The organism is Chryseobacterium sp. WX (genome assembly GCF_029542485.1).
Taxonomy (GTDB): domain Bacteria; phylum Bacteroidota; class Bacteroidia; order Flavobacteriales; family Weeksellaceae; genus Chryseobacterium; species Chryseobacterium cucumeris.
The window spans coordinates 3,862,236-4,092,921 of sequence record NZ_CP120710.1; the positions used below are offsets into that span (position 1 = coordinate 3,862,236).

223 protein-coding genes, 5 tRNA genes, 6 rRNA genes, 1 pseudogene and 1 riboswitch (2 of these 236 only partly in view) are annotated in these 230,686 nt (G+C 37.1%); of the genes and pseudogenes, 155 read left to right on the forward strand and 80 right to left on the reverse strand.

Going from position 1 to position 230,686, the window contains the following annotated elements; all coding sequences use genetic code 11:
* The 25 genes from rplB to rplQ all read left to right on the forward strand — a co-directional run.
* Positions 1-732: the 3' portion of a 50S ribosomal protein L2 gene (gene rplB / locus PZ898_RS17380; RefSeq protein ID WP_027381305.1), read on the forward strand. Its footprint begins 90 nt before the window's first position; the window shows 732 of its 822 coding nt (coding positions 91-822); its start codon lies off the left edge, out of view; it ends in the stop codon at positions 730-732.
* Positions 733-734: 2 nt separating this feature from the next.
* Complete coding sequence (gene rpsS / locus PZ898_RS17385; RefSeq protein WP_002983209.1) at positions 735-1,013, forward strand: 30S ribosomal protein S19; 279 nt, start codon at positions 735-737, stop codon at positions 1,011-1,013.
* 2 nt (positions 1,014-1,015) lie between these two features.
* Complete coding sequence (gene rplV, locus PZ898_RS17390) at positions 1,016-1,414, forward strand: 50S ribosomal protein L22 (RefSeq protein WP_002983214.1); 399 nt, start codon at positions 1,016-1,018, stop codon at positions 1,412-1,414.
* Positions 1,415-1,421: 7 nt separating this feature from the next.
* A complete protein-coding gene (gene rpsC / locus PZ898_RS17395; RefSeq protein WP_034694675.1) occupies positions 1,422-2,171 on the forward strand; it encodes a 30S ribosomal protein S3 in 750 nt (249 codons plus the stop codon).
* Positions 2,172-2,269: 98 nt separating this feature from the next.
* Complete coding sequence (gene rplP, locus PZ898_RS17400) at positions 2,270-2,695, forward strand: 50S ribosomal protein L16 (RefSeq protein WP_277693853.1); 426 nt, start codon at positions 2,270-2,272, stop codon at positions 2,693-2,695.
* A 12-nt stretch (positions 2,696-2,707) separates the two neighbouring features.
* Complete coding sequence (gene rpmC, locus PZ898_RS17405; RefSeq protein WP_034694678.1) at positions 2,708-2,893, forward strand: 50S ribosomal protein L29; 186 nt, start codon at positions 2,708-2,710, stop codon at positions 2,891-2,893.
* 12 nt (positions 2,894-2,905) lie between these two features.
* On the forward strand, positions 2,906-3,160 hold the full coding sequence (gene rpsQ, locus PZ898_RS17410; RefSeq protein ID WP_027371715.1) for a 30S ribosomal protein S17: 255 nt from the start codon (positions 2,906-2,908) through the stop codon (positions 3,158-3,160).
* 2 nt (positions 3,161-3,162) lie between these two features.
* The gene (gene rplN / locus PZ898_RS17415) at positions 3,163-3,531 is read left to right on the forward strand and encodes a 50S ribosomal protein L14 (protein WP_002983226.1); all 369 of its coding nucleotides are present in this window, start codon (positions 3,163-3,165) and stop codon (positions 3,529-3,531) included.
* 21 nt (positions 3,532-3,552) lie between these two features.
* A complete protein-coding gene (rplX, locus tag PZ898_RS17420; RefSeq protein WP_029297774.1) occupies positions 3,553-3,879 on the forward strand; it encodes a 50S ribosomal protein L24 in 327 nt (108 codons plus the stop codon).
* A gap of 13 nt (positions 3,880-3,892) precedes the next feature.
* Positions 3,893-4,444, forward strand: a complete 552-nt coding sequence (gene rplE, locus PZ898_RS17425) for a 50S ribosomal protein L5 (RefSeq protein ID WP_062673609.1) — start codon at positions 3,893-3,895, stop codon at positions 4,442-4,444.
* A 3-nt stretch (positions 4,445-4,447) separates the two neighbouring features.
* Positions 4,448-4,717, forward strand: coding sequence for a 30S ribosomal protein S14 (gene rpsN / locus PZ898_RS17430; RefSeq protein ID WP_002983233.1), 270 nt, complete (start codon positions 4,448-4,450; stop codon positions 4,715-4,717).
* A gap of 146 nt (positions 4,718-4,863) precedes the next feature.
* Complete coding sequence (rpsH, locus tag PZ898_RS17435; RefSeq protein WP_002983236.1) at positions 4,864-5,262, forward strand: 30S ribosomal protein S8; 399 nt, start codon at positions 4,864-4,866, stop codon at positions 5,260-5,262.
* 17 nt (positions 5,263-5,279) lie between these two features.
* Positions 5,280-5,825, forward strand: a complete 546-nt coding sequence (gene rplF, locus PZ898_RS17440) for a 50S ribosomal protein L6 (protein ID WP_034694687.1) — start codon at positions 5,280-5,282, stop codon at positions 5,823-5,825.
* Positions 5,826-5,840: 15 nt separating this feature from the next.
* Positions 5,841-6,194: a 50S ribosomal protein L18 gene (gene rplR / locus PZ898_RS17445; protein WP_034694689.1), complete on the forward strand. Its 354-nt coding sequence runs from the start codon at positions 5,841-5,843 to the stop codon at positions 6,192-6,194.
* A 19-nt stretch (positions 6,195-6,213) separates the two neighbouring features.
* Positions 6,214-6,735 (forward strand): 30S ribosomal protein S5, encoded by a 522-nt coding sequence (gene rpsE / locus PZ898_RS17450; protein ID WP_002983245.1) that lies wholly within the window; start codon positions 6,214-6,216, stop codon positions 6,733-6,735.
* Positions 6,736-6,746: 11 nt separating this feature from the next.
* The gene (rpmD, locus tag PZ898_RS17455; protein WP_027371710.1) at positions 6,747-6,923 is read left to right on the forward strand and encodes a 50S ribosomal protein L30; all 177 of its coding nucleotides are present in this window, start codon (positions 6,747-6,749) and stop codon (positions 6,921-6,923) included.
* Between the two features lie 21 nt (positions 6,924-6,944).
* Positions 6,945-7,394 carry a 50S ribosomal protein L15 gene (gene rplO, locus PZ898_RS17460; protein WP_062673611.1) on the forward strand — a complete coding sequence of 150 codons (450 nt, stop codon included), beginning with the start codon at positions 6,945-6,947 and terminating at the stop codon, positions 7,392-7,394.
* Positions 7,395-7,403: 9 nt separating this feature from the next.
* A complete protein-coding gene (secY, locus tag PZ898_RS17465) occupies positions 7,404-8,783 on the forward strand; it encodes a preprotein translocase subunit SecY (protein WP_062673613.1) in 1,380 nt (459 codons plus the stop codon).
* A gap of 3 nt (positions 8,784-8,786) precedes the next feature.
* The gene (infA, locus tag PZ898_RS17470) at positions 8,787-9,002 is read left to right on the forward strand and encodes a translation initiation factor IF-1 (RefSeq protein WP_027381317.1); all 216 of its coding nucleotides are present in this window, start codon (positions 8,787-8,789) and stop codon (positions 9,000-9,002) included.
* 64 nt (positions 9,003-9,066) lie between these two features.
* Positions 9,067-9,183, forward strand: a complete 117-nt coding sequence (rpmJ, locus tag PZ898_RS17475; RefSeq protein WP_007839480.1) for a 50S ribosomal protein L36 — start codon at positions 9,067-9,069, stop codon at positions 9,181-9,183.
* Between the two features lie 7 nt (positions 9,184-9,190).
* Positions 9,191-9,568 carry a 30S ribosomal protein S13 gene (rpsM, locus tag PZ898_RS17480; RefSeq protein ID WP_034694696.1) on the forward strand — a complete coding sequence of 126 codons (378 nt, stop codon included), beginning with the start codon at positions 9,191-9,193 and terminating at the stop codon, positions 9,566-9,568.
* A gap of 12 nt (positions 9,569-9,580) precedes the next feature.
* Positions 9,581-9,970: a 30S ribosomal protein S11 gene (gene rpsK, locus PZ898_RS17485; protein ID WP_034694697.1), complete on the forward strand. Its 390-nt coding sequence runs from the start codon at positions 9,581-9,583 to the stop codon at positions 9,968-9,970.
* A gap of 19 nt (positions 9,971-9,989) precedes the next feature.
* Positions 9,990-10,598, forward strand: a complete 609-nt coding sequence (gene rpsD / locus PZ898_RS17490; protein ID WP_062673615.1) for a 30S ribosomal protein S4 — start codon at positions 9,990-9,992, stop codon at positions 10,596-10,598.
* A gap of 33 nt (positions 10,599-10,631) precedes the next feature.
* Positions 10,632-11,627, forward strand: a complete 996-nt coding sequence (locus PZ898_RS17495; RefSeq protein ID WP_062673617.1) for a DNA-directed RNA polymerase subunit alpha — start codon at positions 10,632-10,634, stop codon at positions 11,625-11,627.
* 6 nt (positions 11,628-11,633) lie between these two features.
* Complete coding sequence (gene rplQ, locus PZ898_RS17500; protein WP_062673619.1) at positions 11,634-12,155, forward strand: 50S ribosomal protein L17; 522 nt, start codon at positions 11,634-11,636, stop codon at positions 12,153-12,155.
* Between the two features lie 144 nt (positions 12,156-12,299).
* On the opposite strand, the gene PZ898_RS17505 is transcribed toward rplQ, so the two are convergent.
* A complete protein-coding gene (locus PZ898_RS17505) occupies positions 12,300-12,734 on the reverse strand; it encodes a hypothetical protein (protein ID WP_062673620.1) in 435 nt (144 codons plus the stop codon).
* Between the two features lie 569 nt (positions 12,735-13,303).
* Between PZ898_RS17505 and PZ898_RS17510 the strand changes: the two genes are divergently transcribed.
* From PZ898_RS17510 to PZ898_RS17545, 8 genes are all read left to right on the forward strand, one after another.
* Complete coding sequence (locus PZ898_RS17510) at positions 13,304-13,936, forward strand: response regulator transcription factor (protein ID WP_062673622.1); 633 nt, start codon at positions 13,304-13,306, stop codon at positions 13,934-13,936.
* Positions 13,937-13,941: 5 nt separating this feature from the next.
* Complete coding sequence (locus PZ898_RS17515) at positions 13,942-14,763, forward strand: hypothetical protein (protein ID WP_062673624.1); 822 nt, start codon at positions 13,942-13,944, stop codon at positions 14,761-14,763.
* A 596-nt stretch (positions 14,764-15,359) separates the two neighbouring features.
* Positions 15,360-16,148 carry a histidine kinase gene (locus PZ898_RS17520; RefSeq protein WP_216443388.1) on the forward strand — a complete coding sequence of 263 codons (789 nt, stop codon included), beginning with the start codon at positions 15,360-15,362 and terminating at the stop codon, positions 16,146-16,148.
* A gap of 71 nt (positions 16,149-16,219) precedes the next feature.
* Positions 16,220-16,549, forward strand: a complete 330-nt coding sequence (locus PZ898_RS17525) for a hypothetical protein (protein ID WP_277693854.1) — start codon at positions 16,220-16,222, stop codon at positions 16,547-16,549.
* Positions 16,550-16,574: 25 nt separating this feature from the next.
* Entirely contained in the window at positions 16,575-16,889 is a 315-nt protein-coding gene (locus tag PZ898_RS17530) for a hypothetical protein (protein WP_062673631.1), read from the forward strand.
* A gap of 4 nt (positions 16,890-16,893) precedes the next feature.
* Positions 16,894-18,042, forward strand: coding sequence for a hypothetical protein (locus tag PZ898_RS17535; RefSeq protein WP_277693855.1), 1,149 nt, complete (start codon positions 16,894-16,896; stop codon positions 18,040-18,042).
* Positions 18,043-18,265: 223 nt separating this feature from the next.
* Positions 18,266-19,558: a phosphopyruvate hydratase gene (eno, locus tag PZ898_RS17540; RefSeq protein ID WP_034694712.1), complete on the forward strand. Its 1,293-nt coding sequence runs from the start codon at positions 18,266-18,268 to the stop codon at positions 19,556-19,558.
* 88 nt (positions 19,559-19,646) lie between these two features.
* Complete coding sequence (locus PZ898_RS17545; protein ID WP_047427632.1) at positions 19,647-20,933, forward strand: citrate synthase; 1,287 nt, start codon at positions 19,647-19,649, stop codon at positions 20,931-20,933.
* 60 nt (positions 20,934-20,993) lie between these two features.
* Here the strand turns inward: PZ898_RS17545 and PZ898_RS17550 are convergent, their stop codons facing one another.
* Complete coding sequence (locus PZ898_RS17550; RefSeq protein ID WP_120232602.1) at positions 20,994-21,317, reverse strand: nuclear transport factor 2 family protein; 324 nt, start codon at positions 21,315-21,317, stop codon at positions 20,994-20,996.
* Positions 21,318-21,335: 18 nt separating this feature from the next.
* Positions 21,336-22,130, reverse strand: a complete 795-nt coding sequence (locus tag PZ898_RS17555; protein ID WP_277693856.1) for an SDR family oxidoreductase — start codon at positions 22,128-22,130, stop codon at positions 21,336-21,338.
* A 121-nt stretch (positions 22,131-22,251) separates the two neighbouring features.
* Between PZ898_RS17555 and PZ898_RS17560 the strand changes: the two genes are divergently transcribed.
* Complete coding sequence (locus tag PZ898_RS17560) at positions 22,252-22,638, forward strand: helix-turn-helix domain-containing protein (protein ID WP_062673639.1); 387 nt, start codon at positions 22,252-22,254, stop codon at positions 22,636-22,638.
* A gap of 89 nt (positions 22,639-22,727) precedes the next feature.
* Here PZ898_RS17560 and PZ898_RS17565 read toward each other — a convergent pair whose 3' ends face one another.
* Positions 22,728-22,892 (reverse strand): hypothetical protein, encoded by a 165-nt coding sequence (locus PZ898_RS17565; protein ID WP_156121335.1) that lies wholly within the window; start codon positions 22,890-22,892, stop codon positions 22,728-22,730.
* Positions 22,893-23,182: 290 nt separating this feature from the next.
* On the opposite strand from PZ898_RS17565, the gene PZ898_RS17570 reads away from it, so the two are divergent.
* The 11 genes from PZ898_RS17570 (at position 23,183) to PZ898_RS17620 (ending at position 33,738) form a co-directional block, all read left to right on the forward strand.
* The gene (locus PZ898_RS17570) at positions 23,183-24,097 is read left to right on the forward strand and encodes an arginine deiminase family protein (protein ID WP_062673641.1); all 915 of its coding nucleotides are present in this window, start codon (positions 23,183-23,185) and stop codon (positions 24,095-24,097) included.
* A gap of 106 nt (positions 24,098-24,203) precedes the next feature.
* Positions 24,204-24,611: a four helix bundle protein gene (locus PZ898_RS17575; protein ID WP_062673643.1), complete on the forward strand. Its 408-nt coding sequence runs from the start codon at positions 24,204-24,206 to the stop codon at positions 24,609-24,611.
* Positions 24,612-24,666: 55 nt separating this feature from the next.
* Positions 24,667-25,590, forward strand: a complete 924-nt coding sequence (locus tag PZ898_RS17580) for an arginine deiminase-related protein (RefSeq protein ID WP_062673645.1) — start codon at positions 24,667-24,669, stop codon at positions 25,588-25,590.
* A gap of 21 nt (positions 25,591-25,611) precedes the next feature.
* Positions 25,612-25,971: an S-adenosylmethionine decarboxylase gene (locus PZ898_RS17585; RefSeq protein ID WP_062673647.1), complete on the forward strand. Its 360-nt coding sequence runs from the start codon at positions 25,612-25,614 to the stop codon at positions 25,969-25,971.
* Between the two features lies 1 nt (position 25,972).
* On the forward strand, positions 25,973-27,439 hold the full coding sequence (locus tag PZ898_RS17590; protein WP_277693857.1) for a DUF4178 domain-containing protein: 1,467 nt from the start codon (positions 25,973-25,975) through the stop codon (positions 27,437-27,439).
* Positions 27,429-27,623 (forward strand): hypothetical protein, encoded by a 195-nt coding sequence (locus tag PZ898_RS17595; RefSeq protein ID WP_062673651.1) that lies wholly within the window; start codon positions 27,429-27,431, stop codon positions 27,621-27,623. The genes PZ898_RS17590 and PZ898_RS17595 overlap by 11 nt, the downstream gene beginning before the upstream one ends.
* A 13-nt stretch (positions 27,624-27,636) precedes the next feature.
* Positions 27,637-27,852 (forward strand): DUF350 domain-containing protein, encoded by a 216-nt coding sequence (locus PZ898_RS17600; RefSeq protein ID WP_062673653.1) that lies wholly within the window; start codon positions 27,637-27,639, stop codon positions 27,850-27,852.
* On the forward strand, positions 27,845-29,359 hold the full coding sequence (locus PZ898_RS17605; RefSeq protein ID WP_277693858.1) for a polyamine aminopropyltransferase: 1,515 nt from the start codon (positions 27,845-27,847) through the stop codon (positions 29,357-29,359). The genes PZ898_RS17600 and PZ898_RS17605 overlap by 8 nt, the downstream gene beginning before the upstream one ends.
* Positions 29,360-29,396: 37 nt before the next feature.
* A complete protein-coding gene (locus PZ898_RS17610) occupies positions 29,397-30,926 on the forward strand; it encodes an FAD/NAD(P)-binding protein (RefSeq protein ID WP_277693859.1) in 1,530 nt (509 codons plus the stop codon).
* A 4-nt stretch (positions 30,927-30,930) separates the two neighbouring features.
* Positions 30,931-31,956, forward strand: coding sequence for a hypothetical protein (locus PZ898_RS17615; protein WP_120232608.1), 1,026 nt, complete (start codon positions 30,931-30,933; stop codon positions 31,954-31,956).
* A gap of 27 nt (positions 31,957-31,983) precedes the next feature.
* Positions 31,984-33,738, forward strand: coding sequence for a discoidin domain-containing protein (locus PZ898_RS17620; RefSeq protein ID WP_277693860.1), 1,755 nt, complete (start codon positions 31,984-31,986; stop codon positions 33,736-33,738).
* 48 nt (positions 33,739-33,786) lie between these two features.
* Here the strand turns inward: PZ898_RS17620 and PZ898_RS17625 are convergent, their stop codons facing one another.
* The 7 genes from PZ898_RS17625 to recJ form a co-directional block, all read right to left on the reverse strand.
* Positions 33,787-34,500, reverse strand: coding sequence for an alpha/beta hydrolase (locus PZ898_RS17625; protein ID WP_277693861.1), 714 nt, complete (start codon positions 34,498-34,500; stop codon positions 33,787-33,789).
* Between the two features lie 227 nt (positions 34,501-34,727).
* On the reverse strand, positions 34,728-36,986 hold the full coding sequence (locus PZ898_RS17630) for a TonB-dependent receptor (protein WP_123278491.1): 2,259 nt from the start codon (positions 36,984-36,986) through the stop codon (positions 34,728-34,730).
* Positions 36,987-37,030: 44 nt separating this feature from the next.
* The gene (locus PZ898_RS17635; RefSeq protein WP_277693862.1) at positions 37,031-39,292 is read right to left on the reverse strand and encodes an outer membrane beta-barrel family protein; all 2,262 of its coding nucleotides are present in this window, start codon (positions 39,290-39,292) and stop codon (positions 37,031-37,033) included.
* A 364-nt stretch (positions 39,293-39,656) separates the two neighbouring features.
* A complete protein-coding gene (locus PZ898_RS17640; RefSeq protein WP_062673669.1) occupies positions 39,657-39,995 on the reverse strand; it encodes a DUF3817 domain-containing protein in 339 nt (112 codons plus the stop codon).
* A gap of 83 nt (positions 39,996-40,078) precedes the next feature.
* Positions 40,079-40,663 (reverse strand): nicotinate (nicotinamide) nucleotide adenylyltransferase, encoded by a 585-nt coding sequence (gene nadD / locus PZ898_RS17645; RefSeq protein ID WP_277693863.1) that lies wholly within the window; start codon positions 40,661-40,663, stop codon positions 40,079-40,081.
* Positions 40,664-40,698: 35 nt separating this feature from the next.
* On the reverse strand, positions 40,699-41,043 hold the full coding sequence (locus PZ898_RS17650) for a four helix bundle protein (protein ID WP_253297030.1): 345 nt from the start codon (positions 41,041-41,043) through the stop codon (positions 40,699-40,701).
* A gap of 57 nt (positions 41,044-41,100) precedes the next feature.
* Positions 41,101-42,813, reverse strand: a complete 1,713-nt coding sequence (gene recJ, locus PZ898_RS17655; protein WP_123278489.1) for a single-stranded-DNA-specific exonuclease RecJ — start codon at positions 42,811-42,813, stop codon at positions 41,101-41,103.
* A 343-nt stretch (positions 42,814-43,156) separates the two neighbouring features.
* On the opposite strand from recJ, the gene PZ898_RS17660 reads away from it, so the two are divergent.
* On the forward strand, positions 43,157-43,969 hold the full coding sequence (locus tag PZ898_RS17660) for a M48 family metallopeptidase (RefSeq protein ID WP_277693864.1): 813 nt from the start codon (positions 43,157-43,159) through the stop codon (positions 43,967-43,969).
* A gap of 81 nt (positions 43,970-44,050) precedes the next feature.
* Here PZ898_RS17660 and PZ898_RS17665 read toward each other — a convergent pair whose 3' ends face one another.
* A complete protein-coding gene (locus PZ898_RS17665; RefSeq protein WP_034694751.1) occupies positions 44,051-45,673 on the reverse strand; it encodes an ATP-binding cassette domain-containing protein in 1,623 nt (540 codons plus the stop codon).
* 121 nt (positions 45,674-45,794) lie between these two features.
* Here PZ898_RS17665 and smpB point away from each other — a divergent pair, with 121 nt between their 5' ends.
* The 5 genes from smpB to PZ898_RS17690 all read left to right on the forward strand — a co-directional run bounded on the left by smpB (position 45,795) and on the right by PZ898_RS17690 (position 50,532).
* Complete coding sequence (gene smpB, locus PZ898_RS17670) at positions 45,795-46,253, forward strand: SsrA-binding protein SmpB (protein ID WP_034694839.1); 459 nt, start codon at positions 45,795-45,797, stop codon at positions 46,251-46,253.
* A 77-nt stretch (positions 46,254-46,330) separates the two neighbouring features.
* Positions 46,331-47,842 carry an OmpA family protein gene (locus PZ898_RS17675; protein WP_277693865.1) on the forward strand — a complete coding sequence of 504 codons (1,512 nt, stop codon included), beginning with the start codon at positions 46,331-46,333 and terminating at the stop codon, positions 47,840-47,842.
* Positions 47,843-47,937: 95 nt separating this feature from the next.
* Positions 47,938-48,678, forward strand: coding sequence for a YebC/PmpR family DNA-binding transcriptional regulator (locus tag PZ898_RS17680; protein ID WP_034694756.1), 741 nt, complete (start codon positions 47,938-47,940; stop codon positions 48,676-48,678).
* A 57-nt stretch (positions 48,679-48,735) separates the two neighbouring features.
* Complete coding sequence (locus PZ898_RS17685; protein ID WP_277693866.1) at positions 48,736-49,560, forward strand: UDP-2,3-diacylglucosamine diphosphatase; 825 nt, start codon at positions 48,736-48,738, stop codon at positions 49,558-49,560.
* The gene (locus tag PZ898_RS17690; RefSeq protein ID WP_277693867.1) at positions 49,561-50,532 is read left to right on the forward strand and encodes a glycosyltransferase family protein; all 972 of its coding nucleotides are present in this window, start codon (positions 49,561-49,563) and stop codon (positions 50,530-50,532) included.
* On the opposite strand, the gene PZ898_RS17695 is transcribed toward PZ898_RS17690, so the two are convergent.
* Complete coding sequence (locus tag PZ898_RS17695; RefSeq protein WP_062673684.1) at positions 50,521-50,811, reverse strand: GNAT family N-acetyltransferase; 291 nt, start codon at positions 50,809-50,811, stop codon at positions 50,521-50,523. The genes PZ898_RS17690 and PZ898_RS17695 overlap by 12 nt on opposite strands.
* Positions 50,812-50,960: 149 nt before the next feature.
* A complete protein-coding gene (locus tag PZ898_RS17700) occupies positions 50,961-51,710 on the reverse strand; it encodes an RDD family protein (protein ID WP_062673686.1) in 750 nt (249 codons plus the stop codon).
* A gap of 28 nt (positions 51,711-51,738) precedes the next feature.
* Here PZ898_RS17700 and PZ898_RS17705 point away from each other — a divergent pair, with 28 nt between their 5' ends.
* From PZ898_RS17705 to PZ898_RS17740, 8 genes are all read left to right on the forward strand, one after another.
* A complete protein-coding gene (locus PZ898_RS17705; protein ID WP_062673688.1) occupies positions 51,739-52,722 on the forward strand; it encodes a stage II sporulation protein M in 984 nt (327 codons plus the stop codon).
* The gene (locus tag PZ898_RS17710; protein ID WP_216443370.1) at positions 52,706-53,668 is read left to right on the forward strand and encodes a DUF4013 domain-containing protein; all 963 of its coding nucleotides are present in this window, start codon (positions 52,706-52,708) and stop codon (positions 53,666-53,668) included. The genes PZ898_RS17705 and PZ898_RS17710 overlap by 17 nt, the downstream gene beginning before the upstream one ends.
* Positions 53,661-54,452: a hypothetical protein gene (locus tag PZ898_RS17715; RefSeq protein WP_062673692.1), complete on the forward strand. Its 792-nt coding sequence runs from the start codon at positions 53,661-53,663 to the stop codon at positions 54,450-54,452. Before PZ898_RS17710 ends, PZ898_RS17715 begins: the two co-directional genes overlap by 8 nt.
* An 11-nt stretch (positions 54,453-54,463) precedes the next feature.
* Positions 54,464-55,621, forward strand: a complete 1,158-nt coding sequence (locus tag PZ898_RS17720; RefSeq protein WP_277693868.1) for a hypothetical protein — start codon at positions 54,464-54,466, stop codon at positions 55,619-55,621.
* Between the two features lie 113 nt (positions 55,622-55,734).
* A complete protein-coding gene (locus PZ898_RS17725; protein ID WP_277693869.1) occupies positions 55,735-56,766 on the forward strand; it encodes a MoxR family ATPase in 1,032 nt (343 codons plus the stop codon).
* A 67-nt stretch (positions 56,767-56,833) separates the two neighbouring features.
* The gene (locus PZ898_RS17730) at positions 56,834-58,156 is read left to right on the forward strand and encodes a DUF58 domain-containing protein (RefSeq protein WP_277693870.1); all 1,323 of its coding nucleotides are present in this window, start codon (positions 56,834-56,836) and stop codon (positions 58,154-58,156) included.
* 29 nt (positions 58,157-58,185) lie between these two features.
* Positions 58,186-59,124, forward strand: coding sequence for a proline dehydrogenase family protein (locus PZ898_RS17735; protein WP_277693871.1), 939 nt, complete (start codon positions 58,186-58,188; stop codon positions 59,122-59,124).
* A gap of 75 nt (positions 59,125-59,199) precedes the next feature.
* A complete protein-coding gene (locus PZ898_RS17740) occupies positions 59,200-59,619 on the forward strand; it encodes an OsmC family protein (RefSeq protein ID WP_062673700.1) in 420 nt (139 codons plus the stop codon).
* Between the two features lie 76 nt (positions 59,620-59,695).
* On the opposite strand, the gene PZ898_RS17745 is transcribed toward PZ898_RS17740, so the two are convergent.
* Positions 59,696-62,311, reverse strand: a complete 2,616-nt coding sequence (locus tag PZ898_RS17745) for a glucosidase (protein ID WP_277693872.1) — start codon at positions 62,309-62,311, stop codon at positions 59,696-59,698.
* A gap of 188 nt (positions 62,312-62,499) precedes the next feature.
* Positions 62,500-62,606, forward strand: a riboswitch (SAM riboswitch).
* Positions 62,607-62,666: 60 nt separating this feature from the next.
* Between PZ898_RS17745 and PZ898_RS17750 the strand changes: the two genes are divergently transcribed.
* The 7 genes from PZ898_RS17750 (at position 62,667) to metF (ending at position 72,285) form a co-directional block, all read left to right on the forward strand.
* Complete coding sequence (locus tag PZ898_RS17750; RefSeq protein WP_277693873.1) at positions 62,667-63,605, forward strand: alpha/beta fold hydrolase; 939 nt, start codon at positions 62,667-62,669, stop codon at positions 63,603-63,605.
* Between the two features lie 5 nt (positions 63,606-63,610).
* Positions 63,611-65,149 (forward strand): ACT domain-containing protein, encoded by a 1,539-nt coding sequence (locus tag PZ898_RS17755; protein WP_120232627.1) that lies wholly within the window; start codon positions 63,611-63,613, stop codon positions 65,147-65,149.
* Positions 65,150-65,273: 124 nt separating this feature from the next.
* Positions 65,274-66,434 carry an O-succinylhomoserine sulfhydrylase gene (locus PZ898_RS17760; protein WP_277693874.1) on the forward strand — a complete coding sequence of 387 codons (1,161 nt, stop codon included), beginning with the start codon at positions 65,274-65,276 and terminating at the stop codon, positions 66,432-66,434.
* A gap of 37 nt (positions 66,435-66,471) precedes the next feature.
* Positions 66,472-67,482 (forward strand): homocysteine S-methyltransferase family protein, encoded by a 1,011-nt coding sequence (locus tag PZ898_RS17765; RefSeq protein WP_062673710.1) that lies wholly within the window; start codon positions 66,472-66,474, stop codon positions 67,480-67,482.
* Between the two features lie 82 nt (positions 67,483-67,564).
* Positions 67,565-68,656: a fatty acid desaturase gene (locus tag PZ898_RS17770; RefSeq protein WP_277693875.1), complete on the forward strand. Its 1,092-nt coding sequence runs from the start codon at positions 67,565-67,567 to the stop codon at positions 68,654-68,656.
* 1 nt (position 68,657) lies between these two features.
* Positions 68,658-71,318, forward strand: a complete 2,661-nt coding sequence (metH, locus tag PZ898_RS17775) for a methionine synthase (RefSeq protein ID WP_277693876.1) — start codon at positions 68,658-68,660, stop codon at positions 71,316-71,318.
* A gap of 7 nt (positions 71,319-71,325) precedes the next feature.
* The gene (metF, locus tag PZ898_RS17780) at positions 71,326-72,285 is read left to right on the forward strand and encodes a methylenetetrahydrofolate reductase [NAD(P)H] (RefSeq protein WP_047422460.1); all 960 of its coding nucleotides are present in this window, start codon (positions 71,326-71,328) and stop codon (positions 72,283-72,285) included.
* Positions 72,286-72,482: 197 nt separating this feature from the next.
* On the opposite strand, the gene PZ898_RS17785 is transcribed toward metF, so the two are convergent.
* Positions 72,483-73,634: a hypothetical protein gene (locus PZ898_RS17785; protein ID WP_277693877.1), complete on the reverse strand. Its 1,152-nt coding sequence runs from the start codon at positions 73,632-73,634 to the stop codon at positions 72,483-72,485.
* 101 nt (positions 73,635-73,735) lie between these two features.
* Between PZ898_RS17785 and folE the strand changes: the two genes are divergently transcribed.
* The 18 genes from folE (at position 73,736) to PZ898_RS17875 (ending at position 95,829) form a co-directional block, all read left to right on the forward strand.
* A complete protein-coding gene (gene folE / locus PZ898_RS17790) occupies positions 73,736-74,401 on the forward strand; it encodes a GTP cyclohydrolase I FolE (RefSeq protein ID WP_034694807.1) in 666 nt (221 codons plus the stop codon).
* Between the two features lie 6 nt (positions 74,402-74,407).
* Positions 74,408-74,839 carry a DinB family protein gene (locus tag PZ898_RS17795; protein ID WP_062673720.1) on the forward strand — a complete coding sequence of 144 codons (432 nt, stop codon included), beginning with the start codon at positions 74,408-74,410 and terminating at the stop codon, positions 74,837-74,839.
* A 125-nt stretch (positions 74,840-74,964) separates the two neighbouring features.
* A complete protein-coding gene (gene cysS, locus PZ898_RS17800) occupies positions 74,965-76,431 on the forward strand; it encodes a cysteine--tRNA ligase (RefSeq protein WP_277693878.1) in 1,467 nt (488 codons plus the stop codon).
* 1,117 nt (positions 76,432-77,548) lie between these two features.
* Positions 77,549-79,065, forward strand: a 16S ribosomal RNA gene (locus tag PZ898_RS17805).
* A 220-nt stretch (positions 79,066-79,285) separates the two neighbouring features.
* Positions 79,286-79,359: transfer RNA gene (locus PZ898_RS17810), tRNA-Ile, on the forward strand.
* Positions 79,360-79,446: 87 nt separating this feature from the next.
* Positions 79,447-79,520: transfer RNA gene (locus PZ898_RS17815), tRNA-Ala, on the forward strand.
* Between the two features lie 153 nt (positions 79,521-79,673).
* A 23S ribosomal RNA gene (locus tag PZ898_RS17820) occupies positions 79,674-82,428 on the forward strand.
* Positions 82,429-82,588: 160 nt separating this feature from the next.
* Positions 82,589-82,696: ribosomal RNA gene (gene rrf, locus PZ898_RS17825) — 5S ribosomal RNA — on the forward strand.
* Positions 82,697-83,980: 1,284 nt separating this feature from the next.
* A 16S ribosomal RNA gene (locus PZ898_RS17830) occupies positions 83,981-85,497 on the forward strand.
* 220 nt (positions 85,498-85,717) lie between these two features.
* A tRNA-Ile gene (locus PZ898_RS17835) sits at positions 85,718-85,791 on the forward strand.
* An 87-nt stretch (positions 85,792-85,878) separates the two neighbouring features.
* A tRNA-Ala gene (locus PZ898_RS17840) sits at positions 85,879-85,952 on the forward strand.
* Between the two features lie 153 nt (positions 85,953-86,105).
* Positions 86,106-88,860, forward strand: a 23S ribosomal RNA gene (locus PZ898_RS17845).
* Between the two features lie 160 nt (positions 88,861-89,020).
* Positions 89,021-89,128 (forward strand): 5S ribosomal RNA (rrf, locus tag PZ898_RS17850).
* Together the 16S, 23S and 5S rRNA genes with 4 tRNA genes alongside form the textbook arrangement of a ribosomal RNA operon.
* Before the next feature lie 347 nt (positions 89,129-89,475).
* On the forward strand, positions 89,476-90,642 hold the full coding sequence (locus PZ898_RS17855) for a T9SS type A sorting domain-containing protein (RefSeq protein ID WP_277693879.1): 1,167 nt from the start codon (positions 89,476-89,478) through the stop codon (positions 90,640-90,642).
* A gap of 126 nt (positions 90,643-90,768) precedes the next feature.
* Positions 90,769-93,420, forward strand: coding sequence for a 4-alpha-glucanotransferase (locus tag PZ898_RS17860; protein WP_277693880.1), 2,652 nt, complete (start codon positions 90,769-90,771; stop codon positions 93,418-93,420).
* A gap of 139 nt (positions 93,421-93,559) precedes the next feature.
* A complete protein-coding gene (locus PZ898_RS17865) occupies positions 93,560-94,555 on the forward strand; it encodes a hypothetical protein (RefSeq protein WP_277693881.1) in 996 nt (331 codons plus the stop codon).
* Between the two features lie 187 nt (positions 94,556-94,742).
* Positions 94,743-95,192, forward strand: coding sequence for a hypothetical protein (locus PZ898_RS17870; protein WP_120233646.1), 450 nt, complete (start codon positions 94,743-94,745; stop codon positions 95,190-95,192).
* 127 nt (positions 95,193-95,319) lie between these two features.
* Positions 95,320-95,829 carry a ferritin gene (locus PZ898_RS17875; RefSeq protein WP_002981834.1) on the forward strand — a complete coding sequence of 170 codons (510 nt, stop codon included), beginning with the start codon at positions 95,320-95,322 and terminating at the stop codon, positions 95,827-95,829.
* Between the two features lie 71 nt (positions 95,830-95,900).
* Here the strand turns inward: PZ898_RS17875 and PZ898_RS17880 are convergent, their stop codons facing one another.
* Together PZ898_RS17880 and PZ898_RS17885 are read right to left on the reverse strand one after the other, a co-directional pair.
* Complete coding sequence (locus PZ898_RS17880) at positions 95,901-96,125, reverse strand: hypothetical protein (RefSeq protein WP_148045408.1); 225 nt, start codon at positions 96,123-96,125, stop codon at positions 95,901-95,903.
* A gap of 132 nt (positions 96,126-96,257) precedes the next feature.
* Complete coding sequence (locus tag PZ898_RS17885; RefSeq protein WP_277693882.1) at positions 96,258-99,398, reverse strand: UvrD-helicase domain-containing protein; 3,141 nt, start codon at positions 99,396-99,398, stop codon at positions 96,258-96,260.
* 182 nt (positions 99,399-99,580) lie between these two features.
* Here PZ898_RS17885 and PZ898_RS17890 point away from each other — a divergent pair, with 182 nt between their 5' ends.
* The 4 genes from PZ898_RS17890 (at position 99,581) to PZ898_RS17905 (ending at position 102,789) form a co-directional block, all read left to right on the forward strand.
* Complete coding sequence (locus tag PZ898_RS17890) at positions 99,581-100,327, forward strand: hypothetical protein (RefSeq protein ID WP_062672288.1); 747 nt, start codon at positions 99,581-99,583, stop codon at positions 100,325-100,327.
* A gap of 1 nt (position 100,328) precedes the next feature.
* Entirely contained in the window at positions 100,329-101,147 is an 819-nt protein-coding gene (locus PZ898_RS17895) for a hypothetical protein (RefSeq protein WP_277693883.1), read from the forward strand.
* Between the two features lie 15 nt (positions 101,148-101,162).
* Complete coding sequence (locus PZ898_RS17900) at positions 101,163-101,975, forward strand: carboxypeptidase regulatory-like domain-containing protein (protein ID WP_277693884.1); 813 nt, start codon at positions 101,163-101,165, stop codon at positions 101,973-101,975.
* A gap of 79 nt (positions 101,976-102,054) precedes the next feature.
* A complete protein-coding gene (locus PZ898_RS17905; protein ID WP_076596918.1) occupies positions 102,055-102,789 on the forward strand; it encodes an SIMPL domain-containing protein in 735 nt (244 codons plus the stop codon).
* A 53-nt stretch (positions 102,790-102,842) separates the two neighbouring features.
* On the opposite strand, the gene PZ898_RS17910 is transcribed toward PZ898_RS17905, so the two are convergent.
* The 5 genes from PZ898_RS17910 to PZ898_RS17930 all read right to left on the reverse strand — a co-directional run bounded on the left by PZ898_RS17910 (position 102,843) and on the right by PZ898_RS17930 (position 107,835).
* Positions 102,843-103,355 carry a GNAT family N-acetyltransferase gene (locus tag PZ898_RS17910; RefSeq protein WP_216443360.1) on the reverse strand — a complete coding sequence of 171 codons (513 nt, stop codon included), beginning with the start codon at positions 103,353-103,355 and terminating at the stop codon, positions 102,843-102,845.
* Between the two features lie 3 nt (positions 103,356-103,358).
* On the reverse strand, positions 103,359-103,580 hold the full coding sequence (locus tag PZ898_RS17915) for a PspC family transcriptional regulator (protein WP_034695702.1): 222 nt from the start codon (positions 103,578-103,580) through the stop codon (positions 103,359-103,361).
* A 92-nt stretch (positions 103,581-103,672) separates the two neighbouring features.
* Positions 103,673-104,929, reverse strand: coding sequence for a DUF2851 family protein (locus PZ898_RS17920; protein WP_062672279.1), 1,257 nt, complete (start codon positions 104,927-104,929; stop codon positions 103,673-103,675).
* 27 nt (positions 104,930-104,956) lie between these two features.
* Complete coding sequence (gene bshA / locus PZ898_RS17925) at positions 104,957-106,105, reverse strand: N-acetyl-alpha-D-glucosaminyl L-malate synthase BshA (protein ID WP_034695707.1); 1,149 nt, start codon at positions 106,103-106,105, stop codon at positions 104,957-104,959.
* A gap of 26 nt (positions 106,106-106,131) precedes the next feature.
* Positions 106,132-107,835 carry a glycoside hydrolase family 3 N-terminal domain-containing protein gene (locus PZ898_RS17930; RefSeq protein ID WP_216443358.1) on the reverse strand — a complete coding sequence of 568 codons (1,704 nt, stop codon included), beginning with the start codon at positions 107,833-107,835 and terminating at the stop codon, positions 106,132-106,134.
* Between the two features lie 116 nt (positions 107,836-107,951).
* Here PZ898_RS17930 and PZ898_RS17935 point away from each other — a divergent pair, with 116 nt between their 5' ends.
* Positions 107,952-108,500 carry a hypothetical protein gene (locus PZ898_RS17935; RefSeq protein ID WP_120233639.1) on the forward strand — a complete coding sequence of 183 codons (549 nt, stop codon included), beginning with the start codon at positions 107,952-107,954 and terminating at the stop codon, positions 108,498-108,500.
* Positions 108,501-108,738: 238 nt separating this feature from the next.
* Here the strand turns inward: PZ898_RS17935 and ribA are convergent, their stop codons facing one another.
* The 8 genes from ribA to PZ898_RS17975 form a co-directional block, all read right to left on the reverse strand.
* Positions 108,739-109,335 (reverse strand): GTP cyclohydrolase II, encoded by a 597-nt coding sequence (gene ribA / locus PZ898_RS17940; protein WP_062672273.1) that lies wholly within the window; start codon positions 109,333-109,335, stop codon positions 108,739-108,741.
* Between the two features lie 18 nt (positions 109,336-109,353).
* Positions 109,354-109,812 (reverse strand): hypothetical protein, encoded by a 459-nt coding sequence (locus PZ898_RS17945; protein WP_079240316.1) that lies wholly within the window; start codon positions 109,810-109,812, stop codon positions 109,354-109,356.
* Complete coding sequence (locus PZ898_RS17950) at positions 109,809-110,423, reverse strand: DUF4254 domain-containing protein (protein ID WP_062672269.1); 615 nt, start codon at positions 110,421-110,423, stop codon at positions 109,809-109,811. The genes PZ898_RS17945 and PZ898_RS17950 overlap by 4 nt, the downstream gene beginning before the upstream one ends.
* A gap of 15 nt (positions 110,424-110,438) precedes the next feature.
* The gene (locus tag PZ898_RS17955; protein WP_062672268.1) at positions 110,439-110,657 is read right to left on the reverse strand and encodes a twin-arginine translocase TatA/TatE family subunit; all 219 of its coding nucleotides are present in this window, start codon (positions 110,655-110,657) and stop codon (positions 110,439-110,441) included.
* Positions 110,658-110,688: 31 nt separating this feature from the next.
* Positions 110,689-112,251, reverse strand: coding sequence for a peptidoglycan DD-metalloendopeptidase family protein (locus PZ898_RS17960; RefSeq protein ID WP_120233638.1), 1,563 nt, complete (start codon positions 112,249-112,251; stop codon positions 110,689-110,691).
* Positions 112,248-113,093, reverse strand: a complete 846-nt coding sequence (locus PZ898_RS17965; RefSeq protein WP_062672264.1) for a DUF4292 domain-containing protein — start codon at positions 113,091-113,093, stop codon at positions 112,248-112,250. The genes PZ898_RS17960 and PZ898_RS17965 overlap by 4 nt, the downstream gene beginning before the upstream one ends.
* 103 nt (positions 113,094-113,196) lie before the next feature.
* On the reverse strand, positions 113,197-114,213 hold the full coding sequence (locus PZ898_RS17970) for a sugar phosphate nucleotidyltransferase (protein ID WP_062672261.1): 1,017 nt from the start codon (positions 114,211-114,213) through the stop codon (positions 113,197-113,199).
* A 153-nt stretch (positions 114,214-114,366) separates the two neighbouring features.
* On the reverse strand, positions 114,367-115,794 hold the full coding sequence (locus PZ898_RS17975; protein ID WP_228432465.1) for an oligosaccharide flippase family protein: 1,428 nt from the start codon (positions 115,792-115,794) through the stop codon (positions 114,367-114,369).
* 100 nt (positions 115,795-115,894) lie between these two features.
* Between PZ898_RS17975 and PZ898_RS17980 the strand changes: the two genes are divergently transcribed.
* Entirely contained in the window at positions 115,895-117,232 is a 1,338-nt protein-coding gene (locus PZ898_RS17980) for a dihydroorotase (RefSeq protein ID WP_277693885.1), read from the forward strand.
* A gap of 160 nt (positions 117,233-117,392) precedes the next feature.
* Here PZ898_RS17980 and PZ898_RS17985 read toward each other — a convergent pair whose 3' ends face one another.
* The 3 genes from PZ898_RS17985 to PZ898_RS17995 all read right to left on the reverse strand — a co-directional run bounded on the left by PZ898_RS17985 (position 117,393) and on the right by PZ898_RS17995 (position 121,717).
* Positions 117,393-119,690 (reverse strand): GH92 family glycosyl hydrolase, encoded by a 2,298-nt coding sequence (locus tag PZ898_RS17985; protein WP_277693886.1) that lies wholly within the window; start codon positions 119,688-119,690, stop codon positions 117,393-117,395.
* A 77-nt stretch (positions 119,691-119,767) separates the two neighbouring features.
* Positions 119,768-120,451 carry a response regulator transcription factor gene (locus tag PZ898_RS17990; protein WP_277693887.1) on the reverse strand — a complete coding sequence of 228 codons (684 nt, stop codon included), beginning with the start codon at positions 120,449-120,451 and terminating at the stop codon, positions 119,768-119,770.
* Positions 120,452-120,463: 12 nt separating this feature from the next.
* Entirely contained in the window at positions 120,464-121,717 is a 1,254-nt protein-coding gene (locus PZ898_RS17995) for a HAMP domain-containing sensor histidine kinase (RefSeq protein WP_277693888.1), read from the reverse strand.
* 159 nt (positions 121,718-121,876) lie between these two features.
* On the opposite strand from PZ898_RS17995, the gene PZ898_RS18000 reads away from it, so the two are divergent.
* The 9 genes from PZ898_RS18000 to PZ898_RS18040 all read left to right on the forward strand — a co-directional run bounded on the left by PZ898_RS18000 (position 121,877) and on the right by PZ898_RS18040 (position 130,081).
* Positions 121,877-122,287: a DUF1573 domain-containing protein gene (locus tag PZ898_RS18000; RefSeq protein WP_062672251.1), complete on the forward strand. Its 411-nt coding sequence runs from the start codon at positions 121,877-121,879 to the stop codon at positions 122,285-122,287.
* 176 nt (positions 122,288-122,463) lie between these two features.
* Positions 122,464-123,345 (forward strand): SDR family oxidoreductase, encoded by an 882-nt coding sequence (locus PZ898_RS18005; protein ID WP_062672250.1) that lies wholly within the window; start codon positions 122,464-122,466, stop codon positions 123,343-123,345.
* A gap of 84 nt (positions 123,346-123,429) precedes the next feature.
* On the forward strand, positions 123,430-125,370 hold the full coding sequence (locus PZ898_RS18010) for a M1 family metallopeptidase (RefSeq protein WP_277693889.1): 1,941 nt from the start codon (positions 123,430-123,432) through the stop codon (positions 125,368-125,370).
* Positions 125,371-125,536: 166 nt separating this feature from the next.
* Positions 125,537-126,424 carry a DUF2589 domain-containing protein gene (locus PZ898_RS18015; RefSeq protein ID WP_062672248.1) on the forward strand — a complete coding sequence of 296 codons (888 nt, stop codon included), beginning with the start codon at positions 125,537-125,539 and terminating at the stop codon, positions 126,422-126,424.
* 15 nt (positions 126,425-126,439) lie between these two features.
* On the forward strand, positions 126,440-127,135 hold the full coding sequence (locus PZ898_RS18020; RefSeq protein ID WP_062672247.1) for a hypothetical protein: 696 nt from the start codon (positions 126,440-126,442) through the stop codon (positions 127,133-127,135).
* On the forward strand, positions 127,135-127,713 hold the full coding sequence (locus PZ898_RS18025; RefSeq protein ID WP_062672246.1) for a hypothetical protein: 579 nt from the start codon (positions 127,135-127,137) through the stop codon (positions 127,711-127,713). The genes PZ898_RS18020 and PZ898_RS18025 overlap by 1 nt, the downstream gene beginning before the upstream one ends.
* An 11-nt stretch (positions 127,714-127,724) precedes the next feature.
* Positions 127,725-128,987: a S8 family serine peptidase gene (locus PZ898_RS18030; RefSeq protein WP_277693890.1), complete on the forward strand. Its 1,263-nt coding sequence runs from the start codon at positions 127,725-127,727 to the stop codon at positions 128,985-128,987.
* Entirely contained in the window at positions 128,984-129,187 is a 204-nt protein-coding gene (locus tag PZ898_RS18035; RefSeq protein ID WP_062672242.1) for a hypothetical protein, read from the forward strand. Before PZ898_RS18030 ends, PZ898_RS18035 begins: the two co-directional genes overlap by 4 nt.
* 66 nt (positions 129,188-129,253) lie before the next feature.
* Positions 129,254-130,081 (forward strand): endonuclease/exonuclease/phosphatase family protein, encoded by an 828-nt coding sequence (locus PZ898_RS18040; protein WP_277693891.1) that lies wholly within the window; start codon positions 129,254-129,256, stop codon positions 130,079-130,081.
* 3 nt (positions 130,082-130,084) lie between these two features.
* Here the strand turns inward: PZ898_RS18040 and PZ898_RS18045 are convergent, their stop codons facing one another.
* The gene (locus tag PZ898_RS18045; protein ID WP_062672238.1) at positions 130,085-130,771 is read right to left on the reverse strand and encodes a response regulator transcription factor; all 687 of its coding nucleotides are present in this window, start codon (positions 130,769-130,771) and stop codon (positions 130,085-130,087) included.
* Entirely contained in the window at positions 130,761-132,083 is a 1,323-nt protein-coding gene (locus tag PZ898_RS18050) for a HAMP domain-containing sensor histidine kinase (RefSeq protein ID WP_277693892.1), read from the reverse strand. Before PZ898_RS18050 ends, PZ898_RS18045 begins: the two co-directional genes overlap by 11 nt.
* Positions 132,084-132,331: 248 nt before the next feature.
* Between PZ898_RS18050 and PZ898_RS18055 the strand changes: the two genes are divergently transcribed.
* Complete coding sequence (locus PZ898_RS18055; RefSeq protein WP_277693893.1) at positions 132,332-134,701, forward strand: outer membrane beta-barrel family protein; 2,370 nt, start codon at positions 132,332-132,334, stop codon at positions 134,699-134,701.
* Between the two features lie 106 nt (positions 134,702-134,807).
* On the forward strand, positions 134,808-136,673 hold the full coding sequence (locus tag PZ898_RS18060; RefSeq protein WP_277693894.1) for a M1 family metallopeptidase: 1,866 nt from the start codon (positions 134,808-134,810) through the stop codon (positions 136,671-136,673).
* A 36-nt stretch (positions 136,674-136,709) separates the two neighbouring features.
* On the opposite strand, the gene PZ898_RS18065 is transcribed toward PZ898_RS18060, so the two are convergent.
* From PZ898_RS18065 to clpB, 9 genes are all read right to left on the reverse strand, one after another.
* Complete coding sequence (locus tag PZ898_RS18065) at positions 136,710-138,122, reverse strand: phosphatase PAP2 family protein (protein WP_277693895.1); 1,413 nt, start codon at positions 138,120-138,122, stop codon at positions 136,710-136,712.
* A gap of 108 nt (positions 138,123-138,230) precedes the next feature.
* On the reverse strand, positions 138,231-139,244 hold the full coding sequence (locus PZ898_RS18070) for a zinc metalloprotease (protein ID WP_062672230.1): 1,014 nt from the start codon (positions 139,242-139,244) through the stop codon (positions 138,231-138,233).
* 376 nt (positions 139,245-139,620) lie between these two features.
* Entirely contained in the window at positions 139,621-140,625 is a 1,005-nt protein-coding gene (locus tag PZ898_RS18075; RefSeq protein ID WP_062672228.1) for a zinc metalloprotease, read from the reverse strand.
* 247 nt (positions 140,626-140,872) lie between these two features.
* Positions 140,873-141,514 (reverse strand): response regulator transcription factor, encoded by a 642-nt coding sequence (locus PZ898_RS18080; RefSeq protein WP_062672226.1) that lies wholly within the window; start codon positions 141,512-141,514, stop codon positions 140,873-140,875.
* Complete coding sequence (locus PZ898_RS18085) at positions 141,511-142,242, reverse strand: ATP-binding protein (protein ID WP_228432463.1); 732 nt, start codon at positions 142,240-142,242, stop codon at positions 141,511-141,513. The genes PZ898_RS18080 and PZ898_RS18085 overlap by 4 nt, the downstream gene beginning before the upstream one ends.
* Before the next feature lie 32 nt (positions 142,243-142,274).
* The gene (locus tag PZ898_RS18090) at positions 142,275-142,919 is read right to left on the reverse strand and encodes a hypothetical protein (RefSeq protein ID WP_062672222.1); all 645 of its coding nucleotides are present in this window, start codon (positions 142,917-142,919) and stop codon (positions 142,275-142,277) included.
* An 18-nt stretch (positions 142,920-142,937) separates the two neighbouring features.
* Complete coding sequence (locus tag PZ898_RS18095) at positions 142,938-143,474, reverse strand: hypothetical protein (RefSeq protein ID WP_062672220.1); 537 nt, start codon at positions 143,472-143,474, stop codon at positions 142,938-142,940.
* Between the two features lie 203 nt (positions 143,475-143,677).
* On the reverse strand, positions 143,678-143,830 hold the full coding sequence (locus PZ898_RS18100; protein ID WP_277693896.1) for a hypothetical protein: 153 nt from the start codon (positions 143,828-143,830) through the stop codon (positions 143,678-143,680).
* Between the two features lie 138 nt (positions 143,831-143,968).
* Positions 143,969-146,563, reverse strand: coding sequence for an ATP-dependent chaperone ClpB (gene clpB, locus PZ898_RS18105; protein WP_062672218.1), 2,595 nt, complete (start codon positions 146,561-146,563; stop codon positions 143,969-143,971).
* Positions 146,564-146,935: 372 nt separating this feature from the next.
* Between clpB and PZ898_RS18110 the strand changes: the two genes are divergently transcribed.
* The 19 genes from PZ898_RS18110 to PZ898_RS18200 all read left to right on the forward strand — a co-directional run bounded on the left by PZ898_RS18110 (position 146,936) and on the right by PZ898_RS18200 (position 163,779).
* On the forward strand, positions 146,936-147,514 hold the full coding sequence (locus PZ898_RS18110) for a TetR/AcrR family transcriptional regulator (RefSeq protein WP_062672216.1): 579 nt from the start codon (positions 146,936-146,938) through the stop codon (positions 147,512-147,514).
* A gap of 238 nt (positions 147,515-147,752) precedes the next feature.
* A complete protein-coding gene (locus PZ898_RS18115; RefSeq protein WP_277693897.1) occupies positions 147,753-149,069 on the forward strand; it encodes an AMP-binding protein in 1,317 nt (438 codons plus the stop codon).
* A complete protein-coding gene (locus tag PZ898_RS18120; RefSeq protein ID WP_062672212.1) occupies positions 149,069-150,154 on the forward strand; it encodes a 2Fe-2S iron-sulfur cluster-binding protein in 1,086 nt (361 codons plus the stop codon). Before PZ898_RS18115 ends, PZ898_RS18120 begins: the two co-directional genes overlap by 1 nt.
* A gap of 85 nt (positions 150,155-150,239) precedes the next feature.
* A complete protein-coding gene (gene paaA, locus PZ898_RS18125; RefSeq protein WP_062672210.1) occupies positions 150,240-151,178 on the forward strand; it encodes a 1,2-phenylacetyl-CoA epoxidase subunit PaaA in 939 nt (312 codons plus the stop codon).
* Between the two features lie 7 nt (positions 151,179-151,185).
* Entirely contained in the window at positions 151,186-151,788 is a 603-nt protein-coding gene (locus PZ898_RS18130; protein WP_277693898.1) for a hypothetical protein, read from the forward strand.
* 17 nt (positions 151,789-151,805) lie between these two features.
* Positions 151,806-152,087 carry a 1,2-phenylacetyl-CoA epoxidase subunit PaaB gene (gene paaB, locus PZ898_RS18135; protein ID WP_062672207.1) on the forward strand — a complete coding sequence of 94 codons (282 nt, stop codon included), beginning with the start codon at positions 151,806-151,808 and terminating at the stop codon, positions 152,085-152,087.
* Between the two features lie 90 nt (positions 152,088-152,177).
* Positions 152,178-152,927, forward strand: coding sequence for a 1,2-phenylacetyl-CoA epoxidase subunit PaaC (gene paaC / locus PZ898_RS18140; RefSeq protein WP_123279576.1), 750 nt, complete (start codon positions 152,178-152,180; stop codon positions 152,925-152,927).
* Positions 152,928-152,933: 6 nt separating this feature from the next.
* Complete coding sequence (locus PZ898_RS18145; protein WP_277693899.1) at positions 152,934-153,743, forward strand: alpha/beta fold hydrolase; 810 nt, start codon at positions 152,934-152,936, stop codon at positions 153,741-153,743.
* A 3-nt stretch (positions 153,744-153,746) separates the two neighbouring features.
* Positions 153,747-154,211, forward strand: coding sequence for a 1,2-phenylacetyl-CoA epoxidase subunit PaaD (gene paaD, locus PZ898_RS18150; protein ID WP_034695803.1), 465 nt, complete (start codon positions 153,747-153,749; stop codon positions 154,209-154,211).
* Positions 154,212-154,353: 142 nt separating this feature from the next.
* Positions 154,354-155,154 (forward strand): enoyl-CoA hydratase-related protein, encoded by an 801-nt coding sequence (locus PZ898_RS18155; protein WP_120233616.1) that lies wholly within the window; start codon positions 154,354-154,356, stop codon positions 155,152-155,154.
* Positions 155,155-155,260: 106 nt separating this feature from the next.
* Entirely contained in the window at positions 155,261-156,394 is a 1,134-nt protein-coding gene (locus PZ898_RS18160; protein WP_277693900.1) for a 3-hydroxyacyl-CoA dehydrogenase NAD-binding domain-containing protein, read from the forward strand.
* A gap of 92 nt (positions 156,395-156,486) precedes the next feature.
* On the forward strand, positions 156,487-156,795 hold the full coding sequence (locus PZ898_RS18165) for a hypothetical protein (protein ID WP_277693901.1): 309 nt from the start codon (positions 156,487-156,489) through the stop codon (positions 156,793-156,795).
* Between the two features lie 9 nt (positions 156,796-156,804).
* Positions 156,805-157,218 (forward strand): hotdog fold thioesterase, encoded by a 414-nt coding sequence (locus PZ898_RS18170; protein ID WP_277693902.1) that lies wholly within the window; start codon positions 156,805-156,807, stop codon positions 157,216-157,218.
* A gap of 89 nt (positions 157,219-157,307) precedes the next feature.
* Positions 157,308-158,513 (forward strand): 3-oxoadipyl-CoA thiolase, encoded by a 1,206-nt coding sequence (gene pcaF, locus PZ898_RS18175; protein WP_277693903.1) that lies wholly within the window; start codon positions 157,308-157,310, stop codon positions 158,511-158,513.
* A 96-nt stretch (positions 158,514-158,609) separates the two neighbouring features.
* Positions 158,610-159,203: a transferase hexapeptide repeat family protein gene (locus PZ898_RS18180; RefSeq protein ID WP_047373921.1), complete on the forward strand. Its 594-nt coding sequence runs from the start codon at positions 158,610-158,612 to the stop codon at positions 159,201-159,203.
* Positions 159,204-159,221: 18 nt separating this feature from the next.
* A complete protein-coding gene (locus PZ898_RS18185; RefSeq protein ID WP_120233612.1) occupies positions 159,222-160,049 on the forward strand; it encodes an alpha/beta hydrolase-fold protein in 828 nt (275 codons plus the stop codon).
* A gap of 103 nt (positions 160,050-160,152) precedes the next feature.
* Positions 160,153-162,648, forward strand: a complete 2,496-nt coding sequence (gene paaZ, locus PZ898_RS18190; protein WP_062672190.1) for a phenylacetic acid degradation bifunctional protein PaaZ — start codon at positions 160,153-160,155, stop codon at positions 162,646-162,648.
* A gap of 118 nt (positions 162,649-162,766) precedes the next feature.
* A complete protein-coding gene (locus PZ898_RS18195) occupies positions 162,767-163,492 on the forward strand; it encodes a hypothetical protein (RefSeq protein WP_062672188.1) in 726 nt (241 codons plus the stop codon).
* A 125-nt stretch (positions 163,493-163,617) separates the two neighbouring features.
* Entirely contained in the window at positions 163,618-163,779 is a 162-nt protein-coding gene (locus PZ898_RS18200; RefSeq protein ID WP_157885761.1) for a hypothetical protein, read from the forward strand.
* A gap of 57 nt (positions 163,780-163,836) precedes the next feature.
* Here the strand turns inward: PZ898_RS18200 and PZ898_RS18205 are convergent, their stop codons facing one another.
* Positions 163,837-164,514 carry a CPBP family intramembrane glutamic endopeptidase gene (locus PZ898_RS18205; protein ID WP_277693904.1) on the reverse strand — a complete coding sequence of 226 codons (678 nt, stop codon included), beginning with the start codon at positions 164,512-164,514 and terminating at the stop codon, positions 163,837-163,839.
* Positions 164,515-164,743: 229 nt separating this feature from the next.
* Here PZ898_RS18205 and PZ898_RS18210 point away from each other — a divergent pair, with 229 nt between their 5' ends.
* Genes PZ898_RS18210 through PZ898_RS18220 form a run of 3 tightly spaced genes read left to right on the forward strand, consistent with a single transcriptional unit; the run spans position 164,744 to position 166,203 of the window.
* Positions 164,744-164,869 (forward strand): hypothetical protein, encoded by a 126-nt coding sequence (locus tag PZ898_RS18210; RefSeq protein WP_277693905.1) that lies wholly within the window; start codon positions 164,744-164,746, stop codon positions 164,867-164,869.
* Positions 164,870-164,893: 24 nt separating this feature from the next.
* Positions 164,894-165,514 (forward strand): DUF4241 domain-containing protein, encoded by a 621-nt coding sequence (locus PZ898_RS18215; RefSeq protein ID WP_277693906.1) that lies wholly within the window; start codon positions 164,894-164,896, stop codon positions 165,512-165,514.
* Positions 165,515-165,516: 2 nt separating this feature from the next.
* Positions 165,517-166,203: an SMUG2 DNA glycosylase family protein gene (locus tag PZ898_RS18220; RefSeq protein ID WP_123279569.1), complete on the forward strand. Its 687-nt coding sequence runs from the start codon at positions 165,517-165,519 to the stop codon at positions 166,201-166,203.
* An 82-nt stretch (positions 166,204-166,285) separates the two neighbouring features.
* On the opposite strand, the gene PZ898_RS18225 is transcribed toward PZ898_RS18220, so the two are convergent.
* Positions 166,286-167,107 carry a T9SS type A sorting domain-containing protein gene (locus PZ898_RS18225; protein WP_062672179.1) on the reverse strand — a complete coding sequence of 274 codons (822 nt, stop codon included), beginning with the start codon at positions 167,105-167,107 and terminating at the stop codon, positions 166,286-166,288.
* A gap of 36 nt (positions 167,108-167,143) precedes the next feature.
* Complete coding sequence (locus tag PZ898_RS18230) at positions 167,144-167,695, reverse strand: tail fiber protein (protein ID WP_062672177.1); 552 nt, start codon at positions 167,693-167,695, stop codon at positions 167,144-167,146.
* A 260-nt stretch (positions 167,696-167,955) separates the two neighbouring features.
* Between PZ898_RS18230 and PZ898_RS18235 the strand changes: the two genes are divergently transcribed.
* The 14 genes from PZ898_RS18235 to PZ898_RS18300 all read left to right on the forward strand — a co-directional run bounded on the left by PZ898_RS18235 (position 167,956) and on the right by PZ898_RS18300 (position 180,135).
* Positions 167,956-168,720, forward strand: coding sequence for an enoyl-CoA hydratase/isomerase family protein (locus tag PZ898_RS18235; RefSeq protein WP_216445423.1), 765 nt, complete (start codon positions 167,956-167,958; stop codon positions 168,718-168,720).
* 420 nt (positions 168,721-169,140) lie between these two features.
* Positions 169,141-172,089 (forward strand): SusC/RagA family TonB-linked outer membrane protein, encoded by a 2,949-nt coding sequence (locus PZ898_RS18240; protein WP_062672304.1) that lies wholly within the window; start codon positions 169,141-169,143, stop codon positions 172,087-172,089.
* A gap of 12 nt (positions 172,090-172,101) precedes the next feature.
* Positions 172,102-173,607: a RagB/SusD family nutrient uptake outer membrane protein gene (locus PZ898_RS18245; RefSeq protein WP_062672173.1), complete on the forward strand. Its 1,506-nt coding sequence runs from the start codon at positions 172,102-172,104 to the stop codon at positions 173,605-173,607.
* 166 nt (positions 173,608-173,773) lie between these two features.
* Positions 173,774-174,391: a hypothetical protein gene (locus tag PZ898_RS18250; RefSeq protein WP_123279565.1), complete on the forward strand. Its 618-nt coding sequence runs from the start codon at positions 173,774-173,776 to the stop codon at positions 174,389-174,391.
* Between the two features lie 4 nt (positions 174,392-174,395).
* Positions 174,396-175,010 (forward strand): hypothetical protein, encoded by a 615-nt coding sequence (locus tag PZ898_RS18255; protein WP_131797487.1) that lies wholly within the window; start codon positions 174,396-174,398, stop codon positions 175,008-175,010.
* A gap of 6 nt (positions 175,011-175,016) precedes the next feature.
* A complete protein-coding gene (locus PZ898_RS18260; protein ID WP_034695841.1) occupies positions 175,017-175,307 on the forward strand; it encodes a transcriptional regulator in 291 nt (96 codons plus the stop codon).
* Positions 175,308-175,371: 64 nt separating this feature from the next.
* Positions 175,372-175,662 (forward strand): hypothetical protein, encoded by a 291-nt coding sequence (locus PZ898_RS18265; RefSeq protein WP_277693907.1) that lies wholly within the window; start codon positions 175,372-175,374, stop codon positions 175,660-175,662.
* Between the two features lie 30 nt (positions 175,663-175,692).
* The gene (locus PZ898_RS18270; RefSeq protein ID WP_123279562.1) at positions 175,693-175,992 is read left to right on the forward strand and encodes a hypothetical protein; all 300 of its coding nucleotides are present in this window, start codon (positions 175,693-175,695) and stop codon (positions 175,990-175,992) included.
* Between the two features lie 34 nt (positions 175,993-176,026).
* On the forward strand, positions 176,027-176,512 hold the full coding sequence (locus tag PZ898_RS18275; RefSeq protein WP_062672163.1) for a Coq4 family protein: 486 nt from the start codon (positions 176,027-176,029) through the stop codon (positions 176,510-176,512).
* 9 nt (positions 176,513-176,521) lie between these two features.
* A complete protein-coding gene (locus tag PZ898_RS18280; RefSeq protein WP_147367644.1) occupies positions 176,522-176,842 on the forward strand; it encodes a hypothetical protein in 321 nt (106 codons plus the stop codon).
* Positions 176,843-176,886: 44 nt separating this feature from the next.
* On the forward strand, positions 176,887-178,257 hold the full coding sequence (locus PZ898_RS18285) for a DUF4153 domain-containing protein (RefSeq protein ID WP_277693908.1): 1,371 nt from the start codon (positions 176,887-176,889) through the stop codon (positions 178,255-178,257).
* A 6-nt stretch (positions 178,258-178,263) separates the two neighbouring features.
* Positions 178,264-178,968 carry a DUF1361 domain-containing protein gene (locus tag PZ898_RS18290; protein ID WP_277693909.1) on the forward strand — a complete coding sequence of 235 codons (705 nt, stop codon included), beginning with the start codon at positions 178,264-178,266 and terminating at the stop codon, positions 178,966-178,968.
* Between the two features lie 54 nt (positions 178,969-179,022).
* Positions 179,023-179,562 (forward strand): hypothetical protein, encoded by a 540-nt coding sequence (locus tag PZ898_RS18295; RefSeq protein WP_062672156.1) that lies wholly within the window; start codon positions 179,023-179,025, stop codon positions 179,560-179,562.
* Positions 179,563-179,622: 60 nt separating this feature from the next.
* A complete protein-coding gene (locus PZ898_RS18300; protein WP_062672154.1) occupies positions 179,623-180,135 on the forward strand; it encodes a hypothetical protein in 513 nt (170 codons plus the stop codon).
* Between the two features lie 87 nt (positions 180,136-180,222).
* On the opposite strand, the gene PZ898_RS18305 is transcribed toward PZ898_RS18300, so the two are convergent.
* The 3 genes from PZ898_RS18305 to PZ898_RS18315 all read right to left on the reverse strand — a co-directional run bounded on the left by PZ898_RS18305 (position 180,223) and on the right by PZ898_RS18315 (position 183,063).
* Complete coding sequence (locus tag PZ898_RS18305) at positions 180,223-181,881, reverse strand: S8 family peptidase (protein ID WP_216445418.1); 1,659 nt, start codon at positions 181,879-181,881, stop codon at positions 180,223-180,225.
* A gap of 267 nt (positions 181,882-182,148) precedes the next feature.
* Positions 182,149-182,598, reverse strand: coding sequence for a D-aminoacyl-tRNA deacylase (dtd, locus tag PZ898_RS18310; RefSeq protein WP_062672151.1), 450 nt, complete (start codon positions 182,596-182,598; stop codon positions 182,149-182,151).
* A 9-nt stretch (positions 182,599-182,607) separates the two neighbouring features.
* Positions 182,608-183,063: a hypothetical protein gene (locus PZ898_RS18315; protein WP_062672459.1), complete on the reverse strand. Its 456-nt coding sequence runs from the start codon at positions 183,061-183,063 to the stop codon at positions 182,608-182,610.
* A gap of 109 nt (positions 183,064-183,172) precedes the next feature.
* On the opposite strand from PZ898_RS18315, the gene greA reads away from it, so the two are divergent.
* The 7 genes from greA (at position 183,173) to PZ898_RS18350 (ending at position 189,097) form a co-directional block, all read left to right on the forward strand.
* Positions 183,173-183,643: a transcription elongation factor GreA gene (greA, locus tag PZ898_RS18320; protein WP_034695856.1), complete on the forward strand. Its 471-nt coding sequence runs from the start codon at positions 183,173-183,175 to the stop codon at positions 183,641-183,643.
* 57 nt (positions 183,644-183,700) lie between these two features.
* Positions 183,701-184,090 (forward strand): HIT family protein, encoded by a 390-nt coding sequence (locus PZ898_RS18325; RefSeq protein ID WP_047429226.1) that lies wholly within the window; start codon positions 183,701-183,703, stop codon positions 184,088-184,090.
* 66 nt (positions 184,091-184,156) lie between these two features.
* Positions 184,157-185,344, forward strand: coding sequence for an ATP-dependent Clp protease ATP-binding subunit ClpX (clpX, locus tag PZ898_RS18330; RefSeq protein ID WP_062672462.1), 1,188 nt, complete (start codon positions 184,157-184,159; stop codon positions 185,342-185,344).
* 74 nt (positions 185,345-185,418) lie between these two features.
* A complete protein-coding gene (locus tag PZ898_RS18335; protein WP_062672464.1) occupies positions 185,419-187,407 on the forward strand; it encodes a T9SS type A sorting domain-containing protein in 1,989 nt (662 codons plus the stop codon).
* A gap of 5 nt (positions 187,408-187,412) precedes the next feature.
* Complete coding sequence (locus PZ898_RS18340) at positions 187,413-187,625, forward strand: hypothetical protein (RefSeq protein WP_062672466.1); 213 nt, start codon at positions 187,413-187,415, stop codon at positions 187,623-187,625.
* Positions 187,626-187,686: 61 nt separating this feature from the next.
* Positions 187,687-188,979, forward strand: a complete 1,293-nt coding sequence (locus PZ898_RS18345) for a TlpA disulfide reductase family protein (protein WP_277693910.1) — start codon at positions 187,687-187,689, stop codon at positions 188,977-188,979.
* A gap of 44 nt (positions 188,980-189,023) precedes the next feature.
* Positions 189,024-189,097, forward strand: a tRNA-Met gene (locus tag PZ898_RS18350).
* A 69-nt stretch (positions 189,098-189,166) separates the two neighbouring features.
* Here the strand turns inward: PZ898_RS18350 and PZ898_RS18355 are convergent.
* From PZ898_RS18355 to PZ898_RS18480, 26 genes are all read right to left on the reverse strand, one after another.
* Positions 189,167-194,296, reverse strand: a complete 5,130-nt coding sequence (locus PZ898_RS18355; protein ID WP_277693911.1) for a helicase-related protein — start codon at positions 194,294-194,296, stop codon at positions 189,167-189,169.
* Entirely contained in the window at positions 194,289-194,969 is a 681-nt protein-coding gene (locus PZ898_RS18360) for a hypothetical protein (protein ID WP_277693912.1), read from the reverse strand. Before PZ898_RS18360 ends, PZ898_RS18355 begins: the two co-directional genes overlap by 8 nt.
* A gap of 75 nt (positions 194,970-195,044) precedes the next feature.
* On the reverse strand, positions 195,045-197,417 hold the full coding sequence (locus PZ898_RS18365; protein ID WP_277693913.1) for a JAB domain-containing protein: 2,373 nt from the start codon (positions 197,415-197,417) through the stop codon (positions 195,045-195,047).
* Between the two features lie 12 nt (positions 197,418-197,429).
* A complete protein-coding gene (locus PZ898_RS18370; protein ID WP_185208550.1) occupies positions 197,430-198,140 on the reverse strand; it encodes a hypothetical protein in 711 nt (236 codons plus the stop codon).
* Positions 198,130-198,978 carry a M23 family metallopeptidase gene (locus PZ898_RS18375; RefSeq protein ID WP_024565603.1) on the reverse strand — a complete coding sequence of 283 codons (849 nt, stop codon included), beginning with the start codon at positions 198,976-198,978 and terminating at the stop codon, positions 198,130-198,132. Before PZ898_RS18375 ends, PZ898_RS18370 begins: the two co-directional genes overlap by 11 nt.
* Positions 198,968-200,962, reverse strand: coding sequence for a type IV secretion system DNA-binding domain-containing protein (locus PZ898_RS18380; protein WP_243548500.1), 1,995 nt, complete (start codon positions 200,960-200,962; stop codon positions 198,968-198,970). Before PZ898_RS18380 ends, PZ898_RS18375 begins: the two co-directional genes overlap by 11 nt.
* A gap of 6 nt (positions 200,963-200,968) precedes the next feature.
* The gene (locus PZ898_RS18385; protein ID WP_076782000.1) at positions 200,969-201,208 is read right to left on the reverse strand and encodes a hypothetical protein; all 240 of its coding nucleotides are present in this window, start codon (positions 201,206-201,208) and stop codon (positions 200,969-200,971) included.
* A 2-nt stretch (positions 201,209-201,210) separates the two neighbouring features.
* Complete coding sequence (locus PZ898_RS18390) at positions 201,211-202,080, reverse strand: DUF4138 domain-containing protein (protein ID WP_076782001.1); 870 nt, start codon at positions 202,078-202,080, stop codon at positions 201,211-201,213.
* A 2-nt stretch (positions 202,081-202,082) separates the two neighbouring features.
* Entirely contained in the window at positions 202,083-203,291 is a 1,209-nt protein-coding gene (gene traM, locus PZ898_RS18395; RefSeq protein ID WP_243551654.1) for a conjugative transposon protein TraM, read from the reverse strand.
* On the reverse strand, positions 203,287-203,640 hold the full coding sequence (locus PZ898_RS18400; RefSeq protein WP_243548499.1) for a hypothetical protein: 354 nt from the start codon (positions 203,638-203,640) through the stop codon (positions 203,287-203,289). Before PZ898_RS18400 ends, traM begins: the two co-directional genes overlap by 5 nt.
* Before the next feature lie 2 nt (positions 203,641-203,642).
* Positions 203,643-204,257 (reverse strand): conjugative transposon protein TraK, encoded by a 615-nt coding sequence (traK, locus tag PZ898_RS18405; RefSeq protein WP_055041580.1) that lies wholly within the window; start codon positions 204,255-204,257, stop codon positions 203,643-203,645.
* 5 nt (positions 204,258-204,262) lie between these two features.
* The gene (locus PZ898_RS18410; protein ID WP_243548498.1) at positions 204,263-205,513 is read right to left on the reverse strand and encodes a hypothetical protein; all 1,251 of its coding nucleotides are present in this window, start codon (positions 205,511-205,513) and stop codon (positions 204,263-204,265) included.
* Positions 205,514-205,515: 2 nt separating this feature from the next.
* Entirely contained in the window at positions 205,516-206,346 is an 831-nt protein-coding gene (locus PZ898_RS18415) for a hypothetical protein (protein WP_243548497.1), read from the reverse strand.
* Between the two features lie 17 nt (positions 206,347-206,363).
* Positions 206,364-207,029, reverse strand: coding sequence for a hypothetical protein (locus PZ898_RS18420; protein ID WP_035590942.1), 666 nt, complete (start codon positions 207,027-207,029; stop codon positions 206,364-206,366).
* Between the two features lie 2 nt (positions 207,030-207,031).
* On the reverse strand, positions 207,032-207,739 hold the full coding sequence (locus tag PZ898_RS18425) for a hypothetical protein (protein ID WP_024567402.1): 708 nt from the start codon (positions 207,737-207,739) through the stop codon (positions 207,032-207,034).
* Between the two features lie 43 nt (positions 207,740-207,782).
* A complete protein-coding gene (locus PZ898_RS18430; RefSeq protein ID WP_024567403.1) occupies positions 207,783-208,505 on the reverse strand; it encodes a hypothetical protein in 723 nt (240 codons plus the stop codon).
* Positions 208,492-211,566, reverse strand: a complete 3,075-nt coding sequence (locus PZ898_RS18435) for a TraG family conjugative transposon ATPase (RefSeq protein ID WP_276285346.1) — start codon at positions 211,564-211,566, stop codon at positions 208,492-208,494. Before PZ898_RS18435 ends, PZ898_RS18430 begins: the two co-directional genes overlap by 14 nt.
* Positions 211,538-211,852 carry a DUF4133 domain-containing protein gene (locus PZ898_RS18440; RefSeq protein ID WP_077564599.1) on the reverse strand — a complete coding sequence of 105 codons (315 nt, stop codon included), beginning with the start codon at positions 211,850-211,852 and terminating at the stop codon, positions 211,538-211,540. The genes PZ898_RS18435 and PZ898_RS18440 overlap by 29 nt, the downstream gene beginning before the upstream one ends.
* Before the next feature lies 1 nt (position 211,853).
* Positions 211,854-212,177, reverse strand: a complete 324-nt coding sequence (locus PZ898_RS18445) for a DUF4134 domain-containing protein (protein ID WP_024565589.1) — start codon at positions 212,175-212,177, stop codon at positions 211,854-211,856.
* Between the two features lie 35 nt (positions 212,178-212,212).
* A complete protein-coding gene (locus tag PZ898_RS18450; RefSeq protein WP_139351753.1) occupies positions 212,213-212,746 on the reverse strand; it encodes a hypothetical protein in 534 nt (177 codons plus the stop codon).
* A gap of 62 nt (positions 212,747-212,808) precedes the next feature.
* On the reverse strand, positions 212,809-213,462 hold the full coding sequence (locus PZ898_RS18455; protein ID WP_031504716.1) for a ParA family protein: 654 nt from the start codon (positions 213,460-213,462) through the stop codon (positions 212,809-212,811).
* Positions 213,463-213,464: 2 nt separating this feature from the next.
* Positions 213,465-214,934 (reverse strand): relaxase/mobilization nuclease domain-containing protein, encoded by a 1,470-nt coding sequence (locus PZ898_RS18460; protein ID WP_277693914.1) that lies wholly within the window; start codon positions 214,932-214,934, stop codon positions 213,465-213,467.
* Positions 214,931-215,281: a hypothetical protein gene (locus PZ898_RS18465; protein WP_024565585.1), complete on the reverse strand. Its 351-nt coding sequence runs from the start codon at positions 215,279-215,281 to the stop codon at positions 214,931-214,933. The genes PZ898_RS18460 and PZ898_RS18465 overlap by 4 nt, the downstream gene beginning before the upstream one ends.
* 23 nt (positions 215,282-215,304) lie before the next feature.
* Positions 215,305-216,099, reverse strand: a complete 795-nt coding sequence (locus PZ898_RS18470; protein WP_024565584.1) for a hypothetical protein — start codon at positions 216,097-216,099, stop codon at positions 215,305-215,307.
* Between the two features lie 968 nt (positions 216,100-217,067).
* Complete coding sequence (locus tag PZ898_RS18475; RefSeq protein ID WP_214649542.1) at positions 217,068-217,724, reverse strand: HlyD family efflux transporter periplasmic adaptor subunit; 657 nt, start codon at positions 217,722-217,724, stop codon at positions 217,068-217,070.
* A gap of 8 nt (positions 217,725-217,732) precedes the next feature.
* Entirely contained in the window at positions 217,733-218,371 is a 639-nt protein-coding gene (locus PZ898_RS18480) for a hypothetical protein (RefSeq protein WP_214649541.1), read from the reverse strand.
* Between the two features lie 617 nt (positions 218,372-218,988).
* Between PZ898_RS18480 and PZ898_RS18485 the strand changes: the two genes are divergently transcribed.
* Positions 218,989-219,459 carry a GNAT family N-acetyltransferase gene (locus PZ898_RS18485; protein WP_024565583.1) on the forward strand — a complete coding sequence of 157 codons (471 nt, stop codon included), beginning with the start codon at positions 218,989-218,991 and terminating at the stop codon, positions 219,457-219,459.
* A gap of 30 nt (positions 219,460-219,489) precedes the next feature.
* On the opposite strand, the gene PZ898_RS18490 is transcribed toward PZ898_RS18485, so the two are convergent.
* The gene (locus PZ898_RS18490) at positions 219,490-220,560 is read right to left on the reverse strand and encodes a tyrosine-type recombinase/integrase (RefSeq protein ID WP_024567409.1); all 1,071 of its coding nucleotides are present in this window, start codon (positions 220,558-220,560) and stop codon (positions 219,490-219,492) included.
* A gap of 240 nt (positions 220,561-220,800) precedes the next feature.
* On the opposite strand from PZ898_RS18490, the gene PZ898_RS18495 reads away from it, so the two are divergent.
* From PZ898_RS18495 to PZ898_RS18535, 9 genes and pseudogenes are all read left to right on the forward strand, one after another.
* On the forward strand, positions 220,801-221,205 hold the full coding sequence (locus PZ898_RS18495) for a hypothetical protein (protein WP_277693915.1): 405 nt from the start codon (positions 220,801-220,803) through the stop codon (positions 221,203-221,205).
* A gap of 258 nt (positions 221,206-221,463) precedes the next feature.
* Positions 221,464-221,907 (forward strand): HNH endonuclease, encoded by a 444-nt coding sequence (locus tag PZ898_RS18500; RefSeq protein WP_277693916.1) that lies wholly within the window; start codon positions 221,464-221,466, stop codon positions 221,905-221,907.
* A 213-nt stretch (positions 221,908-222,120) separates the two neighbouring features.
* Positions 222,121-222,951, forward strand: coding sequence for a carboxypeptidase-like regulatory domain-containing protein (locus PZ898_RS18505; RefSeq protein WP_277693917.1), 831 nt, complete (start codon positions 222,121-222,123; stop codon positions 222,949-222,951).
* A gap of 227 nt (positions 222,952-223,178) precedes the next feature.
* Positions 223,179-223,937 carry a subclass B1 metallo-beta-lactamase gene (bla, locus tag PZ898_RS18510; RefSeq protein ID WP_277693918.1) on the forward strand — a complete coding sequence of 253 codons (759 nt, stop codon included), beginning with the start codon at positions 223,179-223,181 and terminating at the stop codon, positions 223,935-223,937.
* A 315-nt stretch (positions 223,938-224,252) separates the two neighbouring features.
* Positions 224,253-224,549: a hypothetical protein gene (locus PZ898_RS18515; RefSeq protein WP_277693919.1), complete on the forward strand. Its 297-nt coding sequence runs from the start codon at positions 224,253-224,255 to the stop codon at positions 224,547-224,549.
* A gap of 4 nt (positions 224,550-224,553) precedes the next feature.
* On the forward strand, positions 224,554-224,871 hold the full coding sequence (locus PZ898_RS18520; protein ID WP_032132346.1) for a DUF4288 domain-containing protein: 318 nt from the start codon (positions 224,554-224,556) through the stop codon (positions 224,869-224,871).
* A 251-nt stretch (positions 224,872-225,122) separates the two neighbouring features.
* Positions 225,123-226,043 (forward strand): macrolide hydrolase EstT, encoded by a 921-nt coding sequence (gene estT / locus PZ898_RS18525; protein WP_046701559.1) that lies wholly within the window; start codon positions 225,123-225,125, stop codon positions 226,041-226,043.
* The gene (gene floR, locus PZ898_RS18530) at positions 226,036-227,259 is read left to right on the forward strand and encodes a chloramphenicol/florfenicol efflux MFS transporter FloR (RefSeq protein ID WP_165134138.1); all 1,224 of its coding nucleotides are present in this window, start codon (positions 226,036-226,038) and stop codon (positions 227,257-227,259) included. The genes estT and floR overlap by 8 nt, the downstream gene beginning before the upstream one ends.
* Positions 227,260-227,286: 27 nt before the next feature.
* A pseudogene (locus PZ898_RS18535) lies at positions 227,287-227,385 on the forward strand (LysR family transcriptional regulator); the annotation flags it as partial.
* Positions 227,386-227,619: 234 nt separating this feature from the next.
* On the opposite strand, the gene erm(F) reads toward PZ898_RS18535, so the two are convergent.
* Together erm(F) and ere(D) are read right to left on the reverse strand one after the other, a co-directional pair.
* Positions 227,620-228,420 (reverse strand): 23S rRNA (adenine(2058)-N(6))-methyltransferase Erm(F), encoded by an 801-nt coding sequence (erm(F), locus tag PZ898_RS18540; protein WP_182650836.1) that lies wholly within the window; start codon positions 228,418-228,420, stop codon positions 227,620-227,622.
* 259 nt (positions 228,421-228,679) lie between these two features.
* Positions 228,680-229,906, reverse strand: a complete 1,227-nt coding sequence (gene ere(D), locus PZ898_RS18545) for an EreD family erythromycin esterase (RefSeq protein ID WP_009040233.1) — start codon at positions 229,904-229,906, stop codon at positions 228,680-228,682.
* Positions 229,907-230,263: 357 nt separating this feature from the next.
* Here ere(D) and PZ898_RS18550 point away from each other — a divergent pair, with 357 nt between their 5' ends.
* A protein-coding gene (locus tag PZ898_RS18550; protein WP_008651082.1) for a tetracycline-inactivating monooxygenase Tet(X2) crosses the window boundary here: on the forward strand, positions 230,264-230,686 show its 5' end (the start). Its footprint extends 744 nt past the window's final position; 423 of the gene's 1,167 nt are visible here — the first part of the coding sequence; it begins with the start codon at positions 230,264-230,266; its stop codon lies beyond the right edge, outside the window.

The following is a 230,686-nucleotide window of genomic DNA, read 5'->3' on the forward strand; positions in this document are numbered from 1 at the left end:
AAATCTCTAACAGTTGGTATTAAAAAGTCAGGTGGACGTAACCAAACAGGTAAAATGACCATGCGTTACACCGGAGGTGGACACAAAAAGAAATACAGAATTATTGACTTCAAAAGAAACAAAGCAAACGTTGAAGCAACTGTAAAATCTGTAGAATACGATCCAAACAGAACTGCATTTATCGCTTTATTAGAGTACGCAGACGGAGAGAAGAGATATATCATCGCTCCAAACGGTATCAAAGTTGATCAGAAAGTAGTATCAGGAGAAAGCGTTGAACCAAACGTAGGTAACGCAATGAAATTGAAAAATATTCCATTGGGTACTGTAATCTCTTGTGTTGAAATGAAGCCTGGACAAGGTGCAATTTTAGCAAGAAGTGCTGGTTCTTCAGCTCAATTAACTTCCAGAGATGGTAAATATGCAATCATCAAGTTACCTTCAGGAGAATCAAGAATGATCCTTACTGAATGTATGGCAATGATTGGTTCTGTTTCCAACTCAGATCACCAATTAACTGTATCAGGTAAGGCTGGTAGAAGCAGATGGTTAGGTAGAAGACCAAGAACAAGAGCGGTTGTAATGAACCCAGTAGATCACCCAATGGGTGGTGGTGAAGGACGTTCTTCAGGAGGTCACCCAAGATCTAGAAACGGTAAACCGGCTAAAGGTTACAAAACTAGAAAGAAAAACAAAGTGTCTAACCGTTACATCGTATCTAAAAGAAAATAATTATGGCAAGATCACTTAAAAAAGGACCGTTCATTCATCATACTTTAGATAAGAAGGTTCAGGCAAATATAGAGTCTGGTAAGAAGACAGTTATCAAAACTTGGTCTAGAGCATCTATGATCTCTCCGGACTTCGTAGGACAAACTATTGCTGTACACAACGGGAAATCTTTTATCCCTGTTTATGTTACAGAAAACATGGTTGGTCACAAGTTAGGCGAATTTTCTCCAACAAGATCTTTCAGAGGTCATGGTGGTAACAAAAACAAAGGAAGCAGATAATCATGGGATCAAGAAAACAAGATAGTTCAATCGCAAGAAAAGAAGCTAACAAAGACGTTGTAAAAGCTTCATTAAATAATTGCCCGTCTTCTCCAAGAAAAATGAGATTAGTTGCTGATATCATTAGAGGAGAGCAGGTAGACAAAGCACTTTATATCCTAAAATATTCTAAGAAGGATGCTTCTAACAAGTTAGAGAAATTACTTCTTTCTGCTATGGCTAACTGGCAAGTGAAAAACGAAGGTGCTGACATTGAGGAAGCAAACCTTATCGTTAAAGAAATATTTGTGGATAGTGCAAGACAATTGAAGAGACTAAGACCAGCTCCACAAGGTAGAGGGTATAGAATCAGAAAAAGATCTAACCACGTTACATTAATCTTAGGTAACAAAGAAAATTAATCAAGGTATGGGACAGAAGACAAATCCAATTGGTAACAGATTAGGTATCATCAGAGGATGGGATTCTAACTGGTTTGGTGGAAACGATTATGGAGACAGAATCGCTGAAGACTACAAAATCAGAAGATACCTTGAAGCTAGATTATCTAAAGGTGGTATTTCAAAAATTTATATTGAAAGAACTTTAAAATTAGTTACAGTAACTATTACTACTGCTAGACCGGGACTTATTATCGGTAAAGGAGGTCAGGAAGTTGATAAATTGAAAGAAGAGTTGAAGAAATTGACTGGTAAGGATATTCAAATCAACATTTTCGAAATCAAAAGACCTGAATTAGATGCTGTACTAGTTGCTGATAGTATTTCTAAGCAAATTGAAAACAGAATTTCTTACAGAAGAGCTGTTAAAATGGCAATGGCAAGTACTATGAGAATGGGTGCTGAAGGTATCAAAGTTCAAATCTCTGGTAGATTAAACGGAGCTGAAATGGCAAGATCAGAATCTTTCAAAGAAGGAAGAATTCCATTGTCAACTTTCAGAGCTGATATCGATTACCACTGGGCAGAAGCTCACACTACTTACGGTAGACTAGGGGTTAAAGTTTGGATCATGAAAGGTGAAGTTTACGGTAAAAGAGAACTTTCTCCACTAGTGGGACAACAGAAAAAAGGAGGTCAGTCAGACAGAGGAAACAGAGGAGGAGACAGAGACAACAGAAGACCTAGAAAAAACAACAACAATAACAATAATAATTAAAATTTTAGATTAGAAATTTTGAATTTTAAATTACCGTTACTTTTTTAAAATTAAAAAAAATCTAAAATCTAAAATCTAAAATCTAAAATTTAGAAATTATGTTACAACCAAAAAGAACCAAATTCCGTAGAGTTCACAAGATGAAGATGAAGGGGAATGCCCAGAGAGGTAGTCAACTTGCTTACGGAACTTTTGGGATCAAAGCAACGGAAGGAGCTTGGATCACTGCAAGACAGATTGAAGCGGCTCGTATCGCTGCGACAAGATATATGAAGAGAGAAGGTCAACTATGGATCAAAATCTTCCCAGATAAGCCAATTACTAAGAAACCAGCGGAAGTACGTATGGGTAAAGGTAAGGGTGCTGTTGAATATTGGGTAGCTGTAGTAAAACCAGGTAAAATTATGTTCGAAGTTGGAGGAGTTTCTTACGAAATTGCGAAAGAAGCTCTTAGACTTGCTGCACAAAAATTACCAGTAGTTACTAAATTCATCGTTGCTAACGATTTTGTTAAACCTCTATAATCTTTGAATACAATGAAAAATGCTGATATTAAAAATTTAAGCGCGGGTGATATTCAAGCTCAATTAACTGAAGCAAAAGCTCAATATTCTAAATTGAAATTGGCTCATGCAATCAGCCCAATTGAAAACCCGATTCAAATCAGAGATTTGAGAAAAACAATCGCAAGACTAAACACTGAGTTAACTAACAAACAATAATTTCATTTTACAATGGATAGAAATTTAAGAAAAGAAAGAATCGGAGTGGTTTCCAGCAATAAAATGGAAAAAACTATTGTTGTTAGTGAAACTACAAGAGTAAAGCACCCGATGTACGGTAAATTCGTTTTGAAAACGAAAAAATATACTGCACACGACGAGAACAACGAATGCACAGAAGGTGATACAGTTTTGATCCAAGAAACTAGACCTTTGAGCAAGAGCAAGAGATGGAGATTAGTAAGAATCATTGAAAAAGCTAAGTAATAATGTTACAAACAGAATCAAGATTAAAAGTTGCTGATAACACAGGTGCTAAAGAAGTACTAGTGATCAGAGTTCTGGGAGGAACCAGAAGAAGATATGCTTCAGTTGGTGATAAAATCGTTGTTACGATCAAGGATTCTACACCATCCGGAAATGCTAAAAAAGGTCAGGTATCTAAAGCTGTAGTAGTAAGAACTAAAAAAGCAGTAAGAAGAAAAGATGGTTCATACATCAAATTCGACGACAATGCTTGTGTATTACTAAACGCAGCGGGAGAAATGAGAGGAACGCGTGTTTTCGGACCAGTTGCTCGTGAGTTGAGAGACAAAGAATATATGAAAATCATTTCATTAGCTCCTGAAGTACTTTAATTTTAAAAATTTTTAAAAGAAATGTCAAAGTTAAAAATAAAAAGAGGAGATAACGTAATCATTACTACTGGTAAGAAAGATATCAAGGGTAAGACTGGTGAAGTTATTGAAGTGATCAAGAAAGAAGGTAGAGACCCAAGAGTAATCGTTGCAGGACTTAACATCGTTAAAAAACACGTTAAGCCTTCAGCTTCTAATCCTCAAGGAGGAATTACTGAGAAGGAAGCTTCTATTCATATCTCAAACGTAGCTTTAGTTGGTAAAGACGGAAAAGCTATCAAAGTAGGTTACAAAATCGAAGGAGATAAGAAAGTAAGAATCAACAAAAAAACGGGTGAAACTTTATAATTTTAAATAACACATGGAATATATAGCAAGACCCAAAAAAGCATATAAAGAGACAATTGTTCCTGCAATGATGGAAGAATTCGGGTATAAGTCAGTAATGCAAGTACCTAAATTAGAGAAAATCGTTGTATCACAAGGTTTAGGTGATGCTACTGCAGACAAGAAAATTATTGATTATGCTGTAGAAGAGCTTACAAATATCACTGGTCAAAAGGCTGTTGGTACAATCTCTAAAAAAGACGAAGCTGCTTTCAAATTGAGAAAAGGAATGCCGGTAGGTGCTAAAGTAACATTGAGAGCTGACAGAATGTATGAATTCTTAGACAGACTTACTGCTTCTGCTTTGCCTCGTATCAGAGATTTCTCTGGAATCAAAGCTGATGGTTTCGATGGTAGAGGTAACTACAACTTAGGTATTACTGAGCAGATTATCTTCCCTGAAATCGTAATTGACAAAGTGAAAAAAATCCAAGGGATGGACATCACTTTCGTTACTACTGCGAAAACAGATAAAGAAGCTAAAGCATTATTAACTCACTTCGGTTTACCATTTAAAAAGAACTAAGAAATGGCTAAAGAATCAATGAAAGCGCGTGAGCGCAAAAGAGAAGCACTAGTTGCTAAATACGCTGCTAAAAGACAAGCTCTTAAAGAAGCTGGTGATTACGAAGGACTTCAAAAATTGCCTAAAAATGCTTCTCCTGTAAGATTACACAACAGATGTAAACTAACAGGTAGACCAAGAGGATACATGAGAACGTTTGGTATTTCCAGAGTAACTTTCAGAGAAATGGCTAACAACGGTCTTATCCCAGGAGTAAGAAAAGCTAGCTGGTAATAATCACTAGATAAAAAATCGGAACAATTAAGTTGTTCAGATACTAAAGATAAAAATATCAGACTGAAGATTTCTGACGTCTGATATTTTACTCTTCAAGTCTTTGCAAAACTGATTGTTCTTTAACCAATAATTATAAAAGAAAAATGGTAACAGATCCAATTTCAGATTTCCTAACTAGAGTAAGGAACGCACAAAGCGCAGGCCACAAAGTGGTGGAAATTCCTGCATCGAAAATCAAAAAGGAGATTACTAAGATCTTATTTGATCAAGGGTATATCTTAAACTACAAGTTTGAAGATAACGCTGTTCAAGGAGTGATCAAAATCGCTTTAAAGTATGATAAGCAAACTAACAAACCGGCTATCAAGTCTATCCAAAGAGCTTCTAGACCAGGTTTGAGACAGTACAAAGGTTCAGCTGAGCTTCCAAGAGTACTAAACGGTTTGGGTATTTCTATCATCTCTACTTCTAAAGGAGTAATGACTGACAAGAAAGCTAGAGAAGAGAAAGTAGGCGGTGAAGTAATCTGCTATGTTTATTAATTTTTAATCAGAGGAAAATGTCAAGAATTGGTAAAGCAATTATAACAATTCCAGCTGGAGTTACAATCACTGAAAATAACGGTGTAGTAACTGTAAAAGGAGCTAAAGGAGAACTTTCTCAGGAGCTTACGGCAGGAATTACTATAGAACAGAAAGATGGTGAACTTAACGTAAACAGACCATCTGATTCTAAACAACACAAAGCACTTCACGGTCTATACAGAGCGTTAATCAACAACATGATTGTTGGTGTAAGTGCAGGTTTCGAAAAGAAACTTGAACTAGTAGGGGTAGGATATAGAGCTTCACACGCAGGTCAAAAACTTGAGTTAGCTTTAGGATTCTCTCACGGTATCGTATTAGAACTTCCAGGTGAAGTAAAAGTTGATACATTGACTGAAAAAGGTAAAAACCCAATTATTACTTTAACGTCTCACGACAACCAACTTCTAGGAATGGTAGCTGCAAAGATCCGTTCTTTCAGAAAGCCTGAGCCATACAAAGGAAAAGGTGTAAGATTCGTAGGAGAAATTGTTAGACGTAAAGCTGGTAAATCTGCTTAATAAATTATAAGTATTATGGCATTAAGTAAATTAGAAAAAAGAATAAGAATCAAAAGAAGAGTAAGAGGGAAAATCTCTGGATCTTCTGAATTGCCAAGATTATCTGTATACAAAAGTAATAAGGAAATTTACGCTCAGTTAATCGACGATAAAAATGGTAAAACTTTAGCATCAGCTTCTTCAAGAGAGAAAGGTGTAGACGCTAAAGGTACTAAGACTGAAGTTTCTGCTGCTGTTGGTAAAGCTATCGCTGCTAAAGCTATCGCTGCAGGAATCGAAAGTATTGTATTTGACAGAAACGGATTCGTTTACCACGGTAGAGTGAAAGCTCTAGCTGATGGTGCAAGAGAAGGTGGACTTAAATTCTAATCATTAAATTTCGGAAAATATGTTAGGACTAGATAATATAGAAAGAGTAAAACCGGGAGGATTAGAATTAAAAGATCGTCTCGTAGCTGTTAACAGAGTAACAAAAGTAACAAAAGGAGGTAGAGCTTTCGGATTTTCTGCTATTGTTGTAGTAGGTAACGAAGAAGGTGTTATCGGTTTCGGTTTAGGAAAATCTAAAGAGGTTGCTTCTGCAATTGCTAAAGCAGTTGAAGACGCTAAGAAAAACCTTGTGAAAGTTCCTGTAATGAACCATACTATCCCTCACCAAACTACTGCTAGATACGGTGGTGCAGATATCTTCTTAAGACCTGCTTCTCACGGTACAGGATTGATCGCCGGAGGTGCGGTAAGAGCGGTATTGGAATCTGCTGGTATTCACGATATCCTTTCAAAATCTAAAGGATCTTCTAACCCTCACAACGTAGTGAAAGCTACTTTCAAAGCGTTATTAGACATCAGAAGACCTGAAGAAATCGCTAGAATGAGAGGAATTTCTCTAAGTAAAGTGTTTAACGGTTAATAATTAAAGCAATGGCAACAATTAAAGTAAAGCAAGTAAGAAGCGCTATTGGTAGAACAAAAACCCAAAAGAGAACGCTTGAAGCATTAGGATTAAAAAAACTTCACCAAGTTGTAGAGCATGAAGCTACTCCTTCCATCTTAGGAATGATCGCTGCTGTAGGACACTTACTTGAAGTTCAAAAATAATTTTATAAAAGAGAAATTAAAATGAATTTAAATAACATAAAACCTGCTGCAGGATCTACTTTCAACTCAAAGAGAATTGGTAGAGGTCAAGGTAGCGGAAAAGGAGGTACTTCAACAAAAGGTCACAAAGGTCAGAAAGCGAGAGCTGGTTATTCTCAAAAAATCGGTTTCGAAGGTGGACAGATGCCTTTACAAAGAAGATTACCTAAATTCGGATTCAAAAACGTAAACAGAAAAGAGTTTAGAGGAATTAACCTTGATACTATTCAAACTTTAATCGAGAACAAATCCATCACTGGAGATATCACGAAAGAAGTTTTAGTAGCAAACGGGATAGTTTCTAAAAACGAATTAGTGAAAATTATGGGTAGAGGAGAATTGAAATCTGCGGTTTCAATCTCTGCTGACAAATTCACTAAATCTGCTGAAGAGCTTATTGCTAAAGCAGGTGGAAAAGCAATTACCTTATAATACTTACTAATGAAAGAATTTATACAAACACTTAAAAATATTTGGAGTCTTAAAGAACTTAGAGATAAAATTCTCTTTACTTTAGGTATTATCCTTGTGTATAGATTCGCATCTTATATCTCGCTTCCTGCGATTAACCTTGCAGAGGTGGGAGATCTCTTAGAGCATTATAAAAATCAAGGCGGTAACAAGCAAGGAGCAGGTCTCCTTGGCTTGCTTTCGTCGTTTACGGGGGGAGCTTTCAGCCACGCTTCCGTAATGGCGTTAGGAATCATGCCTTATATTTCTGCTTCTATTATTGTTCAGTTGATGGGGATGGCTATTCCTTATCTTCAGAAGCTTCAGAAAGATGGAGAGTCAGGTAGAAATACATTGAACCAAATTACAAGATGGTTAACGATTGGAGTTTGTCTGGTACAGGCACCTTCTTACTTAACTTCTATTACTCAATTATTCTTACCATATGCTCAGTTCCAGTCTGCATACTATGTAGAGCCAAATTCAATTATGTTCTGGTTACCAAGTATTGTTATTTTGGTTGCCGGTTCAGTATTTGCAATGTGGCTAGGTGAAAAGATTACCGATAAAGGAATCGGAAATGGTATCTCTATCCTTATTATGGTGGGGATCCTTTCAAGATTACCTGAGGCATTCGTACAGGAGATGGCCGTGCAGAACGGAAAAGGAGGAATGGGATCTATCATGATCCTTATTGAAGTATTATTCTGGATGTTGGTTGTTCTTTTAGCAGTAATCTTATCAGTAGCTGTTAGAAAAATTCCAATTCAGTATGTAAGCAGAGCTCAAGCAAGAGGAGGTGTAAACAGAAATCTTATGCAGGGAGCAAGACAATGGATTCCATTGAAAGTAAATGCTGCTGGTGTAATGCCGATTATCTTTGCTCAGGCATTGATGTTCGTACCAGGATTATTAACAAAATTCGATGAGTCTAATACTTTTCTTGCAGGTTTCAAGAATGTTTTTAGCTGGCAGTACAACGTATTGTTTGCGCTATTAATTATTATCTTCTCATTTTTCTATACTGCGATTACAATTCCGGTAAACCAGATGGCTGATGATTTGAAGAGAAATGGAGGTTTAGTACCAAAAGTAAGACCAGGAAAAGAGACCGCTGATTATTTAGATGATATTTTATCAAAAATTACCTTGCCAGGTGCAATATTTTTATCTATCTTTGCAATCCTTCCGGCAATTGTGCATGGAACCTTTGTTCAGACAGATGCGTTTGCCCTATTTTTTGGGGGAACGTCCCTATTAATTATGGTGGGTGTAATTTTAGATACAGTTCAACAGATTAATACATATCTGCTGAACCATCATTATGATGGCTTAATGCAGTCTAAATTATCAAGAACGACTGGATATTAATTTATGGCAAAACAAAAACATATTGAACAAGACGGCGTTATAACGGAAGCACTTTCGAACGCTCAGTTCCGTGTAGAACTAGAAAATGGGCATATTCTTATCGCTCATATTTCTGGTAAAATGAGAATGCATTATATTAAACTTTTACCTGGTGATAAGGTAAAACTAGAAATGTCTCCTTATGATTTATCAAAAGGGAGAATCACATTTAGATATTAAACAAACGCCAAATGGAATCTTTAGATCTCCATTTGGCTCTTGTTAAAAAATAAATACTATCAAAATGAAAGTAAGAGCATCAATTAAAAAAAGAAGCGCTGATTGCAAAATCGTACGCAGAAAAGGTGTACTGTTCGTAATCAACAAGAAGAACCCAAAATTTAAACAAAGACAAGGTTAATTAAATTATGGCGAGAATTGCAGGTATTGATTTACCAAAAAACAAAAGAGGAGTTATCGGTTTAACTTACATTTATGGTGTTGGAAGAAGTACTTCTTCTGAAATCCTTAAAGCTGCCGGTATCAGCGAAGACAAAAAAGTCAACGAATGGAATGACGATGAATTGGCTGCCATCAGAACTTATATCTTAGAAAACGTAAAAGTTGAAGGAGAATTAAGATCTGAAGTGCAATTGAACATCAAAAGATTGATGGACATAGGATGCCAACGAGGAATACGTCACAGACTTGGATTACCTTTAAGAGGCCAGAGAACGAAAAACAACTCTAGAACCAGAAAAGGAAAGAGAAAAACTGTTGCTAACAAGAAAAAAGCTAGTAAATAATCGTTAGGAATTATGGCAAAACAAACTAAAGTAGTTAAGAAGAGAAAAGTAAAAGTTGAAGCTATTGGAGAAGCACATATTCAGGCTTCTTTCAATAACATCATCATTTCTTTAACAAATAAAAACGGAGAGGTTATCTCTTGGGCTTCTGCCGGTAAAATGGGTTTCAGAGGTTCTAAAAAGAATACTCCATTTGCTGCTCAGATGGCAGCTGAAAATTGCTCTGCTGTAGCTCACGAAGCTGGTTTAAGAAGAGTAAAGGTGTTTGTGAAAGGTCCAGGTGCAGGTAGAGAATCTGCTATCAGATCTATTCACAATTCAGGAATTGAAGTTAGCGAAATCGTTGATGTGACTCCAATGCCACACAACGGATGTAGACCACCAAAAAGAAGAAGAGTTTAATTTTTAGAATTTACCCATTATGGCAAGATATATTGGACCTAAAACTAAGATTGCTAGAAAGTTTGGTGCTGCAATCTACGGAGATGATAAAAACTTCGAAAAGAGAAAAAACCAACCGCCAGGACAACACGGTCCTAACAAAAGAAGAGGTGCTAAGAAATCAGAATATGCAGTTCAGTTAGCTGAAAAACAAAAAGCTAAATATACTTACGGTATTTTAGAAAGACAGTTTGCTAACTTATTTGACAAAGCACACAGAAGTAAAGGGGTAACAGGGGAAGTTCTATTACAACTTTGTGAATCAAGATTGGATAACGTAGTATTCAGATTAGGTTTCGCTAAAACAAGATCTGGAGCTAGACAATTAGTTTCTCACAGACACATCACTGTGAACGGAGAGATTCTTAATATCCCTTCTTACTTGGTAAAAGCTGGTGATGTAATCGCTGTAAGAGAAAAGTCTAAGTCTCTTGAAGTTGTTACCAATGCATTGGCTTCTAAGTCAAACTATGAGTGGTTACAATTCAACGATGAGAAGAAAGAAGGTACCTTCATTTCTGCTCCTGAAAGAATCCAGATTCCGGAGGACATTAAGGAGAACCTTATCGTCGAACTTTACTCTAAATAATTTTTTAATCAAATTTTTGCTCAACCCAATAATATGGCAATTTTACAATTCATAAAACCCGATAAAGTAATTTTACTTAACTCTGATGAATTTAAAGGTCAATTTGAATTCAGACCTTTAGAACCAGGTTTCGGGCTTACAATCGGTAATGCTTTGAGAAGAGTGTTGCTTTCTTCTCTGGAAGGATACGCTATTTCATCTATCAAAATAGAAGGTGTAGAGCACGAATTTTCAACTATTCCAGGAGTAATCGAAGACGTTACCGAAATTATTCTTAACCTTAAGCAGGTAAGATTAAAAGCTGCAGCAGAAGGCCAGGCTAACGAGCAGGTTGTTGCTAAAGTTTCAGGTCAAACGGTTATTACTGCTGGTGATTTAGGAAAGTCTATCAACGGATTTGAGGTTCTGAACCCAGATTTAGTGATCTGCAACCTAAACAGTGATGTAACTTTCGAAATTACTTTCAATATTGAAAAAGGAAGAGGGTATGTTCCTTCTGAACAAAATAAGTCAAACAATGCTCCTATTGGAACTATTGCTATTGACTCTATTTTCACGCCGATCAAGAAAGTACAATACAGCATTGAAAATTATCGTGTAGAGCAAAAAACAGACTACGAAAAACTTGTATTAGATATAGAAACTGATGGGTCTATCAGCCCTCAGAATGCTTTAACTGAAGCTTCTAAGATATTAATTTATCACTTCATGTTATTCTCCGATGAGAGAATCACTCTTGAAACTGAAGCTGTAAAAGCATCTATCCAGTACGATGAAGAAACTCTTCACACAAGACAACTTCTTAAGTCTAAATTAGCAGATATGGATCTTTCTGTAAGAGCCCTTAACTGTCTAAAAGCAGCTGAAGTAGAAACTCTTGGAGAACTGGTTTCTTACAGTAAGTCTGATTTGATGAAATTCAGAAATTTTGGTAAAAAATCTTTGACAGAACTAGAAGAATTAGTGCATTCAAAAGGTCTTAACTTCGGTTTCGACGTTGCAAAATATAAGTTAGACGCTGATAAATAATTAATAATGAGACACGGTAAAAAATTCAATCACTTAGGAAGAACAGCTTCTCACAGAAGTGCTTTACTTTCTAATATGGCTTGTTCTCTAATTGAGCATAAAAGAATCAACACTACTGTAGCTAAAGCTAAAGCTTTAAGAGTATATGTTGAGCCTCTATTAACAAAAGCAAAAGAAGATACTACACACAACAGAAGAGTAGTATTCTCTTACCTTCAAAATAAATTTGCGGTTGCTGAATTATTCAGAACTGTAGCTCCTAAAATCGCTGAAAGAAACGGTGGTTATACAAGAATCATCAAGACAGGATTCAGACCAGGTGATGCTGCTGATACTGCTCTTATCGAACTAGTAGATTTCAACGAGCTTTACAACCCTAATGCTGAAGAGAAAAAAGCTACAAGAAGAAGCAGAAGATCAACTGCTACTACTAAAAAAGCTGAAGCAGTAGTTGCTGATGCTCCTGTAGTAGAAGAAAAAGTAGAAGAAGCTAAAGCTGATACTACTGAAGAAAAAACTGAAGAATAATATTCATTCAGATATATATAAAAACCATCCGAAAACGGATGGTTTTTTATTTCCATAATATACTTGGATTATCCAGGGTATGATGAAAAACATTGGTAAAGTACCCAAAAAATGTCCCTCAATTTTGAAGGACATTTTTTTTATTTAAATCTTTGTTCTTTTCAGTTCAATAATATTATTCCCTTGTTCAAGGTGAAGACTATCTCCTTTTACCCTTGCCGTCATATCATCTTTTTTGTAAATCGTTTCATCCCCTTTGGTTTCCGATTTAGGTAACGTAAATGTTTTCTTATTGCTGGTAATGGCTACTGTACTTTCCTTCGGATCATTTTTAAATACAACTTTTACTAATGTTCCGTCTGTAGCTTTATAAACAAAATCGGTTTTCTCAATTTTCTTTCCGTTGATATCTACAGTCGAAGAACTTTGTGTCACCGAATCTATTTTTCCATTATGGTCTGTAACAACAGTTTCTGAACTGTCTGTTTTGATAACGATTTTATTTCCGCTTTCACTTTTTTTACAGCTGACTACAGTTAATGCAAGCAAAGCACTTAGTGCTAAAAGACTTTTTTTCATGATTATATTATTTGATATTCAATATGATTTTATAATTTAATTTTACAAAAATCATGCCTTACAATATGAGAAAATTTAACGATTATTCATGCATATTTCTATTGTTTTTCTCTTTGAATACTAGGCTTAGCAAAAAGAAAATTTTGAAATTAAAGAGAGGCAGCACTTCTTGTCAAATGAAAAAATTCCGGAATATAGTGGAATATTGTAGCAGGTCATCAGCAGATACTTTACATTCCTGCAATATGGCTTTAGAAAGGTAAGAACCTGATTCAGATCTTTGAGTGGATCAAATTCCATATTACAGTACGCCGAAATGATCCGTAGATTTTTAATCAGATTATGAAATAATTGTTAATTTTAAATGATTTGTTGTTGCTTATTTGTTTTTATTTTTAATTTATTGTGAAATGTTTAGCCGTATATTGTTTTTGGAATCAAAAATTGATTAAATTTAATAAAAACTAAAAGACTGAATTACAACTTCAAACTCAAACATTCATATTACACAAAGGTGTAATTGATTTCAAATTGTTTTCTGTTGAAATTTGCTTCAAACAAATAAAGTCATGAGCATTTCCATAGCCATAGTAGAAGACGAGAAAAACTACAACAATGCGTTGAAGAAGGTCATCGATTATCAGAAAGATATGAAAGTGATTGCTCAGTTCTTTGATGGTAATGATGCCATAACAAATCTACCCGATATTTCTCCTGACGTTGTGATGATGGATATCCAATTACAGGATATGCTGGGAATTGAAATCATAGAAAAATTACGAAAAGAAATGCCCAATACACAGTTTATCATGTGTACCAGTTTTGATGATGATGAAAAGATTTTTAATTCTTTAAAGGCAGGGGCCATGGGATATCTTGTAAAAGGAGAAAGCATGGATAAAATTCTTTCTTCCATCCGCGATGTATACAATGGCGGTGCACCTATGAGTTTTTCTATTGCAAGAAGGGTATTGAAACATTTCGAGAAAAAACTTCCGGAAATAAAAGGCTTTGATGAACTTACAGAGCGGGAAAAGGAAATCCTTGAACTTCTTTCCCAGGGACTTCTCTACAAAGAGATTGCAGATCAGAAATTCATCAGCATTGATACCGTGAAAAAACACGTCGGAAATATCTACAGAAAACTCCACGTAAACAATAAGGTGGAGGCAGTCAATAAATTTAACAATTTTAAAAATTAGAAAACATGAATGAAAATCAAGATTTATTAAATTTAACGGGCAAGATTCATCAATTAGTAGACTATGGAATTATTAATACTGAAAAATTACAGGAAATACAATCATTTTGTAATCAGGAAATGGATAGACTACTTGCAGAAGAATTTATAGAAAGAGAATCCATAGATTGGAGCAAGTACATAATCTATGAACAAACTGAGTCTGATGGTGAGATTAATGCTGGATTAGCAACAGAAATGACAAATGCTTACCAGAGCATCCCTAATATTAAAGATATTTATAGAAATAAATTACAAGTTTCTGGAGAAGTAGCAGCAGATTTATTTGGAAAAAATGCTAGGAATGTTAAAATTTTTTTAGGAGAACTTGATAATGGACTCATTTTTTTATTTGAGGATTTACTTCTCCAGAAATATTATATTATTAGTAATAAAATAATAAAAGAAGAAATATCTGCATATAATTTTGGTCGATATAAGGATGCATATGAAAATGGAGCATTAAAAAGAATATTGGATCCCTATATTCAACAATATATTCCAAATACGGTAAATACTGTTAGGTTTGCATTGTCAAGAGCTTTCTTTGCTAAACTTGAAAACCTAAAACCTAAATATCCTAATATTGTTATTTCTTTTCATCCGGCAATACATATTTCCGGGGATATTTTTGATGTGGAATTAGATGATGGAACTATTATTCAGGCTAGTTATGAGTATAGGCTTACATTCATAATGATATTGGGATATTATCAAGGTTCCAAATTTATTCCAATACCTGACATAGGTGCATATGATAGAAATGGTCTTTGTCCTCCTGGATGCTAAATGATTATTCTTGATCTAATATATTATATTGTAATCATTACAAATTTTACTGTTTCCATAATTGAAAAGAAATTGTGGAAGCAGTTATTTTGGTTTTATTTCGGAATTACAATCATAACAGAAATATTATTTACAACGAAAGCGGGTTTTATAACTGCAAGAATGTATAATTATCTGGATTTGTTCTGTATAATTTATTTTGGATACATCTACAATAAAGAGTTACATGATAACTATGTTATTAGAATAACCACAATTTTATTTTTTTTATTAGGAGGTATTTTTATTTTCATTTCCAAAACTAATTATTCGATTATTACTGGGTACCTATATTGTATTTTTTTATTTTTCATTTCTCTGTTTTGGTTTTATAAGAAAATATCAAGCAAAGATCAAACACAGGATATTTTGAATTTATGTTTTTTTTGGATTAGCTGTTCACTATTATTCTGGTCACTATTTTATATTTTCAGAATGTTTCCAATGTATTTCTTTAATAAAAAAGATCCTGGGTTTTTAAAAGAAATATCTAATGTGTTTAGTATAGTTAATATAATTACGTATTCATTATTCTTACGAGGCTTATTTTGTAGACAATGAAGAATCTTCCATTAGAAATAAAGATAGTATATATAACTGCAATCATTGTAGTAATGCTGTTTGTATTATTTATTATCCTTGTTGTTCTTACATACAACCGAAAACAGCTCCTTTACCTTAAAGAACAACAACTCAAAGAATCCGAACACCAAAACCAGCTCCTTCAGAAAGAACTCGAAAAACAAAAAGTGCTGGAACAGGAGCGAGAGCGCATTTCCCACGATATGCATGATGACTTGGGAGCAGGAATATCTGCTCTGAAACTTCAGGCAGAATTTCTGAAACAGAAGGCTGAGAATGATGATCTGCAAAGTGATATCGATGAACTTCTGAAAACCTCTGAAGAAATGAATATCTCCATGAGAGAAATGCTGTGGAGCCTGAATTCAGGAAATGACACCTTAGGAAGCTTTATCGATTATGCCATCCTTTACACCGGAAACTTTTTGAAGAAAACAAAAATAATGGTGTATTCAGAATGTGAAGATATTATAGCAGAAACACCTATTTCCACAGAAATGAGACGCAATCTTTTTCTCTGTTTAAAAGAAGCGGTCAATAATGTATATAAACACAGTCAGGCAAATACGGTGAAACTTTCATTCTCGCAGGAAGACAATAACTTCTCTATGAAAATTTCCGATAACGGAAACGGAATTTCGGATGGACAGAAAGAAGGTAACGGCCTTAGAAATATGAAACGAAGAATGAATGAGTTGTCCGGTGAATGTTCCATCATACCCGAAAACCCAGGAACCTGTCTGGTGTTTAAAATAGCATTATAAATAAATTACCCTTTTGTGTAATTGACTAGTCCGTTTTTTAGAGGGAAATTTGATAGATAAAATTAAAAGCCATGAAAACTCTTATTAACGACAGTATCGGAGATTTGGAAGCTGCTTTAAAAAACAACACTGATCTTCAGGAGAAGTTCAAAACCAATCCGATAGAGGCTATTAAAAATGTAGAAATAAAAAACCCGAAAGACACAGACTATTGGATCTACAGAATCATTGTACTTATGCTTGGATTGGCAGTCATAACCATTATAGCAGGACTTATCCTTATTGCTTACTGGAATGGTAGGGCTGCTAAAGATAATCAGTTGGTTACTATTTTTGCAACTATTTCTTCTGGTGCAATAGGTGCCTTAGCCGGACTTTTATCGCCTACACCGAGGAAATAATAAAAAACTTAAAATAAACAACATCATGAAAACTTTAACCTTGAAAGTGACTATTGAAGGAGGTTCTTCTCAATTAGGGATATATTATAAATTAGTTAAAAAAGAGCATGCTTCAAAACCTGTACAAAAAAAACATAGTTTTGAAGAAGTGTTTAATGATCTTAATGGTGATTACACATTGTACATAGGTGGGAGTAATGCTGATTCTGATAAAAGAAGAGCAATTATAAGTCTTGTTTTTGATGATAAGGAGATTACATTGGATAAGGATTTATCTTACGCAAATCCATCAATCCAAAAAGGCAAGCATATTTATGCTGAATATTATTTTAAAGCTTAAAACCATGAAAACAAACAGCCTTTTATTATTTACTTTAATATTGATATTCTTCAATATATTGACACTTCATGGTCAGAATAATATTGATTTAAAGCAAAAGAGTAATATTGCCCTTAAAACTGTAAATAACAGCAAAACAGGTAACTGGAATGATGTTTTTACCAATTTTATGCAGCTTGCAGCCAAAAACCTTGCAGGTGATAATAAATCTTTTGAATACAAGACAACAATCTTTGCTATAAAAAGTGAGGTAGACAGTACATTGCTAATTGATGAAAACTATGTTAAAGAAAATTTTTCAAGAAATTTTCAAATAAATATGGGGCTGAAATTAGACAATGATTATAAATTCAAAGGATTTTCATATGGTTTTGATTGGGCTTTGATCAACAAAAGAGATCTAAGTGTAAATACATTAGTGAATGGTGAAACAGCAAAACTTTATGAGAAGTATTTTGAAATACTTACGAAATCAAGAGAAAGATATAATGCAGATTTAGACAAAAATAAAGATCAGGATAAATTAACAAAAATAAAGCAGATCCAAGAGGCGATAAGTAAGAATGCCGATGAATATATTATTCCACTTGATGAGTTTCCAAAAGATTTTATAAAATATCTGCCTTCTGATTATCAGGATACTAGGAAATACTTCGGTGAAGTGTATGCAAAAGAACTGGATTCTATTAATAGAAAGCCATTATTGAAAATAGGTTTTAATAGTAACTTTCAAAAAAACGCAAAATTTTTAGATGAGTTTGATGCCAATTTGGTTTATCTGCAAGGATTGAAATCTAAGAAAGGAAGTAAATTGGAAATAGACTTCCGAAATCAGTTTAAAGCAAAAGATAGTATCACAACATCTGTGATCAAAAGAAAAGAATTTTCATCACAACTTGGTTTGAATATTTCAATTTGGGAAACTAAAGATAAATCCATTGTAGAGCTTAAACCTAATTTTGAATATAAAAGGATTGTTTCAGGATTGATGGATGAAGAAAAAAATGACCAATTCTTAGCCAATGCAGATCTTAGGATAAGAATTTTAAAAAACCTTTGGGTGCCATTGATTTTAAAATATGATATTAAAAACAATAATCTTTTTGGTTTCTTAAATGTCAGTTTTAATTTTGATGCGATGAAAAAAGAATAAATTAAGAAAGAATAGAAATACAAAACTCATCTTAAAAATTGTAAGGTGAGTTTTTTTATTGCTATTTTCAAATTTTAACCTCCAATTCTTCACAAAGAATTTGTAGAATTATCATAATATAAATTAACTAAAATTTAACTCGGATTTATCTCAAAAAAATCCCGTGAAATGCCCCTGAAAGTTAAATTTTGATTAAATTTGTCTAAACTAAAAAAAATAAAAAATGAGTGCAATTTCTTACATAGAAGCAAGACAGATTTTAGATTCCAGAGGAAATCCTACCATTGAAGTAGATGTATTTACAGAAAGTGGGGCAATGGGCCGTGCAGCTGTACCTTCAGGAGCGTCTACAGGAGAACACGAAGCGGTAGAATTACGTGACGGTGGTTCAGAATATCAGGGGAAAGGAGTTCTGAAAGCTGTTGAAAATGTAAAAGAAGTAATTGCAGAGAATTTAGTTGGACAACCGGTTTTTGAACAAAACTATATCGATCAGATTATGATTGATCTTGACGGAACGCCTAACAAAGGAAATCTTGGTGCTAATGCTATTCTTGGTGTTTCTCTAGCGGTAGCCAGAGCTGCTGCTGCTGAATTGGGAATGCCTCTTTATAAATATGTTGGTGGAGTGAATGCCAATACACTTCCGGTTCCAATGATGAATGTAATTAACGGTGGTTCTCACTCAGATGCTCCTATCGCATTCCAGGAATTTATGATTATGCCGGTAAAAGCAGATTCTTTCTCTCACGCTTTGAGAAAAGGAACTGAAATTTTCCACAACCTAAAATCGATCCTTAAAGGAAGAGGTCTTTCTACAGCAGTAGGAGACGAAGGAGGTTTTGCTCCTACTTTCAACGGAACAGAAGATGCTTTGGATACATTACTTCAGGCGATCGAAAAAGCAGGATACAAGCCTGGTGACGACATCATGTTGGCATTAGACTGTGCCGCTTCAGAATTCTACAAAGACGGAACGTACGATTACAGAAAATTCGAAGGAGACAAAGGCGCTCACAGATCAAGAGAAGAGCAGGTTTCTTACCTTGCAGAATTGGCTGCTAAATATCCGATTATCTCTATCGAAGATGGTATGCAGGAAGATGACTGGGAAGGATGGAAAATGCTTACAGATAAAATTGGTGACAGAGTCCAGTTGGTAGGTGACGATTTATTCGTAACAAACGTAGACAGATTATCAAGAGGAGTAAAAGAAGGTATTGCCAACTCTATCCTTGTAAAGGTAAACCAGATCGGTTCTCTTTCTGAAACAATGGCTGCTGTACAAATGGCTCAGAATAATAAATTCACTTCAGTAATGTCTCACAGATCAGGAGAAACTGAAGATTCTACAATTGCTGATTTGGCGGTAGCAATGAACTGTGGACAGATCAAAACAGGTTCAGCGTCAAGATCAGATAGAATGGCAAAATACAACCAGCTATTGAGAATTGAAGAAGCTTTAGGTGAAACTGCAATTTTCCCAGGGTTGGAAGCTTTTAAAATCAAAAGATAATTAATCGAATTTATAAATAACGGCAAGCGAAATTTTTAGTTTGCCGTATTTTATGGAAAGTGGTATATTTAAAAAAAATAAATAAATAATGTCAGACAACAAAGTAATATTGAATTACGACGGTAATTCATATGAATATCCAATCGTGGATAGTACTATCGGAGACAGAGGGATTGATATTTCAAAATTAAGAGACCAGACAGGTTTAATCACTCTGGATTTAGGTTACAAAAATACAGGAGCTACTATTAGCGACATCACTTACTTAGACGGAGATAAAGGAGAATTATTCTACAGAGGTTATCCAATCGAGCAGATTGCTGAGAAATCTAACTTCACTGAAGTAATGTATCTTTTATTACATGGAGAATTACCTACTCAGGATCAGTTTACTTCATTCGACAACAATATTAAAAAATATAACTTCATCGCAGACGAAATGAAAAAAATCATTGATGTTTTTCCTCGTTCTGCTCACCCTATGGGAGTTTTATCTTCTTTAACTTCTGCATTGACAGCTTTCAACCCGAAAGCAGTGAACGTAAACTCTAAAGAAGAAATGGATCACGCAGCTGAGCTGATGATCGCTAAATTCTCTCATCTTTGTGCCTGGACTTACAGAAAAACTCAAGGTTTACCATTAAACCACGGAGATAACAACCTGAACTACGTAGAGAACTTCTACAAAATGGCATTCAGATTACCAAACGCTGATTTCGAAATCGATCCGGTAGTAGTAAATGCTTTAGATAAATTATTAATCCTTCACGCAGACCACGAACAAAACTGTTCTACTTCTACAGTAAGAATGGTGGGTTCTGCTCACACAGGTCTTTTTGCTTCTATCTCTGCTGGGGTATCTGCACTTTGGGGCCCACTTCACGGTGGTGCTAACCAGGCGGTAATCGAAATGCTTGAACTAATCGAAAAAGATGGTGGTGATGTATCTAAATATGTTGCTAAAGCTAAAGATAAGGCTGATAATTTCCGTCTAATGGGATTCGGACACAGAGTTTACAAAAACTTCGACCCAAGAGCGAAAATCATCAAGAAAGCTGCTGACGATATCCTTACTGCATTAGGTATTCAGGATAAAGCTCTTGACATTGCAATGCAGTTAGAAAGAGTTGCCCTTGAAGACGAGTACTTCGTAGAAAGAAAACTATATCCAAACGTAGACTTCTACTCAGGTATCATCTACAGAGCATTAGGAATTCCTACAGAAATGTTTACTGTAATGTTTGCGTTAGGAAGACTTCCAGGATGGATTTCTCAGTGGAAAGAAATGAGACTGAAAGGAGACCCGATTGGAAGACCAAGACAAGTTTACCAAGGTGCTCAGGAAAGAAACTACATCGACATCGCAAGCAGATAATATTTGCTTACAATATAAAAGAATCCCAAAGCTTGCTTTGGGATTCTTTATTTTTACAACTTATTCAGTAATAGCTAAAGCCGTAATAAGATCATTCTTCGTTCGGAAATGAAAATTCAGCATTACCGGACTTCCATCAAAAGAACCTGAAATGTTAATTCTTAAAACAGTTGTATTATCATTCACCGAAAAATCTTTTACCTCAAACAAGGTTTTGTATTCACTATTGGATTTTTCATTCCATTGTCTTATTTCTTCTTTTCCCGTGTATATTTTTCCTTCATCAAATACGGATGCCTGTTCAGAAAAACAGTTAGAGAAAGAAATACTGTCAAAAAGTTCCTGTGCCTTCAAGAATTCCTGTAAAATGTTAGGTAAGTTCATACTGTTATTTTTAAATGATTAAACAGTTGGAATAGTGCCGCCATCTATTACATATTCGGTTCCGGTTAGATATTGTGCCCGTGGAGAAACTAAAAACCCAACAAACTCTGCAATATCTTCTGGCTGGGCGGGTTTACCAATGGGAATTCCACCCAACGCATCCATGACACTTTGAGTAGCCTCTTCTATTGACGTTTCTGAACTTTCAGCAATACGTTCCATCATTCGGATGGCAGATGAGGTCATGATCCAACCTGGAGAAACAGTAAGAACACGAACTCCCTTTGGAGAAACTTCTTTTGATAAACCTTTACTATAGTTGATCAGTCCGGCTTTGGCAGCAGCATAAGGTAATGTAGAATCAAATAAAGGCAGCCTTCCCTGAATGGAGGCAATATGAATAATCACTCCCGTTTTTCGTTCCAGCATTTGCGGCAGAAACCCTCTGTCTAAACGAACGGGTGCCAATAAATTGGTCTGAATTGTATTTTCCCAGTCTTCATCACTCAAAACAGAGAAGCCGCCACCAGGCGTCTCTGAACCACCCAATGTATTAATTAAAATATCAAGCTTGCCAAAAGTAGACAGTACTTCTCTTACCAGCTTTTCGGTACCTTTTGCCAGGCTGAGATCTCCTGAAATAAAATGAAATTGATTATTCATCTCTTCAGGCTGATTTCTTGCAGTGACAATTACAGTAGCACCAGCAGTGAGTAATCTTTCGGCAATAGCTTTTCCGGTTCCTTTTGTTCCTCCGGTCACCAAAACAATTTTACCTGATAATTCGTTGTTGAAATGAAATGATTCTGTCATGATTTCTTTTTTGTACAAATTTCAGGAGTATGACCGGCTCTTACAAGTACGGTCTTACGAATCACATAGGGATAAATTAATCCCCTGTTGAGATCTCATCTCATTGTGTTACATTTGTTTTATGTACGAAAGAAAAATCTTACCCAATCTGAATTGCGGTCTTGATCTGATTGCTGAAGTGCTCTATGGCAAATGGAAGATTCGTTTGCTGTGGTTTATCAATGAAGGATTTCAAAGGCCAAGTGAATTACAACGGAAAATTCCTGATGCTTCCCGCAGAGTATTGAATGTTCAGTTAAAAGAACTTGAAGAACATGATCTTGTCACTAAGAAAATTTATCCTGTTGTGCCGCCAAAAGTAGAATACAGGCTTACGGAATTCGGACAGACGTTGATTCCGGTAATTGCCACATTAGGGAAATGGGGTGATGATCATGAAGAACGCTTACGGATATTGATATTGAGAAGGCTTGAAAACTTGTCACAAAGTGAGAGAAACAATACCTGATATTAGCTTTTTTGATTTAACATCAGGTGAAAAAGTCTATACAATAGGAGAAGAAAACCTGCTTTCAAAAGCAGGTTTTCGTTTTTTTATTATGGACATTGGCATCTGTCACATGTCCAGATATAACAGTTTCCTGCATCATCCCATTCGCAGCATCTTCTGCCAGTGGAAATCGGAGCGCCTCCCATTACAGATTTTTGTTGATCTCTTCCTAATTTTTGTGCGTTTTTCAGCACCGGATTGTTTTTGTTCATGACTTTGATTTTTGGTGTTAATAGTTAAGTTTTATGATCTATAATTTCGCGAAAATTATATCACTAATATAGGAAATTAAATAATATAATTATCTATTTTTTTGTTCTTATGTAGATGGAAAATAGTAAGTTGTAGATGTTTTTGGGACTATTCACTGCAGTTGGCTGAACTGACAAGGAAATTTTGTTGAAGGGTGTTGATTTTAGAAATCAAATTTAATACATAAAATAATCCAAAAGTTTTACAGGTAGAGACCTTTACTTATATTTGTAGTATTGCATAAATCTTTATGAGACTAAATATTAAAAACGAAACGGGCAGGCTGAAGTCAGTAGTTTTAGGCCAGCCTAATTCATTGGGACCAGTTCCCACACTAGAGGAAAGTTATGACGCAAAGTCATATTACTCAATCGAACACAACATTTATCCTAAAGAAGAGGATATTATCAATGAAATGAACGCTTTTGAAGCGGTTTTAAAAAAGTATGATGTTGAAGTTCTGCGTCCTAGTATCATCAAAGACTACAATCAGGTTTTTTCAAGAGATGTAGCCTTTGTCATTGATGACAAGATGATCATTTCCAATGTGATTGCAGACAGAGCAGACGAACAGGAAGCCTACAAAAGTGTTTTTGAAAAAGTAGCATGGAGAAAAATTATTAATCTTCCCGAAACCGCGCATATTGAAGGCGGAGATGTAATTGTATGGAATGACTTTATTTTCATCGGAACCTGCTTCAGCGAAGATTACAGAAACTATAAAACGGCAAGAACCAACGAGTATGCCATAGAAATCTTAAAAGAATATTTTCCTAAGAAAAGAATTATCGATCTGGAATTGAAGAAAAACGATAAAGTTCCGTTTGAAGGGATTCTGCATCTGGACTGTACATTTAATCCTGTGGGAGAAGACAAATGTATCATTTATAAAAACGGCTTCGTAGACGAAAGTGATTACCGTTTAATCATCGATATTTTTGGAGAAGAAAACTGCTTCCACATCAATGATGAAGAAATGTTTGAAATGTTTCCGAATATTTTCTCTATTTCTCCTGATGTAGTAGTTTCAGACAAAGCATTCACAAGAATGAATGACCATTTAAGAAACGAGTGGGGAATGACCGTTGAAGAAATTCCTTACAGAGAAATTTCCAAAATGGGAGGTTTATTGAGATGCTCTACAATGCCGCTTGTGAGAGAATAATGGAGTGGGAGAGTTTTAGTGTTTAAGAGTGGAGGAGTTTTAGAGTCTGAGCGTTAGAGTGTTGGTGGGTTTGAATATTTGTTTAAATTTAAAAAAATATTTGGGTATGTCGACAATTAAATTTCATCAGGACTTAAAAGTTTATCAACAATCATTTGAAACAGCACAGTTGATTTATGAACTCTCAAAATCCTTTCCAAAAGAAGAACTTTACTCACTTACAGATCAGATAAGAAGATCATCAAGATCTGTAACGGCAAATATTAGTGAGGCTTGGGGGAAAAGAAAATATGAAAAATCCTTCATCGCTAAGCTTACAGATTCGGAGGGAGAAGCGAGAGAAACCCAAACATGGCTTCAGTTTGCCTTTGCCTGCCATTATATGAATGAAGAGCAATATAATAATTTGCACAACAAGTATAACCAAATAATAGGGATGTTAGTTAAAATGATGAGCCAGTCAGAAAAGTGGTGTTCATTTTCTTCGGTGAATAAAGAAGATAATAATTTGTAAAACGCTGTTCAGACTCTCAAACTCTTATACGCTAATACCCTCAAACTTATAAAAAATGCAGACAACAGATACCGTATTAATGATAGAACCGATTGCATTCGGTTACAACGCTGAGACAGCAAAAAATAATTATTTCCAGGTTGAGCAGACCGGTTCTGATATCCAGTCAAAAGCGTTGGCTGAGTTCAACACCTTTGTTGGAAAACTAAGAGAAAAAGGAATCAATGTGATCACCATAAAAGATACATTAGATCCCCATACTCCGGATTCTATATTCCCAAACAACTGGGTAAGCTTCCATAAAGATGGGAAGGTGGTTTTATATCCGATGTTCGCCTCCAACAGAAGAGTGGAAAGAAGAGAAGATATTATTGAAAGTATCCAGGAGCAGGGATTTGAAGTAGTTGAGGTGGATGACTGGTCTTTTTCTGAAACTCAGGGACATTTCCTGGAAGGAACAGGAAGCATGATTTTCGATCATGATAATAAAATTGCATATGGTTCTGTTTCTTTGAGACTGGATGAAAAACTGTTCAGAGAATTCTGTACCAAATACGGATTTGCTCCCGTTGTTTTCCATTCTTTCCAGACGGTAGGAACAGAAAGACTTCCTATCTATCATACCAATGTAATGATGTGTGTAGCAGACCGATTTGTGGTAATCTGCCTTGACTGTATCGATGATGAACTGGAAAGAGAAAAAGTAGTGGAAACGATTAAAGGCTCAGGAAAAGAAATCATCGAAATTTCTGAAGAGCAGATGCAGCAGTTTGCAGGAAATATGCTTCAGGTTCAAAACAAAGAAGGCGAGAAGTTCCTGGTGATGAGCCAGACAGCCTATCAGTCTTTATCTTCAGAACAGGTAGCCGCTATTGAAAAATACTGCGAAATTATCTATTCAGACCTGAATACTATTGAAGTAAATGGTGGAGGAAGCGCAAGATGTATGCTTGCTGAGGTTTTTCTTCCAAAAAAATAATATATTTACCAAAAAAATTAATTGAACCCATTATCAAGTAAAGGTTTACATATTCTTCTGACTTTGGAAACAGAGTCAGAAGATTTGTTATTAGACAGCAAAGGTTTTCTGACGTTTACAGAAGATATTCTGAAAACTAAAGATGTAGAAATTGTAGGAGTAACCAATCATATTTTTGAAAATGAGAGTTTTACTTCTGCAGTAATCCTGAAAGAGTCTCACCTTTGTATCCACACGTGGCCGGAATTTAAACAGCTTACTTTTGATGTTTTCCTTTGTAATTATACGCAGGACAATACCAAAAAAGTAGAGCAGATTGCAGATGAAGTAGTTCAGTATTTTAAAGCTAATACCATTCAGAAACACAAAATTTACAGATAAAATGCACTATGTCTGCCCAGCATGCGAATCAGAAAATACATTAGATCTTAATTTTCCTATCGAGGAATATGTTTGTAAAACCTGCTCTCACCTCATTGATGTAGCAGGAAATAAAAAGATTAAACATTTGAAAGTACCTACAGAAAATGTTGTCTTGGATGTAGGACAGAAAGGAAATATTGATGGAGTAGAGTATACAGTCGTTGCAATTACTGTCAAAAAATACGGAAACAGTATTTTCTGGCGGGAGTATTCTTTAAAAGACAGCAAAGGAAATGATGCTTTCCTGAGTGAGAGTGATGGACATTGGGTTTTCCTGATCTCTATGCATCCTGATGATTTTAAAGGCAAAGATTCTAAATTACCTACCTATGCCGGGCGAACTTATCGCTGGTACGAAAATACTCCATGCACTATTTATGCTGCTGCCGGCTTTTTTGATGAACACATTGATTTCAGCGTTGCGACCTACAAGGAATATGTCAACGGAACCCGTATGATCTCTCAGGAAAAGACCGCTAAGAAAAGCCAGTATTTTTATGGAGTTCACATTTCAAAACATGATGTTAAAAGAGCTTTTAAAATAGCTCACATGCCGTATTATACAGGAGTCGGAATTGTCCAGCCTTATTATTTTGATATGAAACAGGCGGTGAACATTTTTTGCGTGGGCGCATTAATGATATGTCTGCTTCAGCTCTACGTGTATATCTCACGAACTAACGAAACTGTTTTTGCGGAGACCATCAATTTTGCTGATGTAAAAGACAAAGAAATGGTCAGCAAAAGTTTTACCCTTTCAGGAGGTTCTGCACCATTAAAAGTGAATGCATTTTCAGGTGTTGATAATTCCTGGGCTAATGTTCAGTTGAGTCTTGTGAATGAAAAGACTAATGAAATTGTCTATACCTCAAAAGATATCGAACAATATCATGGGTACGAAGATGGAGAAAGCTGGTCAGAAGGAAGTCAGTCTGAAGAATTTAACCTTTGTGGAGTAAGCTCGGGACAATATCACTTTCTTATTTCAGCAGAAAAGGAAGGATCTATATTACCTGCATTTTCCGGTCTTCAGTCACCGGATTCAAGGATATTAATCTCCAGGGATAAATCAGGAACAGTAGAGGTAACCGATATCTATAAAGGGCAACCTATCACTTTCATAGACGGAAAGACTTTAGAAAAAGATACAACAGAATTAGGTAAACTGGTGAAAGCTTCCTTTGGAACTTCAAAAATAGATTCTCTTATCAATACAGAAGGGTTAAGACTCACTACAGATCCTATTTCAAACAATACCTATGTACAGCTTAAAGCGACCTGGCTTCCTGTTTCATTCTGGAACTTCGGATTCATTTTATTCATAATGATTGCGCTCTTTGTCGCCATGTGGATAGGAAAACATTTCTTTAATGTAAATAAATGGAAGAATAGTTCAAACACCCCTTATATTGCAAATGATAACTAATATTACCAATTACATAAGACAAAACTGGATACTCTGCTTGATCGGAGGGTTTTTCATGACCTGGTTTGTATACCTTACCTATCAGGGAAATCAGGTCTGCGACTGTGCCAAAACAGAAACATACCGCGACGGAACTACAAGAAGTCATTCCAGAGTAGGATTCTACAGATACTATCACAAATAAAAATATAAAAACTATGGACAACATCAATTTCTTACCCATACTAAACTCGGTTCTTTACTCATTTTTAGGAATCGCTATTCTGCTGGTGTGCTATTTCGTTATTGAAAAGCTTACCCCGGAAAAAACATGGCATGAGATCGCTCAGAATAAAAATATAGCACTGGCTATTGTTTTCGGAGCATTTATCATCGGAATTTCAATGATTATAAGCGCGGCAATTCATGGATAAGAAGAGGATTCCTCTTGAGCTGCTTTTATTGTTTTCAGTATTCGTCATTGCTACATGTGGATTGATTTATGAGCTGGTGGCAGGAGCCCTGGCGAGCTATCTTTTAGGAGACTCTGTAAAGCAGTTTTCTTTCATTATCGGAGTGTATCTCTTTTCAATGGGAGTAGGTTCCTATCTTGCGAAATTCATCAAAGGAAATCTTATTGATAAATTCATTGAGATCGAAATCCTGGTGGGAATCGTAGGGGGAATCAGCTCTGTAGTGCTGTTTATTTTATTTAATACACTCGCACACTTTGAAAGCGTTTTATATCTTTTCGTCTTTTTCACGGGATGTCTCGTCGGAGTAGAAATTCCGCTTTTGATGAACATTTTGAAAGACAGAGTTCAGTTTAAAGATTTAGTTTCAAACGTCTTTGCGTTCGATTATATCGGAGCTTTATTGGCATCGATTCTTTTTCCATTGGTTTTGATTCCGAAATTAGGAATTGTAAAGACACCTTTGTTTTTTGGATTGATCAATATCTCTATTGCGATATTCCTGTGCTATTATCTTACAAAGGAATTATCAAAACCCCTTTCCCTCAAAGTAAAATCTATCGCGGCATTTGCATTCTTGCTGGGACTTTTCTTTTTTTCAGATACGATTCTGTCTTATTCTGAAGAAAAACTATATGGCGAAAATGTGGTTTATACTAAAAGTTCACCTTATCAAAGAATCGTTTTAACGAGGAATACGCACGAATTCCGTTTATATTTAAATAATAACTTACAGTTTTCTTCAACGGATGAATACCGTTACCATGAAGCTTTAGTACATCCTGCTATGTCGATGGCAAAAAACATTGATAATGTCCTGATTTTGGGAGGAGGTGACGGCTTCGCAGCCAGAGAAGTATTGAAATACAAAGACGTTAAAAAAGTAACCCTGGTGGATCTTGATGGTGAAATGACTCAGTTTTTCAAGACCAATGAAACCATGCGCAGGCTGAACCAGAATTCTTTTTCCAATCCAAAAGTAGAAATCATCAATAAAGACGCTTACATATGGGTAAAAGACAGTAAAAAGAAATTTGACGTCATCATCATAGACTTTCCTGATCCGTCCAATTATAGCTTAGGAAAACTCTATTCTCTGCAGTTTTATAAAGAACTGGAGAAGCTGACAACGCTTGATACGAAAATTGTGGTTCAGACCACATCTCCATATTTTGCTCCGAAATCTTTCTGGTGTATTGAGAAAACAATCAATCAGATTTTTCCTTTCACAGCAGCGTATCATACCTATGTTCCGTCTTTTGGAGAATGGGGATTTTCGATGGCTTCATTTGAGCCCATCAGCAACAGAGTTTACAGAAAGCTTCCCGGCTTAAAATACTATGATTATAACTTTTCACAGATGTCTTATTTTAATAAAGATATGAAAGTGAAAGACGTAGAAGTTAACCGTCTGGACAACCAGATATTAGTCCGTTATTTCGATGAAGAGTGGGGGAAAGTACAGTAGAAAGGATTTTCTTACAACTATATTTTTAGGTAGCCTTATGCTTCCCTTTTTGCAGTATTGCGGAAAGAAAGTAAAAGTTTTGCTGTTGAAAATTACCGGGACAAACCATGTTCTTGGTCACAAGTTATGGGCAAAAAATTTTCCACAGTTTTCAGAAGTTATCCACACAAAATATCTTATCGTGGGTGGTGGGATTTCCGGACTTTCTGCATGTAGATTTTTTAACCAGAATAATGAACAGGATTATCTTCTCCTTGAAATGGAAAACCATCTGGGAGGAAATTCTTCCAACGGACAGAATTCATTTTCAAAATTTCCTTTAGGTGCCCATTATTTACCTTTACCTAATAAGGAAAACGTAGAAATAATAGATTTCCTGAAAGAATGTAAAATCTGTCTGGGAACAGAACAAAACGGAGAACCCATTCTTGATGAATACCAAATGACTTTTCCACAGCAGGAAAGACTTTTCTATAAAAACTCATGGCAGAATGATATTGTGCCTCAGAGAGGTATTTCAGAAACAACACAACAAGAGCTTACCCGTTTTTTTAAGCTGATGGATGAGCTTCGTGTAAAGAAAGACACTGAAGGAAGATATTGGTTCGCCATTCCCGTACATGATTCCAGTAGAGAAGATGAGGTGGTAAAACTTGAAAAAGTAATATTCAAAGATTGGCTCAAAGAAAATAACTATCATTCAGAGGAACTTCTCTGGCTGTTGGATTATTCCTGCAGAGACGATTTCGGATTGGGAATTGACTATGTTTCAGCATGGGCAGGTATCCATTACTTTGCCGGAAGAAAAAACAACTGGAGCACGAAATATAAAGATCAGGTATTCACATGGCCGGAAGGAAATGCAAGACTGGCAAACCATTTTTCAAAATATACAGAGGGAAAACACATGCCAGAAAACTTAGTTTTTGATGTGAAAATCAATGATAGAGTTGAAGTATTGAGTTTTGATAATGCTCAAAAGAAAACTAAAAAGATCATTGCAGATAAAGTACTGTTTGCAACCCCGCAATTTGTGAATGAAAGAATTTTTAATCAAAAAAGAGCATCATCATTCCATTATGTGCCGTGGCTTTTAACAACGATTACGTTAAAGAATGAATTTGGAGGAGATGAAGAGCTGGCCTGGGATAATGTGATCTACGGGACTTCCGGATTGGGGTATATTTTTGACCAGCATCAGAATCTGAACCAGATTATAGGTGAAAAAGTAATTACCCACTATAAGAGTTTTTCAACTGCAGATTGCAAAAAAGCGAGGAAAAAGCTGTATGCCATGAAAGAATCTGAACTTAAAACTTTAGTTTTGGATGATTTGAAGAAAGCCCATCCATTGATAGAAGATTTCATTCTGGAAATGCAGTTTCATAAAATAGGACATGCAATGATTGCTCCGGTTCCCAATCAGATTTTTGGTGAGGAAACTCAAAAAGCGAAAGAGTCCATAGAAGGGAAAATTTTCTTTGCCCACTCTGATCTTTCCGGAATATCCATTTTTGAAGAAGCCTTTTATCAGGGAATCCGGACTGCAGGACAAATGATACAATGATACAATGAAACAGCCGTGGATACATAATGTAAAAACAGACTGGTGGTTTATTCTATCACCACCTTTCCTTGTATTGCTTGTTATTTTTCTTTTTCAGAAACAGATTCAGGGGCTGGAAAATCATTATTCCTTTTACACATGGCTTTTTCTGATCGTTTTTGTGGATGTAGCTCACGTATATTCTACGCTGTTCAAAACGTATTTCGTAAAGGGAGAAATACAGAAAAATAAATGGCTTTATCTCGGAATTCCTGCGGTAAGCTGGATTTTAGGGATTATCCTTTTTCAATTCGGAAGTCTTACATTCTGGTCGGTACTGGCATTGGTAGCCGTTTTTCATTTTATACGCCAGCAATATGGTTTTATGAGAATTTACGCCCGCTTTGAACCGAATAACTGGAGCAAAAGAATAGATGAGGTGGCTGTTTATTCTGCTACCATTTATCCGATGTTGTACTGGTTTAAAACTCCTCGTGCCTTTACGTGGTTTGTCGATAACGAATTTGACTGGCTTCAAAATCTTCCGGATTATATTCCGTTCATTACAATAACCTATTTTGCCATTCTGATCATCTGGATTATTAAAACTGTAATTGAAGCTTTTAAAACAAAGAATATTAACGTTCCGAAAACAGCACTGATCACCGGAACTTTTCTTTCCTGGTATTTTGGGATTGTCTATTTTAACAATGATCTTTTGTTTACTTTTCTGAATGTGATTTCTCACGGAATTCCCTATATCGCATTGATCTACATCCGGGAAATACAACAGAAAGAAAATCATCAGCTGAACAGGATGCAGATTTTTAAATCTTTTTCAGGAATCTTTTTGTTTATAGGAGTTCTTTTAAGCTTTGCTTTCATGGAAGAATTTTTGTGGGAAACTCTGGTATGGAATGAACATTTTTCCTTGAATGTGATTATTTCAGAAAAATTATTACAGTTCCTTGTTCCGTTGTTAGTTGTTCCGCAGCTTACCCATTATCTTCTGGATGGCTTTATTTGGAGAAAACCCAAAAAAGTTGCCTAACTTTGTCTTAATCTTTAAAATCTAAAAATGAGACAATATTTTCTGTCACTGGCAATTTTTCTAGGAATGATTGTGGGTGCTCAGCAGAAAACATTCTGCAATCCCATCAATATTGATTATGGGTATACTCCGTTTGAAGTTTTTTCAAAACAAGGGAAACATCGTGCTACAGCAGATCCGGTGATTGTTAATTTTAAAAATAAACTGTTTCTTTTTTCTACCAACCAGGAAGGATACTGGTATAGTGATGATATGCTGGACTGGAAGTTTGTGAAAAGAAAGTTTTTAAGAGATAATAAATACATCCATGATCTTAATGCTCCTGCGGTATGGGCAATGAAAGACACTCTATATGTATATGGTTCTACCTGGGAACAGGATTTTCCGATCTGGAAAAGTACAAACCCCACCAAGGATGATTGGAAAATTGCAGTGGATACTTTAAAAGTGGGAGCTTGGGATCCGGCGTTTCATTATGATGACGATAAAAATAAACTCTATCTGTACTGGGGTTCAAGTAATGAATGGCCATTGCTGGGAACAGAGGTGAAAGTAAAAAATCTTCAGTCTGAAGGTTTCGTTAAGCCCATTATTAAACTAAAACCTGAAGATCACGGCTGGGAACGCTTCGGAGAATACAATGACAACGTTTTTCTTCAGCCTTTTGTAGAAGGGGCATGGATGACAAAACACAACGGAAAATATTATATGCAGTATGGCGCTCCGGCAACAGAATTCAGTGGATACTCGGATGGAGTGTATGTGAGCAAAAGTCCTTTGGAAGGGTTCGAGTATCAACAACATAATCCATTCTCTTATAAACCGGGAGGTTTTGCCAGAGGAGCAGGCCATGGAGCTACGTTTGAGGACAATTACAAGAACTGGTGGCACGTTTCCACAATTTTTATTTCTACAAAAAATAATTTTGAAAGAAGGCTGGGAATATGGCCGGCCGGCTTTGATAAAGATGATGTGATGTACTGTAATACGGCATATGGCGATTATCCTACTTACCTTCCGCAATATGCACAGGGCAAAGATTTTACGAAAGGTCTTTTTGCCGGATGGATGCTGTTGAATTATAATAAACCGGCTCAGGTTTCATCTACTTTGGGAGGGTATCAGCCCAACTATGCTGTAGATGAAGATATCAAAACGTACTGGAGTGCCAAAACCGGAAATTCCGGAGAATGGTTTCAGACAGATCTGGGAGAAGTTTCTACCATCAATGCCATTCAGATCAATTATGCAGATCAGGATGCCGAGTTTATGGGGAAAACCTTTGGGAAAATGCATCAGTATAAAATCTATGGTTCCAATGACGGGAAAAAATGGAGTGTGATTGTGGATAAAAGCAAAAACACTAAAGATGTTCCTCACGATTATGTAGAACTTGAACAACCTGCAAAAGCCCGTTTCCTTAAAATGGAAAATCTGAAAATGCCAACAGGAAAATTTGCATTAAGCGGTTTCAGAGTGTTTGGAAAAGGAGCAGGGAAACAGCCTGCAAAAGTAGAAGGTTTTGTGCCTTTAAGAGCTGATCCTAAAAAATACGGTGAAAGAAGAAGTATCTGGATGAAATGGCAGCAAAACCCTGAAGCGGATGGCTATGTAATCTATTTTGGAAAGACTCCCGATAAATTGTATGGAAGTATTATGGTCTACGGAAAGAATGAGTATTTCTTTACAGGGGCAGACAGAACAGATGCATACTATTTCCAGATTGAAGCTTTTAATGCGAATGGCGTTTCTGAAAGAACGACTGTTGTAAAATCAGAATAGATCAAAGTAAAATATAAAAAATGACACGTTTTGAAAAATCAGGACGTGTTATTTTTTGTCTGTTTTCTTGAGAAATGTTTCTATTTTATTGATAAGAAATTGATCATTTGGGTGTTTATCCCAGTCCAGATGTCCGCCATTGAATGAATAAGACTCATGGAAGATATGTTTTTTATTTAAAACAGAATCTAAGATTTTCTCTTGTGAAGACGGGATAACACGATCCGAATTTCCATAGTAAGATAAAGTAGGAGGAGAGTTTTCATTGATCCATTTCACAGGGCTTGCGAAATCTATTCTGGAAGTTTCAGAATCCACTACACGAGGATCTACAAGTCTTCTTTCCACAAAGGAATATTCCTGATAGTTTTTAAAACCCGGATCTGAAAGGTCTGCAGGACCGACAATATTAATTACAGCCTTTATTTTTTTATCTGTATCCAATTTATAAGCATACAGCATGGATAAATGGGCTCCGGCACTGTTTCCCAATAATATCAGCTTGGGACTGTACCCAAGCTTTTTTTCTAGGAAGGCGGAAACATATTTAATATCATTTATTTGATTGGGTAAGCCATAATGAGTTTCTGATGTCAGTCTGTAATTCATATTGACAAAAATATGATCAGGAAATTTCTGCATCATAGAGAGTGTGAAAAAGGTAAGCTGCGATTTATCTCCAACCCTCCAGCCTCCACCATGAATTATAATAAAAACATCCTTTTCTTTGTTTGTTCGTGTAGATGTAATATAAAGATCCATAACCTGCTCTGGATTGTTTCCATAGTGAATATTTTCCTCCTTATCAAAGTGGATATCTTTTCCCAGATTTATCTTTTTTTCTGTACACCTTATCCAAAGAAAAAGAAAACTAAGGCAAATTAAAATAACTCGTATGTGTTTTTTCATAGCTATTAAATATAAAAAAATCCGCTGAAAAAAATCAGCGGATATCGTAAGAATAATTGAATATGAAGAAAGATAATTCTTTATCTGGTTCTGCTTTTAATAGCATCTGAAGCACCCTCGATATCTCTTACCTTTTTGATTTTCTGATTTCCGAAATTATAGGTAAGACTTACGATTAAGCTTCTGTTGTAGCGGTTTTGGTGGACATAATTATAATTTCCGTTTTCCTGAAAGTCCTCAATTTTAACAATGTTGGTATTCAATACATCATTTACATTCACTGCAAACGTCCAGTCGTTCCACATTTTCTTAAGGCTAAGATCTAGACTCATCAGGTTTTTCAATGAACCAAGCTCAATCTGTTGCTTATCTACGAAGAAGTAATTAAGTCCGAAGAACCATGTTTTCTTTTTATCAAGACGAACGGTGTTGTTGGTTTGGATCAAAAGACTGGTAGAATTGGTTTTATTGGTGTATGTAATAAATTTTCCACTGGGCCCTTTTTCATCTTTGAATCTGTCTCCTGTTGTAGGATCAGTATCAAGGCTTCCATTGTTAATATTATGCTGTACACCGATATTGAAATTGGTTGTCCAGTATTGCTTGAAAAATGACTTTTGAACACCTACCATTGCGGACATTTCCTGTTTATTCCCAAAATTGGTTCTGATATATCTTAATGCCGGGTTTTCGCCTTCCTTTCCAGCCGGTGATACCGGATATCCCTGAAGTGGTACCTGCGTAATTACATCCTGAATGTAGGAATGGTTTAAAATCAGGAAATAGGAATTTTTGAACATATAAGTAAGCTCCTGATTATAAGTAGAAGATGCCTTTACGAACGGGTCATTCTGAGTATAATTATCATCTGTAAGAATGTTCCTTACGGGATTAAGTTCCCAGAAACTAGGTCTTCTCATTCTGCTGGAGAAGGAATAAGAGATATTGTTTTTATCATTAATTGCATAATTCAGACTTAGATAGGGAAGAAGGTTTTTATAATTTCTTTCAATTCTTCTAAGAGCTTCTGTGGGAGCGTTGTCAGAAGTTCCAAGACTGTTGGTGATCTCATATCGGGCACCTATTTTTCCGGAAAGTTTGTCGGAAATCTTTTTCTCAACGGTAAGATACATTCCGTAGATGTTTTCATCATAGATAAAATGGTTAGGTCTTGAATCCGGAGCTTTTACAGGATTAAAAGAATAAGTTATGTTTTTAGAATCGTTATCTGTCTTAGTCTTATTATAATTTCCGCCTATAGATACAGTCAGATCATTTTTAAACTTTTGATTATAATCCACCATTCCGGAGAAATTATTAATAATCTGAGGAAGATCCTGGAATACCTGTGTTTTTATTTTTCCTACTTTTCTGTTGATATCCGAAGCAAAGGTCTGGTTATCTGTGGACTGGAATCTTCTGTAGTTGAGGTAGGCTGCATTTACATTCAGTTTACTTCCCAATGAATCTGTTTTTAATTCATAATTTAAATTCACAGAATTGTTATAAGATCTTGAATCTTCCCGGTTTTTAGACCACGTATATTCCGTATTTGTTTTTTTTATGGTATTAAATAAATCTACCGTTGAATTATAACTTTTATTAGCCCATGTATTCCATGATAATGCGAGATTGCTTTTATCATTCAGTTGATAATCAATATTCAGATAGCCACCGATGTTTTTATTCGGATCATCAACATCTCCTACGGATTCATTAGAAGTTTTGGCAGTACCATTTCTTAAAGTATAGGTCTGTGGTTCGATATTTTCACCCCCGCTAAGACTGGCACTTACTCCCAGTTTATTTTTTCTGTAGTTAGCCGAGAAACTCGCCTGACTCCCGTTATATTTATTGGTAGTGTTAGACATTCTCATATTTCCATTGAGACCATCACTCATTTTTTTCTTTAAAACGATATTGATGATTCCATCAGATGATTCTACCTGATACTCACTTCCCGGAACGGTAATCACTTCAATTTTCTGGATATTTTCTGCCGGAGTATTTTTCAGAAACTGAACTAAAGATTCAGCGTCCATATTGCTTTTTCTTCCGTTGATATAAATGAGGGCATTATTTTTCCCTGCTATTTTCAATGTTTTATCATCCGTTGAAGATAATAATGGGGTCTGCTTCAAAAGATCAAAAGTGGTATTTCCCTTTGCAACAGGAGATGCTGCTACATCATATACAAAACGATCGCTTTGCTTTTTGAAAACCTGTTTTGTGATGGTAACTCCTTCTATGTTTTTTGTTTTTGCCGTATCAGCTTTCTTTTCCTGCGCAAATGCACAAGTACTGAATACAATGGCCATTGACAAAATTATACGTTTCATGTTGTTTTTATTTAAGAGTGGATTTAGTGTATAAGTTTTATAAATTAGGTTCTGGATTTCACAGCATCGTTAGCTGATTTCATTTCCCTTGCTTTTTTCAGTTTCTGATTCCCGAAATTATAAGTAACTCCGATGCTCATTAACCTTGGATAATTGAAGTTGGTGATATTATTATATTTTCCGTTAGGCTGAACTCCTTTAATACTGTAGAAGCTTTGATTGAATAAGTCACTCACTTCCGCTACAATCGTCCAGTCTCCAGCGATTTTTTTCAGACTGAGATCGAAGCTTTGTCTTGCACCTATCATTCCTCCTTCCATTGCAGTCTGGCTGGCAAAGAAGTAATTCACTCCCAGGAACCAGTCTTTTTTAGAAGAAAGTCTGATGATATTATTGAGGGTTGCAGACATATTGTAGTTTTTGACATCAATGATGTAAGGATCTACTACTTCAGTTTCTCCCGGAACGGGCATGGAAGTTGGGTCTTCAAATACTCCGCCTTTGTAGGTAACATAACCTAAATTGACAGAATAGTTGGTTGTCCATATATCTTTAAACCAGGATTTGTTCATTCCAAGAGTTAGAGCAATCTCCCTGTTTTTTCCATAATTGGTTCTGATATATCTTAAGAATCTGGTAGTTTCCATAATAGGATTTCCTTTGATGTCCTTTATGATTTTCCCCTCAGAATCTTTTTTAGGAGCTGTTACAGTTCCTTGCAATGGAATCAGGTCTGAGGCTGCTGCATCCTCCACCATATTAAAACTAAGATTGGCATAGAATGCATTTTTGTACATATAATTGATTTCCTGATTATAGTATTTGGAAGCGAGTATAAATGGATTGTTCTGCGTATAATTGGTTGGAGTAAAGTAGGTTCTTGAAGGATTCAGTTCCCAGAATCTGGGTCTTCTGATTCTGCTGGAGAAAGTATAGCTCAGATTATGATCGGAATTGATGGCGTAATTTAAATTCAGATAAGGCAGAAGGTTGTTGTAATTTCTTTCAAATCCTGTTTTATCCACAATATCGCCTGTACTTCTGGTCATTTCGTAACGGGCTCCTATTTTTCCGGATATCTTCTCCGTTAATTTTCTTTCATAATTCAGATAAATCCCAAGTATATTTTCTTTATAAATGAAGTGATTGGTCTGGTTGGGATCGATAATAAATTCTCCCTTTATTAATTTATCCTGTTTGGTGTCGTTATCTGTATTGGTGTGGTTATAACTGATTCCCATTAACCATGTTGCTCCTTTAGCCGTTTTTTTCAGATAATCAATATTGGCAGCGTAGTTGTTGATGATTTGGGGTACTGCCTGATGTAATGCTGAATATTTGTTGATTGTATCATTCGTTAAAGGAAAACTTTCATTGAAACTTACTTTATCCCTGTTGAACCATAAGTAAGAAATGTTGGATGTAAGTTTACTTCCCAGAGAATCTGTTTTCATCTCATAATTCAAATTGAAAGAATGATTTCTTGTTTGTGCATCCTCGTTGTTGACAGTTCTGTTATTTAATACTCCGTTTTGCCAGTTGGTAATATCCAGTACAGAATTGAAACTTTTATTGTATCTCATGTTGTAGGAAAATCCAAGACTGTGTTTTTTATTGATTTCATAATCAACATTGAATCCTCCACCAAAATTTTTGTTAGGATCATCATTAAACCCAAAAGACTCATTTCTGAAAGTAGGATCACCGTTGGATAGCGTATATCTTTGTCTGTCTGTCCAGCTTCCCGTTCTGAAATTAGAATTACCGGACCATTTTCCCTGTCTGAAATTAAAAGAAGCTCCCGCATTAGGATTATTGTAATAAGCCTGCTCGTTCTGCATTTTCAACGTTCCGTTATAGCCGTTGTTTTTGCTTTTTTTCATGACAATATTGATGACTCCTTCTTTGGATTCAACCTGAAATTCACTTCCGGGAACTGTGATGACTTCTATTTTCTGGATATCCTCAGAAGGTGTGGACTTCAGCATTTCAATCAATGCCTCAGAATCCATATTGGTTTTTTTATTGTTGATATAAATGACTGCATCATTTTTTCCCAAAATCTTCAGCGTTTTTCCGTCTATGCTGGAAATCATCGGTGTTTGTTTCAAAAGATTAAAGGTGTTGGTTCCTTTAGCGATAGATGAAGAAGCTACATCGTATACCAAACGGTCACCCTGCTTTTTGAAAACCTGCTTCTTGAGATTCACTGCATCAATAGCATTGACTTTCAAACTATCTTTTTTCTGCTGGGCAGTGATAAGTCCACCGAAAAATAGTGCTGCAATAAGAATTTGAGTCTTCATGATTATTCTTTTTTAATTAATAGCTTGTATGGTTTGTTATTTAACATTACAAAGATATATAATAAATTTAGTATTATGCAATACAAAGTACTTAAAAATATTTTTAAATCATTATAATCAATTGATTATCAATTAATAAAAATTTACATTAAAATATTGATTGCTTGACCTTTCTGTATAATAAGACAAATAAATGATGCAAAATGTTACATCAATGAAAGAAATTATGAGAAATTTTTAATTAATACCTGGAATTTATTCCCATTAGCTCCGGAGTTATGCTTCACACAAAGACATATGTGAATCGGGGTTGTAATAACTGTAAAAATAAAAAAGGACCGAAAAGGTCCTTTCATTATATTGTTTATTCTCTGTCGAATCGGGCGAGTTTTTTATCTACCCAAACCGTTGCAAAGGGGAAGAACGCAGATAATAGGGCAAAAACAAAATCTTCATCATCCCAATTATAAATTTTTCTGGCAGGAAGGCAGAGTAAAAGGTAAAGGGTAAAAAATAAGCCATGTAAACTACCAATAACACTGATGAAGATGATAGAGTATAAATTTTCATCATACCGGATCCAGATCATCGCAACACCATACAACAAAAGACATGAAATGGCCTCCGCAAGACAAATTTGCTTAAACCATCTGATGATTTTTTCCTGAGAATATTTTGAGAATATTTTTTCGATGAAGTCCATTTCTTAAATTATGAGGTGAGAGATAAAAGGTAAGAGTCTTTCTCTTGCTTTTAATTTTAGCCTCTCATTTCCACTATGCAAAATTACTTATAAAAACTACTACCATCCAAATATTCAAAAACTTCTGGTGGCAGCATAGGCCTTACATTTTTACCATCCCTTATCATATTACGGATTTCCGTAGCTGAAAGTTCTATTACCGGAGCCTTGATCAGAGAAATGTTTTCATGCTGTAAATATTCGGAATCTTTTTTCTCACCTTCAAATTCTCTTGGATAAACAATGATATGATGATTTTTGATCAGGATATCAGCATTTTTCCATTTGTGAAGGCTTTTCAGATTATCTTCTCCCATGATCAGACTGAAAGAATAATCAGGATATTTCTCATGCAGATACGTTAAGGTATCAATAGTATAACTTGGTTTCGGAAGAGAAAACTCCACATTAGAAGCTCTCATATTAGGATAATTCTTTACCGCAAGCTGTACCATATCAAGTCTGTTATGGTCATTGAGTAAAGATTTTTTGTCTTTAAAAGGATTTTGAGGACTTACTACAAACCAAAGTTCATCCATATCAGAATTTTCCAGAATATAATTAGCCAGAATAAGATGCCCGATATGAATAGGATTGAATGATCCGAAAAATAAACCGATTTTTTTCATGTGCTATTAAGAAGCTAGGTCGTAGGAATTAGGGGTTAGGGAGTTTGAAGTTTTGTGATTATAGCATTCAACATTTTTGATATTTCGGAGGTTTTTTCAATTAGAATTTTAAATTTTTCAGAACTAAGGTAACTTAAATTTTTTGAAATAATCAATTGGGTTTCCAGCTCAGCACAGCTACCTCTTGCAATTTTCAAAAACTGAAGATAATCGCTGGTAGATCTTCTGGAATGTCCTTCAGCAATATTGGACGGAACTGAAATTGACGCTCTTCGAATCTGGCTAGTAAGTCCATATAGTTCTTCTTTTGGAAAAATAGTGGTCACTGAATAGATTTCAGTAACGAGATCTACAGATTTGTTCCAGACAATTAATTCCATATAATTTCCCATATGTATTTCCCTATTCGTTGATTACTAAATCCTAATCCCTATTTCTTACTCTCTAAATTTTACATCCTTGATATTAAGATAATGAGTGACATTGCCTTTCCAGTGATTTTCTTCCAGGGTAAAAGCAAGATCAAAGTTTTTATTTTTAAAATCGTCAACAAACTGTCCCAGCTTGAACCCGACACATTCAATATTTCGTCCTGTAGATTCCTGTTTGATATAAAACTTCAGGTGATTATTATCTTTTCCCATTGTTTTTACATAGCCGGAAAGTTTCTGATTCGTTAATGTAAAAATAGGTTTCATATTATGCGGTCCAAATGGAGCCAGTTTTCTGTGGAAATTGATAAACTCTCTGTTGATTTCATCTACTTTAATCTCTGTATCAATCGTAATAGAAGGTTCTTTCTGATGATCTTTGATTTTTTCCGAAACAATTCTTTCAAATTTTTCCTTGAAAGCATCAAATTTATCCTTCTCCATCGAAAGTCCGGCCGCAGCATGGTGTCCCCCGAATTTAAGGAAATATTCAGAACACATATCAAGAGCTTCGTGTACGTCAAAATCAGAAACAGATCTTGCGGAAGCTACCATTTCTCCGTTATTACCATCAGTAAAAACAAGTGTAGGTTTATAATAGGTTTCAATAAGCCTTGAGGCTACAATACCAATTACTCCTTTATTCCATTCCGGATGATAAACAATAGTAGTATGCTTGGTTTCCTGCTGGGATTCTATGATCTGATTCAGGGCAGAAAGAGTGGAATTCATATCCAGTTCACGCCTTTCATCGTTGAGGTTCATGATATCATTCACAATCTGATTGGCATGTTTCAGATTATCAGAAACCATAAGCTCTACAGCTGCTTTACCATGGGAAATTCTTCCGGCAGCATTAATTTTAGGAGCGATTTCAAAAACAATATTGGAAATTTCAAAATGAGAAAGCTTATCCTCAGGAATCAATAATCTTAAACCAAGATTTCTGGTCTTTCTGAGGGTTTTTAATCCCATTTTAGCCAGAACCCTGTTTTCTCCTGTCATCGAAACAATATCTGCAGCAATGGAGATTGCCAGAAGATCTGTCAGCTCAAATAATTCTGCTTCCGGTAATTTATAAATGGTATTAAGTCCCTGACAAAGTTTAAAACCAACGCCACATCCTGACAATTCCTTGAAAGGATATCTGCAGTCACTTCTTTTAGGATCAAGTACAGCCGCAGCATTAGGAATCTCTTCACCCGGAAGGTGATGGTCACAGATAATAAAATCGATGTCCAGATTACGGGCATAGTTGATCATATCAAGGGCTTTGATTCCACAGTCCAGAGCAATGATTAATGAAAAACCATTTTCTTTGGCGAAATCAATTCCTTCGGTGGAAATTCCATATCCTTCAGAATTTCTATCCGGAATATAATAATCCAGATATTTTTTCTCAACAATTTTGCTGAGATAAAGGTACATCAAAGCAACAGCTGTGGTTCCGTCCACATCATAGTCACCATATACCAATATTTTTTCTCCATTTTCAATGGCGGTGGCAATACGCTCTACAGCCTTTTGCATGTCTGCCATTAAAAACGGATTGTGTATATCGTTAAGGTTGGGTTTGAAGAATTCTCTGGCCTTTTGATAATTGTCAATTCCCCTTAGAACGAGGATTTTAGATTCAAAAGTACCAAAACCAAGTGACGAACTTAGTCTGTCAACAACTTCCTCATCGGGTTCAGGCTTGTAAATCCATTTTTGACTCATTTCACAAAAATAAGGAAAAAAGTTCTAAAAGCGTCTTTAAAAATCAGCAAATTAGATTTTAAAATAGGTGGCATAAGGATGAGAAAATTGATACTTGTTAGTTAAATTGATCAGAATAATTATATTTTTTTTCATTTTAAAAATGATCTCTGTAGGAAAATTATATTCATTCAAACTATATGTATCACACGTTTCTATGATTGTTTTGTTTAAAATAAACGGTAAGAACTTTCGGGTTTCTTTCTAATAATAAAAAAATAACATTCAATGCGGATATTAGGAGAATTTTTGACTTAGTAATTGGTAAAAAATGTTATCTTCGTGCTCCAAATTTTAAATGACTATGAAAAAAATTATGCTAAGCCTTATGTCATTTGGGGCTATGTATTCGATCAATGCACAGAAGATTAACCTTGGAAAAGCTGCCGGGATGGTTTCAAATGGCGCAAAAGCCTTAACATTTACCAACGAAGATGCTATTAAATTATCCAAAGAATCAGTAGACTGGATGGATAAAAACAATCCTGTAGCAGGACCTAAAGATCCATATACTGTGAGACTGAACAAGCTGTTTGGAAAACATAAATCTCAGGATGGTCTGAACCTGAATTATAAAGTTTATAAAGTAAAAGATATCAATGCGTTTGCCTGTGCTGACGGAAGTGTACGCGTATTCTCTTCATTAATGGATATTATGACTGATAATGAATTGCTTGCTGTAATCGGACACGAAATCGGCCATGTAAAGAATCAGGATACCAAAGATGCTATGAAATCAGCCTATCTGAAGGCGGCTGCATTAGATGCTGCATCATCAGCTTCGTCAGCTGTATCTACCCTTAATGAAAGCCAGATAGGAAAGATGGCGAATGCCTTTTTAGATGCTTCGCATAGTAAAAAGCAGGAGTCTGAAGCAGATACTTATTCATATGACTTTATGAAAGCTAATAAATATGATGTAGTAGGTGCTTATACGGCTTTTAAAAAATTAGCTTTACTTTCAGAAGGAAGTACACAGACTAATTTTGAAAAAATGTTCAACTCTCACCCCGACAGCAACAAAAGAGCAGAATCTATCAAAAAGAAAGCAGAGAAAGAAGGTTTATGGAAAGATCCGGGAACTGTAGCGTTACCCACAGCTAAATTGACGAAATAATTATTTTATTTATTGTTTAAACGAAAATACCTCAAAGCATTGCTTTGAGGTATTTTTATATAGATTTTAATGTTGTTCAGATTAAGAATACATTTTTTCTCTTAATTCTTTTACCTTTTTATCAGCAAGATATTCGTCATAAGTCATTTCTCTGTCAATGATTCCGGTAGGAGTCAGTTCAATGATTCTGTTACAGACTGTTGAAAGCATTTCGTGGTCATGAGATGCGAGTAAAAGATTTCCTTTGAAGTTAGATAAAGAGTTGTTCAAAGTCGTGATACTCTCAAGGTCTAAGTGGTTGGTAGGTTCATCCAATAAAAGAACATTCGCTTTCTGAAGCATCATTCTACTGAACATACATCTCATTTTTTCACCTCCGGAAAGTACTTTACAAGATTTCAAAGCCTCATCTCCTGAGAACAGCATTCTTCCTAAGAATCCTCTTACGAATTCTTCGTGACGCTCTTCATCGTTCTTTGTAAACTGTCTCAACCAGTCAACCAGGCTTAGGTCTTCCTGGAAGAAGTTGGTGTTGTCCAAAGGCATGTGAGACTGATTGGTAGTAACTCCCCATGCAACCGTACCTTTGTCCGCTTCAACATTTCCAGCCAGAATTTCGAAAAATTCTGTAATGGCTAAAGAGTTTTTGGAAAGTACAGCTACTTTATCTCCTTTTTTAAGATTTAAATCAACATTAGAGAATAATAATTCTCCGTCTTTTGTTTTCTCAAGACCTTTTACATCAAGGATCTGATCTCCTGCTTCTCTCTCCATTTCGAAAATAATAGCAGGATATCTTCTTGAAGAAGGTTTAATATCGTCAATATTTAATTTGTCGATCATTTTCTTTCTTGCAGTGGCCTGTTTTGCCTTAGCAACGTTAGAGCTGAAACGTGCAATGAAATCCTGAAGTTCTTTTTTCTTCTCTTCAGCTTTCTTATTGGCCTGAGCTCTTTGTCTTGTTGCCAATTGAGAAGCCTGGTACCAGAAAGAATAGTTACCTGTATATAGGTTAAGCTTAGAATAATCAAGGTCACCAATATGGGTACAAACCGTATCAAGGAAGTGACGGTCGTGAGATACAACAATTACCGTGTTTTCATAATCAGCAAGGAAGTCTTCCAGCCATGAGATGGTGTCAATGTCAAGGTCGTTGGTAGGCTCATCCAGAATCAATACATCAGGGTTTCCGAAAAGTGCCTGAGCCAAAAGTACTTTTACTTTGTCTTTGTTCTCAAGTTCACTCATCAGCTGCCAGTGCATATCATCCGTAATTCCTACGTTAGAAAGCATCGTCTGAGCATCAGATTCGGCAGTCCAGCCACCCATCTCATCATAAATTACACCTAATTCTCCGGCTTTAATACCGTCTTCGTCAGAGAAATCTTCCTTTGCGTATAACGCATCCATTTCCTCTTTTATCTCAAATAATTTCTTATTACCTCTTAAAACAGCTTCAAGAACCGTAAATTGATCGTATGCAAAGTGATCCTGCTCCAAAACTGACATTCTTTTCCCTGGTTCCAGAGATACATGCCCTGTTGTAGGATCCTGCTTTCCTGTTAGTATTTTCAGGAATGTAGACTTTCCCGCACCGTTTGCTCCGATGATCCCGTAGCAGTTTCCTTTGGTAAACATAATATTTACCTCGTCAAAAAGAACTCTTTTCCCGAATTGTAAAGATAAGTTAGATACTGTTAACATATAGTTTTGTAAATTTGGCGCAAAAATACGAAAAGAATTTGGGTATTTTGTAATAATATAATAGTCAAGTTTTTAAATGTATGGTATTTTTTATATATTTCATTAACGAAATTTTAAAATGATGAAGATTGAGAAAACAGTTAGCATATTAAATAAGAGAGCCCGTTTTGAATATGAAATTCTCGAAGAATACGAAGCCGGAATGGTTTTGACGGGTACGGAAATAAAATCTTTACGTTCATCCAAAGCATCCATTACAGAATCCTTCTGTCAGTTTATTGATGGGGAATTGTACATCATCAACATGATGATTGATGAGTATAAATTGGGAACTTTTTACAATCATAAAACAAAAAGGGAACGGAAATTGCTCTTGCACAAAAAAGAATTACAAAAACTTGAAAAAAAGTTAAAGGATGCCGGGAACACCATAATACCTTTAAAATTATATATCACTGACCGAGGGAAAGCAAAGGTGCTGATAGCGCTTGGTAGAGGGAAAAAACTTTTCGATAAAAGAGAGGCGATAAAAGATAGAGAAAATAAACGGAACCTCGACAGAATATTAAAGAAAAGTTAAAAATCATTTGAAAAACTTTGTATATAAAGAAAAATTATATTTATTTTGCATTATCAATTATTTAATCATTTAATTCTATGAAAAATCTAAAATTAGGAATTTCAGCATTGGCGCTTACTGTTGCCTCTACTGTTTTCGCACAGACTACCAACAATCCGTGGTTAATCGGAGTTGGTGCTCATGCTGAAAACCACGTAGCAGCAAGAGGTAACTTCAGTAATACGTTCTCTGCTAACAATTTGACAAAAAGTATGTTCAATGTGAACAACTTTTCTATTACACCTCCACTATCTAAGTTAACAGTTGCTAGAAACGTTGGAAAAGGTTTAGTAATTGACTGGCAAACTTCTGTTGGAAATGTTGAAAACAAAAGATTCAACATGGGGAAAGAATTTTTCCTAATGACAGGTCTTGGTTTCCAGGCTCACGCTGCAGGTCTTTTATGGAACGAAGAATCTTGGTTTGATCCATATTTAAGAGTTGGTGCTAACTACTTAAGACATGATTATACAGCTCTTACTTTCCCTAGAACATCTGTTGACGCTAACGGTAACGCAATCGAAACTGTAACAAACGGTAAGGATGGTAACGAAAATGGTAAAGCTAATCACTTTACTGTAGCTACAGGTGCTGGTGCTAACTTCTGGGTAACTAAGAACTTCGGTCTTGGTATTCAGGGAGATTATGTATCAACTCCAGGTGATAAATCTACTGTTGCTAACTTCTGGCAAGCTTCTGCTTCTATCTTATTCAGATTTGGAAACAGAGATAGAGATAAGGATGGTATCCTAGATAAAGATGACCTTTGTCCAGATACTCCAGGTTTACCAGAATTCCAAGGATGTCCTGATACTGACGGTGACGGAGTTCCAGATAAAGACGATCAATGTCCAGAAGTGGCTGGTCCAGTTGAAAACAACGGATGCCCTTGGCCAGATACTGACGGTGACGGTGTAATCGATAAAGATGACGCTTGTCCTACAGTAGCAGGTCCTGCTGAAAACAACGGTTGTCCTTGGCCAGATACTGACGGTGATGGTATCTTAGATAAAGATGATGCTTGTCCTACTGTTCCAGGTCTTCCTGAATACAACGGATGTCCTAAGCCGAAAGAAGTAATTGCTAAAGAAGCTACAGGTGCTCTTAAAGATATCTTATTTGATTTCAATAAAGCTACAATCAGACCTGAGTCTAGCGGTAAGTTAGATCAAGCTGCAACTATCATCAAGCAATCTAACGATGGTACATTCTTAGTAACAGGTCACACTGATAAGAAAGGTGCTGATGCTTACAACTTGAAACTTTCTAGACAAAGAGCTGCTTCAGTAGTAGGTGCTCTAGAAGCTAGAGGAGTAAATGCAAACCAGTTAAAATCTGTAGGAGTTGGTGAAAGAGACGCTACTGTTTCTGAAAAAGCTTCTGATGCGGAAAGAATGGTTGACAGAAAAGTAGTTGTTGAAGCTGTTAACGGTGCTGCTTGGGATGCACTTAAGAAATCTGATCTAGATGTTGTAGAGAAGAAGACTGTAGTGAAAAAAGCGAAAAAAGCTCCAGCTAAGAAAAAAGCTGCTGCTAAAAAGAAAAAATAATTAATTTTTCTAAATAATGAATACCTCCAATTTGATTGGAGGTATTTTTTTTTTGTGGACTTTTGAGTAATTTTGTTGGAAATATAAAAATTAAAATGGGAAGAGCATTTGAATATAGAAAAGCTTCTAAAATGGCCAGATGGGACAAGATGGCCAAAACATTCTCTAAAATTGGAAAAGATATTGCTTTAGCAGTGAAAGCTGGCGGAACAGATCCGGAATCCAATCCTGCATTGAGAAGATGTATCCAAAACGCAAAAGGGGCGAATATGCCTAAGGATAATGTTGAAAGAGCAATTAAGAAAGCAAGTGGTGCAGATGCAGAAAACTATGAAGAAATCACTTATGAAGGTTATGGGCAAGGTGGTGTTGCTTTTTTTGTAGAATGTACTACGAACAACACTACAAGAACTGTAGCTAATGTAAGAGCTGTTTTCAATAAATTTGACGGTAACCTTGGGAAAAATGGTGAGCTGGCATTTATCTTCGACAGAAAAGGTATTTTCACAATAGATTTAGCCCAGATTAAAATGGATTGGGATGATTTCGAAATGGAAATGATTGATGGAGGTGCAGAAGATGTGGAAAAGGATGAGGAGGAAGTAATGATCACTACAGCTTTTGAAGATTTCGGTTCTCTATCTCACAAATTGGATGCGCTTGGAATTGAAGCAAAAAGTGCAGAACTTCAGAGAATTCCAAACAATACAAAAGAAGTAAATGCAGAACAGTTCAAGGCTAATATGAAAATGCTTGAGCGTTTCGAAGAAGATGATGACGTGCAAAACGTTTACCACAATATGGAAATCACAGAAGAGCTTATGAACTCTTTATAAAAAATAACATAGCATTCATATACAGTTAATTTTCAATTAGTTTCTTTGTACAAAACTATGAAAAGAAACGTTGAATTAGTTGTTATATCGGATGTTCATTTGGGAACTTATGGATGTAAGGCTAAAGAATTGTTGAGATACCTCAATTCTATCCACCCTAAAACATTAGTTTTAAACGGTGATATTATTGATATCTGGCAGTTTAAAAAGTCTTACTTCCCTAAACCTCATTTGAAGGTAATCAGAAAGATTCTTTCACTGGCTACCAAAAACACAGATGTTTATTACATTACAGGCAATCATGATGAAATGTTCCGTAAGTTCACAGATTTTGAACTGGGAAAACTTAAAGTCTGTAATAAAATCTGTCTGAACATAGATCAGAAAAAAACCTGGATATTTCACGGTGATGTTTTCGATGCATCCGTCCAGCATTCCAAATGGATCGCCAAACTCGGCGGAAAAGGTTACGACCTCCTTATTATTATCAATAATGTTGTAAATTGGTTCTTAGAAAAAATGGGTAGAGAGAAATACTCGTTTTCCAAAAAGATCAAAAACAATGTGAAAAAAGCAGTAAAATATATCGGTGATTTTGAACTTACTGCTTCTGAGCTGGCCATTGACAATCATTATGATTATGTCGTTTGCGGACATATCCATCAACCGCAGATCCGTGACGTTGTTAATAAAAAAGGATCTTGTACTTATTTGAATTCCGGTGACTGGATTGAAAATCTGTCCGCTTTAGAATATCATGATAAAGAATGGAAGATTTTTTATTACGATGAGCATAAGCATTTGCTGAAAGATGATGAAGCTGAAGAAATTCCGGAAATGGATAATTCTGCTCTTTTAAAAATTGTAACCAACTTTTCCTAAATGAAGGTTTTGTATGCATTCCAGGGTACTGGAAATGGACATGTTGCCCGAGCACAGGAAATTATTCCTCTTCTCAAAAAACATGTGTCTGTTGATACCTTGATCAGTGGGCACCAGTCGCAATTAAAGGCTGATTTTAATATTAATTTTCAACATAGAGGTATTTCTCTTCTTTATAATAAAACAGGCGGTTTATCCTACCGAAAAACATTTACAGAAAATAAATTCTTTGAAGCTGTTAAAACCATCAGAGAACTGGAGCTGTCACAATATGATTTGATTATCAATGATTATGAACCTTTGACAGGTTGGGCTTCCAAACTGAAAAAACTTCCCATGATAGAACTCAGCCATCAGGCTTCCATGAGTTTTGTGGAAACACCCAAACCAGAAAAAAAAGATTTTCTGGGAGAAATGATTTTAAAATATTACGTTCCCAGCCAAAGAAAAATCGGTTTTCATTTTGAAAATTATCATCCGCAGATCAAAAAACCTGTAATCAGGAGAAAGATCAGAAATCTGAACCCTTATAAACAGGGATATTATCTGGTCTATCTTCCCAGTTTTGCAGATGAGAATATCATTAAGGTTTTAAGAAAAATTCCCGTGGAGTGGAAAGTGTTTTCAAAATACAGTAAAGTACAGGTCAAGGTAAAAAATGTGGAAGTATTTCCTATTGATGAAAGCCAGTATCTGAAATACTTTGAAGGCTGCGACGGAATTTTGTGCAATGCAGGTTTTGAAACTCCGGCAGAAGCATTATTTATGGATAAGAAACTATTTGTGATTCCCATCCACAATCAATATGAGCAGGAATGCAATGCATGTGCCCTTGACAAAATGGGAATCCGTAATTCCAAGGTTTTAAATCTTCAGGAAATTATGGAGTGGGTAGCGTCAGATCATCATCTCAGAGTAGATTATCCGGATGATATTGAAGACATCCTTCTTAATGAAGTTTTAATTCTTTAAAAAGATATCATCCACATCACTCATTCTCATCATTACAGATCTTGCATAGGAACAGTGCGGATATACTTTCCAGTTATTTTCTCTGGCAAATTTGATGGCTTCTTCCACTAAAAATTTTCCCATTCCTCTGCCTTCAAATTCGGGATGTACCAATACGAAAGAGATAATGAATTTATGGTCTTCCGGGAAAATAGTATAAGTAAGTCTTCCTACTTCTTTTGTTTCATTATTTAAAGTAAGAACACCGCCATTTCCGGATTTATTGTTTTCAAATTTCATGATTCAGGACTTTATTCTTCAATATACAAAAATTACACCGAGCTTTGCATAAGCAATAAGCAATAAGCAATAAGCAATAAGCAATAAGCAATAAATGTTTTTAAATTGATAACCATTCACTTGCGAAGCAAAATTGACCATAGATCTACCTAATTATCTTTCCCCGTATAATAGTTGTAGTCTTTGATAATCACATTGATAAACTGCCTTTCCGTCATTTTCGTAGGATCTATTTCCAGTTTCAGAATGCTTTTGATTTTTTCGGATAGTTTATTGATGATCTGGCGGTCATCTACTTTCAGAGCTTTGGTATAATTATCTTTGATGATTCTCATATCATTATCACTCAAAGCAATTACCTGAGGGAAAGAAGGGACATAATTTTCATGGATATTCTCCAGGATTGTATGAGAAATATTAATGTTGTTTTTTAGAGAGATAACGGCCGTTCCGGAAGCAATGTCACCCAAACGCTGATTATTTTTAGAAACAATCATAGAAATAAGTCCTACTACTCCGGCAAATGAAACATCTACAATTCTGAAAACCCACCGGATCATATAATCTGCGAAACTAGCCTGATAACCGTCAATTTTCACTACTTTTATTTTCATGAGTTTTTTACCGGGAGTCTGACCTTCCATTAAACTTTCCAACACAAGAGGATAAATATAAACAGGAAAGGTAAGAACAAGATAGACAGCCCGTATCGACCAGCCGTCAAGACCATCCAGAAGATATCCCAAATCAAGAATATTGAAGAACAGATACAGGATAATAACCACGTAGGCAATTCTGATCAGGAGATCAATAATGAAGGCAAGCATCCTTTCTCCTACGCCTGCAATATTAAAATTAATATTTACATTTTGTGAGGTATTTATCGCAATTTGAGACATATTTTTTATTATTTTAGCCTTAATAATTATGAGAGAAGTTTATTTCATTAAACAAAATAAAGAAAAATGGTTGGGAATCGAACAGGTTATTCAAGGGAAAATAAAAAAAAATCCTGATGACCTGTCCTCATTGTATATAAACCTGATCAATGATCTTTCTTTTGCCCAGACTTATTATCCCAAAAGCAATACTACTGTTTATCTGAACCATTTATCTGCCCAGATTTTTCAGAAAATTTATAAAACAAAAAGAGTAGAGGAGAACAGGCTGGTTTACTTTTTCAAAACTGAAGTTCCGTTGCTGATGTATCAATACCGGAGATATCTGATGTATGCCTTTCTCTTTTTCATTTTGTTTACATCAATAGGAGTGCTTTCTGCCATTTATGATAAAGGCTTTGTGAATATTATACTAGGGGAAGGGTATGTGAATGAAACGATCGAAAATATTAAAAATAATAATGCCGTAGGCGTTTATCAGAGCGGAAGCACTTGGGGAAGCACCATCGGAATTATCTTTAATAATATTCAGGTTGGAGCAAAATTATATATTTACGGAATTGCCGGGGGAGTGGGAACATTGTTCGCATTGCTTTCGAATAGTGTGATGCTGGGAGCTTTTCAATATTTCTTCTATGATTACGGAGCATTGAAAGACAGTGCAAGAGGAATATGGCTTCACGGGGTTTTTGAAATTTTTGCCATGGTAGTAGAAGCGATGTGCGGATTGATTCTGGGCGCGTCTATTTTATTTCCAAGAACATTTTCAAGATTTAACTCGTTTAAAAAAGGATTTAAAGATTCATTTAAAATATTTTTAAGTACTGTCCCTTTCACTATTTGTGCAGGGATTATAGAAGGATATGTCACCAGACATGCATTGAAGATGCCTTTAATTTTAAACCTTATCATCATTTTTGGCTCACTTGCAATTATTGGATACTACTATTTTGTATATCCGTCTGTTGTTTACAAAAAAACTAATAAACACATCAATGATACAATTTTATAAAAAAAGAGATTTTGGAACTTTCATCAGTGACAGTTTCAATTTTTTCAAATTATACGGAAAGAATTATTTCAAAAACTATATTCTGATCAATGGCCTGCTTTTGATCTTAATGGTCACTGTGGTGATTTTCGGGTATAAAGAACTCTTTTCACAGATATTCGGATCTAATCTTGGCGGTGAAACGTATTATTTTGAACAGTATTTTTCAGAAAATTCCGGAATGCTGATCACAGTAGGATTACTGACTTTCCTGCTTTTCATGATCCTGATGATTGTCAATTATCTGTATCCTGTTTTTTATTTAAAAAGAATTGCACAGGGAGCAGAAAAAATAAAGACTGATGAAATTCTCGGCGACTTTAAAAACAATGCCGGAAGAATTGGAAAACTATGTCTGGGAATGATCTTTATCGTTACTCCGGCAATCTTATTTGTAGTAGGTTTTTCTTATATCCTGATTTTTATTATTATCGGATTGTTTTTGATCCTGCTTCTTTATCCAACGATATTTAATTTTACTACCTTTCTGATGTATGATTATTTTAATTCGGACAGAGGTTTCTGGGGAAGCTTGAGCTATGCTTTACGTTCTCAGTTTTCTTACCCGAATGGAAGTGAAAAATCACCATACTGGAAATATTGGGGATCTGCATTTGTGATGTTTATTATTATGTATATGATAACATCTATATTCACATTTATCCCTATGATGTTCTTTTACGGATCCCTGCTTACTTCTACACCGGACGGAAATTTTGAGCAGAATCCTTTTACCGGAGCTGCCGGAATTGTATTTTTTGTATTCTATGGATTTTCTATGTTATTTTCATTTTTTCTTTCCAACCTGATGTATGTGAATGCAGGACTGATGTATTATGACAGCAGAACAGATCTTCACCAGAAAGTAGAATTGGCAGAAATAGATACGATTGGAATCAATGAATAAAATTATTTTTTTCATACTGCTTTTTTTCTCACTTGGGCTGGTTCATGCTCAGGATGATAATTCCGATTCTGATGATCTGGTAGATTCACTATACACCACCGGACATTACAGAAATATGCTGCGTGCGGATTCTGTGCTGATGAAAAATCCGGTATCGGAGAATGAGGTGTATCCGAAAACATTCAAAGAAAATATTCCGTCAAGATATAAAGGAAATGAATTTGACTATTCCGTATCAAAACCGAGAGAATCTTTCTTTCAAAAGCTGATGCGAAAAATCAATCAGATTATACAGAGTATTTTTGGAGAAACAGCGTTCACTAAATCGGCAGAGCTGACCACGATCATTATTCGTCTGTTTGCAATTATTCTTGTAGGTTTTCTGTTGTATTTTATTATTAAATATATCATGGGAAAAGACGGGAATTTTATTTTTGGTAAAAAGAATAAGAAGCTGGATCTCAATGTACAGGAACTTCATGAGAATATCCATGAAATCAATTTCCCTGAAAGTATCGCGAAATTTGAACACGCAGGAGATTATCGTTCCGCAGTTCGGTATCAATTCCTGTTTGTTCTTAAAAAACTGAGTGACAAAAAACTGATCAACTGGAATCCGGAAAAAACCAATAAGGACTATGCCTCAGAGTTAAAAGCTCATCATCTGAAGGGTGACTTCTCCAATCTGTCTTATATTTTTGATTATGTATGGTATGGTGAATTCAGAATTGAAGAAGAGAGCTATCAGAAATTTAAAAATCAGTATCAGGCATTTAAACCATAACTATAGTAACCATGAACAAAACTTTCAAAACATATGCTGTAATTTTCGTCATTGTGATGATTATTTTGGCGTTGCTTGAAGTTAACAAAAAAGAAACGACAGACTGGCGGAAGAATTTTGATATCAATGAGAAGTCTCCGTTTGGACTGTTTGTTTTTAATAATGAAGCGAAATATCTTTTTAAAAATAATCTTAAGAAGATTGAACAGGTTCCTTATGAATATTACAGCCAGCACAAAAAGGGAGCTCACAATATTGTAGTCATTGAAAATAACCTTGACGGTGAGTCATGGAAAAAAATTCTGTCTCAGATATCTGAAGGTTCGGATGCATTTCTGATGGTAACCCGCATGCCTAAAGAAATTTCTGATAGTATCGGATATTACGATTCTGAGATCTCTTTTGAAGAAGAAAATGTCCTGAAACTTACCGATAAAAAATTTCAGAATGATTTTATTAAATTAGATAAATTTCCATCGGGCAGAGGATTTTCCTTTATCAAACCTAAAGTGGAAGTACTGGGGAAAACAGTTGAGAAGAAGAATACAGATCAGGCCAATTTTATTAAAGTAAAGTTTGGTAAAGGATATATCTATGCTCATACAGAACCTCTTTTCCTGACGAATTATTATCTTCTGAAACCCGGCAATGTAAAATATGCACAGGATGTGTTTTCATATCTTCAGGATAGAGAAACCCTTTGGTTCGTATCCAACAAAAGTTCTGAATCACGCTTTTTCATGAGATTTATATTGTCAAATCCACCTTTAAAATATGCATGGTGGGTATTTTTAGGAGGACTTATTCTTTTTATCTTTTTTAATGCAAAAAGGAAACAGAGGATAGTTCCTGTAGAAGAGCCATTAAGAAATACTTCCCTGGATTTTGTGAAAAGCATTGGAAATCTGTATCTTCAGGAAGGCGATTTTCATGATATGATGGCCAAGAAGGCACAGTATTTTCTGAACAAAGTGAGAATGGATCTGTTGATAGATACTCAGAATTTAGATGAAGAGTTTACAAAAAAATTGCATCTGAAAACTGGTAAACCCTTAGAAATGATCAGTGAAGCAATAGTACTTATCAAAAAAGCCCAGGATCCTTACGCCAGTGTTATGAAGGAAGATCTTACAAGGATCAATAAGCTCCTTGATGAAATACTTAAATAATATAATAATAGAATAACCTAACCATATAACAGTTTTTCAATGCTAAAATGTTTGTTCGTTAGAACACATATAATTGTAGATAGTCATTGTTAAACTAGCAAATTAAAATTATTATGGAAAACTTTGATAACCCGAATATAGAAAACCAAAGCGCTATCAATCTTAACAAACAGGAAGAGCAATTTCAGTCGAGAATTGATATGATTGAACTTCGTGCGAGTTTAGAGAAAGTAAAATCTGAGATCGGAAAAGTAATTGTAGGACAGGAAAAAATGATTGAACATCTCTTGGCTGCATTACTTTCAAACGGACACGTGCTTATTGAAGGAGTTCCGGGAGTAGCAAAAACAATCACGGCAAAATTATTAGCCAAAACCATTGACGTAGGATTTAGCAGAATTCAGTTTACTCCGGATCTGATGCCTTCCGATATTTTGGGAACTTCTGTATTCAACGTGAAAAACTCAGAATTTGAATTTAAAAAAGGACCTATCTTTTCCAATTTCATACTGATTGATGAGATCAACAGATCGCCGGCAAAAACGCAGTCTGCCCTATTTGAAGTAATGGAAGAAAGACAGATCACGATAGACGGTACACGGTATGCGATGGATGAACCTTTCCTTGTTATCGCTACACAAAACCCTATTGAACATGAGGGAACGTACCGGCTTCCGGAAGCTCAGCTGGACCGTTTTCTATTCAAAATCAATGTAGGATATCCTAATCTTGAACAGGAAATTGCGATTATTAAAAATCAGCACGAAAGTAAAAAAGAAGATAAAACAGAAGGAATCAATCGTGTCATCAGTGCAGAGCAGTTGAAAAACTATCAGCATCTGGTAAAAGAAATCATTGTGGAAGCACAGCTGATGGAATATATTGCTAAGATTATCATCAACACCAGAGAAAATCAGTTCTTATATCTGGGGGCTTCTCCAAGAGCTTCACTGGCACTTCTGACAGCTTCCAAAGCGTTTGCTGCACTAAGAGGAAGAGATTTTGTAACCCCTGAAGATATTAAAGAGGCAAGCTATGCTGTTTTAAGGCACAGAGTAATCGTTTCTCCCGAAAGAGAAATGGAAGGTCTTAGCGCAGATGAAATTATCCGCCAGATTTTAGAAGGAATAGAAATACCGAGATAGGGTAGTAGAAAGAGGGGCTTGAATCATCATTCCTAAAACCTTTCATCTGCAACCTGCCACCTAACCAATGAAAAACTTATACATCAATACACGTTTCTTTTTTACACTCATCGCAGTGGGGATCCTGTATGTCCTTGCATTTTTCTTTCCGGTGATGATGTGGGGAGCCCATCTTGCACTGTTGATCTGTTTTCTTGCAGCAATGGTAGATTTTCTGTTGCTGTTTAATCAAAAGAATGCCTTACAGGTTCAGAGAATTTTGCCTGAAAAATTGTCCAACGGAGATGAGAATTTTGTAAAAATCGATATTAAAAATAATTACAGCTTCACCATAGCCACTAAAATTATTGACGAAATTCCGTTTCAGTTTCAAAAGAGAGATTTTCTGATTGAAAAGCAGATCGCTTCTGGAGGCAATACATTTTTTCAATACACATTAGAGCCTAAAGAAAGGGGAGAATATCATTTCGGAGGACTGAATGTGTATGTATCATCACCTTTGGGATTCGTCTCAAAAAGATTTATTTTTCAGAAAGATGCTATGCTTCCTGCCTATCCCTCTTTTATTCATCTCCGAAAATATGAGCTGATGGCTATTCAGAGTGAATTTTTATTGGGTGGAATCAAGAAAGTCAGAAAGCTGGGACACACCATGGAGTTTGAGCAGATCAAAGAATATGTTCCCGGAGATGATATCAGAACGATCAACTGGAAAGCAACTTCCAAGACCAACAGACTCATGGTAAACCAGTTTCAGGATGAAAAATCACAGCGTATTTTTATGTTGATCGATAAAGGAAGAACCATGAAAATGCCGTTCAATGGATTAAGTTTACTGGATTATTCCATCAATGCAACCATGGCACTTTCTCATATTATTTTAAGAAAAGGAGACAGAGCGGGAATGATGACTTTTTCCAAGAAAGCTGAAAATAAAATTGCTGCCGATAATAAATCCGGACAGTTGAAGAAAATCTCTGAAGCGCTTTATAATATTAAAACCGATTTCTTCGAGAGTGATTTCAACCGTTTGTATCAGGATGTAAAATATTCCATCAATCAAAGAAGCTTAATTCTGCTTTTTACCAATTTTGAAACTCTTGACGGATTGAACCGACAGTTGAAATATCTTCGCGGAATTGCTAAAAATCACTTGCTGGTAGTGGTATTCTTCAAAAATTCAGAACTGCAGACGTTGATCAACAAAAATCCTGAAAATATGCAGGAAATTTATGATGAAATTATTGCTGAAAAATTTGAATTTGAAAAGAAACTGATCATCCAGGAACTTCGTAAATACGGAATTTATACCGTATATACCCTTCCTGAAAATTTGAATATCGATGTTATCAATAAATATCTGGAGATAAAAGCGAGAGGAATTTTATAAAATATTTTAAATACAAATCAAAAAATAAAATGGAACTAAAAGAAAAGGCAGGTGCGCTGTTGAAAATAGCTGCCTTAAATGAAGGTGCAAAAGAATATATTCTTAACAATCCTGAGCTCTTTAAACTCTTACTGAAAGCAGCTAAAAGATATATAGGAGGCGAAAAAATGGAAGAAGCGATTGCCACTGCTAAAAGAATTAATGATAAAGGACTTCCAACTTCACTAGAGTTTATGGGAGAGAGTACCCGTTCCGTGGAAGAATCAGAATCAGTAACTCAACATTTTTTTGATTTGATTAATAAAGTGAAAGAAGAGAATATCAATTCTATCATTTCTTTGGATTTATCACATATTGGTCTTGCAATTGATAAGGATCTTGCTTATAATAATTTAATGTCATTAGCAGAATCAGCTTACAAAAAAGATATTGAAATAGTGATTAGTGCAGAGGGTATTGATAGAACTGATGATATTATTAATACCTTTTGTAAAATATCGCCTGATTTTCCAAATGTTGGAATTACCCTGCAGGCATATTTAAACCGTACTCCAAAAGACCTTGAACGGATATTGAATGAAACACAAGGGAAAATAAGAATTGTAAAAGGTGCTTTTGCTGTTCCTCCGGGACATGCTGTAGAGAGAGGAAAACATTTAGATGATTTATATATTAAATATATTGAAACTCTTTTCCTTAAAAACAGGAAATGTTCTGTTGCTACCCATCATAATATCGTTCAGAATAGAGTTAAAGAGCTCATTGAACAATATGATATTCCAAAATCTAAATATGAATTTGAAATGTTACTGGGAATACAGGAAGATCTGTTGAATGAAATCTATAAAGAAGGTTACCCGTGCAGGCAGTATATTGTGTATGGTGATGAATGGTATCTGTACATGTGTAACCGCATTGCAGAAAATCCGGATAATCTTTTTCAGGCTATGGTTGATATCATGTCTTAGCCTGAGGTTTACTGCATAAAGTTTTTTATATTTGAATAAGAATATAAAAAGAAATCTGAAATATAAACCCGTACAATGAAAATTACACTCAACAGAATAAACGACGATTTTTTATTTGAATGTACAAACTCACAAGGAAATTCTATCCTTTTAGATAATACTTCCCAGCCGGGAGCCAAAGGAGTTTCCCCAATGGAAAGTGTACTGATGGCTGTAGCAGGCTGCAGCGGAATTGATGTGGTGTCTATTCTGAAGAAGCAACGTCAGGAAATTAAAAGCTTTCAGGCAGAAGTAGAAGGCGAAAGAGTGCAGGTAGAAGATGCAAAACCTTTTAAATCGATTAACGTTAAGTTCCTTTTGGAAGGAGAAATTGATCCTAAAAAAGCATTAAAGGCTGCAGAACTTTCTTTTGAAAAATACTGCTCTGTATCAAAAACGTTAGAACCGAATGTAGAAATCGGATACGAAGTGTATGTGAACGGAGAAAAAATTTAATCTCTTACATAAAATAGCAAAAGCCGGATGTTTTATCCGGCTTTTATATTACTCATTACCAATTCCTCATTGCTTATTAAAAGGTGAGTCTTGGTTTTATCAGTTTTGCCACTGTAGCTGTCCATCCTGTTTGGTGGGAAGCACCCACACCACGGCCATTATCTCCATGAAAATATTCAAAAAATGTAATATAATCTCTGAAGTGTTCATCATAATTGAACTTTGGATTACCTCCGTTGAAAGCTCTTTGTCCATGTTCATCCTTTAAAAATAGAGAGCAAAGCCTTTTACTTATATTTTGAGCCACTTCATCAAGATTTCTTTTATCACCACTTCCTGTGGGAAGTTCTACTTTCAGACTATTTCCATAATAATAATGGAAGCGCTGCAGACTTTCAACAATCAGAAAATTGATCGGAAACCAGATAGGCCCACGCCAGTTGCTGTTTCCGCCAAACATACGGCTGTCACTTTCTGCAGGTGTATAGTAGACTATATTTTCAGACCCATGTACAGAGAAGACAAAAGGATTTTCCTCATACACCTTAGACATGGCGCGGATTCCGTAAGAACTCAGGAATTCATTTTCATCAAGCATTCTGGTCAGAACCTTTGTCAGTCTGTTTTTGCGGAGGATACTCATAAGGTGTTTTCGGCCTTGTCCTTCCTCATCCCAGTGAGAAACCAGTTTGGTCAACTCCGGCTTGTTCTTTAAGATCCATTCCATTCGGGTTCTGAAATTCGGCATCTTTTCCAGTAAGCGGTGGTCAACAATCTCAACAGCAAACATAGGAATCAAACCCACAATACTTCGTAATTTTAAAGAAACACTGTCTCCATTTCCTAGCTGTAGGACATCATAGAAGAATCCGTCTTCTTCGTTCCAAAGTCCTTTCGTTCCTTCGCCCAGGTTTTCCATAGCTTCAGCGATATAAAGATAATGCTCAAAAAACTTGATGGCCATATCTTCATATACCTGATAATATTGGGCAAGCTCCATTGCAATACGCATCATATTCAATGCATACATGGCCATCCAGCTTGTTCCGTCTGCCTGTTCAAGATGCTGTCCGTCCTTTAGTTCCATATTCCGGTCAAAAGCTCCGATATTATCGAGACCAAGAAACCCTCCACCAAAGATATTTTTTCCGTTTTTATCCTTTCGGTTCACCCACCAGGTGAAATTAAGAAGCAGTTTCTGGAAAACTTTCTCTAAAAATAATAAATCCGGTTTTCCGTTAGCTTTTTCATCAATTTTGAAAACACGGAAGCATGACCAGGCGTGTACCGGCGGGTTCACGTCACTCATATTCCATTCATAGGCTGGAAGCTGTCCATTAGGATGCATGTACCATTCCTTAGTAAGGAGCAAAAGTTGTCCCTTGGCAAATTCCGCATCAATGATGGAAAACGGAACACAGTGAAATGCCAGATCCCATGTGGCATACCATGGATACTCCCATTTATCGGGCATAGAAATAATATCCTTATTATGGAGATGATTCCATTCCGTATTTCTTACATATTCGTTGAAATTTCTTGGGGCTTCAAAGTTGGGATCACCTTTCAGCCATTTTCCAATATTGTAATGATAGAACTGCTTATTCCAGAGAAGTCCTGCAAAAGCCTGTCTCTGAACATTTCTTTCATCTTCGTTAACGGTATCATTTTGAATTTCTTTATAAAATTCTTCAGCTTCAGCCTGTCGCGTATTGAATATTTCATCAAACTTTTCAAAAGGCTCATCAGCTTCAGCCGGGCATAATCTGAATTCAAAAACTTTGGATTCTCCGGCACCAATAAGCTCATCAATCAGAAAAGAAGCTTTTGTCCCTTTCTTTGCGGGATTTATCGTATTCGTTTGATGGATAATATAATTATTGATTCCGTCTTTGAAATAAGTGTTTTCACCTGCAGGAGCTCCATAAAGCTTAGAATTATTGGTTTCATTATCACAAAATACGCTTTGTGCATTGGTATTTCTTGAATACAGCTTCCTGATCGAAATACTGTCGTGGGCAATATCGATACTTCCGTCGTGAGAAGCATTAAGCTGTGCCTTATAGGTGTTGTATCCCCATTTCCAGTTGTTTCTGAACCATACAGTAGGTGCTACCACAATAGGTGCTTCATGCTGACTTCGGTTACAGACCGTTACTCTGGCAAGAATATCATTGTGATCGGCCTTGCAATATTCAATGAAAATATCAAAATATTCATCATTATCGAAAATTCCGGTATCGAAAATTTCATATTCCGGTTCCTTTTTACTGCGTCTTCCGTTTTCTGCAACAAGCTCATCGTAAGGAAATTCATTGATGGGATATTTATAAACCATTTTCATATAACTATGAGTAGGTGTATTATCCAGATAATAAAAGATTTCTTTGATGTCTTCCCCATGATTTCCCTGAGGATTGCTCAACCCAAAGAATCGTTCCTTTACCATTTTGTCTTTCTTGTTCCAGAACGAAAAAGCAAAGCATAAAAGCTGCTTTACATCAGAAATTCCGGCAATACCTTCTTCACCCCAACGGTAGGCATAGCTTTCTGCATTATTATGGTTGGTAAAATTCCAGGCATTCCCGTTCGGGCTATAATCTTCGCGTACATTTCCCCACTGCCGGTTGCTTACATAAGGTCCCCAGTTTTTCCATTTGGTATCTTGTAATCTATCTTTTTCGGCGGTCATATCTCATCACTTTTCCATACGAAGTTAGTTTTTTTGAGAAGTAATTCCAATTTTTTTCATCTGAATAATTATTAATATACTCTTGGAATACTTGTATTTAAGGGCTTTTTTAAATATTAAAATAATTTTTTTTTGAAATTAAAAGAAAAGAACTACCTTTGCACCATTCGTTCATTCAAATATTGAAAATGTTATCAAGAAAGGTTGAGGGATTAGACCCTATGAAACCTTAGCAACCCTTTGCGCAAGCAAAGAAGGTGCTACGTTCTACCAAAGTATTTTGGACAGATAACTCACTGAAGTTCTTTTCAGCCATTTCCTGTGGCATTTTCAATTGTATTAAAATTTAATAGAATTGAAAACAGAACTAAACTATATTAATCTTACGTATCAAACTTATTCCCAAAAGGAATACCATATCCCGTTGAGCTATCAGCTCTTTGGGAAAGATCTGTTTACAGCCCCAGTTATCTTAATCAACCATGCTCTTACCGGAAATTCAAACGTATCCGGAGAAAAAGGCTGGTGGAAACAGCTGGTGGGAAAAAATCAGATTGTTGATACTGATCAATATACCGTTCTGTGCTTCAACATACCAGGAAACGGATATGACGATTTTTTAATTGAAGATTATGAAGACTTTACTCCTTCAGATATCGCAGCGATATTTTTGAAAGGACTTGAAGCGCTACATATCAAAAATTTATATGCCATTATCGGAGGCTCTCTGGGAGGAGGGATTGCGTGGGAAATGCTTTCTAAGCAGCCGGATCTTGCAGAAATATTTATTCCTATTGCCTGCGATTACAGAACACACGACTGGCTTCATGCACAGTGTCTGGTTCAGAAATTTTTATTGAATGATAAAGAAGAACCATTACAGAAAGCGAGAATTCATGCCATGTTGTGTTATAGAACTCCACAGTCGCTCAATGACAGATTTCAAAACCAATATAACCAGGCCAAACAACGCCTGGAATCAGAAGACTGGCTGGTTTATCATGGTAACGCACTAAACGAAAGATTTAGTTTAAAGAGTTACAAACTGATGAATCATCTCTTGATGAATATAAATGCTGCTGATGCAGCACTGGAGAACATACAGGCACGAATGCACATGATCTCCGTAGATACAGACTTATTCTTCCCGGCTTCTGAAATCCGAATGTGCTTTGAAAACTTAAAAGAGAAAAATAAGGATGTGTCTTATCACGAGATCCAATCTATACACGGCCATGATGCCTTCCTAATGGAATATCAACAATTAAATAATATCATTAAAAACATTTTATAGAAGTAATGAAAAATGCTAACGAAATAAAATTTTTGAAGAACAGATCAATCGTCAAATTTGAAGGAGAAGATTTCCTGGGAGAAATCGGGATTGACGGACGAATTTTTAAAGCGCTTACTTTAGCGCGTATCAGTGTAGGCGTAATCTCTCAGCAGGCTGTAGAGAACGGAATTTCTATTCTGGTGCATGAAAATGATGCAGAGAAAGCAGTGGCTTGTCTTATTGATGAATTCGAAGCAGAAAGAAAGTCAGGAAAAGTTTCCCAAATATATAGTATCAATAATGTTTCTGTGATTGGTTTTGTTGCAGAAGATTTCAATAAAGTTTTTGCTGAGCTGGCAAGAAATAATGTTTTCCCGTTACTTTTAAATCAGGTGGCAGGAGAAAACAGAGTCAATATCGTAGTGACCTCTTCGCAGGATGAAAAAACAAGAAACATCATAGAATCTGAAATTTTCAAAAAACCGAAAACCGTTCATCTGGCCATTATTGGCCATGGAAACGTAGGGAAAACCTTGATAGAACAAGTACTTGAATCTGCAGAAGAGATTAAAAAACGTAAAAAAATAGACCTTAAAGTCGTTGCGGTAGCCAATTCAAAGAAAATTGCCTTCAACAAAAAAGGATTTGATGCCCATTGGAATGATGAGGTTTTAACAGCAGAGCATCCGTCAAACGTGGAAGAACTGATTAATTTCTCTAATGAAAATCAACTGGAGAACCTGATTGTTGTGGATAACACGGCAAGCAAGGATTTTGTTAAAAACTATCACGCTTTGGCAGAAAACGGGTTTGATCTGGTTTCTTCCAACAAAATCTTCAATACCCTTCCGATTGAAGAATACAGAAAACTAAGATATACGTTGAATAAAAACAACAGACGGTATTTGTATGAAACCAATGTAGGAGCTGGTTTACCGTTAATTGACACCATCAAGTTATTACACCTTTCAGGAGAAAATATCACAAGAATCAAAGGGGTATTCTCAGGAACACTGAGCTATGTTTTCAACAATTTTTCTTTAAGAGATGATAAATTTTCAACCATCATCAATGAAGCTTTGGAAAAAGGATACACCGAACCGGATCCAAGAGAAGACCTTTCAGGAAATGATGTGGCAAGAAAATTATTGATTCTGGCAAGAGAATTAGACTTAATCAATGAATTTGATGATATCAGCATTCAAAATCTGGTTCCTGAAAATTTACTTGAAGTTTCAAAATCAGAATTCCTTTCAAGACTAGAGGAGCTTGACGAAGAATACCAGAAAATAAAAGAAAACCAGGAACCCGGACATGTATTAAGATATGTAGGTGATCTGCACGGAGATTTACAGAAAGATAAAGGTGAACTGGATGTAAAACTGGTTTCTGTTCCTGCAACTTCAGCATTGGGACAACTGAAAGGTTCAGACTCCATCTTTGAAATCTACACAGAAAGCTATGGTGAAAATCCAATCGTGATTATGGGAGCCGGAGCTGGTGCAAAGGTAACCGCAAGAGGAGTATTCGGAGATATTTTAAGAGTAAGTGAAACAAAATAATATTTAATGTAACAATCTAATAATGTACCAGTTTACCAATAATTGGTGTCGTTATTCTGAGCAAAGCGATGATTTTAATTGGTACATTGTTAGACTGCTATATTGGTAAATTAATTAAAACTATATGGAAAATTTTGAAACATCAGCAATAAGAACCCAGACGGAAAGAACTCAGTTTGATGAGCATTCTACGCCGCTCTATCTTACCTCCAGTTTTATATTTCAGGATGCGGAGGATATGAGAGCAAGCTTTGCAGAAGAAAAACCTAAAAATTTATACAGCCGTTTTTCCAATCCTAATGTAACAGAATTTACAGATAAGATCGCTAAAATGGAAGGTGCAGAAGCAGGATATGCTTTTGCAACAGGAATGGCAGCCATCTATTCAACATTTGCAGCTTTGTTAAATGCTGGGGATCATATTGTAAGCTGCCAGTCAGTATTCGGGTCTACCCACACATTGTTTACCAAATATTTCCCGAAATGGAATATTGAAACCTCTTATTTCAAAGCAGAAGATGCAGCGAATGTGGAGCAATACATCAAACCTAATACAAAGATCTTATACCTTGAAACTCCTACCAATCCCGCTATTGAAATTCTCGATCTTGAGTTTTTCGGTCAGATCGCCAAAAAGCATAATCTTATATTTATTGTAGATAATTGTTTTGCAACACCTTACCTTCAGCAGCCTATCAAATATGGTGCAGATATTGTGGTACACTCAGCAACGAAACTGATTGACGGACAGGGGAGAGTTTTAGGAGGAATCGCAGTAGGAAAAGAAGACCTGATCAGAGAAATTTATCTTTTCGCAAGAAATACAGGTCCTGCATTGTCTCCTTTTAATGCCTGGGTATTATCAAAAAGTTTAGAAACATTGGCGATCCGTGTAGAAAAGCATTGTGAGAATGCATTGAAGGTAGCTGAGTTTTTAGAAAGTCATCCAAATGTTGAACTGGTAAAATATCCATTCCTGAAATCCCATCCTAGTTATGAAGTCGCCAAAAAGCAGATGAAGCTCGGGGGAAATATTGTGGCGTTTGAAATAAAAGGGGGAATAGAAGGAGGAAGAAACTTTTTAGATAAGATACAAATGTGTTCATTGTCTGCTAATCTAGGTGATACAAGAACGATCGTTACTCATCCGGCTTCTACAACGCATTCCAAATTATCAGACAAAGAAAGAAATGAAGTAGGGATTACTGCAGGACTGGTACGTTGCTCAGTAGGACTGGAAAATGTAGAAGATATCATTGCAGATTTAAAACAAGCTTTGGGTTAATTCAAATAGCAACTGGTTTTAGCCAAAATAGATTAAAATGAAAAATTCAGAACAATTATATAAAGCTTTATCCGAAAGAATTTTAATTCTTGACGGAGCGATGGGTACCATGCTTCAGAGATACAAATTCGAAGAAGAAGACTACCGTGGAGAGCGTTTTAAAGACTGGGAACATCCGGTAAAAGGAAATAATGACCTGCTTTCTCTGACACAGCCACAGGCGATTGAAGAAGTTCATAAGAAATATCTGGAAGCCGGAGCTGATATTATTGAAACCAATACATTTTCAGGAACTACCATTGCGATGGCAGATTACCACATGGAAGATCTGGTATACGACCTGAACTATGAGTCAGCAAAAATTGCCAGAAAAGCCTGTGATGAGTATACTGCGAAAAATCCAGACAAACCGAGATTTGTAGCAGGATCTATCGGACCTACAAACAGAACAGCAAGTTTAAGCCCTGATGTGAATGATCCGGGATACAGAGCCATCACTTTTGAAGAATTGAGAGTAGCTTACAAACAGCAGTGTGAAGCTTTGTTGGATGGGGGTTCAGACATCCTTCTGGTAGAAACCATCTTTGATACTTTGAATGCAAAAGCTGCTTTATTCGCTATTGATGAACTGCAGGACGAAAGAGGAATTGAGATCCCGATCATGGTTTCAGGGACCATTACCGATGCCTCCGGAAGAACTTTGAGCGGACAGACCGCAGAAGCTTTTCTGATCTCAGTTTCCCACCTGAATTTATTAAGTGTAGGTTTCAACTGTGCATTGGGAGCAGATCAGCTGACTCCTTATCTTGAAACACTGGCTCATAATTCAGAATTCTATGTTTCAGCATATCCGAATGCCGGTTTACCGAATGCTTTTGGAAAATATGACGAAACTCCGGAAGATATGGCAAGGCAGATCAAAGAATATGTAGAGAAAGGATTAATCAATATTATAGGAGGATGCTGTGGTACAACGCCTGAACATATTAAAGCAATTGCTGATCTGGTAGAAAAATATGAGCCAAGGAAATTGAAGAAATTTGTATGATTTGATAGATTTTTTTAATTAAAATCAAGAATAAAGGCTGAAATATTAATATTAACTTTAAGTAAACCACAAAGTTATAAATATGGAAAAGCCAATTTACTTAAAAGATTCCGAGGATGTCAGATTATTTAATGAGCTGAGAAAGAAAGTGAACCAAAGAGTAGAAGCCATTTCTGAAAACAGAGATATCTACATTCAGATCAAAGCAGTCATCCTGCCACTGGTCTATATTGGTTTATATTTTCTCGCTGTTCTTAATGCCGAAAAGCATTGGATCTATATTCTGAGTTTTGTTTTAATGGGAATCTCTCTGGTTTTAATTTATTTAAACTTAATCCACGAAGCGGCCCATAATAACATTTATAAGAGTAAAAGATTAAACGGGCTGGTTCTTCACATTTTTGATTTTGTAGGCGCCAATTCATATATCTGGAAAAAAAGACATATCGCAAGCCATCACGCCTATCCAAACGTAGATGGATGGGATACGGATATCGAACAGAGCGGACTGCTTTTAATTGTACCGTGGATTAAAGCGAAAGGAGTACAGAAGTATCAGGACAAGTTTTTCTTTTTAGTCTATCCGTTGTATTTGTTTAACTGGATGTTTATAAGAGACTTCAGAGACTTTTTTGATAAAGAAAGGGTGATTTTAAAAACCCAGGGAAAGATACCCACCATTGAAAAAGTAAAAATGATAAGCTATAAGCTGTTCTATTTCTTTTATCAGATTGTGGTTCCTGTAGTGTTCTTTAAAGTATCAATAGGATTGGCTTTAGGAGCGTGGTTTTTACAGGTGATATCAGCAAGTATTTTTGCATTGTTTGTTTTACTGCCTTTGCATCCGCTTCCTGATAATGCTTTTCCAAAATTAAATAAAGAGAATGGTCTGCCGTTTAGCTGGCTTCGCCACCAGCTGGAAGTAACCAATGATCTCAAAGAAAATAACTGGTTTGTAAGAAATGTGTTGGGAAATTTCAATTTTCACGTTGCTCACCATCTGTTTCCCAATTACAGTTATATGTATTATAATGAAATTACAGAGGAGATTGAAGAATTTGCTAAAGAACATGGTTTAGCATACAAAAGATTTCCGCTGATTACAGCTTTAAGTAAGCATAGGGATTTATTGAAGCAGAATGCCAATAATGCCTACTATATTTTAGAAGAATAAAATGAAGTATTTAAGATTATCAGGCCTCGAGCCTCTTATCATAACCCCGGAAAGTAATTTCATCAACGTTGGTGAAAGAACAAATGTTGCCGGATCCAAAAAGTTTTTAAGACTGATTAAAGAGGAGAAATTCTCAGAAGCCTTAGATATTGCCCGCCATCAGGTAGAAGGAGGTGCCCAGATTCTGGATGTTAACTTTGATGATGGGTTGATCGATGGAAAAGCATCGATGATCAAATTCCTGAACTTAATTGCCTCTGAACCGGATATTGCAAGAATCCCGATTATGGTAGATTCTTCCAAATGGGAGATCCTTGAAGCAGGTCTTCAGGTAGCTCAGGGAAAATGTGTCGTGAATTCCATTAGCTTAAAAGAAGGCGAGGAAGAATTTATCAAACATGCCAAGGCCATCAAAAGGTATGGTGCAGCTGTCATTGTAATGGCATTTGATGAGGTAGGACAGGCAGACAGTTTTGAACGAAGAATTGAAATTTCAAAACGTTCCTATGATATTTTGGTGAACCAGATTGGCTTCCCCGCAGAAGATATCATTTTCGACTTAAATATCTTTCCGGTAGCAACTGGAATGGATGAGCACAGAAGAAATGCCATCGATTTTATTGAAGCGACACGCTGGGTAAGACAAAACCTTCCTTACGCATCCGTGAGTGGAGGAGTGAGTAATGTTTCTTTCTCTTTCCGTGGAAATGATACGGTGAGAGAAGCCATGCACTCTGTATTTCTGTACCATGCGATTCAGGCAGGAATGAACATCGGTATCGTGAATCCGGCAATGCTGGAAGTGTATGACGAGATCAATAAAGAATTACTGGAGCTTGTAGAAGATGTCATCCTGGATAAAAGAGAAGATGCTACAGAAAGACTTCTCGACTATTCCGAAAAGCATAAATCAGTTAAGAAAGAAAAAACTGAAGACTTAGAATGGAGAAATAATCCTCTACAGGAAAGAATTACCCATGCTTTGGTAAAAGGAATCGACCGTTTTATTGAAGAAGATGTAGAAGAAGCAAGGCTAACAGCCGAAAGACCGCTTCATGTCATCGAAGTGAATTTAATGACCGGAATGGGAGTCGTAGGAGATTTATTCGGAAGCGGTAAAATGTTCCTTCCACAGGTTGTAAAATCCGCAAGGGTAATGAAAAAGGCAGTAGCTTATTTACAGCCTTTCATTGAAGCAGAAAAAGACGGAACAAAACCTGCTAACGGAAAAATCTTAATGGCAACGGTAAAAGGAGATGTTCATGATATCGGCAAAAACATTGTGAGTGTTGTTTTAGGTTGTAACAACTATGAAATTGTTGACCTTGGAGTAATGGTTCCTGCCGAAAAGATTATCCAGACTGCCATTGAAGAAAAAGTAGATGTTATTGGTTTAAGCGGACTGATTACTCCAAGTTTGGATGAAATGGTGTATATCGCTTCAGAATTAGAAAGACAAAATTTGGATTTCCCTCTATTAATCGGCGGTGCTACAACGTCAAAAGCACATACCGCAGTCAAAATCGATTTAAAATATAAAAATGCCGTCGTTCATGTGAATGATGCTTCAAGAGCGGTAAACGTTGTAAGCTCATTGCTGGGTGACAGAAATAAAGAATATGTTTCGGATTTAAAGAACGACTACTCTGATTTCAGAGAAAAGTTTCTGAACAGACAGGTGGATAAAGATTATGTTTCCATTAAAGAAGCAAGGGAAAATCATTTTAAAATTGACTGGGAAAATGAAGAAATTTTCACACCGAATAATCTTGGGATAAAAGTAATCGAGAATCAGGATTTAAGAGAACTTCTTCCTTTCATCGACTGGTCTCCATTTTTCAGAAGCTGGGATCTTCATGGAAAATACCCGAATATCTTAGAAGATGAGGTTGTAGGAGTTCAGGCAAAAGAACTGTTCAAAGATGCTCAGGTCATTTTGAATAGAATTCTGGATGAGAAATTATTGACTGCAAAAGCCATCTTCGGAATCTTTAAGGCCAATTCCAATGAATCAGATGATATTTTAATTTTCGATGAAAATAATAATGAGCAAGCAAAATTTTTAACTCTAAGACAGCAGGCTCAAAGATCAAAAGGCAAAGATTATCTGGCACTAAGTGATTTCATTGCTCCTCAAAGCTCTGGAAAAACTGATTATGTGGGAGCATTCTGCGTAACCACCGGATTTGGAACTGATGAACTTTCTGCGGAGTATGAAAAAGCCCATGATGATTACAATTCTATCATGGTAAAAGCCCTTGCAGATCGTTTTGCAGAAGCTTATGCAGAATTTTTGCACAAAAAAATACGAACTGAATACTGGGGATATGCCAATCAGGAAAACTTAAGCAATGAAGAATTGATCGCCGAAAAATATAAAGGAATCCGTCCCGCCCCAGGTTATCCGGCTTGCCCTGATCATTTGGAAAAGAAAACCATCTGGGATCTATTAAAAGTAGAAGAAAATACAGGCGTTTTCCTTACAGAAAGCCTTGCCATGTTCCCTACAGCATCTGTTTCCGGATATTATTTCGGAAGCCCGCATGCCAAATATTTCGGATTAGGAAAAATAACAGAAGACCAGCTTGAAGATTATGCCGCAAGAAGAGGTTGTAGCATCCAGGAAGCGAAAAAATGGTTGTCACCCAATTTAGCAGATTAACATTGACATGAAGATAACAGAACACATTAAAAACGCAAATGGAAAAACTTTATTCTCCTTAGAAGTGGTTCCGCCACAAAAGGGAATAGGTATTGAAGATCTTTATACAAACATAGATCCGTTGATGGAGTTCAAACCTCCTTTCATTGATGTGACCACATCCAGAGAAGAATATATCTATCTGGACAAAGGAAATGGCTTGATGGAACGACGTATTACAAGAATGCGCCCCGGAACCTTAGGGATTTGTGCAGCCATCCAGCATAAATATAATGTAGATACAGTGCCGCATCTCCTTTGCGGAGGTTTTACAAAAGAAGAAACAGAATATCTGCTGGTAGACTGTATGTACCTTGGAATAGATAATGTAATGGCCTTAAGAGGTGACGCCATGAAAGGACATCAGTATTTTGAACCTACTCAGGGAGGACACGCCAGTGCAATGGATCTTGTCAACCAGATTAATGATCTGGGAAGGGGAAAATATCTTCATAACGAAGAACAGGTCAGTGATGAACTCAATAAATTCTGCATCGGAGTTGCCGGCTATCCGGAAAAACACATGGAAGCCCCTTCCATGAACTATGACCTTAAATGGCTGAAACAAAAAGTAGATGCCGGAGCAGATTATATCGTTACGCAGATGTTTTTTGACAATAAAAAGTATATTGAATTCGTTCAGAAAGCAAGAGAAATGGGAATAACGGTTCCAATTATTCCGGGAATCAAACCTATTGCCACTAAGAAACACTTGAAAATCCTGCCACAGGTATTCAAAATAGATCTTCCTGAAGAACTGATCAATGAGGTGGAAAATGCAAAAAATAATGAAGCGGTAAAACAGATCGGAATAGAATGGTCTATTGCTCAATGCAAAGAATTGTTGGATTTCGGAGTTCCTGTTCTGCACTTCTACTCAATGGGTAAGAGTGATAATATTAAAAAAGTAGCTGGTGAGCTATTCTAATAAAAGTACCAAAATGAAGGAACCCTGCTGTAAAAAGCAGGGTTTTTATTTTTTGAAATCTTATACAGAATTAATTTAAAAGATAAAATAAATAAAGCCGTGGGCTATACACCCGCTTAGAAAGAATCAACTTTGTTGATTCCATCTTTCCTCCCTTAAAAATAAACCTCCCACTTCCATCTTCCGTCATCCTTACTCTAAAGACCAGTATGTCTCTCAAACTCCTTACTCCTGTCAAATAAATATCGATAAGTAGCCAACTTTCGGGTAACCGTAGTTTCAAGAGCTTCTGCAATCTTAATCATTTTAGGATTAAAATCACCAATCCACTGAAGTTCCGTAATTGTAAAATCCGTATGTTTTCTTAAATGTTGAGTTCCTTCCCAGATCATATATCCGTCTATGCCTTTCTTCTGCCATTCCGGGACAACACCGAAAACGAGACCCACCATTTTTTCATTCTTCTTAAAACGTCTTAACAACAAAAACTTGAGCTTTTGAAAAATCCCGAATTTCCCGTTCAGATATTTAAACCACTGGTTGAGATCAGGAATATTGATCCACATCGCAATCGGTTTTCCGTTTTCGTATACAAACCAGGAGATATGCTCGTTGATGATAGGTTTCATGGTGTTGAACATCTTCAGAACTTTTGCTTCTTCCAGATGCTTTCCTTCTCCATGAGATGCCCATGCTTTATTATAAATCTCTGTAAAATCCTTTGCAAACTTCGGCAGATTATTCTTTTTCATAGGTTGGGCTGAGATCGCAGGGTTTCTTCTGTTCTTTTCATGTGCAATGGTAAAGATCCTCGAAACTTCTGCAAAAACAGGTCTGGTAAAACATAGCTGCTCAAAATAAATCTGAAACCCATAATTCTCAAAAAGATCTTTGTAATAAGGGAAGTTATAATTCATCCCAAACAAAGGTTCTATGAAACCTTCAATCAGCAGACCCCAGAATTTATCCCGTTCCCCAAAATTGATAGGTCCATCCATCGCCTCAATTCCTTTTTCCTGAAGCCAGTTTTTACAATAATCAAAAATAAAATTAGCCGTTTCCTGATCATTAATACAGTCGAAAAAACCAATTCCTCCCGTAGGCTGCTTTTGCTCATAACAGCTGTTTACAAAAACAGCTACTTTCCCAACGGTGCTGCCATTCTTTTTAAACAGAAACCTCTTACATTCTCCGTTTTTAAAGAATTTATTCTTGGCAGGATCAAAAATTTCCTCAATATGTTTATCTAAAGGGCGGATATAATTTTTGTCGTGTTCATAAAGGCGGGCCGGGAATTCCAGAAATTCCCTTTTATGGAGATGGTTTTGTACTTCTTCGACAATAATCATATGTTTTTTTATCAGAAATGGCTATAAAAGATAATGTTTTTCATCTTATTTGAAATAGAGAAAAAGATATTATCCGTATTTTTGCTGCAAATTAAATAAAAATGGTTGATTTTACTGATAACGACGATGATATTTTCACTGGAAAAGAACATACGCCTATAAGGGAAGATGCTTTTGATAAATCGCCACAGGAAAAAATTGAAAAAATTACTGAGCTTTTTGGCGAGATCATGGAAACGCTGGGAATGGATATGACAGATGATTCTCTGAAAGACTCTCCAAGACGTGTTGCCAAAATGTATGTGAACGAGATCTTCGGAGGACTTCTTCCTGAAAACAAACCAGGAATCTCCACTTTCTCCAACAAATACAAATACCGCCAGATGTTGGTAGAAAAGGATATCACCGTATATTCTTTCTGTGAACACCACTTTTTACCCATCATAGGAAGAGCGCATGTTGCTTATATTTCCAATGGAGAAGTAATCGGTCTTTCAAAAATTAACAGAATTGTAGATTACTACGCGAAAAGGCCACAGGTTCAGGAAAGACTTACCATGCAAATTGTAGATGCTTTGAAAGAAGCTTTGGGAACGAAAGATGTGGCATGTATCATTGATGCAAAACACCTTTGTGTAAACTGCAGAGGAATAAAAGATACGGCAAGTTCTACCATTACTGCAGAATTGAGTGGTATTTTCAGAACAAACCCTATTACAAGACAGGAGTTCTTACACTACGTAGGAAGCCATGCAAAACTGGATTAATAAACAATGAACTACCAGATTCTTAGAAATATTATCGATGCCGAGCTTCAGAGATTTCAAAATATCACTGAAGAAGAATGGTCATATAGAAGTTCTTCAGAAAAATGGTCCAAAAAAGAAATTATTGGCCATCTTTGTGACAGTGCTTTTACAAATATCCGTAGATTTGTTGTGACACAATATAAAGAGAACGAAAATATTGTATATGATCAGAATTTTTGGGTAAAAGCTCAGAACTATCAGAATGTTCCTACTTCAGATCTTATTGACCTGTGGAAATCTTTGAACTATCAGATTGTTCATATCGTAGAAAATATCCCTGACGAAGCATTACAGAGAACCTGTGATACGACCAAATCAGAACCACGGATCTATACATTGGAGTTTATTATCGATGATTATGTAGATCATCTGCAGCATCATTTAAAAGCGATTTAATTATGATAAAATTTAAAAAAGTTTCAGATAAGATCTTTATCACGACAATTATTTGTTGTGACAAAAGTAATTTTTAACTCAATTTTGAATCTTTAAAATCATTAAATCTTTTAACTTAAAAATAAATGCAATTAAAAATATATAACTCGCTTACAGCAGAAAAAGAAATATTCAAACCTATCTTAGAAGGAAACGTCGGAATGTACGTCTGCGGACCTACTGTGTACAGCAATGTACATTTAGGCAATGTAAGAACTTTCCTGTCTTTCGATTTTATCTACCGTACCCTGATGCATTTGGGATATAAAGTAAGATATGTAAGAAATATTACTGATGCAGGTCACCTTACCGATGATGGAAATGTTGATAACGACAGATTCGTAAAACAGACCAGACTTGAAAAACTGGAGCCTATGGAAATTGTACAGAAATACACCGTAGACTTCCACAAAGTCCTGGATATGTTCAATTTACTTCCTCCAAACATCGAGCCTACTGCTACAGGACATATTGTAGAGCAGATCGAGTTAACTCAAAAACTAATTGAAAGAGGATTTGCTTACGAAAGCAACGGTTCAGTGTATTTTGATGTTTTGGAGTACAACAAAAGAGGGCTGAATTATGGTGAGCTTTCAAAACGTAACATAGAAGAGCTTTTCGCCAATACCAGAGACCTTGACGGACAGGGTGAAAAGAAAAACCCACAGGATTTTGCATTGTGGAAAAAAGCATCCCCAGCTCACATCATGAGATGGAATTCCCCTTGGGGAGAAGGTTTCCCGGGATGGCATCTTGAATGTACTGCAATGAGCACAAAATATCTTGGTGAGACATTCGATATCCATGGAGGAGGAATGGATCTTAAATTCCCTCACCACGAATGCGAAATTGCACAAGGGAAAGCCTGCAACGATGCCGCACCGGTGAATTACTGGATGCACGCCAATATGCTGACGATGAATTCTCAGCGTATGAGCAAATCTACAGGGAACTACATCCTTCCAATGCAGTTGGTTACAGGAGATAATGACTTCTTTGAAAAACCTTTCCATCCTTCAATTGTACGTTTCTGCTTCCTGCAGGCACACTACAGAAGCGTTCTGGATATTTCAAATGATGCCATGATAGCCAGCGAAAAAGGATTCATCAGATTAATGGAAGCAGTGAAAGTATTGAATTCTATTACCGCCGATGACACCAAACAATCCGGTTTCAGCCTAAAAGAATGGAAAAATAAAGCATATGAAGCGTTAACAGACGATTTCAATTCTCCAATCCTGATTGCTCACCTGTTTGAAGCAGTGAAATACATCTTTGCTTTGAATGATGGTAAGGAAACAATCTCAACAGATGATCTTGAAGATTTGAAAACTACACTCAATGCCTTTATCTTTGATGTTCTTGGACTCCAGACCGTAGAAGAGAATAACAATGAAAAGCTGGATCAGACCCTAAAAGTTTTGATCGAATTGAGAAACCAGGCAAGAAAATCCAAAAACTTTGAACTTTCAGACCAAATCAGAGATAAACTGCTTGCAGAAGGTATCGAATTAAAAGACGGAAGAGACGGAACATCATACGTTCTGAGCTAGAAAATATAACTTCGTTTTATCCCCATTCCGTAGGAGTTACTTATTATAAGGATTCTTACGGAATGTTTTTTTATCCCTTCTAGAGAATGTATCCGTATTTCAGATTATGTCTCTTTGTGCTTCCCTTCCCTTCTCTAAAACTCTCTTACCCACTCACACTCAACTCTCCAATTTTTTCAGGAGCTATTTCCTGCTATCCATTCATACTCCTCGCGCCCGTGCACTCCAACGCTCAGTCCCACCCACTCTCCAACCCATGCTGTGGGGTAACCATTCCTATCAGGGCTAGGGAAGGAGGGTAGGATATAAGTAATAAGTAATAATTTGGCCCAATGAAAACAAGTTCATATATAAAATATCCATCATGATCCGTGTCAATCTGTGTCATCCGCGGTAAAAAATAAAAACCATTCAATAGGAACGAGCTTTCGCCTAACTTATCCCTTTATTATATATAGTATATTGCAATCATCCCGAAACCACTCATCCTTGCACTTCGCTCCCCGTATCCCGCATCTCTAATCTCGAATCCCTCCCTTCTCACGCTCTCTCACCCTCTAACCCACTTACTCTCCAACCACACCTCCAAACAAATGTTTAAAATTTTTCTCTCTGCCTTCCAGCTGATTAGGATAAAAACCTATCCGAATATGAAATTTATGTTAAATAAACTTGTTTTGCGTTGTATGAAGTTACTATCTTTGCCCCACTGAAAAACGAAAGACATTCAGTAGCGCAGAAGCGCCTTTAGATGGGCAGAAACGATATTACTTCCAAAAAGAGACGGACGAAAAAAACTTTAAAACTTTTTGAAAAAAAAGTTGTCAGTTTAAAAAGAGTTTGTATCTTTGCAGTCCCAATTAGAGGGAGCGCAGGAGTAGAGGGATTGAGGTTTTGAGAAGAGTTAAGGTTACTTAAAAAACTTTAAAATTTTCTTCAAAAACATTTGGTCATTAAAAAATAAAGTTTTACTTTTGCACTCGCAAATACGGAGCGACACTGACAGAGAGATTGCTTCGTTGAAAAGCGAAAGATATAAAGATCATTGACATACAATATAACAACCAAGTAAGGAAAAACTAAAGCGTTAAAAACTTTGAGTGAGTCAGACAAACATACAATGGAGAGTTTGATCCTGGCTCAGGATGAACGCTAGCGGGAGGCCTAACACATGCAAGCCGAGCGGTAGAGATCTTTCGGGATCTTGAGAGCGGCGTACGGGTGCGGAACACGTGTGCAACCTGCCTTTATCTGGGGGATAGCCTTTCGAAAGGAAGATTAATACCCCATAATATACTGAATGGCATCATTCGGTATTGAAAACTCCGGTGGATAGAGATGGGCACGCGCAAGATTAGATAGTTGGTGAGGTAACGGCTCACCAAGTCTACGATCTTTAGGGGGCCTGAGAGGGTGATCCCCCACACTGGTACTGAGACACGGACCAGACTCCTACGGGAGGCAGCAGTGAGGAATATTGGACAATGGGTGAGAGCCTGATCCAGCCATCCCGCGTGAAGGACGACGGCCCTATGGGTTGTAAACTTCTTTTGTATAGGGATAAACCTACCCTCGTGAGGGTAGCTGAAGGTACTATACGAATAAGCACCGGCTAACTCCGTGCCAGCAGCCGCGGTAATACGGAGGGTGCAAGCGTTATCCGGATTTATTGGGTTTAAAGGGTCCGTAGGCGGATCTGTAAGTCAGTGGTGAAATCTCACAGCTTAACTGTGAAACTGCCATTGATACTGCAGGTCTTGAGTGTTGTTGAAGTAGCTGGAATAAGTAGTGTAGCGGTGAAATGCATAGATATTACTTAGAACACCAATTGCGAAGGCAGGTTACTAAGCAACAACTGACGCTGATGGACGAAAGCGTGGGGAGCGAACAGGATTAGATACCCTGGTAGTCCACGCCGTAAACGATGCTAACTCGTTTTTGGAATGTAAGTTTCAGAGACTAAGCGAAAGTGATAAGTTAGCCACCTGGGGAGTACGAACGCAAGTTTGAAACTCAAAGGAATTGACGGGGGCCCGCACAAGCGGTGGATTATGTGGTTTAATTCGATGATACGCGAGGAACCTTACCAAGGCTTAAATGGGAAATGACAGGTTTAGAAATAGACTTTTCTTCGGACATTTTTCAAGGTGCTGCATGGTTGTCGTCAGCTCGTGCCGTGAGGTGTTAGGTTAAGTCCTGCAACGAGCGCAACCCCTGTCACTAGTTGCCATCATTAAGTTGGGGACTCTAGTGAGACTGCCTACGCAAGTAGAGAGGAAGGTGGGGATGACGTCAAATCATCACGGCCCTTACGCCTTGGGCCACACACGTAATACAATGGCCGGTACAGAGGGCAGCTACACTGCGAAGTGATGCAAATCTCGAAAGCCGGTCTCAGTTCGGATTGGAGTCTGCAACTCGACTCTATGAAGCTGGAATCGCTAGTAATCGCGCATCAGCCATGGCGCGGTGAATACGTTCCCGGGCCTTGTACACACCGCCCGTCAAGCCATGGAAGTCTGGGGTACCTGAAGTCGGTGACCGTAACAGGAGCTGCCTAGGGTAAAACAGGTAACTAGGGCTAAGTCGTAACAAGGTAGCCGTACCGGAAGGTGCGGCTGGAACATCTCATTTTAGAGCGTCTTAGGACGTTAAACAAAATCAGTATCGTAAGATACAAAATACTTACTTAAAGCATAGCTTTAGTTTTTTGTTTGGTTGATATATAAAAATACAAAACCCACTAGAAATTAGTAAAGGGATTGAGAGAGGCAAAGAAGATAAAAGCAGAGAGAGAAAGACGAAGAAATTAGTCTGTTATCTATCAGTCTATCATCTTTTACGTCTAAAAGACAGTCTCGTAGCTCAGCTGGTTAGAGCGCTACACTGATAATGTAGAGGTCGGCAGTTCGAGCCTGCCCGAGACTACTAATTGAAAGACAGGAAGAGATCAGCTATTAGACATCAGACATTTAGGTCTGAGATCTGGAATCTGATATCTAAAGTCTACTAGAGGGGGAATTAGCTCAGCTGGCTAGAGCGCCTGCCTTGCACGCAGGAGGTCAAGGGTTCGACTCCCTTATTCTCCACAGTTTTGGAAGACTGATTTAAAAGTTACGAATGGAGCCAAAAACAACATTTGTTCATCAGTTTGAAAGAAAGAAATTAAGATCATTGACATTAACGGTAAAGACATCACAAAGAGAAAACCGAGCGCATAAAGCGCTTGAGTAACCAATAGGAAAGAAATCGTTAAGGGCGTATGGCGGATGCCTAGGCTTTCAGAGGCGACGAAGGACGTGGTAAGCTGCGAAAAGCTGCGGGGATTGGCACACACGAATTGATCCGCAGATATCCGAATGGGGCAACCCGGCATATTGAAGATATGTCACCTCGCAAGAGGAGCAAACCCGGAGAACTGAAACATCTAAGTACCCGGAGGAAAAGAAATCGAAGAGATTCCGTAAGTAGTGGCGAGCGAAAGCGGATTAGCCCAAAAGTCTTTTTATGTTTAGAGGAATGTTCTGGAAAGAACAATCATAGAAGGTGATAATCCTGTACTCGAAAGGCATATAGAGATGATAAATGAGTAGGGCGGGACACGTGAAATCCTGTCTGAATATGGGGGGACCATCCTCCAAGGCTAAATACTCCTGAAAGACCGATAGTGAACAAGTACTGTGAAGGAAAGGTGAAAAGCACTTCGAATAGAAGGGTGAAATAGAACCTGAAACCGTACGCCTACAAGCGGTCGGAGCAGCGTAATGCTGTGACGGCGTGCCTTTTGCATAATGAGCCTACGAGTTAATTTTACTAGCGAGGTTAAGGTATTAAGTACCGGAGCCGGAGCGAAAGCGAGTCTGAATAGGGCGCATAGTTAGTAGGATTAGACGCGAAACCTTGTGATCTACCCATGGGCAGGTTGAAGCTCTGGTAACACAGAGTGGAGGACCGAACCGGTTGACGTTGAAAAGTCTTCGGATGACCTGTGGGTAGGGGTGAAAGGCCAATCAAACTGGGAGATAGCTCGTACTCTCCGAAATGCATTTAGGTGCAGCGTCGTATATAAGTTTATTAGAGGTAGAGCTACTGATTGGATGCGGGGGTTTCATCGCCTACCAATTCCTGACAAACTCCGAATGCTAATAAATGTTCTACGGCAGTGAGGGCATGGGTGCTAAGGTCCATGTCCGAGAGGGAAAGAACCCAGACCAACAGCTAAGGTCCCAAAATATATGTTAAGTTGAAGCAACGCGGTTGGACTGCATTGACAGCTAGGATGTTGGCTTGGAAGCAGCCATTCATTTAAAGAGTGCGTAACAGCTCACTAGTCGAGCGGTCCGGCATGGATAATAATCGGGCATAAACATATTACCGAAGCTATGGATTTATATTTTAGATATATCTGGTAGGAGAGCATTCTATTTGCGCCGAAGCAGTACTGTGAGGTATTGTGGAGCGGATAGAAAAGAAAATGTAGGCATAAGTAACGATAAAGCAGGCGAGAAACCTGCTCACCGAAAGACCAAGGCTTCCTCAGCCATGCTAATCAGCTGAGGGTTAGTCGGGACCTAACGCGAACCCGAAAGGGGTAGTGGATGGACAATGGGTTAATATTCCCATACTTGCTCACAATAAAAGGGGACGGTTGGATGTAGCTGCTGGAGACTGACGGAATAGTCAAGGCCTAGCCTTCGGGCGAAGCTGCTGTAGTGTAATCTGATCCAAGAAAAGCCGAAGTGAAGCAACCCGTACCAAAACCGACACAGGTGGTCGAGGAGAGAATCCTAAGGTGCTCGAGTGAGTCGTGGCTAAGGAACTAGGCAAAATAGTCTCGTAACTTCGGAAGAAGAGACGCCAACAGCAATGTTGGCCGCAGTGAAGAGGCCCAGGCGACTGTTTATCAAAAACACAGGACTCTGCTAAATCGAAAGATGCTGTATAGGGTCTGACACCTGCCCGGTGCTGGAAGGTTAAGGAAGGTGCTTAGCGTAAGCGAAGGCATTAACTGAAGCCCCAGTAAACGGCGGCCGTAACTATAACGGTCCTAAGGTAGCGAAATTCCTTGTCGGGTAAGTTCCGACCTGCACGAATGGTGTAACGATCTGGGCACTGTCTCAGCCACGAGCTCGGTGAAATTGTAGTATCGGTGAAGATGCCGATTACCCGCAATGGGACGAAAAGACCCTGTGAACCTTTACTATAACTTCGTATTGACTTTGAGTAAGTAATGTGTAGGATAGGTGGGAGGCTTTGAAGCAGGCACGCTAGTGTTTGTGGAGCCGACGTTGAAATACCACCCTTTACTTACTTGGAGCCTAACTTCTTTTAGAAGGACATTGCGTGGTGGGTAGTTTGACTGGGGTGGTCGCCTCCAAAAGAGTAACGGAGGCTTTCAAAGGTACCCTCAGCACGCTTGGTAACCGTGCGTAGAGTGTAATGGCATAAGGGTGCTTGACTGTGAGACCTACAAGTCGATCAGGTGCGAAAGCAGGACATAGTGATCCGGTGGTTCCGTATGGAAGGGCCATCGCTCATAGGATAAAAGGTACTCCGGGGATAACAGGCTAGTCTCCCCCAAGAGCTCACATCGACGGGGAGGTTCGGCACCTCGATGTCGGCTCGTCACATCCTGGGGCTGGAGAAGGTCCCAAGGGTTGGGCTGTTCGCCCATTAAAGTGGCACGCGAGCTGGGTTCAGAACGTCGTGAGACAGTTCGGTCTCTATCTATTGCGGGCGTTAGATGTTTGAGAGGGCTTGATTCTAGTACGAGAGGACCGAATTGAACAAACCTCTGGTGTATCAGTTGTACCGCCAGGTGCACCGCTGAGTAGCTACGTTTGGAAGAGATAAGCACTGAAAGCATATAAGTGCGAAACTCGCCTCAAGATGAGACATCTTTTAAGGGTCGTTGTAGATGACGACGTTGATAGGCTATAGGTGTAAAGACAGTAATGTCATAGCCAAGTAGTACTAATTACCCGTAGATTTATAGTCTATGGTTACTAATATAAACCAGGTGCTTTATGCGCAGTGAAGGTTTTGTCTTTGTGAAAGTTTTTATCGCTTAAAACAGATGTCAGATATAAGACATCAGATACCAGACCTTGAAGTCTGAAATCTGAAATCTATCCTCTGATATCTTATATACCTTCTTTAGGGTGGTTTTAGCGGTGGGGCTCACCTGTTCCCATTCCGAACACAGAAGTTAAGCCCACCAGCGCCGATGGTACTGCTAACGCGGGAGAGTAGGCCGCCGCCAGTTTTTATTTTATTTTTAAAAACCTTTATCTTTACGATAAAGGTTTTTTTGTTATATACCTACACCTACACCAACACTAAACCCACTCAACATACTACCTAAATTAACTAACACAAATCCAAACAGAAACAGAAGTAATGAGTAATAGGTAATGAGCAGTGGATAATAGATAATAGATAATAGATAATAGATAATAGATAATAGATGTTGGTAGTAAGTAGCCCATCTCATCTATCCGCTATTCTTCTTTCTCCAGCTTCAGGCTTCCTGCCTCCATCCCTCTGTTTTTTATTCTTTATCCGAGGATGGGTCTTTACCTTCAATACTGTTTATTCTTCCCAGGCTGTTACTACCAAGGAGTCTAAATAGAACTTAATTATAAAAATTTAAATTATCAAGACCAATATTTATATTTCTAAAAACCAAAATATATTAGTTTTTGATTTAGTTTTACTTCTATTTTCCTTTTTATAAATATTGATTTTGTTACAAAGTGTATATGAACTACATTCTTCTGTTTTCTATATTCCTACCATTCTCATTTATTATGTTTTTGAATTCATACTTTAATGCCTTTTGTGATGTATAAGCAAGCTATTTATATTTCTCATCACCTTTTTGTTTATTTAAAACAATACTAATCTAAAATCTAACAATACTGAGTATATCTCAGTTATCATTATTAGATTTTGAAGATAGAATGTAGCTTATAGAGAGCAATACTATTTATTCAAGTTTACTAGTGCTAATTGTGGATAAGTGTAATTTGTATTTAAATAACTGAATAATAAATAGATATGAAGATAGTTTTCCACATTTTGTATTTTTATGTTAAATAAACTTGTTTTGCGTTGTATGAAGTTACTATCTTTGCCCCACTGAAAAACGAAAGACATTCAGTAGCGCAGAAGCGCCTTTAGATGGGCAGAAACGATATTACTTCCAAAAAGAGACGGACGAAAAAAACTTTAAAACTTTTTGAAAAAAAAGTTGTCAGTTTAAAAAGAGTTTGTATCTTTGCAGTCCCAATTAGAGGGAGCGCAGGAGTAGAGGGATTGAGGTTTTGAGAAGAGTTAAGGTTACTTAAAAAAACTTTAAAATTTTCTTCAAAAACATTTGGTCATTAAAAAATAAAGTTTTACTTTTGCACTCGCAAATACGGAGCGACACTGACAGAGAGATTGCTTCGTTGAAAAGCGAAAGATATAAAGATCATTGACATACAATATAACAACCAAGTAAGGAAAAACTAAAGCGTTAAAAACTTTGAGTGAGTCAGACAAACATACAATGGAGAGTTTGATCCTGGCTCAGGATGAACGCTAGCGGGAGGCCTAACACATGCAAGCCGAGCGGTAGAGATCTTTCGGGATCTTGAGAGCGGCGTACGGGTGCGGAACACGTGTGCAACCTGCCTTTATCTGGGGGATAGCCTTTCGAAAGGAAGATTAATACCCCATAATATACTGAATGGCATCATTCGGTATTGAAAACTCCGGTGGATAGAGATGGGCACGCGCAAGATTAGATAGTTGGTGAGGTAACGGCTCACCAAGTCTACGATCTTTAGGGGGCCTGAGAGGGTGATCCCCCACACTGGTACTGAGACACGGACCAGACTCCTACGGGAGGCAGCAGTGAGGAATATTGGACAATGGGTGAGAGCCTGATCCAGCCATCCCGCGTGAAGGACGACGGCCCTATGGGTTGTAAACTTCTTTTGTATAGGGATAAACCTACCCTCGTGAGGGTAGCTGAAGGTACTATACGAATAAGCACCGGCTAACTCCGTGCCAGCAGCCGCGGTAATACGGAGGGTGCAAGCGTTATCCGGATTTATTGGGTTTAAAGGGTCCGTAGGCGGATCTGTAAGTCAGTGGTGAAATCTCACAGCTTAACTGTGAAACTGCCATTGATACTGCAGGTCTTGAGTGTTGTTGAAGTAGCTGGAATAAGTAGTGTAGCGGTGAAATGCATAGATATTACTTAGAACACCAATTGCGAAGGCAGGTTACTAAGCAACAACTGACGCTGATGGACGAAAGCGTGGGGAGCGAACAGGATTAGATACCCTGGTAGTCCACGCCGTAAACGATGCTAACTCGTTTTTGGAATGTAAGTTTCAGAGACTAAGCGAAAGTGATAAGTTAGCCACCTGGGGAGTACGAACGCAAGTTTGAAACTCAAAGGAATTGACGGGGGCCCGCACAAGCGGTGGATTATGTGGTTTAATTCGATGATACGCGAGGAACCTTACCAAGGCTTAAATGGGAAATGACAGGTTTAGAAATAGACTTTTCTTCGGACATTTTTCAAGGTGCTGCATGGTTGTCGTCAGCTCGTGCCGTGAGGTGTTAGGTTAAGTCCTGCAACGAGCGCAACCCCTGTCACTAGTTGCCATCATTAAGTTGGGGACTCTAGTGAGACTGCCTACGCAAGTAGAGAGGAAGGTGGGGATGACGTCAAATCATCACGGCCCTTACGCCTTGGGCCACACACGTAATACAATGGCCGGTACAGAGGGCAGCTACACTGCGAAGTGATGCAAATCTCGAAAGCCGGTCTCAGTTCGGATTGGAGTCTGCAACTCGACTCTATGAAGCTGGAATCGCTAGTAATCGCGCATCAGCCATGGCGCGGTGAATACGTTCCCGGGCCTTGTACACACCGCCCGTCAAGCCATGGAAGTCTGGGGTACCTGAAGTCGGTGACCGTAACAGGAGCTGCCTAGGGTAAAACAGGTAACTAGGGCTAAGTCGTAACAAGGTAGCCGTACCGGAAGGTGCGGCTGGAACATCTCATTTTAGAGCGTCTTAGGACGTTAAACAAAATCAGTATCGTAAGATACAAAATACTTACTTAAAGCATAGCTTTAGTTTTTTGTTTGGTTGATATATAAAAATACAAAACCCACTAGAAATTAGTAAAGGGATTGAGAGAGGCAAAGAAGATAAAAGCAGAGAGAGAAAGACGAAGAAATTAGTCTGTTATCTATCAGTCTATCATCTTTTACGTCTAAAAGACAGTCTCGTAGCTCAGCTGGTTAGAGCGCTACACTGATAATGTAGAGGTCGGCAGTTCGAGCCTGCCCGAGACTACTAATTGAAAGACAGGAAGAGATCAGCTATTAGACATCAGACATTTAGGTCTGAGATCTGGAATCTGATATCTAAAGTCTACTAGAGGGGGAATTAGCTCAGCTGGCTAGAGCGCCTGCCTTGCACGCAGGAGGTCAAGGGTTCGACTCCCTTATTCTCCACAGTTTTGGAAGACTGATTTAAAAGTTACGAATGGAGCCAAAAACAACATTTGTTCATCAGTTTGAAAGAAAGAAATTAAGATCATTGACATTAACGGTAAAGACATCACAAAGAGAAAACCGAGCGCATAAAGCGCTTGAGTAACCAATAGGAAAGAAATCGTTAAGGGCGTATGGCGGATGCCTAGGCTTTCAGAGGCGACGAAGGACGTGGTAAGCTGCGAAAAGCTGCGGGGATTGGCACACACGAATTGATCCGCAGATATCCGAATGGGGCAACCCGGCATATTGAAGATATGTCACCTCGCAAGAGGAGCAAACCCGGAGAACTGAAACATCTAAGTACCCGGAGGAAAAGAAATCGAAGAGATTCCGTAAGTAGTGGCGAGCGAAAGCGGATTAGCCCAAAAGTCTTTTTATGTTTAGAGGAATGTTCTGGAAAGAACAATCATAGAAGGTGATAATCCTGTACTCGAAAGGCATATAGAGATGATAAATGAGTAGGGCGGGACACGTGAAATCCTGTCTGAATATGGGGGGACCATCCTCCAAGGCTAAATACTCCTGAAAGACCGATAGTGAACAAGTACTGTGAAGGAAAGGTGAAAAGCACTTCGAATAGAAGGGTGAAATAGAACCTGAAACCGTACGCCTACAAGCGGTCGGAGCAGCGTAATGCTGTGACGGCGTGCCTTTTGCATAATGAGCCTACGAGTTAATTTTACTAGCGAGGTTAAGGTATTAAGTACCGGAGCCGGAGCGAAAGCGAGTCTGAATAGGGCGCATAGTTAGTAGGATTAGACGCGAAACCTTGTGATCTACCCATGGGCAGGTTGAAGCTCTGGTAACACAGAGTGGAGGACCGAACCGGTTGACGTTGAAAAGTCTTCGGATGACCTGTGGGTAGGGGTGAAAGGCCAATCAAACTGGGAGATAGCTCGTACTCTCCGAAATGCATTTAGGTGCAGCGTCGTATATAAGTTTATTAGAGGTAGAGCTACTGATTGGATGCGGGGGTTTCATCGCCTACCAATTCCTGACAAACTCCGAATGCTAATAAATGTTCTACGGCAGTGAGGGCATGGGTGCTAAGGTCCATGTCCGAGAGGGAAAGAACCCAGACCAACAGCTAAGGTCCCAAAATATATGTTAAGTTGAAGCAACGCGGTTGGACTGCATTGACAGCTAGGATGTTGGCTTGGAAGCAGCCATTCATTTAAAGAGTGCGTAACAGCTCACTAGTCGAGCGGTCCGGCATGGATAATAATCGGGCATAAACATATTACCGAAGCTATGGATTTATATTTTAGATATATCTGGTAGGAGAGCATTCTATTTGCGCCGAAGCAGTACTGTGAGGTATTGTGGAGCGGATAGAAAAGAAAATGTAGGCATAAGTAACGATAAAGCAGGCGAGAAACCTGCTCACCGAAAGACCAAGGCTTCCTCAGCCATGCTAATCAGCTGAGGGTTAGTCGGGACCTAACGCGAACCCGAAAGGGGTAGTGGATGGACAATGGGTTAATATTCCCATACTTGCTCACAATAAAAGGGGACGGTTGGATGTAGCTGCTGGAGACTGACGGAATAGTCAAGGCCTAGCCTTCGGGCGAAGCTGCTGTAGTGTAATCTGATCCAAGAAAAGCCGAAGTGAAGCAACCCGTACCAAAACCGACACAGGTGGTCGAGGAGAGAATCCTAAGGTGCTCGAGTGAGTCGTGGCTAAGGAACTAGGCAAAATAGTCTCGTAACTTCGGAAGAAGAGACGCCAACAGCAATGTTGGCCGCAGTGAAGAGGCCCAGGCGACTGTTTATCAAAAACACAGGACTCTGCTAAATCGAAAGATGCTGTATAGGGTCTGACACCTGCCCGGTGCTGGAAGGTTAAGGAAGGTGCTTAGCGTAAGCGAAGGCATTAACTGAAGCCCCAGTAAACGGCGGCCGTAACTATAACGGTCCTAAGGTAGCGAAATTCCTTGTCGGGTAAGTTCCGACCTGCACGAATGGTGTAACGATCTGGGCACTGTCTCAGCCACGAGCTCGGTGAAATTGTAGTATCGGTGAAGATGCCGATTACCCGCAATGGGACGAAAAGACCCTGTGAACCTTTACTATAACTTCGTATTGACTTTGAGTAAGTAATGTGTAGGATAGGTGGGAGGCTTTGAAGCAGGCACGCTAGTGTTTGTGGAGCCGACGTTGAAATACCACCCTTTACTTACTTGGAGCCTAACTTCTTTTAGAAGGACATTGCGTGGTGGGTAGTTTGACTGGGGTGGTCGCCTCCAAAAGAGTAACGGAGGCTTTCAAAGGTACCCTCAGCACGCTTGGTAACCGTGCGTAGAGTGTAATGGCATAAGGGTGCTTGACTGTGAGACCTACAAGTCGATCAGGTGCGAAAGCAGGACATAGTGATCCGGTGGTTCCGTATGGAAGGGCCATCGCTCATAGGATAAAAGGTACTCCGGGGATAACAGGCTAGTCTCCCCCAAGAGCTCACATCGACGGGGAGGTTCGGCACCTCGATGTCGGCTCGTCACATCCTGGGGCTGGAGAAGGTCCCAAGGGTTGGGCTGTTCGCCCATTAAAGTGGCACGCGAGCTGGGTTCAGAACGTCGTGAGACAGTTCGGTCTCTATCTATTGCGGGCGTTAGATGTTTGAGAGGGCTTGATTCTAGTACGAGAGGACCGAATTGAACAAACCTCTGGTGTATCAGTTGTACCGCCAGGTGCACCGCTGAGTAGCTACGTTTGGAAGAGATAAGCACTGAAAGCATATAAGTGCGAAACTCGCCTCAAGATGAGACATCTTTTAAGGGTCGTTGTAGATGACGACGTTGATAGGCTATAGGTGTAAAGACAGTAATGTCATAGCCAAGTAGTACTAATTACCCGTAGATTTATAGTCTATGGTTACTAATATAAACCAGGTGCTTTATGCGCAGTGAAGGTTTTGTCTTTGTGAAAGTTTTTATCGCTTAAAACAGATGTCAGATATAAGACATCAGATACCAGACCTTGAAGTCTGAAATCTGAAATCTATCCTCTGATATCTTATATACCTTCTTTAGGGTGGTTTTAGCGGTGGGGCTCACCTGTTCCCATTCCGAACACAGAAGTTAAGCCCACCAGCGCCGATGGTACTGCTAACGCGGGAGAGTAGGCCGCCGCCAGTTTTTATTTTATTTTTAAAAACCTTTATCTTTACGATAAAGGTTTTTTTGTTATATACCTACATCAACACCAACAACACTCAACATACTCCCTAAACTAACTAACACAAATCCAAACAGAAACAGAAGTAATGAGTAATAGGTAATGAGAAGAAACCCAGATTTAAAACCTATCATTCTAGCTCGAATTTGAAAACCTCGTATTTCGAATTCCAAATTATTCATCATTTGGAATTTCTCTAGGGTCACTATCTAAATTTTATTCAAATACCAGGGATTTTTAGTTTTCTAATTCAAAAATTATGTAACTTAGTAAGATAAAAACGATTACGAATATTAAATTATATAATATGAAAAAACATTTATTCCCTCTGTTTTTACTGTTATTCGGTGTGAATGCTCAAGCACAGCAGGATTTCTTTGCGATTACAGGAAAAGATACGCAAAGTATTACGTTCAATGATTTTCGTGCCATTGATGGAACTAATGGAATTTCAGGAGAGAAGTTTTTTACTGCCGAATCTTCATCAAAAGTATTTTCCCAAGCAAAAAAAGGTATTGTCGCGGAAGACAGAAATTCTTACAGTCATTCTCAAGCTGTGACATTAGCTGCTCTTGCGTATGATTCTTCGAATAATAATCTGGTATACATGCCGATGTTTTCTTCTAATATTTATATTTTAAATCCAAAGACAAAGGAAATTACTTTAGTGGAAAATAATATAGCAAGAGTATCCTCATGTGATATTAATTCTCATATTACCAGAATGGCAACCGGATATAACGGAAACATTTATGCTGTAAATAATGCAGGAACACAGTTTTTAGAAATCAGAAAAGAAGCCGGACAATACACTGTAAATGATCTTGGAATCATAAAAGATGATGCCTCAAATGGCAGAAACTCATTTACTGCAATGGAAACCGGTTTTGGAGGTGATATGATTGCAGATGCAGATAATAATTTCTATGTATTTGCTGCTTCCGGGAATGTTTTTAAAGTTGTGACAAAGGATTTAAAAGCTAAATTTATAGGTAAAATTACAGGTATTCCTGATAACTATTCGGTAAACGGTTCTGCAGTAAATGCTCAGGGTAAAGTAGTCGTAGCAAGTGCAAAAGGAGGTGCTTTATATGAGGTCGATCTGGCAACTTTGCAGACTAAACAACTTCAGGGAGAACAGGGACTTCATATTTATGATTTAGCAAGCAAATATTTTGCTAATGATAAATCTGCAGCAGTTAATAGTTTGGCTACAAATCTAGATATTTATCCAACAAGGGTTGATGAGCACTATATCAATGTGCATATTAATAATAATGTAAAAGGTTCTATTAAACTGAATATTTTTGATATGGCAGGTAAAAATGTAATGACTCAGAACCTATCTGTGAAAGAGGGTTCATTAGATGAAAAAGTATATCTTAAGGGATTGGTGACAGGAGCTTATATTGTAAATATTGTCGATGAATCAGGAAAAGTTATATTCAATAAAAAGATTTTAGTTACAAAATAATAGGATGCTATTAGTCAGCATATAAAGACCTTTTCAAATTATTTTGAGAAGGTTTTTTAATGATTATTTGATATCCAATAAGTTTTATTTTTCGATATTAAAATGTACTTTTATAAAAAAATATAGATGAAACTATACTTTAATGTAGGATATATTGTAAATGCTGGAGAAAACCTGCAGCTGGTATTTGGTGAAGAGGAGAATACCTTACATGTCCATACTATGTTTTACGCGGAGAATGGTTTATGGAAATGTGAAGTAGACTATTTTTCAAAATTCATTTCCTATCATTACCGCGTAGTGAATGAAAAAGGAAATGTAGTAAGGGAAGAATTTGTGGGGCATCATTTGAGTTTTCCACATAATTATAAAGAGTTTATCATTTTTGATGAATGGAATAACAAAAACTTTCCTGAGAATTATTTAAATAATAAAATTCTTTATAATAAACTACACGACTTTATTCCTGAAAAAGTTACTGTTTTAAAAAGACATACCCATCTCTTTAGAATAGAAGCTCCTATTTATAATCCGGATTGGAGGATTGTTCTTTTCGGAAGTACGGCATCTTTAGGAAACTGGAGTTATGAGAAAGTTATTCATCTTAATCAGACAGATTTTGGAATGTGGGAAGCCTCCGTTGAAATTCCGGAGAATGAATTTATCCAGTTTAAATATTGTGTTTACGATACTAAAGAAAATAGGGTTATAGATGTAGAAACCGGAGAAAACAGATTCACGATAGCTAACCAATTATCCGACGTTTTACAGGTTGTTTCCAACCATTATTTCAGGTTTAAAGGATATCAGATGTATCATGATGCCGGTGTAGCAATTCCTGTATTTTCTTTGAGAAGCGAAGACGGATTTGGAGTAGGAGAATTTACAGATCTTAAAAAACTGGCAGATTGGACGAAAGAAACCAATCTTGGAATTATTCAGATTCTCCCGATCAATGATACAACTGCTAATTATTCCTGGACGGATTCTTATCCTTATGCAGCTGTATCCGTATATGCTTTGCATCCACAGTATATCTCTTTAGAAAATCTTGATTATTCTTTACCGAAAGAATTAGTTGATAAGTATCTGTTTGAAAAAGAGGAATTAAACTCTTTGGATCTGATCGATTATGAAAAGATGATAGAAGGCAAGTGGAAATATCTTACTGCTGTTTTCCACAAGGAAAAAGACAAAATTTATAAGGACAGAAATTTCAAAAAATTCATCAAGGATAATGAATACTGGCTTGTTCCTTATTCTGCATTCTGTGTTTTGAGGGACAAGTATAAAACACCTAATTTCAACGAGTGGAAGACCCACAAAAAATACATTGCCGGAAAGATCTCACAGTTTTTTACAACGAAAAATAAAGATTATGATACTTCAATGCTTCATGCCTGGGTACAATATCAATTGCATGTACAGCTGAAGGATGCTGTTGATTATACCCATAACCTGGGAGTTTCGTTGAAGGGAGATCTTCCTATTGGTATTTACAGATATTCTGTAGAAGCCTGGACAGAACCGGAATTATTCGGTATGGATTTCCAGGCTGGTGCACCTCCTGACCAGTTTACTGAATTAGGACAAAACTGGGAGTTCCCAACGTACAACTGGGAAGCGATGAAAGCAGACGATTACAAATGGTGGAAAAACAGGTTCAAAGCTCTGGAACAGTACTTTGATGCCATGAGAATTGATCATATTTTAGGATTCTTCAGAATATGGAGAATGCCGGTTTCTGCTGTACAGGGAATTTTAGGGTACTTTTATCCGGCTGTTCCTATTGTAGCGGATGAATTTAAAGCCTGGCAGATTCCGTTCAATTTTAACAGGTATTGTAAGCCTTTTATCAACAATAAGATCTTATGGGATTATTTTGGGGAAGAAAGCGGAAAAGCTCTTGAGTTTATGAACCGTAATGAAGATGGTACTTATACTTTCAAAGAAGAGTTCGATACTCAAAGAAAACTCGTTAACTTCTTTAAGAAAAAACCACATGGTTCTCTTGAAGAAAAATTAGTTTCCCTTTGTGCCAACGTTTTGTTTTTAACAGAAGAAAGAAATGGGAAAACAGTTTACCATCCGAGATTCAATGTTTACAATACAGAATCTTATCAATACCTTCCTGAAGCAGAACAAAAGAGTATTTATGACCTCTACCATGATTACTTTTTCAGAAGACAGGATCACTTATGGTTTGAAAAGGCCATGGAGAAACTTCCGGTTATCCTGAATGCTACTAAAATGCTGATCTGCGGTGAAGACCTGGGAATGGTTCCTGCCTGCGTACCCATTGTGATGGATGAATTGGCTATTATAGCACTTAAAGTACAAAGAATGCCTTCTGAAAATATTCCATTCTATAATCCTAAGAATGCGAATTATATGAATGTAGTAACAACCTCTTCTCACGACAGTTCAACATTGAGACAATGGTGGAAAGAAGATCCTGTATTGACACAGAAATACTACAATCAACAGCTGATCCAGTATGGAAAAGCTCCTGAAGATCTCAATCCTCATCTTGCAGAGATCATCATGAAGCAGCATTTATATAATGAGGCTATGCTGGCTATTTTCCCGATTCAGGAGTTTCTGGCCACAGATGCAGAACTTACCAATAAGAAAATGGATAACGAAAGAATCAACAATCCTGCCGTTTTCCCCCATTATTGGCGCTACAGAATGCATATCAAACTTGAAGATCTGAAAGAGAAAAAATCTTTCAATCAAAAAATTGCTCACTGGGTAAAAGATAGTGGAAGAGTGTAAATTTAACAATTGATTATCAGGTAGTTGTAAATATTTTAAAAGAAGTTTTATCTTATGATTTAACTTCTTTTTTTTATTTGTATCAAAAAGATAGAATTAAGATATTCTGCTATATATTAACCAATTAACGACTATAGAGATGAAAAAAATATTTTTGGGATTAGCTTTTGGGTTAGGCGTTTTGACGTCAGCTCAGCAGTATCCAAATAATGGTTGGGATGATGATGGTTATTATCAGAATGATGGAGGTTATTACAGTGATCAAGATGATAGAAATTATTTCCCTGACGATTATTATTACAATTATCCACAGGACTATTATCCAAGCAATTATTACCAAAGCTATTATAACGACTACAGAGGAAGTATTATTAATATCGACTGGAACGGCTTTTTCGTACAGAACAGATTAAGCAGATGGCAGGTAGATCAGATTATGAGATTGAATAACCTGTATGCAAGCTTTACAGCATGGAATAATTTCTACAGATATAATCCGGACAGATGGTACTATGACAGATTTTATGCTCTGGAAAGAATTTTAGGACCAAGAGTATTTGTGGTTTTCCAGAATAACTATTACAGAGGAACCAGCCCGATAGTTTATTTCCAGAATTACAGAAGAACTTATTATGTACCGAGATATACTGTAATGCCAAGATATAGAAATATTAATATCAATATTTACAGGGTAGACCGATCAAGATTCCGCAGAATGGAGAATCCTACTTTTGATATTATCAGAAGAGACAGCAGACCAGATAATGGTTTCAGAAACACAAGAAACAATGGAAACTCAGGAGGGTTCCGTGGAAATAACGGAAATAACAATAATTCTGGTTTCAGAAATGAGAATAATGGTGGTTTCAGAAACAACAGCGAAGGCGGTTTCAGAGGGAATTCTGATAATGGAGGAAACAGAGGAAATGCCGATAACGGAGGCTTCAGAAATAATAATGGAGGCGGTTTCAGAGGGAACAGTGAAGTAAGAAGAGAAGCTCCTAAAAGAGAAGATAATGGCGGATTCAGAGGAAATAATGGAGGTTTCAGACAAAAATCTGAAAATTCTGCACCAAGACAAGAGAACCGTGGTAATAGCGGTGGCGGTTTTAGAGGCAGTTTAGTAAGGAATTAATTTTCATATATTATATTTAAGTGGTGTGAAGGGCAGGTTTTTATAATCTGTCCTTTTTTTGGATATTTTGTTAATTTATTTTTATTAAAATTTAACATTATTTATGAATTTCTCAATTTAACTTATGTTTTAGTTCATAATCAAAAAGATATAATAACAAAATAACAATTAATTAAATTTTAAAAAGATGAAAAAATTAGTTTTAGCAATAGCATTTATCGGAATAGGAGGTTTTGCAATGGCACAACAAACTACAACTCCACAAGACAGACAGGCAAGAGCCGTTGAAATGAAGCAGAAAATGGAACAGAAACAACAGGAACGTCTAGACCAGATGCAGAAAGACCTTAATCTTAATCCATCTCAGGTAGCACAGATAAAGGCTCTTCAGGATAAAAGAAAAGCTGAAATGAAGGCGGAATTTGACAAAAATAGAGTAGACAGACAAGCTAAGATGCAGGAAATGCAGGCCAAAAGGGCACAAATGGATACTGATATGAAAAACATCCTTACTCCTGATCAATATGATAAATGGCAGGCTGACAGAAAAGCTAAAGCAGAAAAAATGAAAATGGCAATGAAAGAAAGAAGAATGATGAAAAAGCCGATGAATACAGGAACTGCTGAAGTAAAATAACAGCTTGTAATTTTAGTTTTTTAATGTGTTAAGGATGGATATTGTTCCATCCTTTTTGTATTAATTTTCTTTAAAACTTTTGATTTCGGGCTTTTATTCCCTATTTTTGACTATAAATTTAATACTTATGGTTAGCGAAAAAATTGCAAAATTAATTAACGAACAAATTGCCCACGAACAATACGCTGCTCAATATTATCTTTCAATGTCTGCATGGTTTTCTGGAAAAGACCTGGATGGAATTGCCAACTATTTCAGAGTACAGAGCAAAGAAGAATTGATGCATGCAGATAAAATGTTTGATTATTTGAATGATGTAGGAGGCGAAATTATCATCGGGGAAATTCCAAAACCACCCCACGAGTTCGAAAATGCAACAGATATTTTTGAAAAAGCATTAGCACATGAGAAAATCGTAACTAAAAGTATTTTCAATATTGTAAAAAATGCAAATGAAGAGGGAGATTTTGCAACAACATCATTCCTGCAGTGGTTTATCAACGAACAGGTAGAAGAAGAAGCAAGTGCTTCTCAATATGTAACAAAAATCAAAATGGTATGTGATAATCCATCTGCATTATACCTTTTTGATCAGGAATTGTCTCAAAGAGTATTTACTCCTGATACAACTGCTTAAAATTCAAAATTCTTCAAAATATAAAACCGTTATCCTCAGGAATAGCGGTTTTTTATTGTAGGATTATATCGTTATTTCTTATACGCAGGTCTTTGTATTCTCACTGCAGAAATAAAAACGACTGCTCCCAATACGAAGCTCAGAAACACTGAATTGGCAATGTTTTCAGTAGACATATAATGACGGTTATCTTCTGTAGCAGATGAATCTGAGTAATCCACAATATGATAAATGACCATTGTAGAAAACAACATCATAATCAGACTTATTACAAAGGAAGTTAAATATATTCTCATGGCTGGTTAGTTCTAATCAAAATATAATCAAAGGTTATATTTTATTCGTACTGAATAAAAATAATAAAACCTTTTCTATTTTGAAGGGTTTTTTACAAGAATTATAATATTAACCTTTTGGGAATGTTTAAATTATAGATAGATAATCTGTGTTTTAAGCACTTTTTTACCCAGACGCTCAAGAATATTTTTATACCCTTCTACCTGTGCTTCATCCTTTGCTTTTTGTTCACCGGTTTTGAAATCAACAATGATATATCCTTCTTCGCCTTTTAGAATGCGGTCTGGCCTGAATATATGGCTTTCTCCTCTTTCAGAAATCATGATATCTTTTTCATTGATTACTTCCCATTTTTCATTAAAGAATTCTGCATAAGTTCTGACAATTTCCTGCAGTGTAACCTGTATTTCATTTTTCTCCTCCAGGGTAATCTGTCCTTCTAAAGCATAACCATCCAATACCTTTGCGATATCATTCTCCGTATTGATTTTCGATAAAAGTTCATGCACAAAAAGCCCGATTCTTACCTTTTCATTTCGTACCTGATAGTTTTTTGAAGGTGTTGCAATCTTGATAGAAGTACTTTTTTCATTAACGTTCTTCAGATTCTCAATATTCTGGGTTTTAAAAGAAGAACTTTTCTCTTTTGAATATTTCTTCAGCATCTCAGGATTTACTGCATACACGTCAAACTCATCAGCCTGCTCGGGATTTTTGGTTTGAAGGAATTCCAAAAGCTCCAGATTATTAGAAGTTTTATTGGCTTTTTGAAGATAAAAAAATAATTGTTCAACAGGTCTTGTCGTCGCAACATATTGAAGACATAATCTGTCAATCAGGTTTTTATAAGAATTTTTAGTATTGAAGAACAAAATTTCGTCATCATAAGCTTCCAGGTTTTTGCTGAACTGATTAATGTTGACTGATTTTAATGCTTCATTCTCATTGGTATCGAACCAGTTGGTAAATTCACTGTCCCGGTTTTTGTTCATCATAGGGATAAAAACAATGGGAAATTCCAGCCCTTTAGACTTGTGGATCGTCATGATCTGGACAGCATCAATATTTTCTGAAGCCTGAATAGTGTATGAAGAAGCCTCTTCGTCCCAATATTTCAGAAATTCTTTGGTACTTGCACCTGCATTCTGTGTAAAGTTGAAAAGCATTTCCAGGAAATTCAGTAAAAAGTCTGTTTCTTTATTTTCAACAGAAAATTCATTGATGTAATATTCGATGAAATTATAAAGATTGAATCTTGGGAAATTATCCTGTTTAAGCTGTAGCGAATATTTTTGCTGAATAAACTGCAGAATTTCTTCATGGCCTTCGATATCCAGAATTTCTTTCATTCCTAAAGTGAAATCCGGCATATTAATCTTGCCCAATGTATTCAGGTGGTACATCATCATAATCAGACAATGTTTATTCTTTGGATTGAGCTCCCAGCGAAGAAATTCAATAACCGCTTTTAAGGTATTGGAAAGTTCCAGCGTAAGCCCTTTATCAGAAATCGTTTTAATATTGGTTTCTTCTCCTTTATACTTAACTTTTAAGCTTCCCAGCTTTTGAGAATAACTGAAAATATCAAAATTTCCACGGCAAAGAATCGTAATATCAGAAAACTTAAAACCATTATCCAGACATTCCTGAATATCTTTCTGCATTCTTTCCGAAGTATCTGTGTAGAATTCTTCATTCGTAAGATTTTCAATCAGATTTACCTTTACGCGTCCATCCATTTTGGATTTTGGATTTTGCTCAGCATCTGCCCCGAAAATATTCTTATGCTCTTCCAGTAATCCTTCAGAATGAAAACGGTACAACTCATTGTTGAATTGTACAATGTTTCTGGCACTTCTCCAGTTATCTTTTAATACCAGAAGATCTGCTTCCTTAGGTGAAAACTCCTTTTTGTTGATAATGTCCAGCATCAGTTTACTTTCTCCGCCACGGAATCGGTAAATACTCTGTTTGGGATCACCCACCAATGTAAATGAAGTGTATTCTGTAGAAACACTATGATCTCTCAGTGGTACAAAATTCTGCCACTGCAGTTCTGATGTATCCTGAAACTCATCAAAGAAATAATGCTGAAACTGTGAACCTACTTTTTCATAAATAAAAGCCGAAGGTTCATTTTTAAGATTTTCATTGATCAGAATATTAAATTTAGAAAGCAGAACAAGATCATTTTCTTCCTCAATTTTTTGTAGCTCATCCTGAATATCCTTATTGACCTTTAAAGGAAGAAGAGCAGATAAAACTTTCTCTTTCTTTTGAGTCTCAATATACAGAAGAATCAGTTTCATTCTGTTGTCGAGAAGCTGATCCAGGATTTCGAAAATTTCAGCTTCTTTATGTTTCGATTTTGAAGACGCTCCTTTTCTGTAATTATTGATAACAGATTCCTCCTGCGTAGTAGGAAAAGGAAATCCGGCTCTTTTCTGCTGATAAAAATCTATAACCTTAGTAAAGAAGCCCCCAATTCCGTTTTTACCCTGAGCAAAATCTTCAATATCAATATTTCTTGATTTGAATAATTCAATAGAACCGGCAGCGAGTTCTGCAGACTGTTTTTTGTTGAGAACAATCTCTTTACGAAGTGTATTCTTTATATTTTCATAATTGGCATCGTCAAAACTTTTATTGCTTTTCAGATGCTCGTAGTGAATATCCTTTACAAATTCCTTCGCAGAATCATAAAGGTTTTTATTAAGGTTAATCCTTTCATTATTTTCGAGACTGTAATCTACATAATCCATGAAAGAATTGGAGATGTTTTCATTCTCACCAATCTGATCCAGCATTTTATCAACGGCTTCTATCAGAAACGGCTCAGCTTCAATTTCAAGATTAAAATTTTTCGCCAATCCCAGTTCATAAGAAAAACTTCTTACCAATCTTGAGTTAAAACGGTCAATAGTTCCGATATTAAGTGTGGAATAATTGTGGAGAACGTAGTCCAGTAATTTTTTAGAACGGTGATGAAGTTCATCAATGGTAATTTTCAAACCCTGTTCTTCAAATGCTTTCTGGATATTGTTCAGATCTGTATTTTCAGCATAATCTTTCGCTGAGAAATTTCCCAGCCACGATAAAATTCTTTCCTTCATCTCATTGGCTGCTTTGTTGGTGAAAGTCAGTGCGAGAATATTCCTGATCGACTGCTGCTGATTAGGATAGCGGAGACAGATCATCAGAAGCCTTTGTACCAGAGCATAGGTTTTCCCGGATCCGGCAGAAGCATTGATGACTGTGTAAGAATTTTGCATTGTTGAAAGAGAATTGAGACTGCAAGTTAGCTAAAATTTAAAAGAAATTTTAACAATTTAATCAGCTGATTTAACAGTTTAGATGGCAAAAATTAAAAAGAAATATTAAAACGCGTTAACTGTGGTTAAACTTATGGGATAAATTAAAAATAATTTTAGCTTTGCTTTATAAAAAATAGCCCGTGAAACTTAAACTATTCTTTTTCTTATCCTTTATTCTTTTTATCCATACCCATGCCCAAAGTTATATATTTGGTAAAATTATTTCCGAAAGCGGTACTGAAATGCAGGATGTGAATGTTGTCAATATCAGAACAGACGAAATAGTGGTTTCAAACCGGGATGGTCATTTTATGATTTCCGGAAGACAGGGAGATGAATTACGTTTTATAAAAGCGGGTTATGAACGTCTTACAAAAATAGTTTCTCAGGAAAATACAGAGTCTCCTATGAATATAAGGCTTGTACGCCAAACCATCCAGATTCCTGAAGTGGAAATAAAACAAGGGCTTACCGGAAACCTTAAAATTGATTCGAAACTTTATAATAAACCTCAAAAGGTTGAAAAACTGCTCAAAGAAATGGATCGGTATATTTCTCAGAAATCAGATCCAAGAATATTGGCGGCGAGACCTGGAGAATTTGTGCAGCCGAAAGGGGAAGGGTTTTCTATAGGAAAAGTTAAAAATAAATGGGATGATGTAGACTTAATGAAATATATCAGAGCAAGCCTTGGTGATGATTATTTTACCAATCTTAAAATTGAGAAACCTCTGATAGAACATTTTATTTATTATGTTTTTGCAGGCGGTTTTGAAAGGAAAAAGATCCTGAAATATGGGTTCTGTAGCGATGCAGATCTGAACAGGTTTCAGCGTTTTGTTCTGACAAGAATTTCATCCTATCGTGCTCCACAAACTCAAAGATAATATGGAAATAAGATATATCGAAAGATTTCTATTGTTTGTGCTTTTTTGTATCACCCCGAAATTGTGGGGACAACAAAAAATATCAGGAAAGGTAATAACAGGAGATGAACTGGATTTAGTACCTGTACTCGTTGTGAATATCTCCGGGAATAAAAGCTCATTAAGTGATATGTCCGGGAATTTTGAAATTGAAGCCAAAGAAAATGATGAGATCAGATTTGTAAAAGAAGGATATTATCGTGTTGATAAAAAAATGACCAAAGAAGAGATCAATACTCCGTTCAATATTATTCTGAAGAAAATAGAAATTCAAATTCCCGAGGTTAAAATTAAGTACAAGCCTACCGGAAATCTGGCAAAAGATAATCAGCACTATAATGAATCCAGAAAACTTCAGGCCTTAAAATCAGATATGGATGATTATATGAAAAGTCCATTGAATCAACCCTTACCCAATAATGCTATATCAAAAACTTTTACAGGTCATGATTTTAATGTGGGCCAGGTAAATCTGTTTGGCGTTTTTAATGCTGTATCAGGTTTGGTAAAGAAGGCAACACAACCTAAAATTACCAAAGCGAATTACATTGAAACTCAGGATTTCCTGAGGAGAGTAAAAAATGAAGTGAACCTGAATTTCCTGAAAAAGTACGGAATGGATGAAGAACAGATTGATGCATTTCTTCTGTATGCTGATAAAACGCGTTTATTGGCAAAAAGATATCGAAAAGATTTTAGTATAAGTGTCGTTGAATATGAACTTAAAGTTGCCTTCGCAGAATATAGTAAAACCCATAAATTAGAAGGAACTCAAGAATAATATATACATTAAAAGTTGGCTTATATCACTGAAAATATTGAAATATCAAAGCAAAGAAATACTTTTCTTTTCCTGCTGCTTCTTTGCAGTACTTTTGTTTGGTCTCAACAGAAAGTAACGGGGCGAATAGTGGATGACAATGACGAAAATTTGAGTAAAGTGATCGTGATTAATATGTCTACTGATAAGAAAGTATATTCCGATTCTGATGGTATATTTTCTATTGAAGCCAATCCTAACGATGAGTTAAGATTTGTAAAAGAAGATTTCAACAGAGTCTCCAGAAGAGTTCTGACCAATGGGAATAACTTACCTCTGTTTATTACACTTCGTCAGATTCCGAGAGATGTGGGTGAAGTAAAAATTGTGAAAAAGCTCACCGGAGATCTGGAAACAGATTCCCGGATAGTAGCCAAAGTAGATAAAGGAGAGCAGGTAAGAGATGCCGTTGGCCTTCCGAAGCCGGTAGGGAAAATGAGGGAGAAGCCGGCAGAAGTGAAAAGTGTTCTTTTACCGATACTTTTAGGAAACCTTAATGTTCAGGGAGTGTATGATCTGATCAGCGGGAAAGCCCGAAGGCAGAAGAGACAATACAGATATGACGATCTTCAGGAACATATTGCCTGGGTTCGGGACAGAATAGAGGATGAATATTTTATCAAAGCAGGAATTCCTGGTGACAGAATCTCTGAATTTATTCAATTTTCATTTTTAGCAAAACCTCAGGTACGAACCTATGTAAAAGCAAGAAATCTTTCCGGCGTTATGCTGAGGTTGGAAGAGACAGCTCCACTTTTTATAGAGAGGTTGCTGCAAAATCAAAAGTAATTTGAATGTTAATAAATTCTTAAAATATTGGAATAGAAATTGATACAGTATGAAATAACAATCCAAATTCTCAAATTTTATGAATAAAAACATTTTTGCAGTAGCTATTGCAGCACTAGGATTTGTCATTGGTCTCGGGTTTTTAGGAAATGCTATTAAAAACAGAAATAAATCTGAAAACACCATTTCCGTAACAGGATTAGGAACCAAGCAGTTTACATCGGATCTGATCACCTGGTCCGGAAGTTTTTCCAAAAATAATGTGGACCTGAAATCAGCCTATGATGAGCTGGCCATGGATCGAAAAGTAATCAATGACTATCTGCTTTCAAAAGGAATACAACAGAAGGAGATCGTATTTTCTTCGGTAGATATTCAGAAACAGTTCAGAAGTTATAATGATTCAAACGGAAACTATGTTCAGGGAGAATTCTCCGGATATAATCTTACCCAAAAGGTTTCTATTGAAAGTAAAGAAGTGGGAAAAATAGAAAACCTGTCCAGAAATATTACCGAAATTATCAACCGAGGAATTGAATTCACTTCTTCTTCACCAGCTTATTTCTACACCAAACTGGCTACAGTGAAACAGGAAATGATTGCCAGTGCTACAAAAGATGCAAAAGAACGTGCTGAAAAAATTGCGGAAAACTCGGGAAGCAGTCTGGGAAATCTGAAAAAGGCAACCATGGGTGTAATTCAGATTACGGCACCCAATTCCAATGAAGATTACTCTTACGGTGGAACTTTCAATACTTCATCCAAAGAAAAAGAAGCCAGTATTACCATCAAACTGGAGTATGAAGTAAATTAACATAAATTTCAGTAAAAGAAAAACGCCGGAATAGCTTTCCGGCGTTTTATATTTTAAGCATAAATAATTTTATGAATTTCTTTTTTAGCTTCCTCCACATTTTCAGGAGTGTAGTTAGCAAGCAGCCATAAATTCAAGGATTTTTTTCCTTCGCCATAGCTAGGCTGTACATGATTGGTATCAATCAGGCTGAAATTATTTCTCTGATAAAAAGAATAACGTCTTGAAGCATCTTCACTCAACTCTGCAGGCTCAATTTCGAGGATAATCTGCGGATAATTGTCCGATAAATGATTCATGATATGAGAACCTAATTTTTTACTTCTGAATGCTTCAAACACTTCAAAATGCTCTACAAAAACAAAAGAACTCAGCTTCCACAGGATGAGGTAGCCGATAGCTTCCGATTCGTGGATAACAGACATCAATTCTACATAAGGATTTGAGAATAAGCTATCAAACTGATCTTTATCTCTTTGTTCGTCTACAGGAAAAGTCGTCGAGTAAGAAGTATAGATTTCCTGAACTCTAGGATCTTCTGAAGAAGTAATCGGTAAAAATTCCATAATTTATAAATCAAAGACACTAGGTCTTCTGGTGATGAAAATATCTTTAATCCAGAGGGTAAATGCTAATCCTAAATAGATCAGAAAGAAAAATCCAGCGGTTGCAAAAGTAGAGTAGATGAAGAAAATTCTCAATTTAGAAACAGGAATTCCCAGCTTGGCACCTGTTCTTGTCAGTACACCAAACCATTCTCTTTCCATTTTATGACGGATATTACTCAGCATTTCCAGATTGTTATTTAAGAGTTAATTTAATACTCAAAGTTAAGGAATTTTTTTTACAAAGTTTTTTAATGATATATCCGGTTCAGATCCTGTTATTCTTTTAAAAGTTTGAATCCGATAGCGCAGGATAAACAGTTTTTTGGTTCACAAAAGGTTTTATGATGATAAATAAGACTTTGACTTTCCAGAGTGTTGGTGACCTGTAATCCAAGTTTTTTCCAGCCATTAATGAGGGTATTTTTCTCACCATCAATTGTCTTATAAAGCTCAATGATTTCGTCTGCAATATCTTCCTGATGATATCTGTAATAAGCATATTGTAAAGGAATTATTGTGTTTACAATGAGAAGATCTACAAAATCTTTACTCAATGTTTTAGGCTGTACTTTAGAAATACTTCCGAAATTAAAATGAAAATCCCAATATTCAGAAGCTTTTACGGAGCTGAAAATAGTGTACAGCTGTTCTGCGCTTCTTGCTTCCATGATTTTTGAAAATAAATTCTGCTGCCTGTACAGGTCAGCCAATTGTGATAACCGGATTGTTGGAAAATTCGGTGGTCTCAGTCTTAAAAACTTGGGATGAAATTTTAAATCAGAAATTGAAAATTTTGCCTTAATAAAATCGAATTCTCTTTTCCATATTTTCATTTGTCCGTCCTGTGGTTTCTCAAGCCATCCCGAAATTCCAAATAACAAGGCTTCAAGCTGCAGAGGATTCTGACGTATTTTATTGATAATACTGTAATCTATACTTTCCGCAATCTGCCGGAAAATAGAAGCATTTACTTTTAAACCGAATGAGTAGGCAAAACTGTGAAATAAAACGGCTTCAAAATTATTTTTATATTGATGTAAGCTCTGTTCAAGCTCTGAAGATTTCTCATCCAGTTTTTTCAGGATGCTTTCTTCATGAAAATTGACAGGTAATTTTTTCGGATCAAAAATTTTTTCACAGGCAATAAATTCCTCTCCATCAACCAGTTTTTCATATTTCGAGATGATATTTTCATCAATGTAACTATGCAATTCCAATGTTGGAACTTGCTTTTCTGTAAGTTCACGAATTTCTATGTCGTGCTGGAATACCACATGAAGAATAATATTCCGGTAATTGGGATCCTGGGAATGATTGTGGAAAATCCAGTCTGAAGAGCGTACATGCAGTTCTATATTTCCTGCGAGAAGTAAGCCGTTAATTTTGATTTTAGCATCAAGAAAATCAGGGCCAGCATTTTTATTCCATTTTCCGAAATGGATGATCTCAACGGAATTTCCTTCAATATCCTTGAAGTTAAAATTTTTGAAAACCTTATAGTTCCAAAGATATTGAAGTAATTTTTCCGTCATAAGTGTGACGTAAATATAATAGAAATATTATACTTTCGTCAGCTCCTTATTAAAATTTTCTATGGTTGTTCTATACATTTTCTCATAGATAGGAAGAATGTTTTTCAAATCGAATTTTATTGCCTGATCTTTCGCATTTTGCTTCATTTTGGCTAAAAGTTCATCATTGCTCAACAGCTTGATCGTGTAGTTGCTCATAGCTTCTACATTTCCGATTTCAGCAAGATATCCGGTTTCCCCCTGAATATTCACCTCAGGAATTCCACCTGCATTGGAACTTATAACCGGAGTATATGCTGCCATGGCTTCCAATGCTGCAAGACCGAAACTTTCCTGCTCGGAAGGCAGAAGAAATACATCCGAAAGCTGTAAGATTTTATATAGATCGTTTACCTTTCCTAAAAGGCGGATTTTGGAAATAAGATCGGGATTTTCTTCCAGAAACTGATTTACTTTTTCCATATCGGGGCCTTCACCAATGATAATCAGCTTGGATTTCACTTTTCTTTCCACATTCTTAAAGATCTGCAACACTTCGTCTACACGTTTTACAGGACGAAGGTTGGACACGTGGATCAGGATTTTTTCATCCGGATTGGCAAACTGGGTTCTCTGGCACTCAGAGCAGTCATCAAATTCGGAATTATCAATAAAATTGGTAATCACCTGAATCTCTTTTTTGATATTGAAAAACTGAAGGGTATCTTTTTTCAGACTTTCAGAAACTGAAGTAATAGCATCAGACTGATTGATCGAAAATTCTACTGCGTGTTTATAACTTGGGTGCTGCCCTACAAGGGTAATATCTGTACCGTGTAATGTAGTGACCAACGGAATATCATTATTGTCTTCCTTGAGCATTTGTTTTGCCGTAAAAGCAGCATATGCATAAGGAATGGCATAATGTGCATGAAGAAGATCCAGTTTGTAAAGATTGACAACCCTATAAATCATAGAGCTTAACGCAATATCATAAGGCTGATACTGGAAAAGGGGATACGTCTGAACATTTACCCTGTGAAAGAAAATATTCGGGTTGGTGATATCTAATCTTGCAGGAAGTGCAGAACTGATGAAATGTACTTCATAGCCTTTGTTGGCCAAAGACATTCCTAATTCTGTTGCTACAATTCCGCTTCCTCCATAGGTGGGATAGCAAAGTATGCCTATTTTCATTAGATTATTGTTGTTTTAATTTTGTATTATTTGGTTTTTGTTGAGGTTGTCACATTAAGATCTATACCCATTCCTGGCTTCAACTGATCATTAACCAGTACGGGAAGTTTTCCCCATATTTTTGTTTTTCCATTAAGAGCATCCGCAGTTGCATTCATAGAATCATCATTGTTTTCATAAGAAACAAGAACGGTTGAAACTTTTGAGATGTCAATATCTTTTAATGCATAAGCACTTCCGAAAACATTCAATATAACATTTTGATTTTTGGTAAGATCAGAAAGTACTTTTTTAGATTCTGCTGAGATTTTATATGGCTTATAAGCTGTTGAATTATCCTTATGGAAACCTACGATAACTGTAGAACCAGCTGGAATTGTATTAATTTCTCCTGCTTTTTTAATGATAACATTGTTACCCAATCTGTTGGCAAAAGTCTGATAAGGAGCTTCTTCAAGAGGAACATAATAAGTCTGTTTTCCCGTGAGAGGCAGTAATTTCTTTTCATCCTTTAGTAAAGTCAATGCATTGGAGTAAAGATTCTGTACCAATTGGATATGAGAATCATTATTTAAATCCTTATTGATATTTTCAGGGTTTTTAGGAGTATATTGTGTAAGACCGAGGAAATATTTGGTTAAAAGGATTTTTTTCACACTTTCCTCTACTCTGGATTGTGAAATTTCTCCTTTATCAATAGCTTTCTGGATCAGTTTTTTACCTTCAGAAACACCTTGTGAGAAAAGCATAATGTCATTTCCTGCTTTAAAGGCCATAGCATCCAGTTCGCCCGGTTGGTATTTATTAGCTACAGCGGCCATGTTTAAGGCATCAGTAATGATTAAACCTTTATAGCCCAGCTTTTCTTTCAATAATCCCGTAATAATATTTTTAGAAACAGAAGCAGGAATTCCTTTTCCTGATTCTAAGCTTGGAACATATAAATGAGCCACCATTACGCCGCCGATTCCTTTATTCATCAATGCTTTGAAAGGTGCCAATTCCACGGCGTCAAGCCTTTCAGTAGTGTGAGAAACTACAGGCAGATCAAGGTGGGAGTCTGTGCTGGTATCTCCATGTCCCGGGAAGTGTTTAATTGCAGCTAAGATATTATGATCCTGAAGACCGTTGGAATAGGATAGGGCAGAGCTGATTACATTATTCACTTCGGAGCCAAAGCTTCTGTTCCCTATAATCGGATTATTAGGATTAGTATTGACATCTACCACAGGTGCAAAATCCCAGTTGATACCCATTCTGTGGCAATCTTCTGCAATTTTAGCCGCCATCTGATACACCAGATTTTTATCCTGAATAGCGCCTAATGTCATGGCCCATGGAAATTTGTGAGCGGTAGCAATTCTCTGGTAGATTCCCCATTCAGCATCCATACCAATCATCAAAGGAACTTTAGACTTTTGCTGAAATTCATTGACGAGATTGATTTCTCTTGCGGCATCATCCTGCATTAAGATCAGACCGCCTATTTTATCATTCGTAACAATATTTCTTACCTGGCTGATATACTCTTCCCCTCTGTTGGTATACAATGCCACAATAAAAAGCTGTCCTAGTTTTTCATCCTGAGAAAGATTTTTATATGTTTTATCAACCCATTGCTGTGCTTTTTTTACATCTTCCTTAGAAGCATTTTTTGGCTGATACTGAGCTTTCACTTTAGGGCTTATCAATGCGGCAATAAAGAGTGAAGTATACAATAATTTCTTCATAACTTTTTTGAATAAGAACAAAAATACAATTAAAAAAGTGAGGAAAACAAAGTTTTTGAGATTTTTGGTATATGATTTGAATACGCAATATAAATAATAACTAAACTTTACTAAAAATGAAAAAAATACTTCTTTTCTTATTCCTAGGAGCTGTAGGTTTTACTGCGTATAGCTGTGATAATAGTGATGATACTGTAGTACAAGGAACAGATTATGATACCATAAACCAATCATTTGATATATCTCCTACTTTTACAAGAGTTAACGATAATCTTTACAGATGGAGTGATGATTTTAATAAGCCATTAATACAATCCGATATGGTACTTATCTATATGCAGATTGGAATGGATGGAGATTCTCCTGTATGGAAACTTTTACCATATACTTATTATGTAGGGAATGCCAATAATGACGCTGTAGATTATATTTATGAATTCAGTAAGTATGCTGCTACTATAAATATTAATTCTAGCAATACGTTTAGCTTAACAGCTAATCCATCATACTATCAGAATAAAAAATTCAGAGTTCTTATTCTTCCTGCAAACGGAACAGGAACTGGTGGTGCAAAAATGGCTAAAGGTACTGCTGTAGATTATAATGATTATAAGAGTGTAATCAAATATTATAATATCGACGAGTCTAAAATTAAGACTAAATAATTTAGAAATATCTTTTCAGTTTTTTATAATTAAAAAAGTCCCGGAAGAATATCTTCCGGGGCTTTTGATTTATTATTATAGGTAAGGAAGATATTGACTAATTAAGCTTTTAATATAAGTTTTTTTTTTACTTAATATAATCTTTCCGCCAGATATTCAGAAGGTAATTTTGGGCTTGTATGAGCCGGAAAAGGTTAATAAAAAGCCTCAGAAATTTCCGAGGCTTTTATTATTTTATCTAATTATCATTGTCATCCAGAAGATGTCCAAAGAAATCTTTTTTTGTCTGCAGGTATCCTTTGCTTATTTCATTGGCAGGAATCTGTAGCGGTACTCTTGAATTAAGGTGAATATTGCTGTCTACCACATACTTTACCTTTTCAGGATTATTGGTCAGAAGATTGATATCTTTTACATCCAATAGATTCAGAATTTCAATGGCTACACCAAAGTTTCTGTCATCTGCAGGAAGTCCCAACTCCAGATTGGCCTGTACGGTGTCCAATCCTTTTTCCTGTAGTGAGTAAGCCTTAAGCTTGTTGATGATCCCGATGTTTCTTCCTTCCTGACGAAGGTAAACGATAATTCCACCGTTTTCATGGATATATTTCATTGCAGCATCCAATTGTTGGCCGCATTCACATTTTTTTGAATGGAAAACTTCTCCGGTAATACATTCTGAGTGGAAACGAACATTGACCGGTTTTGAAAAATCTGTATTTTCAGCAACAATGGCCATATGAGGCATCCAGTCGTTTTCGTTTTCGGAGAAAGCTATCATTCGGAAAGTGCCGTGCTCTGTGGGAACATTGGCTTCCGCCTGAATTTTAATCATTGATAGTTCAATTAGTTTTTAACTTCCTGGCAAAGTATCTTCAATAACAGAAATGTTGGTTTTTAAACGAACCAGATATCTGTTAAGCACTTCATCGTCGTCTCTGTCAAGATTTTGCCTTAGCTTTTGAATTTTTTTGTATGATTTTTCGAAGCTTTTAAGGGCCCTGCTCTTTCCTGCAGAATTGCTGGCATCAATAGCGTATAAATAATTCTGAAGACTATATTTCAAGCTGGTAATCTCATCATTTAATCCGTTGTTTTTAAACTTGGGAAAAGTAGAGATCATGTTTGAAATTTCAGAAGCATTGACATTCTGTTTGATATTGATATTAAAATTCTTCTTTGAGCTTCTGTCTGAATCAGACCCTTTAGCATCACTATAAAAATTATTTGACAACGGAGAAAGATTAAGCTTTTCCGTTGCGCAGGAAGATGTTAATATGATAAGTACTCCAAAGAAAAATAGTCGTTTCATTTTTGTTGCCCTTTTTGATAAAGGATTGGGTTAAGACTTTCATCGTTGTACATTTTCATTTGTTTGTACACTTTCATCTTAACGTCACCGTTTTCAATATCAGTAAGCAACTGATCTATAGAAGTTGATAGGTCTTCTTTCTGAGTAAGCAGAACGTCCAGTTTAGCCTGGCAGTTATTTCTGTGTTCCTCAGAAGCGGATTCTCTATTAGCTTCTAACGACATATGATAAACCTTTAATGCAAGAATTGATAGCCTGTCTACTGCCCAAGCGGGAGTTTCCGTATTTATTTTTGCTTCAGGTTTAGGAGTTATATTTTCAAACTTATTAAGAAACCAGCCGTCAATATATTCTACCAGATCAGTTCTTTTCTGATTGGAGGCGTCTATTGTTCTCTTCAGTTGAAGAGCTTCTGCCGGATCAATATTTTCATCTCTAATTATATCTTCCAAATGCCATTGAACGGTATCAATCCAGTTCTTTGCATACAAAATCCGTTCCAAACTATCTTTTTCGAACGGGTTATTAATTAGAGTGTTAACGTCATCAGACACGTGATAGTCTTCAATAGCTTGATTGAAGACTTTCCATGCAGTCTCAGTAAATTTCATTAATTCTAAGGAATTTTAGTTGCTTGAAGAATTATTATTATTGTTGTTTGAAGAAGATTTATTTTCAGCACCTGGCTTGTCTTCTTCTTTCACTGCATCTTTAAATTCCTTGATCCCAGAACCTACTCCTCTCATTAATTCCGGGATTTTCTTTCCTCCAAAAAGTAATACCAAAAGTATTGCTACGATAAGGATGTGCTGCCAAGATAAGGCAAGTATTGTTAGTGTATTCATCTCTTAAAATTTTTGCAAAGTTACACTTTTTTTAATATGAAATCCAACCTAATGGATCAACTGGTGTACTTCCGTTCCATACTTGGAAATCAAGGGTATAAGCACCATCAAAATCCTGAGCTATTGTACCTACCGGAGTTCCTGAGGAAACCTGCTGTCCTTTGGAAACACTTACATTTCCTAAGTTGGAATAAATGGTAAAATAACTGCCGTGTTTAATGATTACAGTCTTTGTTCCGTCATTATTGGCAAGAACCGAAGATACCGATCCCGGGAACACTGATTTTGCACGTGTACCTGAAGGAACGGAAATTTTAATCCCGTTATTTTCTTCAGTAATATTTTTGAAAACCGGGTGTGGCTGTCTTCCGAAACGGTGGGTAATTTGTCCGGCTCTGTCTGCAGGATAACCAAGTCTTCCTCTGCTATCTGCAAAACTGTTTCCAGTAGCGGTGGAAACTCCGTAGCTTGTCATAGCTTTAGTCTCAGCTGCTTTTTTCTCTTCTTCTTTTCTTTTCGTAAGAGCTGCTTCTGCTGCTCTTGCTGCGGTCAATTTATCAGCAGCTTCTTTAGCTCTTGCATTGGCTTCATCAGAGGCCTTTTTAGCAGCTACTCTTCTGGCTTCATCTCTTGCATTGGCTTCTGCCTTTGCTGCTTCTTCATTACGTTTCCTCTCTTCTTCAGCTCTTTTTGCTGCAAGTTCTGCGGCTCTCTTAGCTTCTGCTTCTGCCAGTCTTCTTTCTCTTTCAAGGGCTTCAGCTCTTGCTTTAGCTTCGGCTTCGATTCTTGCTTTTTCTCTTTCAGCAGCTAGTTTTGCTAAACGTATTTTTTCGGCTTCCGCTTTTTTCCTGGCTTCTTCTTCCGCTTTGGCAATTCTGATCTCTTCTGCAATAATAGCTCTGATCTGTCCTTCCAATGCTTTAGACTGAACTTGTTTTTGCTTCAGTTCAGCTGTTAATTTGGATTCATTTTTCTTGAATTCGGCTACTAATTGTTCTTTTTGAGCTCTTTCAGCATTGATGGTTGCCAGGTCTTTTTGTTGGTTTATCAATAGATTTTCCTTCGCTTTTACAGAGTTTTGTTTCTGAGCGATGGTTTTTTTGATGAGATTAGCGGCATCTGTAATTTCAGCTGCTTTTTTATCCTGATAGTCTGAGTATTGTTTCAGATATTGAACTCTTCGTATGGCCTCTCCTAAATTTTTAGCAGAAAGTATAAACGTTACTTTGTTCTGTACACCTTTGTTTTTATAAGCATTCACCAAAACTTCAGCATAGTTTTTTCTTAAAACAGCCAGTTCTTTATTCTGACGGTTAATTTCCAGCTGACGTAAATAGATGTCATCTTCAATAAACCTTTTTTCTTTCTGCGTGTTGTTATAAACCTTTTCTCTTAAAACCAATTTTTGGTTGACATTGGAAAGGTAGGCTACGGAAAGTTTAGATTCACTTCTGGTTTTGGCTAAATCGGTATTTATTTGTGCAATTTGTTTTTTAAGTTCGGCATTCTGCTTTTGCAGCTGTTCTTTGGTCTGCTGTCCCTGGTGCAGTCCGAACATCAAAACACCTATTAAAAAGCTAAATTTTTTAATCATTTAATCTCAATTTTCTTATAACTGGATGGTACAGAATAAGGTGTTTCCATCCTCGAAAAGTCAAATTTCGTATTTTCCATTAAAATCTGACTAGATTTTGAGCCTTTTATAATTATTTTAACATTTTTCGGAAGACGGACGCCTTCGTATTCATTCCAGTCGCTGTAAGAAATATCGAGCTCGTCCGAAGACAGAATATCTTTTAAATTGACATTCAATAAATCATAATTGGTATCGTACTGAAGGGCTATTTTATATTCTCTGTTTTTTTCATCCGTCACAATTTTCTGATTGACGTTAGAAACCATTTTGAATCCTTGTGCATTTTGGGTCAGCGTAAACTGTTTGTCATTTATTTTTACAAAAGTTCTTCCCATTAAGATTTTTTCCAGAGATTTATAATCAATGAAGTTAACATTCAGCAGATTATTAAGATAATCAAAATCAGAATCTATAAAGGTTTTATTGATCTTGTCCTGTCCTTTTATCCCTTCCGGAGTTGCAATACCTCTGGCTGCATTAATGAACAAGGCTCTGAGATTCATCCATACCTTTTTATCATTTTCAATATAGATGGTTGCATCCAGGGTAGGGACATAGCTTCCTGTTTCTACCTTTATTTTACTGTCTATTTTGATCTGCTCGAATTTTGGTGGAATTAATACATGTTCATAGAAAGTAAATTTGTCGCTTACCGGTTCATTTACGTCTTTTGGATCTCCATTATCTTTTGTAGTATTGATGCTGTCCCGTGTATGATCAGTATCGCTTTGAGCAGCATTACGGGTCTTACAGGATGATAAGGTAAGAAGGAATAAAAGAAAAGGGATCCAATTTTTCATGTATTTATCTTTAATTAAAAATACGTTGCAATATTAACGCCAAACCACACAAAATGTTTTGTGTGGCTTGATGATGTGTTGTTTAAGTTAAATATTTTTATTCTTATTTAGATAGAAAATCTAAAACAGAATAGTCACCTAAAGAAATTTCTCTGGAAACCCCGAAATATTGTGCAGAATTACCGATCATAGAATTGGATAGATTTCCATGGTTGATTCTTGTATTTTCCTGGATCAGGGAATTTTCAATATTTGAATTGACAATGATGGTATTGTTTCCTAATGAAACACCAGGTCCTACTTTTGAATTGGATATTTTTACATTTTCTCCAATAAAGCATGGTTGAATGATCAGGGAGTTTTCAATCACAGCAGAAGCAGGAAAATGAGTCATTTCCTCTCTTTCATATTCAAGAATTTTGCTGTTGGTTTCTACGGTAGCATTTTTGTTACCACAATCCATCCAGTCATTTACTTTTCCAAGGGTAAACTTAGCGCCTTTAGCTCTAAGGTTTTCAAGAGCAGTTGTCAATTGATATTCACCACCATTTTTAATATCATTATCCATGATATAATTGATTTCTTCCATTAGCTTTTCAGCGCTGTTGAAATAATAAATACCAATGATAGCAAGATCAGAAACGTAAGTCTTAGGTTTTTCTACAAAGTCGGTAATAAAGCCGTAGTTATCCAATTTTACTACTCCGAAAGCAGATGGGTCTTCAACACTTTTCACCCAGATTACACCATCAGAATTTTTATCCAGTTGGAAGTCTGCACGGAAAAGAGTATCTGCAAAAGCAATAACGATATCTCCCTGCATAGACTGCTCAGCACACTTGATCGCATGAGCTGTACCAAGAGGATCGTTCTGATAATAAATACTTCCCTTTGCTCCCAGCTTTTCAGCAATCTGAATAAGGGATCTTTCGATCTCAGGACCAAAATCTCCGATGATAAAAGCTACCTCTTCAATATTTTCTCCTGCAACTTTAGCAATATCTTCTACCAATCTCTGTACAATAGGTTTTCCAGCAATAGGTATAAGAGGTTTTGGAACTGTCAGTGTATGTGGACGTAATCTGGAACCACGTCCAGCCATAGGGACAATAATTTTCATAAATTATATGTATAAAAGATGTTTTATTAGTTGTTTTTAATATTTAGGTTAAAGATAATAATTAAAACCTTTAACGAAGTATGATTTATATCTTTTTAAATAATTGTTTAAATTAACAATAGGTTGGTGTACAAGCAAAATAAAGACCAAAGTTTAATTCTTTCTGATTCTCGATAAAATCAGGTTTTTCTCAGAATAAATCAAAATTCCGGTAAAGATGAAAAAGAGGAGATTACTCGCTAGAATATTATAGTTGAGATATTTTACAATGATGAAACTAAAAACCCCAAGCAGTATCATAAAGAAAGACATTTTCTTCATTCTGTAAGGAATAGGATAATATTTTTGACCTAAAAGGTAAGAAACAATCATCATAATTATATAAGCTCCAAAAGTAGCCCATGCGGAACCCATCATGCTGTGATAGTAATTTAAAGCAAGAAGATTAAGTCCTATATTGATCCCTGCCCCAAGCCATGAAATAACAGTTCCCATACTGGTTCTGTCCGTTACTTTATACCAGGTTGAAAAGTTATAATAGATTCCGAAGCAAAGGTTGGCAATGACGATAATCGGGATGATATCTATCGCGATCCAATAGGATTTATTAGGAATAAAAACGGCTTTCAGCCAGGATATATTGGCAATGATCCCTAAAGCAACGGCACATGCAAAAAAGGCAAAGTATTCCGCTACGTTGGCATAAGTTTTTTTAGCATCACCTTTATCCATCTGTTTAAAAAAGAATGGCTCAATACCCATTCTGTATGCGGTAACAAATAATGTCATCAGTACAGCAAGTTTATAGCATCCTCCATAAGCGCCTGCTTCTTCGTCTGAAATATGATTTCTCTGTATGGATTTATCAAAATTTTCATTTACCATAAAAGCAAGGCCTGCCAGCATCAGTGGGAAGGAGTATTTGATCATACGCCCGAACAATGAAGTGACAAACTGAAATCTTACCTTTAATATAATGGGAAGTAATAATAAAAAGCCTAAGGCACTTCCAGCCAGATTACTGAAGAACGGATAATCTACATTTTGATCCAGCCCCATACTTCTTGATATGTTTTCCGGAATCCAGAAGAATAATGCGGCTGTAAAAACAGCTTGAAATATAGCCTGAACAACTCTTACTGCAGAATATTTGATGGGTTTATTGTGGAAACGAAGCCATGCAAAAGGGATCACCAATAAATTGTCAAAAAAGGCAATCATAGCAAACCATCTGATGTATTCAGGGTTATCGTGGTATCCCGCATAATCTGCAATAGGCTGATTGAATAAATAACACAATACCAGGAAAATGGTAGAGGTTGAAAATAAAAACCAAAACGAAGTGTTGAACGTTTTTTTCTCGTTATCCTCTTCTGCTGAAAATCTGAAATAGGCTGTTTCAAAACCAAAAGAAAGGATAATATTAACAAATGAAATCCACGCATAAAGTTGAGTGAAAATCGCAAAACCTTCATTGGGAATCTTATAGATCAAAAGTGGATTAAGGATGAATAGAATGATTCTTGGCGCTATTGCTCCTACTCCGTAGATGATGGTCTGTCCTAATAGTTTCTTGTACAAAGCCGAATTTTTTTGCAAATGTAAAACTTTAAGCATTCGTTTTGCGATTTTGGGGTGAATTAAAACTTAAAATCTTAATTTTACAGCGAAATAAATTGAAATGAAAGTTCTTATAAAAAACGTAAATATCGTTAACGAAGGAAAAGTCTTTGAAAGTGATATCCTGATAGAAAATGATTTGATTTCTAAAATAGCTGCCGGCATTTCTGAAGATGCAGATCAGATTATTGATGGCTCAGGAAAGTATCTTCTTCCCGGAGTAATAGATGATCAGGTGCATTTCCGTGAGCCGGGACTTACTCATAAAGGAGACATTGAAAGCGAATCAAGGTCTGCCATAGCTGGAGGAATAACGAGTTTTATCGATCAGCCAAATACTGTTCCCAATGCAGTAACCCAGGAATTATTAGCAGACAAGTATGAAATAGCTTCCCAAAAAGCATATGCCAATTACGGTTTTATGATGGGTGGAACGAATGATAATCTGGAGGAAGTTTTGAAAACAAACCCTAGAAATGTTCCGGGAATCAAGTTATTTTTAGGTTCGTCTACAGGAAATATGCTTGTGGATAATCCGGAAACGCTGGAAAATATTTTCAGTAATACTAAAATGCTGATTGCTGTGCACTGTGAAGATGAAGCTACCATCAAAGCCAATACACAGAAATATATGGATGAGTATGGGGACGATATTCCTGTAAAATTCCATCATTTGATCAGAAGTGAAGAAGCGTGTTATAAGTCTTCATCCAAAGCCATTGAGCTTGCAAAAAAAACAGGAGCGAGACTTCACGTTTTCCATCTTTCAACAGCAAAGGAAATGGAGCTTTTCCGAAATGATGTTCCTTTAAAAGATAAAAAAATCACTGCTGAGGTATGTGTTCATCACCTTACGTTTACCAACGAAGATTATGAAACAAGAGGTGGCCTCATCAAATGGAATCCTGCTGTAAAAACCCAGAAAGATAAAGATGCTCTTTGGGAAGCATTACTGGACGACAGAATAGACGTGATTGCTACAGATCACGCTCCGCATACGGCAGAAGAGAAGAATAACGTATACACAAAATGTCCTTCTGGAGCACCTTTGGTACAGCATTCATTGATTGTAATGCTTGAAAACTATAAAAACGGTAAAATATCTCTTGAGAAAATTGTTGAAAAGATGGCTCATAATCCGGCAATCCTTTTCAAAGTTGAAAAAAGAGGTTTTGTGAGAGAAGGGTATAAAGCTGATCTTGTTTTAGTAGATTTAAACCAGGACTGGACGGTTTCCAAAGACAATTTACTGTACAAATGTGGCTGGAGTCCATTGGAAGGGATGAATTTTCACTCTAAAGTTACCCATACTTTTGTCAATGGTCATTTGGTGTATGACAATGGTACAATTGCAGAAGAGAAATTTGGAGAGAGATTGCTTTTTGAACCTAGAGATTAATCAGTATGTATTATAATTCAATAGGAGCGGGCTAAAGCCCGCTCTTTTTATTTTAGATCTCCCACATTGGCTTCAGCCAAAACCTATTCTTAATTCTCATAGATGTAGGAGATTACGCAGATTTTTAAACCCGCTCATCCGCTCAATCTTCGAGAATATCTTACCTTTTCGCTTTATTCCCCATGTAAAAAGTAAGTTTTCCTCCATTCATAATCTCAGAATGTTTCAATGTAAAGTTTTTAATTACTTTTCCATTCAAAAGAACTTTCTGAACATATACATTTTTCGGACTTTGATTGATCGCTTCAATTTCAAAAGTTTTTCCATTTTCCAGATTCAGTACAGCGTGATCAATCGCCGGGCTTCCGATAGAATAGTTCTCTGATCCAGGAGCTACAGGATAAAAACCTAATGAACTTAAAATATACCATGCACTCATTTGCCCGGCATCATCATTTCCTCCCAGCCCGTCTGGTGTTGCTTTGTATTGCATTTCAAGAATACGGCGGATTTGTGCCTGTGCTTTCCATGGCTGTCCGGCCCAGTTATAAAAATAGGCAACATGGTGAGCAGGTTCGTTTCCGTGAACATATCCACCGATAATTCCTTCCCTTGTAATATCTTCAGTGTCTGCAAAGAATTCATCAGGTAAATGCATGGAGAACAACTCATCAAGTTTTGATGCAAATTTCTTCTTTCCACCCATCATCGTAATCAGTTCATCGGGATTTTGCGGGACAAAGAAACTGTAGTTCCACGAGTTACCTTCAATAAAACCTTGCCCATGAGTACTTAGCACATCAAAATCTTTCTTAAAGCTTCCATCTGCCAGACGTGGACGCATAAACCCGATGGTTTTGTCAAAATTATTTTTCCAGTTTTCAGATCGTTTGATAAACTGATTATAAATTTCTGTTTTGTTTAAATACTTTGCCAGTTGAGCAATCGCCCAGTCGTCATAGGCATATTCTAATGTATTGGAAACTGAAGTTCCGTTCTTTTCAGCAGGAATATATCCAAGATCAATGTATTGTCCGATGCCTTCATAATTTCTTTTATTAGCAGTTTCTATGCAAGCTTTCAATGCTTCTTCAGGATCACCTTTATAATTTCCTTTAATAATGGCATCAGCTACTACACTTACACTGTGGTATCCGCTCATACACCAGTTGTCGTTTGCATAATGTGACCAGATGGGCAGCATTTTCATTGAAAACTGACTATAATGAGCCATCATAGATTTTACCATGTCACCATTCCGTTTAGGCTGGATGATATTAAAGAATGGATGTAGTGTGCGGTAGGTATCCCACAGAGAGAAGGTTGTATAATTGGTAAAGCCATCTGCTTTATGAACATTCTGATCCAGCCCTTTATATTCTCCGTTGACGTCCATATAAGTGGTAGGATTAATGAAGGTATGATACATTGCTGTATAGAAGTTGGTTTTTTCCGTATCAGAACCTTTGATGACAATTTTATTTAATTCCTTATTCCAATTGTCCTGGGCTTGAGTTTTAGCCTGATCGAAGGTTATATTTCCGGCTTCTTTTTCGAGGTTTTCCAAAGCATTGATCTGGCTTACAGGAGAAATGGCCAGTTTTACTTCAATCGCTTCATTTTCATTGGTATCAAAATCAAAATACATTTTCAGGTTCTTTCCTGCAATCTCCGGGAAATTCTGATTTTGGTCGAATTTTCTCCAGAATCCTTTGTAAACCTGCTTTTCATCATAGTTTTGCTGACCATAAGATTTAAAAGGTTTTGAAAACTTCATGGCGAAATAAACTGTTCTGGTTCTTGCCCAGCCATTGGTCTGCCGATAACCTGTGATGGTATTTCCGTTTTCTACCCGAACGTATGTCCATACATTTTTCCCGTCATAATTATAAATACCAGCCATCAGATCAAGAATAATATGAGCCTGGTCAGATTTCGGGAAAGTATAGCGATGAATTCCTACTCTTGGTGTGGCAGTCAGTTCTGCAAGGATATTGTGATCATCCAGTTTTACTTTATAATATCCGGCTTCTGCTGTTTCGTTCTGGTGTGAAAATCTGCTTCTGTAGCCACTTTCCGGATGGGAAGCTGTTCCCGGATTCAACTGAAGTTTTCCTATGGTAGGCATCACTAGAAAATCTCCCAGATCAGAATGTCCTGTTCCGCTGAAATGGGTAGAACTGAAACCTACAATGGTTTTATCTTCATATCGGTAGCCGGCACAGTATTTATACACCTCGCCATTATACTTTCCATTGAGTTCATAGGAAATGGTGTCTGTTTCAGGGCTTAGCTGTACGGCACCAAAAGGAACGGTGGCTCCCGGATAAGTATGTCCCATCTTTTCAGTTCCGATCAGAGGATTGACATATTGTATTAATTTTTCAAATTTTTGGGCATGAAAGGTTGCACTTAAAAATGCTAGAGAAAGAAAAACAATAGACTTGCGATTTTTCATTAATGACAATTTTTCAAAGTTTAAAATTAATTAAAATCATCATTTTCTGTTGTGTTTTTAAAGTAGTTAAGGGCTATTTATTCTTTTTCAGAAAATCGGAAACCTATTCCGTGGAGGTTTTCTATTAAAACATTTTGCTCTTCAGCCAGTACTTTTCTTAATCGGGAAATAAATACATCAAGGCTTCGTCCCATAAAATAATCATCATCTCCCCAGATGGCCTTCAGAATTTCCTGTCTTTTAACCACCAGATTTTTATGGCGGATAAAATATAAGAGGAGATCTGATTCTCTCTGGGTAAGAGTAATGCTGTTCTCTAGCCCTTTAAGGGTATAGTTTTTAGGATCAAAATTATATTTTCCCACCGTATATTGTAAAGGAGAAGTATCTGTTTTCTTAGTACGTTTAAGGAAGACCTCGATTTTCAACATCAGTTCTTCAATACTGAATGGTTTTACCAGATAATCATCAGCTCCAATTTTAAGCCCTTTGATTCTGTCCTCTTTTAATGCTTTTGCAGAGATAAAAATAATCGGAACCTCAGCATTTTTACTGCGGATTCGCTGTGCCACCTCAAATCCGTTCATGCCAGGCATCATAATATCCAGAAGGCAGATATCAAAATCCTGGCTGTTAAATGCTTCCAACGCAGATTCTCCATCAGAATAACAGCTGATATCATAATAACTTTCCAAACTGTCTTCCACCAGAAAAGCTATTGTTTTGTCATCTTCGGCATATAAAATTTTAGATTTCTCCATACTTATACATGATTAATTTGAAAACGGGAAGAAGAGTGTTGTAGTAATTCCTTTGTCCTCATTATTTTCTACAGAAATTTTCCAGTGATGCTGCTGAACGACTTTTTTTACATAAAATAATCCCAGTCCGAAACCATTCACTTCTTCACTTCTTTTGGTATGTACCCGATAAAATTTTTCAAAAATATGAGGAATATTTTTAGCGGGAATTCCCATTCCGTTGTCTTTAAACTTTAAATATAATCCTTTTGAATCTTTGTGAGCTGAAATTTTAATGACAGGTTTTATTTCACAATACTTAATGGAGTTATCCAACAGGTTATAAATGATGTTGGTAAAGTGAAATTCATCTGCCATTACCGAAGTACTGTTTTCAATATCGATTTCGATGCTGAGATCTTTATTTTTGTGCTGTATATTATCTGCAATCTCTTGAATAAAAGGTTGTAACAGGATTTTTTGAGGTTTTAATGATAGTCCGGCTGCATCGTTCTTCGCAATATTCAATATTTTCTCAATGTGGCTATTGAGCTTGTGGCTTTGATTGATGATAATGGATGTATAGGTCTGCAGTTTGGAATTATCCTGTACCAGTTCCTGTTTATTAAGCGCTTCTGATGCTAACAGGATGGAGGATAAAGGTGTTTTAAACTCATGAGTCATATTATTGATAAAATCACGCTGCAGTTCCGAGAACTTTTTCTGCTGAATAATGGTATAGATAGAATACACATATACCAGAAGTATGATAATAAGAGCAAATGTAAGCAGATACCAGAACCGTAATGAACTGATCAGGTAAGTAGTTTTGTCCGGGAAGCGTATGGAAAAGTAATAGATCAGATTTTTATGCTTCGGAAAATTGATCACCTTGCTGCCGGGACTTTCCTGATGAGAGGTCATGTATTTTCCATAGATCATTTTATCGCTGTGGCAATTGTATAATGCATACACATAATCTGTGTTGATCTGGAAGCGGGTAAACTCTGTTTTCAGATAATATTCAAGAACTACGGGGTGAAATTCATTGTTGATATTAACCACATAATAATCATTGGCAATATTCTGTACGGGATTTTCAGTATAGGATGTCTTTCCTCCGGAAAGTTTTTCTGCGACCTCCATTAAAGCAATATTGACTTTCTGATCAAACTTTTTATCTTCAAGATTATAAGCCTGCCGGGTCCACATCAGCTGTGCTATTAAAATTCCGATAATAGCAATGAATCCCAGCGTTATAATAATATTGAGTCTTTTTATTTTCATTTCCTGAAACAATATTATCCAAAAATATCTATTTATCTTTTATTATTAACAACTCGTTAACAAATGTTAGATAGCGGTTAACAAGTTGTAATCACAGTCTGCTTTACATTTGCTATATCGAAAGAAAATAATCAGTTTCAAATATTAAAATTTATACTCATGAAAAAACTAAAAATTACAGCTCTTTTGGCAGTGTTGGCATTCTCTCCTTTTTATGCTAATGTACTTACTGCAGACGCTCCATCCATTGTGAAAATGGTAGCAGATGCTATTAAATGGAAATCAGAATCTATCGATGTAGGAAATATTCCTCAGGGAAAACCGAAATTGATCAGATTTGAATTTACGAATACAAGTTCAAAACCAATCATTATCCAGAATGTAGCTCCTTCTTGCGGATGTACCACTGCAGATTATACAAAAACACCTATCCAGCCAGGGAAAAAAGGATTTGTAGAAGCCAGCTATAATGCAGCAGCGGTAGGACCATTTATGAAGACTGTAAACGTTACTACTAGTGACAGCAAAACTCCTAAGACACTTTCTTTCAAAGGAGTGGTAGCTTCTTAATATATTGTTTTAACAAATGAAAAAATAGCCGGGTAATTATTATCAGGCTATTTTTTTTTAAAATGGTTGATCTATATTTAAGAATAATATAAGGAACAATTATTTGTAGCATTATTTATCAACCCATTTTAAAGGATTGCATTTCAATATTTAGTATTTTTAAGAAAAAATATTTTATGAGTCTATATACACAACCTATGCTGCGCGAAGGTGCACTAAAAGATAAAGTAGCGATTGTAACAGGAGGCGGAAGCGGCCTTGGAAAAGCAATGACCAAATACTTTCTTGAACTGGGTGCCAAAGTAGTGATTACTTCCAGAAACCTGGAAAAATTACAGGGAACAGCCAAGGAACTGGAAGAGGAAACAGGAGGGAAAGTGCTTTGTGTAGCTTGTGATGTAAGAAACTGGGATGAGGTGGAAGCCATGAAAGAAGCAACTCTGAAAGAATTCGGAAAGATTGATATTTTATTGAATAATGCTGCGGGAAACTTTATCTCTCCCACAGAAAAACTAACTCACTCTGCGTTTGACTCTATCCTTGATATTGTTTTAAAAGGAACAAAAAACTGTACCCTTTCAGTAGGAAAACACTGGATCGATTCTAAAACTCCGGGAACAGTACTGAATATCGTAACCACTTATGCATGGACAGGTTCTGCCTATGTAGTGCCATCAGCCTGTGCAAAAGCAGGAGTTCTGGCGATGACCAGATCACTGGCTGTAGAATGGGCAAAATATGGAATCCGTTTCAATGCCATTGCACCAGGACCTTTCCCAACCAAAGGAGCTTGGGACAGACTTCTTCCGGGAGATCTGCAGGAGAAATTTGATATGAAGAAAAAAGTTCCGTTGAGAAGAGTGGGGGAACATCAGGAGCTTGCCAACCTTGCGGCTTATCTGGTTTCTGATTATTCAGCGTATATGAATGGGGAAGTGGTAACCATTGATGGTGGAGAATGGCTTCAGGGAGCTGGAGAATTTAATATGCTTGAGGCGATTCCTCGTGAAATGTGGGATGCTTTGGAAGCTATGATTAAAGCAAAAAAGTCAAATTAAATTAAACTTATATTAAAAAAGTTCCCGGATATGTAACAAATCCGGGATTTTTTTTTACCTATACACTAAATAATACTTTTTCAAATGAAATTTAAACTTCCAACCCTTGTTTCGACGCTTGCAGTTGTCCTCTTTTCAGGATCTGCATATGCACAGCAGACTCCGAAATATGATTATGTAGAAGCATTTAAGCCGTTCTTTTATCCGCAGACAGGCACAGCTACCCGTTCTGCAAGCGGACAGCCGGGACATGCTTACTGGCAGAATTCAGCAGATTATCATTTGAACGTCAGCCTGAATGAAGATAAAAAAGAAATTACCGGTACAGCGCAGATTATCTATACCAACAACAGTCCTGATAAATTAGGTTTTCTCTGGCTGCAGCTGGATCAGAATCTGTTTGCAAAAGATTCCAGAGGAAATGGGGTAGTGCCGCTATCCGGGAGCAGAAACGGAGCTCATGGTGAAGAATTTAACGGTGGATATACCATTAAATCAGTTAAACTGGATGGTAAGAAAGATGTAAAATACACCATTACCGATACAAGGATGCAGATTGATCTTCCCAAAGAGCTGAAAGCCAATGGAGGTGTGGCAAAGATAGAAATAGAATATTCTTTTATTTCTCCTGAGTATGGTTCAGACAGAATGGGAGTTCAGGATACTAAAAACGGTAAAATATTTACCATTGCACAGTGGTATCCGAGAATGTGCGTATATGATGATGTCATGGGATGGAATACGCTTCCTTACCTTGGTGCTTCGGAGTTTTATCTGGAATATGGAAATATCACAGCCAATATTACCGTTCCGGCTAATCATTATGTCGTAGCATCCGGAGAACTTCTGAATGAGAAAGAAGTGTACAGCAAAGAAGAAATCAACAGATGGAATGAGGCAAGAAACAGTGATAAAACGGTAATGATCCGCCCTGAGTCTGAAATCGGTAAAAATAAAACTTCAGGAACAAAGACCTGGAAATTTAAAATTAATCAGACAAGAGATTTTGCATGGGCATCATCTGCGGGATTTATTTTAGATGCTGCAAAAATCAATTTACCCAGTGGAAAGAAATCTTTAGCTATTTCTGCTTATCCAGTAGAAAGTGCCGGTGATAAAGCGTGGGGAAGATCTACAGAGTATACTAAAGCGGCCATAGAGCATTATTCAAAAAAGTGGTATGAATATACCTATCCGGCTGCCACCAATGTAGCAGGAAACGAAGGTGGAATGGAATATCCGGGAATTGTTTTCTGCCATATGGATTCCAAAGGAGAAGATCTTTGGGGGGTTACAGACCATGAGTTCGGACACAACTGGTTTCCTATGATCGTTGGATCTAATGAAAGACTTTTTGCATGGATGGATGAAGGGTTCAATACATTCATTAACGGGCTTTCAACGGAAGCTTTCAATAAAGGAGAATATTACCGTAAACCGAATCTAGCAAGATCAGGAACGTATCTGCTAACCGACAGCCTGGAGCCTGTAATGGTAGGTCCGGATAATATGAAAGAAAGAAGTATCGGAGCATTGGCTTACTATAAGCCGGGAACAGGATTGGAAGTTTTAAGAGAAGCAATTCTGGGACCTGAAAAGTTTGACCAAGCATTCAGAACCTATATTGACCGTTGGGCATTCAAACATCCGACGCCATGGGATTTCTTCCATACGATGGAAAACGTTTCTGGAGAAGAACTGAACTGGTTCTGGAGAGGATGGTTCTTTAATAAATGGAAAATTGATCAGGCGGTTAAGAACGTACAATATGTCAACGGAAACTTTAAAAACGGCGTTCAGATTACGGTTGAAAATATTGGACAGCTGCCAATGCCTACAACCGTACAAATCAAATTCAAAGACGGAACAACACAGACGGTAAAAATTCCTGTTGAAGTTTGGAAAAGAAATACTGAATGGACATTCAAAGTAGAATCCAGCAAGGAAATTGATGAGGTGAAACTGGATCCGAATTCTGTTGTTCCGGATGTCAATCTGGAAAATAATAGTAGAAGACCTGCATAGTTCATATAAGATAAAATTGTGCAGTATAAAAGCCTGAACTTACAACAGTAAGTTCAGGCTTTTTATTTTTAGGGTGTTTTTCCGGGATAAGTAGAGGGGTTTCCCTACAATGTTTTGGTAGTCAGTGATATAAATTTGTCCCACAATATTAATCAAAACAAAAAACATGGAAACATTAAAATCAGTGCTTGAAGCAAGCCACGCCAAAAAAACAAAAAATGAGTTAATCGACCTTTTATCGGGAGTAGAAAAAGTACTGACTCCGGCAGTCTATGAAAAAGTGTCAGGAATTGAAACCTCAGAACTGAGTTCATTGACGAATAAAGAATTATTAGCCATCGTAGACGAGTTCAAAAAGAATTATGATGAAAAGTGGGAAAAATCTTTTTCCGGTGCCTCTTCTGAGATCATGAAACTGATTGCCGGTAGAATGGCTGCCGATGAGGAGATCTTCAGAACTTCAGATGCTGCCAATGCAGATTTTGCAGCAGAATTGGGAAGCATCGACTTTGCGACTATTATTGGCGGACCTTTGGATGCCTGTGTAAAAGCGCAGTCCAATGCCTCAATTGCCACCGTTAATTTCATCAACGAAGTCGGGTTCGAGCTTACAGATCCGGCCAATGCTGCCAGTCCTAAAAAACTGAGAATGGCAGAATTCAAATACAAAAAAAATATTCCGAATCCCGATTTTAAAGAAGATGAGCCGGTAAGTGCTAGTAACCCAAAAACGATTCCGAACGACGTGGAAATTTCAGTACCTTTTATTGCATTGCTGAATGTTCCGAGCTTCAGAATTGAGACCTGTGAAGTAGACTTTAATGTTAAACTTAATTCTACATACACAAAAGACGTAAGTGATGAATTCGGGATCAATGCCGGAGTATCCGGTGGATGGGGACCTGTGAAATTCAAAGTGGACGTATCCTATAAGAGAACTTCCAGTACAGGAATCAAAGTGGAAAAAGAATATTCTCTTGGGGTAAAAGTGCGTGCCACCAATGACGAAATGCCTGCAGGGCTTGAAAAAGTGCTTGGACTTCTTTCACAATAAAAGATTTTACGAAAGATGATAAAACTATCAGATTACCTGGATTATCTCAACAACGAGATAATTCAGGCTCGTAAAAAAGCAGACGAAAATGCGGTTCTTATTGCCAAAGAATATGCCCGCCATGAATATCTTAAGTATTTTAAGGTTCCGCGCTATGCTCTGCCTAGTGTAAAGATGGATATTCCGATTAAAATCACTGATATCGATTCGGATTCCAAATATAATTTTAAACTGAATGAAGATCAGTTTGTAACAGAAATAAATGAAAGAATCCGTCTGGTGAATAAGGAGAAGAAATTTAATATTCCTGAAATAAATAAAAGACAGATTCAAACTGAAGAGTTTAAAACCCTGTTCAGTAAACTGGAAAAAAATGATCAGAAATTCGGGCAGCTCCCAGCCAATGAAGTGCTCAAACTGGATCTCAGAAATAAAATGCAGCTTCTTAATTCCGGAATATTTAGACCTCAGGAAGGAACAGAAGAAGAAACTGATGAACTGAAAGAAATTTTTTCAAAAGTTCTGCTGAATAAATATACGCTGGTGAATGCAAAGTTGAACAGCATTTACATAGATCCCAATACAAGCGCAGCAGAAGATAAAGATAAACTATTCATCAATCTTCATGTGGAAATGGAGGAGGAAGGAATCAGAATTGTGTCTTACAAAGATAAAGACGGCAACGAAATAGAACAGATAACTTTTGAGTAATGCAGGAACTTATTCACTTTACGGTACAGAAAATCAAAGAACTGCTGGAACAGTTCAATGAAGTTCAGGCTTTATACCTGTCAAAATCATTTGACTTTGATGCCCGGTTCGATGCGTTTCTCAACGAGGTTCTGGAGTATTTCCGTACCAAAGGAAACACCAGTCATGAATCTGAAGTGCTGAAGGTAATGAATATGATTTCTACCGTTAAAAGAGGCTTTAATCCTATTAAAATGGAAAAAATAATAACGGGAAGAAGAGAAATGCTCGCAGGATTCTCATTTAACGGGATGGAAAGTATTTATGATATTCTCATGGAAATATATGCCAGGGAAAACAAAAAACTTGAGGATGCGGAAGAACTTATTTCAGGAATCATTGTCTCATTATATCAAAATGGCATTCTGGATGATGAAAAGCTGAAAGATATGAATTCCGTTCCTAAAATTGAACGTTTCTGGACTTCACTGGCTGAACAGAATACAGCGATATCCGGGATTAATAAGAAACTTAGACTGACCATTATTCCGGAGGATATTTTTCTTATTCTCGAAAAGATATTTCTGAAATTAATTTAAAAAAGATCATTATGGAAACCGGAAGATATATTGTTCTGTTGCAGAACCAGCAGAAAAATGCACTTAAAAAAATTGAAAAAGAGCTGGAAGTGAGTATCACCTCTTCAGAATTGCTGTCTAAAGAAAACCGTTCTTTTGAAATCATTAATAAGGACAATGGCGTACTTTACAAAAATCTTGGGGTTTTGGTGGTGGAAAATATGGATGAAGATCAATTGAAAAGTGCTGTGAAAGATGAATCCAATTCTATTGTATACTACGAAAAAGAAAGAGAGTTTTTTCCTGCAGATGAATTGCAATTGATTAATGAGCTTAAAAAGCAGTCGGCCGGGCTTGCAGAAAAAATTTCAGAACTTGAAAAATATATCACAAATAAACCTTTGCCTCAAAAATCATTCATTGAAATGGAATGGGGATTAAAAGCAATCGGACTGGAAAATGCAAATTATACAGGAAAAGGAATTGATGTCTGCATTCTTGATACCGGCCTTGAAACGTCCCATCCCGATTTTTCCGCTGAAGAAATTGAAGGAAAATCTTTCATAGATGGTGAAGACTGGAACAGAGATCCGAATGGTCACGGTACACACTGCGCAGGAGTAGCTACAGGAAATACAAGAAGTGATACCGGAAGACGTTACGGAATAGCTAAGGATTGCAACCTGAAAATAGCAAAAGTACTCGCAGATAATGGAAGAGGAACTACCAGCAGTGTCATTGATGCGATAGACTGGGCCATTTCGAAGAAATTCAGAATATTGTCTCTTTCACTAGCTTCTCCGGTGAAGTTTGATGATCAGCCGTCTGTTCTTTTTGAAACCATTGGAGAAAGAGCACTGGAAAATAACTGCCTTATTATCGCAGCGGCTGGAAATGACAGCAACAGACCGCAGATTCCACAACCTGTTTCAATGCCGGCCAATTCAAAATCAATTATGGCCGTAGGAGCTATTGACGCTCAGATGAAGATTGCAAGATTTTCAAATGCAGGCCTCAACCCGTCTACAGGAGGAAGTATCAATGTCTGTGCTCCCGGAGTCGATATTATCAGTTCGTATCCTAAAAATGCAAAAAATAAAAGTAATTTGTACTACAGCATGAGCGGTACAAGTATGGCTGCACCACATGTTTCCGGACTTGCCGCTTTGTATATGGAACAGTTTCCTAACAAATCAGCAAAAGAGATCTGGGAACTGATTGAAAACAAAGCAAGACCTATTGAAGGTACAAAATACAGAGATATTGGAAACGGTTTAATACAGATATACTTATGATCACTTATCTCGCAGTTTTAAAGAAAGATATAAATTTAAAAAAGCTTGAAGTTTTCCTCAAAAATAAAGGCATAAAACTGGCTGCTCACTACAAAACCATTGGTGTTGTAAAGCTAGAAAGTAACATTTCCATTTTGGAGTCTGAATTTCAGGAGTATTTTATATCTATAGAAGAAGAAAAAGATAATTTAACAATATAATCACATCAATAAGGCTTTTCTGTCACAGAGAAGTTTTATTTTTGTCTCTTAATGATAAAATAACATATGAATTTCAGATTTTCAATGGTGTTTCTGATGTTTTTTGCATTGGGATTTTCACAGGACCTTACCGTAATGAGTTTTAATATCAGACTGAATGTAGAGTCGGATAAAGACAATGCCTGGCCAAAAAGAAAGCAGGATGTTGCCGATTTACTGACGTATTATCATCCTGATTATTTCGGAGTACAGGAAGCGCTTCCGGAGCAGATGAAAGATATTAAAGCAAGTTTAAAGAACTATGATTATATCGGAGTAGGAAGAGATGACGGCAAAGAGAAAGGAGAGTTTTCTGCCATCTTTTATGACACAAACAGACTTGAAGCAGTAAAATCAGGAACATTCTGGTTATCTGAAACTCCGGAAAAACCGTCAAAAGGCTGGGATGCGGCACTGAACAGGATCTGTACTTACGCCATATTTAAAGATAAAAAATCGAAGAAAGAATTCCTGGCCATGAATCTTCATTTTGATCATGTAGGAAATGTGGCAAGAGTAAAATCTTCCGAATTGATTCTGAAAAAGATCAAAGAACTGAATCCAAAAAATCTTCCGGTAACGCTGAGCGGAGATTTTAACCTTACAGATGATTCAGAACCGATTAAAATCCTTTCCCAGAATATGAAAGATACTTTCTATCATTCAGAGACGAAGCATTACGGCCCGGTAGGAACTTTCACAGGCTTCAATGTGAATGAAGTTCCAAAAGACAGAATAGATTATATTTTTACACAAGGCTTTAAAATAAGATCTCACCGACACATCAATGACAGAAGAGAAAATCTTTTGTATCCTTCAGACCATTTTCCGGTGATTGTGAATCTTTCTCTATAAAAATCAATTGGTTGGAAAATCAATTTCAAATCCAATTCCTCTCAGGGATTGGATTTTTATTTGGGGATCATGGATGAAATATTTACGAAGTCTGCTGATAAACACATCCAGGCTTCTTCCGGTAAAATAATCATTGGTTTCCCAGAGATTATCCAGGATATTATCTCTGGTGATGATCGTCCGGTTATGCTTCAGAAGATATAATAAAAGTTCCTGTTCCCGTATAGTCAGCCGATTATTTCCGTTAGGATGTGACAACAGAAGTTTGGTGGTGTCCAGTGAAAACTCTCCGATTTTTATCTGACTTTCTATCACGGCGGGAAGTGTTCTTTTCAGAATATTTTTAATTCGTAAAACAAGTTCTTCAGGGTCGCAAGGCTTGGAAATATAATCGTCGGCACCTATTTTCAATCCGGTCAATCGGTCTATTTTTTGATTTTTAGCCGTTAAAAATAATAAAGGGAAATTACTTCTTTCCTTAATGATCATTTTCGCCAGTGAGAAGCCATCGATATTGGGCATCATCACATCCAGAATTCCTATCTGAAAGGGAAAATCAGCCTGAACCAATGGTACGATATCTTCCGGATTCTGAAACCAGCTGACTTCAAAATCTTCCAATTCAAGATACTGCTTAAGAATCATTCCGAAATCCGGATCATCTTCTGCCAGAAGGATTTTAGTTTTCATAAGGAATTAATATTTTAAAAGTACTGCCTGTATGAAGATGGCTGGAAACTTCTATTTTTCCACCATAGTTTGTAATGATTTTTTTTACGAAATAGAGGCCCAGACCAAGACCTTTGCTATTGTGAATATTGTTATTCTGTATTCTGTAAAATTTTTCGAAAATATTATTCAGCTCTTTTGTTTCCATGCCCTGACCGTTGTCGGAAACTTCAAATTCTAATTGTTGAGAACCGTTTCGCACATGTATTGTAATAACCGATGCTCCATATTTTACACTGTTTTCACAAAGGTTTTTAATGACCGTTTCCATTAAGTTTTTATCAAAAGGAAGTTCTTGTGAAACTGTATTTTCAAGCTTAAAATCTGTAGTTGGATAGGTAACGGAAAGATCCTGAATAAAAAAGTTCCAGTCTTCAGGTTGTATGGCGGTCATTTCATCAGGAATTTCATCTTTATGAAGCTGAAACATCAGGCTTTCAAGACGTGAAATCTGTCTGTCAATAAGAGGAAGCGTTTCAGGATTCCATTCTTTTTTTAATGCTTTCGAAGCTATTTTTAAAGTAGCGATAGGCGTTTTAAACTCATGTGAAATGTTATCCACAATGTTGTGGAGAACTTCCACCTGCTTCTGCTGCTGAATAAGATTTCTTATCGTGAAAATATAAAGCAGAAGAACTCCTGAAAGAAGAATAATGCAACAAATAATCAATAAGGTAAGCTCTTTGAAAACAATGCTTTTTATATTTCTGATTTCAAAATCGGTCTGGGTTTTCACAAGAAAAGTATTCTTTTTTTCAACTTGCCCTGTTTCCGTATCATCTCTTTTGGTGGTTGAGGTTTCCCAGCTTCCGTTACTGGCAATGCGTGGATTTTTTAGTTTATCCTGCGTTTCAAAAATGACAATAGGTTCGGTAATTACTTTTGAGCTGTCCGGTAGATGAACAATGGAAAGATACCGTATTCTTGCAGAGATTTCGTAACCCTCTTTTTGGTAGCGGCTGTCGATATAATGAATCAGCCTTTCTCTGGCAGATTTTCTGTTTTCTATGAAATAGCGGAGAAAATCTTTTTTGTTGATCTCCTTATTATGATACTGTATAATGATTTCCTGAAGAGAATCATCATTTCTTTCTTTAGCCTCCTGAATGTCCTCAAGATTATCTGTGTAATTGGTAAGCCCATCATTCACAGATCTGTAGATGTCCCTCTCTTTTACCTGATAGGTTTTATACATAAAATAAACCTGAATTCCCAGTAAAAGCAGGAATAGAGCGGCAAAAACCGGGATGAGAATTTTACTCTTGGCTATCATTAAAACAAAGATAAAACTTTAGTCATTTTCAGGAAATGATTATTTTATTATTAACCTTCCATTAACCATAGTTTTGAATCTTCCAAAATAAAGATTTATCCTTCTGTCTGAATCTGGATGTTTTGAAACCAGAAAAGACATTAACCCATCATTAACCTTCTGTTAACCGTATTTTTTCTAGTCAATATGGAATTTTGTCTCCATAGAACAGAACAGCAGTTTTTGTTGGAAAGGATAAAAAAATAACCATGTATAAAACTCTTTTTCTTTTGTGTTTTCCCATTTTGATTCTTGCCCAGAAACAAAAAGCTGGAGGAACAGTGGTGAATACTGAAAACGAAAAGCTCTCATCTGTAAAAGTGAAAGTGTATAATACTCAGGATAAATTAATTAAAGAATTAGAAACGGATGACAATGGGAAATTTGTACTGGAGGATATTGCAGAGGAATATATAAAGCTGGTCATTAAAAATCAGGGATATTCTTTATTTGAGAAAAAAGTAGATTTAACAGAGTCTGAACCTCTGAACATTGTTCTTAAAAAAGAATCTCAGGAAATAGAAGGAGTAGTCATGACGAAACGTAAACCTTTGGTGAAAAGAAAGGTAGACCGTCTTGAATTTAATGTGGAAAACAGTAATATTTCCTCACTCAATGCCTGGGAAATTCTAAAAAATACACCCAGTGTTACCATTAACAACAGTGTATTGAGTGTAAAGGGAAGTACCGGAATTCTGGTGACGATTAATGATAAAAAAGTAATGCTGACAGGGGATGAGCTTAAAAATCTTCTGGAAAATACACAGGGAGATGAAGTGAAATCTGTAGAAGTGATTACCAATCCGCCTGCCAAATATGAAGCTTCAGGAAGCGCAGTACTGAATATTGTTCTGAAAAAGAATAAAATTGAAGGCTACCGTGGTATTCTTTCATCCAAATATGTGCAGACACAATATGCGAAAGGTGTATTTGGTCTCTCTCAATATTATAAAAAAGATAAACTTTCCTTAATGGGAAGCTATTATAAAGGGCTGGGAACGTACTACCGGGAAGGAACAGATTATGTAAACTATCCGGAAAGCCAAACCCGATGGGTAAGTACGATGAACAGGAAGGATAAAAACAATAACCAGAATACCCTGAATTTTAATGCGGAATATGAACTGGACAGTTTAACCAATCTAAGCCTCAACTACTCAGGGTATTTTTCTCCAAAGTCCTTCGGAACTTATAATGTTCCTACATTGATCTATAACCAGCAGGATATAGTGGAATCTGATTATACAACAATCAATGATCACCGTTCCCGTTCCATCAATAACTCGGTAAGTTTTCAGATAGATCGCAAGCTGAATAAGAAAAGCAGTCTTTCATGGATCAATTATTTTACCGGAAATAATGTGGATAAATACCAAAATGTAATTACATACTTAAACTTTGCAGGACAGCCACCGAAAGAAGATAATTTCCTCACTCAGAATAAAGCGGATGTTCAGCTGTATTCTACCCAATTCGATTATCAGTGGAAAGATGATAAGTTTGAACTTGAATCCGGTACAAAATATAGTTTTGTAAAGACAAGCAGTCAGCTTGATTTCTCAGATAATGAGAACGGAGCATTACAATACAGGCCGGAAAAAAGCAGTGTTTTTGATTATAAAGAACACAATTTTGCCCTATATTCTTCGTTAGCCTACAATGTCGGGAAATGGAGCTTCAAAGGTGGACTTCGTGCGGAAATGACAAATCTTGAAGGGGTGGTTTCAGAACCTCATGAATTGAATAAAAGTAACTATTGGAAATTCTTTCCCACTTTTTATGCACAATATACCACAGAAAACAAACAGGAATTTGGGTTCTCCTATGGGAAAAGAATCAGCAGACCTTCCTATTCATGGTTGAATCCTGCAAAATCTTATTATAATCTTTTTTCCTATTATCAGGGAGATCCAAAATTAAAAGCTACAATTACTCATAATCTCAATCTTACTTATTCCTGGAAAGACTGGAATCTGGATTTGTATTACAGAAAAGAAATATATCCTTCCATGGAAATCTCCTATCAGGAACCAAGTACCAACAGTTTGATTTATTATTTTACCAATATTGAGAAAGGAGAAGCTTTTGGAGTAAGCTTGTACAAAAATTTCCAGGTGAAATCCTGGTGGAATATTATCCTTTCTGAAAATCTTGAGCATAATGAAAATTATTTCAAAGGAATTGATGGAATGTTGTATAAAAATAAAGTCTGGAACTGGGTATCTAACATCTCAACAAGCTTTACGCTGGATAAAAGCAGCGACTGGAAAATGGAAATGGGACACCGTTACTATTCTCCAGGCATACAGGGAACGTTCAGAATATCTTCTTTATGGTCAGCCTATTTTGTAATGAATAGAAAATTCTTTAGTAAAAAACTGGAAGCCAGCCTTATTTTTAGCGATATTTTCAGATCTACAGAGCAGAAAGTCAGTACAAAATATGCAAATCAGGATAATTATTTTCTTGATTATACCGATACTCAGGGAGTAACATTTTCATTGAAATTCAACTTTGGAAATCAATCGGTTAAAAATGCAAAAACAATTAAGAAGACCGCTGAACAGGATCGATTGTAGAATATTTTAATGTAAAAGTTTATTACAGTGAAATATTATCGCGAAAGAATAATCGTCTGATGGTACATTTTCGCTATTTTTGATGCTTATCTTTAAAAAGATTGCTATGAAGAAAATTTTTTCCGGAATGCTGATTGCAGTTTGTTTACTGCAATTGTCAGCTCAGGAATTGTATATGCCGAGGAATATCAAAAAAGCGTACGAGAGAGGAACACGTGATATCTCCGGAGCGCCAGGAAAAAACTACTGGCAGAATAAAGGAGTGTATAATGTAGAGGTGAAAGTAGATGCTGCTACAAAAATAGTTTCCGGAAAAGAAACTATTGTTTATACCAACAACAGCCCGGATAATCTGAATGAACTGGCTATACGATTTGTGAATAACCTTCACAAACCACAGTCGCCAAGATCAGGATTTGTATCCAAAGATTTCCTTTCATCCGGACTGAAAATTAAATCCTTTACTGTAAACAACATAAAATATGAGATCAACAGTGATGACTGGAGTACTGTTGAAAAAGTACAATTAAAATCTGCTTTAAAATCTAAATCAAAAGCTGAGGTTAAAATAGAGTGGGAATATCCATTGTCAGTTCAGAGTGGAAGAGAAGGGCAGATTGATCCTGAAACATTCTATGTGGCATACTCTTTTCCAAGAATTTCCGTGTATGATGATTATAATGGATGGGATATGCTTCAGCACTCAGACAGACAGGAATTTTACAATGATTTCAATGATTACAGTTTTGCCATCACTGCACCAAAAAATTATGTAGTTTGGGCAACCGGAGATTTTCTGAATCCGGAAGCTGTTCTTCAGCCGGAATATTTAAAAACGTATAAAGCTTCCCTGAAAAGTGATAAGCTGATGCATATTGCCACAGAGCAGGAAATGAAGTCCGGAAAAGTAACCAAGCAGAACAAGTGGAATATCTGGAAATTTAAAGCAAATCATATTACAGATTTCTGTTTTGCAATGAGTAACCATTATGTGTGGGATGCTGCCAGTGTTGAGTTAAAAACAAAAAGAGCCAGCGTTCAGGCAGGATATAAAAACGGAGCGAAAGATTTTGAACATTATGTAGACTGGATGCGCTATAATCTGGATTGGTTTTCAAAAAACTGGCCGGGTGTAGAATATCCTTACAATGTAATGACGGCTATTCAGGGATATGCAGATATGGAATATCCTATGATGATTAATGATACCAGTATTCCTGATGATCTTAATGATGCCAGGTTGACGGCAGATCATGAAATTGCCCATACTTATTTCCCTTTCTATATGGGAATCAATGAAACAAGATATGCATTTATGGATGAAGGCTGGGCAACCACGCTGGAATATCTTATAGGAATTGATGAAAAAGGTGAGGCTGCAGCTAAAGAATTTTATAAAAACTTCCGTGTTAAAAAATGGATCAATGATCCTTCTGCTGAGCAGGATCAACCAGTGATCACGATGAGTACGCAGGTAAGTGGCGCCGGATACGGAAACAACTCTTATGTAAAATCATCATTGTCTTATCTGGCTTTGAAAGATTATTTGGGAGATGAACTCTTCAAAAAAGCATTGCACCATTATATGGACAACTGGAAGGGAAAACATCCTGTTCCATGGGATTATTTTAATTCTATGAATACAGGATCAGGAAAAAATCTGAACTGGTTCTTCCAGAATTGGTTTTATACCAATAATTATATTGACTTAAAAGTAACAGGAGCATCCCAGATGAATGACATGCTTACCATAAACGTTGCAAATGTAGGAGGTTTTGCCATTCCGTTTGATGCTATATTGTCTTATGATGATGGAACTACGGAGAAAATTCATTTTTCTCCTTCAGTTTGGGAAAAAGATCAGAAACTGACTGATCTGGTGATTCCTATTAAAAAGAAAGTAAAATCTGTACAGCTGGATGGAGATATCTTTATGGATTATACTCCGGATGATAATCGTAAAAAGTTATAAAAAAAAGCCTTCAGAATACGAAGGCTTTTTTTGTTTTTAGAAATAGGCAGTTAATCTTAAGCCTAATGTAATATAACTGATTTTTTCTTTAGCAATCAGGTTGTTCAGTTCCTGATCCAGTTCTTCACTTTCCTTGATCTCATCGCTGAAGGAATATTGAATTGTGGAGTTGATCTTATTATAATCTGTATAGAAAGTAAGGCCTAGTCCCGGATTGAACTTGTAGGTCATGGAAGCTCCTGTATTCCAGCGGAAAGCCGGTCTGGGTTTGTATCTGGCGATCTGAAGTTCGTTGTTGGGAGCATCAATATCGTTTCCTTTTAAAAATACTTTTCCACTTGCTGTTGCAGCATATCCTCCGGTTACCTTTAAAGTAAGCTGCCATTTTTTTGATAGTTCATGAGAAAAATAAGGTCCGATGCCTGCAGAAAGAAATCCCATAGATTGTGTTTTGATTTCGTGATTGCCAAAATCCTGTTCGTCATCAAATGTTATTCTTTGGGATTTAATAGGGAAGCTGCTGAAGGATACATCGGCACCCACACCCCATTTTTTTGAAAAGAAGTAAGCACCTTCCAGTCCTCCCTCGAAACCAATTTGTTTTTTATCATCCAGTTCAGATTCCTTCAGGAAATTGGTGGTTCCTAAAGCAGTCCCCATTTTCAGTGCAAGAAAAGACGGGTAATCATTTCCCTGTATTCTTGATAAGATGCTTAAATTATTTCCTTTGTTCTTATAAATTTTATCAATAAAGAAATATCCCAGTTCTGTTGATATAATCCCGATACCCGCACCAGCCAGAATATCCGGAACCCAGTGTCTGTTATTTAAATTTCGTCCAAGTCCCGTAAGAGTTGCAGAACCATAGCCCGCAATACTGTAGGCTGGATTTACCAAACCATATTCTTTATGCAGAAAACTGGCATTGGTAAAAGCCATTGCCGCATGTCCTGATGGAAAAGAGTTGTTTTTGGATCCATCCGGACGTTCTACTTTTGTTGTGTATTTAATGGAATTAACTAAAATGGCCATGATGGCTAAACTTGTACCATAAGATAAAGTTGCTCTTCCTATATTGTTACGCCCCTTTATACCTGCTAGTTTCAACCCGTAAACAGCTACAGCAGGAGCATATTGCAGATAATCATCATATTTCACTTTGAAGTTGGGAAGATAGCGGTTTCTTACTTCACGTATATTTTCTTTTTCTCCCCATGTTGCAGCAGCAGCAGTAAAAAGAATAGCTGGAGCTACAGATTTTTTTACCCATTCTTTTTGAAAAAAAGGAGTTTTCTCCTGAATAGAATATCCTGAATTGATAATTGCCAGATCTTCTTTGAGATTTCTGGATGGGATGGTATCCAGCAGTGTTTTAATTTTGATCGTATCCTGAGCTTTAATAAAGTATAAATGCAATAGTATTCCTGATGCTAATGCTATTTTTTTCATCTTAGTGGTGTTGAAATTTAAATCGCATAAAAATATAAAAAAAATCTATCCCAAAAATTGAGATAGACTATTTTAATATTTTTATAATTTTCTAATCGAGGTTGTTGGTTATCTTAATCCAGCTCTTGGCCCTGATGCGGATACTACAGCCTGCATTCTTGTTTTTTGATTCGCAGAGAACATATACATAGATTTGTCATCCACATAATCCATATAGTTCATGAACATCTGAGAACGGCTTACCCCTCCGCAAACTCTGTTTAGAGGATAGGTCGGATTTCCATAGTTAGGACCAGGAGAGGTAGGAGTGTCATTAGAGTAATCTGTCTGACAACCCGCATCGGATGATCCCCAAAGGTGAGGAAGATTTAGATAGTGTCCTACTTCATGCGTTACTGTTCTTCCTAAATTGAATGGAGCAGATGCACCTGTTTTTCCGATATACTGATATCCAATTACAAGACCATCATACCATTGCCCGGCATTTTCAGGATAATAAGCGTAGCCTAGAGTTCCAGGTTGGTTGTTTTCGTCAAGAATTGAATTAACAACCCAAATATTCATGTTTTTATTTACATCAGTAGCATCAATACCTCCAGTGCTGGCTTTTTTCATTTGTTCCAGATCAGATCTCCAACCTGTCTTCGTGCTCTGCTTACGGTTGGTAGCTACTAATTTGAAACGGATTTTTACATCACCTGCTGCTGAAGGTTGGAATGCAGAAGGGATTTTCGTGATATCAGAATTAGTAGCACCATAATCGGCATTAAGGACTGCAATTTGTTCTGCAATTCTTGCATCGGAAACATTTTGAGCAGAAGTGTTGTAAATTACGTTAAAAACAACAGGGATCTCAACAGTTCCGTCTGCAAGAACTTTTCCCACTTTAAGATTTTCTGCAAATTTTTCAGTACTGAATTCAATATCAGCCATTTTTTGTTTTAATGCAGGGTTTTTCAGAAGCATTGCCTGTCTTATTTCTTCTGATGGACAACCTCTTTTAAGAGCACTCGGAACAATGTTTTCCTGATCCGGAGAAGTCTCATTTTGGTTGGTTAAGCTGTCGTTGTTGCATGCCGACATAAGGCCCAGAATCAGGGCTCCAAATAAGAATTTTTTCATATCGTTATAATATAATTTGGTTGAGGGCGTGAAATTATATCATTTGAAATTAATATGCAAATTATTTTCATAAATATTTAACAAATAAACAATATTTGATTAATTTATTTGAATTAAAATCAATTGAATTATTAATGTATTGAATTTTAGTTAAAATCTATTATTTATTTTATATTTCACATTCAAGTGTATTTTAATGGTAAATAATTTTATCGTTTTTATGTTTTTTGTAGAATGTTTTTTATAATAAATCCGACTGATACAGGTTTTAAAAACAAGAAACCATTGATTTTAGTATTTTTCATTTGAGGACGGATAGAAAAAAAATCTGTCTCAAACTTGAGACAGATTTTAAATATGCAAAAAGATTTTATTTTTAATACACTCTTAATCCGGATCTTGCTCCAGAAGAAGCTACTACAGACTGCATTCTTGTTTTTTGTCCTGCAGAGAACATAAACATAGCTGCGTCATCCACATAATCCATGTAGTTCATAAACATTACAGATCTTTGTACACCGCTACAGGTATTGTATAGCGGGTAAGAAGGTTTTCCATAATTAGCAGTAGTTTGTGTAGGTGTATCACTTACCTGGTCGTTTCCACAATTGGCATCACCCCAGATATGTCTTAAGTTCAGATAGTGACCTACTTCATGTGTTGCAGTTCTTCCCAGGTTGAAAGGAGAAGAAGCTCCGGTTTTTCCAAAATATGGAGCGGCTATTACAACACCATCATTCCATAAACCTGCAGATTCAGGGAAAGTGGCATATCCGAGAATAGTGCGTCCCTGGCTGGTCATTTTGCCCACAACCCATAAGTTTAAATAATTGGTAGGGTTAGTAGCATCAATTCCTCCTTTAGAGGCTTTTTTCATATCATCATTAGTTGCCCAGCTTGTTTTTGAAGTGGATTTTCTAACGGTGTTTACCAGTCTGAATTTTACTTTTGTATCACCAGAACTTACGGGTTGGAATTCGGTTGGAATTTTATTAATATCACTGTTCGTACCTGCATAGTCTGCGTTCAATACTGCAATTTGCTCTGCAATTCTTGCATCAGAAACGTTTTCAGCTGTAGTTTTGTAGATAACATTCACGACAACAGGGATTTCTACAGTACCATCAGCAAGAACTTTTCCGAATTTCACATCATTGGCGAATTTTTCTGTATTGCTTTCTAATGCCGCAAATCTTTGTTGAAGTTCAGGGCTTTTTTTCAATGCTTCCTGTCTGATCTCCTCAGAAGCACAGCCTCTTTGAGCTAAACCTGCAAGAGTTGCAGCTTCGTCGGTTTTGTTTTCATTTTGATTGGTAATGCTGTCATTGTTACATGCAGCCATTACAGTGAGCATAAAAGCTCCAAATAATAGTTTTTTCATATCAAAATCATTTAGGTTGAGAATGTGAAATTATATTATTTAAAATTAATATGCAAATGATTTTCTTTTTTATTTGTGATTTTGTTAAATATTGTTGAGTGTTGTTGGTTTTAATTTAATGTTTTTTAAAATGTATTGAATTTTAATTAATTTGAAATAGTATACTAATATGATCTTAGTTTTAATTATTTTATAAGAATACTTTTCGTTTAAATTTGCTTTTGAAAGAATTTTTTTATGGTAGAGTCTAATTTGCGAAACCATTTTTAATGGCAAAAACGGCAAGCCCTACACGGGTTTTGAGATCCAGCTTTTCACATAGCTGATCACGATAACTTTCTACTGTTCTTGGGCTGCAGCACATTCTATCTGCAATTTCTTTGTAACTGAGTTCAGTGACTGTATATTTCAGGAATTCTTTTTCTCTGTCCGAAATTCTTATTGCGATCTCAGATTCTGTCTCCTTGTTAAGATTGGAGAATATGATCTTTGAAGCCCAGTCCGGATAAAAAAAGCCATCACTATTGAGACGGGTAAGTGCAGTTTCAAGATCTCTTGGATGGGTGTTTTTTAGCAGATAACCTTTGGCACCGCTCCTAATCATCTTAATCACACTATTGTCATCTCCCTGCATGCTGAGAGCCATGATTTTAATATCAGGATGATTTTTGCTAAGCCAGGCTGCGGTTTCAAAACCGTCCATAATAGGCATGCTGATATCCAAAAGAATAATATCAGGAATGGTATTGCCTTCTTCGAATTTCTGGATAAGATCTTTCCCGTTTTCACTTACATAGATTACTTCAAATTCACTGAAGTTACCAATAATTCCTTCCAGAGCTTTTGCAATAAGTATATGGTCGTCAACAATGACAATAGATTTTTTCATGACTGTTTTTTTAAAATAATATTGATTTGTGTTCCTGCATTTTCCTGGCTTTCCATACAGAAACTTGCTCCTATGATTTCAGCTCTGTTTTTCATATTCGTGAGTCCTATTCCGTTGGACTTGATCTGTGAGGTATCAAACCCGATTCCATCATCACGAATGTCAAGCTCCCAAAGAGTATCTTCTGAAGTATTCAGGTTTATAAAAATATTTTTACAATGGGAATGTTTTATACTGTTTTGAATAAATTCCTGAGTAATCCTTAGTAAAACATTTTTATGAACAAAGCCCAGATCCAGTTGTTTGAAATTGTGTTCAAAACTTACATGACATTTTTTGAAGGAATTGGTGTTATCCACTTCTTCCTGTATCAAAGTTACAATTTCCTTCTGGTTGATATTATCATCTGTCAATGTTTTTGACAAGCTTCTAAGATCCTGCAGAGATTGATTAATAATCTGTGAAACCTGATCAATTCTTTCACTTGCTTCAGAAACTTTGTTTTCATAAAGCATCTGTTGTACATACAGACTTACGAGGGTAAGTTTCTGGCCGATATTGTCATGCAGTTCCCGACCAATCTGCTGCATGGTGGCTTGTTGTATTTCCAGTTGGGTAGACAGAAGTTCTCTCTGATGAAGTTCATTTTTTCTTTCAATTTCATTCAGATGCTCCTTTTTGCGTTGTTTGTAACTTCTGATATAAATTAATACCGCTGTTACAAACATTACAAAAAGTAAATTGAATAGAATGATAACAATTAAGAGCTCTGTTTTCCCCATATGAAAGAACTTGCAAATAAAATATACATGACCACACCTGACATTAGAAAATAACTAAAATAAATATCCCAGATTTCCATATAATTCAACAGAATTGAATAAAATGCCATAAAAGGTAGCGTTCCTATATAAGAAAGTGTTATACCTAAATTAATATAAAACATTCTGTTTTTATTAAAGTGAAGAATATCCTGGGAGTTAATTTGTTTGTAGTATTCCATCACTACCAAAAGCATTAAGATAAGGCATCCAAAAGTATAGTTAAAAGCAAATACAATTTTATTGCCCGAAAAATACAATTCATTGGGAATAAATGAAAGAAGATAAAGGATGGATAATCCGTAAAAAAGCTTTGGCTTTCCTAAGGATTTGGCTGCATATAACCAGTAAAAAAAAATAAACTGGATAGGCATTAAAAAATAATTATAAAAATAGGCTTTAGAAAAATAAGCAAATTTTCCCCATCTGCCATATGCTTCACTAAGAAAGATAAAAACTAAGAAAAATACAAAAAATTTCCAATATTCTTTTCTTATACGATTGTAATACAAAAGGCCAACAAACGCAGCAAGTCCCTCAGCCCAAAGCATGCTTTTGCTTGCAAACTCTTGGAAATCCGTCATGTATTTGTTATTTAATTATTAATATAATTCACCAAACGAGTTCTTGGGAGGCGTTAGTTGTCCATTATTTTCTCCAAGACCTGTATCATCATCTTCTTCTCCTCCAATACCTTTGGCAGATCGTGCATTTAATGCTAAAGGTTTGCCATCGATATCTGGAGATTGATTGAAATCGTAATCATGAAACTCTCCTGTTTCATCAGCTTTTTTTAACGTCGGAATCATTACTAATGTATGCTTTCCTGCATATTCGGTAGGAACAGGGTGAGAGTCCATTATAGACCAGTTGTCTTCTTTTGGATAAGCAGCATAATAAAATCTTATTCCTAAATCTTCCGTAGATACATCCGGATTCACTTTTGCAGCTTCAGCTTCAATAGTAGCAATGAAATTTTTTAATTTCGGAAGGTCAAACCAGATGGAATGAGCATCTTGTGTCCCTAAAGCAGTGTTAATAACATTTAGATGATTTTGACGGTAGTTGTCAATCAGAGCCTGGATAAGGCTTTTTGACATAGTACCAGGCTGTAATGGGTTGTTTGATTCTGTATTCATAGCTTAGTGGTTTACGGTAAAACTCAATTAATATGCAAATCTCGTAAAAAATATTATAGAAAATGTATTTGCTAATTGGGAATTACACTGTTATTTTTACCGTGTTTTTACGGATTGTATGTAAAGAATACAGCTTTCATGCGATTGAAATCTGTATGGATGTTACAAAAAAAACGGAGAAAATACCTTTCTCCGCCTATTCTTTAAATGCATGGATACTTTCTCCAGTTCCTGCAAATGTATCCTGATGTACAACATAAATTGACCGGACAATTCATATTTTCATCACACATAATGATAGGAGTGATAAGACCGCCATCAATTTTCTTCAAATCATTTCTTTTTAGCTTTTTCATACTGATTCTGTTTTAGTTATTAGTATAGTAAAGATAAGTTTATTTCACTTAATTAGGATAAAAAGTAAAAAAAAATAAGTGCTGCAGAGTATTCTGCAGCACTTATTCACAAAAATAATGTATATGAAAAAAACTATTTTATTGTTCGGTAGGTCGGAAAACTAATCCTGTTTCTACAAAATAATCAAGCGTAATTCTGTCTCCGTCATTCACATTTCCGGCAAGAATTTCTTTAGATAATTTGTTTAGAACTTCCTGTTGGATTACTCTTTTCAATGGTCTTGCTCCGAAAGCAGGATCATAACCTTTATCCATCAGATAATCTACCGCATCCTGAGTGAAAGTCATAATGATGTTTCGTTTAGACAACATTTCATTAAACCCTCTCAGCTGATACTGAACAATTTTTCCGATTTCTTTTTTTCTTAGAGGCTGGAAAAGTACAATTTCATCAATTCTGTTCAGGAATTCCGGACGCAGGGTCTGTTTTAAAAGATCAAAAACTTCATCTTTTGTTTTATCCACAATTTCATCCTGGTTTTCCTCTGTAAGGTTTTCAAAATTCTCCTGAATCAGGTGTGAACCTAAATTAGAAGTCATGATGATGATAGAATTTTTAAAATTCACTACCCGCCCCTTATTATCCGTCAGACGTCCATCATCCAGAACCTGAAGCAATGTGTTGAAAACATCAGGGTGTGCTTTTTCAATCTCGTCTAAAAGCACTACAGAATAAGGTCTCCTTCTTACTGCCTCAGTCAATTGTCCACCTTCATCATAACCTACGTATCCTGGAGGCGCTCCTACCAATCTCGACACACTGTGACGTTCCTGATACTCACTCATATCAATTCTGGTCATATTGTTTTCATCATCGAATAAGAACTCTGCCAGTGCTTTTGCCAGCTCGGTTTTACCGACTCCGGTTGTTCCCAGGAATAAGAAAGATCCAATTGGCTTTTTATCATCACTTAAACCGGCTCTGTTTCTTCTGATCGCATCAGCAACTGCCTGAATAGCTTCATCCTGTCCTACAACTCTGTGGTGTAGCTCAGTTTCAAGATTCAATAACTTATCTCTTTCTGATTGTAGCAATTTGGTGACAGGAATACCTGTCCATTTCGCAATCACTTCAGAGATGTTTTCTGCAGTAACTTCTTCTTTGATCAGCTCATTCTGATGATTCTGCATTTCGAGTTCAACCTTGGTAAGTTCTTCCTCTTTTTCACGAAGCTTTCCGTATTGGATCTCCGCTACTTTTGCATAATCTCCGGCTCTGGAAGCTCTTTCCGCTTCGTGTTTCAGAGATTCTATATCTTTTTTGATCTGGGTAAGATCTTCACTTTTCTGTTTTTCTTTCAGCCATTTGGCATTGATCTCATTTCTCTGTTCGGATATTTTGGCAATATCTTCTTTGAGGTGATCAATTTTAGTCTGGTTGCCTTCTCTTGAAATAGCGGCCAGCTCAATTTCCATCTGCATCAGTTTTCTGTCCAGCACGTCCAGCTCTTCCGGCTTGGAATTGATTTCCATTCTCAGTTTTGCAGAAGCCTCGTCAATAAGGTCAATCGCTTTATCCGGTAAAAAACGGTCTGAAATGTATCTTTGAGACATTTCCACCGCAGCAATAATTGCCTCGTCTTTGATTCTTACTTTGTGGTGCGCTTCATATTTATCTTTAATCCCACGAAGGATGGAAATTGCAGATTCAGTATCCGGTTCTTCCACCATTACTTTCTGGAAACGTCTTTCCAACGCTTTATCTTTTTCAAAATACTTTTGGTATTCATTCAATGTAGTGGCACCAATCGCTCTTAATTCTCCTCTTGCCAAGGCAGGCTTTAAGATATTGGCAGCATCCATTGCTCCCTCACCACCTCCGGCTCCTACCAAAGTGTGGATCTCATCAATGAAAAGAATAATCTGACCATCAGACTTAATTACCTCATTCACAACGGATTTTAAACGCTCTTCAAATTCACCTTTATATTTTGCTCCGGCGATCAAAGCTCCCATATCCAACGAGAATAAAGTTTTATCCATCAGGTTTTCAGGAACGTCACCACTGATAATTCTATGGGCAATTCCTTCCGCGATCGCTGTTTTACCCACACCCGGTTCTCCAATAAGGATGGGGTTGTTTTTGGTTCTTCTGGAAAGGATTTGTAAAACCCTTCTGATCTCTTCATCACGCCCGATCACCGGATCCAGTTTGCCCTCTGCTGCCAACTCGTTGAAGTTTTTAGCATACTTATTTAAGGATTGATAAGTTTCCTCTGAACTGGCAGAAGTTGCTTTGCTTCCTTTTCTTAATTCTTTGATAGCACCTTCCAAAAGATTTTTGGTCACACCCATATCTTTCAGCATTTTTGATACTTCAGAAGTGGTTTCCAAAAGGGATAACCATAAATGTTCAATCGTTACATATTCATCACCCATTTTCTTAGCGATGTTGGGTGCATCCAGCAATACTTTGTTGGCAGATTGTGATAGATAAATGTTTCCTCCTTGTACTTTTGGAAGTTTTTCTAAATTTTCACGGTTGCGCTCTCTTACTAAATTAGCATCTGCTTCAGATTTTTTTAATAAGAAAGGTGATATATTTTCATCTACCTGGAAGATTCCTTCAAGAAGATGTTGAGGTTCGATACTTTGATTGCCCAGTTCCATAGCAACCTGTTGTGCTGCCTGGATGGCTTCCTGTGATTTTACGGTATATTGGTTTAAGTTCATATTTTTATATATTTTTGGTAATGGTTTGTTTAAAGTTTAGTTTTTAAAAAACATCAAGAAACCAAATTCTGAGGCTTAGTTTCTTAATGCCATCAATTATTTAATCATTTATTCGATGACTGTATCGCAAAAACTATTCAATTATTAAATTTACAAAAAAATAGGACAAATTTTCCGGATATTGTATTTTTAACGGAAATTTAACTTGACAGAATTTCCGATTTCGTAATTATTTCTTGGAAATCCATGAACAAAAAGTCATAGTAACAGAAAATAACTAAAGCTTGAGACTCTAGGCGATGGGTCTTTTTTCTTTTTATGCTCAAAAAATGAACAGTTTAATTCAGAATAATTACTTTTGCATTTTACCAGATGGAACTAAAAGAAAAACAGAGAAAAATATTAGAAGTAGCCGTAGAACTTTTCAAAGAGAAAGGGTATATGGGGAGCTCAGTAAGAGACCTGGCTACGAAACTCAATATCAAAGCAGCATCACTGTATGCACATATCCGTTCAAAGGAAGAAATTCTGGAATGGATTTGTTTCGGTATTGCCCAGGAGTTTTTCGATGAACTTCAGGAAGTAAAAAATACCAATATCGCTCCCAGAGAAAAACTGAATCTCTTATTGGATAAACACTTATCTGTTGTTCTTAAAAATCGTGATGTTACCCATATCTATTCCAATGAATGGAAGCATCTAGAAGAAAGGCTTCCCGAATTTGTAGAATTAAGGAAAAACTACCAGCAGGAAGTAGAAGAACTGATTTCTGAGATCTACAAAGCAGAAAACTGGGAACTGAAATCACCATCATTTACCACCAGATTTATCCTTCATACTTTAAATAATTCCTATTTCTGGTTCAAAAGAAGCAGCGATTCTACGGATGAAATTACCGAAGAAATCAGAGAGAAAATTCTTTTCGGCCTGCTTGGAAACCAGAAAAAATAAGCACTCCGTTTGTCATTGACTACGTCGAGTCTTCGATTTCTGACGAAGGATGAATTTCGTACCAAATGATCAGATTAAAGATTCTTCGCTACACTTCGTTCCGCTCAGAGTGACCATTGGACAGAATTTTAACTGTCTTTCTTATTTAGAATCATTCAAAATATGACAAAAGTCATAAAAATTTTGCCAGCTTCCGAAATCTTTTTAAATTTACACCTAACAAATGTTAGTTAGTTTTATGGATTTTTCAGTTGAATATCTGGAGCTGGGTCAGTTGAGACAGCTTCAATCCGGCCGGTTGATCAGCCTGATCAGCTATTTGGGAGAGAAGTCGGAATTTTATAAAAAGAAATTTGATGAATTGCAAATATCTCCACAGGATATAAGGTCGATTGAGGATATCGCTAAACTTCCTATTACTTACAAACAGGATTTAAGAGATAACTATCCGTTCGGACTATTTGCCGTTCCTAAAAATGAGCTTCAGCGTATACACTGCTCAAGCGGAACAACAGGAAAACCGACTGTGGTAGGGTATACCAAAGAAGATGTAGATATTTTCAGTGAAGTGGTGGCAAGATCTTTACATGCTGCTGGAGCAAGACCGGGAATGCAATTGCACAATGCTTATGGCTACGGAATTTTTACAGGAGGTTTAGGCCTTCATTACGGAGCCGAGATGTTGGGGATGAGTGTTCTTCCTATTTCCGGAGGGATGACGGCAAGACAGGTAGACCTGATTATAGATTTCAAACCTGAAGTGATCTGTTGTTCACCGTCATACGCTTTAACGATTGCGGATGAATTTGCCAGAAGAGGAATTACTGCAGAAGAGATCAGTCTCAAATATGCTGTGTTAGGCTCGGAGCCATGGACGGAAATTATCAGAGGCCATATTGAAGAAAAATTAGGCGTTCATGCAACCAATATCTATGGATTAAGTGAAATTATCGGTCCCGGAGTTTCCATGGAGGATTTTGAAGAGAAGGGAGGCGCTTATATCTGGGAAGATCATTTTTATCCGGAAATTTTAGATCCGGTGACCAAACAGCCGGTTCCTTTCGGAGAAGAAGGAGTATTGGTGATTACCACTTTAACCAAAAAAGCAATGCCGCTTTTACGTTACTGGACAAATGATATCACAAGCCTTTACTACGATGAAAATGCCAAAAGAACCATGGTAAAAATGAAACCCATTGTCGGGAGAGCAGATGATATGCTGATCGTAAGAGGAGTCAATGTTTATCCAAGTCAGATTGAAGATGCTTTTTCTTATGTAAAAGGAGTGGTTCCAAACTACTATCTTACGCCTGTAGAGAAAGAACATATGTGTATTGCTTTGGATATTGATGTTGAAATCGATGATGAATTGGTAAAATCTCAAAAAATAGAATCAAATACCGATGATTATTTTAATTTTGTCGGCAACTTTGGGAAAAATATAGAAAACGAAATAAAAAAGAGAGTAGGAATCACTACGAAAGTAAAAGTTCATGCTCAGGACAGCCTGCCAAAGTGCGAAGGTGGAAAAATTAATAGAATACTTAAAAAATAATGAATTCATTTTATAAACTTAAAACAGTTAAAGTTCAGAAAGATACTTCCGAAGCAGTGAATGTGGCGGTAGAAATTCCTGAAGAACTGAAAGATAAGTTCAGGTTCAAGCAGGGACAATATCTGAATTTCCGAATGATGATCAACGGAAATGAAGAAAGACGTTCTTACTCTATCTGTAATGCTCCAAGTGAAAAAGGCAACACGCTGGAAGTATTGGTGAAATTGCTGGAAGGCGGAAAGGTGTCAGGGTATTTCAATGAACACCTTCACATGGATGAAGTGCTGGAAGTAATGCCTCCGATGGGTGGTTTCAATACTTCATATCACCCAAGCAATGTAAAAACTTACGTTGGCCTGGCTGCAGGAAGCGGAATTACGCCTGTATTATCCAATATTAAAGAAAGCCTTTATCAGGAACCTAACAGTAACGCTTATCTGTTTTACAGTAACAGAAGCATGAATCATGTTTTAAGAAAGGCAGAGATTGATAAACTTGTAGAGCACTTCAACGGAAGACTTAAAGTGATTTACCTGGTAAGCCGTGAGAAACACGAGGACCCTGTTTTTGAAGGAAGAATTTCGTCAGAAAAATTAGAGCAGCTGTTTGAAAGATATACAGATATTGATGTAAAAGAAGCTACTTATTTTATTTGCGGACCTTCAGAAATGATTAAAGGGATTGCAGACTATCTGAAAAAAGATAAAAAAGTACCTGCTATTCAGGTTTTATTTGAATATTTCACCGCTCCGGATGAAGAAAATACGGAGGAAATGAGCGATGAATTCAAAGCCATTGCCAATATTGAAAGTATGGTAACGGTTATCATTGATGATGATGAATATTCGTTCCACCTTAATTCTAAAAAAGAGAGTATCTTAGATAAAGCATTGAAAGACAACCTTCCTGTACCTTTTGCATGTAAAGGAGGTGTTTGTTGTACGTGTAAAGCACAAGTTCTGGAAGGAGAGGTTTTCATGGAGAAAAACTATGCGCTTACCGAAGAAGAAGTAGCCAGAGGCTATGTTCTTACCTGCCAATGTCACCCTACAACGAATGTGGTGATGCTTAATTATGATGTTTAAAAATTAATGTAACAATATAACAATGTATCAATATAACAATCATTGGTACATTGCTAGACTAATACATTGTTAAATTGAAAAAATTATGGACTTAGAAAAATTTGTTCAATACGTTCACGAAGAAAATAAAGTAGAACCAAAAGATGTAATGCCAGATGATTACAGAAAGCTACTGGTTCGTCAGATTTCACAGCACGCCCATTCCGAAATTGTAGGAATGCTGCCGGAAGCCAATTGGATCTCCAGAGCACCTTCATTGAGAAGAAAAATGGCTCTTTTAGCGAAAGTTCAGGATGAGGCAGGCCACGGCTTATATCTTTATTCTGCCACCGAAACTTTGGGAGACGGAAGCATCCGAGCAGACAGAGATGCTACTTATGATGATATGCTGGAAGGAAAAGCAAAATATTCAAGTATTTTCAACTATCCTACCCTAAGCTGGGCTGATATCGGTGCCATCGGTTGGTTAGTAGATGGTGCTGCTATTATGAACCAGGTAATGTTGATGGGGAACTCTTACGGTCCTTATTCAAGAGCGATGGTGAAAATCTGTAAGGAAGAATCATTCCACCAAAGACAAGGGTATGAAATTCTTATGGCATTGTGCCGTGGAACAAAACAACAGAAAGAAATGGCTCAGGCTTCACTAAACCGTTTCTGGTGGCCGGCTCTGATGATGTTCGGACCTAATGATGACAGCTCACCCAACTCTAAAATCTCTATGAATTACAGAGTAAAAAGAGAAAGTAATGACAGTCTTCGTCAGAGATTTATCGATGTTACCGTTTCTCAGGCTGAATTCTTAGGATTAACCATTCCGGATAAAGATCTGAAATGGAATGAGGAAAGACAGCATTACGATTTCGGAGAACTTCCCTGGGATGAATTCATGGAAATCTTAAAAGGAAACGGTCCTTGCAACAAAAAGCGTATCGAAACGAAGAGAAAAGCTCAAAGAGAGAATGCTTGGGTAAAAGAAGCTGCGGCGGCTTTTGCAGAAAAACAGAACGAAAAAGTAAACTAGAAAATCAGTGAAAACCTTACTTCAGATATTTTTATTATTGGCTATTTCTTTTTTTAAAGGTCAAAGTGTTGATATACTTGCAAACATACCCTTAAAACTTGATAGAGAAAATGAAGTAAGAATTTACGTTGGTAATGGAATTACAAACAGTGGAAAAGTTTTTAGAATTTATCTTAACGAAAATAAAAAATGGAATGTCGAATTAGTACAATGGTTTTTTCCAAAAAAGATAAGTGAAGATGAATTTCAATCAATTCCTCCTATTGTAACAAAGCCAAAATCAAAGATTCCATTAAAAGAAGTCTTTTTAAATCTTGAAGCATTAAATATTGGAGATCTTCCAAAAGAAACATTTTTTAATTATAAAAAATCAAAACGAGAAGTTATTTTTGATGAAGATGAAAAAGATTATGTTTTAATGTCGCAGGAGATGAGTGTCTTAGATGGTGCAGATTTCTTAGTGAAATATAAGTCTTATAATAGACAGAATGAGTTTCATTATCTTAATCCCCAAGTCTATTTAGATAAGTACCCAGGGATTGATGAATATGAAAGTTTCATGAAAATTTTAAAATATGTTGAAGATAGCTTCAATATCAAATTAAATTAAAAAAATAAAAATAGATAATGAGTCAATTAGATATGTGGGAAGTGTTTATTCAGACTAAACCGGGATTATCTCACAAACACGTTGGAATTGTACAGGCACCAACAGCAGAAATGGCTTTGCAGAACGCAAGAGACGTTTATACAAGAAGAAAAGAAGGAACCTCTGTTTGGGTTGTTCCAAGTAAATATATTGTGACTTCGGAAGGAGTAGATAAAGAAGCATTCTTTGATCCGGCTGATGATAAACTATACCGTCATCCAACTTTCTACGAGATTCCAAACGACGTAAAAAATATGTAATTAATAAAGACTTCAAGATGTGAGATCTCAGATACTAGACTTTTTTGTCAATCTGAAATCTAGCATCTGAAATCTGAAATCTACTAAACAATGAACCCATTATATAATTATTTATTAAAACTTGCAGACGACAGTTTCATTATGGGACAGCGTTTGTCTGAATGGTGCGGTGAAGGTCCTTACTTAGAGGAAGATATTGCATTGACAAATATTGCGTTGGATGAACTAGGTCAGGCGAATAACTTTTACGTTTACGCTTCAAGAGTGATTGACAACGGAAAAAGTGAAGATGATATCGCATTTTTAAGATATGAGCATGAATATGTGAATGCACACTGGGTAGAACTTCCTAATGAAGATTATGCACAGACTATTCTTAAAGTATATGTATTGTCTGTCTATCAGAAACTGATGTATGAAGCATTATCAGACTCTGCTAATGAAGAATTGGCTGCCATTGCTCAAAAATCATTGAAGGAAGTAAGATATCACTATACACACGCTGCATCCTGGATGAAAATCTTTGCTCAGGGAACGGAAGAAAGTCGTGGCCGTTTGGTAAAAGCCATTGAAAATATCTGGGAATATACGAAAGGTCTTTTTGCTAAAACTGAAGGAGAAGATGACCTTGTTGTTTTAAATATTGCTCCCAATTCAGATGCTCTTTACGAAGAATTCCTTGCAATTACCAAGAAAGATTTTGCAGATTTTGGGTTAGAATATCCTGAAAATGCTTTCATGCAGCCAAAATCAAGAACAGGATACCATACAGAATATTTCGGGTATATCCTTTGTGAGCTTCAGTATATGCAGAGAGCGTATCCTGGCTGTACGTGGTAGTAAATTATGAAGAAGTTGCTTCTTGGGATATTGGCTTTTTTTCTTGCAGCCTATGTGATACTATGTGTTGGAATCTATTTCTATCAGGAGAAAATTATTTTTTATCCTGAAAAGTTACCCGAAAATTACAAGTTTACATTTGATGGTGATTTTGAAGAAGTACCCATTAAAATTCAGGATGGAAAGCATTTGAGTTCTGTTTTATTCAAAACACAAAACCCAAAAGGAGTCATCTTTTATCTTCATGGAAACGGAGGATCAATAAAAGGTTGGGGAGAAGTAGCTCCATTATATCGGAGTATGAACTATGATACGTTTATACTTGATTACAGAGGATATGGAAAAAGCGAAGATAAAATTAACAGTAAAGACCAGCTTTTTTCGGATGTTGAGAATGCTTACAAAGAGCTTTTAAAACGATATCCTGAGAATGGAATTATTATTTTGGGATATTCTGTAGGAACAGGATTAGCTGCAAAATTAGCATCCATGCATAATGCAGGATTATTGATTTTACAGGCACCATATTACAGTATGGAAGATGAAATGAATCAGAAATTTTCATTCCTTCCGAAGTTTTTACTGAAATATAATTTTGAGACTTGTGAATATTTAAAAACCGTTAAGTCACCAGTCGTTATTTTTCACGGTGATAAAGATGAGGTTATTAACTATAAAGCCTCTTTAAAACTTAAAAATAACTTTAAAAAAGGTGATTGTCTGATTGTATTAAAAGATCAGTATCACAACGGCATAACAGATAATTTAGATTATCAGAAAGCAATGAAAATAATCCTTGATTCTGATAAAAAATAAAATATGAATCAGCTTTTAGATTTATTAAAAACCATTCCCGATCCGGAAATTCCGGTCATTGATATTGTGGAATTAGGAATTGTAAGAGATGCACAGATTACAGGTGAAAATACCTGTGAAGTGATCATTACACCTACTTATTCCGCTTGTCCTGCCATGTTTACCATTGAGGAGGATATTATCAAAATGATGAAAGAAAACGGATGGGATGCCAAAGTAGTCACCAAGATGTTTCCGATCTGGACAACAGACTGGATTACTGATGAAGCGAGAGAAAAGCTCCGTGTTTACGGAATCACTCCTCCCGAAAAAGGAGCAGACGAACACCACATCGGAAAACCGAAAAAATGTCCGCGCTGTGGTTCCGAGCATACCAAACAGATCAGCAGATTTGGGTCTACTTTGTGTAAGGCCTCTTATCAATGCTTAGACTGCCTGGAGCCATTTGATTATTTTAAATGTCATTGATGAATAATCAACCCATACACAACAAATTTTACGGCTATGCAAAGCATAACGAAGGAATTGTTAGAATGTTAAATTATTAGACCGTTACATTGATTTATATTGTTAAATTAGTGCGTTGTTAAATAATAAATTAATAAAAACTATGTATACACAACTTGATATTGAAACGCATTTTGACGGAAAGCTGAAAATCGCATATCTTAACCAACCGGACACGATGAACGCCCTTACAAAACCGGCTTTATCAGATCTTAGAGACTTTGTTAAAGAGTGCAGCGAAGACGAAACGGTAAGATGTGTTGCCATTTCCGGAAGAGGAAGAGCATTCTGCTCAGGTCAGAATCTGGACGAAGCATTTGTAGTAGGCAAAGAACACCATGATCATGACATCATCAGAAAAATTGTGGTAGACTATTACAATCCATTAGTAATGGAAGTTACCCGTTGCAAAAAACCGGTTATTGCTTTAGTAAACGGTCCTGCAGTAGGAGCTGGAGCAATGTTGGCTTTAATCTCTGACTTCGTTTTAGCGAATGAGAAAGCATATTTTGCTCAGGCATTTTCAAATATCGGTTTGATTCCTGATACAGGAGGAACTTACTTCTTACCGAAACTTCTAGGTAGACAATTAGCCAATTATTTAGCATTTACAGGTAAAAAATTATCTGCAGAAGAATCTAAAGCGCACGGCCTTGTAGCAGAAGTGTTCACTGAAGAAGAATTTGTGCCGAAATCTATGGAAATTCTTGAAAGAATGGCAAACATGCCGACAGCAGCCATCAAGCTTACGAAAAAAGCATTTGCCAATTCTTATAACAACACATTGAAAGAACAGCTTGAACTGGAAGGTGATCTTCAGCAGGAAGCTGCAGAAACAGAAGACTTCATTGAAGGAGTAAACGCCTTTTTACAGAAAAGAAAACCTAATTATAAAGGAAAATAAGAACTAATATAACAATGTACCAATGTAGCAGTTTATCAATGAGATGCTTCGACAAGCTCAGCATGACAATGATTGTTACATTGTTACATTGATACACTGTTACATTATGAAATATGTAGGAATTATCGGTGCCGGAACCATGGGAATTGGCATTGCACAAGTAGCCGCAACGAACGGATGCAAAGTATGGGTTTATGACGCCAACGCAAAACAAGTAGAAACGGCAACGGTAGGTTTGGAAAAAACCTTGACCAAATTGGTTGATAAACAAAAAATTTCGGCAGAGAAAATGACTGAAATTTTAGCTAATATTTCCATTGCTACCGAATTGAAAGATTTCAAAGATTGTGAGCTGATTATAGAAGCCATTATCGAAAACAAAGAGATCAAAACCAAAGTGTTTACAGAGCTTGAAAACTATGTTTCAGAAAGTTGTGTTCTCAGTTCCAATACCTCATCTATTTCTATCACCTCTCTGGGTGCAGAACTCAAAAAACCGGAGCGTTTCATCGGAATTCACTTTTTTAATCCGGCTCCATTGATGCCTTTAGTGGAAGTTATTCCATCCTTATTAACAGAAAAAACATTAGCAGAAAAAATTTACAACCTCATGAAAGAATGGGGGAAAACTCCTGTTATTGCCAAAGATATTCCCGGGTTTATCGTCAACAGAATTGCCAGACCTTACTATGGGGAAGCCCTTAGGATTGTTGAAGAAAACATTGCAACACCTGAACAGGTTGATGAAGCCATGAAAACGCTGGGGAATTTCAAAATGGGACCTTTTGAATTGATGGATCTTATCGGAGTAGATGTCAATTTTGCAGTAACAACTACTGTGTACAAAGATTATTTCTACGATCCCAAATACAAACCTTCTTTATTACAGCAAAGAATGTCTGAAGCCAAACTTCACGGCAGAAAAACAGGAAAAGGGTTTTATGATTACAGCGAAGGCGCAGAAAAACCTATTCCTCAGAAAGACGATGCTTTATACCAACAAATCTTTTTAAGAATCATTTCCATGTTGATCAATGAGGCTGTTGAAGCGAAAAGATTAGGAGTAGCCAATGATGAAGATATCGAGTTGGCCATGCAAAAAGGCGTTAACTATCCAAAAGGATTATTAAGCTGGGGGAAAGAAATCGGATATGCAAAAATCTCCGAAACCCTTCAGAATCTTTATGAAGAATATCAGGAAGAAAGATACAGACAAAGTCCTTTACTTCGTAAATTATAAAATATACCAATGTATCAGTTTAGCAATGGAACAATCATTTTATAAACATTGCTAAACTGATAGATTGTTAAATTGCTACATTTAAAAAAATAATGAATATAGATGAATTCAGGGCTGAACTGGAGACCAGACTTTTAATTGAGAAACAGTATTTAACTCAGGAAGCTTCCTCCGTTGATGAGCATGAAAGACTTGAGTTTTTAGGAAAATTTAATGAAAAATATAAAGAGCTGATCAAAAGACTGGCCAACGAAAATGGAATTGATTTAAATGAACCCTATGCCGCTGAAAATTCATCAGACTCAGAAAACCTTTCATACGGGCAGATTATTCTTGGGAAAACCATGAGTGTTTACGACAGATTATCAGATGAGCTGTATGAAGAAATAATAAACATATAATTAACAGAAATGAATCCAAGACAAGTAGCAGATTATATGTTCAATCAGGATTATTTTTCCCAGTGGATGAATATTAAAATGATTGAAGTAAAAGAAAATTACTGTTTAATAGAAATGCCAATCAAGAAGGATATGCTGAACGGACTTAAAACAGTTCATGGCGGAGTTACCTTTGCGTTTGCAGACTCTGCGCTGGCATTTTCCTCTAATAATACCGGAGATGCAGCTGTAGCATTGAACTGTATCATCAATTTTACCAAAGCAGGAAAGGAAAGTGATGTTTTCAGAGCAGAAAGTGTTTTGGTCAATGATACGAGGAAAACAGCTGTTTATGACATTCAGATTACCAATCAAAATAAAGAGCTGATTGCAAAATTTGTAGGAACAGTTTACAAAATCGGGAAAAAAGTAACAGAATTATAATAAGCAGTAAGCTTGAAGCAATAGGCCGTAAGCTTTTTTGAAGCTGACAGAGCCTACTGCATAAAGCTTAAAGCCTAAATCAAATAAAAATGAACAACGTATACATCATAGACTATGTCAGAACTCCCATTTCAAAACTGCAGGGAGGATTATCAGAAGTAAGAGCAGATGACCTGGCTGCTATTGTGATCAAAGAAGTGGTAGCAAGAAACCCTGAAGTTCCAGTTGAGGAAATTGAAGACGTTATTTTCGGATGTGCCAATCAGGCGGGTGAGGATAACAGAAATGTTGCCAGAATGGGACTTTTATTAGCTGGTCTTCCTTATAAAATTGGAGGAGAGACTGTTAACAGATTGTGTGCTTCAGGGATGTCTGCGGTAGCCAATGCATTCCGTTCCATTGCTGCAGGAGAAGGAGAAATTTATATTGCAGGAGGAGTAGAGCATATGACCCGCTCACCTTACGTGATGTCAAAACCAAGCGCAGCTTTCGGAAGAGACAGCCAGATGTTTGATACTACTTTCGGTTGGCGTTTCATCAATCCTAAAATGAAAGAATTATACGGCGTTGATGGAATGGGAGAAACAGCTGAAAACTTAGCGGATATTCACCAGATCAACAGAGAAGATCAGGATAAATTTGCCCTTTGGTCTCAGCAGAAAGCAACTAAGGCTCAGGAAAGCGGAAGGCTGGCAGAAGAAATTGTAAAAGTTGAAATTCCTCAGAGAAAAGGTGATCCCATCGTTTTCGAAAAAGATGAATTCATTAAACCAACTTCATCGATGGAAGGGTTGGCCAAACTTCGTCCCGCTTTCAGAAAAGAAGGAACGGTAACTGCCGGAAACGCCTCAGGAATGAATGACGGAGCCGCTGCTTTGATTTTAGCAAGTGAAGAAGCCGTTAAAAAATATGGGTTGAAACCCAAAGCAAAAATTCTGGGATCTTCCGTGGCAGGTGTTGAACCAAGAATTATGGGAATCGGACCGGTAGAAGCTACTCAGAAATTATTAAAGAGATTAAATCTTTCTCTTGAAGATATAGACATTATTGAACTAAACGAAGCATTTGCAGCACAGGCATTGGCTGTAACAAGAAGCTTAGGGCTGAAAGATGACGATGCAAGAATAAACCCGAACGGAGGTGCAATTGCAATCGGTCATCCACTGGGAGTTTCCGGAGCAAGAATCGTAGGTTCTGCAGCAATGGAACTTCAGAAGCAGGATAAAAAATATGCATTGTGTACCCTTTGTATCGGTGTAGGTCAAGGATATGCAATGGTCATCGAAAAAGTATAATGAATTTGAAAGTGATTTAATTTGAGAAGTTGAAAAAGTTTAAAACCATTATTAATTTTCAAATTATTCCATTCTCAGATTTTCAAATTAAAAAATATGAACATCTACTCATACCACGGGATTCGTCCCATTATAAAACCTTCTGCTTATATTCATCCGCAGGCAGTCATTATCGGGAATGTAGAAATAGGTGAGGAAGTATATATTGGTCCCAATGCGGTCATTCGCGGTGACTGGGGAAAAATTATCATTAAAGACGGAGCTAATGTACAGGAAAACTGTACTCTTCACGTTTTCCCGAATATAGAAACGATCCTGGAAGAATCTGCACACATCGGACATGGCGCGATTATTCATTCCGGGCACATTGGAAAAAACTGTCTGATTGGAATGAATTCTGTGGTAATGGACAAAGCCTATATCGGCGACGAAAGTATTGTTGGAGCATTAGCTTTTGTACCAGCCAATTTCAGATGTGAACCAAGAAAACTGGTGGTAGGAAGTCCTGCAAAAGTGATCCGTGATGTTTCTGATGAAATGATTCACTGGAAAACAGAAGGAACAAAATTATATCAGGAGCTGGCAAGAGAAGGAAAAGAAGCTATTCTACCTTGCGAACCGTTTACAGAATATGTTCAGCAGATCCCAACTAAAATTGTGGATTACAGTATTTGGGATGATATAAAATAATAACCATTACAATTAAATATGATTAAAAAAATTGCGCTTGCATGCAGCATAATGTTTGCGGTGGGGTGTACGTTATCAGCACAGACTGTTGCTACAAAACCGCTTACAATAGGAGAAGTGAGGACCATTAAGTCCAAAACCTTAAATGAAGACAGAACGCTGAATATTTATCTTCCACAGGGATATGATAAAACAAAATCATACCCGGTAATTTATTTATTAGATGGAAGTATGAACGAAGATTTTATTCACGTTACAGGATTAGTACAATTCTTTAATCAGATGTATTCCATGCCGGAAACCATTGTGGTGGGAGTTGCTAATGTAGACAGAAAAAGAGATTTTACCTTTCATACGGATTTGAAAGACTTACAAAAAGACTATCCTACAACAGGACATTCAGATAAGTTTATTGCATTCGTTGAAAAAGAACTAAAGCCTTACGTGGAAAGTCAGTTTAAAACTGCAGATAAATACCTTTTCGGTCAGTCTTTGGGAGGACTATTGGCAACGGAAATCCTTTTAAAAAAGCCGGAAATGTTCAATAACTATTTTATTATCAGTCCAAGTTTGTGGTGGGATGATGAAAGCCTTTTAAAACAAGCTCCACAACTGCTTTCAAAATCCCCGGACACTAAAAAGTTTGTCTACGTTTCTGTAGGAAAAGGTGAACATCCGGTAATGATAAAAGATGCAGAAGTTTTCTATGATGTTTTGAAAAAAGCAGGAAAGAAAAACTGGACATTAGAATATAAAATGATGGAAACAGACAATCATGCAACCATTCTTCACAGAAGTTTGTATGAAGGATTAGTGAAATTGTTTCCTTATCAGGAACCGAAATAAAAATAAATGTAACAATATACCAATGTAAAAATGTAACAATAAATCCACAGCAAACAATTATTGGTAAACTGTTACACTTCTACATTGATAAATTAAATATTTTATGGAAAAGTTAAAAAACTATATCTACGGACAATGGGTAGAAGGTACCGGAAACGGAGTTCCTTTGTACAACGCCGTTACAGGAGAACAGGTAGCTGTTTCCGATACAGAAGGGCTTAATTTTGAACAGGCTCTTGACTACGGAAGAACCGTAGGGTACAAAAACCTTTCTTCAATGACTTTCTACGACCGCGGAGAAATGTTGAAAAAAGTAGCACTTTACTTACTGGAAAGAAAGAAAAAATACTATGACTTATCATACAAGACGGGAGCTACCCACATAGATTCGTGGGTGGATATTGAAGGAGGTTTCGGAACTTTCTTTACCTATTCCGGATTGGCAAAAAGAATGCTTCCGAATACTTCATTTTGGGTAGATGGTGATACCCAGAAGATTTCTGCTAACGGAACTTTCCTGGGAACACATATCTTAACGCCTAGTGAAGGAGTCTCAGTACAGATCAATGCTTATAACTTTCCGGTTTGGGGTATGTTGGAAAAATTGTCAACTTCATTGTTAGCGGGTGTGCCTTCTATTGTAAAACCATCTCCTTTCGGGTCTTACCTTACCAATGCTGTATTCCAGGATATGATTGAAAGTGGAGTATTACCTGAAGGAGCTGTTCAGTTAGTGTGCGGAGAACCAGGAAATATCTTAGATTATGTACAGGATGGAGATTCTGTATTGTTCACAGGTTCAGCCAATACAGGAAGAAAATTAAAATCACTGCCATCTATTGCAGGAAATGCGGTTCGTTTCAACATGGAAGCAGATTCATTAAACTGTTCAATTCTTGGATTGGAAGCAAAACCGGGAACTCCTGAATTCGATCTGTTCATCAAAGAAGTTCGTAACGAAATGACGACAAAAGCAGGGCAGAAGTGTACTGCGATCAGAAGAATCATCGTTCCCGAGCATTTAATCGGTGATGTTCAGAATGCTTTATCTAAAGCTTTAGATCAAACAAAAATCGGAAACCCATTAAGCAGAGAAACCAAAATGGGATCTTTAGTGGGAAGACAGCAGTACGAAGAAGTTCTGAGAAAAGTAAACCTATTAAAATCAGAAACAGAACTTGTCTATGACGGTAAACACGAACTGATAGATGCTAACTATGAAAATGGTGCATTTATGAGCCCGAAATTATTCCTGAACGACAGGCCTTTTGAAAAAAATATCTCTCATGATGTAGAAGCTTTCGGACCAGTATCTACATTGATGCCGTATAAAGATGCTGAAGAAGCAGCTGCACTGGCAAAAAGAGGAAAAGGAAGTCTGGTAGGATCTATTGTTTCTCACGATGAGAACTTTATCGCAGAGACTTCATGGAAAATGGCTTCCCAGCACGGAAGAATCTTTGTATTGAACAGAGATAACGCCAAAGAAAGCACAGGTCATGGTTCTCCACTTCCGACATTAATGCACGGAGGTCCTGGTAGAGCTGGTGGCGGTGAGGAAATGGGCGGACTTAGCGGTCTTCATTTCTTCTTACAGAAAACAGCTATTCAGGGATCACCGGATGTGTTGAAAGCTATTACTAAGATCTACCAGCAGGGAGCAGAGAAAAAATTCTCAGATAAACATCCTTTCCAGAAATATTTTGAAGAAGTGGAAGTAGGAGATTCTTTGGAAACAGCAGGAAGAACGGTTACTGACGCAGATATCGTTAATTTCTCCAATGTTTCATGGGATCATTTCTATGCCCATACAGATGCTACAAGTTTAACAGGTACTATTTTCGATAAAACTGTTGCTCACGGATATTTCATTCTTTCAGCAGCAGCGGGATTATTCGTTTCAGGTAAAAAAGGGCCTGTTATTGCCAATTACGGATTAGAAGAATGTAGTTTCTTCAAGCCTGTATATGCCGGAGATACGATCACTGTTTATCTGACAGCAAAAGAGAAAATCAACAGAGGAGTAAAAGGAAGAAATATTCCTTCAGGTGTTGTAAAATGGCTGGTTGAAGTTGTAAACCAAAGAGATGAGGTAGTTTGCGTGGCAACAATTTTAACACTGGTAGCAAAACAATCTCCTTTCATTGATCTGAATTTGAAAAATGTTCAGAAAATACTGAATGGATTAACAGAAAGTACACCTGCACTTTGGGGAAAAATGTCTCCTCAGCAGATGTTAGAACATCTTGAACAGGCGGTATTGGTAAGCTTTGGAGAGCCTGAAGCAGAAAAATGCTTTACTCCAGAAGAAAATCTTGAAAAATGGCAGGATTCTCTTTACAACCACAGAGCAATGCCAAAAGAATTTACAGCTCCATTCCTTCCGCAGGACGGTTCACTTCCGGAACCCAAACATAAAAATCTGGAAGCAGCAAAACTGTCATTCATGGATAACCTGAAGAAGTTTGTGATCTACTATAAGGAAAACCCGCAGGCAGAGCACATGAATTACGTTTTCGGAAAGCTGAATAAAGAAATGTGGGAACTGATGCACAAAAAGCATTTTACACACCACTTCCAACAATTTGGATTGATTTAATTCAAAATAAAATATAAATTTAGAGTCCCTTCCGGTTTAAACTGAAAGGGACTTTTTAATAACTCCTGCCAAGGTTTGAAACCTTAACATAAGTAATAAAATTTGAAAATTTTTAATCATGAAATCATTAAAAACTTCTTTTAACATTGTCTTTTGCGCTTTCTCAATTTTATTTCTTTTTTCCTGTTCAGGAAATCTAAAACAAGATAAAGACGGCTATTATTCTGAAGAAAAATTTGTTGACAGTCTGAATGTGGGAAGAAAAGGTAAAACTAAAGTAGAGTTTGAAAAATTTAGACATATTAAGAATGGTGATGTATTTGTTACCTTGAATGTTTATGATCTAAAAGATATTTGGGTGGAAAGTAAAGGATCTATGTTTCATACCTGGGAATTAAAAAATACTTTTAAATTTATCAAAGATGGAGTAACGGGTTTAGATGTTCAAATTGGTGATTTTAATAATGATGGCTTTAATGATGTGACTTATCAAAGTGGAATCGCAGGAAGAGGAGGAAATATAGTGATGACATTATTTGTTTATGATCCTGAGAATAAAGATTTCATCCACATCAAAAATTCTGAATCTTATCCAAACTTAACTTATAATCCTAAATTAAATTGTATTAATTCACTGATTTTAACTGGCTCTACTATCACATCCTTTCTTACAATCAGAAAAGACTCTCTTCAAGAATTTGCCAGAGTGGATGTTTCTGATAAAATAGTGGTGGAAGAAAAAGATTCTACAGGCAAGTTTAAGGTTATTGAAGAAAAAGTATTCAAAGGAAATGATAAGGATCTCTATAAGGTTTTTAGAAATTATAAGCCTTTAGAATATTAGTCTTGTATAAATTGAAATATTCATTATTTCAGTTAGTTATGGTTTTTTGTTTGAAAAATTACTAACTTTAATAGGCGAAATCCGAAAAGCATATAGAGTAGGAGAGAACATCAAAACCAACCACTATGAAAAACTTAAAAAAACTTTCAAGACATGAGTTGAGATCTCTTAAAGGAGCCGGGCCAAACTGGTCTTGCACCCTTAATCCTTGTCCTCCTGGAAGCTGTTGTCTTCCTGGAAGATGGCCTGATATTGCCAGAGCATGTTATATCTGTGCGGATTCTTAGACTTTTTTAACTTAAAACAATACACAAAGCTGCTACTCCTCGTGATTGGCAGTTTTTTTATATTTTTTTCTTAAACTTAAAATATCCGTACATTAAAATGGGTAACGCGAATATCTGAAACAAAAAAACAAGCAATGAAGGGATTCCTTCCAAATGGTTTATATTGGCTTTCATGAAGAGCTGTTTGCCTAACGGACCATTTGAAAATACAATAATATTAAACAAATTCCAGCCCAGATGGAGACCTATAGGAAGATATAGAGATTGAGTTTTAGCAAAAGATACAGCCAGCATCCACCCAAAGATAGCAGTCATTCCAAAAATAATTCCCATCTGAAAAGGATTTCCAAATGCATTATAAGAAAACCAATGGTAGATTCCGAAGCACGCAGCAGATAAAAGGCAGGCTTTTGTCGTTCCCCATTTTTCTATAGCAAGATAAAGCAAAGCTCCTCTGAAAAGTAATTCTTCAAACAATACAGACTTCAGAACCCACCATATACCCATCAATACAGCGGATAATGTAAGTTGCTTATTCAGAATCCAGCCATTATTGATGAATGCAGTTGTCATGATATGATAAAGGCTGCAAATAGCAGCAGCCAAAAGAAGACCAATGCTCCAATGAGCCAGCCTTGTTGAATTAGGCTTAAATCCTAAAACAGAAAGATCCTTTTTTGCTATAAACTTAAGGAGAAGCCATGAAATGATAAGCTCAATGATAATTCCGATCATAGGTTAAAAGTTTTAGGTGAAATCGCTATTTCATTGAAAACGAATTTAATAAAAAAATAATATGAATTAAAACTTAGGAAGAGGATCATGAAATATGATAATTCAGTTTCTTTTTGATCGATAATTTATTTAAGTGAATGATTAAGTTTTAACATATTCTTAGTTTCAGCCTCTTCTTTCCCTTGTAAAAAAGTACTAATTTTAAAATTCAATCATAAAATCGAGAGCAATGAACGAAAAATGGATGCAAAAATGGGAAGAAGTAAAAAATATTCTGGTTAGTCCTACAGATCTGGAAACCTATTTTATTTCTGATGAAATTATGGGGCTGAAAATGGAGACCATGAAAATTTGAAATGTTTCTCTTCCTTCCGGAAAAGTGGTGGTAAGAGATCCGCTGGTATCCCTGAATGGCAATCAATCGCCTTATTTTATTCAGGCTCCGAAAGGGAATTTTCCTGTAGCTATTGCTGTAGTAAAATCTGAAGATTGGGGAGATAGATATGCTGTTATAAAAGTTGAATTTACCAAAGAAAAACCTGTTATTTATAGAGAAGCATTGGTCGGGATTGAAGAATTGGAAGGCGTAACCGATGATGATTTTTTTGGTTTTGAGGTGGATGCTGGTTTAGGTTGTATTGCGGATAAAGAAGTGCTTCCTTTTGTAGATCAATTTGTTGATGAAATAAATGTCGACAATGTTTATGATGATTATTTTGCAGAGCTTTTCTCACAAAGCTATAAAGATTATCCCAACAATCAAAGAGAAGCAGGAGACTGGATCAACTGGACGGTTCCAGGTACCGACTATCAGATTCCGATGTTTGCCAGCGGCTTTGGTGACGGCAGCTACCCTGTTTATTTTGCTTATGATGGCAATGGAGAGATATGTGGTTTATATATTCAATTTATTGATATTGAACTGGCTTTAAGTGAAGAAGATGAAGATGAGGATATTGATGATGATCAGCCTGAAAATTTTATTTTTTCTAAAAACTAAATATGAATACAACTTTTGCAGACCATGTTATTACATTCAATGAAAATCTGAACTATATCGGGAATCTACCTGAAGGTTTTGATGTTCTGAATCCGTATCTGGAAAATCCTGAAACATTGATGGTAATGCAGAAGTTTTATCATAAATATTATAATGATTCATCTCGAAGAAAATTTATCATTGGAATCAATCCAAGCCGTCATGGAGCTGGAGTAACAGGAGTCCCGTTTACCGATACCAAAAGATTGGAAAGTGTCTGCGGAATCAAAATGGAATCTGCCCATACCCATGAAATTTCTTCCGTATTTATGTATGACATGATGGAGAGCTATGGTGGAGCTGATCTTTTTTACAAAGATATTTATATCAACTCTCCATTTCCATTGGCTATCGTAAGGAAAACAAAAAACGGATGGCTTAATGCCAATTACTATGATGATAAAAAACTTTTCGAAGCGGTAAAAGACTTTATGATAGAATCTCTGAATAATCATATCAGCCTTAATCTCGATACTTCAGAAGTTTTTGTTCTTGGTAAGAAGAATGCCGATTTTATTTCAAAATTAAATAAAGAAGCAAAATTGTTTGATACAATGACGGTGTTGGAACATCCAAGATATATCCAGCAGTACAAATTGAAAGAAAAACAGCTTTATATAGACAAGTACATTTTAGCTTTGCAGAAATGACAAAATCCCTTCGTCGAAAGGGATTTGTCATTCATGAATTAGAATCTTTATGGGAATATGGAACTTGTGAAATTTCTTACGATTAGTTTTTAATAACTTTCGTAGATTCTGTTGCTGTTTTAATAATATAAACTCCTTTTGGAAGCTCTGAAATATTGATTTCATTATTCCCTTTTTGAGTTTGTATAGTTTTCAGCATTTTACCATCCAGACTATAGATTTTAGCTTCACTGGCTTTTTCTGTAGTAATAGAAATAGGTCCGTTGGTTGGATTAGGATAAACAGTCAGGTCTTTTTTAATGCTTTTAGTTTCCGAAGTACCCAGTACCAGATTACTGTCTTTCACCCAAGTGAAAGCATCCAAACCTACATATCGGAAAGCTCCGTTCGCGGTGATTTGTAACTCATCAATCACAATGTTTGAATAATTCTGACCATTTAAGTTGGTAAGATCAATTAAGGTGTATCCATTTGTGCTGCCTAAGCTGGTTGCAAATCCGGTAGTTTTTGTTTGCGTAAATTTTGTTACACCGCTTAGTTTTCCGGTTACAGTAAGTGTTCCTGCTACATTAAGATCCAGGTTCAATGCAGAAAGATACATCCAGAATCTGTTTACTTTAAACAAATTGGAAGTGGTTTTTATACTGAATGATGGCGGAGATTGAGTATTGTTAGAATTATCAATGTATCTGTTATCATTAGCTGTTCCACTCCAGCCAGTTCCCGGGAAATTCCCCTGAATATCAAAAACACTTACATGTGAAATGATATTGAAAATGACTCCATTATCGGTGAAGCTTGTACTCCCGTTCGATTCTGTCTCAAATTGTTCCGTACTGGTCTGCCCGAATGAGAAAATTGAAATGAGCAGACTACAGATTGCTAAAAAAGTAGTGCTTTTCATGATTTTTGTTTTAAATGTTAGGTTATTGTATAGCTATTAATCTCTTGGAGGATAAATACCTTCAACACAGATGATATAATTTAAACCTAGATAAGGTGGCATATTGTTCACAGGCAGATTTTGTCCTATGAAGGCAATACTTTGATTATTAATAATCGTATCAGGGTTGGCATCATTCACGAAACTAGGTACTGCATTGAAGTCTCTTCCCACTTGTGTCCCTGAGATCGCAATTGTTGACGTGGCTGTAGGGGTAGATGAATTAGCATTTTTATTAGCTACCTTAAGCTGAAATCCTGCACCCACACTTGGAAGGTTGGATGCTAAAAGTGTATTTTGTGTAGTTCCGGACACTACTCCCAAAGGATAAAATTGGTTGGCATTTACATTTCCTGCTCCTAGAGCCATACGCCCTTTTAAGTTAGGTAAAGCGAAAGTAGTAATACCGTCTCCACCATACGTTGTTCCTAAAATAGAGAATAAGGCAGAATTTCTTGAAATGCTTATCAGACTTCCGTCACAAAACATCCAGCCTCTAGGTGCAAAATTTCCTGCAAATAATTTTACAATTCCAATGTACTCGTCCATGATAAAATGTTTTTAGTTTTTTAAATTTCTTACTCTCTTGCAGGCTTTTCAGAATCCGCCTTTTGATTATTATGTATTCTCAGTTCAAAGGAACGATTAATAGTAGGGTGGTGCTAGAGTAGAAAATACCAAATTAAAAACTCCGTATTTCTACGTAATAGATGTTGTGAAATATGCAGGTTTAAAAAGAAAATTTATACTTTAAGTTTCTCTAAACGAGCTGTATTTCGTATTTTTGTAAGAATCCAATAAAAATAAAAATGAGCGAATTTGTAGCATCAGAAATTAAAAATAATATTGCCGAAATTACTTTCGGAACACTCAAAAGCAACTCTCTTCCGGGGGCAATTTTAGAAAAGCTGGCAGAAACCATCCTTGAAGAAGGAGCAAAAGAAGAAGTGAAGGCTATTTTAGTAAAAAGTGCAGGTGAGAAAGCGTTTTGTGCAGGAGCAAGTTTTGACGAGCTCTTAGCCATTGAGGAACTGGAGGCTTCCACAAAATTTTTCGGAGGTTTTGCTAAAGTTTTAAATGCAATGAGAAACTGCGGAAAAATTGTAGTGGTAAGAGTACAGGGGAAAACTACCGGTGGAGGAGTAGGAATTGCCTGCGGAGCAGATTATTGTTTTGCTACTAAAGATTCAGCGCTGGCACTTACTGAAATCAATCTTGGAATCGGACCTTTTGTAATTGGGCCTTATGTTGAAAGAAAAATAGGTAAGTCACAATTCTCCGCTATGGCCATTGATGCAGATTTCAGATCTGCAGAATGGGCTGAGCAACACAATATTTACCATTCTGTTTCAGATACTATTGAAGAAATGGATGAAAAGCTGGAGAAGTTTTTACATACTCTAGCATCAAGAAGCAGCGATGCTCTAGCATTAATCAAAAAAGTTTCATGGGAAGGAACTGACCACTTCAATGAGCTGATGCCGGCAAGGATTCATATGAGTGCCAGTCTTATTCTTGAAGATTCTGCAAAGAAAAATATTGAGTCTATTAAAGAAAGATTAAGAGTGAAGTAATTTTTTAATTGTTTTAAAAAAAGTATTTTGTCTAAATATGATCCGGGAAACATTTGTTTTTCCGGATTTTTTATGTTTTATCTTAATCTTAGATTCTAATGTTTTTAATAGAAATCTAGCATTTTTCTTTGTATTTTTTATATTGTGTTATTCATATATTATTTTATCTAATTGTTTTTCTGTGTCAATAAAATGACAATTTTAGTATAGTATTTTCATTGTTTTAACTAATTTTAAATAATTGTTTAATGTTTTTAAAACTAAATTAACTCAATTTTAACTTATATTTTTAATTAATATTGATTAATTGATTAAAAATATAAATCATTTGCGGTTAATTTATTTAATTATCTTTTTTATTGCCTTTTTATTAATTTTTGTTACATATATTTGCATTAATACTGTTAAAATATGTTAAATATGAAAGTGAAGTTAATATTAAGTACTGCCGTGCTATTCTTTGTAGGAGGACACATGGTAGAAGCCCAAAAGGCTAAGCGCGACACCATACCGCAGGATACCAAGATTGATGAAATTGTAGTGGTTGCTTACGGAAGCCAGAAAAGAGAAACAATGGTTGGCTCCAATACAGAAATTAAAGCAAAACAATTTGCCGATCGACCGATAACAAGTATCGGGCAGGCTTTGGATGGAGCCAGTGCTGGTGTAAAAGTAAGTACCGGAACAGGACAGCCGGGAAGCTCACCAAGTATCCAGATCCGTGGGATAGGCTCTTATGGAATTACAACTGCTCCGTTATATGTAGTTGATGGTACAGTGTATACCGGATCTCTTGCGGCAATTAATCCCAATGATATTGCATCATTCAATATCCTGAAAGATGCTGCTTCTACTTCTTTGTATGGTTCTGCTGCTGCTAATGGTGTTGTTTTGATCACTACAAAATCCGGTAGAAAAGGAAAAGATGCATTTAACTTTAGCATGAGTACCGGAGCGGTAGGAAGATCAATCCCGGAATATGACAGAGTAAATGTTTATCAATATTATCCTCTTGTTTGGGAGGCAATAAGAAACGGTAGAATGACTTCTGTACCAGGTACTAGTGTGGCGGATGCCAATGCTTACGCTACTACACAATTGATTTCAGGTGTTCTTAAGACCAATGTTTTTAATGTGCCGGATAATCAATTGGTTGTCAATGGACTTTTGAACTCAAATGCTCAGTTAAAATATACAGACCTGGATTGGCAAAAACCATTGATGAATACAGGTTTCAGACAGAATTATGAATTAAATTACAGTGGAGGAAGTAATACAACAACCTATTTTTCCTCAGTAGGATATACCAATGAAACCGGATATCTTATCAAATCAGATTTTGAAAGATTTACGGCAAGATTAAAAGTAGATTCTCAGGTTAAAAGCTGGTTGAAATTAGGGAGTAGTATCAGTGGAGTATCTTCTAACGGAAATAACTCGGTAGAAGGTGTAGATAATAATTCTGCTTATATCAACCCATACAGATGGACAAGAACAATGGGACCTATTTACAGTCCGTATGCTCATGATCCTACTACATTTGCTACACTTTACGATAGTGCCGGGAATATCATGTATGATGCTGGAAGTGCTAGGGGTGCTGATGCGGCGGCTGGAAGAAACGTAATTCAGGAAACACTTTTAAATAAAGACCTTTCTAAAAACTATTATATTATTTCCAGAGCCTATGCTGAAATCAAAGTAGATCCTTATCTTACTTTGTCTACCAATGTAGGGTATGATATCAGAAATAACAGAAGAAGTACTTATGGAAATAAAATTATTGGAGATGCAGCTCCGGGAGGTTCAGCGGAAAAATTTAGCTTTACAGAGCAAACCTTTACCTGGAACCAGCTCTTAAACTATAAAAGAAAATTTGGAGATCATAATTTTGAATTCCTTTTAGGACATGAAAATTATAAATTCATGTATGAATATCTTTATGGGTATAAAAAAGGTCAGATCGTAGATGATAATGATGAGTTGGTTAACTTTGTGACTCCATCATCACTTACTTCACGTTCAGACAACTATAGAAAAGAAGGAGTATTTTCAAGATTGAATTATGATTACAAATCAAAATACTTACTTTCAGGTTCTATCCGCTGGGATGGTTCATCAAGGTTTGCCAAAGATGTAAGATGGGATTCATTCTGGTCTCTCGGTGCAGGATGGCGACTGAAAGGAGAAGAATTTTTAAGTAATTCTAATCTTATCAGTGAATTGAAATTGAGAGCGTCATATGGTGAAGTTGGGAATGACAGAACAGACAGTTATTACATGTATAAAAGTACATATACTTTAGGATATAATAATGCTCAGGAGCCTGGAATCTTATTTGGTTTTTTAGCAGATCCTACCATTACCTGGGAAGCTAATAAACAAACCGATGTAGGAATTGATTTTGGCTTTTTAAATAATAGAATTACAGGGTCTGTAGAATATTATAACAGAGTGACTGAAGATCTGATTTTCCCGGTTCCGGTTCCGGTTTCTTCAGGTGTTCCAGATAATACAATTAGTCGAAATGTAGGAACTATGTATAACCGCGGATTTGAATTCAGTATTAATGCTGATGTTATTAAAAATCAAAATTTTACCTGGAATATTAATGCCAATGCCTCTACGCTTAAAAATCAGATTACAGAACTTTCCAATGGGATAACGGAAATTATCAATGGAACTAAGAAAATTTCTGTAGGACACTCAGTGTATGATTATTGGTTGAGACAATGGTATGGGGTAGATCCTGCGGATGGTTCACCTTTATTCCTGGTAGCTGATGCTTATGCTAATACAACAGCTGCAGATATCAGAACGGTAAATGGTCAAAAAGTTACTACCAACTTCAATAAAGCAAAATATGACTATTCTGGCACAGCAATTCCTGACTTGTTTGGAAGTTTCGGAACTACAATTACCTATAAACAATGGTCACTATCAGCAATGTTTACCTATCAGTTAGGTGGAAAAACATATGACTCCAACTATGCTGCTTTGATGTCTAGTTACTCACAGGGAGGAGCTTTAAGTACAGATATTCTGGATAGATGGACAACGCCTGGACAAATCACAGATATTCCGGCATTGAACTCTTCAACATATACAAGTTCTAATGCTGCTTCATCAAGATGGCTGGTAAGCTCAGATTTTCTTACATTTAGGCAAGCTACTTTAAGTTATAGCTTTACTCCGGAAACTTTATCTCAGCTGGGGGTTTCAGGATTAAGAATCCTTGTTTCAGGTGAAAATTTATGGAGTAAAACAGCAAGAAAAGGGTTGGAGCCAGCTCAGGCATTCAACGGTACGGCATCAAACAGGTATACTCCGGCGAGAGTGGTGACAATAGGATTTAATGTATCTTTTTAAATAATTAAAGTAATGAAAAATATAGCAAAACAATATATAAAATGGGCTGTTGTTCTTTCAGTCTTTGCGGGAACGGTTTCATGTGAGAGTGATTATCTTGAAACGGATCCTACGACTGCGGCCTCTGAGGAAGCAGCTTATTCAAGTGCTGCCAACCTTATGGCTATTGTAAACGGGATGCATAGAGATATGTATTTCAGACAAAATGATAATCAGGGACAAAATGGTCAGGGTGGAATTATGATCATGATGGATGCTTTAGCAGATGATCTTGTATTTCCTTCTACAGGAAACGGTTGGTATATTTCAACGGTGAGATGGCAGGATCAGGTAAATGATAATGCCGCTAATGATTTTTATCCTTATCAGTTTTATTATGCATTAATCAGAAATGCAAATCTGGTTATTGCAAATGGCCCTTCAGTTCCAGCACCTACTGCTGCTGATGCTACTACCATTAAAGCAGCTATTGGTGAGGCTTATGCATTCAGAGCTTTCTGTTACTATATGTTAGTTCAAATTTATGGTAAAAGATATGTGCCAGGTACAAACAATACTCAGCTTGGAGTTCCAATCAGATTGGTAGCGAATGAAATTCCTTTGGCAAGAAACACAGTAGAAGAAGTATATACTCAGATCAATAAAGACCTTAATGAAGCATCAACAAGGCTTACAGGAATAACCAGAGCTACAAAATCGCATTTTAATGACAAAGTAGTTTTAGGATTAAAAGCCAGAATTGCATTAACGCAGGGGAATTATGCTGCTGCTGTAACAGCAGCTCAATCAGCACGTGTAGGATTTGCTCTGATGGATAATGCAACCTATACCGCAGGATTTAATAATTTAGCAGGCGTTTCTGAATGGATGTGGGGTGCTACTATTATAGCAGATCAGGGAGACACATTTTCGAATTTTGGAGCATATATGTCAAGAAACTTTAACTCCACCAATATTCGTCAGGCCCCTAAAGCAATTAATAGTAAATTGTTTTTATCATTCCCATCTACAGATATCAGAACTAAGAATTTTGATCCAACGGGTGCACATACAGCACTTGCTTTACCTTCAACATATGCTAAATTCCCTTATACAGGACAGAAGTTTCTTGCTGCAAGCCAGGCAGACAGCAGGGTAGATGTTCCTTATATGAGATCTGCAGAAATGTATCTTATTGAAGCAGAAGCTTTGGCAAGATCTGGAGACGAAGCTGGTTCTAAAGCCGTTTTCAACGTATTTGCTAAAAACAGAAACCCATCATATCCTGGGGCTACCACAACAGGTGCTGCTTATATCACAGAAATTCTTGACAGTAGAAGACTTGAATTCTGGGGTGAAGGTTTCAGATTCTTAGATCTTAAGAGATTGAATTTAGGTTTGGACAGAACAGGAGCTAATCATTCTTCAGTAGTGACTAATAATGTAATGACAGTAGCTAATACAGACTTGCGTTGGGAATTCCTGATTCCAAGAACTGAAATCAATGCTAACCCATTGATTGTTCAGAATCCATTATAACACGTACAGATTTTAATATATGATTGAGAATCCTGCTTTAGTAGGGTTCTCTTTTTTTACTTCTGTTAGTAATGATGAGGTTTTTAGTAAAAAATATTTTAAAATTTAAAATAAAGAGTAGGAAAATTCAAAATAAATTATAACTTTGTAATTCAAAGTTCTTTTTATGGATTCAAAAAACTATCACGAAGACTTATCCCATATCCGTTCTATGATGGAACGGTCCTCCAGATTTATTTCGCTAAGTGGTTTATCCGGAGTTGTTGCGGGTTTAACGGCTATTATTGGAGTCGTATATGTGTATTTTGTTTTTCAGAGAGAAGGGATCAACTATCTTGATGGGGACAGAAATATTCTGGGACCTGCCTTGGTTAAAGAACTTGTTCTGATTGGGATTGCTATTTTGGTTGTAGCTGTTCTTAGTGGTTATATTTTTACTGCCCACAAAAGCAAAAAAAAAGGTTTGAAGATCTGGGATGCCACGACAAAGCGACTTTTGATTACCTTTGCAGTACCTTTGTTAGCAGGCGGTGTCTTTTGTCTCGCTCTGCTTTATCATCATCTTTTTGTTTTCATTGCTCCGGCTACTCTTATTTTTTATGGATTAGCTTTGGTAGCTGCAGAACGATATACATTAACAGATGTAAAGTATTTAGGATATCTTGAAATTATTTTAGGACTTATTTCTTTGTTCTTTTTAGGATGGGGATTGCTGTTCTGGGCCATTGGTTTCGGTGTTCTGCATATTGTCTATGGATTGATCATGCATAAGAAGTATAAATAGTAAAATGAATAAAATATTCAAATATTTCATTATAATACTTTGTGCCATTGGAGGTTTGTTTTTAGTAGGTTTTATTGCAGTGACTTTAATGATTGGTTATGCTTTTGGAAGTTTTGATAAGAGTTATTCAGTTTCTGAACTGAAAGAAGAGTATTACTTGAGAGAAGTTGAAATCGCAGATTTAATTAAATATTATAATGCAATTAAGCCCGAAAACTATTCTGTAAATATTGAATTTAAAAGTGATAAAGTATTGAATCGTTTAACGATAACAACTAAAGATTCAACAAAAATTATGTATCAAAATTGGAATGTAGGTTCCAATGTTTTACAATCAAAAAAAATTAGAGATTTAGTAGGATGGGAAGAAAGAGAGGTTAGAGTTTTAAAAAGTAAATTAGATAAGGCTAATTGTATCTCTGTAGAAGATGGAGAGCCTTTAAAAATTGGATTTAAAAGAAGTGGAATGGGAATGTTTTCTTTTAATATTTTTCAAAAGGCAGGTACCAACAGGGGAGAGTACAATAATGGATGTCAATATATCTTGGTAAATAGATCTTTGGCTCTTCAATATGGAGGAGGTGCAATTGGAAATCAGTGTTTTCCTAATAAGAATTAAGAAATTATGATCAAAATAAATCAGCTCAATAAAGAATTCGAAAGCCGTGTAAGACTGGGCATTATGTCCGTTCTTATGGTCAACGACTGGGTTGATTTTTCCGAAATGAAAAACCTGCTCGAAATAACCGATGGGAATCTGGCAAGCCACAGCAATGCACTGGAGAAAGCTGGTTATATAGAAGTGAAAAAAGAATTTGTAGGTAAGAAGCCTAAAACCTCTTATCGTGTTACACAAAGTGGAAGGCAAGCTTTTACGGAACATTTGAATGCACTGGAAAAATTATTGGGGCGATAGTCCTATATTTTTTTAAAAATTAACTTTGAATTACAAAGTACTTTATATAATAAAATTAAATAAAATGATGACACAAAAACAAAAAACACTCACAATTTATGCCCTTCCATTAGCTTTACTCAGTATTCCCTTGGTTGGAAATCTATTTTCTAAGGAAGTGAACTGGTCAGGAGCAGATTTTCTTATTGCAGGAGCTTTGCTTTTTACAACCGCTTTTATCATCAATCTGATCAGAAACAGAATTAAAAAACAAAGTCAGAAAGTGATGATATGTATTTTCATTGTGCTGACTATAGCATTGGTATGGATTGAATTAGCAGTAGGGATTTTCGGAAGTCCTTTTGCAGGAAGCTAAAATTTGGTTTGTGATTAATCTTAAATTATAATGAAAGATTCAGAAATAATAGATCTGGGCAAGACAGTATTCGGAGTATTTTTTTCAATTGGAACTCTTTGTCTTTTAGGAGCTCTTATTACAAAAAATGACGGGTTTGCCTTAGCAGGGTATCTGCTGATCGTTTTCGGAGTGCCAGTCAATTTATTATGCATATTGGGACTTTTGATATATGGTGTTTTAAATACATCAAGATTTATAGAATGTATGATAGCCATACTTATTTTGACTGCTAATATTCCCATCGCATTTCTGTACGCCATGATAGGTCTTAGTTTTTTCAATAATTAATATTCATCAATATCTAATTTTTAAATAATACGGTATGAAAAAAATACGTGTTCAGTTTCTGCTTTTTGTGTACGATAAAACTCAAAAGTTATACAGAAAATATTTCAAAAAGAAAAAAAGACAATGGCAGTTCAATGAAAAACAATTGCTGGAATTTCAGGAAGATTCCTTAGGCCGAAAACTGGGAGAATTTTACAGGAAACACGGCTTCTCAATGATTCCAAAGATGGAAAACCATGATGTTCACCACCTGATTACGGGCTGTGGAACCAACTTTGAAGATGAAATTGCCATGCAGTACCTGCTTCTGGGAAACGGTAAGCTCAATGCACATCTTCTGGCAGCTATCGTATTAGGAACACTTATCCTTCCTGAATATGTGAAAATTTATATCAAAGCTTATAAAAAGGGACAAAATATGAGAACCTTCCATCATTGGGACTTTGAAGAATTGCTATGGCAGAATTTTGAACATGTAAAAGACTTTATTCAACAAAAAGAAACGGCAGTTTTTCATTAAAAACTAAAGATGATGGGAAAAATAAAATTCAGTCCGCTAGGGAAAAGATCATTCATTGTTTCTTTTCTGCTGGGAACCCTTCTGCTGTTTGCATTTTGGTTGATAAGAGCAGAATTTCTTCTTGAGCTTGGCTTTTATTATGTATTGGTAACTGCCGTGATTAATATGTTTATCCTTCTGCACGAGTTGATTATTTATCTTACTGATGTTTCAGAACAGAAAGCTTCTGGTAATTCGGTCCTTCTCCTGCTTGTCAATATTCCGATTACAACCTTATACCTCTATATAATGACACAGTTTCCCTGGTTGGAAGCGGTTCTCAAAATTTAAATCTTTCAATCCTTTAAATTTTTAAATATTAAATAATAAACCTCATGAAAACACATCATTATATATTTCTTACAGCCCTTCTTTTTGTCATCGTTTTTTATGATCAGGACATAGGGCTGAACCTTGGAATTCTGGGAATTGTCTATGCCGTACTAACGCTGTTTAGAACACCGGAAAAAAATAAAACCAGAACGTTATATGTCCTTTTTACAACAAGTATTCTGTCTGGTGTTGCATTTGCGTGGTTCGGAGATTTTACCTCTTTTATTGCGGTGGCAAGCTCACTGCTTTTGCTTGGCTATAAATCGAAGAACAGAAGATTGAAAATTTTATTCTTAATTCCGGTTTTTATGATAAACTGCTGTACTTCATTCTGCCGTTTTTTCAGCTTTGATGAATGGCTTCCTAAAAAGAATGTTCCCGGATTATGGCAAAAGACATTGGCTTTCATTTTGATTCCGCTGGTACTTGTTTCTGTTTTCTTTGGAATTTATTCCGCAGGAAGTAATCATTTTGCAGCCCTTTTCACAGATTATGAGTTGGATCTTAATATTTGGCAGGTATTCTGTCTTTCGGTTTTAGGATTTTTTATTGCTTTTAATTATTGGAATTATGCGGTGGAAAAACTCATTTACAAAAATAATCATGTTCTGGATAATGATTTCCGCAAAGATTCCCGGGTTCCAAAGGCTACTTATTCTTTTCTTGACCTTGCTGCAGAACGAATGAGTGGAGTAATCTCTTTTGTCTTGTTGAATGTTTTATTGGTGTTCTTTATTATTACTTACAATTATGAACAGTTTTATGAAGCCATAAAAACACCGGTTCAGCTTTCAGAAGAAACCCATGAAAGAGTAAATGCAGTAATCATGTCTATTGTCATGGCTATTTTGGTGATCATGTTTTATTTTAAAGCCGGATTTAATTTTGATCCAAAAGCAGGTTTGTTGAAAATCTTAGCCAAAATCTGGATATTCCTCAATGCTATTCTTGTGGTTTCCGCAGCCCTTAAAAACTATGAGTATATTGTTAATTATGCATTCACCTATAAAAGGTTGGGAGTTTTTGCTTTTCTGTTGTTATCGTTAGTTGGCCTGGTCCTTACTTATATTAAAATCCAAAAACAGAAAAGAAACATTTTCCTTATCAATACAATGATTTGGTTTTTTTATGGAACTGTTCTCGCGTGCAGTTACTTCAACTGGGGTGGTTTTATTACTTCCCAGAATATGAAACGAAAGGATTTTGCGGTCAATTATCATGTAACTTCCATCAATTTCAGTGAAAAAGCACTTCTTAAATATGCGGATGAAAAAAATGATCAGAAACTTAAAAAGACCTTGCAGGATAAAGTGAAAAATGAAACATCCAAAACATTCCTTTCAAAGATCATATATTATCATACCATCAAATAAAATATCATGAAAAACTTAGTGGAATCCTCTAGATTTAAAATTAATCTATTGTTGATAATGATGACCATATTCTGTTTTAGCCTTTCAGCTTTCAGATATTATATCAGCGATACAAAAGTGTTTTTGTTTCTCAACTGGAATCTTTTTCTTGCGTGGATTCCTTTATTACTAAGTTCTTTTATTCTTGCCTTTAATATTAAAAGCAAAACTTCATTGATCCTTATAGTAATAGTGTGGATATTGTTCTTTCCCAATTCTCCCTACATTCTTACAGATCTTTTTCACCTCAGAGCAAGAAATGAGATACCGATCTGGTATGACCTCATTGTGATTCTTTCCTATGCCTGGACAGGACTGATCTGTGGCTTTATAAGTCTTCATGATATTGAAAAGAGGCTTTCTGATTATATGAATAGAAATATCATCAGCGGCTTAGTTGTCCTTTTTCTTTTTATGAGCAGCTTTGGAGTCTATCTTGGCCGTTTTCTGAGATGGAACAGCTGGGATGTTCTCAACAATCCCTTTGGTCTCTTCTCGGATATTGTGGTGAGATTCATCTATCCTATGGAATATACCAAAACATGGGGTGTTACTCTATTGATGGGAGTATTGCTCAACTTTATGTACTTTACATTTAAATGGGCAGGAACAAATGATGAAAAAGAATTACAAACGGAAAATAAAACATTCAACGGATTGGAACAATTTTAGCATTTCAATGAGCTCAGCATAATAGATGCTGATCCATTCTTAAAATTAATTATTATGAAAAAAAGCTTATTGTTAATTCCTTTGATAATTGTTGCCTGTAAAAAAGAACCTGCTGTGACAAATGTCGCGGATAAGGACTCTACAGTGGTAACAGAAATGCCTGATTCTGTGGTAAAAAAAGATTCTGTAGCATCAAGGAAAAAAGATTCAATTATTAACAACGCTCCGGTCACTAAGGAAGTATTGCGCAAAGGCGTAATGAGAGATGAAAAAGACGGCCAGATCATAAGAACGGCAGATGCCAACCAGTTGCCTTTTACAATTGGAGAAGAATTTACAAAGGATGATCAGGATTTGATTTTAAAACTGACCCGTTATGATCGTCCCAATATCAAAGCGAAAATTTCAACAAAAGAGAAAGATTTTAATATCCGTTTCAATCAGATCAGACTTCCAAACGGGAACTACGACGGACCTTTTGGAAGAGAAATTACTTATGATACTCCCGGACAAGGTGAAGTATGGTTAATTATCGGAAAAAGTAACATGGCTTCGGGAAATACCAAAGGAAGTTTTACGGTGACTGTGGAATAAGACCCAACCAATTTGGTACAATTTCTGCAAACTAAACTTTGAAGTTTAAAATTTAAAATTATGAAAAATATAGTTCTAACAGCAATGGCCGCTTCAGCTGTACTTGTAAGTTGCGGAACTGTACAGTCGCTGGTTCAGAATACATTTCCCTACACAACGAATGTTTTAGTGTCTACAGGAGTTCCTGCGGATAAAGAAGTTTCTTCCACTGCAACGGCTACCAATGTACAGACCTGGTTCGGAGGAAATAATAATGCAAAAATTAAAGATGTAAGAATTTCAGATGCGAAAATCTCTGTGGCTTCTCCTTCCGGAGGAAATCTGAGTGCATTCAAAACGGTAAAAATATACGTTTCTTCTAACGGAACAGGAGAAAGATTAGTAGCTTCACGTTCCAATATCTCCACCAATTCTTCCAGCTTAAATCTTGATCTTAATGATACAGGATTCCTGGACGAAATTGTAAAAAGTTCAGGGTTAACGGTAAGAACCGTTTATGAATTGAAGAATCAGACTTCTTCAGATATGAACATCAAAGTAGCGCTTAATTTCAGCAGCGTTCCGGCAAAATAAAATCAATAAAAATTGATAATAAAAACCCTCTTTCATTTTTCTGAAAGAGGGTTTGATGTGAAATAAATGTATAAAAAATCTTGTATTCTAGAATTTGGTTAATTTCTCAACAACTCTCCTCTGGCCTTCGTTAATATTGATGATATACTGTCCCGTAGGAAGTTGCGAAATATCAATCTTTTCATTTGGTAGAACGGAATTTTTAATCACTGTACGTCCCTGAAGGTTAATAATCTCTACATCCAGTTTTTTATTTTCACTGCTTTGAATAGCAATGGAACTGCTGGATGGATTAGGATAAATTTTAACCTCTAATGATGGTAAAGTCTTAACAGGTGCTGTAAAATTACTTTCCAGTTGAAGGATAGCATTTTTAACATTAGGAAGAGGTCCGATCTTTTGGCCCGTCACTGTTCCTCCCTGAGGAATTCCTGTTGAAATTAAAAGGTTTTTCATCGCCGAAGGTGTTAAATATTGACCTGTAGTCTGGCGATAGAAAGACTGGATTAAAATAGCAGCAGAAGAAACCACCGGTGTTGCAGAACTTGTACCACTGAAATAATTATAAGTTCTGTTGTTGTCATTGTCGTATTTCGCATAAGATCCATAACCTGCAGCCATCACACTGCTTCCCCAACCCTGAACATCCACTCTGCTACCAAAAGTGCTGAAGCTTAATTTCGAATGGGTAGTATTAGGAGATCCTGCTCCTACAATGATAGCACCGCTGTTTCCTCTCGCAAGATAGGTGGCATAAAACGGGTCATCCAGATTCTGATTTCCATTACCCGCTGCTGCAATGATAATAATTCCTGAATCAGTAGCAGCTTTTGTAAGATCCCAGATTACTTTATCATATTCCGCAGGGCAATACTGACCGTCTTTTCCACCAGTCTGCATTTCGTATAATATAATATCTCCGGCCTGAGATGCATTGATAGATCTGCTTACAGCAGAAGCTCGGTTGTATCCCACAGTAGTCCATTCCATATAACCTTTTATTTCAGAAGCACTATAAGCAGCTCCGGTAAGTCCTATATTGTCTTTTATAGAACCTAAAATACTTACTACAGCAGTTCCATGGTCACGATAGTTATTATTGGCCAATCCTGCATTAGGAGAGTAGCCGGGTTCAAGTTGAATTGAATTTTGGTTAGACAGCATCTCGTGAGTTTTATAGAAACCATATTCTACATCGCGCACACGGATATTCTGCCCTGTGATTCCTCTTGACCATGCGTATTTGGCGTTGATTCCAGGATTGTCATTCAGATAGGTCTGCAGGCTTTCCAGATCAGGAGTCGCTACAAAAGCATTTACCAAAGGAGGTTCAATAGGCTCGGCACTCATTACAGATACATATTCTATTTCTGGAAATCTCTCAAGAGTACGGATAATTTTTTCTGAAACTTCTTTATTTTGAAGAGGAATATCAGCCTTATAGATTCTTTTCAGCTTTTCCACAGACTCTCCGGAATTACCGATGGCTTTGCTGCTTCTGGCCATTTCATCAAGTTTGCTGTCTGTAAAGTCCAGATCATACTTAAATGAAATGTGGTTTTCTCTTGAGAATCTTTCCAGATCAGCGTTTCTGCTGAAAGCCGTTTTTTCTGAATTGATGCCTTTTGAAAAGCAGACGTAAATAATTGAATTTTGATCATTAGCCATTTTGGGCTGACTGTCCTGTCCGAAAGACAGAGTAGAGCAGAACGCAAATAATGCGAAAAGGTTGATTTTTGTTTTCATATAATTTTGTTAAATGGTTGTAAATCAGTTTTGATTTATATCAAAAATAATAATAAAATGAAAACAAATCACTTTTTTGTGATTTTATTTTTTAAATTTTTACTCTTTTCTTTTATATAAGGGATTTTTTTTGTTTTGAGTGATTATCTCAAAGGTTTTCAAAACCTATGAGATTTAAGAGCACATATTTGATACTTACTCATCAAAAAAATACGCTTCATAAATTGAAGCGTATCGGGTGTATTTTACACATTTGTCTTTTTCTGCTTAGCTTTTGGTGATAGAATCCATCACAATGGTAACCGGTCCGTCATTGATCAGGGAAACCTTCATATCTGCTCCGAAAATTCCGCTTTCTGTTTTTAATCCGGATTTGGTGATTTCTTCCTTAAAATAATCAAAAAGTGGCACCGCTTTATCCGGTTTTGCAGCCTTTATGAAAGAAGGTCTGTTGCCTTTTTTATAATCTGCAATCAATGTAAACTGACTGATACAAAGAATTTCTCCTGAAATATCTTTCACGGAAAGATTAAGCTTGTCATCTTCATCTCCAAAGATTCTCAGGTTTAAAACCTTTTGTACAAGCCAGTCCGCATCTGTCTTTTCATCATTTTCATCTATACCTACCAGCAGCATAAGCCCTTTCCCGATTTCTCCAACAATTTTTCCGTCCACTTTTACACTGGCTTCGGAGACTCTTTGTATAACGATCTTCATCTTGTATTTCTAATAATAAACATTTAGAGTTTTACTTGCAGCGTCGTAATTGTAAGGATAAGTTTTGGGAGGAAGAGACGTTTGGGCTCCGGACTCCGGCTGTCCTGTACTTAAGATCCATCTTGTATTATCCTGTGGACATATAATGGCAATATTATCTTTTACCTCAAGGGTTGTATTGCTATCGGGGCATAGATGTGGGGCATTCCTGTCATAGACTTTAAATCCGTTTGCTGTCCGGACAATAATCAATCCTCTTGTCCCTGACTGTTGCTCGTTGACATAAATCCAGCCGTTGATATTGTTTAAAGCATAATAAGCAGGCAGATTTAAATTAAGAGATACATTAATAGGAACATTGGGGAAACAGTTCACGGTATCTTCTCTGCTTCCACATGAGTTTATAGTTAAATTACTGGAAATCAATAAAATGAAAATGGATAAGATTGAAAAAGTTTTTTTCATTTCAATTTAAATTTTTATATATTTGTAAAAATTAAACGATTACAACACGAAAACATTGTCCGGCAAATGTCGGATTATTTTTTTATACTAAAACTAAATTTTGAAAATTATGGCAAGCTATGTTACTAAGGAGGGCCTAGAGAAAATGAAAGCTGAGCTGGAACAGTTGGAAACTGTGGAGAGACCCAAAATTACTCAGCAGATCGCAGAAGCAAGAGATAAAGGAGATTTATCAGAAAATGCAGAATACGATGCAGCTAAAGAAGCTCAGGGGATGCTTGAAATGAGAATTTCCAAGCTGAAAGATGTTATCTCTACTTCTAAAATTATAGACGAAAGCCAATTAGATACTTCAAAAGTTTCAATCTTAACAACAGTGAAACTTAAAAACAATGCTACCAAGCAAGAGCAGGTATTTACATTGGTACCGGATAACGAAAGCGACCTGAAGACAGGAAAGATTTCTGTGAACACACCTATCGCAAAAGGATTGTTAGGAAAAGCTATTGGCGAAATTGCTGAAATTACTTTACCTAACGGAAACAAACTGTCTTTCGAAGTATTAGACATCTCTTTATAGTCTGATACTCCTTTCTATTTCTGAACTTCTAAATATCTAACCTAAACTTCTGATAAAATGAGCACTATATTCACAAAAATCATTAATGGCGAAATTCCCTCTTATAAGATTGCAGAAAATGAAAACTTTATTGCATTCTTAGACGCAATGCCTTTAGTGAAGGGACACACTTTAGTAGTACCCAAAAAAGAAGTGGATTTGATTTTTGATCTTGAAAGTGAAGAATACAAAAACCTTTGGGGATTTGCCCAAGAGGTAGCCAAGAAGATCAAAACTGCAGTTCCATGTGTAAGAGTAGGAGTAGCAGTGGTAGGACTTGAAGTTCCTCATGCACACATCCATCTGATTCCTTTAAATAAGATGGAAGACATGAATTTCAGAAATGAAAGATTAAAATTAACGAACGAAGAATATACAGAGATTCAACACTCAATTATTAATTCTTAACAACCAGAAAATCGTAAAAAAGTAATTTTTTACGATTTTCTTTAACATATACATATATTATATCATATGAATTCCAACCAATGTTCTTTCTGTGGCAGAAAAAGAAATGAAGTACAGATGCTGATTTCTGGGCAGAATGGTTTTATTTGTGAAAATTGTATAGAGCAGGCACATGCTATCGTAAAAGATGGTGCATCAAAAACAGGATATTCACCTGCTAATAGTATGGAAGAGCTTAAAAAGCCAAAAGAGATCAAAGAATTTCTTGACCAGTATGTGATCGGACAAGATCAGGCAAAAAAGCAACTTTCCATTGCTGTGTATAACCATTATAAAAGATTGCTTCACGCTCAGGACGAAAACAGAGAAGTAGAGCTTGAAAAGTCAAACATTATCATGATAGGAGAGACAGGAACGGGTAAAACGCTTCTGGCAAAAACTATTGCAAGAGAACTGAATGTTCCTTTCTGTATCGTGGATGCTACTATTTTAACAGAAGCCGGATATGTAGGAGAAGATGTTGAAAGTATCCTTTCAAGACTTTTGATGGTAGCAGATTATGATGTGGAAAAAGCTGAAAAAGGAATTGTTTTCATTGATGAGATTGATAAGATTGCCAGAAAATCAGACAATCCAAGTATTACAAGAGACGTTTCAGGAGAAGGCGTGCAGCAGGGATTATTAAAACTGTTGGAAGGTAGTATTGTGAATGTTCCGCCACAAGGAGGAAGAAAGCATCCAGATCAGAAATATATCCAGGTAAATACCCAAAACATCTTATTTATTGCAGGTGGAGCTTTTGACGGGATCAAAGAGATCATCGAAAGAAGAATGAACAAGCAGGCAATTGGTTTCAGCTCTGAAAAAATCAATAAAACAGACGAAGACGAATATATATTAACAAATATTAATGCAATTGACCTTCGTACTTTCGGATTAATTCCGGAACTTTTAGGAAGATTTCCAATCATCACTTACCTCGATAAACTCACAAAAGAGACGTTGGTAAGAATCATGAAGGAACCTAAAAACTCTATTGTTAATCAATTTGTGGAACTTTTCAAAATGGATGGCACAAATTTGGTTATCACAGACGGAGCCATTGAAAAAATCGTAGAGGAAACTATTGAAAAAGGATTAGGTGCAAGAGGGCTTAGAGGGACCACCGAAAAAGTTCTAGAAGACTATATGTTTTCAATAGGAGAGGAGAAAGATATCATCTTAAATGAAGATAATGTTTTGATTAATAGATAAAATATTTTTTTTTTAAGAAAAATAATAATACCTTTGCGGGTGAAGATTGTATTAACACACAAATAATTTATACAATGAGAAAAAGTTTATTTGCTATAGGTCTTTTAGCAATTAGTTATTCTGTTCAGGCGCAGATACTATGTCATGTTGACACTAATGCTAATATGTATGTGAGCGAAGGCACCCTAGTTTATAGCGGTGGAGGTGTACAAACAAAGGGTAATGGCCTTTTGGACGTGCATGGAAATATCATGGTTGTAGGATCTGGTACAGATGCTTTTAAGACAATTGATGCTGCCGGTTCTGATAAGACTGACGGCGGAAATATCATCTTAAGACTTAATACCCCTGCTTCTTTTGCTACTTCCACGTATGGACAGTTGTACATCGACGGACTATCCCAGTCCAACATTACAGGTATTGTAACCAAAGAATACCGAACTACAAGTCATGGTTCCGGTAATTATTTTCAACAAGTTGCGTTACCTTTTTCGGGTAAAGCTTTCAATTCATTATCTGCAGAACTTGGGAAAACTTTCAATACCCAAAGAACAGGAACCGGCAGCAACCCTATTCTAAAGTGGGATAACGCTAATGCAGTTTCTGCGCATTTTACAAATTTAGCATCTACTACTGCTGATGGTTCAGGATACTATATGCTGAAAGTTACCAATAACGACTGGAATCCAAGTGCTCCTGCAGGTGCAGCAACTGTTTTCAATATTAACGGGAAACCATATGCTCCCTTAGCTGGAACTGTAACATTGCAGAATGCGGGGAAATCTAATTTGGGACCTTCTAATGTCGTATTCGGGGTTGGTGGTAACGCTGTGAATTCTTACAACGAAAAGTACAACACTTATTTAGATGACAGTTTTGAGTTTACTACAAGCGCATGGGCTGGAACATTTGGTCAGAACTGGTATCAGTTTGGTAACCCCTTCCTTACCAATTTAGATTTATCTAATATTGGATATACTGAAAGTGTTACCGGATCAGACGGAAATGCAGTAAAAAATATCTGGGGTATTGAATACAACCCTGGTACTGTTGTGACACTTCCTGGAGGCTCTACTTATGCTACAGGTGCTCAGGTGGTTACTTATGTGGCTACAGGTGACGGGGTTGCTCCGGCAGTTGGGGATGTGAACCTGGATAAAATGGTTATCAAACCAATGCAGTCGTTTAAAATAAAGTTAAGAGATAATACAGCTCAGACTTTAGACTTTAATACACTGAGAAGATTCAAATCAACCGCAAGAACAGCAGGTACTCCAAATGGTGTAAATGCAGCTAAAATGGCTGGTAAGGGTACAAACAGTACAGTGAAGCAGCTTGGGGTAATTGGTCTTGATGCTAATGGTAATGAGATTTCCAGAACGTACTACGTGGTTTCTCCATCATTTACAACAGGACACCAGGTTTCTACTGCCACGACAGTTCAGGCTTCAGCAGGTACCAGAATTATCGGTACTTACGAAGAAGCATTGAATGGCGGATATGATAATAATTATACGAACTATTGGTTATATATTAACGAAGCTAATGAGGGTAACTTCCAAGGTAAAAATGTTAAGTTAGTTAACTACAAGCTTGATCAGGTTAAATCTTATAAGTTCGAGATCAGAGAAAATGCAGAACTTATTCCTGCTGGTGCACACCAGTTATCTTCAGGAATTGGTTTCTACTATAAAGCGGAAAATGGAAATTTAGTACAGGCTAAGCAGGGAGATGTTGTAGCTGTAACAAATGAAGAAGCTAACTTGTATTATGGTGAGCCAAGTAATAATACTTTAGCTACTAATAAAACAACTCCTAGTGTTTCCAGAACACTTGTTGTTTATGATCCATCTATTACAAATTACATTGTTAGATTTGATCCAAAATGGAAAAAAGCAGACATTCAAGTTTATGATATGAGCGGTAAACTGGTAATCTCTAAAAAAGCGGTTGAAACATCCAGAGATTTTGTAATCGAGCTTGATGGCTCAGTTAAAAATTCATATGTTGTAAAAATCGTTTCTGATAAGGGAGAAACTGTTAACACTAAAATCTTAAAATAAACCACATGAGAACTATTAATAAACTAGTCTTGGCATTTTTCCTATTTGCTGTATCTTTAGCAAATGCCGCTCCACCAATCCCAGGAGGAGGAGGAAATGGAGGAAATGGTACCGGATCACCTGCCTCACCAATTGATATGTATGTATATGTACTGGGTATCGTAGCAATAGGATTTATTGTTTACTTTACAAAAAAGTACAAAAGCGTAAAAGCATAAAATTTTATTAAAATAATATTAAACTCTCTGATTAGTCAGGGAGTTTTTTTATTTTTACTTTATGAAAAAGATTTATACGCTATCAGCGGTTTTGGCTGCATTTGCTTTACAGGCTCAATTTACTGTTACAATTCAGACTCCGGCAGATTTTAAAGACCAGGATGCTATTCTATATACACTTAACGGATCAAAAGATATTATTGTTACTAAAGAACAGAGTAAGAATAGTACATGGACTTTTAAATATCCGGGTCATTATATGGGGATGATGAAAGTCTATTTTCCTGGCTCTAATAATACCGTAAGCTTTATTTCTGAAAATAAGAATGTCAATTTTAAATTGGATATTCAGAATAACAAAGTAAAAGATGTTATTTATCTGGATGATGCCAATAATCTGATGAGCAAACAACAGGAAGGCTCCCAAAAGAAAGAGCTTATTTTACCGGCTTTAGCACAAATCAAAGAATATTACAAAGACAATACAGATTTTGGAAAAGCTCTGAAAACAGAAATTGACAGACTTTCCGGTGCTTCAGGTTCTATTGATGCTGCGCAACATCCGTTTGTTGCTTATTATAATACGAATTACAGCAAGTTTCTTTCCAATTCACCCGATTCAACGAAGAAAGTAGATCAGGAAGAAATAATCAACTTTCTTGACAAATCAAGTGATATGCTTGAAAGCTCATCGTTATTGAGACCTGTATTAGTAGCTTATCTGAATTCGGGAGGAAATGCCAATGTTACAGCATCTGTTGATAAATTGCTGGATCGTTTAAAAGTAGAAACTCCAAGAGGGCAGACTGTATTGTCAGAATTGATTGATATTTTTGATGTCTATCAGATGGATGAATACAAGAGCAAATATCTGTCTCTAGCTAAAAATCTTAAATGTACCATTACCGACAGGCTTGCTTCTACATTGAAATCGAATGCAAACATTGAAATGGGGGCTATTTTCCCTAATTATAAGTTCCAGTCACCTGTTAATACCACTGCAAAATCTTTACACGATATAAAGGCCGATAAAAAGGTGGTGGTATTCTGGTCATCCACATGTTCACACTGTGAAAGTGAACTTCCAAAACTTTTGGAAAAATATAATGATCTGAAATCGAAAAATATTCAGATTGTAGGGCTGTCTTTAGATGTGGATAAGAATTCATATACCAAAAAAATTGCTGCATTTCCTTGGGTGAATGATTCAGAATTGAGAGGATGGAACAGTAGTTACACAGATTTATATAATATTCATGCAACTCCGACGTATTTTATTTTGGATGCTAACAATAAGATAATCAGCAAACCAGATCATGTTGGCGATGTTTTAGAATATTTTAAGGTAAAATAATTTTGGAGGTAAAGAAATATTTTCTATATTTGCACCACCAAAACGGCGAGGTAGCTCAGTTGGTTAGAGCGCAGGATTCATAACCCTGAGGTCACGGGTTCAATTCCCGTCTTCGCTACAAACAATTCTGTAAATCAGTGATTTACGTATAACAGGGACTAAAACAGGGACTTTGAGTCCCTGTTTTTTATCGCCCTATTTTGTAATATTCTTTTTCAGCTTCTTTTTGCACATCCAGTCTTTCTATAGCTATATTAATCCGTTCGGAATTATTTTTATTAAATAAGAGCACATTTTCAATTGCTCGCTCCCCTAAATAATTTCCAGTCTCATTAATTTTCAACTGCATTTCCTTCTCCTCCCTATACTTCTCAACCAATCCCTCCCGAACATTAGGCAAATCCTCCAACCTTTTATCCAATTCAGCAATCTTATCTTCAGTAATTTTTGTCTGCTGTTCAATCTCCGTCACATTCACGCCTTTTTGAGAAAGAATATCAATTTCCTCTTGGACTTTCTCCTTTGTCAAATCAATCGTTTTCTGATAAAATGGAAGCTGGTTTTTCCAGTATTCGGCATTGTCGCCCTCTTCCTTGGAATAGCCTAAGATTCGGTTGTAGTTATGTTGCGCTTTAGTTACTTCTTCCTGAATTTTAATAAAACTGTCATATTTTCGAAGCACAAAAGCAGAATCAGCCAAAAATTTATTTTTTTCGGTTTCAATTTGCTTTTTCATCAGTTCAATTTCTATATTCGCTCTGGTTTCGGGATTCGTGATGATGGCGGTTTTCATTTCCTGCGTGCTGATGTCAGAAATATCTAAAACATCGGCTCCCTTCTTCATTGCCTCCAAGTATCTTGCCTGTTTGGATTGCAATTTTTGAAGCATAAAGACATCAATGCTGTCATTGGTCAACATAAAGTTGATTCTTACATTTTCGTTCCTATTTCCTTGTCGCCAAGCACGACCTTCCACTTGCCGTAGAGAGGTAAAGTTGTACGGAAGAGAAAGCATGTAAATATCCGTCGTATTTTCCTGAAGGTTCATTCCTTCCTGAATCGCCTCGCTTCCGATGACCACCTTTATTTTTCCGGAATTGAAATCATCTTGAATCTTTAAACGGTTTGGTTTGCTGGTTGCTCCGGTGATGACTCCGACTTCTTCCGGTTTGTAGCCGACCTCCCGTACCAAATATTCCCTTAGTTTCGGAAATTCCGAAACAGCTAATTCAGAGTAGATAATCTGTCCCGAATCCGGAATGTCGTTTTTGTTCTGCCGAATCAAATCCATCGTTTGTTTTAGTTTCGGAGAATCCTCTATAAACTCTTCTAAAGACGGTTCTTCTCCTTCATAATAGGGAGAAAGATATGGTGAAATCGCAATCAAACGGGCATTAAGGATATGCGTAAGAATTGCCCCTTTTTGGGTTTCGGTAAAGTTTTCATTGAGCATTTCGTATTGCTCACTCGTTAAATAGTTCTGCTCAATCTTATATTCCTTGTTGATTCGGTTGGGCCGCACCAATTCTGGATTGTCTTCTTCGCCTTTGATATCAATAAATTCAGATAAAAGTTGCTGAAACAGCGAATTGTTTTTAAAACGTCGAACATTCGCCTTGAATTTCACATCACCTTTTGCGTCAATCTCCATGTCGTTGTCTGCCTCCATAAAGGTTTCAAAGAAGGTATTCACATTGAAGTAGCCCGATTCTTCTAATCTCTTGTTCGCAATCAAGGAGAGAATAGAATAATATTCCAGTGGTTTATTGGTAAATGGCGTTGCAGAAAGCAAGGTAACATTTCTACCGTCGTTCTTTTCTTGGATGTATTGCGCAGCCATCCAAGTATTGATACCCAACTTTGAAGTCTGCTGGTTTTGATTTCTAAAGTCTGAAGCAAATCTGCGGTCTTCTATTCTTACTTTTCCTACGATATGGTTCGCGTTGTGGACTTCGTCATAAGTCAGATGGTCAAAACCAAAGTCTTCCCAATCGTAAATCTTGCCACGCTTCATTTTACCCACCAGTTCTTTTTCTTTTTCCAGTTCTTTCTGAAAATCCCTTTCGCTGATGGTGTTTACACTTCTTAATTCATTTTCTGAAATATAGGAGAACTTGGAAGCCAGATTTTGGGTAATATTTTCAGAAAAACCGATATTGTTAAAACCCTCGTAAGTGACGATGGTGATTTCCCCATCCTTGTTGTCGAATTTTGAGAGGTCGAAGTCTTTTCCGAGATTTCCCAAGACATTCACTTTGGCTTCGGGAATGGTTTCAAAAATGGTTTCCACCCACTGTTTCAGAATGCTGTCATTGGGAACGACAATCAGCGGTCTTTTCGCATTTCCTCTTTCCATCGCTTCGTGCATGGACAGGATTCCAGACAATGTTTTTCCAAATCCCACTTCATGTGCAAGTAATCCGACACCTTTCGTGGTCTGCCTTCCGATTCCGGCTTTCTGAACTTCAGTTAATCTAAGTTCTCGACCTTTAAAATTCAAATGGATTTTTGAAAACAAAGGAAACTTTGAATAGTCCGGAACATAGATGTTGTTGTAGTTTCGGTTAAAATCATTGACAAAACGCTTCCTTAAAGCGTCCGACAATTCTTCCCTCAAAAATTTTTGAAACAAGTCGTTGGCGGCGACTTTTCGTCTTTCGCGAACCAAGGCATTCCGTTCCTTGTCGCTTCCGGTAACGTTTTCGTTGTCTACAAAACTTCTTACTTCCCAAGATGAAGAACCTGCAAATGCCTCACTGGAAAGCGTTCCGACAAAATCCTTGAATTTTTCTGCAAGATTATAGGGAACCGTTACAGTTTCCGTCTGTCTTGTGTTTTGATTCCAGCGTTCCTTTTCTATGGTTCCCAAATCAAACTGGTGGACAAATTCATGATTCGGACTGATTGAGATTTCGTCTAAAGTTTTTGGTTTTGGAAGAACATTGAGGAGTAAATCCTTTTGTTTCTCATATTGATTTTCTGTTCCGCCAACCGAGAACCTGTCCTTAAAGTCTATTTCCAGTTGTTCTAATTTGGCGTAGATATTCCCTTCGGCGTAATAAAAATCGTGAACCCAATTTCCGTCCATATAGTTGGCAAATTGGTAGTGCTTACCGTGATTGTTTAATGTGCCGTCGTAGGAAGTGTCCCGAAATGCCTCAATCTGTTCTTTAGTAATATCGGTACTGTTCTGAAGCGAGGCATTCACAATTTCATCGGCTTTGAAAAATTGGTATTTTAAAACCCCTTTCTTGATTTCCGGTTTGGTCTGAATTCGATATTCCGCATTTTTCTCTTTGTGGGACTGGATAATTTTATCCGCTTTACGATGAATTTCATCAATTTGGTCTTTCGAAAAATTTGGGGGATTATCAAAAATTTGGGTTTGGAGTTTGAAATACTTCTCAATCTCCTTTTCAATTGCGGGAGATTTGAATTTTACTTCATTAAGTCTGGAAAGAACTTGCTCAATTTTATCTTTCGTTTCTGCAAGGTCAATTTCTTCTGTTTTAGCGGGAATGGTGTTTTCTAAAGTTTTGCTTTTTGATTCTCCTTTAGGTTGATCAACCTCCAAAAACAAATCTTCAAAGAGGTTTCCAATTCTTTCGGTCTGCTTTTTATTTTTGAGTTGCTCAATCCTAGATAAGGCGTCCTCTAAATTTCCATAGACATAGTTTTCCAACCTCCCAAAACGGTTGGTTTTCTCTCGGGTTTCCCCTAAAATCCTGTCGGGATGTTTTTCAAAATAATTGGAAATATCTGTAGAAATTTTCTGGGAATTTTTTTGCAGAATAATAATGTCCGTTCCTACCTGAGTTCCGGCAAAAGCACCATTCGGCAGACGAAAACCTTCCAAAATATCTGCATTTTTTAGTTGGGCTTGTCGGTTCAACCAACCCGAAGGAAGCACCATTGCCAAAACTCCATTGGGTTTAAGAGAATCTAAAGACCTTTTGACAAAATAGTCCTCGTATTTGGAGATTTTGGGTTCTTCTCCCAAACCTTTGTATAATCCGCGATGGTCGCCGTAGGGTGGATTACCGATAACCAAATCGTATTTTTCGGCAAATTCCTTCTTGTTGCCTTTCTCTTCGATAAACTCGGTTTCAAAGGAGCGGAGATGGATGTGGGCTTCGGGATGAAGGATTTTCGCAATCTTTGCGGTGGTTTCGTTGATTTCAAAGGCAGTGATATTGGACTTGATTCCCAATTCTTTCACTGCATACAGAAAATTTCCCGTTCCAACGCTGGGTTCCAATACCGAAATTTCCTGCCTGTTCTTAAACTGGTCGTTGATTAAATTTCTGACGGCATCTACAATCCTTGAATCGGTGTAGTATTCATCCAAAATACCCCTGCCTTCTTTAGCTGTTCCGCCACTTTTGAATTGATGACAGATCTCTTTTAAATCCTCGGTAATGTTAAGACTTTCCTTGAGTTTAACTTGCTTATCGCTGGAAACAAAACAAGCTGCGGAAACAACTTCCGCAACTTGTTCATTGGTCAGTTTTTGACCTTTATATTTTGAAATAAGAACCCCTAATGCCTCATTGTTTTGAGTAGATGTTTTTACTATTTCTGCTATTCTATTGGATACATTTCTCCCGGATACGATTCCGCCCAAGGAATGTTCTGCTCCCTCATTTTTTGCAGCATTTTGCGGTTGTGTTCCGTCAACGGGTCCTCGCTCTGGTTTTCCGACCAGATGCTTCCAGATTGTGTCTTCAAGTCCATTTCCAGCATGGTTGCCGTCCACAGCTTGTCCTCCAAAGTGATTTCCGTTTTGCTTGGGTTTGCTTGTTTGGTTAGATTCTCCAGAATTTCGTTGAGAAAGTTCGGCTCCCAAGTGCTGAGTGTCGGAAATTCCTTCGGATTGAGTTCCATCGTCTTCATTTCTTATCGTTTTTTGTTCAACTAAAGTAGTATTTTTCTCTTGAACTTGGAGGTTATTTTTTAAATATTCTTCCAGGTTTTGGTTCCCATTTTCAGAAATTCCATACAGCAGGCGGATGTCCTTGATATTTTTATTTTGAAATTCATTGAGGATTTTTTGTGTAGACCTATTTCCGTCATCATCACCGGTTAGACACAGAAATATCTTTCCGTCGTAGTTTTTAAACCGTTCGACAAAGCTTCCAGTATTTTCATTATAATTGAGTGTTACAAGGGTTCTGCCGTTGTTTTGATTGTTTAGTTTCAAAAGTTCCAAAAACGAATCTTTGTCGTTATCGCTGTTAAAGACAATCAGTTCGTTTTTAGTTCCCTCAATAATGGAAATTTCTGAACTAGAATGATTTAAATAGGATGTCTCACTCACTTTTTCTGTTTTTTACGAAGTGGTTGAACTCAAAAATGTCTTTCGCCGTGTCGTCCCAGTTTTTTCTTGGAAGCAGTTGCAGGCTTACAAAGATGTCGGTCTTTTTATTGTAGGAATCGATGCGCTCCAATCTTCCGCCATAATCCTTTTCGGCGTGTCTGTAGAGGGAATACGGCAGAATCGTGTCTGTCGGATAGATGTAGAAACGGGTATAGTTCCAAGGCGAATTGATTTCGAAGCGTCTGTATTTTTTCTTGAATAACACCGTGTCGGAGAGTTTCCGCCTGTTCTTATAGTTGGGAATCATTTCTTTTGAGAAAATGGCGCCGTCCTTCTTGTTCCAAACTAGTGACGGTTTTTGTTTTTCAAGAATATCGGAAAGAATGATGTTGCCGTTTTCAGCATCCAATGGATAGCAGAAAGAATCTCTCACGAGATAGGCATTTTGATTCATTTCGGGAAAGGTGTGGTTTGGAACCAGTTCGATAATTTGGTTTTCCGAATAACTCATTTTCGAGATGTGGAAACTCTGCATCTTGTCCAATCCTCTGGAGGCATCAAAATAGACATTAGAAATAAGGTCTATTCCGCCTTTTTCGGATTTGATTTCCTTGTGGCATGAACTTAAAAAAAGTATGGAAACTAGGACTAAAAATATGGATTTGATTTTCATAATGATTACATTTAAAAAAAAGCGGCAAATCAAAATTTGACTTACCGCCTTCGGATAATAGTCAGGTATTATTTATTATCGTTTGATGCTCTGTTCCTTCACATGGGCTTTTTCCTGTTTTTCTTCATTTTCCAGTCCCTGCAAGGGTTTGTTGGTGTTGATGCGGTTCATGTCGTTGTCGTAAAGGTTCAGGTTCTTGTATTGCGGATTGAGCACCGCTTTTCCTTCCATTATTTTGTCGTCCATTTCAAATTTCACTTTCACCACATTTCCTTTTTCAAGGGATTTGATGGTGTTTTCCCTGTATTCCGGCTTTTCGAAAACGAGGTTGGCTTTTTCCACGATTTTGTCGGTATCGACACCGTAGTTTTTGTAGAAATTCTGGAACATATAGTTTCCTTTCTCCGTCTTTGGCTCCTCAAAGTTGAACTGCACGAAGGCGGTTTCCGACTGGTCGCTCTTTGGGTTGTGGAACTCGATTTTCACACTTCTTCCCTCCAAAAGGTTTACTGCTTCTTTCGCGGTAAAGGTGTTTTCTCTGTTTACCGAAAAATTGTGGGTGATGTCTTCGCCTTTCTCATTCTTTAATTTGGCGTCGTAGGAGTTGAGGAAAACGCCGCCGCTTTCCGTCTTGTTGAATTTCAAGGCAAAATCGACCTTGTTTCCGGGCAGTGCCTTGTCCGATGAAGTTTTGATTTCGAATTGCTGGTTTTTGGACTTGATGCCTTTTTCCAATTCTTTGTGAAGTTTTTCATCTTCGCCGAAACCGAGGTATTTAAGCTGATTTTTTAGATAATCTACCTGGTTGAATTCTTTTTGTGTTTCCATAATGTTTGGGGTTTGATTGTTAAAATATTCTTTGTTTTTATTGAGGTGTTGTGTTAAGTCATCTCCGTTCATTTTGGCGTAATCTTTTATAGAAGGCTCTCCAATGATGTCGTCTATCGAAAATCCTGACCTTGTGGCATCCATTTCTTCTTTAAATCTCGAATGAAAATTACTTTGGCTGAATAAATTGCTCCGTTTTTTCTCATCGGGAAGAAAAAGACTTTTAAGGGAATCGATGATTTTTTCTGTTTCCTCATTTCCCTCGTAGGTAAGCAGTTCTCCGCCAACGAATAGCAAAACATGGTCTTCCGGCTTTCGATACAGCTGGATTTTTGAGGCAATCTGGCTGTAGTTCACTTTGTCGTCTTCCGTCAAGGAGATTTCAAATTCGTGCTTGGTATTACCTTCGGAATCGTCAATAAACAGTTTGACGTAATCCATTTGTGGTGGTTCTTCCATATTTCTAAAATTTTTAGAGTAACTATTATTTGGGTTGTTTTCCGATACGCCGACAATGGGTTCCGCATTCAGTTGGTTCTTGCTGAATTTGTCCACGAGATGGTTATAGACATTGATTTTGGTCTTTTCGTAAAGGGAGTGGTAGTTTCCGCTTTCCAATAAAATCGCGTCCAATGCTGTGAACCCCATCAGTTCGAGTTTTTCGCGGTATTCCTTATACATCTGCTCGTTCACATTGTTCCCATAAAGGATAACTCCCGTTCCGGCGTGGATGGTCATCAGTTCCGTCAGTTTCTCGAACTGTCGATGCTGCGGAAGAATGAATTTTCCCACGATATCGTTCGCATTGTTCAGGATGATGGCTTCCGTTTTGTCCGACAACCCAAACTTTTGACTCGAAATATAGGCGGCGGTATCTTCGGGACTATTGATTTTAAACGGCTGATAATTGGCGGCAAAAATCTGCTTGTTAAAGGAAAAGGTGCTGACTTTTCGCTGCTGTTGGTTTTGCACCGAAAGTTCCAACACTTGGTCGCTTCCCAAATCTCCGTTGAATACTAAATATTTCCCCGAACGAAGATTGATGACGATGCCGTCTTCCACCTTGATTCCCGTGTGGTCGAAGATTTCGTGCAACCTTTGCAACAACATTCGGTCGTGTTTGCTCGAAATCAGTTGTCCGCTAGGATGGTTGTGGACGAGCGTGATGCTTTCGGGCTGCATTTTGAAGACGTTTCCCGTCAACAAACGCAAATCCACCACTGTGGAAGTAATACCGCCTGTTGAAAGATGCTGAACGAGGTAGCTGTCGTCCTTGAATTTGTAGAGTGCAAAGGTGTGTTCCACCGCCTCGTCTTCGAGTGCACGGAAAAGCCAAGCCACATCGTTCACATCGGAAACTTTGGTTCCCGCCATGAATGAAAGACTTTTATTTTCCGAAAACTGTCTCTCTACGAGCGCAAAATCATTGGCGTATCCTTGATTGTCCTTTTCCCGTAGGAGGGCGGAATTTGGGTCAGCATCATTTCTCCCGGTGAAGAGTTTGTAGGGTAATACTTCGCCCGCCGACGTTTTGAGATATTGCGTATCCTCGTCCGTCGGAAATTGGAAATTCGTGTTCGGTCCATATTTGCTCTGGTAATTAATCGTTTCTGTTTCCATCTTTTCAAAAATTTATCTGCGGAATCCACGGCGTTTCTCCTGTTCCTGTACGATTTCTTCTTCGTGTTCTTCCCGGTTTCGGTTCGCGTCTTCGTACGTATCCCTGTCATTGACGTTCAGGTCAATTTCAGAATTGCCACCTTTTAAAATCTGTTTTTCATCGGGTGAGATGCTGTTCACGGTGTTGATTTCTCTTGAAACGATGTTCAAGTCGTTGGAAATTTCCTTGGCGATTTCGGGATATTGGTCCATTTTATCCATCAGAAAATTTTTCAGTTTCTGAAGTTCGTTCTTGTAGCGGTTCATTTCCACGACATCCTTTTTGTCGGCAATAATTGCGGTGAGTTCGGTGGCGTTTTTTATGAGGTCGAATTCGGCAACGATGTTGTTTTCCTTGTCGTAGATAAATGCCTTTTTCTCAAGCGAAAGTTTCTGTTCATTTTGATTTGAAAGGTCTTGAATAGTGGAATACACAATTCTGTCCTTACTGTTCTTGAGGATTTCGGAGATGCTTTTATCCCGCTCCAGAAAGATGACTTTCAGTCGGGTGTTGTTTTCCGTGAGTTGGAAGATTGCCCTGTTCTTGTCGTTGTCTGCGACGATGGTGTAGCCCTGCAGAAATTTTTGGATGTCGTCCGCTTTCAGTTTTTTTGAAAATGACAAGTCTTCGTTGATGATGCCGAACTTTTTAAGTTCTTCGGTAGGTAGGTTTTCAGTTTGCATAATAGGTTGCGATTAAATTGTTTGCTTTGTTTAGGTCGTTTAAGAAATGGTAGGGATTGATGCTTTGTCCAAACTCCTTTACCGCAAAATGCAGGTGCGGTCCGGTAGAGTTTCCGGTGTTTCCACTTTTCCCGATGATGAAGCCCGCCCTCACTTTTTCCCCGACTTTGTAGTAGATTTCGGAGAGGTGGAGATAGGAGGTTTCAAATCGGTTGAAATGTTTGATTTTGATGTAGTTTCCACCGCCTTTGGAATCCCAACCTGCTTCGGTAATGATTCCATCAAGCACGGCGTGAACATCTTCGTAGTTGGCTTTGAGGTCAATTCCGTTGTGCATTTTTGCAGTGCCGAAAATTGGATGCATCCTTGTTCCGTAAGGCGAAGTCACGCTAATTCTATTGCGCAAAGGCATTGAGATATTTTTCCGTAAACCTTCAAAGGTGGTTTCAAAATCCTTTTCCTGCTTTTTTTCGGGTTGAAAATTTTGCATCAGTTCAAATAGTGAATCTTTCATCTTTTTGTAGTCCACGTTACTTTGATTGTTTCCATTATGGTAGTTTTTAAGCATCGTCTTTAGAGAGTCGATTTGACTCGTTAACATCTTCATTGAACTTTCGGTTTCGTTTTTCAGTTCCGATTTTGGGGTGATGTTGAAGATTTCTTTCCACGATTTTTTCTCCTTTTTTTGGTTGGAATTCTCCTCTTTTGGGGTTTCCATAATTTTAAAGTCTTCCGTTTTGTGTGGTTTTGTCGGCATCAGCGTATTGAATTGAGCCATGGAATAACCGCCTGTTAAAAGGAGAATTGTTAATGTTATTATTGTCGTTCTATTTTTCATTTTTAGTAAATTCATTTACGATTAATTCAACCTCCTTATTGATTTTTCTGAAGTTGGTCATCAGGACATCGTTTTTACGATTGTTTCCCATTTTGTCGACAAATGAGTAATAGGAAGGCATTTTCACATAGTTGTGTTCTTCCTGTTTGATGGCCTTCATATCCAAATTGATTTTGCCGTTCATCGCCGAAGTTTTGTATTCCTCGGTGTCGTTTTCCTCGCCCTGAGCAATCATTCCGACCATTTCGCCAGTTTTGAGCGTCGCAATTTTTCCTGCAGGAATCATAAAGTCCATTTTCTCGTTGATGCTGGTCGTCGTTCCTTGTTGGGAGATGGATTGGGAATAGGATTTTTGCTTGATTTTTCCGAACAGTTTCTCCAGCCATTCCAGAGTATTTTTGTCCCTTGCGGAACCTGAAAGGATATTTCCAACAATGGCGGAAATGGTGTCGGCAACTTCTTTTTTGTAAAACTGTCGGAGTTGTGGGATTTCCTGAAGTCCCAATAAGACTGCCACTTTGTTGCTCCTTGCGGTCGCCACCACGTTGTCGATTTTATGTATGTAGATGGTGGGAAACTCGTCAGCAATAATTCCTCCCGGCAAATTGTGTTTGGAGTTGATGAGTCGTAAAGTCCTGTTCAAAACCGATGAATAAAGGGCGGAATTGATGTCCTGCGTTCCTGGATCGGATGCCAAAATCAGGATGGAAGGATTCTCCCTGTTCGTAATTTTTAGTTCCACTTCGTCGCCCGAAAACACCCAGAAACTTTCCTTGGTCGCCAATCGTGAGAGAAATATCTTCAAGGTTCCGACCTGTCCCTCCAACTGGTCAAATGCCTTGTTTTCATACGCCGTCTTAAAGGGAGAAAGCAGTGAGAATATTTCCTCGTTGGTAAAAAGTGTGTCAAAAATCTCCTTGTAACTTCGGTTCATAAAGGACAGGATATGTGGTAAATCCGAATATTTTCCGTCCTCGTAGGTGGCAAAAAAGTAGATACTCGACGAAAGAAAGTTGATGGCAGATTGGGTGAAAAAGGCATCGGAGCCGCCTCCCGAACTTGAACCTCCCTTTTGGAGCGACGATACCATTGACTCCGCCATTTCCTGTGCTTCCGCCAAGGTTTGGATGTATTCTTTTTTGAATGGATTTACCCTTTTGGATTTTTCTACCTCGTTCAGATTGATGACATGAAAATCGTATTCATACCCTGAATCTTTGCTTTTCTTCAACAGATAATGGTAGTAGGCAATCTGCGCCAAATCGGGAAACTTGAAATCGTAAATACACAGGCAGAAGCCTTTCGCTATCATTTGCCTGATTGCGGGATTGATGATTCCGAAAGACTTTCCACTTCCAGGCGTTCCAATCACCATCGTCCCACGAAATGGATTGATATTGACCCATCCCTTGTTGATTTTTTTACTGTATCTGAAGAGATATGGGATATTGATCGAGGTGTCCGTTTCTACAAGTTCCTGATTTTGGGCAAAACTTTCTTCCTCTACATTCCATCGGTCTTTTCCCATTTTTTGTTGCATGAGTTTTGAGATGGCGTCTGCTCCCATTTGAAGGATTACTGCACCCAAAAAAGACAATACGGCATAGATGACCTGATAAAGATTCAGCGCAGGAAAAATTTTAGGGAGTTTGGAGTTTCCTGCCTCGTTTTGCCAAACGAGTGAAGAAAAAATCATCAACAAGCCCAATATCATGGGGATTACGATTTCCGTGGCGATGTTCAAATCCTTTTTCTTCTTCGCCTTTGTCCCGACAGCGACCAATCCAATGAGAATCAGGGTCGCAAACTTTGCGTTGATGGGTGGGTAAAAGAAACTCATCTTCGAGAAATTTTTCAATAGGTTTGAAACTATAGGAATATCTGCATCGAGGTAGAAAAGCGACGCACAATCCAATGCCACGACCGCATAAACCGCCTTCTGAAGGAATCCGTAAATCTTAATTTGGTGTTGTTGTTCCTGCATTACTTCCTATAAATTGTAGTTTTTTAAAAACTCTTTCTCTTCTTCCTCAATACGGTCTTTACCATAAATCTTCACTGCAATCTCCTTATACCACGCTTTCAGATAAGCCATTTTTATAATTTCCTTTTCTATTTCCTTCTTTGCTTTTCTGAGACGGAATAAAAAAAATATGGATATGCAAGAAGCGATGAAAGCGATGAACGCCAGGAGAAGGACAATAATTAATTCTGTTGGTAATGGGTTCATAACTAAAATGTATCTGCTTTTAAAATATCTGAATAATTCACCTTCATGTCGATGGTTCTTCCCGAGAGTTGTTCCTCAATCAGGCGGATCATCATCACCTTGCTGTTCGGAAAAGTGAATTTTTTGAAGACATAGATGTTTCTGAAATTTTTCCTGAAATGTTTCGGGGCGTAAAGTCTAAAAATCGGTGTCATCTCGATGCTTTGATTGTTGGTCGCCTTGTAGATTTTTTTGTCCTCGATGGAAAATTTTAGGTCTTCGATATCGTAACTCAGGTTCGAGCTGTTTTTGAAGGTCATATCGAGAAAGATATAGTCGCTGATAACGTACACATTGTTGAGCTGCATACTGAGTTTAAGATCTTTCTGCTCCCTGATTGGATTTTCTTCCGTCTTCTTCTGGATGATGTCCATCGCAAACTTGGTCAGCTCCAAGTTGGAAAAACGGGTTTTGTCCAGTTCAATCGGCTGCATCTCTTCCGACTGGATATGGATGTTGGTCACGGTGTTTTTATTTTCCGAATTTCTGTAAATAGCCTTATATTGGGCAATAAAAGACTGACCTACAACGGTTATTATTCCTATTTTGTCGCCATTCAATAAAGAGGTGGTTTTTGCCTTTTCCTTTGGGTCGACGTTGGTAGGAGCATCCGTGATCTTGATTCTCGCGATATTGGTGTTCGGTAGATCACCCGTGAGTTTTTGGGTGGACAAATCCACATATTGGATGGGTTCCGGTGAGATGATGTGCAGGTTGACGCCCTCCGTAATCACTAGTTCGGGCAATTCCGAAATGACTTGTTCCTTGGTTGCGGTTTGGGCAATAAAAAGGTTGGATATAAGGAATAATAGGATATTGATTGCTGTTTTCATTTTTATTTCTTTTGTTGGTTTTGTGAGTCTTTAAGCTGTTTTTCGTCGATGAGAAATACATAGGAGTTGTATTTCAGTTTGGCTTTGTTGGTTTTAATGAGGTTGGCTATGGATTTGGAGGTGGAAGTGAACAATTTTGAGCCGATGCTCGTGAAAAATCCCTGTCCGCCCATATCCATCTGTGTTCCCTGTACGGAGTTGCTCCCCATTTCCCGAATCATGTCCCTGAAGACGCTTTCCGGAACATAAAGTCCCTTCAAACCGTCGATATCATAGATGGAAAGGTTGACGGGAAGAATTTCTCCCTTGGTAAATACCGAGACAATCTTGAGGTCAACCCGCTGCATGGAAAATCCCGAGATTTGCCCGTAAAGGATGGAGCCTTTCTCAATTTTTCTGTTGCCGACGAAGATGTCTTCCAACAATCGAAACCGGATTCTGCTTCCCAGAAATCCCTTGTTGTTCTCATCAATCACGGCTTTGATGAAGCTGTTCTCATTCTTTCTGTAGAAGGCATTGAACCCACTGTTGATTCCCGACTTGCCGACATTGAAGGTGGAATTGAGGAACTCGTCCATCTTTTCCCTGTTTGCCTTGAGTTTCTGTTCCGCCAATAGTTTGGCTTGGTATTCCGGATCTCTTGCTTTCTCTAAAGAATCCATAACGAGCATCTGCTGTTTTAAATATTTTACGGGGTCCTGCTGGGCATTTTGATTGCCGGATTTTGTATTTTCTGATAGTTGCTCATTATCCTGTTTTCCGTAGGATTTGTCGTTCAGCATTCTAATGATTTCGGAAGACCTTTTAAAGTCCTTGTCCTCGTTTTGTTGTTTTGGATTGTAGTAGGAAGAGTTGCCTCCTTTTGACGCTTGCTGATTTTGTCTGCTCGATACCGCCTTTAGTGAGTCTATTTTTCTTTTCTGGTCCAAGGACAACTGGTCTTCATAACTGAGCAGGCTATCCTGTTCCTTGTCCAATCCTCCGAGCATCGTCCTATTGTCGTCCTTCTTGAAAAAGGCGTCGTAGGCATCATTCTTCGTCATGATGGAGTCCCGTGTTTCTCCCAGAGATAGGGAAAGTTCTTTCGGCTTGTCTTTTTTAGAGGTGTCCTCTTTGGTAAATTGGGCACCCACATACACAAAGAGCAGCAGGAATGGCAATGCCAGAAGGGGCATCACATATTTTTTTTCCTTAAAGTTGATTTTCTTAATGTCCATGTTGCAGTTCTTGGTATTGGTTGTACAAATATTCTATTCTCAGGCTGTCTTCTTTTTGGAGTTCTTTTCGGTCTCTTTTCATTTTTAAAATTTTGAGTTCATTAACTATTTTCTCCATCTCTTTTTCTTGGTTTTTATTAATTTGCTGGGTCGTGTTGCTCTTGGAATAGAGGTTTGGGGGCTTAATCTTAAATGCCGACTGACTCGGAAAGAAAATTCCCTGTATCAGCGATCCGATAAAAGACAAGGAGAGAAAAACCATCGAATAAGTGAAAAACTTCTTCGGATTTTTTGCCGCCCATTCCAATCCCTTTTTTACGGTTTGTTTTAGAAAATTTTTCATTTTTAGTAGGAATTTTTGGTTTGGTTGGAGATTTCCTCGTTGTCGATAATCCTCCAATTTTTAAGCATCACACCGTGCGGATTGTTTGGACTTCGGATGATGTCCTCAAAGTATCCTTCGGTAATCAATTTTCTTGTAATCACGGCAGACTTTCTGGTAATCATCTGCTTTCCGAAAAAGGAGAATTTCTGTTGCTCCATATTGAGCGAGATGGAATCCGTATGAATACTGACCATGGAACTGGAGGCCACAATCTGGTTGTAGAAGCCTTTTTCCTTGAGATTGGTGTATTCTTTTTTTCCGCTGTCGTCAATGAGGTACAGTGATTTTTGAATATTCTCTTTGATGTAGGCATCATCGGGAGCCAAGGTGAAAAATAGTCGGTGGAACAGTTCAATTTGGGCTTTGTATTCTACGGGTCTGTTTAACAAGACATCGGTCTGCTTTGCCAGTACCGGAACTCCGTTGTCCAAAATGTAGATGGACTTTCTGGAATCCTGAATCATCCTATAGGCAAAGAAGAAGCCCGCCAATACGATAATTACGGCAAATGCCACCGTTCCCAATGAAACTACCTTGTTGATTTTTATTCTTTGTTCGATATTTTTGATCAGCATCTTATTTATTTTTTGTTGTTATTCATCGCACTGTTGACCATTCCCGATGCGGAACCTGATGCAGCCGATTTTGCTGCTGCTCCCGCTACTGAAGCTCCGCCCGTTTTGGCTGCCAATACCGTTGTTTTAGCGGCACTCGCCATTCTTCCTGCCGCACTCTTCATCTTGGTCATCGCACCTGCGCCTCCTGCCGTAACAATGGTGTCGGCAATGGTGGGCGTCATCAAAACCCCGATTCCCGTCACGATGTAGGCGACACAGGTAAAAAGTCCATTGTAAATCATTCCGGAATTGCTCACATAGACCATCAAGGCGTCCAGATTGGTGATGGTTCCGTTCGTTAAAAGGGTGTCGTATCGCTCAATCTCCATCTCGTAACCCGAAGCGATCAGTTGCTGACCGATATTGATGATGGTATAGGCAACAAAGGTGTACAGGTTGATGTTGATGAACTTGGAAACCCAGCTGTACAGCGAGTTTTCAAATCCTGGAACGAGTGCCATTCCCACAGCGATAGGTCCCAGAATAATAAGGATGTAGGCCCAAATTTTTTGGATGAAGAAAATAAGGTAGACACAGATTCGAAGGATGGAAAGGCAAACGAACTCGATAATTTCTGCAACCAGTTTTTGGAGCTGGAACTCCATCCGTAACTGCCATTCCTTGATGGGTTGGATGAGTTTGTCGAGTCCCTCGCTGATGTCGAACCAAGAGTCGTCTGCATCTTTGCCGGTGTTGTTGATGACGTCCTGCTTCGCATCCTCGTCAGCTTTGAGTTTGATGACGGCATCGAGTAACTGTTGCTGTTTCTTGAATCGTTGAATCCTCAAATCATTCACTTCGGACTCGATGTCGCTGAAGATGGCGATTCCCGGTTCTGCAATGGCTTCAAAGGGTGCCTGAATCAGATTGACAAATCCACTCCAGTACACCAGGGTAAATCCAATAAGGATGGGTTTGAGCATCGGGGTGATTTCCCATTCCCGGTCGCCCGCCGCCATTTGCCAACCCATGTATCCGAGATACATCAATGCTCCCAATCCTCCGATTGCCCTTCCAACCAAAGCGGAGCCGACAGCACCGTCCTGAATGCTGTTGTCCAGTTTGGTGAAGACCTCCATAAACCATTTCTCAAATGCGCCGTCGCCTTTTAAGAACTGAAGCAAATTGCTGTAGTCGCCGTCGGTTTGGGCAAAGCCAATAAACGGCAGCAATATTGCCAAGAGGCAAAATAAGGGTGTAATATTTCTTTTCATCACTAAAATTTGTGTTTGTATTGCTGCATCGTGTTGTGGACGATCTGCTTGTCTGAAGCGGGAGTCCAAGCCTGTGGCAACGCATAGGGTGAATGGTTTTTCAGAATATTTTTGTAGTCTAAAAGAAGCGTCGTCTTATCGTTGTGTTTCCTTAATTCCTGCACAAACCTTCTCCATTTGATAAGGGTGTCATGGTACATCAAAAAGCGTTTTCCTCTCGGCATATCCATAGATCTCGACATCGAATACTTTTCCTTGATTAAGTCCAATTCCTCCTGAAGTCTTTTTAAAGTTCCCGTGGTATTGAGCGTTTCGTAGGTTTGCTGGTTCTTCAGCCTCCATTCGATAAAGTTTTGAGGATTGTCTGGAAATTCGGTAATGGGTCTGAGCATCCTTTTGTAGTAGAGCAACCAGAGCGGGTCTGCATCGACCGTCGCCGAAGTCCAATGGGCAAAGTCTTGGACGCTTCTTTTATAGATGGTGTCGGATGCCGCCTTTATCTTTTTTGCCTCTTCCTCTTGAAATTTCACTTGGGCAAAACGCTGGTTTTGAAGTCCCGTCGGTTTTAGCGGTCGGATATCTTCTCCATCCTTATAATCCCTGTTTCTGCTGGGAGCCCACATTCCCCAAACGGTGGCATACGCGAAGTTGGTCTGAATCCCCAAAAGGTATTTTGGATAGGGACGCCAATCGCCCCAACTCTGGAACACCATCCTTTTGTGCTGGGCTACGATGGAGGGGTCGTTCAAACGCTTTACGGTAAACTGCCCGAATACGCCGACTGCTGTCAGCAAGAGCGGAACGAGGGCTAATTTTTTGACTAATTTTTTCATCTTTATACTTGTTGTTTTTAGTTGAATACATATTTGTATTTTTGGATAATGTCTCCGACAATGGCCTTGTCAATATTGAGGTAGTTTCTTAGTACGGGAACTTGGTACAGGTAAGGAATCTTCTTGGCGTTTTCTAACCTCAGTATAATGTAGAGGATGTTCCCGTTGATATTCCTAACTCGAGTAAACACCTTTTCAATAAGCATCTCCCTGTCCATCGGATCCATCAGGAAATCCTTGTTCTCATTCAAAATATCCTGCGTAACTTCCTGTTTGAGTTTTAAGGCCTGTTTGCCGATTTCGACATAGTATTTGGAAACCAAGACGGCATATTCTGGATGTTGCGCCGACAAGTCCAGCATTTTGTTGGAGTTGTTCGCTACCTTTCCCAGATATTGGTACAGATAGATTAACTTTTTGCTCTGCGTGAGTGCCGAGTTGACATTTTTTAGTTGTTGGTAGATGTATTCCTGAATGGCGATGACCTGTGCAGTCTTGTTTTTAATGTCGTCGTACAGTTCCTTCTGTTTTTCATAAGAGTTTAGAAATGCCTGCTCGCTTCCCAGCCTTACGCCGTGGTTGGTGGTCATCTGCACCAAGAGTTTGTCGTTGATAACAATCTGCTGTCCGCTTACAAAACCAACAGAAAAAAACAAGATTCCTCCGATAAATAGTTTTCTCATTTTTAAAAGGATTTGATGTTTTTCATAATGTTCTCGACCACCTGTTTGTCCCGATTCACATAGTATTGAAAGGCTCTTTTGTTTCGTAAGACTTTTGCCTTGATGTCCCGAATCTTTAAAAGCATATGGGTAGAATTTCTGCTCAGCGTCTTGACTTCTCCCAAGGCATAATCCAATAAAATCTTGCGCTCCGACTTTTCCATCTGGTTCATTGCCCCATAGGAAACCACAATCCCGACAATCAGCCTCGTCACCATTTGCAGATCATCCACAAACTGAACCTGTGAAGGCAGAACCGCGATGATGGAATAAGGTGCGGTACTGATTTCATGGATAATGGCTTGCTGGTTTTGGGTGATTTTCGTAATCTCCCTGCTCATCGCAATTCCTGTGGGAATCGCTTGAATGGCGAACGATACGATTCGAAGTCTGTCCTGAATTTTGGTCACCTTGTCCTTGAAATTGTTCCACTGGGTTTTGTTGGCGGTTTCCACCGTGGCATTGGCAATTTGGTTTTTCCGCATCTCCTTCTGCCTCTCGTTTTCATCCATCGTCGCCTTGATTTCTAGGTTCATCATCGGAAAGGATACGTTTTCCTGCTGCCAAGACGGCGTGGAGCCGCCACTGGATGAAGTGAGCACAAAATAAATCAGCAAGCCCCCAAACCCCCGAAGGGGGCTTTTTAAAGCGTTAATTATGGGATGTTTCATTTTCATCTTATTTTTTTACATTGTTCCCCTTTGGGTACAGGGGCTAGAAATTTCTTTTATATCGGTTCATAATATTTTCTACAATTCCCTTGTCGGTATTGATGTATCCTGCAAATGGATTGATGGAGTTCCAGAATCCCAAACGATTGGCTTTTTCCAGTCTTAACTTGATTGCCAGAAGCCAAAGCTTTAGGTTTTTGACATTCTCGGAAATGTTGTGCAATATCTTGTATCGGTCTCCCGCAGTGGCAAGGTTCAGCTCTCCCGAGGCGAGGATGTCGGAGACATCAGTCACTATTTTTATACTCTGTTCATAGGTTTTCTGTGAAGCCTTTACCCCGAAAATGGCATATTGTGGATGTGCCGATGCCAACTGAACTACCTGCGATGAATAATTGTAGCATTTGTTGAGTTCCGAATAAATCTCCTTCACCTGGATTCCGTTCTGCAAGGTTCCCGAAACTTCCTTCAGACCTTTCAGAATCTTATTCTGAATATCGTTGGCAACCACCATCTGGGTTCCCACCCACGCTTGGGCATCCTTCAGTTTGGAGGTTTCATCAATCACATCGTTCTGCTTGGCTTTCAAGTTTTCTGAATAGAGGATCATCGCCGCCGTTACCGTCGGGTCGATGTAGGTGTTTTGGGAGAAGCCCCATGTCCCCCAAAGGGGGAGAATCAACAGGAAAAGCCTCCTCCAAACCCTCCAAGAGAGGGAATTTATTGAAAGTCCCCTTTGGGGATTTTGGGGCTTATACTTTTTCATATTCCTCGTGTTTTTGGTTGATTAATTCTGAAAAATGGATATTTCGGTTTTCCAATTCCTGCGAGATGATTTTGAAGATATTTTGCCCTTTGTGCGTCTTCTTCATCATCCTGTAATAGGAAACCACCTTTTTGTCCAATGGCTTTTGATAAAGGTTGACGAGCGATACCAAGTTTTCAAGGCTGTCTCCGAAATTTTTCAAATCGCCTACAATTTTTTGCAAAGCCTCGTCGTAGTTTCCGTATTGTTGGACATAGTATTCGACTGCGGATTTTTCGGGTTTTTCCGTGGTGTAGGTTAAATACTGCTCCAAGGAAACCTCATTGCCGTACACTTCTCCTTTGGAACCCCGCTTCAGATAAAATTCCTTGAAACGGCTTCTTCCAAACTTGTTGTTCAAATTATTGATGGTGAAAATCTTGTTTTGTTCCACCTTGTTCAATGAAAGCAGTGATGCAATCTTGTCGAAGTTGTCCTTGAACTTGGTCTGATCCAGCAATATGAAGGTGTCCGAGTTATTAATAATACTGTCTTTTACGACGGCGTTTCCGATGATGTCGTCCAATTCCTGTGTAACGACCACCGCCTCTCCCCAAAACTTTCTTACGGTTTTGTAGAGATAGAGAATATATCCGCCCATCAATTTGCTGGCAATCGCCTTCCATGCTTCCTCGATGATGAGCGCCTTTCTTCGGTCTTTTCGGAGACGCATTTTCTGGATGAAGGTATCCATGATAATGAGTGTCACGATCGGAAACAGTTTCGGGTTGTCTTTCACATTGTCGATTTCAAAGACGATGAATGGTTCGTCAAAGAGCGTGTTGTCTGCACTTTCGTTGAGTGTCGTTCCATATCTTCCGCCTTTGTAGAAATCCTTCAGCACGAACAAGAATGTCCTTAGATTAAATTCCTTTTCGGTAATGTGGTGTTTCTTATTGTTCAGGTAAAGGGGCAGAAATTTATCGCAGTAGTCATAGAATCCGTTGAAGGAAAGTTCTTTTGCCTCCAATTTTTCTTCGAGCTCCTTAATTTTCTTGATGATGGTTTTTCGGAAGGACTCGTTCCATTCTTCCGCCGTTTTCGGCTGCCTGATAATCTCGTTGGACTTGATGAGGATGAGTTGCGTCTCATTGTAGATTTTTCTCTTATCTTCATCGTTCAAGGTTTCATAAGCTTCGTAAACCTTGTAGAATTTTTCGCTGTCGTAATTCGGGTTGTTCATATTTTTGTCCGGATGATATTCGATGGCGAGTTTTCGGAACGCCTCCTTGATTTCGTCGGAACCCGCATCGAACGCGATTCCCAAAATGTCGTAGTAGTTGTTTTGTCCATTGGACTGCTTCTCAAAATCTGAAATAATATCCTCCTCGTGGATGTTGTATTTGTTCAGATAGAGAATGAGTTCTTCCGAAGTCTTGCTTTCATACCACCTTGTTCCCGAATTGAAATATTGGTGGTAGTACGACATCAGCACATTGTCCAAAATGGATTTCTGTGCGGACGACATCGTGGCGTCGGGACCCTGCCAAATCAGGAAAATCAAATTGGTCAAAAATTCTATTTTTTCGATGTTGAACTCTTTTTTGTCCATCAGAAAGGGATTCATGGTGATGGGTTTTTCTTCGGTGTACTGGATGTATCTCCCGCCTTTGTATTTGCAGGTACCCGAATAAGAATCGCCCGTGTCCACAATCACCACATCGTAATTGTAGGTCAGGTATTGCTCCACGATATTGTTCATCAGGAAGGACTTTCCAGAACCTGATGGCCCGAGGACAAATTTGTTCCTGTTGTTGATTCTTCCCGTCTTCATCGGCAAATCCGCTGGGTCAACTTTCAAAGGAACGCCTTGTCTGTCCGTAAACCGCAGATAAAAATTGGATTCCTCGTTCACGGGGTAACTTTCTTTAAAAAAAAAACACAAGGCCGCTTCGCTTGTCGTCATAAATAAATCGTACTCTCGAAGTTCCGTGGCATTGCCCGGAATGGCGGAGCGGAAGAGTTCGAGCTGGTTGTAGGCATTCTTGGAAACGATAATCCCCTTCGTAAAGAGCTTGTTCTCAATCATCGACTGTATCCCTTCCATTTTTTCCAGTGTATGTGTTGAAAATATTAGGGAGAAATGGGCATTGACCACGAGTTGTCCGTCGATGGCGATATTGTGCAGAAGGGTCTGGATTTCTTCTGCAATAATGGCGTTGGATGGCGAGTTGTTTGCCGCTCCCTCGTGCTTTTTCTTCTTTTTGTCGAGTTCCCGCTGTTGTTGCGCCTGCAGGGGAATGGTGATGACCTGATTGTAGATGATGGCTTCGTAATCCTCCAATTCATTGATGAAGGTGAAATTGTCCACCGCTGTTTCCGATGCGGCTCCATTTCCACCCAGTATGGAAAAAGGGTCTATTTCTGAAGGGAGGTCGATATTTTCGACATCGACATAGGAAATATTTTTGACGAAGCGGTTTCCGATTTGGAGATACTCGTTGGTGCTTTTGATATTGTCAAAAACCGGGGTTTCAGTAAACTGCATCGACAATACGCCCGAAATGTAGTATTCAAAGTCTTTCTCGAATAAGAATTGGGGTTCGCAACCGCTCTGCTTCAAGAGCATCAACACTTTTTGGCATTTGTCGCGGAGCTCCTTGTAACTTTTTTCGGAAAATTGGTAGTGTTTGTTTTTCTTCTTTAGTTTATCGTCCACAATGTCTGTAAACAGGAGTACCGTTTCGATGGTTTTAAATAGTCTTCCGTCAAAATGCTCGGAGTATTTTTGTTGGAGGAACTGATTCGAAGATTCGGCGGTGTATCTCTTTTTGGAAAACAAATCCAATTTTTGAACGATTCTTCCTTCGCCAATAATGGATACCACTTGGTTCAGCACTGTATGGAAGTTCAGGTAGTTGTCGGGGTCGGCGGAATATTGTTCCACAATGTTCTTGATCCTGATGCCGATAATTGGATTTCCATACTGTCCGAAGAGGACATCGAAATCCCATCCGAAATCCTTTCCGTAATCGTAGCCGATGAAGGGAATGTCAAATGCCTGTTTCTTTGTCTTTACCATCTTTTAAAAATCTTTTGTTGTTGAGTCTTTTGGGGAAAATGAATATCTGGTCAAAATTTTTGGTCTTGTCGTAGAGTCCGTTTTTGTCCTGCCTCTTGAAAATGAGGTAGACTCCTCCCGCGGTTACCAATAAACCTAACAGGGAACCCAGCAATCCGAATTTGGATAAGAGGAGTGCCGCGACGACACCTGCGCCGATGACGGCTACCGCATAAATGATGTATTTGCCTTTGAGTCCGAAGAATACAAGGGGTTTTTTGAGCCCCTTGTACAGGTAATATCCCATCTTAAGCAAAGAATGCGGTTACAAATTCCGGAACCACGATAAGGAAGATCATCGCCCCGCCATAGCCGAGGATTTCTTTGTTGACATCCTGGTCGCCGTTCGTCCACTTGTTGTACACCCTCAAGCCTCCGATAAATCCTACGAGTCCACCGACTGCCTTTAATATCAGCTTGATGGGATCCCAATAGTCCTTAATGTCGGAAGCGGCGTTGGAGATGGCGGTCGCTCCGCCCTGCGCAAGCATCGGGGTCATCGCCAGCATCACCAATGCAAGGGTTAGAACTTTCTTTTTTGACACGTTTTTTCTGATAAAATTTTTCATCATTTTTAAAATTTAGGTTAGTTATATGGGTATATTGGTTACATTGTCGAATGGTAAACCTTTTGTCCCTCAATATTGTCCACCAGTTTCACATTGGTTTCCGAGAGGCTCACAAATTCTTTCCATTGGTCTTTCTTGTTCTGTGCATCATTTTTTTTCTTGGAAACTATTGGTTCAATAATTTCTGGCTTTTTTATGGTTTCGGTTTCCTGTGGAGGAGTTTCATGGTGTTTGGTTTCGGGCTGTTTTGGACTCGTCTCATCCAAATCCTCTTCCGCCTCAAACCGTTTCCTCAATGCTTCCAGACTGGGATTGTCTTCAAAATTGTTCTGTCTCGGAATCGGAATGGGTTCGCTTTTTAGGAACGATTTCGGGGTTTTGAGATTTTCCACATCCTCAATGCCGATCAAGGTGGGTTCCTCATTCTCCGCCTGTGCAAAGTCGCCGAGTGAGTATTCTTCTGCAACATTGGTCAGAATGGTTTTCTCTTTTTTTAGGAAAAGGTCGTACACGATATTTCCGACATAGTACAGAAAGTAGGCTCCTAAAAGGATGAGTGAGTATTTTAACATGATGGTTGTATTTGAGGTTTGTGGTTTTTTGGATTCTTTTTTCTTGTCCCTTTTGTCTTCCCTTAAAGCGCAACTTTTTTGACCTCGCTGATCTTCTGTATAATTTCGTCGAACGGCTTCTTTACGGCGTATTTTTGCTCGTAGGTGAGTTTTCGGGTGTCGATGGTTTGGAGGCAGTTTCTTTTGAACACCGGATTTTCTAGCAGAGTTCCGTATTTTGCCAACTCTATATCCATTTCCTTTTGGTTGAGATATTTGTAGCCTTTGTCGTATTTGGAGCGGATGAAGATTCTTTCCGCCTCGCTTTCCAATAAACCAAGAAGATTTTTGAATACCAGCGTCGATTTTACGGAAACATCGGAATACTCGAAGGGAATGATGATAAAGTCGCTGTACACCAAGACATCGCTGTATCTCTGGTCAAGCGTTCCCGCCAAATCGAACAGGAACAGGTCTTTGCTTTCTTTCAGGTCGACAACCTGTTCCAAGTCCTCGAAAGGCGGTTCATCGTCATCTTCGCCGATAACTTCTACGTCATACAGTTTGGGCAGTTCCGAGTCCGCATCCTCCCTCCATTTGTTGAAAAAGGATTTTTGGTAGTCGAAATCATACACCTTGATCTTCCTTGTGGTAATTCCGGAAAGATAGTTGGCGAAAGCGATGGCGAGGGTGGTTTTCCCTGTTCCGCCTTTTTGCGTGGCAAATGTGATGATCATTCTTATGTTCTTTTTTTGTTTTTGCGTCTTTTTCTTAACTCTTCTTCGGCAGGGTCTTTTCCTGCTCCTCCCGATGGTTTGGTGAATTGGAAAATCAGGTCGTCTATGCTTCTGTCCAGTTGTTTGGAAAGATTTTCATCTCTATCTTCCGATGCCAATTCTTGGCTTGGATTGAGGAATTTTTGATAGGCTTTCTCGCCAATTAAATTTTCCAATGCTCCCACATAATGCAGTTTGGAGTGGACGGCATAATATTTTCCCTCTTCCGATTTTATGAGGTGGACATCGTTATTTTTCTGTGTTTCGACATAATCCTTTACATCGTTTTTTATGGCGCTGAAAACCTCCCTGTTCTTTATTTTCTTGGACTCGAAAAGCATAAATTCTTTTACTGCGTTTTCGGGATTCTGGCGTTTTAGATGCTCCATTAAAATTTGTTTTGAAAAACTGTCCGCCAGATTGTAGTCCTTTAGACTTTCAAATAGTTTCTTGTCTATTTTTTCATCGGTCAGCTCAAACAGTTCGTTCATCTTCATGATCTCGCTTCCCTTGAACACCTTTCCCGACTTATGGTCGATGATGCTGTATCCGAATGGCTTTTGTCCGTCCTTGTGGTGGAAAACCATATCCAGTCCGAAGATGTCCCGCAATTTTTTCTGGAGTTCGCTCTCGAACTCAATCTTGGGTTTCCAATGCCCGTTGTGTCTTTCCTCTGGTAGCATTGATTCCTGCAACCTTTTATCCTCTACCTTGAAGACTTTGTTGGAACAGAGGTCTTTATATCTGCTCAAAATGGCTTTCAGCTGTCTCTTTCGCCCGTTGTCCGAATTGGGAGTAAAACTGATTTGGTTACCGTAGATGGTTTTAAGTTTTACCCCGTTCTTCAGAATGGAAAAGTCATTTTCATCATTTGTGTCTTTAGTTAGTTTGAACCCGCTTCTTTCAAGCAGGAGTTCCAGTTGGCTGAGTGAAGCAATTTGATAGTTTAGCAGTTTTTCTAATTTTTCCTCGGAACTTACTCCGTATCGTTTTTCTAGTGTATCTGCCAATGCTTTTTGGGCTTTCAAGCGTTCGTAACTGTCGTTGATTTTCTTTCCGGTCTGCTTGTCAACCCTTGTGGAGACGATATGGACGTGGTTGTTCTCGGTGTCGCTGTGGTAAACAACTATGAACGGCTGTTTTCCGTAGCCCATTTCCTGCATGAAGTCTTTGGCGATTTCGGTGATTTCTTCCTTGCCATGATTCTGATATTTTGCAGAAATGACGGCGTGGAACTGTGGTTTCTTTACCTTCTCATTTTTTGAAATGGATTTGAAGTAGTCCCGAACCTGCTCCGGACTGCTTTCCCCATTGATGAAGGAGGGAAAGTTTTTCATCAGCATCAGTTCTCCTGTTCCTTTCTCCATCTTTTTGTCGTTGTACTGAACGCCGTGAAAATCCGAGCCTGAAGCAGGAATAATCTTGACAATCATTTTGCGAGCATTTCATAGATCTTTTCGAAGATTTGGTTTTGCTGCTTCTTCAATTTGGCGATTTCTGAAAGCTTTGCGGTGAAGTTTTTCAGTTCTGATTCCGAAATAAACTTTTGTCCGTTTGCAATTTTCGCTACCTGGTTGATGTTGGTCTCTATCTTGATGAAGACGTTGTCTTGTTTTTCAATGAACGCCAGTATCTGTCTTCTTTCGTTGTCTAAAATTCTGTTCTCAACTGATGCCGTCAGTAAGTCGGTCAATGTGAGGTTTCTGTCTTTGCATATTTTTTTCCAGTCCTGTTTTTTGGTTTTGGATATTCTGAATTTTATGTAGTCTTCTTTTTCCATTAAGGACTTTGTTGAATCATCAATTAGGGCAGATAAGGCTTGATCCAGTTGGAATATCCTTGAACTTCTCCGTAGGTGTAGTAGGATGTGGACATTGCGTTTAGGGAGGTTTGCGGAATCTGGATGCTGTAATTCTCCAGCAGGGCTGGAAAATATTGCGTGGAATTTTCCGTATGCAGTAAGACAATCTGGTTGGGAATGTATCCGATGTCGCTGTAGATGCTCGCAATGCTGATGAAGGCGTTTCCCGTAATCGGTGCGGAATCAGAAGACCTGTACATCTGAAACCATACATTTACAATTCCCTGTACTTTTCTGAACAAAACCGCTCCCTTTAGTCCTCCGAAATTTTTGGTTCCGATGGTGTAATATTTTGAGGAGGTAAGATAGGCGTGGCTATTTCCCGAATAGTTTACAGGGGCGGACCAAGTTGAAGTTGCTGTCAGTGCGGCGGTGCTGTTGGGATCGAAGGTGAGTACAATTCTGTATTCGACAGGCTGTTTCTCCTTTGCGAAATTCTGCCATACGTTGCCGTCAAAATAATACATTCCTGATTCTGAAATATTGATGACCTGCCCCGAAAGATTGGAAGCCGGAGCGGTGGCAAATACAACCGCACCTTTTTTTGCCTGTGTGTAAAACTTGTTCGCCAACTGGTCGCCCGTTATCCTTGGAGGAATAATCCCGTCATGATGTGAGGTGTCGTTTGGTTTTCCTACTACATCAAAAGTAGTTTCGGGTGTCTGTGTGTTTATTCCGACCTGCGCATTGAGGTTGATGGCAAAAAGTGTCAGGAGAACATAGAGGGTTGCTTTCATTTTTTTGATTAAAATTTCTGTTGCAAAATTGGGACATCAAATCCGTGAAAACAATAGTGTTCATGGGGCGTGGGCTAAATAAGAACAATTTAGACGAGTTTAGATTCTCCGAAGATTAAAAAAGAATAATTTAGACGAGTTTAGATGCTTGAACCAGATTTGGTGATTAAAAAAAACAAGTTCCGCCGTTTTTTCCCCTTTTGCAAAAAGGCAAGACCGTCTTTGTCCCAAAACTTGAAAAGTTTGTGGGTACAAAGACACATCTTGCAACAAAAGTTTACTGATTTTTTTAGAGGTCTGAAAAGGTTCCTCGAATGCTTATATTAGGGTTGTTTTGCGGTTTTTTATGATAAAGTTGCTTTGGAAGGAAAAAAACATGGAAAACGGGGAGAATTGAGGTGTAACTTTTCTACCCACGTTTGCGAGTAGGATGTGGCTGATTTACGCAGGTTGCATGATAACCTGTAGCTAAATTACCCAACTTATTGAAAAAGATAAGTTTATTTGGTGCAGGTTTTGAAGGAAGGTGTGTCTTTTTATCATTGAAATTTTTGTCAGAATGCTTATCATTTAGGAAAATGTAGGGTGGGTCTATTTTACCCAGGTTGATTTTGAACTTGTGTCTATTTTTCGCAGGTGGTTACTTTGGGAGTGCATATTTAACAAAAGAATCGGAAGGACTGAAAATTCTGTAGATGATTATTTCAGAGTTATTTTTTAGATTTTAGTTTAGATAATCTTGGAATTAAAAATAATGAAAAAGATTCTCTTGGAAATGGGCTTTTTTACGCGGCTTTGTGATTGGGATGTGCCCAATTTACGCAGGTTGAAAAATTGCCTGTGGTTAAATCAGGCAGGTTTTTGAAAAAGATGACTTTATTTGTTGAGAATTTGCACTAATAATGCACGGAAATCCCTCGTTTCTGTAAGAAATCTTAGCATTAACAATTATTTTTTTAAAAAAAACATCAAGCTTGATACCCCAACAATTTCCTAATTTGATAGAAAAACCTTTCAATTAGCCTTAAATCCTCGGTGACAATCTCGGCACTTCCTTTGAGCTCTCTGTCAAATGGCAACTTTTTCCCAAAAGAAGTCCGCAATCCTTTTGGAAGCAAAACGTCAACATAATAGTTCCCTTTATCATCTGGAGTAAGAGAAATGTTTTGGACCTTGCCTTCAACGATTCCATATTCTTGGTATCGGTAATTATCAAGCTTTACTAAAACCTTTTGATTTGGTTTAACTTTACCGGAATTCACTGATGGAATCAACATCCGACCAACAACTAATTCCTTATCATTGGGTAGAACAGACATCACAATATCACCGGGTTTTACAAATTGGTTCTCGCCCCAAAATTGTTGGAAACTAACTACTCCTTCAGTAGAAGAAATAATGAGATAATTTTGTTCCCATTGTCTCAGTGATTTTCTTAGCTGTTCAAATAATTGGAGCGTTTGGGAGCTGTATGTAATCTTATCTTTCTCAGTATTTATTGATGCACCGCTTTTGGTTTTATTTAGATTTGAAACCGCTTCCTGCATCTGTGACAATGTTATATTGATATTTTTCAAATTTTGTTCTGCCTGTAGAAATTTTGTTTTTTCATTTTCTAGTTCCATCGCGGCAATTACACCTTGATTGAACAATTCTTGGGAGCGCAAGTATTTTTTTTGGTAAGGTCAAATTTTGTAACTTCTAAGTTCCGCTGCTGTTGTAATGTAGCAATCCTTGCCCTGTATTCCCCAAGACTTTGGTTTGCTGCAATATTTTCAGGAGCATAGGGCTTAAGACGAGTAAAAAGTTTTTCATCCTGCAATGCTTTTGCAAAACTATTGTATTCTCCCTGTATTTCGCCAAGTTTGAAGGTTGATGCCTGTTGAGTAGGGAAGTAGAGAACTTGTGATGATGACATTGAATCAACTATATCTTTTAGAGCTAGAATATCCTTGTAATCAGCAGCTGACTGAAGCACCATCATGACTTGATTTTTATTTACAGACTGATGATCTTTCACTAAAATTTTTTCAATTTTAGAATTTGTTCTTGCTTCAAGTTTTTCAGGTGGATTTTTGGAAGTTACGACTATGGGGGCAGGTATAAACTCAGGATATTTAATTACATAACTCATCAAGAGAACCATCAGGAGAATGACGAAAATTACCGTGTTTCCCCATCGAATCATCCAATGTGGCGGCTGCGTGAGAATATCCTGCACGTTTTCTGAACGTAGTTCAAGATTGTCTAATATGTCTTTTTCCTTTTCCAATTTATTATTAAATTTTAAAATGTCCCAAATACGTCATAACAATATCCAAACTCTTTGTATTAACTGTGGAGCCATCATGAATACAATTATCTGTTGGAGCTATATAGTTGGTCCTTAAATCCTCCGTAGATTTTTTTTTTTAGCCATTTCATGAGTTTTTAAAAGGTTAATAAAAACAAAGTTACTAAAACGGCAAATGGGAAAAGCTACCGGAGGTTTAGTTCAACAGCTAAGTTCTTGTTGCGTGCGAATAACGAACAGTGATACCCTATTTAACGGAAGCTTCGGGAGTTTTTTTTCAGCATTATGGGTTTATCGGCGAAGGATTTTAGAGATTTACAGGGGATTTCTGAAAGAGTCTCTTTTTTGGGCGGTTTACCCGTTTTTAGTTAATTTTACAAAGTTACAGATTTAGGCGGTTGTTAAAGCTGCCGAAGCTTTAGTTCAGCGGATCTTTAAGTTATTAATTTCTTTAAAAAAATAGAAAAATCTATAATAAATCTGTTATTTCTCCAATTTATTTTTGGTTTTAAATTGGATCTATACTGTGGAAGAAGTGATGTAAGCAGGGAAGAACAGTCGATTTAAAAAAATCTATAAATGTAATTGTCCGGCAAATGAGTAAAAAAAACTTGGTTGATATCATAGAATTTTCAGAAGAGTTATCTGAACCAATTAAGACACTGAATTACGAGTGGCTTGAAAAATATTTTCGTATAGAAGAAGGTGATGTTGCATCACTTTCAGATCCCCAAAAGCATATCATAGACAAAGGCGGCCATATTTATTATGCTAAACTCAATGGTGAAATTGTTGGTACAGCCTCACTGTTAAAGAAAAGTGAAACGGTTTACGAATTAGGTAAATTGGCTGTCAGCGACAAAGCACAGGGACACGGTATTGGGACAATATTGATTGAACATTGCTTAAATATTGCCAAACAAAAACAAATAACGATACTTATTTTATACTCAAACACAACGTTGCAATCGGCTATTCATTTATTTAGAAAATATGGGTTTGAAGAAGTTGAACTTGAAAGTGGAGTTTACGAAAGAGCAAATATCAAAATGGAGAAACACTTTTAAACAGGAAAGAACAGCCGTTTTAGAAAAAAATTATAAAGAATCCAGCGGACTTTTTATCCTGGACTTTGAAAGGTCTGTCACATGCGTGTAGATTTGGGTGGTTTTAATGGAATTATGCCCAAGGAGCTCCTGAATAAAGCGGATATCGGTTCCTGTTTCCATTAAGTGAGTGGCAAAACTGTGGCGCAATCCGTGAATACCGACTTTCTTGCGAATGCCTGCCTTTTCCATCGCCTTCCTAAATACCGCCTGCGCAGACCGTACAGAATATGCCTCGCCTTCTTTACCCTCGAAAAGGTAAACCTTTGGGCGGTAGCTCAGGTAATATTCCCGCAATTCGGGCAGTAAGCTTTGGGGAAGTACGGCGATGCGGTCTTTTTTACCTTTCCCCTGTTCGATGCGCACCAGCATTTCCGCACTGTCGATATCGGAAAGTTTTAACGCTACCACTTCACTCACACGGAGCCCCATGCCGTAACACACTTTCAGAACAAGTGAATGTTTGAGATTTAGTGTGGCAGCTATTATTTTCTTGATTTCAGCTTTGCTGAGCATTTTGGGAAGCAGCAGCTTTTTCTTTGGGCGCGGAATGTCGAAAAACATTTTTTGGCGGTGGAGCACTTGCTCAAAATAAAACTTTACGGCATTCATGCGGCTGTGGATTTCGCTTTCCGAGAGTTTCAGTTTTTCGTGGCAGTAGAGGAAATAAGACCGCAAACGTTCGGGAGAAAGCTCCTGCACGGGATAACTTTTTAGGATGTAGAGCAACTGTGCAAATTCTATGCTGTAAGTGCGTAAGGTATTTTGACTGTACCGCTTCAGCAGGAGATGTTCCTGGAAACGCTGGAACTCCGGCAAATTGACAAGGTGAATTTTGGAGAGTACTGCCTTGCCGGTTATTTTCTCGGGCAGCCCAAAAAGTTTGCGGTAGTGCCTGTTATCGGTAACATACCATTTTTTTTGTGAGGCGGACCACCGTGCTTTTGTGTGTTCGCGCAGAAAGGAAATGAGCTGCCGGTCTTTTTCAAACTGCACCCAAATAACGTTGGAGCCGTTGTGAGTTCCGGAGGAAAACTGAAATCTTTTGTCTGAAAAATCCATACCACCACTGCGTATTTTTTATATATTAAAAAAAGCTAAAATCAGATGGCGTTGGATGTTATCCGCCGCCAATAATTTAAAATACGCAATCCAAATATAGCTATAAAATATTAATATACAAATACTTAATAAAGATTCAAAAAAAATTACGATTTTATGATGCTTGATTCATAAATATTCATATATTTGAGTGTTGTCCGCAAGTTTAACGGAACGTTATCAAAATAAGTTTTTCAGTGAATGAAAAAGAAAAAAAAGTTTAGAAGAATATTAGTTTTCCTTATTGTTTTATTAATTTCATTCTCTATCTATCTTTACTTCGGTCTTAAAATGCTTGATATAGAAGATAGATATGGTGATTTAGAAAATCTTTATTGGAACTCAAAAAATGATGACATTGCTTTGAAAAAAAAGAATTCTGAATGCGCCTTAATTCGGAAAGAAAAAAACAGAGTTTATGTTATAAAAAACCAGCGAAAATTAGATATTGATTATTGGTTAAATCCACAAAATGCAGATTATGATGTTGAAGTTTATCGACCTAAAAATAAAATTGCGCTTTACAAACTAACTTCAGAAGAACTGTATTCACTAACAAAAAATTCTGAAACTAAACTTATTGAAAAGATTGAAGTAAACTACTGAAGAATTAAAAAACCTGCGTACAACAGTGTATTTGCAAAAGGCTGGGTTGAATACATTCTGTGAGAATTAGTTTAGCAGTAGCCGCAAAATATTTTTCCACTTCCTTTATTTTTGTAATTTAGTCAGTGGAAAAATATTTTGCTCAAGGCGTTTTTCTTCCGAAATTTTTGTTCAAAGTAGCCCGCCCTTCGCAAATACTTTTTCCGTTATCTGCTATTTCACTAAAACAGCGTATCAATAAGACTTGAGAGAATTTTAATGGAAATTTGGAAAAAACATAAAGAATTTAATTACGAAATTTCCAACTTCGGGAATGTAAGACGAATTGGAAAAAAACATGTGGACAAAAACGGCGTTGAGAAACAAAAAGAAACAAAATTTTTGAAGCCTTCTTTGGTTGGTGGATTTACAGCGCAAGTTGCTTTCTCAAAAACTGAAAATAAAAATACAACCGTTAAATATTTCAGCCTGAATAAATTAGTTGCTGAAAATTTTCTTCCCGAACCGAGCGAAGACCAAATTTTATTGGAACACATTGACGGAAATCCTCTGAATAATCGTGCTGATAATTTGAAATGGATTACGAGAAGCGAATGGAACATTAAAAATGCTAAAATGATTGAAAAAAGGACAAAAAATGCGCTAAAAGTCCGCGCTAAAAACTCAAAAATTAAGAAAACTGCAAAAAGAAACAGCAGATAACAGTGTATTGGCAAAAGACGGGGTGAATATTGTCTTTGAGAATTCAGTTAACATTATCCGCAAAATGCTTTTCATATTTCTTTTTTTAGTAATTTAGAAATCTGAAAAAGCATTTTGCTCAGGTTCGGTCTTCCTTTGGAATTGTCTGCAAAGTAGCCCGTCCTTCGCCAATACTTTTTCCGTTAGCTGCCATTTTGTAAGACCACATATCCAATGAAAAAAATCACATTTGTTTTAACTTTTCTGCTTTCCATTTTTGGTTATTCTCAAATAATTTCTGGGGAAATATTTAACCAAGATAAAAAGCCAATTTCAGGTGCAAGAATTGGAATTGAGAATACTGATTTTGGGGATTTATCTGATGAAAATGGTAATTTCCAAATTGACTTAACAAATTTTGATAAAAATTCTAGCCTCAAAATTTATGTCAGCGAATTTCAACCTTATAATATCAAAATTTCTGACTTGCTAAATTCGGACAGAAAAATTGTTTTGACAGAAAAGGTTATAAACATTGAGCCAATAAATATAAATCCAAAGAAATATAAGTTTAAAAATTTTGGCACTTCAAATTCAAAAACTAATTATTGTGGATACGATTCAGAAAATAAAGACAGACTTTTTCGTGAGTATGCAATTAAGGTCGAGAATAAAAAACATTTGAAAATAAAAAGAATTAATGTGAATATAGTCGATGATTCATTCATAAATTCTGCTACTCTAATTTTTGACATTCAGGGCTCGAAAAATGGTTTTCCTGACGACCAAAAATCTTTGACAAATGAGACACTAAAATTAACTTTTTCGAAAAATGATATTAAAAATAAAATGATATCACTAGATGTTTCAGAACAAAATATTTGGACCAATGAAGACTTTTTTGTTTTAGTAAGAGTTGACGAAAATCTAAAAGGAAGACTCTATTTTGGTGGAAACATTTTTGCTTTTTCAAAAGACACTTATTATAGGAACTATTTTGGAAAATGGAATAAGTTTTCAACAGGCGAACCTTCAATAAATGTAGATGTCCAAATAGAAAAATAAAAACGGCAGCTAACAGTGTATTTGCAAAAAACGGGGTTGCAGTTTTCATTTGAGAATTTGGTTTTAATATCCGCAAAAATGCTTTTCATATTTCAATTTTCAGTAATTTAGAAATCTGAAAAAGCATTTTGCTCCTCGCGGTTTTCCTTATCACTTTTGGTTTGCAGTAGCCCCGTTCTTCGCAAATACTTTTTCGTTAGCAGAAATTCTATACAAACGTATAACCAATGAAAATTTTTATTAAAAACATATTTCTTTTTTTATTTTTTGCAGCTATCTTAAACTGCAACCCACAAAATGCGAATAATTTTAAAAACAAAATAGTTTATCAGACAGATCAATTAATAATTACTCAAATATCTGAAAATTCATTTGTGCACACTTCATTCTTACAAACAAATGACTTTGGGAATGTTCCGTGTAATGGTTTGATTGTTCGCAATAATAAAGAAGTAGTTATTTATGACACTCCAACTGATGATAACGGCTCTGAAGAATTAATAAAGTGGATATCCGAAAAACTTAATGCAAAAATCAACGCAATAATTCCAACACATTTTCACAAGGATTGTTTAGGAGGTTTACAAGCTTTTCATAATCATAAAATTCCGTCATACGCACATATAAAGACAATTGAACTAGCCAAGGAAAATAATTACACTGTTCCTGAAAAAGGATTTGAAAACGCATTGTATTTGAATGTAGGAAACGAGAAAACAATTACCAAATTTTTCGGTGAGGGTCATACGAAAGATGATGTTGTCGGCTATTTTCCCAGCGAAAATATTATGTTTGGTGGATGTTTGATAAAAGAACTTCAAGCAAATAAAGGTTATTTAGGAGATTCAAATGTCGAAGCATGGTCAAACACAGTTTTAAAAGTAAGAAATGAGTATCCAAATGTGAAAATTGTTGTTCCAGGACATGGTAAATTCGGAAATAAAAGACTACTTGATTATACAATTAAACTATTTAAAACCAATTAATAAAAGAACTTCTGCTAACATTGTATTTGCAAAAGGCGGGGTTGAATATATTCTGTGAGAATTAATTTAGCAGTATCCGCAAAATATTTTTCCACTTCCCTATTTTTTGTAATTTAGTCAGTGGAAAAAACATTTTGCTCAAGGCGGTTTTCCTTCCGACTTTTTGTTCAAAGTAGCCCGCCCTTCGCAAATACTTTTTCCGTTAGCAGAAATTTTATAAAAACTATCGTCTTAAAAGAGTAAAAAATAACTATAAAAGATTTTTATCAATGAATAAATTTTTATATTTTTATCCAAACTATAAAATTAAAAAAAATGAAAAAGACATTTAATTTAGTATTGCTATTTGTATGCTTTATTACTTTAAGTTCGTTTGAAAAGCAAAAACCATTTGATGGAAAACCAACTTTTGTATTTCAGAGTTCTTGCGACGCAAGTCAAAATCTTGACGAAACTTGTAGAAGTTTTATTGGAAGATGTAGAAAAGGTGGAATTAATTCAGAATTCCCAGGTCAATTCTATGATGTAAAAATTAGAGAAGTAAAAAATGGCACCTCTGCGGATCACAAAAAGGCTTGGAAATTATTAAATGACAACAGATTTAAAAAATAATATTATGAAAAAATATTTCGGAATAGTTCTTTTGAGAACCAAAAATGAAACGACGAATAACTGCAGTTTTGAGGAGACATATTTGTCTATAAAGTCACAAAATATAGATGAAGCAAGGACTGTTTTAGAAGAATATGGAAAATCTTGTGAAACTACCTACAAAAATCAGAATGAAGATGTAATTGTTGTAAATTTTGAAAAAATAATTGATGTTAACGAATTTTTGAGGGAAGAAACACAGGAAAAATATCAAGAATTATATTCAAGAAATTTTCAAGATATAGAGTCATATTCTAAGTTTGAAAAACTTTATAGCCAATAAAAAAACTTCTGCTAACATCGGTTTTGCAAAAGCGGGGGTGAAGTTCCCTTGCGGTGAAAGTTTTGTAAAATTTATCCGCAAAAAACCATTTCGTTTTTTTTATTTTTTGTAATTTTGAAAAAACGAAAATAGTTTTTGCTCAGTTCGGTTTTTAATAGAAAGTTTCGGCTTTCTTAGCCCCGCCTTCGCAAAGCCGTTTCCCGTTAGCGGGCATTGTGAAAGATACCAGCATAACAGTTAAACATTGATAAATGAAAAAAAAACTACTTTGGATATTAATTTTAGGACTGATAATAATCAGTTGCAAACAAAGGAAAACAGAAATGAAAGAGAAAATAATTAAAACAAACGGCATTGAACTCTGTACGGAAAGTTTTGGAAATAAGAAAAATCCAGCAATCCTTTTGGTAGCAGGTGCAACCGTATCAATGCTGTATTGGGACACTGAATTTTGCCAACAATTATCTGAAAAAGGATTTTTTGTTATTCGTTACGACAACAGAGATGTAGGAAAATCCACTAATTATGAACCAGGTTCTACTCCATACGATATTGTTGACTTAACTAATGACGCTATTTCAATATTGGATGGCTACAAGATTGACAAAGCACATTTTGTGGGGATTTCTTTGGGCGGACTAATTTCTCAAATAGCATCAATAAAGTTTGCCGACAGAGTTAACTCCTTAACTCTTATGTCATCAGGCCCTTGGGGAGACTCAGACCCAACTATACCTGAAATGGACACGAGTATTTTAGATTTCCATAGTAAAGCAGGTACAGTCAATTGGACAAATGAAGACAGTGTGGTAAACTATTTAATTCAGGGTGCAGAATTAATGAGTGGCAAGAAACAATTTGACAAACAAAGAAGTGAAAAACTGATAAGAGCTGAGTTCAATAGAGCCAACAATTATATAAGTATGTTCAATCACGCTGCATCGCAAGGTGGTGGTGGTGAAGAATATTGGAACAGATTAAACGAAATCAAACAACCCACCTTAATTATCCACGGAACAGACGACAAAATTTGGCATTATAAGAATGCAGGTTTTTTACTAGAAAAAATAAAAGGTTCAAATCTAATCACCCTTGAAGGTACAGGACACGAATTACACGTTGATGATTGGAAATCAATTATTGATGGAATAGAAAAACACATAAATGACTGATAAACAAAAACAACGCCCCGCGTGGGCCTATACGCTGCCGGCAGCACTGCTGCTGATGGCTCCTTTCGACATCCTCGCTTCACTGGCGATGGATATTTATCTCCCTGTCGTTCCAGCGATGCCCGGCATCCTGAACACGACGCCCGCTATGATCCAACTCACGTTGAGCCTCTATATGGTGATGCTCGGCGTGGGCCAGGTGATTTTTGGTCCGCTCTCAGACAGAATCGGGCGACGGCCAATTCTACTTGCGGGCGCAACGGCTTTCGTCATTGCGTCTCTGGGAGCAGCTTGGTCTTCAACTGCACCGGCCTTTGTCGCTTTCCGTCTACTTCAAGCAGTGGGCGCGTCGGCCATGCTGGTGGCGACGTTCGCGACGGTTCGCGACGTTTATGCCAACCGTCCTGAGGGTGTCGTCATCTACGGCCTTTTCAGTTCGATGCTGGCGTTCGTGCCTGCGCTCGGCCCTATCGCCGGAGTATTGATCGGCGAGTTCTTGGGATGGCAGGCGATATTCATTACTTTGGCTATACTGGCGATGCTCGCACTCCTAAATGCGGGTTTCAGGTGGCACGAAACCCGCCCTCTGGATCAAGTCAAGACGCGCCGATCTGTCTTGCCGATCTTCGCGAGTCCGGCTTTTTGGGTTTACACTGTCGGCTTTAGCGCCGGTATGGGCACCTACTTCGTCTTCTTCTCGACGGCTCCCCGTGTGCTCATAGGCCAAGCGGAATATTCCGAGATCGGATTCAGCTTTGCCTTCGCCACTGTCGCGCTTGTAATGATCGTGACAACCCGTTTCGCGAAGTCCTTTATCGCCAGATGGGGCATCGCAGGATGCGTGGCGCGTGGGATGGCGTTGCTTGTTTGCGGAGCGGTCCTGTTGGGGATCGGCGAACTTTACGGCTCGCCGTCATTCCTCACCTTCATCCTACCGATGTGGGTTGTCGCGGTCGGTATTGTCTTCACGGTGTCCGTTACCGCGAACGGCGCTTTGGCAGAGTTCGACGACATCGCGGGATCAGCGGTCGCGTTCTACTTCTGCGTTCAAAGCCTGATAGTCAGCATTGTCGGGACATTGGCGGTGGCACTTTTAAACGGTGACACAGCGTGGCCCGTGATCTGTTACGCCACGGCGATGGCGGTACTGGTTTCGTTGGGGCTGGTGCTCCTTCGGCTCCGTGGGGCTGCCACCGAGAAGTCGCCAGTCGTCTAACCGACGACTGGTAGCAGGCCCGCTCCGATGCGGCGCACTAACCATCGAAACCTCGTGAATGTCGGTATCCTGTCTGGCAGGATACCGCTCATTTCCCTTGTTCAGTTCAACATCGCATTGGCAAAATGGCGGGTTAAGTTCAAAATTCAACTTTTGTGCTTTTTATTCCGCCGAATGTGTCCCACATTCAGCTTTTTTTTAATAATTTAGCTTCTGTGGAAACACATCGGCTACGTCACTGCTAAATTGAACTTTCGGTTCAATTTATCCGCCACTTCGCCAATGCGTTTCCCGTTATGCGGCAGCTTAAAAGACGACACCAAACCAAAAAAATCATCTTGACAACCACCCGACTTTGAACTACGAAGGATGAAATTTTTCAGGGACAACTTCCAGCATTTCCAAAAAACAGTTTACCCATTGACTTGGAGACAAACAAACAATTTGAGCATTAAGGTTTAAACCGAATTTTTCCGAAATTGACCTGACCTGACTTTTCCTGAAAATCGACTTTAAAGCTGTTTTTACAGATAAATCAGGTTTCTCTAACAGACAGGAAATAAATGCTAAGTATTTGGCTTTAAACTTAAAATCAAAAAATAAGTGTTTTCTTTTAATGTTTAACAGGGCTGATTTGACAGTTGGCGGTGGCAAGAAACTTTCAGGACCTACCTCATAGACAAGTTTCAAATCAAAAAAAGTATGATAGAAAACGGTATATGGATTGTAAAGCTTCCTCGAAAATAACTTTTGTGTAGGTTCTAACTGAAGGATAATGGAACCTCCCAGAAAATTTCCAAGACTCTCAAACATCAGGATTTTGAAAATATCGGAAGTAATGCCATAAGGAATATTTGACACCACTTTGAAAGGAAATTTCGGAACTGCAAAATTCCTAAAATCACAACCGACAACTTGAACATTTCGGGCATCAGAAAATAATTTTCGTAAATGTTCAACCAAAGCTGTGTCGTTTTCAATAGCAACAACATTGTTGGCGATTTTTAATAAATGAACAGTAAAAAACCCCTTGCCTGCCCCAATATCTAAAACCGTATCCTGATTACTTATATTTGCTTGTCTTATTGCATCTTTTATTAGCACTTTATCAATAGTAAAGTGCTGACCCGTAAAACGAACGGGCAATTTCTTTTTTGTCATTACTGCAAATTTAGTAACTTTGCTTGACAAATTAACGAGAAAGAAGAGAAAATGAAAGCCGACCGCATAACATCACCTATACGCAAGCAGGGGGTTCGTGCTTCGTAAGACAGGAAAGTGGTAAATTTGAAGTTCAGTTCTTCGTAGGAAGTTCAGTGGTTAAAATCCCTGCCTGCGTATAGCTGAGAACCGTTATGTGAAAGAATAAAACGGCACCTCCAAAAAGAAAGTGCCGTTTCGAAATTAAATTTATAAATTCTCAATCCACTACTTCTGAAACAGTTGATTTTTCTATTAGAAAAATTCCGTCAAAAGCTTCTTCTATTTCAGTTTTTAGGCACATCGAATCAAATCGAATCTTATTACAATTTTTTAATTCCGTACTTCTGTTCATTAGTAAACAGCATTCTTTTCCTCCAAATTCTTGCATAATAAATTCAACAGAATCCGACTCTGGAAAATCAAGTGGAAATTTATCAACCCTAAAGCCAAATTGATAATCATTATCAGGATACAATGCCGCAGTTTCTCCACGTAGATTAGTTATTGCAAATGCTTTATATTTTTCTCCAAAAGTCATCGAAAGTCTTTGCCCCATTGGATAACAACTAATAAATCCATCAAAATCTACCGGAGTTTTTTGAATGTGAGCATTGTGGGCAACCAAAATAATCTTTTTACCAAGTGAATTTTTCAAAAACCAATCAATGCTTTCTGCCATATACTGGTCTTTTGCTCCCATATCTCCTTCAATTCCCCTTTCAGTAATGAAACTTTCCATAGCATCAGCATTATAATTCATATAAATCAAGCCTTTAACTTGATGAACTATCGATTGAAATTCTAAACTTTCTAATTTTGGTTGAAGAGTAATCAAACGAATGTAAACTTTTAATAGCAATGCTTTTAATTCATTATGTTCAGCTTCATCAAAAAGCGATAAATTTAACGCAAGCTGAGAAGTCGAATAGAAATCAAATTTCTCAGCAAGATTTAAAATCTTCTGTAAGACATCAGAAGAAACGATTGAAAGTCTTTGCAAATAATCAGATACAATACGAAAGTTTGGAAAATAAGAACCTCCATTTTTAGGAATATCCACACCTAAAAAGGTAATTTGATTATTATTGTCTTGATTATACCGACGAAGCCATAGCAAAGTATCTTTAAACTCATTTGGATAATAAAAGTGTGACAGTAACTTATCCAAATCGTCGAATGGAATTTGTGATTTTATCCACTTATCAACTTCTAATCCTTCAGAAAAACCAAACTCAAATGCCAAGGTGTCAAAATCACATTCAGTTACTAAAAACTCAATAACTTGATGCCTGAATGTAAAAAACTCTTTTATGAAATGTGCGTTTTCGCCTAAACCAACAATTGTAGAAGAATCAAAATATTCTCGAAATCGAAAAAGACTTTGTTTTATGGATGTATTATTTTCCGAATTAAACGGAAAAGTTAAGGGTTTTATATTTTTCATTATTACCTTATTTTAAATTAAAAATTAACGTACCAAATAGCAACCGTCTCAAAAAGACGATTTAATAATTTACTTTAATTTTTAATTACCAAGGCTTGCTGAAATACATAAAATGTGAATTATTTGAATACAAAGATACTAAAAATTCCTTCACATAACATCGCATTGGCAAAATGGCAGGTTAAGTGCTAAATTGAAAGTTTCTGCATTTTATTCCGCCGAATGTGTTCCACATTCGCTTTTTATTTGTAAGTTAGCTCTGTGGAAACACATCGGCTACGTTCTCGCTAAATTGAACTTTTTGTCCAATTTATCCGCCACTTCGCCAATGCGTTTCCCGTTATGTGCCATTTTTGAATGACAATGCGAATAGATACAGACAAACAAATGAATTTACTTAGTGATAAGAACGTTGCAATAATTGGTGGTGGACCCGTTGGACTGACTATGGCAAAATTATTACAGCAAAACGGCATAGACGTTTCAGTTTACGAAAGAGACAACGACCGAGAGGCAAGAATTTTTGGTGGAACCCTTGACCTACACAAAGGTTCAGGTCAGGAAGCAATGAAAAAAGCGGGATTGTTACAAACTTATTATGACTTAGCCTTACCAATGGGTGTAAATATTGCTGATGAAAAAGGCAATATTTTATCCACAAAAAATGTAAAGCCCGAAAATCGATTTGACAATCCTGAAATAAACAGAAATGACTTAAGGGCTATCTTGTTGAATAGTTTAGAAAACGACACGGTTATTTGGGATAGAAAACTTGTTATG

Bases quoted from the DNA above. Each gene is read 5' to 3' on its own strand.
- rplP (WP_277693853.1), top strand. From the start codon at position 2,270: ATGTTACAACCAAAAAGAACCAAATTCCGTAGAGTTCACAAGATGAAG.
- PZ898_RS18080 (WP_062672226.1), bottom strand. From the start codon at position 141,514: ATGAAAAAATCTATTGTCATTGTTGACGACCATATACTTATTGCAAAA.
- PZ898_RS18345 (WP_277693910.1), top strand. From the start codon at position 187,687: ATGAAAAAGATTTATACGCTATCAGCGGTTTTGGCTGCATTTGCTTTA.
- PZ898_RS17560 (WP_062673639.1), top strand. From the start codon at position 22,252: ATGTACGAAAGAAAAATCTTACCCAATCTGAATTGCGGTCTTGATCTG.
- PZ898_RS17630 (WP_123278491.1), bottom strand. From the start codon at position 36,986: ATGAAACGTATAATTTTGTCAATGGCCATTGTATTCAGTACTTGTGCA.
- rpmC (WP_034694678.1), top strand. From the start codon at position 2,708: ATGAAAAATGCTGATATTAAAAATTTAAGCGCGGGTGATATTCAAGCT.
- PZ898_RS18295 (WP_062672156.1), top strand. From the start codon at position 179,023: ATGAAAAAAAGCTTATTGTTAATTCCTTTGATAATTGTTGCCTGTAAA.
- PZ898_RS17995 (WP_277693888.1), bottom strand. From the start codon at position 121,717: ATGAAAATAAAAAGACTCAATATTATTATAACGCTGGGATTCATTGCT.
- PZ898_RS17550 (WP_120232602.1), bottom strand. From the start codon at position 21,317: ATGAACTTACCTAACATTTTACAGGAATTCTTGAAGGCACAGGAACTT.
- PZ898_RS18425 (WP_024567402.1), bottom strand. From the start codon at position 207,739: ATGAAACATCCCATAATTAACGCTTTAAAAAGCCCCCTTCGGGGGTTT.
- PZ898_RS17860 (WP_277693880.1), top strand. From the start codon at position 90,769: ATGAAACTATACTTTAATGTAGGATATATTGTAAATGCTGGAGAAAAC.
- PZ898_RS18305 (WP_216445418.1), bottom strand. From the start codon at position 181,881: ATGAAAACAAAAATCAACCTTTTCGCATTATTTGCGTTCTGCTCTACT.
- PZ898_RS17795 (WP_062673720.1), top strand. From the start codon at position 74,408: ATGAACTACCAGATTCTTAGAAATATTATCGATGCCGAGCTTCAGAGA.
- PZ898_RS17695 (WP_062673684.1), bottom strand. From the start codon at position 50,811: ATGAAATTTGAAAACAATAAATCCGGAAATGGCGGTGTTCTTACTTTA.
- PZ898_RS17960 (WP_120233638.1), bottom strand. From the start codon at position 112,251: ATGATTAAAAAATTTAGCTTTTTAATAGGTGTTTTGATGTTCGGACTG.
- PZ898_RS17935 (WP_120233639.1), top strand. From the start codon at position 107,952: ATGAAAAAAATACTTCTTTTCTTATTCCTAGGAGCTGTAGGTTTTACT.
- PZ898_RS17990 (WP_277693887.1), bottom strand. From the start codon at position 120,451: ATGGAGAAATCTAAAATTTTATATGCCGAAGATGACAAAACAATAGCT.
- folE (WP_034694807.1), top strand. From the start codon at position 73,736: ATGGTTGATTTTACTGATAACGACGATGATATTTTCACTGGAAAAGAA.
- rpsE (WP_002983245.1), top strand. From the start codon at position 6,214: ATGTTAGGACTAGATAATATAGAAAGAGTAAAACCGGGAGGATTAGAA.
- rpsD (WP_062673615.1), top strand. From the start codon at position 9,990: ATGGCAAGATATATTGGACCTAAAACTAAGATTGCTAGAAAGTTTGGT.
- PZ898_RS18500 (WP_277693916.1), top strand. From the start codon at position 221,464: ATGGAAATTTGGAAAAAACATAAAGAATTTAATTACGAAATTTCCAAC.
- PZ898_RS17595 (WP_062673651.1), top strand. From the start codon at position 27,429: ATGATAACTAATATTACCAATTACATAAGACAAAACTGGATACTCTGC.
- metH (WP_277693876.1), top strand. From the start codon at position 68,658: ATGAAGTATTTAAGATTATCAGGCCTCGAGCCTCTTATCATAACCCCG.
- PZ898_RS18300 (WP_062672154.1), top strand. From the start codon at position 179,623: ATGAAAAATATAGTTCTAACAGCAATGGCCGCTTCAGCTGTACTTGTA.
- PZ898_RS17965 (WP_062672264.1), bottom strand. From the start codon at position 113,093: ATGAAAAATTGGATCCCTTTTCTTTTATTCCTTCTTACCTTATCATCC.
- PZ898_RS17620 (WP_277693860.1), top strand. From the start codon at position 31,984: ATGAGACAATATTTTCTGTCACTGGCAATTTTTCTAGGAATGATTGTG.
- clpX (WP_062672462.1), top strand. From the start codon at position 184,157: ATGAATTCCAACCAATGTTCTTTCTGTGGCAGAAAAAGAAATGAAGTA.
- PZ898_RS17565 (WP_156121335.1), bottom strand. From the start codon at position 22,892: ATGAACAAAAACAATCCGGTGCTGAAAAACGCACAAAAATTAGGAAGA.
- rplE (WP_062673609.1), top strand. From the start codon at position 3,893: ATGGAATATATAGCAAGACCCAAAAAAGCATATAAAGAGACAATTGTT.
- PZ898_RS17920 (WP_062672279.1), bottom strand. From the start codon at position 104,929: ATGACGGAAAAATTACTTCAATATCTTTGGAACTATAAGGTTTTCAAA.
- PZ898_RS18095 (WP_062672220.1), bottom strand. From the start codon at position 143,474: ATGAATACAGAATCAAACAACCCATTACAGCCTGGTACTATGTCAAAA.
- PZ898_RS18430 (WP_024567403.1), bottom strand. From the start codon at position 208,505: ATGAAAAAGTATAAGCCCCAAAATCCCCAAAGGGGACTTTCAATAAAT.
- rplV (WP_002983214.1), top strand. From the start codon at position 1,016: ATGGGATCAAGAAAACAAGATAGTTCAATCGCAAGAAAAGAAGCTAAC.
- PZ898_RS18315 (WP_062672459.1), bottom strand. From the start codon at position 183,063: ATGAAAAAAACTTTTTCAATCTTATCCATTTTCATTTTATTGATTTCC.
- PZ898_RS17675 (WP_277693865.1), top strand. From the start codon at position 46,331: ATGAAAAATCTAAAATTAGGAATTTCAGCATTGGCGCTTACTGTTGCC.
- PZ898_RS18180 (WP_047373921.1), top strand. From the start codon at position 158,610: ATGAACATCTACTCATACCACGGGATTCGTCCCATTATAAAACCTTCT.
- PZ898_RS17880 (WP_148045408.1), bottom strand. From the start codon at position 96,125: ATGAGAATATATTTAACTTCCTTTGTAATAAGTCTGATTATGATGTTG.
- PZ898_RS18005 (WP_062672250.1), top strand. From the start codon at position 122,464: ATGAGTCTATATACACAACCTATGCTGCGCGAAGGTGCACTAAAAGAT.
- PZ898_RS18440 (WP_077564599.1), bottom strand. From the start codon at position 211,852: ATGGGATATTACCTGTACAAGGGGCTCAAAAAACCCCTTGTATTCTTC.
- PZ898_RS18145 (WP_277693899.1), top strand. From the start codon at position 152,934: ATGAAGAAGTTGCTTCTTGGGATATTGGCTTTTTTTCTTGCAGCCTAT.
- rplF (WP_034694687.1), top strand. From the start codon at position 5,280: ATGTCAAGAATTGGTAAAGCAATTATAACAATTCCAGCTGGAGTTACA.
- PZ898_RS18090 (WP_062672222.1), bottom strand. From the start codon at position 142,919: ATGACGGATTTCCAAGAGTTTGCAAGCAAAAGCATGCTTTGGGCTGAG.
- PZ898_RS18495 (WP_277693915.1), top strand. From the start codon at position 220,801: ATGAAAAAGAAAAAAAAGTTTAGAAGAATATTAGTTTTCCTTATTGTT.
- PZ898_RS17950 (WP_062672269.1), bottom strand. From the start codon at position 110,423: ATGAAATTTACTGAGACTGCATGGAAAGTCTTCAATCAAGCTATTGAA.
- PZ898_RS17575 (WP_062673643.1), top strand. From the start codon at position 24,204: ATGTCGACAATTAAATTTCATCAGGACTTAAAAGTTTATCAACAATCA.
- PZ898_RS17685 (WP_277693866.1), top strand. From the start codon at position 48,736: ATGAAAAGAAACGTTGAATTAGTTGTTATATCGGATGTTCATTTGGGA.
- PZ898_RS17720 (WP_277693868.1), top strand. From the start codon at position 54,464: ATGAACAAAACTTTCAAAACATATGCTGTAATTTTCGTCATTGTGATG.
- rplR (WP_034694689.1), top strand. From the start codon at position 5,841: ATGGCATTAAGTAAATTAGAAAAAAGAATAAGAATCAAAAGAAGAGTA.
- paaZ (WP_062672190.1), top strand. From the start codon at position 160,153: ATGGAAAAGTTAAAAAACTATATCTACGGACAATGGGTAGAAGGTACC.
- rpsQ (WP_027371715.1), top strand. From the start codon at position 2,906: ATGGATAGAAATTTAAGAAAAGAAAGAATCGGAGTGGTTTCCAGCAAT.
- PZ898_RS17885 (WP_277693882.1), bottom strand. From the start codon at position 99,398: ATGCAAAATTCTTACACAGTCATCAATGCTTCTGCCGGATCCGGGAAA.
- PZ898_RS17855 (WP_277693879.1), top strand. From the start codon at position 89,476: ATGAAAAAACATTTATTCCCTCTGTTTTTACTGTTATTCGGTGTGAAT.
- PZ898_RS17715 (WP_062673692.1), top strand. From the start codon at position 53,661: ATGAATAAAATTATTTTTTTCATACTGCTTTTTTTCTCACTTGGGCTG.
- PZ898_RS18380 (WP_243548500.1), bottom strand. From the start codon at position 200,962: ATGCAGGAACAACAACACCAAATTAAGATTTACGGATTCCTTCAGAAG.
- PZ898_RS17705 (WP_062673688.1), top strand. From the start codon at position 51,739: ATGAGAGAAGTTTATTTCATTAAACAAAATAAAGAAAAATGGTTGGGA.
- PZ898_RS18250 (WP_123279565.1), top strand. From the start codon at position 173,774: ATGGATTCAAAAAACTATCACGAAGACTTATCCCATATCCGTTCTATG.
- PZ898_RS18520 (WP_032132346.1), top strand. From the start codon at position 224,554: ATGAAAAAATATTTCGGAATAGTTCTTTTGAGAACCAAAAATGAAACG.
- PZ898_RS18200 (WP_157885761.1), top strand. From the start codon at position 163,618: ATGAAAAACTTAAAAAAACTTTCAAGACATGAGTTGAGATCTCTTAAA.
- PZ898_RS18240 (WP_062672304.1), top strand. From the start codon at position 169,141: ATGAAAGTGAAGTTAATATTAAGTACTGCCGTGCTATTCTTTGTAGGA.
- PZ898_RS18170 (WP_277693902.1), top strand. From the start codon at position 156,805: ATGAATCCAAGACAAGTAGCAGATTATATGTTCAATCAGGATTATTTT.
- floR (WP_165134138.1), top strand. From the start codon at position 226,036: ATGACTGATAAACAAAAACAACGCCCCGCGTGGGCCTATACGCTGCCG.
- PZ898_RS18275 (WP_062672163.1), top strand. From the start codon at position 176,027: ATGAAAAAAATACGTGTTCAGTTTCTGCTTTTTGTGTACGATAAAACT.
- PZ898_RS17495 (WP_062673617.1), top strand. From the start codon at position 10,632: ATGGCAATTTTACAATTCATAAAACCCGATAAAGTAATTTTACTTAAC.
- PZ898_RS17745 (WP_277693872.1), bottom strand. From the start codon at position 62,311: ATGACCGCCGAAAAAGATAGATTACAAGATACCAAATGGAAAAACTGG.
- PZ898_RS17600 (WP_062673653.1), top strand. From the start codon at position 27,637: ATGGACAACATCAATTTCTTACCCATACTAAACTCGGTTCTTTACTCA.
- PZ898_RS18085 (WP_228432463.1), bottom strand. From the start codon at position 142,242: ATGTTTGTAACAGCGGTATTAATTTATATCAGAAGTTACAAACAACGC.
- PZ898_RS18420 (WP_035590942.1), bottom strand. From the start codon at position 207,029: ATGAGAAAACTATTTATCGGAGGAATCTTGTTTTTTTCTGTTGGTTTT.
- PZ898_RS17770 (WP_277693875.1), top strand. From the start codon at position 67,565: ATGGAAAAGCCAATTTACTTAAAAGATTCCGAGGATGTCAGATTATTT.
- PZ898_RS18155 (WP_120233616.1), top strand. From the start codon at position 154,354: ATGTATACACAACTTGATATTGAAACGCATTTTGACGGAAAGCTGAAA.
- PZ898_RS18070 (WP_062672230.1), bottom strand. From the start codon at position 139,244: ATGAAAAAATTCTTATTTGGAGCCCTGATTCTGGGCCTTATGTCGGCA.
- PZ898_RS18465 (WP_024565585.1), bottom strand. From the start codon at position 215,281: ATGGAAAAAGAAGACTACATAAAATTCAGAATATCCAAAACCAAAAAA.
- rpsN (WP_002983233.1), top strand. From the start codon at position 4,448: ATGGCTAAAGAATCAATGAAAGCGCGTGAGCGCAAAAGAGAAGCACTA.
- PZ898_RS18160 (WP_277693900.1), top strand. From the start codon at position 155,261: ATGAAATATGTAGGAATTATCGGTGCCGGAACCATGGGAATTGGCATT.
- rplX (WP_029297774.1), top strand. From the start codon at position 3,553: ATGTCAAAGTTAAAAATAAAAAGAGGAGATAACGTAATCATTACTACT.
- paaB (WP_062672207.1), top strand. From the start codon at position 151,806: ATGAGTCAATTAGATATGTGGGAAGTGTTTATTCAGACTAAACCGGGA.
- PZ898_RS17515 (WP_062673624.1), top strand. From the start codon at position 13,942: ATGAATGAAAATCAAGATTTATTAAATTTAACGGGCAAGATTCATCAA.
- PZ898_RS18165 (WP_277693901.1), top strand. From the start codon at position 156,487: ATGAATATAGATGAATTCAGGGCTGAACTGGAGACCAGACTTTTAATT.
- PZ898_RS18045 (WP_062672238.1), bottom strand. From the start codon at position 130,771: ATGAAAACTAAAATCCTTCTGGCAGAAGATGATCCGGATTTCGGAATG.
- PZ898_RS17665 (WP_034694751.1), bottom strand. From the start codon at position 45,673: ATGTTAACAGTATCTAACTTATCTTTACAATTCGGGAAAAGAGTTCTT.
- PZ898_RS17690 (WP_277693867.1), top strand. From the start codon at position 49,561: ATGAAGGTTTTGTATGCATTCCAGGGTACTGGAAATGGACATGTTGCC.
- bshA (WP_034695707.1), bottom strand. From the start codon at position 106,105: ATGAAAATAGGCATACTTTGCTATCCCACCTATGGAGGAAGCGGAATT.
- PZ898_RS18220 (WP_123279569.1), top strand. From the start codon at position 165,517: ATGAATACAACTTTTGCAGACCATGTTATTACATTCAATGAAAATCTG.
- PZ898_RS17615 (WP_120232608.1), top strand. From the start codon at position 30,931: ATGAAACAGCCGTGGATACATAATGTAAAAACAGACTGGTGGTTTATT.
- PZ898_RS18060 (WP_277693894.1), top strand. From the start codon at position 134,808: ATGAAGAAAATTTTTTCCGGAATGCTGATTGCAGTTTGTTTACTGCAA.
- PZ898_RS18475 (WP_214649542.1), bottom strand. From the start codon at position 217,724: ATGGAACTAGAAAATGAAAAAACAAAATTTCTACAGGCAGAACAAAAT.
- PZ898_RS17545 (WP_047427632.1), top strand. From the start codon at position 19,647: ATGTCAGACAACAAAGTAATATTGAATTACGACGGTAATTCATATGAA.
- PZ898_RS18055 (WP_277693893.1), top strand. From the start codon at position 132,332: ATGTATAAAACTCTTTTTCTTTTGTGTTTTCCCATTTTGATTCTTGCC.
- eno (WP_034694712.1), top strand. From the start codon at position 18,266: ATGAGTGCAATTTCTTACATAGAAGCAAGACAGATTTTAGATTCCAGA.
- recJ (WP_123278489.1), bottom strand. From the start codon at position 42,813: ATGAGTCAAAAATGGATTTACAAGCCTGAACCCGATGAGGAAGTTGTT.
- PZ898_RS17895 (WP_277693883.1), top strand. From the start codon at position 100,329: ATGGAAATAAGATATATCGAAAGATTTCTATTGTTTGTGCTTTTTTGT.
- PZ898_RS18110 (WP_062672216.1), top strand. From the start codon at position 146,936: ATGGAACTAAAAGAAAAACAGAGAAAAATATTAGAAGTAGCCGTAGAA.
- rpsH (WP_002983236.1), top strand. From the start codon at position 4,864: ATGGTAACAGATCCAATTTCAGATTTCCTAACTAGAGTAAGGAACGCA.
- PZ898_RS18205 (WP_277693904.1), bottom strand. From the start codon at position 164,514: ATGATCGGAATTATCATTGAGCTTATCATTTCATGGCTTCTCCTTAAG.
- rpsC (WP_034694675.1), top strand. From the start codon at position 1,422: ATGGGACAGAAGACAAATCCAATTGGTAACAGATTAGGTATCATCAGA.
- PZ898_RS17945 (WP_079240316.1), bottom strand. From the start codon at position 109,812: ATGAAACGACTATTTTTCTTTGGAGTACTTATCATATTAACATCTTCC.
- PZ898_RS18030 (WP_277693890.1), top strand. From the start codon at position 127,725: ATGGAAACCGGAAGATATATTGTTCTGTTGCAGAACCAGCAGAAAAAT.
- paaC (WP_123279576.1), top strand. From the start codon at position 152,178: ATGAACCCATTATATAATTATTTATTAAAACTTGCAGACGACAGTTTC.
- PZ898_RS18515 (WP_277693919.1), top strand. From the start codon at position 224,253: ATGAAAAAGACATTTAATTTAGTATTGCTATTTGTATGCTTTATTACT.
- PZ898_RS18390 (WP_076782001.1), bottom strand. From the start codon at position 202,080: ATGAAAACAGCAATCAATATCCTATTATTCCTTATATCCAACCTTTTT.
- PZ898_RS17635 (WP_277693862.1), bottom strand. From the start codon at position 39,292: ATGAAGACTCAAATTCTTATTGCAGCACTATTTTTCGGTGGACTTATC.
- PZ898_RS18035 (WP_062672242.1), top strand. From the start codon at position 128,984: ATGATCACTTATCTCGCAGTTTTAAAGAAAGATATAAATTTAAAAAAG.
- PZ898_RS18065 (WP_277693895.1), bottom strand. From the start codon at position 138,122: ATGAAAAAAATAGCATTAGCATCAGGAATACTATTGCATTTATACTTT.
- PZ898_RS17760 (WP_277693874.1), top strand. From the start codon at position 65,274: ATGGAAAATTTTGAAACATCAGCAATAAGAACCCAGACGGAAAGAACT.
- PZ898_RS17735 (WP_277693871.1), top strand. From the start codon at position 58,186: ATGGAACTAAAAGAAAAGGCAGGTGCGCTGTTGAAAATAGCTGCCTTA.
- PZ898_RS18455 (WP_031504716.1), bottom strand. From the start codon at position 213,462: ATGATCATCACATTTGCCACGCAAAAAGGCGGAACAGGGAAAACCACC.
- PZ898_RS17765 (WP_062673710.1), top strand. From the start codon at position 66,472: ATGAAAAATTCAGAACAATTATATAAAGCTTTATCCGAAAGAATTTTA.
- PZ898_RS18365 (WP_277693913.1), bottom strand. From the start codon at position 197,417: ATGGAAACAGAAACGATTAATTACCAGAGCAAATATGGACCGAACACG.
- ribA (WP_062672273.1), bottom strand. From the start codon at position 109,335: ATGATTAAAATTCAGGCGGAAGCCAATGTTCCCACAGAGCACGGCACT.
- PZ898_RS18185 (WP_120233612.1), top strand. From the start codon at position 159,222: ATGATTAAAAAAATTGCGCTTGCATGCAGCATAATGTTTGCGGTGGGG.
- PZ898_RS17660 (WP_277693864.1), top strand. From the start codon at position 43,157: ATGAAAAAAATTATGCTAAGCCTTATGTCATTTGGGGCTATGTATTCG.
- PZ898_RS17605 (WP_277693858.1), top strand. From the start codon at position 27,845: ATGGATAAGAAGAGGATTCCTCTTGAGCTGCTTTTATTGTTTTCAGTA.
- PZ898_RS18505 (WP_277693917.1), top strand. From the start codon at position 222,121: ATGAAAAAAATCACATTTGTTTTAACTTTTCTGCTTTCCATTTTTGGT.
- bla (WP_277693918.1), top strand. From the start codon at position 223,179: ATGAAAATTTTTATTAAAAACATATTTCTTTTTTTATTTTTTGCAGCT.
- rplN (WP_002983226.1), top strand. From the start codon at position 3,163: ATGTTACAAACAGAATCAAGATTAAAAGTTGCTGATAACACAGGTGCT.
- PZ898_RS17970 (WP_062672261.1), bottom strand. From the start codon at position 114,213: ATGAAAATTATTGTCCCTATGGCTGGACGTGGTTCCAGATTACGTCCA.
- PZ898_RS17785 (WP_277693877.1), bottom strand. From the start codon at position 73,634: ATGATTATTGTCGAAGAAGTACAAAACCATCTCCATAAAAGGGAATTT.
- PZ898_RS18470 (WP_024565584.1), bottom strand. From the start codon at position 216,099: ATGAAAGCAACCCTCTATGTTCTCCTGACACTTTTTGCCATCAACCTC.
- PZ898_RS18255 (WP_131797487.1), top strand. From the start codon at position 174,396: ATGAATAAAATATTCAAATATTTCATTATAATACTTTGTGCCATTGGA.
- PZ898_RS17980 (WP_277693885.1), top strand. From the start codon at position 115,895: ATGAAAGTTCTTATAAAAAACGTAAATATCGTTAACGAAGGAAAAGTC.
- PZ898_RS18050 (WP_277693892.1), bottom strand. From the start codon at position 132,083: ATGATAGCCAAGAGTAAAATTCTCATCCCGGTTTTTGCCGCTCTATTC.
- PZ898_RS18270 (WP_123279562.1), top strand. From the start codon at position 175,693: ATGAAAGATTCAGAAATAATAGATCTGGGCAAGACAGTATTCGGAGTA.
- PZ898_RS18015 (WP_062672248.1), top strand. From the start codon at position 125,537: ATGGAAACATTAAAATCAGTGCTTGAAGCAAGCCACGCCAAAAAAACA.
- PZ898_RS17510 (WP_062673622.1), top strand. From the start codon at position 13,304: ATGAGCATTTCCATAGCCATAGTAGAAGACGAGAAAAACTACAACAAT.
- PZ898_RS18245 (WP_062672173.1), top strand. From the start codon at position 172,102: ATGAAAAATATAGCAAAACAATATATAAAATGGGCTGTTGTTCTTTCA.
- paaA (WP_062672210.1), top strand. From the start codon at position 150,240: ATGGACTTAGAAAAATTTGTTCAATACGTTCACGAAGAAAATAAAGTA.
- PZ898_RS18445 (WP_024565589.1), bottom strand. From the start codon at position 212,177: ATGATGAAAAATTTTATCAGAAAAAACGTGTCAAAAAAGAAAGTTCTA.
- PZ898_RS17955 (WP_062672268.1), bottom strand. From the start codon at position 110,657: ATGAATACACTAACAATACTTGCCTTATCTTGGCAGCACATCCTTATC.
- rpsM (WP_034694696.1), top strand. From the start codon at position 9,191: ATGGCGAGAATTGCAGGTATTGATTTACCAAAAAACAAAAGAGGAGTT.
- PZ898_RS18230 (WP_062672177.1), bottom strand. From the start codon at position 167,695: ATGGACGAGTACATTGGAATTGTAAAATTATTTGCAGGAAATTTTGCA.
- PZ898_RS18265 (WP_277693907.1), top strand. From the start codon at position 175,372: ATGATGACACAAAAACAAAAAACACTCACAATTTATGCCCTTCCATTA.
- PZ898_RS18290 (WP_277693909.1), top strand. From the start codon at position 178,264: ATGAAAAACTTAGTGGAATCCTCTAGATTTAAAATTAATCTATTGTTG.
- PZ898_RS18460 (WP_277693914.1), bottom strand. From the start codon at position 214,934: ATGATTGTCAAGATTATTCCTGCTTCAGGCTCGGATTTTCACGGCGTT.
- PZ898_RS18210 (WP_277693905.1), top strand. From the start codon at position 164,744: ATGAACGAAAAATGGATGCAAAAATGGGAAGAAGTAAAAAATATTCTG.
- PZ898_RS17610 (WP_277693859.1), top strand. From the start codon at position 29,397: ATGCTTCCCTTTTTGCAGTATTGCGGAAAGAAAGTAAAAGTTTTGCTG.
- PZ898_RS18260 (WP_034695841.1), top strand. From the start codon at position 175,017: ATGATCAAAATAAATCAGCTCAATAAAGAATTCGAAAGCCGTGTAAGA.
- PZ898_RS18280 (WP_147367644.1), top strand. From the start codon at position 176,522: ATGATGGGAAAAATAAAATTCAGTCCGCTAGGGAAAAGATCATTCATT.
- PZ898_RS18010 (WP_277693889.1), top strand. From the start codon at position 123,430: ATGAAATTTAAACTTCCAACCCTTGTTTCGACGCTTGCAGTTGTCCTC.
- PZ898_RS18120 (WP_062672212.1), top strand. From the start codon at position 149,069: ATGAATTCATTTTATAAACTTAAAACAGTTAAAGTTCAGAAAGATACT.
- rplO (WP_062673611.1), top strand. From the start codon at position 6,945: ATGAATTTAAATAACATAAAACCTGCTGCAGGATCTACTTTCAACTCA.
- PZ898_RS17985 (WP_277693886.1), bottom strand. From the start codon at position 119,690: ATGAAAAATCGCAAGTCTATTGTTTTTCTTTCTCTAGCATTTTTAAGT.
- PZ898_RS17520 (WP_216443388.1), top strand. From the start codon at position 15,360: ATGAAGAATCTTCCATTAGAAATAAAGATAGTATATATAACTGCAATC.
- PZ898_RS17905 (WP_076596918.1), top strand. From the start codon at position 102,055: ATGAATAAAAACATTTTTGCAGTAGCTATTGCAGCACTAGGATTTGTC.
- rpsK (WP_034694697.1), top strand. From the start codon at position 9,581: ATGGCAAAACAAACTAAAGTAGTTAAGAAGAGAAAAGTAAAAGTTGAA.
- PZ898_RS17625 (WP_277693861.1), bottom strand. From the start codon at position 34,500: ATGGATCTTTATATTACATCTACACGAACAAACAAAGAAAAGGATGTT.
- rpsS (WP_002983209.1), top strand. From the start codon at position 735: ATGGCAAGATCACTTAAAAAAGGACCGTTCATTCATCATACTTTAGAT.
- PZ898_RS17910 (WP_216443360.1), bottom strand. From the start codon at position 103,355: ATGGAATTTTTACCGATTACTTCTTCAGAAGATCCTAGAGTTCAGGAA.
- PZ898_RS18490 (WP_024567409.1), bottom strand. From the start codon at position 220,560: ATGGATTTTTCAGACAAAAGATTTCAGTTTTCCTCCGGAACTCACAAC.
- PZ898_RS17755 (WP_120232627.1), top strand. From the start codon at position 63,611: ATGAAAAATGCTAACGAAATAAAATTTTTGAAGAACAGATCAATCGTC.
- PZ898_RS17570 (WP_062673641.1), top strand. From the start codon at position 23,183: ATGAGACTAAATATTAAAAACGAAACGGGCAGGCTGAAGTCAGTAGTT.
- PZ898_RS18335 (WP_062672464.1), top strand. From the start codon at position 185,419: ATGAGAAAAAGTTTATTTGCTATAGGTCTTTTAGCAATTAGTTATTCT.
- nadD (WP_277693863.1), bottom strand. From the start codon at position 40,663: ATGAAAAAAATCGGTTTATTTTTCGGATCATTCAATCCTATTCATATC.
- PZ898_RS18415 (WP_243548497.1), bottom strand. From the start codon at position 206,346: ATGAAAAAATTAGTCAAAAAATTAGCCCTCGTTCCGCTCTTGCTGACA.
- PZ898_RS18370 (WP_185208550.1), bottom strand. From the start codon at position 198,140: ATGCAAACTGAAAACCTACCTACCGAAGAACTTAAAAAGTTCGGCATC.
- PZ898_RS17535 (WP_277693855.1), top strand. From the start codon at position 16,894: ATGAAAACAAACAGCCTTTTATTATTTACTTTAATATTGATATTCTTC.
- metF (WP_047422460.1), top strand. From the start codon at position 71,326: ATGAAGATAACAGAACACATTAAAAACGCAAATGGAAAAACTTTATTC.
- PZ898_RS18285 (WP_277693908.1), top strand. From the start codon at position 176,887: ATGAAAACACATCATTATATATTTCTTACAGCCCTTCTTTTTGTCATC.
- PZ898_RS17725 (WP_277693869.1), top strand. From the start codon at position 55,735: ATGGAAAACTTTGATAACCCGAATATAGAAAACCAAAGCGCTATCAAT.
- PZ898_RS18385 (WP_076782000.1), bottom strand. From the start codon at position 201,208: ATGAACCCATTACCAACAGAATTAATTATTGTCCTTCTCCTGGCGTTC.
- PZ898_RS18360 (WP_277693912.1), bottom strand. From the start codon at position 194,969: ATGAAAATCAAATCCATATTTTTAGTCCTAGTTTCCATACTTTTTTTA.
- traK (WP_055041580.1), bottom strand. From the start codon at position 204,257: ATGCTGATCAAAAATATCGAACAAAGAATAAAAATCAACAAGGTAGTT.
- PZ898_RS17640 (WP_062673669.1), bottom strand. From the start codon at position 39,995: ATGGACTTCATCGAAAAAATATTCTCAAAATATTCTCAGGAAAAAATC.
- PZ898_RS17875 (WP_002981834.1), top strand. From the start codon at position 95,320: ATGGTTAGCGAAAAAATTGCAAAATTAATTAACGAACAAATTGCCCAC.
- PZ898_RS18435 (WP_276285346.1), bottom strand. From the start codon at position 211,566: ATGGTAAAGACAAAGAAACAGGCATTTGACATTCCCTTCATCGGCTAC.
- PZ898_RS18075 (WP_062672228.1), bottom strand. From the start codon at position 140,625: ATGAAAAAACTATTATTTGGAGCTTTTATGCTCACTGTAATGGCTGCA.
- rplQ (WP_062673619.1), top strand. From the start codon at position 11,634: ATGAGACACGGTAAAAAATTCAATCACTTAGGAAGAACAGCTTCTCAC.
- PZ898_RS17525 (WP_277693854.1), top strand. From the start codon at position 16,220: ATGAAAACTCTTATTAACGACAGTATCGGAGATTTGGAAGCTGCTTTA.
- PZ898_RS17590 (WP_277693857.1), top strand. From the start codon at position 25,973: ATGCACTATGTCTGCCCAGCATGCGAATCAGAAAATACATTAGATCTT.
- PZ898_RS17580 (WP_062673645.1), top strand. From the start codon at position 24,667: ATGCAGACAACAGATACCGTATTAATGATAGAACCGATTGCATTCGGT.
- PZ898_RS17930 (WP_216443358.1), bottom strand. From the start codon at position 107,835: ATGAAGAAATTATTGTATACTTCACTCTTTATTGCCGCATTGATAAGC.
- estT (WP_046701559.1), top strand. From the start codon at position 225,123: ATGAAAAAAAAACTACTTTGGATATTAATTTTAGGACTGATAATAATC.
- PZ898_RS18235 (WP_216445423.1), top strand. From the start codon at position 167,956: ATGAGCGAATTTGTAGCATCAGAAATTAAAAATAATATTGCCGAAATT.
- PZ898_RS17740 (WP_062673700.1), top strand. From the start codon at position 59,200: ATGAAAATTACACTCAACAGAATAAACGACGATTTTTTATTTGAATGT.
- PZ898_RS18100 (WP_277693896.1), bottom strand. From the start codon at position 143,830: ATGAAAAAGCTAAAAAGAAATGATTTGAAGAAAATTGATGGCGGTCTT.
- PZ898_RS18325 (WP_047429226.1), top strand. From the start codon at position 183,701: ATGAGCACTATATTCACAAAAATCATTAATGGCGAAATTCCCTCTTAT.
- PZ898_RS17870 (WP_120233646.1), top strand. From the start codon at position 94,743: ATGAAAAAATTAGTTTTAGCAATAGCATTTATCGGAATAGGAGGTTTT.
- cysS (WP_277693878.1), top strand. From the start codon at position 74,965: ATGCAATTAAAAATATATAACTCGCTTACAGCAGAAAAAGAAATATTC.
- PZ898_RS17865 (WP_277693881.1), top strand. From the start codon at position 93,560: ATGAAAAAAATATTTTTGGGATTAGCTTTTGGGTTAGGCGTTTTGACG.
- PZ898_RS18450 (WP_139351753.1), bottom strand. From the start codon at position 212,746: ATGTTAAAATACTCACTCATCCTTTTAGGAGCCTACTTTCTGTACTAT.
- PZ898_RS18020 (WP_062672247.1), top strand. From the start codon at position 126,440: ATGATAAAACTATCAGATTACCTGGATTATCTCAACAACGAGATAATT.
- dtd (WP_062672151.1), bottom strand. From the start codon at position 182,598: ATGAAGATCGTTATACAAAGAGTCTCCGAAGCCAGTGTAAAAGTGGAC.
- infA (WP_027381317.1), top strand. From the start codon at position 8,787: ATGGCAAAACAAAAACATATTGAACAAGACGGCGTTATAACGGAAGCA.
- PZ898_RS18000 (WP_062672251.1), top strand. From the start codon at position 121,877: ATGAAAAAACTAAAAATTACAGCTCTTTTGGCAGTGTTGGCATTCTCT.
- clpB (WP_062672218.1), bottom strand. From the start codon at position 146,563: ATGAACTTAAACCAATATACCGTAAAATCACAGGAAGCCATCCAGGCA.
- greA (WP_034695856.1), top strand. From the start codon at position 183,173: ATGGCAAGCTATGTTACTAAGGAGGGCCTAGAGAAAATGAAAGCTGAG.
- PZ898_RS18485 (WP_024565583.1), top strand. From the start codon at position 218,989: ATGAGTAAAAAAAACTTGGTTGATATCATAGAATTTTCAGAAGAGTTA.
- rpmD (WP_027371710.1), top strand. From the start codon at position 6,747: ATGGCAACAATTAAAGTAAAGCAAGTAAGAAGCGCTATTGGTAGAACA.
- PZ898_RS17505 (WP_062673620.1), bottom strand. From the start codon at position 12,734: ATGAAAAAAAGTCTTTTAGCACTAAGTGCTTTGCTTGCATTAACTGTA.
- PZ898_RS18410 (WP_243548498.1), bottom strand. From the start codon at position 205,513: ATGAAAAGAAATATTACACCCTTATTTTGCCTCTTGGCAATATTGCTG.
- smpB (WP_034694839.1), top strand. From the start codon at position 45,795: ATGAAGATTGAGAAAACAGTTAGCATATTAAATAAGAGAGCCCGTTTT.
- PZ898_RS17710 (WP_216443370.1), top strand. From the start codon at position 52,706: ATGATACAATTTTATAAAAAAAGAGATTTTGGAACTTTCATCAGTGAC.
- PZ898_RS17530 (WP_062673631.1), top strand. From the start codon at position 16,575: ATGAAAACTTTAACCTTGAAAGTGACTATTGAAGGAGGTTCTTCTCAA.
- PZ898_RS17730 (WP_277693870.1), top strand. From the start codon at position 56,834: ATGAAAAACTTATACATCAATACACGTTTCTTTTTTACACTCATCGCA.
- secY (WP_062673613.1), top strand. From the start codon at position 7,404: ATGAAAGAATTTATACAAACACTTAAAAATATTTGGAGTCTTAAAGAA.
- PZ898_RS18115 (WP_277693897.1), top strand. From the start codon at position 147,753: ATGGATTTTTCAGTTGAATATCTGGAGCTGGGTCAGTTGAGACAGCTT.
- PZ898_RS17700 (WP_062673686.1), bottom strand. From the start codon at position 51,710: ATGTCTCAAATTGCGATAAATACCTCACAAAATGTAAATATTAATTTT.
- PZ898_RS18025 (WP_062672246.1), top strand. From the start codon at position 127,135: ATGCAGGAACTTATTCACTTTACGGTACAGAAAATCAAAGAACTGCTG.
- rpmJ (WP_007839480.1), top strand. From the start codon at position 9,067: ATGAAAGTAAGAGCATCAATTAAAAAAAGAAGCGCTGATTGCAAAATC.
- PZ898_RS18225 (WP_062672179.1), bottom strand. From the start codon at position 167,107: ATGAAAAGCACTACTTTTTTAGCAATCTGTAGTCTGCTCATTTCAATT.
- pcaF (WP_277693903.1), top strand. From the start codon at position 157,308: ATGAACAACGTATACATCATAGACTATGTCAGAACTCCCATTTCAAAA.
- PZ898_RS18040 (WP_277693891.1), top strand. From the start codon at position 129,254: ATGAATTTCAGATTTTCAATGGTGTTTCTGATGTTTTTTGCATTGGGA.
- PZ898_RS17650 (WP_253297030.1), bottom strand. From the start codon at position 41,043: ATGGAATTAATTGTCTGGAACAAATCTGTAGATCTCGTTACTGAAATC.
- paaD (WP_034695803.1), top strand. From the start codon at position 153,747: ATGAATCAGCTTTTAGATTTATTAAAAACCATTCCCGATCCGGAAATT.
- PZ898_RS18195 (WP_062672188.1), top strand. From the start codon at position 162,767: ATGAAATCATTAAAAACTTCTTTTAACATTGTCTTTTGCGCTTTCTCA.
- PZ898_RS18340 (WP_062672466.1), top strand. From the start codon at position 187,413: ATGAGAACTATTAATAAACTAGTCTTGGCATTTTTCCTATTTGCTGTA.
- PZ898_RS18400 (WP_243548499.1), bottom strand. From the start codon at position 203,640: ATGAAAAATTTTCTAAAACAAACCGTAAAAAAGGGATTGGAATGGGCG.
- PZ898_RS17555 (WP_277693856.1), bottom strand. From the start codon at position 22,130: ATGACAGAATCATTTCATTTCAACAACGAATTATCAGGTAAAATTGTT.
- PZ898_RS17680 (WP_034694756.1), top strand. From the start codon at position 47,938: ATGGGAAGAGCATTTGAATATAGAAAAGCTTCTAAAATGGCCAGATGG.
- PZ898_RS17915 (WP_034695702.1), bottom strand. From the start codon at position 103,580: ATGCTGAGTAATATCCGTCATAAAATGGAAAGAGAATGGTTTGGTGTA.
- PZ898_RS18375 (WP_024565603.1), bottom strand. From the start codon at position 198,978: ATGAAAAATAGAACGACAATAATAACATTAACAATTCTCCTTTTAACA.